This window comes from Halorientalis persicus (assembly GCF_900110215.1).
Taxonomy (GTDB): Archaea; Halobacteriota; Halobacteria; order Halobacteriales; family Haloarculaceae; genus Halorientalis; species Halorientalis persica.
In genome coordinates, this window is sequence record NZ_FOCX01000006.1 from 1 (window position 1) to 220,587 (window position 220,587).

The window sequence follows — 220,587 nt, forward strand, 5'->3', positions numbered from 1 at the left end:
CTGGTCCACATGGCCGACGGCGCGGAGAACGCCAGTACGAGCGTCGAGTGTGACGCGCTGATGTTCGACAACGAGTCCACGTCGGACACGATGCCGTACATGGAGATCCAGGAGAACAAGGTCGACGTGGCTCACGAAGCCACCGTCGGGAAGATCGGCGACGAGGACGTCTTCTACCTGGAGACGCGTGGGCTGGACGACGACGACGCAAAGCAGATGATCGTCGCCGGCTTCATCGAGCCGATCACCGAAGAACTGCCCATCGAGTACGCGGTCGAGCTCAACCGCCTCATCGAACTCGAGATGGAGGGCTCGCTCGGGTAACCCCCGGATTCACCATGAGCACGCAGGTACACGCAAACCTCACGGAGGAGCAGGTAACGGAGATCAGCGACCAGTTCGACGAGCCCGAGTGGCTGCTGGAGACGCGACTCGACGCCCTCGACGCGCTCTCCGAGCTGGAGATGCCCGCGGTCATCCAGACGCCGGGCCGGGAGTGGACGAACCTCGACGCACTCGACTACGAGAGCTTCGTCGACCCCCTGGAGATGGCCCAGGAGAAAGACCGCGTGGACGCCGAGGGCGTCGACGTGCTCTCCTGGTCCGAGGCACTTTCCGAACACGGTGACCTGATCGAAGAACGGTTCGGGAGCGTCGTCGATCCCCAGCGCAACTACCTCACGGCGCTGTCGACGGCGCTGTTCTCGGCCGGGACCGTGGTCTACGTCCCCGAGGGCGTCGACGCCGAGGACGTGAAGATCCGGACCCGGATGAACAGTCGGGCGCTGTTCAACTACACGCTGGTGATCGCCGAGGAGTCCGCCTCCGTCACCATCCTGGAACGCCAGGAGACGGGCGACGACGCGAGCGAGGAGGACGCACGCTACTACAGCGGCGTCGTCGAAGCCGTCGCGGGCGAGAACGCCCACGTCCAGTACGGTGCGCTCCAGAACCTGGACGAGGACACCTACAACTTCCAGGTCAAGCGCGGCCACACCGGCCAGTACGGCACGGTCAACTGGATCGAGGGCAACATCGGCTCGCGCCTGACCAAGACCAGCGTCGAGACGCGACTGCTCGGTGACAGCTCCGAGAGCAAGATCGTCGGCGCGTTCTTCGGCCACGAGGACCAGCACTTCGATCTCGGCTCGCGGGTCTGGCACGAGGCCGAACACACCACCGCCGACCTCGTGACCCGCGGTGTCCTCGACGACACCGCCCGCTCGGTCTACGAGGGCGTCCAGGACGTGGGTCGGGAGGCCTGGGACACCAACTCCTACCAGCGTGAGAACACGCTGATGCTCTCCGACGAGAGCGAGGCCGACGCCTCACCGAAGCTGATCATCAACAACCACGACACCGAGGCCAGCCACTCCGCGACGGTCGGGCAGGTCGACGCCGAGGAGATGTTCTACATGACCTCGCGGTCGATCCCCGAGCAGGTCGCCGAGAATATGCTGGTCGAGGGCTTCTTCGAGCCCGTCCTCTCGGAGGTCGCGGTCGACGAGTTCCGCGAGGACCTCGACGACCTGATCGCGCGCCGACTGCGCGAATAGGAGGTTTCAACCTCGAAAGCGAACGGGCCGCTGGCCCGTGCGTGATCTGCTGTGACGCTTTCTTCGCCGTTCCGTTACGCCAGCCAGGAGAGCCAGCTCCCGTAGGCCTCGAATTCGGCAATTTTCGCGGTTTCGGCCTCGCCGTCCTCGAAGCGGACGTGCCGATACGTCGGATCGCTGGGCGGGGTCGACGGATCACCCGACAGCCAGTGGACCGGGCGCTCGCGGCTGGCGTCGGCCAGCGTCTCGCGGACGGCTGCCACGGCGTCGTCGGGGAACTGATAGAGGGCGATGGTGCTGAACACGACGAGCGTGGCGTCTGCCGGGGCGTCGCCGAGGCGGTCGGGGAGGACCCCCGCGGCGTCGCCGGCAACGAGGTCGGGCGGTTCCTCGGCGGCCAACTGCAGTGCGGCGGCCAGCCGTTCGTGCCGACGGTGCTGGTTCGGGAGGACGAGCGCGCGGAGCCAACGAGCGTCGTCCTCGTCGGTCACGTCGAGCGGGTTCAGGTCGACGCCCCACCGCTCTGTGACCATCGGGGCCGCCTCGGGCAGTGGCGGCGTCCCGTCCCGGAGGTGGGTCTCGATGCGGACCGGCGAGTCGGGATCGCCGACGACGTGGTCGTCGAACGCGTAGCGGTATCGGTCCCACAGCAGATTCAGGCCCGCGCTGGCTCCGAGTTCGACGAGGGCGAGCGGATCGCCGTCGGCGGCGGCGACGCGAGCGAAGGCCGGGTAGAGGACGGCCGACCGACCCACGTCGTTGGTCTGGACCAGCCGACTGTCGAGTCGCTCGCGAATCGCCTCGCGGTGGTCGCGACAGAACGACTGAAACGCTGGGAACGGGTCGGTCTCGGTCGGATCGGCGGGGTCGTCGGTGACGGTGGGGTAGAAGTCGGCCAGAGGATGGTCGACGCCGGACAGGAGGCGGTCGTGGACGGCACCGAGCAGGAGGTTCGGGGCGGGTTGACTCGCCGGGGCCGTCGCGGCCAGATCGAGGAGGGCATCGTCGTCTGCGGTGGCACGGCTCAGTCGCTCGTACAGCCGGGACTGGTCGCTCGCCCAGTCGGCGAACTCGCGGAACTCGTCGGCGCGGGGCATGGTCGCTGGTGCCACAGCGGCCGCTTAGGGGTGTCGGTCCCGAGGGAACGGCTTAAGTTCCCGCCTACCTGAATCGGGAGTATGCAGGCGGGACAGAGTCGATGCCGTCGGTGGTGGTCGCCGTGAGCGTCCAGCAACCGGTCTCGAACGACCACCAGCTGGCGCGGCTGCTGCAGATCGGCGTCGTCCTCGAAGAGGTCGTGGAGGCACGGGCGGGCGAACACGCCCGGACGATGGACGTCGACGACCCGGAACTGGAGGCGTTGCTCGCCGAGGCTGCCGAGGAATCGGCCGACCACCGCGAGCAACTGGAAGATCTGATCGACGACCTCGAAGCCGACACGATTCCGTTCGAGGAGATCAAGGGGCTCGTGAAGGCCCAGTACGAGGCCGAATCGGACTTCGACGGCGTGCTCTACGACCAGCTGTGCAACGAGGAGACGGCCTACAAGTTCTACGACGACCTCATCGCGGCCATCGAGGAGTCAGACGCGACGCTCAGCGTGGATCGGCAGCAACTGATCGAGACGCTGTCGTCTATCCGGGAGGAGGAAGCCGAAGGGGTCGAAGAGGTCACGGAACTCATGGAGACACGAGAATGATCTGGAACTATCCGTACGGAGGGGGTCTCGCGTGAACACGTCCGACCAGTATCTCAAGGCGATCTATCTCGTCCAGCAGGCGGAAGACGGCCCGGCCTCGACCGGCCGCGTCGCCGATATGCTCGACGTGAGCCCCGCGAGCGCCAACGAGATGATCGGCAAACTCGAGGACAAGGAACTCCTCGAACACGAGAAGTACAAGGGCGTCACCCTCACCGACGAAGGGATCGTCCGCGCCCGGGACGCGCTCCAGACCTACTGTATCATCGAACGGTTCCTGCTGGAAGTCCTCGATGTCGAAGAGTTCCGCGCCGAGGCCAAACAACTCGAACCCGTCATCGACGAGACCGTCGCCGACCGCCTCGACACCATCATCGACCGCGATCCGAAGTGTCCCGACTGTTTCGCCCCCGAAGCCGACGCCTGTTCCCTGCTGGAAGTCGAACCCGACCCGGCGGACTAAACTACTTTTATTTTCACTCCGGCTGGCTTGCATATTTGCAACCGTCGACCGAACGGCTTTCCATGGAGTGTCCGACTTGTGGTAAGTCACTCACGACTGAACGTGGCGTCAAACAACACCACACGAAGGTCCACGACGATCCACTCCCGAACCGGGAGTGTGCCGGTTGTGGGACGGAGTTTTACGATCCGAAGGCCCGCCTGACGTATTGCGACGACTGCAATCCCAACGCCGGCGAACACAACGGTAACTGGAAAGATGCGAAAGAGAAGACGGAGTGTGAACGGTGTGGTGACGAGTTCGAATACTACCCGTCAGATAAGAAAGGCGTCTATTGCCCGACGTGCGTCGAGGAGGCGGACGAATTCCTCGGAACGCATTACGCAGAAGTCCACGACATCGAACCTGTCTCACGCGAATGTAAGCAGTGTGGGGAACAGTTCGAGGTTCTTCCCTGTTTTACGAGGGATGGTGACCGGAAGTTCTGTGACCACGATTGCCTCAGTTCGTGGCTCTCCGACGAGTGGGGGGCGGGACTGCGGTGTACAATGGCGACTGGCGCTCGATTCGGAGACGAGCGCTTGAGCGGGACGATTACCAATGTCGCTTCTGTGGTAAAGACCGTGACGAGATGGGCCGTAATCCTGACGTTCATCACGTCAGGCCAGTTCGGGATTTCGACGACCCACAGGATGCCCACGTTATGGACAACGTGATCTCGCTCTGCCGGAGCTGTCACGGACTGGCCGAACACGAGACTATCCCAGCATCCGTGCTTCGTGTCATGGCGAAATCCCGGAATTCATAAGACGCCGGAACCAAAACGAGGTATTGCAGTCCCGTGGTGTAGTGGCCAATCATCTAGGCCTTTGGAGGAGTACACCCTGTACACGCTTGGAAACCCCAGCTGTGTATTCCGAGGATAGCCTAGGACGGCGGTTCGAATCCGCCCGGGACTACTATAAGATATTTTATAAAAATTACGACCTCGCCGACCATCTTCCACCGGAACCAAAGCAGTTGAACCTCCGGGCGTCGTACTGACCCACAGAGCGACCATGTTCGAACCCGTCTTCGCCCACGCCGGTTCTTCGGCACTCCCACTTCCCCACGCCGTCGTCGATAGCCTTCTCGGAATCGGGGCCGGGCTGGTGGTCGTGGCGCTGTTTTACCTGGTCCTGCGGTTCTATGCGGGGTCGTCGGAGTCCGAGTTCTGAGCGTCGGTCATCCGGTCGGCGTAGTCCCAGGTGGCGACGCGGGTCGGGTCGATCCGAATCGTGACTTCCTCGCGGTCCTTGTCGAGCAGGCGCTGGGCCAGTTCGGAGTCGGTGCCGCCGAGATAGCGGTCCAGCAGCGACCGGAGGACGGTCTTCTCGGGGTCGGGGTCGACGGTGGCCTCGCCCTGGCCGCGGACGCCCCGGTAGGGTGGGTCGTTGACCGAGACCTCGAAGGCGACGCCGGGGTCCTGATCGAGGAACGTGACCACGTCGGCGCTGGCGGCGGTCGCACAGTGGAGGGCGCCGTCGCGGTACTCGTACCACAGCGAGAGCATCCAGAGGCCGCCGCCGGGGGTTCGACAACTCAGTCGGATCGGGACGCGGCTGTCGGTGAGGAAGGCGGCTGCTTCCTCGCGAGTCCAGGGGCCGGAGGGGTCCCACGACCCGTCGATCACGGCTCCGGAGCGTCGGTCGCTGTCGGTCACGGCGGTAGTGAGGGGTTCCAGACGCATAGTCGTCGGGGGCACGTTCTTTGTCGGGCCGGTGATACCCTCGGGTATGCGATTACGAGAAGTACTCCGGAACAGTTTCGTCGCCGGGTTGGCGCTGTTGGCACCGCTGGTCGTGACCGTCGTCGCGATGCAATTTCTGGTCGGCTGGGTGACGACGTTCATCGACCCGGTCGTGCAGGGGACGCGGCTGACTCGGTACACGGCCAACATCGAGGCGGTCGCACAGGCGCTGGCGCTGCTGTCGATCGTCGTGTTCGTCGTCGCGCTGGGCTATCTCGCCCAGGGTCGGATCGGCCAGCGCGTGTTCGCGTGGATCGACCGGGGGATCGGCGTCGTCCCGCTGGTCAGTATCGTCTACTCCAGCGTCAGACAGGTTGCCAACGCGCTGACCGAGGGGTCGAGCCGCTACAAGCGCGTCGTCATGGTGGAGTATCCCCGCGAGGGCGTCTATAGCATCGGGTTCGTCACGGGTGATGGGCCCGACGAAGCCGCGAACGTGGCCGGTGAACGGTTGTACAACGTCTTCCTGCCGAACAGTCCAAATCCCACCGGCGGCCGCTTTCTCATGGTGCCCGAAGACGAGATTCAGGAACTCGACATCAGCGTCCGTCGTGGCGTCCGGTTGCTCGTGACGACCGGGATGGCCGAGAGCGACGAGGAGGTGGCCCAACTGCGGGCCGAGGCCGACCTTCCGGATCGTTACATATAGGCCGCGTCCCAGCGCGTGGGTTTGCGGCTGTTGCCACACTCGCCGCACTCGATGCGGCCCATGGCGTCCATCGCGTTGGCCAGCGAGTCGCACTTTCCGCAGTGGTAGCCGTACTTTTCCTCGCGAGCCTCGTCGACGTAGACGACGTGGAACGGACCGGCCGAGCCCTCGTCGACGTCGTCGTGATCGATGTACACCGTCTGCCCGTCGTCGGTCGTCCGTGGCTCCAGTCCCTCCGGCTCGGCTTCGAGGTACAGCGCCTCGGTGTAGGGACTGCCGTCGATCTCGACTTCCCCTTCGCCGACCTTCTCGAAGCCACGCTGTTTGTAGAAGGTGTTCCCGACCTCGTTCATCGAGAGGACGCGCCCGCGGAGCTGGGTGATGTCCCGGTCGTGGAGGCGGTCGCGAACGGCGTCGAACAGGTCCGAGCCGATCCCCTCGCCCCGGTAGTCGGGGTGGACGTGGAGCCACAGCAGGTCCGCGCCGGTCTCGTCGTCGTGGATCACGGTCTCGGTGAACGCGACCGCCTCACCCTCGTGTTCGGCCAGCAAGAAGAGCATATCCTCCCGATCCACCTTCTCCGTGTACTCCGCCTCGTCGTACCACTGGTGGACCGTCCCCTCGATGGTCTGTGGACTGAGGGTGTAGGACGCTTCTAGCGACCGTTCGGCGATCTCCATGACCGCTTCCTGATCGTCAGGAGTTGCCGCTCTGACTTCCATATGTTACGGTACGGCGGTGGTCGGCATAAATCCATGTCACACGGTCTCGGTGTCGAAGGGTACCGCTGACGGCACAGCGGACCGTTCGGGCAGCCGTATCCACACGCCGGAACCGGCACGCGGGGGCCGAATTCGGGGGCGTGGTAGATTTCAGGGTGTCGTAACGCTAAAGACCCGCACTCGCTTTTATATCCGTAAGATGAACAGCGAACGTCACGTCCGGAGGTGGTCCCGTGGGTGTTGAAATACGGGAGTCGCCCGTCTCGGACGCGGAATTCGAGGCGATGCAGGTCTTCGTCCACGACTACCTCGAAGCGAGCGTGGTCAACGAGGACGAAGGCGGGCGGATGCGGTGGTATCCCTGGCACTCGGCGGCCTACCGGTTCAACCACATCATGAACGTGGTCGAGCTGGCGACCGACATCGCGCGCGAGGAGGGTGCGAACGTCGACGTGACGCGCGTCGCGGCCCTCTTTCACGACATCGCCAAGCTCGAAGCCGACCAGGACGTCCACGCCGAGGAGGGCGCTCGCATCGCCCGCGAGTACCTGACCACCCACTGCGACTACCCCCAGTCGTTCGTCGACGAGGTCTGTACCGCGGTCGAAGACCACTCCTACCAGGGACCGCTCTCGGACCTGTCGCTGGAGACCCAGTGTCTGATCGAGGCCGACCTGCTCGACAAGGTCGGTGCGAACGGCACGGCCCTGATGCTGTTGCGGATGGGCTACGAGTCCCGGACGCATATGGACGCCGCGGAGATGGTCGGGCGCGTGCTCGAACGCGGCCGCGACGCCGCCGAGCGCGTCGAGAGCGACACGGCCGAGAGCGTCGTCCACCAGCGGCTCAAACGCGTCAAGTGGTTCAAGGAGTGGCTCGAATCCGAGGTGGCCATGATGGGTGACTCCGACGCCGAGCTGAGTCCTGGCATGGAGAAGGAACTCGACGACGAAGTCGACGACTAGAGGAGCACGCCGAGACCGTCGGCCACGAACAGGAGGCCGAACCCGGCCAGCACGACCGCGCTCCCGCCGGCGACCAGCGGCGTGAGTCGGTCGACCCGCCGGCCAGCCGCGCGTAGCGCCGCCGGGAAGCCGACGATCCAGCAGACGATGCCGCCGAACAGCCCGGCGAGCAAGAGTGGGCTCCCGGTCCGAACGACGACCAGTCCCGCCAGCTCCGCCCCGACGTATGGCGTCTTTTCGAGGATGTCGACGGTCCCGGGTTCCAGCAGGCCGACCCCGACGGTCAGCCAGAACGCGATCTGGTAGGGGTTGGTCAGCGCCAGGACGAACGCCTTCCGGAACCCCCGCCCCATCCCGCCCTCGGTCGTCTCGGCCGCCGAGTCGACGCTCAGTGCCTCGCGTGCGCTCGTCGCTGCGCCGACCGCGAAGTACAGCATCAGTCCGCCGCCCGCGAGGATCATCGCCGCCCGCAGGGTCGGTGCGTTCTGGACGACGGTGACGATCCCGACCAGTGCGAGGACGAAAAAACAGGCGTCGGCGGCCATCGCGCCGAGACCAGCGGTGAAACCCGCCAGCCAGCCACGGAGGACGCTCTCCTCGGCGATGACGGCGTTCATCGGACCGGGCGGTGCCGCCAGTGCCAGGCCGAACAGGATGCCGGCACCGAGCGACGCGACTGGACTGGCCGCCATCCCTCAGATGCCCTTGCTCACCAGGTGGTTCCGGAGGATGTCCGCCTCCGCGTTGCCCGGAAGCGTGTTGACTAGCACGACGGTGTCGTCGGAGCCGAATTCACCCCGGTCGGCCAGTTCGGCCGCGCCGCTGGCCGCGACGCCCGCCGAGGCACCCAGCTCGACACCCTCGGACTGGGCGATGCTGACCGCGCCTTCGAGGGCGTCGCGGTCCTCGGTGGCGACGGCCCCGCCGTCGCTCTCCCGAATCGCCGCGAGTACGTCGGTCCCACCCGCGGGATCGGGAATCTCGATGCCGCCACAGATCGTGTCCGGCGTCTCCCAGACCTCGGTGTCGTCCGCGCCGCTTTCGAACGCCTCGACGATTGGCGCACAGCCGTCGGCCTGTGCGGCGTACATCGCAGGGATCCCGTCGACGATACCCAGGTCGGCCAGTTCCTTCGCGCCGGCGTGTGCGCCGACGAGACCGACGCCTTCGCCGGTGGGGTAGACGACGGCGTCCGGAGCCGCCCAGTCGAGTTGCTCGGCGAGTTCGTAGGCCAGCGTCTTCTGGCCCTCCCGGCGGTAGGGTGTCCCGAAGGGAGCCAGCGAGTGCCAGCCCTCCTCGGCGACGGTCTCGCGGAAACTATCGACCGCGTCACCGTAGCGCCCGCCGACGACCTCCATGTCGCCGCCGTGGACGTTGATCATCGCCTTGGCGTCGAAGGTCGCTCGCGAGGGGACGAACGAGTGTGAGTCCAGGCCCGCGCGAGCGGCGTAGGCGGCCGCGGCCTGCCCCTCTATCCCGGTCGTCGGCAGGGCCACGTCGTCGGCCCCGGCTTCGGCGGCCGCGGTCACCGCGACGGCCATCCCGCGGTCCGCGACGCTCCCCGTCGGATTGGCCCCCTCGTCTTTGACATAGACTTCGCCGACGCCCCACTCCTCGGCCAGATCGGGGCAGGCGACGAGCGGCGTCGCGCCCTCGTCCATCGTCACGAGCGTCTCGGCGGTGAAGGGGAGCAACTCGGCGTAGCGTGCGATCCCGTCGTACCGCCGGCCGTCGGCGATCTCGGGCGTGAACTCGACCGCATCGAGATCGTAGCTGACGGTCAGGTGGCCGTCACACGACGGACACGGGCCGGTCGTCTCCGCGGGGTCGAACGAGTCGCCACACGCTCGGCAGGTGAGGTCCCGAACGGCCGAATTGCGGGTCATGCCCGCGGGTCAGGGCGCGACGGACTAAGCCCTGTCCGTTCGGCGGTCAGCGGTCGCGGTCGTCACCCTCGAAGACCGGGCCGGCCTCGTCCTGCTCGGCCAGTGTTTCGAGGGAGTCGGCCATCGACTCCACCGCTGCCGTCCGACGCCGGTAGGCGAACGCGAACCACTTGACGAACCGCCAGACGACGTAGAGGCCGATGATCCACGACGCGACGAGTGCGCCGAGCAGTGGCTGTTGTACGATGAGGAGACTGTACAGCACGGCGAGCATAGCGACCGTCAGAGTCGCACCGAACCCGGCGTTCGACGCGAGCATCGGCCGCCTGTTCGCACCACCGCCCGAACCGGAGGCTGTCTCAGGGCACATCGACCCGAACTTGTCACTCCAAAAGAATAACCGTTGCCTTCACGACCGACCGCGCGGGCTTTTAGTGGTCGCCACTCCTTCCACCGGGTATGACAGACGCCGTGGTCGTCGGCGGGGGACTGGCCGGACTGGTCGCGGCCCGCCACCTCGCCGACGCGGGCAGGGACGTGACGGTGCTGGAACGGCGCGACGAGGTGGGCGGCCGCGTCCGCTCGACCCACGAGGACGGGTTCGTCTTCGACCGCGGCTTTCAGGTCCTCTTTACTGCCTACCCCGCGGCCAAGCGGGAACTGGACTACGACGCCCTCGACCTGCGATACTTCTCGGCCGGCGCGACCATCGCCAACCCAGGTCGCCGCTCGGTGCTTGCCGACCCACTCTCCAGTCCGGGCGACCTCTCCGATACGCTGTTCAACACCGACGTGACGCTGGGCGATAAGCTCCGACTCTTCAGACTCCAGCGCGAGCTGAAAGCCGCCGACGTGGGGACGCTGTTCAACCCCAACGAGCGCCAGGACGTGCGGGCCTTTCTGGACGCCAGAGGCTTCTCCGAGAAGTTCGTCGAGAACTTCGCCGCCCCCTTCTACGGCGGGATCACGCTCGACCGCTCGCTCTCGACCGACGCCGGCGTGTTTCGCTACACGTTCAAGATGCTGTCCGAGGGCAAGACGGCGGTTCCCGCCGACGGGATGGGGGCGATCACCGAGCAACTGGCCGACCGCGCACGTGCGGCCGGCGCGGCGATCGAACTCGGGACCGCAGTGACCGATCTCGACGCGACCGCGGGTGGCGTCACCGTCGAGACCGACGACGAGACGATCAGCGCCGACGGGGCAGTCGTCGCGACCGACCCGCCGACGGCGGCGGCGTTGACGGACGTGGCGGTTCCGACCGAGACCAGCGGCTGTGTCACCCAGTACTACGGCCTCCCCGGGCACGTCGAACTGGAGACCGGCCGGAAGATCGTCCTGAACGCCCGGGACGCGGAACCCAACCAGATCGCGCCGCTCTCGGCGGTCGCGCCCGAGTACGCGCCCGACGACCGGACGCTGGTGAGCGCGACCTGGTTGGGCGAACACCCCGAGAGCGACGCGGACCTCCACGCTCGCGGGCGCGAGGTGCTTGGCCAGTGGTACCCCGAACGGCAGTTCGACGACCTCGAACTGCTCCGGACCGACCGGATCGACGTGGCGCAGTTCGTCCAGCCGCCGGGCTTTCGTGGAGATCTCCCCGCGGTCGACGCGCCCGACGGACCCGTCGTCCTCGCGGGCGATTACACCCGCTGGTCCGCGATCCAGGGTGCACTGGAGAGCGGGCGGGTCGCCGCCCGGAAATTAGAGTAGGTCGCGAAACTCGCCGAGCGGCGGGAACTCCCGGATTTCCCCGGTCTCGTCGTCCCAGACGATGGGCCGATAGCGGTCGAGGTCGCCGATCAACGGCGAGTTCGTCGTGGCGGTCCCGCCGTAGCGCCGGTTGATCGAGACGCCCTCGATCAGGTGGGAAAAAGCGGGGAGGACGAGCAGGTCCGCCCCGTCGTAGACTGCGCGGCCGTAGAGATAACAGTGCCACTTCCGCCCCTCGATGGTGATGGTGGGGTGGTCGTGGCCGACAACGTACAGGTCGGCATCCGTCGTGGGTTCGAGGTGCCCGTGACAGACGACGGCTCGGCCCTCGTCGGTCTCGACCTCGAACTCGTTGGCGGTCGGCCCGGACCAGACCACGTCGAGCATCGCGTCGTGATTGCCTGGCGTGACGATCGGCCGCGCGCCTGCGTCCCGTACCGTCTGCTCCAGTGCGGCGACGGTCTCCTCGGCGGCGCTCGCAACGCGGTCGAACGAGTGGAGCAAATCGCCGGCGAACACGACCGTCGACGGATCGTATCGCGCACAGAGCGTGGCCACGCGGTCGACGAGGTGGTCGCGCTCGCCGAGGGGGAGCGAGACGTTCGCCGCGGCGGCCTTCCCGACGTGGAGGTCGGCACAGACCAGTACGTCGCCGAGCAGGGCGGCTCGGTCTCGGTAGGTCACGTCCACACTTCCCGTCGGGTTCTGTGGTGTAAATGCCTGCCGTTAGCTGGCGTGTTGTTTGGCCGTGGTGTAGGCTTCGCGGACGCGCTTGAACTCGTCCTCGTCGCCGCCGTGGTCTGGGTGGACCTCCTTTGCCTTCTCGCGGTACGCGCGCTTGATGTCGTCGAGACTGGCCCCGACCGGGAGGCCGAGGACGGCGTGGGCGGCCTCCTGCGGGTCGAGTTCGCCGCCCGTGTCCTCCTCGAAACTGATCTCGGGCGTCTCGAAAGGGAGCCGCGGGCCCAGCGCCACGCCCGGTAACTCGTGTTCGACCAGCACCGGAAACGTGTCCGAGCGGTCGATGCGGTAGTACGCTCGGGCGTCGAACGTGATCGCCACGTCTCGTTTGGGCAGGTAGAAGGCGACGTGTTGCCCTTCGACGAAGTGACGTTCGGCGTACTGTTCGCCGATGGCGTCGAGGTAGTTGCGGATCTCGTCACGGCGATGGGCCTCGCCGCTGGGTTCGCGGCCGTCGACCGCGCCGCGACCGGGGAACCGAGTGACGCCCACGTAGAAGATGGCGGCGATCACGGCGCTGAGCGCGACCCCCAACAGCGCACCGTCGATGAGCCATTGTGGCAAGCCGTCGATCACCTCGGAATACACGAACACGTTAGGGGACGGTCAGTAAAGAACCCCTCGGAGCCACTAGCCGATGTAGCGCAGGTCTTCGTCTGCGGGGCCGGCCGCTGCGTTCCCTTCCATCTCCTGGATCTTGCGGACGACCTCCTCCATCTCCTCGGCCCGGTCTTCCAGCGAACCGAAGTCGACCTCGAAGCCGACCAGTTCCTCCAGTACCGTCAGCACTGCCTGTGCACTCTTGGGGTCGACGAGGTAGCCGCTGGTCTCGCCCATCAGACAGGCCGCCTGGAAGTCGCGGCGCTCGCCCAGGCCCAGCAGCAGGCCCGAGACGCCGACGATCCCGCCGGCCGGTTCGTCCTCGCGGAACTCCACGTCCGCCGCTTCGAGGTCCTCGACGAACGCCTCGTCGGTCGCCGCGCCCAGCACGTCGTACTCCTCGATGAGTTCCCCCGTCGGGACACCACCCAGCGCGAACACGCGCTCGACGCCGAAGTCCTCGGCCACGTCGAGAATCCGGTCGGTCAGGCGATAGTGGCCCTGGTTGTCCTGTGCCTGGTGGTCACCGGTCAGCACGAGCAGGTCCTGACCTTGCTCGGTCTTGACCGCGTGGAACGAGGCGCTGGCGAGTTCCGACTCGCCATCGTCGATGCTGACCTGCGGCGGGAAGTGCTGTGAGTAGATCCGGCGCACTTCCTCGCCGTCGAGCTCTTCGAGCAGGTGCTCGGCGGCGAGTTTCCCCACGTGACCCACGCCCGGGAGCCCCTCCACCAGCACTGGGTCCGTGAGCTCCGGGTCCGCGAGCGTCTCGATTTCGAACTCGTCCATACCCGCTACTCGCGGTTCCGGCGCTTAATAGCGCGTCGATATTCACCGTACCTGTCAGTTGGATCGAACGGTGCCGGGGCGCTGTTCTCGGCGTCGGCCCCACACTCCGGACAGGTCTCGGCCAGCGTGTACACCGGCCGCTCGTGAGTCGACTCCCAGGCCGAACAGACGTGGATGTCGGATTTCATGAAAACGGGTCGGATCGGTCGCCCGGCCGGCTACTCTTCGTCGGTGTTGCGCTCGCGGTGGTACTCGCCGCTGCCGCCGTGGTCGGCGACGACCGCGCTGGCGCGGTCGGCGCTCTCTTCGAGGTGGGACTCGGCGGTCTTGTAGTCGGGCGCGCGGACGCGGATGCGGTACTCCGGCGAGCCGACGTAGGTGACTTCGAGTTCGACCTCCTCCGGAATTTCTCCGTTGCCCTCGGCGGCCTGCAGGGCTTCCTTGATCACGTCGACGCCGTCGGCCGTCGGGACCGAGAGGTCCACGTAGCCGGTGACGTTGACGTAGGGCACCGAGACGTTCTCGCGGGCGGTCTGGACGATCTGCTCGATCTCCTCCTCGGAGAGGTCGGTGTCCTCCAGCGCTTCCGTTCCGTGGATGGCCGCCTGCTCGAAGCCGTCGTACATCGAGCCGAACTCCGCGAGGAACTCGTTGGCGATGGCGGCGTAGGTCTCGTCGTCCAGGTCCTCGCCGAAGGCCAGTTCCATCCAGTTGTCGGCCTTCTGCTCGTTTTTCCACTCCTGGATCTTCTCTTTGCGCTGGTGATCGTTGACGTCCTTGATCGAGAGGTCGACCTGCTGGGAACTCTCGTCGACTTCCAGCACTTTTGCGACGACGGTCTGTCCCTCGTTGACGTGGTCGCGGACGTTCTTGATCCAGCCGGAGGCGACCTCGGAGATGTGACACAGCCCGCGCTTGTCCTCGTACTCCAGCATATCGACGAACACGCCGAAGTCTTCGATCTCGTCGATCCGGCCGACGACGAGTTCGCCGGGGTCGGGCCAGCCACTGTATTTCATCTATCGCGCCTCGACGGTCTCGGTGATCTCGCCCTCGATGACCGCCTCGCCGCCGGTCGGGCTGGCGAGCTGGTGGCCACACACCGCGCAGGCGACCTCCGTGGCGGCCTTGCCGAAGACGATCTGTTCGTTCTCACAGTCCGGGCACGCGACGCTGTAGAAGTTTCCTGCCATACTTACTCCTGGAATTCGAGTCGGCCGGCACGCCATCCCTCACGGAGGTGGGCCTTGCCACACTCCGAGCAGCGGTACTTCAGGTCCGTCTTCTTGGTGGGCTTGTCCCCACCGGGCACCTTCGAGAACTTACCCTTGTTCCCGATCCCGGTCCCGCGTCGCTTGCGCTGGCGGTCGTTGACCTTCTTCATGCCCGAGGAACGTCCCGAGCGGACCTTCTCGACCTCCACTTCGTGGTGTTCGTTGCAGTGCGGGCAGTACGTGTTAAATCGGCGTGGCATCTCCATAGATATCTACCTTGTCCCGTGGTTAGACAGTGCCCGTTAAAACCCGTTTGGTTTCGGTATCCGCGTGGGCCGTCGCTGGCGAGGGTGGGCCACCCGTCCACCGCCCGTTTTCTCGGCATCGAAGCGCTTAACAGCGATTCGGGCCAATCGGCGGGCATGAAACAGCTCATCATCAACGGGGACCCCGGTATCCGGAAAAACGCCGTCATCGAGTACGACGGCGAGGAGTACGTCTGTTTCGCCGTCGCACGGCAGGGCGACTGGCACGGCCCCGACCGGGTCCAGTTGTGGTGTACCGTCGGCTCCGAGGACGAACGCGAGGACTACCAGTACCGCCGATACATCCCCAACCACCTCGACACCATGTCCGCCGACGCAGACGCCGTCACCGTCGTCGAGTCGGCCACCTAGAGCCTGGACTGGTCGACTTCGTAGATCGTCACTCCGTCCCACTGTTTTGCCACCGTCACGCCGTCGACCTCGTCGACGGTGATCCCCTCCAGCGCGGACCCGTAGGTCGCTCGCTCGGCCGGTCCGACGTAGACGTACCGCACGTCGTAGTGGTCGAGTAGCGCCGCGCTCTCGTTCGGGTCGCCCGTATAGATCGTCCGGAGGTCTTCGGCCCGGCGGTCGTAGGCCGCCTGCCCGCGATAGCCGATCTCGTGGTGCCAGCCCAGGACCGTCGGCACGCCCGTCAGACTCGACGGTGCGCTGGACCCGCCGTTGCGCTCGCCGTCCCAGACGTAACTCCCCGGCGCGGTGGTGATCGTCGGGCGTCCGTCCAGCCCGTCGACCCAGCGGATCGCGGCGGCCTCTATCGGGTGGACCTGCTCGACGAACGCCGTCGCATCGAGCGTCGGGTCGTCGGTCTGGGCGTAGGCTGAGTCGCTGGCGAAGTGGGTGGTCAGTGCGAGCCCGCCGTACACCGACGTGCTCGCGATCAGGAGCGCGGCGAACACCTGCAGTGCGGGCCGCCAGCGGCCACCGCTGAGCGCCAGTCCAGGTCGGTGTTGCCAGACCAGATGTGCGAGGGCCGCGCCGCCCGCGACCGCCCACAGCGCCCAGACCTGCGCGTAGGTCTTGAACACCGTGTTCATGCGGCCGGGGCCGGCCTGCTCTTTGACGTAGACGAACTCGACGAGCAAGACCAGTCCCGCGCCCGCGACGAGCAAGACCGTCTCGAAGCCCGGCCACGGGAGCAGGTGCCCGTCCGGGTCGGACGATCCGTCGGTCCTCGTGCCGTCGGCGTCCGTCTCCCCGTCGCCACCATCCGCGCTCACGGCGGTTTCCGTCCCCGTTCGGTCGGGTCGGAGCCGGTCTCCGATCCCCGTGCCGACACCGCCGGGGAGGTCCCGCCACCGGAGGAGTGCCCAGCCGACGCCGATCAACGGGAGGAAAAGCAAGACTGCGGCCGCCCGACTCAACAGGGCGATCACGGTGACGACGGCGAGCATGGCGGCCGTACGCCAGCCGTCCTGAAGCCGTGGGAGCGCGTGCCGGAGCAGGTAGGGGACGAACACCAGCAGGAAGGTCCCGTGGACCAGCACGAGCGCGCCGAGGCCGCTCCGGGACGGGAACAGCGCGAGTTCGCGCCCGCTGGCCGCCACCAGCCAGAACGGGGCCGAGACGACCAGTCCCCCGAACACGACGACGGCTCCGGAACCAGTGCCGATCAGCAGCGTCAGGAGCTCGTCGAGTCGCCAGTCGTCGGTATCGAGCCACTCGGCCACCGGGGTGGGCAACAACGTTCGTGCCGCCGCGGGCGCGAACACGACCGTCAGCACGGCCAGTCCGGCGACACTGGGGAACGACCACGTGTTGACGACCGCCAGCAGGCCGGCCAGCGGTGGGAGTGCGCCGAACAGGAGCCCGCGCCGTCGCCACACCGCCTCGGCCGGTGTCAGGTAGTACGTGAGACACACCGTCGCCGCCAGCAGGAGGAACGGCGGCCCCATCATGTGGGCGTGGAGGTCGCCGTTGAGCCAGGCGAAAAACGGGAACTCGTTGATCGTCCCGTCGATGACGCGGCTGGCGTCCCAGTAGTCGAACTGGTCGAGTCCGTTCGCGAGTCCGTCCGTCTCGACGCCGAGGATCCCAATCAGCGCACCGATCAGGCCATCGAGCGCGGAAAAGACCAGTCCGACCGGCGTCAGGACCGTCCCGACGACGCCGTCCAGCCCGTTCAGTGCCGTCGCCCACCCGTCGACGAGGGCGACGACCAGCCGGAGCGGGGTCGTGAGGTTGCTCGCGATGCCGACGAAGAAGGCACCGAAGACGCCGCCGAGCCAGCGCGGACTGTCACGACTGGCGGCGACGGAGCCGGCGAGGCCGTAGGCCGCGGTGACGAACGCCGCGAAGTAGCCCGCCAAGGCGAGGTTGTAGGCGAAGCGGGCTTCCGTCGCGGTGAGTCGCGCCAGCAGCGAGGCCAGCAGGTGCCCACCGTAGTAGTAGCTGACCGGTTCGCCGGCGAACCACATATCTTCCGGCGGGAGCGTCTCGGTCCGGAGGAGTGATTGCAGGAGGCCGAAATCGAGGAACTTCTCGCCGCCCGGCGGGTGGACGGCGGGGTCGACCGCCCGGACCGCGACGAGAAAGAGGAAGGCGAGGGTGAACACGCCGGCGGTCTCGGCGAGGACGCGGCGATCCAGTTCGATACCGCGCCAGGCGACGAGGCCGCCCGCGAGCACGAGCAGGACGGCAACGGCGACGAACGGCGCGGCGTCGAGCGAGACGCGGCCGACCCAGAAGGCAACGAGCCAGACGACGGTGAACGAGCAGACCAGCGCCACGCCGACACCGCGGTCGGCGAGGCGATCGAACAGCGCGTCGGCCAGCGGGAGCCCGGCCAGAAGCAGGGCCAGAAAGACCCCCAACCACAGGGCGACGAGCAGGAACTCCATCACCTGTGGGAGACGCCCCCGTCCGTATACCTTTTCTTGTTCGCCACCGGATCGAGACGAACCGTTTTTACTCACCCCGCGGAATTCTGGGGACGATGAGTCGGTCTCTGGGTATCGTCGTCCCCGCTTACCGCCCGGATGTGGAGCGGCTGTCGGCCTACGTCGAGGCCATCGACCGGCGACTCGACCCGGCAGCCATCCGCATCGAACTCGACGCCGCCGACGACCGGATCGTCGAACAGTTGCGGTCCCTTCCGGTCTCGCTCGGCGTCGTCCCCTACCGGCGAGGGAAAGGTGCGGCTGTCACCGCCGGCTTCGAGGCGCTCTCGACCGACGTGCTGGCCTTCTTCGACGCCGACGGGAGCACGACGCCGGACTCGGCCGCCGCCGTCGTCGAGCCGGTCCGCACGGGCGAGGCGGACCTCTCTGTGGGGTCCCGTCGCCATCCCGAGGCCACAGTATCGGACCACCAGACGACCGCGCGCCGGTGGCTCGGCGAGGGCTTCGTCTGGCTCGCTCGCCGGTTACTCGACGCGAAGCTCCACGACTACCAGTGTGGCGCGAAGGCGATCACGCGCGAAGGGTGGGAGCGAATCCGCGAACACCTCTACGAGGCCGGGTTCGCCTGGGACATCGAACTCGTCGCCATGGCGGCGGCGTTCGACCTGCGGATCGAGGAGGTCCCGATCACCTGGGAGGACCAGCCCGGCTCGACCGTCGAGCCGATCCGGACCTCGATCAGGATGGCCACGGCGCTGTTCACCGCCCGGCACCGCGTCGAGCGGGTCCGGGACAGCCGCCTGCACACCGCGATCGCGGACCGCCGGGCGGACGAGGAGGCGTTGATCGACAAACGATGAGCGATCGGGAACTCCCCAGAAAACTAGACTCGCTTTTGTCCGGCGTCCGGTTCGGGCAGTTCGTCTCTGTCGGCGTCGTGGGCCTGATCGCGGACACGATCACGCTCGTTGCGCTGACGGAACTGGTCGGCGTCGAGCCGTGGCTGGCCGGTCTGTTGAGTATCGAGGCGGCCATTCTGGTGATGTTCGCGGTCAACGAACGCTGGACGTTCGCGGACGTGGGCGAGCCGGGGAAACTGCTCCGGCGGCTGGTGAAGTCCCACGCCGTGCGGTCGGTCGGATCGTCGGTGCAGTACGGTATCTTCTACGGGCTGGTGACCTTCGTCGGGGTCTCGGTGACGCTGTTCGGGAACGACGTGTGGTATCTGTTCTCGAAGTGGATCGCGGTCGGGATCGCGATGTTCGTCAACTACGCGTTCGAGAGTCTGTTCACGTGGCGTGTTCACGCGGAGTAACCACGGGAGAAATTGACGGACGGCTTCGGAATCACAACCCTTAATTGGCGGTCGGGTTTACGAAGATGTAGCGGGATGGGATAGCCAGGAGATTCCGGCGGGCTCATAACCCGCAGATCGGTAGTTCAAATCTACCTCCCGCTATGATTTTACTGCGAACAATACGTGAGCAGTAAATCATGCTGCGTCGATTTGAACCAGGGAGTGGAGCGAAGCGAAACGACCGTGGTTCAAATCTACCTCCCGCTATATTCTGTCGCTCACAATCCGTGAGCGACGAACATAGGCCGTAGTAGTTTGAACGAGAGAAACGCGAGCGTAGCGAGCGTTTCGCGTAGTTCAAATCTACCTCCCGCTACTTCTCGACGCGAACAAATCCGTGAGTCGCGACAATCAGCTGTGTCGATTTGAAGTAGACCACGAGAGAGTGAAGTGACCGACGTGGGCGTACAAACCCACTGCCCGCTCTATTCTGTCGCTCGGCTGAGGGTGGCACAATCGCTACCCGTCCAAGTGTGGTAGTGAGTCGACTATGGAACAGTACGAGGAGGCGTACCTCGAAGCGATACTGGAGAACCTCTCGACGAGCATGGCACAGTGTCTGCGCGAGGGCGACCCAGGGGTGGAACTGGTTCGGAACCGATCCCAGCTCACGGACAGTGGCCGGTTCTGGGTCTGTGACTACGTGACGAGTCGCCTGTCGATGGTACGGGTCGGAGAGGGAGGGAACCCGAACCTGACGGCCGATGACCTCGATCGCGTCCGCGAGGTCGTCGGCCGACACGAGTCGGCGATTGCGGAGCAACTGTACTCGTGACCGAACTCGACGATCGGCCGGTTTCGGTCCGGGCCATGACGTACAACGTCCGGCATCCGTCGCCGCCTGGCGGTCCACACGCCTGGGAGCGTCGCCGGGGGCCGGTGACGACGACGATCAGGTTCCACCGGCCGGACGTCGTCGGCCTGCAGGAGGCGTTCCACTCGCAGGTGGCGGACATCCGGTCGGCACTGCCGGCGTTCGAGTGGCTCGAAGCCGGGCGAGCGGGGGACGAGGAGTACGGCGACCATCCGGCGCTGGGGTTCCGGCGCGAGCGGTTCACGCTGGAAGACGAGGGGTCGTTCTGGCTCTCGGAGACGCCGGAGACGCCGAGTCGGGGCTGGGACGCGGCGCTGACCCGTCTCGTGCGGTACGCCCGTCTCGGCGACGCGGCGACCGACGGGACGCTCTATCACTTCAACACGCACTTCGATCATCGCGGGGCGACCGCGAGGGCGGAGAGCGCGACCCTCCTCCGGCGACGGATCGGGGACATCGCGGCCGACGAGCCGGTCGTCGTGACGGGGGATCTCAACTGCCGACCGGGATCGGGACCCTACAGGCGACTCACGGAGGTATCGGCGGCCGAGAGCCCGCGACTGTGTGATGCCGCGACGGCCGCGAGAATGTCGAACCACGGGCCGACGACGAGCATGACCACGTTCAGCAATCTCGTCCCGGAGAAGAAGATCGACTACGTGCTGGTCGATCCGGATACGACGGCTATCCAGCACGGGATCTGCTCGGACACGTACGACGACGGGCGCTACCCCTCGGATCACCTGCCGGTGCTCGCGGATCTGCTGTTGTCCGACGATTGACGGTGCGGGTCCTGCTCGTGGTGCCCGGTCAGTCGCGAGAACCGGGCTCGTCGCGCGTCAGGCACGTCGCCGGTCGCGCTGCCACGCCTGGAACAGGAGGCCGACCAGTCCGAGCGCGCCGACGACGGCCGAGAGGCCGCCCACGCCGACGGCGACGAGGTGGGCGATGGCGGCCCCTGCCTCGGGGTCGCCGACGACGACCCGGAGGCGGTAGACCGAGCCATCGTAGTGGACGTAACTCGGGTTCGGGCGCTGACCGGGCTCGATCCGGGTGGAGCCGTTCGCTTCGACGGCGCTACTGACGAGTCGGCGATCGCTGTCCGAGAGGTTCTCGAAGTCCCTGACTGTGGCGTTATCGGGCGCGTCGGTGCGCGTGAGTTCCAGCGTCTGAGTGCCGGCCGCCTGCTCGGGGGCAGTCACGATCACGTAGCCGGTGCCCGCGAGTCCGAGGACGAACAGGGCAGCAAAGGCCAGGACGAGTCGCATCCCGTCAGCCGTCGCCGTACTGGTCGACGACGATCACTTCGCCGTCGACCACGTCGACGTTGATGAGCGTCTTGACCTGGTACTCCGAGTCCTCGATCTTGTTCTCGCCGCCGACCTTCTTGATCACGGCGACTGCGTCGACCACGTCCGCGCCGATGTCTTCGAGCGCGCCGGTGAGCGCGCTGAGGGTGCCGCCGGTCGAGAGGACGTCGTCGAGTAGGAGCACGCGGTCGCCCTCGTACACGTCGTTGACGTACATCTCGCTCTCGGAGTAGCCGGTGACCTGCGAGAGCGCGACCTCGCCGTCGAGACCGTACTGGCGCTTGCGGACGACCACCAGCGGGATGTCGGTCATCAGAGAGACAGCGGTGGAGATGTGGATGCCCATCGCGGCGGGCGTGACGATCTTGTCGACGTCTTCGAGTTCGGCCTTGCGGATGATCTTGATGACGATCTCCCGGAGCAGTTCGGGTTTGAGCATCGGGACGCCGTCACTGATCGGGTGGACGAAGTAGTGATAGCCGTCCTTCTCGACGATCGGGGCCTCGCGAAGTGACTCCTGCAGTCGATCCATGTCGCGCGAGTTTGCCCCCGACGAGTAAAAGGCCCTCGTCACGCGAGCGGCAGCGCCGCCGAGAGCCACCTGACGACCGGGAGCGCGAACTCCCCCGCGTACGCGAAGTACTCGATCCCCGACAGCAGGACGAAGATCGTGCCGACCGCCGCCGTGACACCCAGCAGGACCGCGCCCGCGCGCTCGGGGACGGTCCCGGAGAGGGTTCGCGCGACGGCCCAGACCGCGAGGACGACCGCGGTCGCCAGCGCGAGGAGGGCGTGGAACTGCACGGCTTCACCGAGTCCAGGCTCGATCGCCGTCAGCGCGATGACGACGAGCTGGCCGCCGATGAACACAGTCCCACCGTAGGCCAGTCCGGTCGTCCGCCAGTGGTGCGTCACGGCGGATCGGACGGCTGGCAGTCTGGCGAGGCCGTACACGCCGAGCAGGAAGAGTGGGTGGAGATACCGGACGGTCACCTGTGCGTGGAGCGGGAGCCGAGGGAGGAAGAGGCAGACGAACAGCACCCCCGACGCGAGTGCGACGGTGTCGACGACGCCGGCCGGCGAGCGGAGGTGTGATCCGAGTTCGGCCTGACTCCGGCGGCGGACCCACAGGCCAGCCGCGACGGGGGCCGCGGCGATCCCGGCGAGGATCGGCGCGGATTCGAGGACTGTCAGTCGGATCGCCTGGAACCCGTCCTCCGAAGCGACTGCGGGGATGTAGCCACCCCGGAGGAACGTGCGGAACCACCGGCCCGGTTCGGTGAGTGCGACGACGGCACCCTCGGCGAGCAACGAGACGAATCGCGTCACGATCCGAACCAGTCCGCCGACGAGCGGGATCGCAGTCAGGAGTCCGCCGCCACCGCCACCGCCACCGCCGCTCAAATCGAGCCCCTCCGCCGCCCCGTAGGACGGGAGCATCCGCGGGGGCTGGATCGGACTCCCCGCGACCAGCAGGTTCGTGACGAAAAACGGGACGAGCGCGAGCGCGAAGGTGCCCGCGATCACCGCGATCGTCCGCCGGTCGTTCCGGGTGGCCGTCGCGAAGTCGACGACGACGAGGGGTACGAACAGGAGCAGTGCCTCGGCGGCGTGGATCCAGGCCAGCAGTGCCACCGGCACGTACGCCAACGCGCGGAACCGGCGCACGTCGTCGGCATCCGCCGCAGTGCGACTGCGGGCCAGCACGTACAGCGCCGCCGCGATGCACAGCACGGTGAACGAGTGGCGCTTCAACAGCGCCGCCCAGAAGGCGATCGGCGTGGCCACCAGCACGGCCGCCCCGGCGGCGACGCCGATCCGCTGGCCGTGGAGACACGCCACCAGCCGGTAACAGAACACGCCCGAGAGCGCAGCGGCGACCATCCCCACGATCTGGAGCGCGAGGACGGGATACAGCGACGGGGCGACCGGCGTCGCAAATGCGACGTTCGCGAGGAAGGCTCCCACCGCTAGCACGCTCCCGCCGACGACCACCCACTCACGGTCGACCAGCCGGCCGACGGTCGTCGCCGCCCCCACGAGCGCCAGTGACCAGACGCCGATCAACACGACGCTCAGGTCCAGCACCGCGCCGAGCCCCTGCAGGGCGTAGAGGACCGGCACCGCGAGGACGACGATCCCGTAGTTGCGGCCGACCGGCCCGTCGGTCCCGACGTAGGTGCCCGGAGCCTCCAGGCCGCTCCCGTAGGGCACCTCGGTCAGGACGACCCGTCCCTCGGCGACGTTGACGAGCGTGTTCGCGATCGCGCTCCCGTCGGTGATGTAGATCCCCATCCGCCAGTAGAGGCCGAAAAAGCAGAGGCCACACAGAAAGAGCGCGAGGCCGCGCCGGTCCCCGAACAGCACTCGCCAGACGCCCGTCCGGACGGCCGCGGTCCGCGCGGCGAGTCGCGTCCCGAGCCCCGAGTCGAGCGTACTCATCGCCGCACCTCCACCGTGATGTTGCGCTCGGCCACGACCCGTGACTCCTCGCCGGTCCGGTCGACCACGCGCAACGTGCCCGCGTACGAGTCGTTCTGTACGTCGCCCGGCGGGAGTTCGTCACGCTCCAGGGAGAGTTGCATCCGGTCGCCGGTGTCGGGCCCGAGGAAGAACGCCGACTCCCGGGTGTACCCCAGCGCCGAAATCTCCAGTTTGTAGGTCAAAATTGGCCGGCCTTCGATCCCGTCGAACAGCACCGTCGCCGCGGGTACCTGGACGTAGAAACTGTCCTCGCCGAACTGGCCCTGCCGGAGCGTCGCCGTCGCGGGCAGTCGAACCTCGCTGATCGTGACCGACCCGGTCCCGATCTCGTTGGCTTGCTCGGCCGGGCGGTCGGCCAGCGCCAGCGGACCGGACGCGAGCATCCCGACGAGAATCAGCGCCGCCGCGACGGAGGGCACGGACGAGGCGAAATCCATCTATGCTGTGACTGGTGTAACGGCCCCATAAACCTGCCGCGCGTGTGACTCGTCGATGGCTGTCGCTGGCCGGTGTGAAGAAAACGAAAAGTGTGCTCGGTTACGCGTCGGGGCCGGTCTTCTCGGAGAGGGTGGCCGACGTATCGCCTTCCTGGGGCTCCCAGACGAGCGTGAACTCGAAGTCGCTCGTCGCGCCGATCCCGACCACGTCACCGCCGACGACCGCGGAGGTGTCGCCGATCGATCCGCTGGCTGCCGTTGCGGGCCAGTTCTCACCGGCATTGCCGGAGCTAATGTTGGAATCGGTGTCTCCGGCGTTACGGAAGCCCGTGCCTCGGAACACCAGTTCGTTATGCTTGATCGAGTCACCGCCGTCGTGGCTCACTTCCACGAGACCTTCTGGTTGGTCACCAGTTGCAGTATCGTTATATTGGGTATAGTCCCAGCTGAAGGATGCCTGCGGTGTCTGTTGCTGGCTGCCACCGAGTCCCAGCACGAACGATGCGATGACCGCAGCCAGAATGACCGTGATCGCGACCATCAGGATGACCCCGATGACCGGACTGACTGCGTCGTCCTCTTCTAGCAGTTGGCGCACCTGCATGGGAGTCTGTTACTTACTCCCTAACTTATACGTTCGGGTCGGCTCAACGGCCGAGTGAGCGGTTCCATCGCCAAAATAATGAAAATAAGTCGTGTCGAGAAATGAGGGCTTAATCGGCCGTTGCACCGAAAGAAGGAATTAATGCGCCGTTACGCGTCGGGGCCGGTCTTCTCGGAGAGGGTGGCGGAGGTGTCGCCTTCCTGGGGTTCCCAGACCAGCGAGAACTCGAAGTCGCTCGCGGCACCAATGGTGATGGTGTCTCCGCCGACGACTGCGGACGTGTCTCCGACGCTGCCCGAAGCGTTCGCGCCGTTCCACTGTTTGCCGGAGCCGCTAATTTGCGGGTACTCAGTGCCGTTCGAGATCGCCGCTACCCCATTCGGCTGGTCGCCACCGCCATCCGCCGGGTTCACATACCCAGTGCCACGGAAGTACAGTTCGTTGTGCTTGATTGAGTCCCCGCCGTCGTGACTCACCTCGGCAATCCCTTCTCCAACGTCCGTTCCGGTGACGTTGCTGTATTCCCAGCTAAACGAGGCCTGCGGCGTCTGTTGCTGGCTCCCGCCTAGCCCCAGGACGAACGAGGCAATCACGGCGGCCAGGATGACTGTAATCGCGACCATCAGGATGACCCCGATGACCGGACTCACTGCATCGTCGTCTCGTAGCAGTTCTCGCACCTGCATACCACACCTGTTATTTGGTGCTTGTCTTATACATTCGGGTCAACTCAGCGACCAAATCGGTCTCTGGTGGAGGAAGAAACGAGTGGTTGAAGGTATGCGTTAACGCCGTCTTAAAGCGGGGAAAACAGGGTGAATTACGCGTCGGGGCCGGTTTTCTCGGAGAGGGTGGCGGAGGTGTCGCCTTCCTGGGGCTCCCAGACGAGGGTGAACTCAAAGTCGCTCTCGGCTCCGATGGTGATCGTATTGCCACCGACTACTGCCGAAGTGTCTCCGATATTGCCCGAGGCGTTCTTTGCGTCCCAGTTCTGACCCGAATCCACGAGCTGTGGATACTCTGTACTTGGCTGGTCAGATGCATCCACTCCGTCCGGCGTATCCGGATCCTGGTCGAACGGATCAGTAAAGCCGTTCCCGCGGAAGACCAGTTCGTTGTGTTTGATCGAGTCTCCGCCGTCGTGACTCACCTCGACGATCCCCTCTGTCACGTCGGAGTTCGAGTCGTTGTTGTATTCCCAGCTGAAGGATGCCTGCGGTGTCTGTTGCTGGCTGCCACCGAGTCCCAGCACGAACGATGCGATGACCGCAGCCAGGATGACCGTGATCGCGACCATCAGGATGACCCCGATGACCGGACTGACTGCGTCGTCCTCTTGCAGCAGTTGGCGTACCTGCATGGGAGACCTGTTACTCTGACCATTACTTATCTATTTTGACTCGACATAAGCGGCCATTAATGTCCGGCTGCGGTGAGAAAAAGGTCGGGACAATCGCCAGACAGCGGCCTGTAATTGTGGATTAAAAACGCGAAAATAACGGGTCAGTTACGCGTCGGGGCCTTCCCACGTAGCGATCGTCGCGGAGGAGTCGCCCTGCTGGGACTCGTAGATGAGCCGGATCTGGCCGTCCGTTCCGATCGGGAACGTTAGATAGTCACCGCCCGTGACTGCGCTCGTACTACCGATCGAACCACTTGCAGTCCCGTCGATTGCATTGGTACCACTACTGTCTGCATTGTTGTTGGTCGACCCAGTGAGGAACGTATTCCAGTTGGAATTGTAGCCGTGATCGGCTGCCCCGTTCGAGCCGTTCTGTCCACGAACGTACAACTGCGTGGACTTCACGGAGTCTCCGCCATCGTGGGTCATCGTCAGAATACCAGCGCTATTACTGTCTGTCTCATCGAACTGGAAGTTGAAACTCGCCTGCGGTGCAGTAGAGCTCACCTGTTCACCGAGACCGAGCACGAAGGTTGCGATTACTGCGGCCAGGATGACCGTAATCGCGACCATCAGGATGACCCCGATGACGGGGCTCACGGCGTCGTCGTCTGAGAGTAACTGTTTCAGTTGCATGGGTGGGGTGGGTATGGGGGCACGCGCGCCGTTCGGGTCGTCCCGACCGGACTCGAATCGCCCGGACGGACGGGCTCCCGTGGGGAGCGAGCGTGCTTACAGTTTGACAAGGCGGTGGCGTTACATAAAGGCTCGTACTGTTTTAACGTCCGTTTACACCCCCTCGCGGCGTTCTACTTGCTGAAACACAGCCTTCCCGTCCCCCGGTTTGCTCCGGTGCCCTCCTCGGCCGACGCGAGCCACGCTGTGGCTCGCCATAACGTATCACAGATCTGAAAACCCTGTCGCTCGCCGGTCGGTCGTCGGGCCGTCGGGGTCGATTCGGGCGCGGGTCGGCCGTGGGTCGGTCGGCTGAAAACACAATGGCTTTGATTCGGACCTTCCATGAGCATCACGACAACAGTGACTGCTGTCAACTATCCAGCGGCCGAGCCAGGCCGGTCGGCGGTCCGGCGGCCCGCGACTGCGGGGGGCCGACCGTGACGGGCGAGCGACTGCTCGTCCCCGTCAGTGAGTCCTCGACGCTCCGGAATACGGTGGCGTACGCCGTCCGAAACGCCGTCGAGGGCGAGAACCGCTACGACGCGGTCCACTTCGTCTCTCCCGCCTCGCGCCGCATCGCGGGCGAGGAGTACGTCGAGAGCGCCCGCGAACTCCTCGACCGGGTCGAAGTCTGGGCCGGCGAGGATCTGGGCGAGGACGACCCCGACCTCACCGTCGAGACCGCGCTGATCGGCGTCGACGCTTATCTGTTCAGCCCTGGTGATTACGTCGAGTTGCTGGCCGGGTACGCCGAGGACAACGGGATCGGGTCGGTCCTCCTCGACCCCGAGTTCAATCCTGGCCAGAACACGCCGCTGTTACCGCCACTCGAGGCCGAACTCGACGGTGCTGGGTTCAGCGTCGAGACGGCTCCCGTCGAGCGCGGCACACGCCGCGAACGCCTCGTCAGGCGTGCCAGCCTCGGCCAGTTCGTCTTGCTCGCCGGCCTCTCGTACGGTTTCTATCTGCTCATCGGCGGGTCGCTGGCCGCCTTCGATCTCGTGACCGGCGCGATCAGCGCCGGCATCGTCGCTACGGTCCTGTGGCGCATCTCGCTGACCGGGCCGGTCCGGCCCGGCCGGCTCCTGGCCCGCATCGCGCGTATGCTCGTCTACACACCCTATCTCCTCTACGAGATCGTCGTGGCGAACCTCGCCATCGCCTACGTCGTCCTCCACCCGTCACTGCCGATCGATCCCGAAGTGGTGGAGTTCGACGCCGCCGTCTGGTCGGAGTTGCCGGTGACGACGCTGGCAAACAGCATCACGCTCACGCCGGGGACGCTCACGGTCGACGTGACTCGCCAGCACTTCGTCGTCCACACGCTCACCGAGGGCGCGCGTGACGACCTGCTGGACGGCGGCCTCGAACGCGCGGTCCGGTTCGTCTTCTACGGGCGGGCGGCCGCCCGCGGACCGGGGCCCCGCGAGCGCGGCGACGACGGAGGTGAAGACTCGTGACGCTGATCGCCGACGCCCTGCTGGCGGCCGCGGCCGCGTTCATCGTCCTGTCGGTCGTCATCGTCTACCGAATCGTCCGCGGCCCGACGATGCAGGATCGGGTGATCGCGGTCAACGTCGTCGGGACGAACACGGTCGTCATCATCGCGCTGTTCGCCGCGGCGCTGGACTCCCCCGGCGTCCTCGACATCGCCTTGGTGTACGCCCTGCTGAACTTCCTGATGAGCATCGCCATCTCGAAGTTCACCGTCGAGCGCGGAGGTGTGATGTAGATGGTCAGCCTCTACGAGGCGGCCGTCCTCGCCCTGCTGGCCGGCGGTGTCTTCTTCGGCATCGTCGCCGCCGTCGGATTGCTCCGGATGCCGGATCTCTACACGCGGGCGCACGCGGCCTCGAAGGCCGACACGCTCGGCTCCGGCCTGTCGCTGGCCGCCGCCGCCGTCGTCTTCGGCTCCGGGCTGCCGACGGTCAAGACCGTCCTCCTGCTCGTGTTCCTGTTCATCACCAATCCGACGGCCGCACACGCGATCTCGCGGGCGGCGGCCGATCAGGGGATCGAGCCCTGGACGACCGAAGACGGGGGTGACGACGGATGATCGACGTGGTCTCGCTGGCCTTGCTCGGGCTGGTGATCGCCTGCGCGCTGGCGACCGCCGTCCTGCGTGACGTACTGGCCGCGATCATCGCCTTCGCGGCCTACAGCCTCGGCATCGCGATGATCTGGGTGCTCCTGCAGGCCCCCGACGTGGGGCTGACGGAGGCGGCCGTCGGCGCGGGCGTGACGACCGTCCTCTTCCTGCTCACTATCGCCAAGACCGTCAGGCCGCCGGGCGACGCCATCTTCGAGTCGGTCGATCCGAAGGGACTACTCGTCGCCGTCCTGATCGTCGGCGTCCTCGCGTCGACGCTCGGGGCGCTCCCGCCGGTCGGGTCGGCGGAGACGCCCGTCGCACAGTCGCAGGTGACCGATTACTACCTCGAGAATGCCTACGAGCAGACCCACGTCAAAAACGCCGTGACGGCGGTGCTGGCGGCCTACCGTGGGTTCGACACCATGGGCGAGGCCGTCGTGGTCTTCGCCGCTGGCGTCGGCCTGCTGGTCGTCCTCGGCCGGGAGGTGTTCGCATGAGCGTCGACGACTCCGAGGACGGCGACGGGGCCGTCGAAGCGGGAGAGAACCGCTCGCTGTACGTCGAGAGCCCGATCATCATGGCCACCGTCAGAGTGGTCGCGCCGTTCGTGTTCACGTTCGGACTGTTCATCATGTTCCACGGGGCCGACTCGGCGGGCGGCGGGTTCCAGGGTGGCGTCATCGTCAGCACGGTCATCCTGATGCTGGCCGTCGCCTTCGGCGTCGAGTCGACCCGGGACTGGGTCACGCCCGAGCGACTCGTGGCCATCGTCGGAATCGGTGTCTCCGTCGTGCTGTTGATGGGTATCGTGACCGTCGCGCTCGGCGGCGGCTTCCTCCAGTACGACGTCGTCCCGATCTACCACTTCACGAAGTACGGGATCGAACTGTTCGAACTCGGCATCGGCGTCATCGTCTCCGGCATCGTCACCGGCCTGTTCTTCGGGCTGGCGGCTGGTGCCAGCGGCGAGGGGAGCGCCGACCGTGAGGCCGACGAACGGGAGGGATTGCTATGATCGACGCCCTCGCCGCCGGCCCGGTCGACCTGCTCGCCACCCGGTCGTACTACGCCGGGACCTTCCTCCTGCTGGGGATCGGCGCGTACGTGATGATCGCCAGCCCGAACCTCGTCAAGAAAGTGATCGGCATGAACATCTTCCAGACCGGTATCTTCCTGTTTTTCATCGCCTCGGCCTACGTCGACGGCGCACAGAACCCCATCGTCGGCCCGAAAGCAACTGGCCCGTTCGTCAGCCCACTGCCACACGTCCTCATCCTGACCGCCATCGTCGTCGGGGTGAGCCTCACGGCCGTCGCGCTCGGGCTCATCGTCCGCATCTACAACGAGTACGGTACGCTCGAAGCCGACGTGCTCCAGGAGGTGCGTTCCGATGACTGACCTGCCGCCGTTCCTCGTTGCCCTGCCGCTGGTAGCGTCAGTCGTCGTCCTGTTCGCCGGCCTCGTTCGTTCGGAGACCGGGTGGCCGATCGCAGCGATGGCCGGCCTCGGCCAACTCGGCCTCGCTGGCTACGTGGCCTATCAGGTGTTCACGGCCGGGCCGACCAGCTACGTCGTCGGCGGGTACGAGGCCTTCTACGGCATCGAACTCGTGATCGACGGGTTGTCGGCCTCGGTCGTCGTCCTCATCGCGGCCGTCTCGCTTGGTGTCCTCGCATTCGCACGCACGGCGGGCCCGCGCGGAAACCCGTTCTACGCGACGTACCTGTTGCTCGTCGGCGGCCTGACCGGCGTCGTGATCACCGGCGACGTGTTCAACATGTACGTCTTCATCGAGATCTCCGGGCTCACGGCCTACGCGCTGGTCGCAAGCGGTGACACGGGTCGATCGGCGGTCGCCGCGCTGAAGTACCTCATCGTCGGGACCGTCGGCGCGTCGCTGTACCTGCTGGGCGTGGGCTACGCCTACATCGGGACCGGGACGCTGAACATGGCCGACCTGTCGGCCGCGCTCCCGACGGTGGCCGACGGTCTCGGCTATCAGTCCACGCTGGTCCAGACCGCCTTCGCGTTCATCGCCATCGGCCTGTTCATCAAGACGGCGGTGTTCCCGCTGCACACCTGGCAGCCCGAGGCCTACGCGGGCTCGCCCGACAGCGTCAGCGGGTTCATCTCCGCGCTGGTCTCGACGACGTTCGCCTACGCGCTGATCCGCATCTCGCTGACCGTGTTCACCCCCGACTTCTTCGCCGCGGTCGACGCCGCACAGACGCTGTTGATCGTCGGGGCCGTCGTCAGCATCGTCGCCGGTAGCGCGCTCGCGGTCTCACAGTCCGAGATCAAACGGATGCTCGCCTATTCGTCGGTCTCGCAGTTCGGCCTGGTGCTGGCTGGCCTCGCAGTACTGAACCAGACCGCGCTGATCGGCGCGACCGTCCACCTCGTGGGGCACGCGATCATGAAGGGCGGTCTGTTCCTCGCGGCAGGATTGATCGCGACCGCTACGGGGGCCCGCGAGGTCCACGAGTACGAGGGACTGAGCGAGCGGATGCCCTACGCGGCCGGCGCGTTCGCGGTGCTCGCGTTCGCGATGGTCGGCGTCCCGCCGGCGGTCGGGTTCGTCGGGAAGTGGTACATCGCCGTCGGGGCCGTGCAGGCCCAGCTGTGGCCGCTGGCCGCGGTCATCCTCCTCTCGACGCTGCTGACGCTGGCGTACTTCGCCCGACTCGTCGAGCGGATGTACTTCCGCGAGCCGGCCGCGACCGGCGACCTCGCCGAGGGTGAAGGTACCGCCGACACCCGGCCGGACGCGGTGGTCGCCGACGGCGGCCGGCCCTCCGTCGGGATGTACGTAGTGGTCGTCGTGGCCGCCGTTCTCGCGGTGGCGCTCGGTGCTGCCGTCGTTCCGTTCGCCGAATACCTGCAGCCGACCATCGATCTGCTCCTGCCATGACCGAGATTACGCCTTCACTCCGACCGCTCGCGGCGGTACTGGTGCCCGCAATCGCCATCGTTCCGATCCTGCTGTCGGGTCGACGGCCAAACCTCCGGGAGTCCTGGACGGTGCTGGCCGCACTGGGCGCGTTCGGCATCGTCGCCAGCATGGTCCCCGGCGTCCTCTCCGGGAGCGTCTACGCCACCCAGCTGGGTGCCTTCCTGCCCGGCGTGCAGTTCACGCTCCGGGCCGACGCGCTCGGCATCCTCTTTGGCCTGCTGGCCAGCCTGCTGTGGGTGATCACGAGCTTCTACTCGATGGGCTATATGCGCGGGCTGGACGAACACGACCAGACGCGCTACTTCGCGGCCTTCGCCGCCAGCGTCGCCTCGGCGATCGGCGTCGCGTTCGCCGGGAACCTGTTCGTCATCTTCGTGTTCTACGAACTGCTGACCGTGGCGACCTATCCGCTGGTCGCCCACGACGAGACCGAGGAGGCCCGCGCCGCCGGCCGGAAGTACCTGACCTACACATTCGGCGGCGGGGTCGCCGTCTTCGCCGGCGCGGTGCTTGTCTTCTGGCTCACAGCCGGGGGCACGGCCGCTGGCACGACTGCCTTCACCCCCGGCGGCATCGCGGCCCTCGCCACCGCCGACCCGATGATCGCCCGGGTCGCGTTCGCCCTGCTCGCGGGCGGGTTCGGCGTCAAGGCCGCGCTGATGCCCCTGCACTCGTGGCTCCCGGACGCCATGGTCGCGCCGACGCCGGTTTCGGGCCTGCTCCACGCAGTCGCGGTCGTCAAGTCCGGCGTCTTCGGCATCGCCCGCGTCGTGCTGGACATCTACGGCCCGGGCCTCGTGGGCGAACTGGGAATGGGCACGATCCTCGCCGCCGTCGCCGCGTTCACCCTCGTGGTGGCGAGCATCATCGCGCTCCGCCAGGACAACCTCAAGCGCCGGCTCGCGTTCTCGACGGTGAGCCAGCTGTCCTACATCGTCCTCGGACTGGCGGTCGGAGCGGCTGCCGCACCAGGGCGAGCCTCGGCCTACGCGCTGGTCGGTGGCCTCCTGCACATCCCCGCCCACGCGTTCATGAAGCTCACTCTCTTCTTCTGTGCGGGCGCGCTCCACGTCGAGACCCACACCGACGACATCTCCAACATGGCCGGGATCGGGCATCGGATGCCCGTCACAATGGGTGCGTTCGCCGTCGCCGCGGCCGGAATGGCCGGCATCCCGCTCGTGGCGGGCTTCGTCAGCAAGTACTTCCTGCTGATCGGGACGGTCTCGGCCGGCAACGTGATCTTCGCCGCCGCGTTGCTGATCTCGGGAGTACTCAACATCGCGTACTTCTGGCCGGTGGTCTACACCGCTTTCTTCGAGAAACCGACCGAGAGCGATCCCAAGCCGCTGGTCGAGGGGCCGCTCGGCGGCCGGTTCGCCGGGACCGACCCCGGGACCGCCGAGGGGCTGGTGACCGACGGTGGGCGGGACGACCGCCACACGGATGGCGGCGACCCGAGTGACGACGAGGCCGATACCGACCACGGCTTCGCCGAGAGCCACGAGGGACAGGGCATCGAGGACAAGATCGACGCGGCCGAACAGCTCCACCACGAACACGGCCCCGACGAGCGCCTCGACTGGGAACACCGGCGCTGGATCGGTGAGGAGTCCACGTGGCTCATGCTCGGACCGATCTGTTTCGCCGCACTCGGTTCGGTCGTGCTCGGGATCGTCCCCGACACCGCCGTGTTCCTCGAGATCGTCCGCCTGATCGTCGAGAACGTGACGGGGGTGGTCGTCTGATGGTCGACGCGACCGCGCTCCCGGCGATTCCGCCGTTCGTCCCCGTCCTGCTCGTGACCCTGCTGTTGGGTCTGGTCGGGAAGTATCTCGGCCGGCGCGCGGCCCACGCGCTCGGTATCCTCGCGACGGCCGCCGTCGTGCCCTACGTCTGGCTGCTGCCCGAGGGCGTCTACCTCGCGGGGATCGACCTGTTCGGGTTCGAGACCGTCATCCTCCACGTGGACGCCTTCTCGCGGCTGATGGGTCTGATCTTCGGGTTCATCGGTGCGGTCGCGGTCGCCTATTCGTGGGCCAGCGACGCCGACACCGTCCAGACGGCTTTCGCCCTCTCGTACGTCGGGACCAGCCTCGGCGCGGTGTTCGCCGGCGACTGGCTCACCCTGATCTTCTTCTGGGAGCTGATGGCCGTCACCTCGACCCTGCTCGTCTGGCACTACGGCGGGCAGGCCGTTCGTGCCGCGTTCCGCTACGCCCTGCTGCACGGCATCGGCGGGACGCTCCTCCTGGCCGCGATCGTCTGGCAGTACGCCGCCGTCGGGACCTTCCTGTTCGGGTCGCTCCCGGGCGTCGAGCACGCACCCGGGATGGCCGGTGCCGTCGCGCCCGTGCTCGCGGCGCTGGGCATCGGCGTCAACGTCGGCTTCGTCGGCCTGCACGCGTGGCTCCCGGACACCTACCCGCGGCCCCACGTCGCCGCGTCCGTCTTCCTCTGCGTGTTCACCACCAAGACCGGCGTCTACGGGATGTACCGGGCGTTCCCGGAGGGTGAACTCGCCATCGCGTACATGGGGGGCGCGATGGCCGTCTTCGGCGCCTGTATGGCACTGCTTCAGAACGATATGCGTCGCCTGCTCTCCTATCACATCCAGTCTCAGGTCGGGTACATGGTCGCGGGCGTCGGCATCGCCGGCCACCTGGCGACCGCCGGCGCGTTCGGCCACGTGTTCAACCACATCCTCTACAAGAGCCTGCTGTTCATGACCGTCGGCGTCGTCATCTACCGAACGGGTGAGGAGAGCCTGAAGAAACTCGGTGGCCTCGGCCGGCAGATGCCCATCACCGCGATCACGTTCTTCGTCGCCGCGTTCTCCATCGCCGGCTTCCCCGGCTTCAACGGCTTCGTCTCGAAGGGGATGGTGATCGTCGCGGCCCACGAGGAACACTACAACCTGCTGTGGTACCTGCTCCTGGCCGGCGGGGTCGGGACCTTCCTCTCGTTCATCAAACTCGGCTACTACGCCTTCCTCCACGGCGAGTACGAGGGGACGGTCCGGGACGCCAGCCTCGGGCAGGCCGTCCCGATGGTCGCCGTCGCCGCGCTGTGTGTCCTGTTCGGCGTCTACCCGCCCGCGCTCTACGAGATCCTGCCGGGCGCGGCCGAACTGGAGTACACCGTCTTCACGTTCAAGCACGTCCTCGAAGGCGTCGCGCTGGCGGCCGCCGGCGTGATCGGGTTCGTCCTGCTGAAGACCCCGCTCTCGCGGGTGGCGAAGATTCCCGATATCGACCGGCTCTACAACCCCGGGACGCTGTACGGCACCCGCGGCCTCGTCGTCAGCGTCACCGAACTGTACGCCGCGGTCGACCGCACCGTGGTCCGGGCCACTCGGACGACGATCCGTCTCGTCCGTGACCCCCGAACGATGATCGACGATGCGACCGTCGACCGACTCACTCGGCAGGACACCATCGGCTTCGGTGTCTTGCTGGTGGTGGTTGCGCTGGCCGTGGCTATCGTGGTGCTGTGAGGTTGTGCCCGAAGGGATCCACCGAACCTGTCTCAACCGATTTAAATCCGAGAACGCCCTGCATCGCCCCGTGCGACGAGCCCTCCAGACTGTTGCAGTCGTGACCCTCCTGCTGGTCGCCGGCTGTAGCGGACCGAGCGGACAGACAACGACCACTGCACCCGATGCAGCCCCCGCGTCACCGACGTCGACCGACGGGTCCGCACCCGACCCGACGGCGACCGACCGACCGACAGCGGACGCGACGGCGACCGACCGACCGACAGCGGACGCGACGGCGACCGACCGACCGTCGACCCCGGATAGCCCATCGAACGACACGGCACCCGGTGTGGGGGCGTACCCATCCGGTGTGTCGGCCGACGGTGTGGCGAACGTGACAGCACTCGTCAGTGCCCACCGAGCCAGCGTCGTCGCGGACGGTGCCACGATGCGAACCACGGTCCGGACCGACGGGAGCGTCGACGGGACCGCGATCCGCGTCCGTGGCAACGAGACCGCTCGTCTCGCGCCGGGGGCCACACGGCTCCAGTGGACGGTCGGTGCGAACACCACTCGCGGGAACCAGAGCAGCGTCCTCGACGAGCGCTACTGGGCCAACGAGTCGGTACTCGTCTCGCGGGTCGCCAGTGCCGACGGGAACGTGACGGTGAACGTACAGAATCGGAGCGCAACCCTCGAACGGGTCGTCGTCTCCGCCGCGGCCAAGAGCCGTATCGTGACCCCGACCCTGTCGAACGCGGACTACGAGGTCGCGAACGTGACCGAACGCGACGGCCGACGAGTGACCACGCTCGTCGCGAGAAACGGAACCTACCGCGGACCGCGCCCAGTCACGACGTACGACGCGACCGTCACTGTCGCCGCGTCCGGGCGTGTGCTCTCACTCGACCGAACCTGGGAGACGGCCGACACCAGCTACCACGACGAGTACGTGTGGACGGCGGCCACCCCCGTCGAGAAACCCGACTGGGCTTCGACGAACGCGACCGGGGCGGCCTGAACCCTCCGCGACGGTGCGCCCCCGTCTCAGAAACAGGTGCCGCCGGCGTCGATGGCGATCTCCTGCCCCGTAATCTTCCGGGCGTGAGGGCCTGCGAGGTAGGCCACCTGTTCGGCCACGTCTTCGGGATCGATGAAGTACTCGGGCAGCGTGAAGTCGTCACCGCCGACGCTGGCGGGTTCGGCGTTCTCTACGTCGGCCAGTTTGGCCTGTTCCTGGATCGCGTCGTCGATCCGGTCGCCCTGGACCGGGCCAGGCTGGATTACGTTGACTGTTACGTCGTCCCGCCCTAACTCGGCGGCGAGCGTCCGACTCAACCCGACCAGCCCCATCTTCGACGCGCTGTATGGCGTCCGGTTGGCGTAGGGGCGTTTCCCGCCGATGGAGCCGATGTTGACGACGCTCCCCTGGTCGCTCTCCCGGAGGTGTGCGCCGGCGTGTTTGATACAGCGCCACGCGCCGATCAGGTTCACGTCCAGCACCTGCTCGAAGTCGGCTTCCTCCACGCGGTCGTAGGGCTGGACGGGACCCGCGATGCCGGCGTTGTTGACCAGACAGTCGAGGCCGCCGAAGGTGTCGACGGTCTCCTCGATGGCGGCTTGGACGGACGCCTCGTCGGTCACGTCGGTCTCGACGGCGAGCGTGCGGTCGGGGTCGTCGATGGCGTCGGCGGTGTCGTGGATGCCCTCGCCCCGCGCGGCCAGCGCGACGGTCGCGCCGTGGTCGGCGAGGGTGATCGCGATCTCGCGGCCGATGCCCTGGCTCGCCCCGGTGACGAAGGCTGTGAGGTCGTCGAGCATGGGCGTGTCTCGAAGGAGTCCCGCAAAGGTCTTCCGACGATCTCACGGCTCGACAGCGGGGTCGCTCGCTGGCTCCAGTGCTTCCAGTTCCGCCGGATCAGTCCCGGCGTCGAGCGCCACGGCCTCGATCCGGACGACGCCCTTCGCGCTCCGGCCGCTGTCGATCCCCGGTCCGACCACGCGAATCTCGTCGGGGTCGAGCGGGTCGCCGTCCCGCCGGTAGGCAAGCACTGCCGACAGCGCGTCGGTCACGTCGAGACAGACCCGGTAGCCGTCCCGGCAGGTCACGAGGACGTGCGTGGCCGCTGGCGGACTCTCGGCGGCCGTCAGGAGGTCGCCGAGGTCCAGTCCGGTCCAGGGGCCGTCGATGGGGCCGCTGTCGTCACACGCCATGTCCGTGGCGATCTCGACCGGCTCGAACCCGTCGCAGGCGTCGAGCGCCGTCGGGAGCAGGAGCTGTCGCTCGCCCTCGATCTCGACGTACGCCGCCCCAGTCCGTTCGCGCTCGGCAGTCACGTCGCCTCGATGTCGTGTCGGCGGACACAAAAGCCCGGCTACACGTTCCCGATATCCGGGAGCTACAGTTCCGCCGCGAGCTCCGCCGCGACGTGCGCGCCGAGGCCGGCCTTGCTCCCGGCGTACTCGTCGGACCCGTCCCGTCGGATCACCAGCGCTCTGGTTTCGGCCTCGCCCATCACGTCCGCGTGGTTCCCGACGACGAAAGACAGACCCGCCCGCTCCATCGTCTCGCGGGCGCGTTCGATAAGCGTCGCCTCGTCGCCTTCCGTCTCGACTTTGAACCCGACGATGGACAGGTCGGGATAGGCCTCTCGGACGGTGTCGATCAGTTTCGGCGTCGGTGTCAGTTCGAGCGTCAACTGGTCTTTCCCGGACTTGATCTTCTCGCCGGCCGCCTCGACGGTGTAATCGGAGATGGCAGCCGCCGAGACCAGCGCGTCGGCGTCGTCGGCGTGGGCCTGGACGGCATCGAGCATCTCCGCGGCGCTCTCGACCTGCTCCACGTCGGCGTAGTGAACGTCCTCGCCATCGTGAACGAGCGTCACGTCGGCCCCGCGGACGTGGCAGGCCCGCGCCACCGCGCGCCCGGTCTTGCCCGACGCGCGGTTCGAGAGCGTCCGGACGGGATCGACGGCCTCGGTGGTCGCGCCACTGGTGACGATCACGTGGTCGCCCGCCAGCGGGTCGGGCGTCGTCGCGCGGGCGACACCGGTGACGATGGCGTCCTCGCTGGCGATCTTGGCCTTGCCCTCTTCGATGCGCGGGTCGACGAACTCGACGCCCCAGGACTCGACGCGGGCGATGGTTTCGAGGACGCCGGGGTGGTCGTACATCGGTTCGTGCATCGCGGGCGCGACGACGACGGGCACGCCAGCGCCCAGCGCCGTCGTCGCCGTCGTCGTCACCGGTGTGTCGTCGACGGCGGCCGCCAGTTTCCCGACGGTGTTGGCCGTCGCCGGCGCGATCAGCAACACGTCGGCCCAGCCCTCCCGCCCGCACAACTCGACGTGTTCGACCTGTCCGGTGATCTCGGTGACGACGGGTTCGTCGGTCGCGAAATCGACCGCCCACGGGTGGACGATCCCCGTGGCGCTGTCGGTCATGACGGCGCGGACCGACGCCCCCTGACGGCGTAACTCGTGGGCCAACTCCACGGTCTTGACCGCCGCGATGGACCCGGTGACCCCGAGCGCGACGTTCACTCCGGAAAGCATTAGCTATCCGTTTGCCCCGGTGGGGTAAATCCGTAGGGGATTGTATAGGGCGCCCCCGATTTGGGGGTGCTTAAAAAGAGGCCGTAGATTTCCCCGTGAAGTTTTACTAGGGTTGGGGTCTCACGTGGTGATGCTATGGCAGATGGACTCATATTCCCGAGTTCGGAATGGTTCGAAGACTATCAAGCAAAGGTAAACGGTAACGAAGAGTACTCGGAGAAGTCCGCCGGCTGGGGGGTCGACTTCAACGGCGACTTCATCTTCAAGATGACCGATATGCCCCTCGACGACATCGACGTCGAGGCCATGCCCGAGCACATTCAGGAAGAACTCGATCAGTACGTTTCCGAGACATCGGAAGGCTACACCGGTCAGACGTTCGTCGGGCTCGAAGACGGTGAGTGTACCGACGCCTACCTCATCGAGTCCGAAGACGATGTCGACAACGGCTTCAAGCTTACCGGCACCTACGAGAACTGGGTGGAGCTGACCCGTGGCAACATCGGTGCCGTCGACGGCATGATGTCCGGGAAGTTCGAGCTGGACGGCGATATGCAGAAGATCCTCCAGTACTCCGACGCCGCGACGCTGCTGACCGAGTGCGCGACGGAAGTCGACTCCGTGTTCGCACACGAGGAGTACTAGACGTTTCACGCCGATCGCGAATCGGCCGAACCGCGCCTGGCACCCGTGGGGGTGGGGCGCGCGAAATTCGTCTTTCTTAGGGCGCGTACGTACCCTCAAGCCGTGCGTTCGCCAGCACCTTCCCCATCATCTCGTCTTCCAGTTCGTCCTTGTCGGTCGACACCGGCAGGGAAAGCGTCGCGTCGAGGGCGTACAGCCGGAACCGGTAGGTGTGTTCCCGGTCCGGCGGGTTCGGGCCGCCGTACCCGTGTTCGCCGTAGTCGTTTTGCCCCTCGGTGGCGTCGTCGGCCGCCCAGTCTTCGGGAATCTCACCGATATCGGGGTCGATGTCCCAGACGATCCAGTGGTCCCAGATCTTCCCCGCCGGCTCCATCGCGTCCGGGTCGTCGACGATCAACACCAGCGACTCGGCCCCGCCGGGCACGTTCTCGACGCGCAAGGGCGGGTTCACGTCGTCCTCGGTGTAGCCGTACTGCTCGGGAATCGTCGCCCCGTCCTCGAAGGCCGGACTCACCAGTCGTAGGTCACTCACAGTATCCCTCCACCGGTGATACGAGCGGGTGACAGAAGAAACTACGGCGTGGACTCACTCACTATCGTCGGCCACGCTCGGATGCTGGGTCGGCTCGTCGGGATGGCGCTCGGCGAAGGCCTCGGTCATGGTGTCCATGGCCTCGCGCTCGCGTACTTCCCGCTCGGTTTCGTCGATCTCCTCACAGCCCGGCGGCACGTCCCGATCCCGGTCCGAGAAATACCCCTCGGGTGCGACCCAGTCGTGGTAGAACGGCCGGTCGTCCTCCTCCAGGAGCGTGACGGCGACCTCGGCCCCGTGGCCGGCACAGATCGCCGTCTGGTGGGGTTTCTCGGCCAGTCGCCCCGCGGCGTAGAGGCCGTCGACGCCGGTGCGGCCGCGCTCGTCCGTGTCGACGTACATCTTCCCGCGGTCGACGAAGCCCACGCCCTCGATCCCCCGGAGGTACTCGACCGTGTTCTTCGTCGCCGCGATCACGTAGTCGGCCCAGAACTGGTCGCCGGCGGCCGTCGCAACGTCGAAGCCCTCGTCGTCGACCGCCACCTGCGTCACCTCCCCCTCGTGAAAGGCACAGCCCGCTTGCTGGGCCTGCCGTTCGAGCAAGTCGAGGAACTGCCGGGCGTTCACGCCGGCGGGAAATCCGGGGACGTTCTCCAGGTGGCCGTTCCGCCGGAGGAGCGACTCGCCGTCGCTCACGACGGTCGTCTCCAGCCCGTTCCGGGCGGTGAACACGCCGGCGCTCAGCCCGGCGACGCCGCCGCCGACGATCAACACGTCCGTGGTCTCGGTCATGACAGCGGGTAGTTGACCGGCCCCCGAATAGAATGGTTCGGTTCCGGGTGGCGAGACCCTTTCAGAACTCGCTGATGAGCCATTGCCCGTCCTGTCTGCGGAGCGTATAGCGGTTGACCGTGCCCATCTCCTGCCCCGCCTCCCCGCCGTATGGTTTGGTCAACACGACGCTTACCTCGGCTCTCCGGTCCGTCTTGCTGTCGATGAGGAATCCCGTATCATCGAACTCCTGCAGTTGTTCCTGTACCCGTTCCATTCGACTCCGTGGAACGTCGATTCCGTCGACAGTGTACTCGCTCGCCGCCGCTCTGTCGCCCGCTTCGATGGCGGCGTAGTACGCTTTGACGGTGGCTTTCGGTGACTCGTACTGCGGGTTCGGCGTGTCTTTTGCGGGCTCCGTTCGCGGCTCCGTCGGCGTGTTCGTCGGCTGGTCGTCTGCGGGGCCATCGGTCCACTTGAGTTGTTCGTCGAGCGCCGCTCGCGCCGCGACGATGCTGCTCGCGTTCGCGGTGGCGAGGTTTCTGACGTACTTCGCGCCCTGCCTTTCCCACTGCGTTCGATTCGCGTACGCTGACGCGTCGATCTCCGTCCAGGCCGCCAGTGCCGGCAGCGGGGCGGTGTGCTCGAACTCAGCGCGCAACGCGGCGACGAGGCGCGCCCGGTTCTCGTCGGTTCGTGACGAGCGATACGCTCCGGCGGCGTCGGCCACTGCCTGCGCTTTCGTCCGGAGCGTTCGGTTTCGGTCTCTGACTTCCCTGACCCGTGCCTCCGGTGAATCCATACAGGCGGTATCCAGCGCGTCCGTGTACGCGCCACACTGGTATATCGCGTTCGCCGCGCTGTACCGTCGGCCGACGATCACGTCTTTGGCTTCCGACAGCGCGTCGATCGGGTCGGGCAGCGGTGCGATCGCGACGGCTGCGGCGACGGCGGGCGGATCCCCTCTCATCCGGTCCGTGATCTCCAGGGTTTCGAGCAACGTTCCCAGCGGCGTCAGCGCCTGTGAAACCAGCTCGTCGTAGGTGTATTCCCGCGAGAACGTCTCGCGGAAGTGGCCGTACATCGCCGCCCGGTTCGTCGCTTTCCGCTCGATCTCCCGTGCCCGATCGCCGCTGTCGCTGGCATCGTCGTCTCGTGGCGGTGTCGAGTCAGATTGCCCGGCACAGCCCGCGACCCCCGTGGCGGTGAGGAGTCCGAGCGACTGCAGAATCCGACGCCGATTCACTCGCATCGTCCCGCCAACCGGACCGTCCGCTGATAAAACGTGGGATCTCGGAACGCCGGACGAGCCAGTTCCCGTGGCCAGATGATGGGGCTAGTCGAGATCGAAGTGCTCGGCGGCAGTCTCCATGTCTTTGTCGCCCCGGCCCGAGAGGTTGACGACGATGGTCTCGTGGTCGGTCTCGGCGGCGACCTTCTTGGCCATCGCCAGCCCGTGAGCCGTCTCCAGCGCGGGGATGATCCCCTCGGTGCGGGAGAGTTCCCGGAACGCCTCCAGGGCCTCGTCGTCGGTGATCGCGCGGTACTGGGCGCGTCCCAGTTCGCGGAAGCGCGCGTGTTCGGGGCCGACGCCAGGGTAGTCCAGCCCCGCCGAGACCGAGTGGACCTCCACGTCGTCGTCGATCACTCTCGTACGCATCCCGTGGATAACGTCTTCTTTGCCCGAGTCCAGCGGTGCGGCGTGACGGTCCGAGTCACCGCCTTCCCCGCCGCCCTCGCCGCCGTAGAAGGCTACGTCGTCGTCGCGGAACGCGTGGAAGAGGCCGATGGCGTTCGAGCCGCCGCCGACGCAGGCGACGCAGGCGTCGGGTAGTTCGCCGATCTGCTCGATGGCCTGCTCGCGGGCCTCCTTGCCGATGACCGACTGGAACTCACGGACCATCCGCGGGAACGGGTCGGGACCGACGACCGAGCCCACCATGTAGTGGGTGTCGTCGACGTTCTCCATGAAGTCCTCCAGGGCCACGTCGACGGCGTCGGCCAGCCCCGCGCCACCCTGCGTGACGGGGTTGACCTGTGCGCCCATCAGCCGCATCCGGAAGACGTTCATCCGCTGGCGCTGGACGTCTTTCTCCCCCATGTAGACCTCCGTATCGAGGTCGAACAGCGCGCCGACCATCGCGGTCGCGGTGCCGTGTTGCCCCGCCCCGGTCTCGGCGATCAGCCGGTCCTTGCCGGCCTTCTCGGCGAGCAGGGCCTGCCCGATGGCGTTGTTGATCTTGTGTGCGCCGCCGTGGAGCAGGTCCTCGCGTTTGAGGTAGATCTCGGCACCGTACGCCTCGGAGAGGCGCTCGGCGTGGTACAGCGGCGTGGGGCGGCCGGCGTAGGATTCCAGGATCGCCCGGAACTCCTCGTGGAACGCCTCGGTCTTCGCGATGTCCTCGAACGCCGCCGCGAGCCGCGCGAGCGGTTCCTGCATCGGCTCGGGAACGTGGCGTCCGCCGAACTCACCGAACGCCGCGTCAGTGCCGTCGTGTTCGCTCATGTCGCTCTCAGTCTCGGGGACGCACATATGTCTACTGTTTGCCGACTGGTCGACGCCGTGAGCCTGCGGAATGTTTACGGACCGGTCGGCCCCAGAGTGGGTGTGGACAGAGTCGAGGTCAGCACCGTCGTCTACCTGCCACCCGAGGAGATCTACGAGTTTCTCGAGGACTTCCCCGGGTACGCCAAGTACTCGAAGTACCTCGAGGACGTCCGTAGCGACGGCGACGGCAGTCCAGGGACGCGCTACTTCCTCACTTTCGCGTGGTGGAAACTCACCTACACCGCTCACTCGAGAGTGACCGACACCGACCCGCCGAACCGGATCGACTGGGAGATAACGAAAGACATCGACGCAGCGGGGAGCTGGACCGTCGAACCGATCCCGGAGGAACGCGCCGACAGTCAGGAACACGCCTGTCGGGTGCGCCTGACCGTCACGTTCCACCCCGATTCGGCCGACTCGGGCGTGCTGGATCTCCCGCGATTCGTCTCGATGGACTGGGTGATCGAGAAGGCGAAACCGAAGATCCAGGCCGAGGCCGAGCGGGTGGTCGAGCGAATCGTCGCCGACCTCGAAGGCCGTCACCGCGAGGTCGACCTCGAAATCGAAACCGTCGATACGTCGGTGTAAGAAGCGCTCTACTCGTTAATCTCGTAATCGCCGCCGTACTTCATGAAGACGTAGGACAGGCCCAGTGACGCGCTCATCACGAGTGCCGTCGCGACGCCGATGGTCTTGGCGCTGCCGGGGAGGGCGGGGCCGCCACCGCCACCGCCGCTTTCGGGTTCGACCGTGGGGTAGTCCGTCCCGACGACGACCGCACCGAGCATCCCCTGTCCCTCGTGGGGGCTACAGTAGTACTTGTAGATGCCGTCCTCCTCGAAGGTGTGCTCGTACTTGACGCCCGAACCGCCGACCGCGGTGCCGGAGTCGAGCGGGCCGTCGCCGTCCGAGACGACGTTGTGCGCGCCACCTTCACCGGTCCACTCCCACTCGACGGTCGCGCCGTTGTCGACGCGGACGCCCGCGGGGCTGAACGCGAACCCGTCGCCAGCACCCACCTGCACCGTGACAGTACTCTGGCCGGTCTTGTCGGTGACGCTCCCGCCGTAGGTGTTCGCGTCGTCGAGATAGCCGCCGAGGTCCGGGATACCGCCGCCACCGCCGCCCTCGGTCCCTTCGGGGGCGCTCGTCCCGTTGGTGGCCGTCCCGTTGGTCGCCGTTCCGTTTGCCGTTGCGGTGCCGCCCGTCTGGGTGGTCTCCTGGGCAGCCGCCGTGCCCGTGACGCCGGCGGCCGCAGCGCCGCCCGCCGTCGCCATGAGGAAACCCCGTCGTGACACGTCCTCCGAACGGTCGCTCATGCTCGGGCGTTAGAAGGGGGTGGTAGTGAATATGTTGGTTCCGAGTCGACGGCTCGGGGTTTCGATGCGCATTTTACGCGTGAGCCCTATTCGTGGGGTATGGAAGAAGAGCCCGGCCTGAGCGACCAGTACCGGAAAGCCAGCCCGTGGCCCATGTTCGTCGCGCTCGGGTTCGTCCTCTCGGAGGTCGGCATCATCATCGGCATCTTCTCGATCGCCGTCGGCGGCCTGTTGCTGTTCGGCGGGAGCGTCGCCGGCATCCTCAAAGAATCGGCGTACGTCGACACGCTGTGGGGCTCCCTGCTCGCGTTCGGCGGTGTCCTCGCGGCGATCGGCCTCGCCGTCGTCGCCTGGCGCGTCGGCGTCGACCCCGGCGTGCTGATCGACGTGGTCGCCGCACCCGGTGACTTCGGACTCATCGTCCCGCGCGCGCTCGCCGTGGCGCTGGCCGGCATCATCCTGCTCGCCGCTGGGGGTACCGTTCAGGCGCTCGAACGGAACGTCGACGCTCGCTAGCCGCGACGATTCGGAACGACGACGCGATAACGCGACGATTCCGACAACCTATTTATCGTCGTCTCCAAACCGGTTGGTATGCTCCCGAGTACATTCGACCGCGAAACCATCCTCGACCTCACGGTCAATATGATCCCGCTTGGCATCCTGTTGTTCTTCATCGTGGCCTTTGGCCTGGTCAACCCCTTCGGCTGGGACAACGTCATCTCGTCGCTCCAGTTCGGCATCCTGATCGCCGCGTTCGTCCTGCTGGCTATCTTGACCTACTACTCCGGGAAAGCGATCTCGAAGGCCGAAACCGAGATGGAAGGCGACGAAGACCACACGGCCTGACTCGGTGCTGGATCTCTTTGTTCTCGCGGGCGCTACCCACTCGAGAGTGGTGACCTCGCGTTGGGCCTGAACCGCCGCGTTGTCCCCGGACGAACACGTTCGAGAGGACCCAAAGGGAATCTTTCTTTAGCCCCCAGTCCTGAGAGTCGAGTATCAATGGCTGCAGGACAGCTCGCACTAACGGTGCTGATGGGCGTGTTCCTCGTCGCCGTGGCAGCGTTGCTGACACGGATCGAGGACTGGCGCTCGTACACGCCACTCGCCGGCGGCGGTGCCATCGGCGAGGAAGCGGGGTACGGGCACGACGAAAAGCCCGGCGGAATCGTACGGTGGCTCACGACCGTCGACCACAAAGACATCGGGATGCTGTATGGCACCTACGGGGTGCTCGCGTTCGCGGTCGGTGGCATCATGGCCGTCCTCATCCGGCTGCAACTCATCACGCCGGCCGGGGCCGTCATCGAGAACGGCTTCTACAACGCCATCCTGACCAGTCACGGGATCACGATGCTGTTCCTGTTCGGGACGCCGATCCTCGCGGCGTTCTCGAACTACTTCATCCCGCTACTGATCGGCGCGGACGACATGGCGTTCCCCCGGATCAACGCCATCGCGTTCTGGCTGCTCCCACCCGGCGCACTGCTGGTCTGGGGCGGCTTCCTCATCCCCGGCATCGGCACCGCCCAGACTTCCTGGGTGATGTACCCGCCGCTGTCGGTCGAGCAGACCCAGGTGGGGGCCGACCTGATGATGCTCGGCCTGCACCTCACTGGGGTCTCGGCGACGATGGGTGCGATCAACTTCATCGCGACCATCTTCACCGAGCGTGGGGACGACGTCACCTGGGCGAACCTCGACATCTTCTCGTGGACCGTCCTCACCCAGTCGGCGCTGATCCTCTTTGCCTTCCCGCTGCTCGGAAGCGCGCTGATCATGCTCCTGCTGGACCGGAACTTCGACACCCTCTTTTTCGCCGTCGAGGGTGGTGGGACGATGCTGTGGCAACACCTGTTCTGGTTCTTCGGCCACCCAGAGGTGTACATCCTCGTGCTCCCGCCGATGGGACTCGTGAGTTACATCCTGCCTCGCTTCTCGGGCCGGAAGCTGTTCGGGTTCAAGTTCGTCGTCTACTCCACGCTGGCCATCGGGGTCCTGAGCTTCGGCGTGTGGGCTCACCATATGTTCACGACCGGGATGGACCCGCGGCTCCGAGCTAGCTTCATGGCCGTCTCACTCGCCATCGCGATACCGAGCGCGGTGAAGACGTTCAACTGGATCACGACGATGTGGAACGGGAAGATCCGGCTGGCGGCCCCGATGCTGTTCTGTATCGGGTTCGTCTCGAACTTCATCCTCGGCGGGGTCACCGGCGTGTTCCTCGCGTCGATCCCCGTCGACATGATCCTCCACGACACCTACTACGTCGTGGGTCACTTCCACTACATCGTCATGGGTGCCATCGGCTTTGCCGTCTTCGCGGGAATCTACTACTGGTTCCCGATCTTCACCGGCCGGATGTATCAGCGCACGCTGGCGAAGTGGCACTTCTGGCTGTCGATGATCGGCACCAACATCACCTTCTTCGCCATGCTGGCGCTTGGGTATCTGGGTATGCCCCGCCGGTACGCGACCTACGAGTTCGACTCGGCGATCGCGCCCCTGGCGACGACCACGACCTTCCACCAGCTGGCTTCGGTCGGTGCGTTGATCCTGCTTGTCGGCCAGATCATCTTCGTCTGGAACCTCGTCCAGTCGTGGCTGGAAGGTCCACGCGTCGGCCCGGACCCCTGGAACCTCAAGGAGGAAGCGCCGGAACTGTTCGGCCGCGAGTTCACCTGGCACGAGAACCGCCTCGAAACCCAGATCGCCACGGACGGCGGCGAGGGCGAGGACGAGGTCGCGACCGACGGTGGCAGGCCCACCGACGGTGACGACGCGGACGTCGAACGAGCCGACGACTGACGGGCGACGCGACCGCCGTTCGCGGCTCTTTTCTGCGCCGCACGCGCGACATGGAAAGCGATTTAGCCGGCCTGTGGCTACCCGTGTCCAATGAGTCTGTCCGATCAGGACCACGATCTCGTCACCGCGGAACTCGGCCGCGAGCCGACGGCAGCCGAGGCCGCGCTCTTCGAGAACCTCTGGAGCGAACACTGCGCGTACCGCTCCTCACGACCGCTGCTCTCGGCGTTCGAGAGCGAGAGCGAGCACGTCGTCGTCGGGCCCGGCGACGACGCGGCCGTCGTCGCCCTGCCAGACAGTGACACCTACATCACGCTGGGTATCGAGAGCCACAATCACCCCTCTTACGTCGACCCGTTCGACGGCGCGGCGACCGGCGTCGGCGGCATCGTCCGGGACACCCTCTCGATGGGTGCCTACCCCATCGCACTCGCGGACTCGCTGTACTTCGGCGACTTCGACCGCGAACACTCCCGCTATCTCTTCGAGGGCGTCGTCGAAGGGATCAGCCACTACGGCAACTGCATCGGCGTGCCCACCGTCACGGGCAGTGTCGCCTTCCACGACGATTACGAGGGCAACCCGCTGGTGAACGTCTCCTGTATCGGCCTGATCGAGGATCCCGACCGGCTGGTCACCGCCGAGGCCCAGGAGCCGGGCAACAAGCTCGTCCTCGTCGGCAACGCGACGGGTCGGGACGGGCTGGGCGGAGCCTCCTTCGCCAGCGAGGACCTCGCGGAGGACGCCGAGACCGAGGACCGGCCCGCGGTGCAGGTGGGCGACCCCTACACGGAGAAACTCCTGATCGAGGCCAACGAGGCGCTGATCGACGAGGACCTGGTCGAGTCCGCGCGCGACCTCGGCGCGGCGGGGCTGGGCGGCGCGACCAGCGAACTCGTCGCCAAGGGTGGCCTCGGTGCCCACATCGAACTGGAGCGGGTCCACCAGCGCGAGCCCAACATGAACGCCCTGGAGATCCTGCTGGCGGAATCCCAGGAACGGATGGCCTACGAGGTGAAACCCGAGAACGTCGACCGGGTGGCCGAGATCGCAGACCGCTACGATCTGGGCTGTTCGGTCATCGGCGACGTGACCGACGGCAACTACCTCTGTGAGTTCGAAGGCGAGGTCGTGGTCGACGCGCCCGCGGAGTTCCTCGGCGACGGCGCGCCGTTCAACGACCTCGATTCCGTGGAGCCGAGCCAGCCCGAGCGGGACCTCCCGGAGACCGACCTCGACGACGCCTTCGAGGCCGTCGTCGGCAGTCCCAACACGGCCTCCAAGCGCTGGGTCTACCGGCAGTACGACCACGAGGTGCAGGTCCGGACGGCGACGCCACCGGGCGACGACGCCGCGATCCTGGCGATTCGCGAAGCCGAGACGGGACTGGCGTATTCCGCCGGAGCCGACCCCAACTGGACCGACGCCGCACCCTACGACGGCGCGCGGGCGGTCGCACTGGAGAACGCCACCAACGTCGCCGCGAAGGGCGCGACGCCGCTGGCCGCGGTCGACTGTCTCAACGGCGGCAACCCCGAGAAACCCGACGTGTACGGCGGGTTCGAGGGAATCGTCGACGGGCTGGCCGATATGTGCGCCGAACTCGGCGTGCCAGTCGTGGGCGGGAACGTCTCGCTGTACAACGACTCGAACACCGGCCCGATCCCGCCGACGCCGACGCTCGCGCTGGTGGGCACCAAGGACGGCTACGACGCGCCCCCGGCGGCCCTCTCGGGCGAGGGTGAGTTACTGGTCGTCAACGACCGGGCGCTCTCGGACGGGTCCGAACCCCGACTCGGCGGATCGGCGTACCTCGCACAGCACGGCGGGAGCGGCCGATTCCCCGAACTTCCAGACGACCGCGCTGCGTTCGTCGAGACGCTGGCGGACGTAGCCGATCACGACGCCACGCTCGCGGTCCACGACGCCAGCCACGGCGGCCTCGCGGTGACGCTCGCCGAGATGGTCTCCGACGATGCGGGCGCGGACGTGCGTCTGGACGGCGACGGAAGCGCCGCCGAACTCTGCTTTCACGAACAGCCCGGTCGCGTCGTGATCGAGACCGACGACGCCGACGCCGTCGAAGCGGCCTTCGAGGGGATCGCCCCTGTCGAGCGAGTCGGTTCGGCCGACGACTCGGGGGCGCTGTCGCTGACGGCGAACGACGAGACACTCCACTACGGGGCCGACGTGATCGCGGACCTGCGCTCGGTCATCGAGCGGGAACTGGAGTAGTTACTCCTCTTTGCTGGGCCAGTACTCGACCTCGTCGTCCATGGGGTAGTACCCCTTGAAGGGGCGCTCGTCGCGGCCGCCGGGCGGCGAGCCGACGTAGACCCCGAACTTCTCCATCTCCGGGTAGATCGTCACGTCCGGTTCGTGCATCGTCGAGACCATCAGGTAGCGGAGCGTGTCGTCGCCGTCGTTGACCACGCGGTGGCCGCCGGACTCGTCGGCGGGAAGGGTGACGAAATCGCCCGCCTGGAGGTCGTGTTCGCCGTCCTCGGCCCGAAGCAGGCCCTCGCCGGCCAGCACGTAGATCGCCTCCTCGTTGGCGGTGTGGTAGTGGTAGGGCCAGGCCCGCGTCCCCGGCGGCATCTCGTAGAGGCTACAACCCAGGTCGTCGGCCCCGACGGCCGCGCCGAGTTCCTTCCGGTGGAACGTCGCCTCGTCCTGGTCGTAGGTCTTCCAGTCCAGTTCGGACTCGTTGATCTTGTCCATCGATTGGCCGTACTCGAACCAGTTACAAAACCCACACGAATTTTCACCAGAACTGCGACCGTCACTCGCGGTAGTAGTCTGGGTCGTCGCTGGAACCGATCCATTCGCTGATATCGCCGTCCTCGCGGACGCGAAACGTCACCGACACGAACCGGTCGTCACCGGCGAAGTCCACGGCGTCTACGTCGGTGACGGTGTCCTCGTGCCGCGCGGTGACCGTGTACTCTCCCCGCTCGTCGACCGGGGCCGGGATGACCACGCGCGTCCGGGTATCGTACCCCCCGAGTACTGTGACCGTCTCGGAGAACTCAGTTGCGCCGTCTTCGGCGATTTCGACGGTCAGGTCCATGGGAACGCCGGTCGTGTTCACCAGTTCGACGTGGTCGACGATCACTCCGTCCGGGCCGAGTACACCGTCCAGACAGCCACTCACCGAGAGACAGCCGACACTGACGAGGAGGCAGAGAGACTCCCGTCGCTCCATAGTTGCGATGCTAACAGGACGAACAAAACGTCACCGACTGCGCTACAGCAGGAACGGGATGCCGAAGGTGACCGCGAGGCCGATTACGAGGACGACGAAGCCGAAGCCGACCTGACTCATCGTGAAGTCACTCTGCGGGGCGGTGCTGCGCAGCGGCGGTTCCCCGTCGGGGATCTCGGGACTCTCCGGATCGTACTCGGGTCGGTCCTCGTCGTGATCGTCGCTCATAACTGGCTGTTTGGAATCGGCGTACTTCGATGTGTCGAAACCGCGGTCCAGGCGACACAGCGGCCGACCCGCGGCGAGCCCCGACTGCGGGAATCAGACGCCTTTTGTCGGGCGGTGCCGTAGCCGCAGGCAACTGATGACCCTCACCAAACGGATCATTCCCTGTATCGACGTGGACTTAGACGACGAGGGCAACGCGGCGGTGTACACCGGCGTCAACTTCGAGGATCTGGAGTACACCGGCGACCCGGTCGAGATGGCCAAGAAGTACAACGAGGCCGGGGCCGACGAGTTCGTCTTCCTCGATATCACCGCTTCGGCCGAGGGCCGCGAGACCATGCTCCACGTCGTCGAGTCCATCGCCGATGAGGTGTTCATCCCGCTGACCGTCGGCGGCGGCATCCGCACCCGCGGGGACGTGAAAGAGACCCTGCGCGCCGGCGCGGACAAGGTGTCGATCAACACCGGGGCACTCCAGCGTCCGGAACTCATCGAGGAGGGCGCGGCGGCCTTCGGCAGTCAGTGTATCGTCATCAGCGTCGACGCCCGCCGCCGGTTCGACGAGCAGGGCGACCACTACGTCGAGGTCGACGGCGAGTCCTGCTGGTTCGAGTGTACGGTCAAGGGCGGTCGTGAGGGGACCGACATCGACGTGCTCTCCTGGGCCGAGGAGGCCGAGGAACGCGGCGCGGGCGAACTGTTCGTCAATTCCATCGACGCCGACGGGACCAAGGACGGCTACGACATCCCGCTGACGAAAGCCGTCTGTGACACCGTCTCGACGCCGGTCATCGCCTCCTCGGGCTGTGGGGGCCCCGAAGATATATACGAGGTGTTCACCGATGCTGGCGCGGACGCCGGGCTCGCGGCCTCTATCTTCCACTTCGGGGAGTACTCGATCCAGGAGACCAAGGAGTATCTGGACGAGCGCGGGGTGCCGGTGCGGTTGTAGTTAATGCGTTGTACCGAGCGCGAGTGCAACGAGCGCTCGGCTTTTTCGCCCACGTTTTTCGAGGAGCGGTTCGCCGGAGGCGAACCCGACGAGCAAAAAGGTGGCGGCGCGGAACTCCGGTTGTAATAAGTTCCGGTGCCCGAATCAGGAGGTATGAAAGCGACGGCGAAGGCACATCCGATTCAGGGGTTGGTGAAGTACCACGGGATGCGCGACGAACAGTTGCGCCAGCCGTACCACGACTCGATCAGCGTCAGCACGGCACCGAGCCGGACGGTGACGACCGTCGAGTTCGAACCCGACAGCAACGAGGACGTGTTCCTGATCGACGGCGAGACTGTCGAAGGGCGGGGGCGCGAGCGCATCGAGAACGTCGTCGATCACGTCCGCGACCTCGCTGGTATCGACCACGCGGTGCGGTTCGAGTCCGAGAACGACTTCCCGACGAACATCGGCTTCGGGTCGTCGTCGTCGGGCTTTGCCGCCGCCGCGCGGGCCCTGGTGGGCGCGACGGACCTGGACATGACGCTCCCGGACATTTCGACGGTCGCGCGCCGTGGCTCGGCCTCGGCCGCACGGGCGGTGACCGGCGCGTTCTCCCATCTTCGGACGGGACTGAACGACGCCGACTGTCGCTCCGAGCGCATCGAGACCGACCTCGAAGACGACCTCCGGATTATCGGCGCGGAGGTCCCGGCCTACAAGGAGACCGAGGAGGCCCACCGCGAGGCCGCAGACAGTCATATGTTCGATGCGCGGATGGCCCACATCCACGGACAGATCGCGGAGATGCGCGACGCTCTGCGCGAGGGTGACTTCCACCGCACCTTCCAGCTGGCCGAACACGACTCGCTGTCGCTGGCGGCGACGACGATGACCGGCCCCGCGGGCTGGGTCTACTGGCAGCCCCGGACCATCGAGATGTTCAACACGGTCCGGGAGCTCCGCGAGGCGGACGTGCCGGTCTACTTCTCCGTCGACACGGGCGCGAGCGTCTACGTCAACACGACCGCCGAGCACGTCGACCGCGTCGAGGGTGCCGTCGCCGACTGTGGCGTGGACACCCGCGTCTGGGAGGTCGGCGGTCCGTCACAGCTGCTCGACGAGAGCGCGGCCCTGTTCTGAGTCCGCGTGTCCCGCCTCGCGAGAGCGGGGGAGCGCTTTACCCACCGGCGACCCAACAGAGAAACATGAAGATCGCAGTTTTCGGGGCCGGCTACGCTGGCCTGACGCTCGCTCGACGGCTGGAGCAACAGCTCCCGCCCGAGGTGAATCTGGTCGTCGTCGACGAGGACGAGGCCCACCTCGTCCAGCACGAACTCCACCGCGCGATCCGTCGGCCGTCCATCGCCGAGGACATTACGGTTCCGCTGACGGAGTGCTTCGAGCGTGCGGAGATTCGGCAGGCTCGGGTTACCGACCTGGATGCAGAGGCGGGGGTCGCCACGCTCGACGGCGACGAGGAACTCGCCTACGACGTCGGGGCGGTCTGTCTCGGTGCAGAGACGGCCTTCTATGACCTGCCGGGCGTCGAGGCCCACGCGACGCCGCTGAAACGCCTCGACGACGCCGAGCGGATCAGGGCCGACGTGCTCGAAGCGTTCGACGCCGGCGACGCCCGGATCGTCGTCGGCGGGGCCGGGCTGTCGGGGATCCAGGTCGCGGGCGAACTCGCCGCGCTGGCCCGCGAGGTGGGGGCTGGTGACGCCGCTGAGATCACGTTACTCGAACAGCAGGAAACCGTCGCGCCGAACTTCCCCGAGCGGTTCCAGCGTGCGGTCGACCAACAGCTCCGGGACCGCGGGATCACGGTTCGGACGGACGCGGCCGTCGATGGGGCCGACGGGAACACGATTACTCTCGACGGCGGGACCACCATCGACTACGACGTGTTCGTCTGGACCGGGGGCATCCGCGGGCCGGACGCACTGGCCGGCGACCGCCCGCTGGTTCGGAGTCGGCTCCAGCTAGCCGGTGACACGTTCGTCGTCGGCGACGCCGCCCGCGTCGTCGATGCCGATGGCCAGGCCGTCCCCGCGAGCGCGCAGGCGGCTATCCGCGAGGCCCGCGTGGCGGCGGCGAACATCGAGAAACTCGTCGACCACCGCATCGGGGACAGTAACGGCGAATTCGAGCCGCGCCTCGAGGACTTCCAGTTCGACTCGCCGGGCTGGCTGGTCAGCGTCGGCGACGGCGCGGTCGCACAGGTCGGCGGGACGGTCCTGACCGGCCCGGCCGCCGTCGCGCTGAAGGCGACCGTCGGCGTCGGCTACCTGACCTCGGTCGGTGCCGTCCGGAAAGCCGTCGGGCTCGTGGGTGAAGAACTGGATCTCGACGGCGTTCCGGACGAGGCCGTCGACGCATTCGAGGAAGAAGACGGCGAACCGGCGGCCGTGGACGTAGCGGTCGACGAGGAAGAAGACGGCAACGATTAGGACGAGGAGTTCAGCGCGAGGTCGGGCGTCGTCCAGACGATGAAGTCGTCCTCGTCCTCGCGGTTGATGATGCCGTTGATGTGTTCGTCCTCCTCGTCGGGCGACTCGTTGACCTCGTCGTCGCTGACGGGTGTGACCTGTCGGACCTCGTCGACGACCCAGCCGAGGTGGCCCTGCTCGTCCATCTCCTCGGAGTCGAAGACGACGATGAGGTCGCCACGGCCCTCGTCCTCGACCGCGAGGGCGTCCTTGGGGTTGATGATCGCCGTCACCTGCCCGCGCAGATCGACCACGCCCTCGACGTAGGACGGCGAGTTGGGAACCCGGGTCATGTTCTCCAGTTCGACGATCTCCTCGATGTACTCGATGTCGAGACAGAACCGTTCCTCGCCCAACTCGAACTCCAGGACCCGCGTTCGGTCGCTCGCGTGGGCCGTGCGTCGACCCGCCGCGGCCGCTCGTGCGGCGGCGACGGTCCCCTCGGCGTCCAGCATCGACTGCTCGTCGTCCTCCGAGACCGTCGTCGCCTGATCCGGGATGGCGAAGGTCCCGCTTCCCGACAGTGCGTCGACAGCTTCGGCCGCGTCGGCCGAGGACACCGTCGACGCGACGCCGGATTGGGGCGTCGTTCGTTCGGCCGTCTCGGTCGCCGCCTCCGTGGTCGCCGTCTCATCGTCGCTGTCGTCGCTCGCCGTGTCGTCGCCGTCCTCGTCCGCGGCCGACTCCGCGAACTCGAAGCCACTCGTCGCCACGGCGTCGGATTCGTCAGCGGCGTGTTCCCGCCCGTTCTCGCTGTCGCCCCGATCGTCGGTATCGGTGGCTGTGGCATCGGCCGCGTCCTCGGTCTCCGTGACACCGCCGGCGTCGGCCGCTGGGTCCGCCGATCCGGCGTCCTCGTCGGCCGAGGCCGCGCCGGCGGTATCGCTCGCGTCCGTCGGGGCGTCTGCCGGTGGGTCCGCGGCCGGATCGACCGTCTCGTCGATCGTCGGTGTCGATCCGGCGTCGTCGTCGGCTCCCGTGATATCGTCGGTCTCGGCAGCGGCCGGTTCAGTATCCGCCGTGGCCTCGTCCGTTGCGTCGGATTCGTCGGCCGGTGGTTCACTCTCGGTCTCGCCACCGTCGGCGGTCGCGTCGGACTCGTCCGCGTCGTCGCTCTCGTCGTCCGTGGGTGCGCGGCGTCGTCCTTCGCGCATCTCTCGAATGCGGTTCGCCCGTTCCATCCGGTCGTTGGTGTCCTCGTCGCTCATTGTGGTATCTCCTCTATGAATCCGAACTGCCTGTCCAGATCGGCGGCGATCTCCAGGAATCGGTCGGCCATGTCCACCGTCGGGTCGTACGCGAACAGCGACTGGCCGCTGGAGAAGGCCCGCTGGAGCGCGACCCGCTTGCGGACCGACCAGACCGGCACGTCCTCGAACACGGCTTCCAGCCAGTCGAGCATCTCTGCGTCCTCGTTGGTCGACTCGACCCGGTTGGCGACGACGCCGACCTCCCGCACCGTCTCCCCGGTGCGATCCTCCAGCGCCGCGATCTGGTCGAACAGGAGTTCGATGGCCCGCTCGGAGGTGGCCTCGGTCAGTGCCGGGATCAAGACGTTGCCCGTCGCGTAGATCGCGGTGTCGGTCAACTGGCCGTAGAACGGCGGCGAGTCGACGATCACGTAGTCGTAGTCGGTGAGCTCGTCGAGTACCTGCTCCAACCCGTCCAGTGCCGTGTCGCCGGTGATCGTGTCCGGTCCGACGTTGATCGTCAGCGGTTCCAGCACCGCGGGATCCACGTCCAGCGACGGGTCGGCGTCGAGCTTGGTCATCACGTTGGCCAGCGTCAACTCGTGTTCGGCCTGGAGCATATCGATGCTACTGGGCAACACGTCCATCTCGTCGTGGGAGCGGATCAGGTCGTGGACCGCCGACCGCTGGTCGGGGTCGGTCAGGACGTCGAACAGCGTCGGCGGTGCCGCGTCGTAGGCTTCGACCAGACCCAGCCCCTCCGTGGCGTTGCCCTGCGGGTCGAGATCGACGAACAGCACGTCCCGCCCGCGCTCGTTCAACGCGCCCGCGACGTTGATCGCCACCGTCGTCTTCCCCGTCCCGCCCTTGGCGTTTGTCACACAGAGCGCCGCGGGACGGTCGTTTCGATGCATCGCTACTACCGGTGGTCGGTCACCGCTCCTTATAAAAATCCGCTCCCGATTCTCAATTGTTGTAGAGGGGACGTGCCGCCGGTTCCGGCGGCACGTCGCTCCGTCACTCCGGGAGCCGTACCGCAGGTGTTGCAGGTTTCGAACCGGGAAACGATACCCGGTGATATATTCCGACTGACCGTACTGTACGGTATGCGGACACGACGACGATGGCTCCGAACGCTCGGGGCGAGCGGTCTCGCGATCGGTCTGGCCGGCTGTACGGGCGGTGGTTCAGACGACACACCGAACGGTGGGTCGCCGCCGGCCGGCGATTCTGGACCGGGTGACGGTCAGACTACCGACGGCGCGGCGGTCAGCGGTCGGGACCTCGGGGAGTTCGTCACGTACACCGAGGGCGACGGCGAACTCAGGCTGGCGGCGACCGACGCACGGCTGACCGACTACGTCGTCGGGACCTACGGCGGACGGCTCGAATCCATCGCACCGGACGGCGGTATTACCGATTCGGAGAACGAGAACCATCTCTTCTTGCTGGTGAACCTCCGCCTGGAGAACACCGGTGACGAGACGCTGGCGTACCCAAAGGGGTTCTCCTTCGAGGCCAAGAGCGGGTCCGAACACGAGCGGGTCCCGCTCGAACACACCGACGCCGTGTACACGTTCCCCATTCCCGACGAGTACCCACACCAACTGGAGGCCGGCGACGAGGAGTCCGTCTGGGTCGCGTTTGTCGTCCCGCCCTCGACGACGGCGGGGACGCTCGTCGCCGACCTCTCCGAGTGGGGATTCGACGACGAGCCCAGCGAGTGGGCCATCGACGTGAGCCGCCTCACTCCCCAGACGCACGATTTCGAGGGACTGGACCCCGGCGAGAGTGCGACGATCGGGAACGAGAACAGGGGCATGGCCGTCACTGTCCGAAACGTCCGCGAAGAGACGGGGAGTTTCGAGACGACCTTCTCCGGAAACGAGACAACCGTCGATCCGCCGCCCGAGGGCCGGAAGTACGTCCTCGTCGACCTGGCCCTCGAGAACGTCGGGACCGAGCTAATCAGCGCGATCAGGCCGAGTCGGATGTCGCTCGTGGGCGACGACTGGGACGCCGATCCCAGATCCTACACCGCCGACGACACCTACAACCGCGGTCCCCTCGGGGCTATCGACCCCGGGAAGACGAAATCGGGATACGTGGTGTTCACCGTCCCGTCCGACGCGACGGCGTACACGTTCACCGTCGACGTGACGCTCGACATCACCGCCTCGTGGTCGCTGCCCTGAACGGTCGGCCGGACTCCCCACGATCCGGGTTCGGGACAGTCAGAACCGCGCCACTGGCCCGTCGTCGGTATCCTCGACCGTTGCACCCAGCGCTTCGAGTTCGTCGCGCAACTCGTCGGCCCGTTCGTAGTTGCCCGCCTCGCGTTCCTGCTCCCGAACCGAGAGGAGCAGGTCGGCCAGTTCCTGGGCGACCCGGACGTCACCCTCGCTCTCGCCGCCGAAACTGAGTCCCAGCACGCCTTCGCCCAGGTCCTCGAAGGTCTCGATGGCCCGGCGCAGGCCCACGTAGTCGTACGCGTCGTGGTCGTCGACGTGACGGTTGACCGCGCCCGCCAGGTCCAGCAGGGCCGTCGTCGCCTCTCGCGTGTTGAAGTCGTCGTTCATCGCCGCCGTGAACGCCTCGCGGACCTCGTCGACGGTGCTCCGAAGGTCGTCGTCTTCGACCGTGGTGTGGGCGTCGACGCTGTCGGTGGCCTCGACGGCCCGGCGGTGCCCCGTCTGGAGCCGTTCCCAGCGCTCCTCGGCCTCCGCGACTGTCTCCGCGCTGTAGGTGGCCTTGCTGTGGTATGCCGTCGACAGCAGGAAGGTTCGTGCGACGTTCGGGCCGTGCTCACCGACGAACTCCGCGACCGTCGAGAAGTTCCCCAGCGAGGAGGACATTTTCTCGTCTTTCGTCTCCAGCAGCCCGACGTGGAGCCAGTAGCGGGCGAACTGCTGGCCGGTTGCGGCCTCGCTCTGTGCGATCTCGTTCTCGTGGTGGGGGAAGACTAGGTCCTGCCCGCCGACGTGGATGTCGATGGTGTCGTCGAGGTGGGTCGTGCTCATCGCCGAGCACTCGATGTGCCAGCCGGGCCGGCCCTCGCCCCACGGCGAGTCCCACGTCTGGGCGGTCTCGCAGGCCTCCTCGGGCGGGGCCGCGTCCTCGTGCTGGTGGTCGGCGATGTCGTCGGGGTCGACGCCACCGGCCTTCCAGAGCGCGAAGTCCGCGGGGTTGCGCTTCTCGCCGGTGTGTTCGCCCTGGGAGTCGAGTTCGTCGACCTGCTGGTTCGAGAGTTTGCCGTAGTCGTCGAAGGCGGTCACGTCGAAGTAGACCGACCCGTCGACTTCGTAGGCGTAGTCCCGGTCCAGGAGCGTCTCCACGAGGTCGATAATCTGGGGGACGTGCTCGGAGACGCGGGGGTAGACGTCCGCGCGCAGGAGGTTCAAAGAGCGCATATCGCGGATCACCTGCTGGACGTAGGTGCGGGCCACGTCGGCCTCGCTGTCGCCGTCCTCGCCGACGCGCGCGACGATCTTCTCGTTCACGTCGGTGAAGTTCTCGACGTGGCGCACGTCGTACCCGAGGTGGTCGAGCCAGCGGTGCATCACGTCGACGTGCACCCAGCCCCGGGCGTGGCCCAGGTGAGCCGGGTCGGAGGTCGTCAGGCCACAGTAGTAGAGCAGCACCGAGTCGGGGTCCCGTGGCTCGAACGCCTCGCGCTCGCCGGTGAGCGTGTTCGTCACGCGAAGGGTCATTACCGGAGTGGAGCGCGGGAGACGGTTTCAATGCGTCGGAAAGCCACCGCTCGCGCTCAGTCCCCGGTCGCCGGCGTCGTCTCTAGCGCCGCCTCGACCGCCCTGACGGCGTCGGCCCCGGCCCGGCGCTCGACGACGACCAGCAGGGCATCACCGCCGACTCCGGCGGCCGTCACCGCCACATCCTCGGCCCGGAGGTGGGTCAGGACGTGTGCCAGTGCCGTGGCGTCCACGTCCCCGGTGGCCAGGATGCCGGTGAGTTGCCCCCCGCCCGGGACGAGTGCGGTGTCACCGACGGTCAGGAGCGCGTCCGCGGGGTCGCCGTCGCCAAGTCCGCTCTCCATCGATACGCGTGCACTGGTTCCATCGGACTCGTACTCGGGTAGATCCTCGGCGTAGCGTCTGAGTGCCGCGACGACCGCCTCCTCGGGGGCGTCAGCGACCGAGGGCTCGTCGGACTCCTGTCCGACGGTGTCTTGATCGTCCGCTCCGAGGTCGAGAAATCGGGCGGCGGCGGTGTAGTTGACGACGCCCGCTCGCAGCCCGTCGTAGAGAAACGGATGGCTGCGGACGGCCTCACGTGTACGGGATGCCAGCGACATACCACCCGTGCGCTCGCCGCGACAAAAAACGCCCCGCCTCGACGGGCTATTAAAATACCCGTAACTTTGTGGCAGTTCAGCTATTCCCATGGGGACGAACCACATGGACGTGTCGGGGGGAGTGCCCGACTGAACTCACAATGCCGGAAACCACGATTCCAAACTGCGCGGAGAACTGTCCGTACAAGCAATCTGTCAGCGGTGCCTGCGACCACGACCTCGAACAGTCGCTGGTACAGGAGTTCCTGGACAATCCGGGGCAGGGGTGCCCGTTCGGGCCGGAGTGAGCCGGTTTCTTTCGCAGCCGAGTACCCACGCCGAAACGGTTCTGCGGGGGACATCCGAACCCCTAAGCCTCGCCTGCACCTAGGCGTGAGTATGCAAGCGCTGGTCATCGCGGCCCACGGCTCACACCTCAACGCGGAGTCGAGCACGCCGACGTTCGATCACGCCGACACGATCCGGCGGGCGGGCGCGTTCGACGAGGTCCGCGAGAGCTTCTGGAAGGAGGAACCCCACTTCCGGGAGGCGCTCCGGACGCTCGAATCCGACGAGGTGTATCTGGTGCCGCTGTTCGTCAGCGAGGGTTACTTTACCGAGCAGGTCATCCCGCGGGAGTTCCGCCTCGACGAGTGGGACGTCGACCAGTGGGACTCGGACGGCACCGGAGCCACCCACACGACCCTGACGGCGACCGACACGGGTCAGACCGTCCACTACTGTGGCCCGGTCGGGACCCACGACGCGATGAGCGACGTGATCGTCCAGCGCGCCGAGTCCGTGACGGGCGACCCCGAAGTCGGAGACGGGTTCGGGCTCGCCGTCGTCGGCCACGGCACCGAGCGCAACGAGAACTCGGCAAAGGCCATCGAGTACCACGCCGACAACATCCGCGAGCGCGGCCGGTTCGACGAGGTGAAGGCCCTCTACATGGACGAGGACCCCGAAGTCGACGACGTGACCGACTTCTTCTCCGCTACGGACGTGGTGGTCGTCCCGCTCTTCATCGCGGACGGCTACCACACCCAGGAGGACATCCCCGAGGACATGGGGCTGACCGACGACTATCGCACGGGCTGGGAGACGCCGGCCGAGGTCGACGGGCATCGGATCTGGTACTCCGGTGCGGTCGGCACCGAACCCCTGCTGGCCGACGTGGTCCTCGAACGCGCGGCCGACGCCGGTGCCGACGTGGCCGACGCCATCGAGCGGGTCCGCGAGGAGACCGGCGGCGGGCGAGTGACGGCGGACGACTGACGGGCGACGCAACCAACGGGGGCGTCGCCGAACGGTCGAGCGGCGCAGCCGCGAGACTGGGTAGTCACGGAATGACCGGCTCGTCGGTGACCGCGTTCCGCCCGTTTTCTGAGTCGGAAAGCGACTGTGGACTTTTAACCCCTCCTGGTCCCATGCTCGACTCGTGAGTGAGGATTGGGAGCTGGCCGAGGTCCTCGACCTGCTCAGCGACGAGTACGCCCGCTCAATCCTCGCGGCAACGAGTGTCGAACCCATGTCCGCCAAACAGCTCTCCGAACAGTGTGACGCGTCCCTCCCCACGGTCTACCGACGGATCGAGTGGCTCCAGGAGTACGAGCTAATCGAGGAACGCACCAAAGTCGAACTGAGCGGTAACCATCACAAGGTGTATTCGGCGACCTTAGACGAGTTCGCGATGGACCTCGAGGACGGCGGCTACGAGGCCACCATCGAACGGACCTCCCGGGCCGAATTCCCCGGGGAAGACGCCGACGACACCGCCGACCGGTTCACCAAAATGTGGGAGAACCTCTGATATGCTCGGGCCCAACCAACTCGCGTACTGGCTGATATTCGCCCTCTCGGCCGGGTCGGTCGTCGTCGGGAGCTACGTGGGCTATCAGGCTTACCGCGGGTTCCGCCGCCACGACAGCCGGCCGATGCAGTACCTCTCGATCGGCCTGTTCCTGCTGACGGCCGTCGCCTTCGGGCTCTCCTTCGTCGGCTCACTGCTGCTCCAGATGCAGATCCTCCCGCCACAGACCTTCCAGCAACCGCTGACGCTCCTGACGCGGTTGCTCCAGTTCCTCGGCGTCTTCTTCATCGCCTACTCGTTGCACAAGCGCTAATCCGGCCGGGCGGACACGGGACACTCACTCACAGCCGACCGACCTGGCGATCTCGATCAGCAGTTTCGGCGAGACGGCCTTGCCGGACACCTGATAATCGTAGCCACCACACGACCACGAGACGTAGGTGGTGTAGCCGACGCTCACGTTCGCCTGCTGGCCGGCGACCCGGGTCGACCGATCGGGTGTCGGTGGGTAGAAGTACCCCTCGACCTTCGAGACGGAGATCTCCGTGCTGGCGTTGACGTACTTCTGGCCGACGCTCGTGATTCGTGGACTCTCGGTTTTCGAGGCGAACTGGAGCTGGAACGACGGTGGGAGGTCCGGCGTCGGGACGGAGACGTTCGTCACCCGTCGCAGGGCCGCCGTCGAGGAGTAGAAATCCCGTCGCGGCGTGTCCTCCAGCTTGACCGTGACGTTCGCCGAGGGATCGAACCGGAACACCGAGTCGTCGAGCCCCGGATTGAACGTGACGTTCTCGTAGACGACCGTCTTCGCGTGCTGGACGCCGTTCGAGTGCCACTCCGAGTGGCGTTTGAGCGGGACGAACCACTCCGTGTCGACCCAGAGCGTCTGCCGGAAGTCACCCACCAGTGACCCGTTGCGAGGCGTGATCTTCAGGACGTAGACCGACCGACCGTCGATCGTTTCGGTCCCGTTGTAACTGACGGCGAAGGCCGCGTTCCCGACCCCGTTCGGTCGCTCGCCGGTCTGTCCCGCCGGGACATCTCCCGACTGCGGGACGGCCGGAAGCGGATTGATCCCCGGCGTCGGCGTCGCGGCGGTTCGGTCCGTACCATCGGTCACGTTGAGCCGATCGAACAACCGTTCGATCCGTTCTCCCTCCGTGCGCTGGACCGAGACGTCGGGGGTGCTCAGATCGAGGCGTTCGACCGCGCCCGACGTTCGGTTCTGCCACCACATCATCGATCCGTTGGAGACGGTCAGGTCGTGGCGGTGCTGTGGCCCGTACTGCAACCGCTCGCGGAACTGGTCCGTCCCCGGCCGCATCGAGACGCGATGGATCGACCGGTTCACCTCGTCACCGTCCCGGTTGATGGTGGTCCGCGTGGCGTTGATACCGTCGACCGCGGCGTACCGGTCCGAGGCGTTCGCGCCGATCTGCCGTGGCTCCGGTCGGTCAGGACTGTCCGACGACAGAAACCCGACCGCGAGAACGCCCCCGACGAGTGCCAGTAGACAGATCCCCCCGAGGATCTGTTTCGCTGTGACGGTTCCGCGAGACATCTGATCGTTCGACTAGAGGTCGAGACGTGTTGATAGTCGTTTCGAGACGTGCGGTTCAGGGACACGGCATCGATTCGGCCACCTCGATCAGGAGCGGTTTCGAGACGAACGACCCACCGACACTGTACTCGACCTCGCCACAGCTCCACGAGACCGATTTCGACAGCCCTGCCGAGTACCGGACGGTCCGGTTCCCGACCTGTATCCGCTCGCCGTCACGGGCGTCGTCTCCGGTCCCGTTGGGCTCCGTTCCGTTGGCCGCCGTCAGGTTCTCCGGGAGCGCGGACTCGTTGGTCACGGACGCCGTGACGAACAGCCGCGAGGTTTCGTTCCGGTAGGACAGGATCAGCAACTCGGTGACCTCCGTTTCCGTCGTCTGACCGGACGTGAACTCGAAGCCAGGCGGGACCGTCGGTTCCGCGGCCGGGAACGAGGCATTCTCGACGGTCTCCTCGGGGCTGTCGTAGCTCTCACCGAGGGGGTTCGTCTCTGTGACGTTCGCGTCCGCCGGCGGCTCGAACGTGAACGTCCCCGGCTCGAAGCCGTCGGTGAACGAGAGATTCCGGTAGGTCACGGTAACCGAGAATCGGTCCTCGTCGGTCCCGAACGCGGTGTACTGCTTGACCGGGAAGAACGTCGCCGCGTCGATCCACAGCGTCTGGGTGTAGTTCTGGAGCCGTGACTGGTTGCCCTCCGACTCGGGCTCGATCTGCAGGACGTACGTCGTCCGACCGTCGACCTGTGCCGCTCGCTCCAGGGAGATGCCGAACTGCCCGGCCGGGAGCTGTGGCGTCGTCAGCCCGCTCCCGCCGATCGGACCCGTCCCGGGCATCGGGGACAGCCCGGGACTCGGCCCCGTCGTGTCACCGTCGTCGGACGTCGGCCGATCCCGGTTCAACCGGGCGAACAACTGCTCGATCCGCTCGTACTGCTGACCGGCGTTGGTCACACGCAGTCGCGTCACGTTGTTCGTCGCACGGTTGTACTGCCACGAGACCGATCCGTTGGTGACACGCAGGTCGGTGCTCTCGCTCTCGTTGGTGTACGATTCGAGGACCTGAACGCGTTGTTTGCCAGTCCCCGGCACCGCTTGCACCCGCTGGACGGTCTCGACTGGCTCGTCCGCAGTGCCGTTGCTAGCCAGGCTACCGACGCCCGTGATTCGCCGGTGTAACGTGGCGGTGAGTCCGTCGATCGATCGAATCCGATCGGCCGCGTTCACGCCGAGGTCGGGCGTGACGACGGCGGCGGTCTCCGGTGGCTCGTACTCGAACCGCGCCTGGGAGAGTCCGGGCTCGAAGGTCACGTCCCGGTACTCGACGGTCGTGGTGACCGATTCCCCGTCGTCGACCCACTCGGTCCGGTACTTCAGCGGCGCGAACCACTCGGTGTCGATCCACAGCGTCTGTGTGACGTTCGTCTCCGCGCCCTCGCGCGGGCGGACGTGCAGGACGTGCACCTCGCGCCCGGCCACTGTCCCGGTCCCGTCGTAGGTTACGGCGAACTGGCCGTCACTGCGGTTGGTCGCGGGTGCCTCGGGCGTGTCGGGGGCGTGCGGAACAGCCGGGAGCGGCGAGACGCCCGGCGTCCGATCGCTCGGTGACGAATCGGTCCCGTCGGACCCGACCGCCCGGTTGAACAGTCGCTCGATCCGCTCGCCGCGAGTCTGCAGCCGGTCGCTGAACGCGCCGGCGTCGGTTCGGCTCACCAGTCGCGTGTCGGGGTCGTAGGACCACTTCGTCGAGCCGTTCGCGACGACGACGGTGTCGTTTGTCGCCGCGTCTCCGGTCGGTTTCAGCCGGACCTGTCCCGCCGAGGGGCGCATCGCGACGTCCCGCACGGTCCGGTTGCTCTCCCCGCCGCGTTCGATCGTCGTTTCGACGGTCGCCGTCACTCCGTCGAGTTCGGCGTACCGTTCCGACGCGTTGTGTCCGACGGGCGGTGACGCCTCGCTGCCGGTGGTCAGTAGTCCGACGGCGCCGACGCCCGCGGCGACGGCGAGGACGCCGACGATTACGGCTACCGTCGTGGTGGAGGGCTTATCGAACGGCATTGGTACGCTTGAACGACACGACACGAGGCCGAAATAGCTTTCGTACGCCGTCAGTACCACGCGGTGTTCGCGATATCATTCGTGGAAAGATTGGGGAAAGGGCGGTGGTCGCGGGCGAGAGGGGGCCGAAGCGTGGAGGGCCGAAGCATGGTCGCGGGAACCGCTGACAGGGGGCAACCATCACCGTCAGCGTGAGACCATGCACTGCTATCTATATCCCCCTGCACAAAAAAGGGGGAATCGACGTTTCCGACCCGGAAGTTCGGCCAAAAATTTAAATACGGGAAGCAAAACCCCGGCGGCTCGGGACGGAAAGACGGAGTTTATTCGACTGGCGGCCCTCGACTCGGGTATGACCGAGACGGCGGTTCGCCGGTTGACGGAAGCCGCGAGCGAGGGCGGCGTCGACTGTGATAGCCTCCGGGCTGAAGCGACGGAGGCAGGCTATCGCTTCCGGACGCCCGACATCGACCGCGAGGGACTCTCCGAGGCGGAGTTCCGCGAAGTCGCCGCTGCGAACCCGGCCTACGTCACGAACTGGGACTTCTGGACCCGGGCGGCCCCCGACGCGCCCGCCGACCGGGCGTACCTGCGCTGGCTCGAAGGTGCCGAGGAGACGGCGGTTCCCGGACGGTACGACAGGCTGGCAGACGGGATCGCCACGGAGTGGGGCCAGTTGCGTCTCACTGTCGAGTGTGACGAGGACGGCCTGCGTCGCTACGAGATCCGACACGTCGACGACGCCGACGCAGCGATCGAGGATTTGGAACGCCACGACGATCCCCTCGACGCGCGAACGATTGCGAAACACGACGAGCGCGACCGCTACCGGCCGCTGAAGACCGCGCCGACGCTCCGGTCGGGCTGGGTGTTCCCGGATCTGGAGCCAAAAGAACTCGTCAGCGCGGTCGATTTCTTCTACCCGGCGACGGTCGTCAACTGGCACCGCGAGCGTGAGGGCGACCTGGACGTGGATCACTGGACGGAGACCATGGGTCGCCAGTCGGGTATTTACGGCGTCATCGAGACCTGGGACCGCGGCGAGGGGCACGAACACGTCGACTGGGTGGCCGAGGCCTGCTGTGACGACTCCCAGTGTCTCAAGCGCCGCGAGTGGGAGTACGACGACGAGACCGACCTCGACGTGGACGGCGGCGACGGGGAGTTCCCCTGCCGTGAGCCGTGTTCGCTCGTCGTCTCGGCCGCACGCCAGTGGACGAAACTGGAGGGCGAGCAGTCACGGACCTACGAGTTCGAGCTGACGCCGAGCGAGAAAGCACAGATCGAGGCGATCATCGACGCGGTCGCCGATGGGCGTAGCGACGAAATCCGCGAAGCCGACGTGTACGACGACGCGAACCGTTACCGCACGCGATACCTCCGGGCGAAACTGTTCGACGACGACGGTAACCTCTGTGGCGTCGACACTGAGGACTAGCGGACGAGCAGATAGCCGGCCAGCAGGACGGCGACGAAGACCACGGCCGCGCCGGCGGCGACCACTCCGCTCTCGAAGACCGTCGCCGCGCCGATAGCGACGGCGACCGCCAGCGCGCCCAGCGCCAGTACCGGCAACGCCGGACGATCGGCCAGCATCGATCCGGACGCGGCCCCGTCGCTCTCTTCGTCCGTCGGCTCGCGCTCGCCGCCGCCGGGTTCCGCGAGGCTCTCGTCGACCTCGACGCTCCCGGTGTCGTCGGGTTCGGTCAGCTTCACGTCGACCCACCGCGTCGTCGCACCGTACCCTGCCGAGAGTTTGATCTTCCCGTGGACGACGCCGTGTTCGTGGACGCTCACCGGGATGTCGCGTCTGCTGTTCGCCTCGACGTAGTGGTTGGTCTCGTCGAGTGAGGCGACCGCCGACAGGTTCTCGTCGAGGTGGACGTGGACCCGGCTCGCGTTCCCGTGGTTCCGGACTCTGACGACGAACGAATCGTCGGTCTCGATGGACGCCGGGACGTTCAGGGAGTTTCGCTCCCGGCGGTTCACGTCGACGGGTAACTCGTCGGGCACACCGCCACCTGCGCGTGGCGGGGGCAAAAAGGTTCAGTCTACGCCGGTGATTCTTCCCGCATATCCGGCGGCAGGAGGTTCGGAATCCCGTCTTCGATGGGATACTCCTCGCCACACTCCGTACAGACCAGTCGCCCTTCCATGATCTCGTCGTCGTCCCGACGGATGACCTCCAGATCGAGTTCGTGTTTGTCGAGTGGACAGCAGATAATGTCCATCAGGTCCTCGCGCATACTGCTCTCTCCGGCCGGGCCGGGCAAAAACGTGCCGGACCGACGCACGCACCGATCGAACACCACGTATAAATCCACTCCCGAACGTATTCGCAACGTACGCGCCTTCTACGGGCCGTTTACGGCACTCTTTTCACCAGCCCACTGCCCTCCCCGGACATGGAGGCAACGACCCTCTACGATCGACTCGGTGGTGCCGACGGAATCGAGACCGTCGTCGACGAGTTCTACGACCGGATGCTCGACGACGAGCAGATGCAACCGTTCTTCGAGGACGTGGACATGGAGCGCCAGCGGCAACACCAGGCGCTGTTCATCAGCCAGGTCGCCGGCGGTCCCGCGGAGTACAGCGGCGAGAATATGCGCGCGGCCCACCGCGAGCTCGATCTCACGCAGGACGACTTCGAGACGGTCGTCTCACACCTCCGGGCGGCACTGGCGGCCTGTGGGGCCGACGAGGCCGACGCTGACGAGGTGATCGCGGCGGTACGGGGACTCGAAGACGACGTTCTCTGTCGCTAGAAGGGGGCTAGAACGGTCGTTCCCGGACGATAGTCTGGGAACGGCCCGGACCGACGCCGACCGCGTAGATCGGCGTGTCGAGTTCGTCGCCGACGTAGTCCAGATACGCCCGCGCGTTCTCGTGGAGCGCGTCGTACCCCTCGCTCGCGACTTCGGCCCAGTCCTGCTCGGGCCAGCCCTCGAAGGTCTTCAGGTTGACCTCGCAGTCGGCCCACTGCTCGGTGGTAGCCGGCATCGTCTCTAGTGTCTCGCCGTCCAGTTCGTAGGTGTGGCCGACCTGCAGTTCGTCGAGGCCGGCGAGGGTGTCGACGTGGTTGACCGCCAGGCCGGTGAACCCGCTGGCGCGGGTCGCGTGACGGAGCATCGGCATATCGAGCCAGCCGACCCGGCGCGGCCGGCCGGTGACGGTACCGTACTCGTCACCCTCCTCACGGATGTAGGTGGCCAGTTCCTCGTTTTCGCCTTCCCCCTGTTCGTCGTAGCCCGGCGTGTCACCCGCGACGCCGCCGAGTTCGGTCGGCATCGGGCCGCTCCCGACGCGGGTCAGGTAGGCCTTGACGATGCCGACGACCTCGCCGTCACCGACGACGCCCGGGGAGAGCCCGGTCCCGGTGCAGGCTCCGCCGGCGGTCGGGTTCGAGGAGGTGACGAAGGGGTAGTTGCCGTGGTCGATGTCGATGATCGTCCCCTGGGCACCTTCGAGGATGACGTTCTGTCCGTCGTCGATGGCGTCGGTGAGGAACTCGCCCGCGTTGACGGTCATGCCTTCACTCTCCAGTCGGCGACCGAACTCCCGGAACTCCTCGTACAGCGATTCGACGTCGAGTGCCTCGGGATCGTCGAGGTCGGCCACGTCGAGACCGTACACGTCCTCGACGATGGCCCGCTTCTGGGGCACGACGTACTCCAGTCGGTCACGGAGGACCTCGGCGTCGAGCAGATCGCCCACGCGGACGCCGCGGCGGCCGGCCTTGTCCTCGTAGGTGGGGCCGATGCCGCGACCGGTGGTGCCGACCTCGTCGTCGGTTTCGCTCTTTGCCTCCTCCTCGATACCGTCCAGAACCCTGTGGTAGGGGAGAATGACGTGTGCGCGGCGAGCGACCCGCACGTCGGGGTCGAGTCCGCGGTCCCGGAGCGCGTCGAGTTCCTCGAACAGCGTCCGCGGGTTGACGACACAGCCGTTGCCGAGGACGCCGACCTTGCCGCGGACGGCTCCGCTCGGGACGAGCGACAGCTTGTACTCCTCGTCCCCTTCGACGACGGTGTGACCGGCGTTGTCGCCACCCTGATAGCGGACGACCACGTCGGCGGCGTCGCCGTACAGGTCGACGATACCGCCTTTGCCCTCGTCGCCCAGCTGGGACCCAACGATAGTTACGGTCATGACCGAGGTTTCTGCCGGTCCCGATAAACAGGTTACGGTCCCCTCGCAATCGTCCACTGCACGCGCACAGCGCCGCCCGCTCGGGTGGCCCGTGCCGTGGGGTATCAGACAAAGGTTTAAAACTGTACCCGCCGAACACGTAATTTGAGGCTGCTCTTTAAGTATACCGGACAGCAACCTTTAAAACCTGCGAACACAAGTTAACAATTGCCATGATAGACAGGCTTGAGAAGGAAGTAGATATGCTCGAGCGCCATCTGCAGGTTCTCCGGATGGTGATCGAGAACGAGCCGATCGGCATCGTCAAGATGTCGAACGAGACCGGCTACCCACACCACAAGGTTCGGTACTCCCTGCGCGTCCTCGAGGAGGAGAACCTCATCGAGCCCTCCAGCCAGGGTGCCATCACGACCGAACAGACTTCCGAATTCGTCGACGATCTGGACGAGAAGATCGACAGCATCATCGAGAAACTTGACGACATGAAGATCGAAGACGTCGCCGAAATCGAAAACTGACTGCTCTCTCAGATTTCGGGCACGGAGAGGTTAAAATTCTCCTCGCGCGCTTCCACCAGACAGAGGTGGAACCCGTCTTTTCGCGACAGTTTCACGAAGCTCTCGCGTTTGTCGCGACTGAGCAGGCCACTCCCCGTCGCGTCCGAGGCCGCTTCCATCGCTTCCGGCTCGAAGAAACTCGACGTGACGAGGAATGACCCGGCCAGTGACTCCTTGGACTCGCCGACGCGCTGTGACGCCGAGATGAGTCCCTCCATCATGCTCTGGCTCGCGGGCTGACGGGACTCGTTCATGTTCGCCACGATCAGTGGGTTGCCCATCCGGTCGCGCAACACCACGTCGAAACTTTCCTGACTGCGGTGTTCCTCGCCGTCTTCCTGGTACTGGACGGTGATCGCTCCGTTCAGCTCCGCCCGGTCGATCTTCGGGAGCGCGTCGTACAGTGGCCCCAGCGCCTCCTGGTGGCCCGTATCGCGGATCTCGTAGGGGAGGACCCGCACGAGCCACTCGACGAAACTGTGCTGGATCGTGTCCTGCAGGTAGGCCGCAAACGGCTCGCCGTTGACGGCCACGTCCTCGGCCTCGAACTGGGTGTGGTACTGGATCTGCATATTGTCGTTGACCGCACCCGCCTCGGCGTTCCCGGCGTGGGCCGCCTCCAGTGTCGCGTCGCCTTTCGATCGGTACCGGACGAAGAGGTTCGTCCCCTCGATGGCCTCGGCTGGGCTGAGGCGCTCGCGGTCCGCGACGGACTCCCCGCCCTCCTCCGTCCGGAGCTCGTCGATCCGACGTTCGAGCTGTTCGACCCGCTCTCGGAGTTCGTCGCGTTCGGCCGCCAACTCGTCGCGTTCGGCCTCCAGTTCGTCGCGCTCGTCCTCGGCCGTCTCCAGTTTCGCTTCGAGATCATCGATCTCGGCCTCCTTGTCATCGAGTTTCGCTTCCAGTTCCTCGATCTCGGCGGGGGTGGGACCCCCTTCGGGGTCCGGGTCCGGTTCCGGCTCGGTATCGGCCGGTTCCCGGCGGGGTTCGCCCTGCTGTCCCTCGGCCGGCGCTCGTTCGGGCTGTGCCCGCTCGGGCGTCCCCTGGCGCGGCGCGGGATCGGCCCCCTGACTCGCCGGTCCCGATCCGCGCCGTGGCTCGCCGCCGGGATTCCCGGCCGGCCCTGGCTCCGGTTCGGAACGCGCGCCCGATCCAGCGGCCGCCGGTCCCTGTTGCCCGTTTCCGTCGTCCGGCTCGCTCGTCCGGTCGGGATCCAGCGACGGGATCGACCTGGTCTCCAGTTCGCCGACCTTGCCGGTGCTTTTCTGCCCGCCCTGCTGGCGGCTTCGGCTGGAGTCGGGGGACTCCGACCGTGGCCCGCTCGCGCCCGCAGTCCCGCCGGTGGGGTCAGCGTTCCGTGGTCCGGTATCGCGCTGTGTGTCTCTCGCCGTCGGTTCCGACGTGCTCGGCTGCTGTTGTCCGGGCCGAGTCTCCCCGCCTCGTGACGACGCGCTCCGGTCGGCCTGCTCTCGCTGTCGGTCCGTGCCCGCAGACTCGGACCGTCGGCTGTCGCGCCGCGAGCCACTCGACTCCCGCTCCTCCGGTTCGGCCCGGGTCCGGTCGTCGCGAGTGTCCGTCCCGGTCGTCCCATTGGACGCACCGTCGTCCCCCCGGTCGGGCGTCTCGGTCGGTTCCGTCGCGGATTCTGCGCCGGATCGGTCCGCCGTGTTCGCCTCCGCGTTGGCCTCTGGTTCCGCTCGTCCGGCACCAGGCTCGTTCCCAGTGGGCTCACCAGAGTCCGTCGCTCCGGTGTCCACAGCCGTCTCTGGGACCTCCTCGTCCGTGTCGTCGGCGGCCGACGGCTCGGCTGTCGACTCCGCTTCGGACGGCTCGTCCTCGGCTGGCTCTGTACTGGTCGGTTCAGCTTCGGTGTCGGCCTCGGCCGTCGTCGCGGCCGCCGCGCCCGCGTCGGGAGCGGGCGCCGTCTCCTCGGTCGCGGGCTCGGTCGGCTCCGGAATCTCGACGACTTCGATGTCGACCGGTCGCACTTCGTAGATACCGACCTCGCCGTTGGCCTGATCGAAGGCCTCGTCGTCGATCAGGAGGTTTTCGCTCGCGCCGACCCAGGCGACGCTCATCGACCGGCCCTGGTGATAGACCAGATAGTAGTCGCCGCTGAGGACGTTCTCGGACAGCTCGACGTACCCCGTGAAGTTCCCCTGTGTGAGCGTCCGGTCTACTTCCTCGACGCTCGTCTCCTCGGTGTAGTACTGGGCGCGGACCTCGTCACTGCGCTCTTGCATGACCGAGAGCAGGGGGAGCGCCGGCGAGGGGGCCTCGTAGGCGGTCCCCTCGGCGTCCTCGAAGTCCTCGATGGTGCCGTCGAGGATGCCGATCACCCGGCCGGAGGTCATGCAGAGTCGCGTCGGTCCCGCCGCGACGATACCGGAGAAGTCGTCGTCAGCCAGGTCGTGCAGGCCGCGGTACCCGCCCGAGAACGGCCGGGAGTCCCAGTCGTCGACCTGCTCGACCGCGCGTGTCGTCATTGATAAGAACAAGTCCCATGCGGTCCTAATACTTTGCGGGGAAAACGCGGTCGGTCACCGATGACCCGGTGCCGAGGGGAACGGACCGGACGAGCGGGCCCCGAATAGGGGGCGATGTCGCTCCCGTGTTCGTAAGCTTCAATGCCGCCAAGTGTGGACGGGAGAGCATGGAACTGCGGGTCATCGAGAAGACCGACACGGAACTCTCTATCGAGATCGCGGGCGAGGATCACACTTTCATGAACGTCCTGAAGGGCGCACTGCTGGAAGCCGAGGGCGTCGAGGCCGCGACCTACGACGTGAACCCCGAACAGTCCGGTGGCCAGACTGAACCCATCCTGACGGTCAAGACGAAAGAAGACGTGGACGCCTTGGACGCACTGGAAGCCGGTGCCGAACGCGTCATGGAGAAAGCCGACGACTTCCGGTCCGCCTACGAGGCGGCCTAACAGACGATTTGGGTCACGTAGAGCACGCCGTCGGGCGCGACGTGGACGTCGACGCCGGTCAATTTTCGCTCCGCTTCGACCAGTGGCTCTCGCGTGTTGGTTCCCGGTTCTGCCAGGAGCCGTGCGAGTTCCCGCTCGGTCTCGAACTCCATCCCCTCTTCTCCGAGTTGCAGATCCGGCGGGAAGGTGACCAGAACCGGTGTCGCATCACCACACACGTCCCCGATTTCGCTCCGTGCTCGATCCTCGCTGGCGCTATCGATCTCTCCGTAGTCGCGGCGCACGCGTTGCTGGTTGTAGGCCGTCGCTGCCGCGTCCAGATTCTCGTCGAGGGTCAGATTCCCGTACCCTTGCTCGGACCGGCGCGCGTTCAACTCGTCGACGTAGGCCGACTCGACGTCCGCGAACACCAGCCCGTCCGCGGCCGTCGCGTTCCCGGGGACCGGCGGTGTCGGGGAGATCCCCGGAATCTGGACGATACCCAGGAATCCAAGCGCCAGGTAGGCCACCAGCGCGGCGACGCCCAGAAAGAGCAAGACGAGTTTGGCGTCGAGCACGTCGAGATAGCTCACGTCGGCGCTGGGGGTCCGCCCGGAGCTGTCTTCGAGCATCTCCTCGACGATCTCGTCTTCGTCGTAGCTCAACTCCCGTCGTTCCAGTGTCGCGTTCCCACAGCGGTCACAGGGCGGCGTGTGCTTGGGGTGGTCGTTGCCACACTCCGTGCAGATCCAGGCGTATGTCGTGCTGGCGTCCTCGTCCTCGGCTTCGGGGGCCATCGGCACGACCGCTTTCTCGAACTCGCTGTGCCCGCAGTTGTCACACGGCGGATCGTTGCGCTCGTGTGGCTTCCCACAGTGCTCACACCGCCACTTCATCGGGCTGATAGAGGGACCCGTGTACGGAAAGGGTGTCGGTTAACAGAGACGACGGAGGGTGTCTCTCCGGACAGGCGAGCGAGCGGGCCTCGCCCCCGAGCAGCGGGAAGCGTGACCACAGGGAACGCTTCCGGATGTGTGAACGGCGACTGGAAGGAGCCGTGAGCAGGGCGACGCGAACGGGGTGAGCGTCGCCGAACGAGCGAGCAAAAGACAGGCCCGTGGCCTCAGAACAGCGCGGCCGCGGCGTCGAAGGCGGTCCCGGAGACGACGCCGAAGGCGGGCAACAGGAGGAAGGTCACGATGGCGGCACCGACGACGGCCGCGTAGAGGCCGGTCGGGTGTGACGAGACCTCGAAGTCACCCGCGGGCTCTTCGATCCACATCGCTTTGACGACCCGGGAGTAGTAGAACAGCGACAGCGCGCTGTTGACGATGAGGGCCGCGGCGAGCAGCCACGCGCTCAGCGTGGCGGCGCTGGCCGTCGCCGACAGGAGCGCCCACTTCGAGAGCGCCCCGCCGCCGATGGGCAGGCCCGCGAGGCTGAACAGGAAGATCGTCATCGCGAAACAGGCGACGGGGGCCTGCTTCGCGAGCCCGTTGTAGTCCTCGAAGGTCCGGCCGACGCCCCAGTACTCGACCAGGGCGACGAACAGGAAGGCCCCGGTGTTCATGAACCCGTAGACGAACAGGTGGAGCATACTCGCTCCCAGCGCGTAGCCCTGATTGGCCGTCCCAGTCACGATGGCGATGCCGATCAGCGCGTAGCCGGCGTGTCCGATCGAGGAGTACGCCAGCATCCGCTTGACCTTGTCCTGGGTGGCCGCGGCGAAGTTGCCGAGCGTCATCGTCACCAGCGCCAGCACGGTGAAGGCCAGTGTCCAGTCGATGGTGCCCGCCACGACTTCGAGCGGGAACGCGGTGACGAACACCCGGAAGGCCAGCACGAACCCGGCGGCCTTCGACGCCGAGGACAGGAAGCCGGAGATCGGTGCGGGCGCGCCTTCGTAGGCCTCCGGGGCCCAGAAGTGGAAGGGCACGGAGGCGGTCTTGAACGCGAAGCCGCCCGCGACCATCAGGATGCCCACGCCGAGGACGCCGGTGTTCTGGATACCCATACTCAGCGCCTCCGCGACGGCGTCCAACTGCAACGCACCGGAGGACGCGTAGACGAGGCTGATCCCGTACGCGAGCACCGCCGAGGACACTGCGCCGATCAGGAAGTACTTCAGCCCGGCCTCGACGCTCCCGCGGTCGTTCTTGAGATAGGCCACGAGCCCGTAGGACGGCAGGCTGGAGAGTTCCAGCGCGACGAAGGCCGTCGCGAGGCTGTTTGCCGAGGCCATCACCGACATCCCGGTGGCCGCGAGCAACACGAGCGCGTAGTACTCGGCCTGGTTGGGTCGGCCCGAGAGGTAATCGTAGCTGGCGACGGTGACGAGCGCGGTCACGCTCGTGAAGATGAACGTGAAAAACAGGCTCATCCCGTCGACGACCAGCTGCCCGCTGAACAACTCGATCGCGCCGCCGGTCCGGGGCATCCCGGTCCCGGCGACCAGATACCAGCCCGTGACGACCATCGCCAGGACCGATCCCAGCGTCGCGACGCCAGCGAGCAGGCTCGGCGATTCGTCGTTCGGGTCGATGCTGTCGATCAGGAACAGGGTCAGCGCAGTCAGCCCGAGCAGTATCGCCGGGGCCAGCGCCGCCCAGTCGGGCAACGTACTCTGTGTCTGGAGCGGAATCATCAGGCACCACCTCCCAGGCCCAGTGCCGTCACTTCGAACACTGCGTCCTGGATCATCCGATAGAACAGATCAGGCGCGACGCCCAGTGCGATGACCAGCGCCAGCAGGACGAACAGCGGCGCGACGTCCTGTAGCGGGGCACGCCCGATGTCGTAGTCGGTTTCGAGCCGGAAGGGCCCGAACAGCGTCTTCTGCATCGCACGCAGCAGGTAGCCCGCGACGATCACGATGCCGAACATCGCGATCCCCGTAAAGAGCGGGGCCGCCGGAATCGTCGTCGACTCGAAGGCACCCATGAACACGAGCACCTCGGCCGCGAACCCGCTCATCAGCGGCAGGCCCATGTAGCCGAACGCGGCCGCGACGAATACGCCCGCGGTCACGGGCATCCGGTCGGCCATCCCGGACATATCGCCGATCATCCGGGTGTGGGTCTCGTTGTAGATGACGCCGACTGCCATGAACATCAGCCCGGAGATCAGGCCGTGGCTGACCATCTGGAAGGTCGCGCCACCCACGCCGTGGGGCGTGAACGCGATCAGGCCGAGGATCACGTAGCCCATCGAGGAGATAGAGGAGTACGCGACGATCCGCTTGAGGTCCTGCTGGGCCAGCGCCAGCAGGGCCCCGTAGATCACCGAGACGACCGCGAAGATGGCGATGTAGGTGGCGTTAGCCCGCGCGATGTCCGCCAGCATCGTGAAGTTGAACCGGAGCAGTGCGTAGGTCCCCATCTTCAGCAGGACGCCCGCCAGAAGCACCGACACAGGGGTCGGTGCCTCGACGTGTGCGTCCGGCAGCCACGTGTGGAAGGGGACGACCGGCACCTTGACCGCGAAGCCGAAGAACAGCGCCACGAAGGCGGCCAGTTTGATCACGTCGGGACTGAAACCGGCGACGCTCCCGAGCTGGCCCGCGTTCAGCGCCTGGGCGATGGCCGGCAGGCCCAGCGTGCTGATGGAGTCGCCGAGTCCGAACACCAGCGTGAAGAAGCCGACGAACATCACGAGGCTCGCCACGTTGGTGTAGACGAAGAACTTGATCGCGGCGTACTTCCGGCGCGGCCCGCCCCAGACGCCGATGAGGAAGTACATCGGGACGAGGACGGCCTCCCAGAAGACGAACCACAGCAGGAAGTCGAGCGCCGAGAAGACACCGATCAGCGCGGCCTGCATGAACAGGACTAGCCCGTAGAACTGGGACTCCCGTTCGTCGATGGGCGTCCAGGCGCTGACGATCGCGAGCGTGGTCAGGATCGTCGTCAACACGATCAGCGGCATACTCACGCCGTCGAGACCGACGTGCCAGTTGATCGCGTACGGCCCGAGCGTGATCCAGCTCGCCATCGTCTCGAAGGCGGGCTGGCCACCAGAGAGCAGTGCGTTGCCCGTGCCGTCGAAGACGCTGTACATCCACAGGCTCACGCCGACGGGCACGAGACTGAGGACGGCCGCGAACTGACCCGCGTACTCGTCGGGGGCGAGCAAGACCAGTCCCGCCGCCATCAGCGCGAAGACGATGAGCAGTTCGACCAGCATTCAGAACCACCCCCCGACGATGCCGAAGGCGATCAACAGGAGCGCGAGCCCGATGGTCAGCAGGGCCGCGTAGTTGGAGACGACGCCGGTCTGGATCCGCCGAATGCGGTCGCCCGAGAACAGGCTCACGCTAGAGATTCCGTTGACGACGCCGTCGATGATTCCCTGATCGAATGTGTCGGCCACGCGGGCCAGCGGCAGGGTCACGCCCTCCGCCAGCCACACCTGGTACTCGTCCTGATAGTAGTTGTGCATGAGCAGCGTCCGCAGTCCGCCGAGTTTCTTCGTGTGTTCGACCGGTTCCGGCACCGCGTACAGCCGGTAGGCCAGCCCGACGCCGGCCAGTGCGAGACCGAGCGACAGCGCTGCCGAAATCAGCAGCGTCGGAACCTCACCGCCAGCGATGTAGGCCGACTCGTACGGCAGCAGGTCCTCGTAGACGTGCAGGCCCGTCAGGAACTCCGCGTTGACGATTTCGGAGCCGACCAGCCACTTGTGCAGGAAGTCGATGTGCGCGCCGGTCAGCTTCGCGACCGGGACCATGTTGATGAACCCGAGCGTCGCCGCGAGGACCCCGAGGACGCCGAGCGGCAGTTTGACGTTCCAGCGAACGCCGTGAGGGTCCTCCGCGTCGTCGGTCCGGGGCTCACCGTGGAAGGTCAGGAAGACCATCCGGAAGGTGTAGAAGCCGGTCAGGAAGACGGCGAGCAGGCCCATCGCCCATGCGACCAGGATGACGGGGTCGCCGAGGCCGTGAATCAGCGCCTCGTACAACACCTCGTCCTTGGACCAGAAGCCCGCGAACGGGAAGATCCCCGCTAGCGCGAGCGAGCCCGAGAGGAAGGTCCAGTAGGTCACGGGCATCTTCTCTTTGAGTCCGCCCATGTCCCACATATTCTCGTTGTGGTGCATGGCGATGATGACCGACCCCGCGCCGAGGAACAGGAGCGCCTTGAACACGGCGTGGGTGGTCAGATGGAAGACCGCGGCGACGTATCCGCCCGACCCCAGCGCGAGCATCATGTACCCGTACTGGGAGATGGTCGAGTACGCCAGCACCTGCTTGAGTTCCTGTTTGACGACGCCCATCGTCGCCGCGAACAGGGCCGTGAAGCCACCGATCAGGGCGATGATGCCCATCGTCGTCGGGGTCAGGAGGTAGAACCCGTACATACGTGCGACTAGATAGACACCGGCCGCGACCATCGTCGCCGCGTGGATCAGCGCGGAGACGGGCGTCGGGCCTTCCATCGCGTCGGGCAGCCACGTGTGCAGCGGGAACTGCGCCGACTTGCCGACCACGCCGCCGAGCACGAGCAGTCCCAGGATCGTGAACCACCCCTGGGCACCCATGCCGAGCGGTTCGAGGAAGTCGGCGACCGTGCCGGGCATCTCGCCGCTGATCGCCTGCTCGGCCATCGCGGGGAAGCCCGCCTCCGTGACGAACAGGCCCGTCCCGAATGTCGCGAAGATGCCGACGACGCCGATCAGGAAGAAGAAGTCACCGAAGCGGGTGACCAGGAACGCCTTCTTCGCGGCGCTGGGCGGCGCGTCCTCGCGGAACCAGAAGCCGATGAGCAGGAACGAACACAGGCCCACCAGCTCGAAGAACATGAACGCCATCAGGATGTTGTCCGCGAAGACGAAGGCGAGCATGCTGAAGCTAAACAGCGAGAGCGAGGCGTAGTACCGGGGAAGCCCGGTCTCGTTCTCGTCGTTCATGTAGCCCAGCGAGAAGACGAACACGAGGAGCGAAATCAGCGAGACGATCAACAGCATCAGCGAGGAGAGCGGGTCGACGAAGACGCCCAGGTGGAGATCGAACGTGCCGATCCCCGTCGCGAACTGCCAGATCTCCTCGTGGTAGGCCGTCTCCGAGCCCAGGATGCCCGCGACCGTCAGCACGGTCCAGATCGAGAGCAACAGGGAGCCGGCCGTCGCGAAGATACCGGCCAGCGCACCTTTCTTGGGCATCCACTTGCCGAAGGCCAGCGCGACCACGAACGATACGAGTGGCAACACCGCGATCGCCGGAACGAACTCGAATGCACTCACCATCTTACCACCTCATAGTCGTCGGTTTGGTCACGTCGATGTCCGCGAAGTTACGGTACAGCACCAGGATGATACCGATCCCGATGGCGACCTCGGCCGCGGCCAGCGCCATCAGGAACAGCGTGAATACCTGCCCGGTCAGGTTCCCCCACTGGAGGGAGAACGCCACGAAGTTGATGCTGGCTGCGTTGAGCATCAGTTCGACGGACATCAGGAACAGCAGGGCGTTGCGACGGGTGAGGATCCCGAACAGCCCGATACAGAACATCGCGGCCGACAGGAGCAGGTAGTACTCGGCCGGGACCATCAGTGGTCACCCCGTCCTGTCGAGCGCCCGCCGTCCGTGATCGCGCTCGCCGAGTCCTCGTCACGCGACGCGAGCATGAGCGCCACGTCGAGCGCCGCGTCCAGCGTGATCGCGATGACGATGAACGACACCAGGAACTCCTCGCTCTCGATCACCGTCTGGCCGATGAGATCGAACATCGCGTACCCGATGCCCGCGGTGATCGACACGTCCGGGAACCCGGCCGCCGATCCGAACGAGGACCCGAGGAACACGATCGCCAGCACGGCGAACAGGCCGAGCGCGGCGATGCCGGCGACCCAGTTGGCGTCGTCAGCCAGTCGCGGTCGAGTCGTCATGTCGTCACCTCCGCCGACTCTGCCGGCTCGTCCTTGCGGGTAAGCATCACGGCGAACGTAATCAGGATCAATACGCCGCCCACGTACACGAGTATCTGCATCGTCGCGACGAACTCCGCGCGCAACATCACGTAGTGGATCGCGACGCTGAGCAACGCGACACCCAACATCAGCGCTGAGTGCCACATGTCCCGTAAGAGGACGACGCCGAGGCTGCTCGCGATCGTGACGAACGCGAACAACCCGAATGCTATAGTTTCTGGCAGTGCCATCTTACTTCACTCTCCAATCGGCGGGCCTTTGAAGATTTCTTTATCCGATTCACGCGCACGTCTCGGAGATCGGCCTCTCGACCGAAACGCGTCGGTTCTCCCGCCGTTGTGATTGTCGTATGTCATGTGTGTCTGGTGTTACGTGTCGTTCAGACCGGTCGGGTAAAAAGCTGCACCCGGACGCGGCCGGCCGTGGCTACTGGTAGTCGAGTTCGCCTTCGCCTTCGCCGATCCACGCGCCCCGGTCCGGTTCGCGGGACTCCAGCGGATCGATGTCCTTGTACCAGGGAACGTTCTTGAGTTGTTCCTTGTTGTAGGCGAGTTCGTCTTTCGTGTCGGCGGTGAACTCGAAGTTCTGGGTCAGCAGGATGGCGTCGACGGGACAGACCTCCTCACAGAGCCGGCAGTAGATACACTGACCGATGTGGAGGTTGTACTCCTCGCCGTTGCGCTGGTCGTCGGTGACGATCTGAATCGTGTCGTTCGGGCAGACGTTCTCACACTGCCGACACCAGATACACCGCTCCTGGCTGAACTTGTGGACCCCGCGGAAGCGCGGGCTCACTTCGGGTGCTTCTTCGGGGTACTCGACGGTGAACGTCTCCCCGTCGAGCGCGTGTTTCATCGTCGTCGCCATGGATTTGAGCAGTCCGATCATGTTACACGACCACCCCGACGATGATAGCCGTCAGGATCAGGTTGGCGAAGGAGAGCACGAGCATCCCCTTCCAGCCGATTTCGATGAGCTGGTCGATACGAACCCGGGGCAGCGCCGACCGCGCCCACTGGGTGAACAGGAAGACGGCCCAGATCTTGATCAGGAACCAGACGATCCCGGGCAGGACCGGGCCGGCCGGCCCGCCGAGGAAGATCGTCGCGATGATCGCCCCGCCAAGGAAGATGTGGATGAACTCCCCGAGGTACATCAGGACGAAATAGACCGAGGAGTACTCGGTCTGGTAGCCGGCGACGATCTCGGTCGGGGCCTCCGGCGTGTCGAACGGGTTCCGGCCGACCTCCGCCAGGTTCGCGACCAGGAAGAGGACGAACGCGAACGGGTTCACGAACGCGTACCACGACGGGATCGGGATCCCGGCGATCGTCGCCAGCGTCCCGGTCTGTGCGGCGACGATCTCGCTCATCTGGAGCGTGCCGGCGAAGATGACGACCGACACGCCCGTCAGCACGAGCGGAATCTCGTAGGCCAGGTTCTGCGCGACCGCGCGCAGTCCGCCCAGCATCGAGTACTTGTTGTTCGAGGCGTAGCCCGCCATCACGAGGCCGAGCGACGCCAGCGACGCGACCGCGAACACGTACGCCAACCCTGCCTCGGGGTCGGCGACCTGGATGCCGTTCCCCATCGGGATGACGGCGAACCCGAAGAGCGCCGAGCCCGCGATGACAAGCGGCGCGAGGTCCCACGCCGGGCGGTCGACTTCTTCGGGAACGATCAGTTCCTTCGAGAGTAGGCGCACCGCGTCGGCGACGATGACCATCAGGCCGAACGGGCCGATCCGGTTGACCGCGATCCGGTCGGTGAACGCGGCCGTGATCTTCCGTTTCGCCCACGGGCCGGCGATCGCGACGTTGACGAGCATGAACGTGCCGACGATGGCCGACGCGATGATCGCCGCGAGGAAAAACTGCAACGGGTCGTTCGCGTTCAACCCGAGCAATCCGGCGATGGTGTCCGAGAGCGTCATTACCGATCCACCTCGCCCATGATGGTGTCCAGGCTACCGAGCGACGCGATCAGGTCCGCGATGTACTCGCCCTCGGCCATCTCCGGCAGCGTCTGCAGGTTGGAGAACGATCCGCCCCGGATCTTGAACCGCGCGGGCGAGTCCGTGCCGTCCGAGCGGATGTAGATCCCGAGTTCACCCTTCGCGGCCTCGACGGACTTGTAGACCTCCGTGTCGGGTTCGGGCTTGATCGTCCGGGGAACGTTGGCCTGAATCGTGCGGTCCTCCTCGGGCCAGTCCTCAAGCAGGTCGACACACTGGTTGATGATCTTGGCCGACTCCTCGACCTCTTGGAGCCGCACCAGCAGGCGCGCGTAGTTGTCGCCGCCGTCTTCGGTGACCACGTCCCAGTCGAGCTTGTCGTAGTAGCCGTAGGGATCGTCCCGGCGAACGTCGTAGTCGATGCCGGAGCCACGCGCGACCGGTCCCGTCGCGCCGTAGTTTTTGGCGACCTCGGGGTCGAGATACCCCGTGTCGACGGTCCGGACCTGCATGATCTCGTTGCTGGTCAGCAGGTTGTGGTACTCCTCCAGTTTCTCGGGCAGGTCGTCGATGAACGCCCGGATCTTCTCGAAGAACTCCTCGCGGGGCTCGGGTAGGTCCCACGCGACCCCGCCCAGCCGGAAGTAGTTGAACATCAGCCGCTGACCGGTGAGGTCCTCGAGGATGTTCTGAACCACTTCCCGGTCCTGCATCCCGTACATGAACGTCGCGGTGAAGTCGCCGATCGTGTCCAGCGCGTACGCGGCCACCGCGAGCATGTGTGAGAGGATCCGCGAGAGTTCGGCAGACATCGTCCGGACGACCTGTGCGTACTCGGGCACGTCGATGTCGGCCAGTTCCTCGGCGGTCCGGGCGTACGCCCACTCGTTCAGCAGGCCCGCGCCGCCCCAGTCCCAGCGGTCGGGGTAGGGCATGATCTGGTGGCGGTAGGTCCCCTGCTGACACATCTGCTCTTCACAGCGGTGGATGTACCCGATATCGGGCTCGACGTCGGCGACCTGCTCCCCGTCCAGCGTGGCTTCCACGTGGAGGACGCCGTGGGTCGCCGGGTGGTGGGGCCCGATGTTGAGCAACATCGTGTCGCTGTCGTCGTTGAGCCGCTGGTCCTCCTGAAGTGGGTTCTTGTTCTCCCGAAGGGTGACGATCTGGGGCTTGGTCTGGTCGTAGTCCATCGAGAGCGGATGGCCCTGCCAGGTCTCGGGCAGGAGGATCCGGCGGAGGTCCGGGTGATCCGCGTACTCGATACCCACCAGGTCGTAGGCCTCCCGCTCGTGCCAGTCGGCGGTCCGGAAGACCGGTTCGGCCGACTCCGAGACGGGATCGTCCTTGCTGGTGGGGACGACGACGCCGACCTCCTGGGTCCGGTCGTCGTACTTGGTCATGTGATAGATCGTCTCGTACCGATCCTGGTACTCCTGTGCGGTGACGCAGTTCAGGAAGTCGAAGCCGGCTTCCTCCTTCAGCGTCGAGAGGGTGTCCTGCACGGCGTCGGGCCGGATGACGAACGCCTCGGCGTTGAGGTGCGTCTCCCGACCCAGCACGGCGTCGCCCAGCAGGGCTTCGAGTTCGTCGTAGTTGACTTCGCCCGCTTTCGTGAGGCCCACGTCGCGTGTCCCCGGTTCTTCCAAACTCATGGCGAATCAACCCAGTTGTACCGCATGACGAGATCGTCGTGGTCGATCTGATCGGCGAGCTTTTCGACGAGTTCGTCCCGTTCGAGGTCGCCGAACTCCTCAAGCTCGTACGGTTTGACCGTCACGGGCGCGGACTCGCCGTTCGCGACCCGTTCCTGCAGTTTGGCGATCCCGTAGACCAGCGCCTCGGGGCGGGGCGGACACCCGGGGATGTGGATGTCGACCGGGATGACCTCCTCCGCGCCCTTGATGACGTTGTACCCCTCCTGGAACGGCCCGCCGGAGATGGTACACGAGCCCATGCCGACGACGAACTTGGGCTCGGGCATCTGGTCGTACACTCGCTTCATGCGCGGGGCGAACTTCGAGACGATGGTTCCCGGGACGATGATCACGTCAGCCTGTCGCGGCGAGGCCCGCGGGACGCCGGCCCCGAACCGGTCGAGGTCGTGTTTGACCGAGTACGTGTGCATCATCTCGATGCTGCAGCAGGCGATCCCGAACTGCAGCATGAACATCGACGAGCCCCGCACCCAGTTCATGAACTTGTCGAACTTCGTGAGGATGAACGGGGACGAGCCCAGCGCCTTCCGGAGCGGGGAGTTGAACCGGTTGTCTGCACCCTCGCCCATCCGGGCGTCCTGTGTCGACTGGGTGTCGGCACCGACCGTGTCCGTTAGCTTGTCTTGACTACTCATGTGTTATCTGGCATCTTTGCGTTTCTCGGCCCGCGGCGAGCGGACCCACTTGACCGCGCCGTTGCGCCACGCCCACCCGAGACCGACGACGAGGATTCCGATGAACACCAGCATGGGGCCGAGGATTCGCGTCAGCCCGACGCCGTTCTCCAGTGCGCTGCGGTAGATGACCGTCCACGGGAAGATCAGGACGGTCTCGATGTCGAAAATCAGGAACAGCAGCGCGACCATGTAATACTGGATGTTGAACCGAATCCGGGTGTCCCCGGTCGGAATCTCACCGCTCTCGTAGGTGGAACGTTTTCCCTGCTCGGGAACGCTCGGCCGGAGAAGCTTCGATATCGCCATCATCCCGACTGGGATGAGAAGACCGACCAGCGCCAGCGCCCCGATGGCTATCCATGGATTGCCCATCCGTGTACACCTATCGTTCTACGGGTAAGGAACGGTGCCATATAAGGGTTCATAGATTCCACGCGCCGGAAAACCACGGTTTCGACCGTTGACAGGTGTCCGATGGTTCCCCCACCGGCCCGTCAGGGTCGCTCGAACTCGGCCAGCTGGAAGTCCCTGTCCGGCGTGTCGACCGCCAGCGCGAACGGCCAGTCGTGCTTGATGCAACTGCGCGGCCCGGTCGCGTTCCCGTCGGTCCGGACCGCCAGCTCGTAACAGGTCTCCCCGGCGACGGTCGCCTGCCCGGTGATCTCCACCGTCGCTTCCGACCAGCCGACACTGAAATCGTCACCGACCGTCACGTTCTCGCCACGGACCGTCCACTCGTTGCCCACGCGCAGGTCGTGGCCCGCGGCGAGAACCACCGGCGTCCGCACGTAGTAGAACGGCCCGCCGACGGACCCGTCGCTGATCACCGCCTCGAAGATGCCCCCCTGCACCGTGGTCACGTTCGTCCCGAACCGGCCGAAGCCGACGTCGACCGTCACGTCCGTGTACGGCCGCGGATCCCCGTCGTCCGTCGACGTGACGACCCACGACATCTTGGTCGTCCCGTTTGGCAGGTCGGCGAGGTAGCCGTACCCCTCGCTGTCGTTGAACAGGTACTGCAGGTCCACCGGCCCCGTGCCGGCTCCGCCGTCGTCGGTCCCGTCCTCGGCCGCCGTCGCCGTCGCCATCGGCGTCCCTGTCGTGTTCCCCTCGGTCGTCGTGGCGGTCACCCCTGGCGTCTGCTCGGCACCGCCACCGCTACAGCCAGCGAGAACGAGCAACAGCGCCAGTAGTACTGTACCCCCGACCGTCCGCGTCCGCAACGTCCCCATAGAATACCCTACTGCAGTCCGGTGTTTAGTTTTACTGCATAGTCACAGCCGGTGAAAAAACACGGCAGGAAACGTTCCTACGGCCGGTTGTAATCGACCAGCACGTACGAACTCGTCTGTGTCTCGCCACCGGTCGTCGTCTGGGTCTGGAGCTCGAACGTGGCCGACAGCGCGAACGGCCACCCCTCTTTCACACACCCACTGATCGTCTGGTTCCCGCCAGTCGCTTCGACGTTGTAACACTGGGTCCCGGCGACCTGCGAGGTACCGGTCACGCTCACGTCGATATCCCGGGGTTGCGATTGCCCCTGGAGTCCGCTCGACTCGAACTCACTGCTCGACACCGTCCAGGTGTTCCCCGGCGAGAGTTCCTGGCCCTGCACGACCAGTTGGGGGATCTGCATCAGTACGAACGTAAACGCCTGGAGGTTATCGCTGGAGCCGCTGAAGACGTCTCCCTGTGGTCCCGTGAGCGTCGACGTCTGGGTCTGGCTACCGAAACCGCTCGACAGTTCGGCCGTCACCTGCCCGTCGCTCACGTCCGAGACCGTCCAGGAGTACTCGCTGGTGCTTCCCTGGGAGGCCTCGCTCTCGTAGGTGTAGGACTCCCCCTCCTGCCACTGGTAGTCAACCGCCGGGATATCCCCCTCGGCACTCGTCTCACCCTCGACGCTCGCGGTCATCTCGCCACCTGTCGTCGTGTTCGCGTCTGTCGATTCGTCGTCCGGCGCCTCCGTCGTCGCCGGACCGCCACCACCCGAACACCCTGCCAGGACCATCGTCGCGGCCAACAGTATCGCGACGATGACCTGTCGGTTGCCAATACTAGGCATACCCGGGCTTTGTCGGAATAGTTGAAAAGCCTATGGGATCAGTCAGTTCTCACCCGGGCCGGATCCGGATCGACCATCCGCCGGCGATTCACTCGTCCCGTTGCTTGAACGCCGGCGTCCCGAGTTCGTGGAGGTCCCGTGAAACCTCGCCCACGCCGTCCTGCAGTCCCTCGTGGTACTCGACCAGTCGATCGCGCAGTTCATCGTGCTGGCGGGCCAGATACTGGACCGCCGATAGCGCGGCGTTGAACGACTTCCCCGCGTCGACGGCGGTCAACGGTGCGCCCTGTGGCATCCCGATCACCGAGTCGACCGACTTCTCCTGGACCGGGACGCCGATCACCGGCAGCGGATAGGCGATCGAGGCGGTCATGTTCGGGAGGTCCGCCGACTTGCCGCCCGCGCCGGCGATGATCACGTCCAGCCCGCGCTGTTCGGCCGTCTCCGCGTACGCGTACATCAGTTCGGGCGTCCGGTGGGCCGAGACGACGAACGTCTCGAACGTGAACCGCGCCTCGGGCGGGTCCTCGTAGCTCGTCTGTTCCGCGAAGCCCAGTTTCTCGGTCAGGGCGTCGTAGGCCCCGGGGCGGCCCGACTCGGAGCCCGCCATCACGTCCAGGTCCGAGTCCGAGCCCATGACGATCCCGATCTCTGGCGTGTCTTCGGTCGGTCTGTCGCGTTCTGCTTCCTCGCGTAGCTCCTCGATCAGTGTGTCGACGTTGTCGCTCATGGTTCGAAGGTCAGTCCGTCGCGCAGGTCGCGTGCCGATGCCAGTAGCTCGTCGGTGTCCTCGCTGTCGCCCGTCAGCGTGACGTGGCCCGTCTTCCGGAGCGGGTACACCTCGCGTTTGCCGTACCAGTGGAGGTGCGCCCGGTCGTGCTCGAAGACCGCTTCCTCGCCGGTGAGCCGGGCTTCCCGCCGCTCGTCGCCGTCGCCCAGGATGTTGACCGAGACCGTCGGCGCTCGCCGTGTGGTCGAACCCAGCGGCCGGCCGGTGACGGCCCGGACGTGTTGCTCGAACTGGGAGACGTGACAGCCCTCGATGGTCCAGTGGCCGGAGTTGTGGGGCCGCGGCGCGATCTCGTTCAGCAGGATCTCCTCGCCCGTGTCGAACAGCTCGATGCCGTAGACGCCCCGCCCCTCCATCTCGGCTAGCACGTCGCGAGCGACCTCGCGGGCGGCGTCGATCCGCTCGTCGGCTGCCCGGGCGGGCGAGACCGACTCCCGCAGAATCTCTTCCTCGTGGATCGTCTCGGTGACGGGGAAGGTGTCGGTCCCGTCGGTCCCCTTACAGCCCATCACCGCCAGTTCGCGCTCGAAGGGGACGAACGCCTCGACCATCGCCGGCCCGGCGATCTCGGCCATCGCCGCTTCGGCGTCCGCGCGGGTCTCGACGAGGACGTTCCCGCGCCCGTCGTAGCCGCCCTGTCGCGCCTTGAGCATCGCAGGCGTCCCGAGGTCGTCCAGTGCCGACTGCAGGTCCGCGACCGAGTCGACCTGTCGAAACTCGGGCACCGGAATCCCCGCCTCTCGGAGGCGTTCTTTCTGGACGAGTTTGTCCTGAATCAGCCGCAGGGTTTCCGGCGCGGGGTGGACCGGGACGCCGGTCTCCTCGCTGACTGCTTCGAGCAGGTCGGGATCGGCCAACTCGATCTCGAATGTGAGGTAGTCGGACCGTTCGGCGAGCGCGCGCAACGTCTCGGGATCGTCGAAGTCGCCGACGATCTGATCGCGGACGACCGGCGCGGCGGGCGCGTCCGGCGTCGGGTCCGACACCACGAGTTCCACCCCGAGCGGTGCCGCGGCTTCGCCGAGCATCCGGCCGAGCTGGCCACCCCCGACGACGCCGAGGGTCGGCCCTGGCGACGTGAGTGTCATCGACCGGCGCTTTCCCGGGCACGCGCTTAAGCATTGTCAACCCGGGAGGCGACCGGCACGGTCGCCCCGCCGATCACTCGGGTGGCGTCGCCGACGCGTTCACTTCGCCGACGTAGTCAGGGTGGATCAGGAAGACGGTCTCCGTTCCGTAGGTCCGGAGTTCGTAGGTCGCGCTCCAGTACTCGGGGAACTGCTCGCGTGCCTGTGCCTCCTCGTTTTCCTGGTTGTCCTCGTCGTCCTCGTCGTGCGCGCCGACGATGACGATCGGCGGTTCCGACTCGGCCGCGTCCTCGAGTTCCATGGTGCCGTCGGCACAGCTCACGTCCGCCCCGCTCGTGTTGAAGTACCACGGAAGCGGCAGGGAATTGAACCAGTCCGCGCACGCGGGGGCGAGAGTGATTCCACGTTCTTCGTTCGGGACCAACTGGGAGTCCCGCGGGTAGCCGTCGTAGACGAAGTCGGTCGTGGCGTTGGTCCCGCGGTCGACGAAGAAGTCGCCGTACAGCAACACGTCGGTCCCCTCGTTGGCGGCGGCGGCCATCGCCATGCTGTCCAGCGCTGGCCGTACGTCGTCGCCCGGCTGTGCGTACTGAACCATGGCGTTCTCGCCCTCCTGAGCCTGCGGGGCGAGGTACACCCCGTACACGCCCATGCCGACGACGAAACTGACCGCGACGATCACGACGACCGCGGCCGCCCCCATCCCGACGGGATCGTCGTCGGCGAGCGCGTCCCGCCCCCACCGGAGAACGAGTCCCAGCCCGACCGCCGCAGGGATCGCCAGCGGCACCACCGCGTGAAGCGCCGCCCACGGGGCCTGAATGTCGGTGACGATGGGGTAGCCCAGGACGGAGACGAATCCACAGTAAAAGGAGAACGCCACGAGATCTCGCGGTCGCTCCCCGGCGTAGCGGTCGACGACGAATCCAATCACCGCGAAGACGACGAGCGCGAGCGCGCCGTACCCGAGCGTTTCGGCGAGGTCCCCGAGGTAGGGGATGTACGCGTGGTCGCTCATCCCGCCGTCGACCCACAGGCCGTAGAACTCCTTCCACGCGCCGACGGTCGCTCGGTCGACGACGGTGACGAACATCCCGAGGTCTGCCTGGCCGATGGCGTTGTACAGCCCCACGTCGCCAGGGTCGCCGTCCCGTGGCCCGTAGAAGAAGACCACGATCGCGAAGAACTCGACGACCGCCAGCAGGATCCAGTGGAGCCAGTGCCAGACGCCGTAGATGAACCCGACCAGGCGGTCCTTGAGGATAGCTGTCCACGCGCGCTCACCCTCGCGTGCGAGGAACAGTCGGTGATCCAGCAGGAGGACGACGGCCCCGATCCAGGTGACCGGGTAGATAATCGCGTTCTCCTTGGCGGTGAGCGCGAGCGCGACGCCCGCGACGCCCAGGAACAGGTACCGCGCCTGCCGGAAATCGAGCAGGCGGACGAAGGCGACGACTGCCCCGAACATGAAGAAGGCGACGATGGGGTCGCCTCGCATGAACCGCGAGTAGTACAGCAAGAGCGGGTTGGCGGTCAGAAAGAGCGCGAGCAGGGCGACCTCGATGTCGCGCAGGCGGTGCCGGAGGCCGAGCGCGGCAAGCGGTGTCAGCCCGCCGAGTAGCGCCACGACTGCCCGCATCCAGAAGTCACTGGCTCCGAACAGGCTAAACAGGAGGCCGTTGACGTGGTGGTAGAAGGGGCCGTGGATGATCGCCCGATACGCGTAGTCGCCGGTGTGGACGTACTGGAGGATCCACCAGCCAACGCGCCCCTCGTCCCAGTGGGCGATGCGCTCGCCGAGGAACAGGAAGCGAGCGAACAGCGCGAACGCGGTGATCCCGGCGACGACCAGCACGAGGCGGTCGACACCGAACCGCGTGGGGAGGGCGGACTCGGACCCCTGGGCGGCGGATTCCGTCGTGGAATCGTCGTCCTCGACCGTTGCCATTGTCGATGCAGTCTGTCCGGGGATTAAGAACCCTTCTGGTTGCAAACGAGCGGTCCTCGAACTGGAGAGCGGGCCGGCGACCGCCGAACGGTATTTCTTTAGGTCGGCGTTGCTATCGCCACCACATGGTACGGCTCGGACTGGTGGTCGCGGAGTTCAACCGCGACGTCACCGAGGAGATGGAGGCGGCGGCGAAGGCGCGCGCCGACGAGCTGGACGTGGAGATCGTCGAGACCGTTCACGTCCCCGGCGCGTACGACTCGCCGCTGGCCGCCGACCGGCTGGCACGCCGGGACGACGTGGACGCCGTGGCGGTCGTCGGCGCGATCAAGTCCGGCGACACCGACCACGATCAGGTGATCGGCAACGCCATGGCCCAGGGGCTGACCGACGTGAGCCTCGACCGGGACACGCCCGTGACGCTCGGCGTCACCGGCCCCGGCATGAGCATGGACGAAGCCCGCGCCCGTACCGACTACGGCGCTGCCGCACTGGACGGAGCCGTCGACCTCGTGGAGGAACTATGACTATGGACTTTGCATCCCGCGTACAACGAGTGGAACCGTCCGCGACCCTCGCGATCAGCAACCTCGCCGCCGAACTCGAAGCCGACGGCGTCGACGTCGTCGACCTCTCGGTCGGCGAACCCGACTTCGACACCCCACAGAACGTCAAAGACGCCGGCGAGGACGCACTGGAGGCCGGCCACACCGGCTACACGTCCTCGAACGGCATCCCCGAACTCAAAGAAGCCATCGCCGCGAAACTCGACGACGACGGCCTCGACCACGACCCCGAGAACGTCATCGTCACCCCCGGCGGCAAGCAGGCCCTGTTCGAGATCTTCATGTCCCTGATCGACGACGGGGACGAGGTCTGCCTGCTCGACCCCGCGTGGGTCTCCTACGAGGCGATGGTCAAGATGGCCGGCGGGACGCTCAGCCGCGTCGACCTCTCGCCCCACGACTTCCAGCTCGAACCTGCCCTCTCCGACCTGGAAGCGGCCGTCTCGGACGACACCGAACTGCTCGTCGTCAACTCCCCGTCGAACCCGACCGGTGCCGTCTACTCCGACGCCGCCCTCGAAGGGGTCCGCGATCTGGCCGTCGAACACAACATCACCGTGATCTCCGACGAGATCTACAAGGAGATCACCTACGGCGTCGAGCCCACGAGTCTCGGTACCCTCGACGGCATGGCCGACCGGACGATCACGGTCAACGGCTTCTCGAAGGCCTACGCGATGACTGGCTGGCGGCTGGGCTACTTCGCCGGTCCCGAGGAACTGATCGATCAGGCCGGCAAGCTCCACAGCCACTCCGTGTCCTGTGCCGTGAACTTCGTCCAGCACGCGGGCGTCGAGGCCCTGGAGAACACCGACGAAGCCGTCGTGGAGATGCGCGACGCCTTCGAGGAACGCCGCGATATGCTCGCGGACCTGTTCGCCGACCACGGCGTGGACGTGCCCGTCGGCGACGGTGCGTTCTACATGATGCTCCCGGTCGACGACGACGATCAGGCCTGGTGTGAGGGTGCCATCGAGGACGCCCACGTCGCGACGGTGCCCGGGAGCGCGTTCGGCACGCCCGGTTACGCGCGGCTGTCCTACGCCGCGAGCAAGGAGCGCCTGCGCGAAGGCGTCGAGCGACTGGCAGAGCACGGCTACATCTAAAGAGCAGACCGACCGCCGTTTTCCTGCCGCAATCGCCCGTCACTGGCGAGTGTCTCTCACCTCGTGACGGAGACACGGCAACACATCGGCTACGGTGCTACCCTACGTTGCCTCGAGAATCCGAGGCGAGATCTCGTAGACCCACAGAAACCCGAAGGCGATCCCGACCGGGAGGAGAGAACTCTGAGCCAGTCCGAGGGTTCCGGCATCCGGTGGTGCGACGAACTGCCCGAGTATCACCGCAGTCAGACTCCCGACGGCGATCGCACCTGCGACGTTTTCGGTAGTACTGGGACTCTCTGTTCGTGGCCCGATTCGGTCCCGATAGTACAGGTACACCAGAACCGCCGGGACGAACACCGTGACGATAGCTGCGATGGTCTCTGCATACACCGCATTCCGATTCGACGCGTCGTAGTGCGTCCAGACTCCGGTCGACACGCCCGCCAGGAGGAGGGGGAGTACAAATGCGACGGAGCTCAGGGAGATCATCAATCGACGTTCCTTCCGATGCCGTATCAGTCTTGGTGGACATTTCGCGAAGCGGAACACGTTTGTTATCGCGATACTCGCTGTGCGTCCCGGATCGGAACCAGATTCAGGTGGCTGCACGTCGAACCGGACGTATGGCCACCGTCTCCGACGAGGCCGAAGCCCTGCTCACCAGCGAACCGCTCGTCGCCCACCTCGCGACCTGCCGGGACAGCCGGCCCCACGCCGCGCCGATCTGGTACGTCTACCGCGACGGCCTGATCGAGATCGCGACGACCGGGACGAAACTCGAAAACATCCGCCACAACCCTGCCGTCGCGCTCTCGATTCAGAAGGACGAGGACGGTGACCCCAGGTGGGGCATGACCGTCCGCGGGACGGCGGATGTCGTCAAATCAGAGAGCGAGCGCATCAACCGCCGCCTCAACGAGAAGTACGGCGCTGACGAGGATGCCTGGGATGAGAACACCGGGGTCCGAATCGAAGTGGGGTCGGTCGACTACTGGATCTACGACTGAAAATGCGTTGTACGCGCAGCGCGGCTTCGCCGCGCGAGCGCACGCCGACGAGCGACCAGCGGGAGCGAGGAGCGTTTTGTACTAAATTTTGCCCGAGCGAGCGAAGCGAGCGAGGTGTAAAATTTAGCAGCGCTCCTCGCAGATCCGGTCGATGATCTTGCCCGTCGACAGCAGTTCGTCCTCGCGGACTTCCTCGCGACCCGACGCGCGTTCGACCCGGCAGTCGAGGCCAGCCTCCGCGAGCGCGGCCGCGAGTTCCTCCTCGTCGTGGTGCTGGTCGTAGCCCAGCGCGATTACGTCGGGGTCGATCTCGCGGATCGGGACGAAGAAATCCTCGGGGTGGCCCACGCGGGCCTCGTCCACGGCGTCCAGCGCGGCCACCATGTCCCGGCGCTGGCGGTTCGAGAGGATCGGTTGCTCCTTGTGAGTGACGTTCTCCCGGCGGGCGACGATGACGTGGAGTTCGTCCCCCATCCCGGCGGCCGCTTCGAGATAGTGGACGTGACCGGGATGGAGGATGTCGAAGGTGCCCTGGGCGACGACGGTCGTCATCTGAAGCCCCCGTCGAACTCCTCGTCGCGCAACTCGGCGTCGATGTCCGCCTGGGTGAAATCGAAGAACTCCTCCTCGGGGAGGTCGATGTCCAGCACGTCCAGTTTCCGTGGCTCGCCTTCCTGATCGAAGGCCTTCCAGTCGGTCTTGCCGTAGGGCGCGCCGACGATGATGTGGACCTTGCCCTTGTTGAACGTCTGGAGGTCGGCGTCGCTCGGGCGGAGGACGCCGTTGGGGTGGGAGTGGACCGAACCGGCCGCGCGCATATCGTTCGGAACCATGTTCGTCTTGACGGTGGCGCTGACGGGGTTGGACTCGGTGCCGGGGATGACGAGCACGTCGGTGATGACGGTGCCGTCGCGTTCGAGGCCGACGTTGCGGGCGCTTTCACCCCGGAGCAGTCCCATGTACTCGTTGGGGTGTGCGTCCTCGGAGGCTTCGAGTGCGAATTCCAGGGCTTGCTCGGCGATCCCGAGGATCTCGCCCGACCGGAACAGCCGCATGGCTCATTCTCGGGCCGGTTGCCTTCTAAGCGTTCCGGATGCGCGGGCCGACTCGTCAGCGTTTCCAAAGGTTAAAACGCGCGAGCGCCGAATCGCAGTCAAATGTCTCCACAAACTCCCGATGACGGGGCGGAGGTCTCCGCCGACGGGGTTCCTACGGTTTACGACCTCGCTGACGGCTGTTCGCTGGACGACGTCGAATCCGGCGAGTACTACCACGCGTCGGTCAACGGCGTCGTGGCCTACGGCGTGTTCGTGGACCTCACCGACGGCCTCTCCGGCCTCGTGCACGAGTCGAACCTGCTGGGCGACTACGACGTTGGCGACGAGTTGCTCGTCGAACTCTCGGAAGTCCGCGAGGACGGCGACGTGAGTTTCGAGGAAGTCGAACTGGCCGACTACGAGACCGACCGCGTCGACGCCGGCGAGTCGGTCGCCGTCGCCGACCTCGAAGACGCCGTCGGTTCGACGGTCACGCTGGATGGGGAAGTCGTCCAGATCAAACAGACCGGTGGTCCCACCATCTTCCACGTCCGCGACGAGTCCGGCGTGGTCCCCTGTGCGGCCTTCGAGGAAGCCGGCGTCAGGGCCTACCCCGAGATCGAACTCGACGACGTGGTCCGGCTCACTGGCCGGGTCGAGATGCGCGAAGCCGCCGTCCAGATCGAGGTCGACAGTCTGGAGCGCTACGAGGGTGAGGCCGCCGACGAGGCACGCGAACGACTCGACGACGCGCTCGACGAGTACGCCGAACCCAACGCCGTCGAGCCCATGGTCGAGTGGGACGCCTTCGAGAAACTCCGACCCGACCTCGAACGGGTCGCCCGTCGGCTCCGCGAGGCAGTGCTCGAAGGCCGGCCGATCCGGATGCGCCACCACGCCGACGGCGACGGCCTCTGTGCGTCGGTGCCCCTCCAGCTCGCGCTGGAACGGTTCATCAGCGAGCACCACCACGACCCCGACGCGCCCCGGCACCTGCTCAAGCGGCTCCCGAGCAAGGCTCCCTTCTACGAGATGGAGGACGTGACCCGTGACCTCAACTTCGCGCTGGAGAATCGCAAGCGTCACGGGCAGAAGCTCCCGCTCCTGTTGATGCTGGACAACGGGTCGACCGAGGAGGACACGCCGGCGTACCGGAACCTCGCCCACTACGACGTGCCGATCGTCGTCGTCGACCACCACCACCCGGACCCCGACGCTGTTTCCCCGCTGGTGGACGAACACGTCAACCCCTACCTCCACGACGAGGACTACCGGATCACGACGGGCATGATGTCGGTCGAACTCGCGCGGATGATCGACCCGTCGCTCACCGACGAACTCGGCCACGTGCCGGCCGTCGCCGGCCTCGCAGACCGCTCGCAGGCGGAGGTGATGGACGAGTTCGTCGAACTCGCCGCCGAGAAGGGCTACTCCGAGGCCGACCTCCGGGACGTGGGTGAAGCCCTGGACTACGCCACCCACTGGCTGAAGTACAACGACGGGCGCGAACTCATCAACGACGCACTGAACGTCGCCTGTGACGATCGGGAGCGTCACGAGGAACTCGTCGACTTCCTGGCCTCCCGGGCCGAACGCGACGTGGACAAACAGCTCGACGCCGCGATGAGTCACGTCGAACACGAGCGACTGGACAACGACGCCCACCTCTACCGGATCGACGTGGAGAACTACGCCCATCGCTTCACCTACCCCGCGCCGGGGAAGACGACGGGCGAGATTCACGACCGGAAAGTCGAGGAGACGGGCGATCCCGTCATCACTATCGGCTACGGTCCGGACTTCGCCGTCCTCCGATCCGACGGCGTCCGGCTGGACATCCCGGAGATGGTCGAGGAACTCGTCGACGAGATCGACGGCGGCGGCGTCTCCGGCGGCGGCCACCTCGTCGTCGGCTCGATCAAGTTCGTCGAGGGGATGCGCGAGGACGTCATCTCGGCGCTGGTCGAAAAGATGGCCGACGCGGAACTCGACGAGGACCTCGCCGCGACGCTGCCCGACGAGTAACCGCCGCTCGCGATCCCCGAACACGTGATTGGGGCCGGCGTACTCTGTTTCGCTGTCGACCGCTACCTGTCATCCAGTGGTTACTGGTGATTTGGACCGGCTTATCCTGGCTACGCGACCCATAACGAAGCGTGGCCGGACGGAACCGCTGACCATGACCGACAGCGAGGCCGTCACCGGGACGGACTTATCGAAAAAAGAGCGACTGATCAACGCCTGGATCGCCGTCGGACCGGAGGGGAAGACGACTGATGTGAGCGACCTCACGGGGTCGTCGCGGGGGTACGCCTCCGATATCAGACGCTCGATGGCGGGCGAGGACGATGACGACGACCTCTCGTTCGAGGAGATCGCTGCCGCACACGAACCGGAACTGGTCGAGCAGTATCGGTCGGACCTCGCCGCCGACGAGATCGATGGCCGGTGGGTCTTCGCCGACCGCCTCGAACCGGCCGAATCCGGTCGGCCTGCGGACGACCCGGAGCCCCCTGAGCCAGCGACTGGCAGTCCAGTCTCTCGGTCCCGGGCTGATCCGACACAGCCCTCAGCGCAGCCACAGTCGACCGGGAGCCAGCCACCGACGGCCGGCCGAACCGGAGCGTCCCAGCCACCGCAGCAGTCACCCCGACAGCCACCGGCGTCGGATGTACAACCGTCTCAGCCGAGCGACCAGTCCCAACCCGGCGGGCAGGGAGGGGGTCTACCGTCACAACCGACTGCAGCAGGTCACCCACGGCCACCGGCAGGTCGCGGGCGAACCGCGCCCCCGGAGACTCGACGGACGAGCCACCAGCCGGCCGCGGGTCGCCCGAAGCAGCCGGAACCGCCCGGATTGCACGACCAACTCGCAGAACTCGACCGCCAACTGTTGGCCCACCAACAGCAGGCGACCGCCGAGTTGAACTCCGTTCCGCAGGGCTCGCAGGCCCAGACCATCGCGATCTCCAAGTACAACCTCGTCGTCGACCTGCGCGAGTCACTCCGGCAACTGGCGGCTGTCGCACCCGGCCCCTGATTTCCTATCGCGGATATCGGTTTACGCACACCCTTCACGTCGCCCGGTGATCCTCGAACTCGAACCGGCGAGCGACCAGTACGGCGGTCAGTGCGGCCAGAACCACGGCGAGCACTACACCGGCCGGGAGCCGCCAGTCGCCACCCTGCCAGTCCGCCCGAAAGACGCCGACGAAGTAGCCGGTGACACCCTCCCCCTCGACCAGAATCGCGACCTCGCGGTTGTCGCGCGCGGAGTTGTTGTTCCAGTTGAGTGATCCGACCAGTACCTGATCGTCGTCGACGATCACGCCCTTGGCGTGAATCTTCTCGAACCGGCCGTTCGGATCGGCGAGCCTGGCCGACAGCGGCAGGTCCTCGCGGGTCGCCCGTTCGTTCAGCCACTCGACCAGCGCGCGGTTCTCCTCCTCGACGTACCAGGCCCTGCTGAGCAGGATCCGTACGTCGACGCCTCGCCGTGCGGCCGCGAGGGTCGCACGCAGGAACGGCTGGCGACGGCTCCCGATGGAGACCTGTTCGATGCGGATAGTCTCGTCCGCGTTCCGGAGCAGACGGCGGACGCGACGCTCGGCGTTGTCGGGCGCTCGCAGTAACTCGACTCGCTCGGGCTGGAACCGTCGTGGGTCGACCCGTCGCGGAAAGGTCCCGTTCGCTGGGGGACCGTCCGCCGGCTCGAAGCGCTTCCCCGTCCGATACCGACGCCAGGAGTCCGCTTCCAGCCCGTTCGCGTCCGCCCGGAACGTGACTGCCAGCGCGGAGACGATTCGATCCGCTTGTACGACGACGCCCCAACCGCGGCTGGCGTGGCCGCCGGTACCGGCCGGTTTCCAGTTCTCCGTGGTGACCAGGGCGCGCCCGTCGACCACGGCGTACTTGGCGTGGTGGAAGGCGTACCGTGCGGGCTCGCCGGGGAGGACGGTGACGTCGACTCCGCGTTCGGCGAGGGTATCGAGCGTCCGTGCCGACCGTCGGGACAGGCCACCGACCGGACTGCCGTCGACGAGAATCCGGACCGCGACGCCGCGACGACTCGCGGCGATCAGTTCCCGCTCTACCCGCGGCGAGGTGAGGGTATAGCCGGCCAGCAGGATTCGCTCGTCAGCGTCGGCGAGCGTCTCGGCCGGGACCGACGCGCCATCGGGGAGAACGAACGCCCGGGTCGACTCGCCCGGTGCGGTCACGACCGGAAAGTCCGTCGCCCCGACCGGCCGCCAGGTGACGCCGTCGACCCCGGGAGTAGCGACCTCTCCCTCCGGCGCGTCAGTGTACCGGAGTGTGTCGACTGGCTCGTCGTCGCGCGCGAGCGTGACGTGATCGCCGTCGTTCGCGAGCGCCAACCCCTGGTCGAGCGCCAGAATACTGGCGTCCGTCCGGGTTCGCGTCAGATTCGGGGCGGTCGTGAGCGCGACTCGATCTTCGATTGTGCGGTTCGGAAGTCTGATACGGTCCTCTCCGTCCGTCAGTGTGTAGTCCGCCAGCGGTGTCGGTGCGGTGACGTTCAGTATCACGAACTCGCCGGCGTCGCCGTCGGGGACGGGGTTCGGATAGACGCCGATCAGTTCGACGGGTCCCGTCTCGTTGATCGGCGCTGTCGGAGCGACGCCGGCTACCGGTTTCGGCCCGTCGGCCAATCCGGCGGCCGGCGCTACGGTGAGGGCGATCCCGGCCGCTAGAAGCGCGAACGCGGCAACCAGGGCTCTGCATCGGGGCACGCTCGTGGGTGGTCCCGGTCTGAGTGATAAACCCTCGGCCGCGATATCGATTCGGCCACGTGCCGCGAGACGCCTGCCCGGTCGTCAGCCGAGTGACCCTCGGGTTATCATACTGTAGAACGGGGAGAACGATTCATCTATCTGCGGTTGCTAACTTGCGTAACCGTGTCGACGCCAAGCGACGAATCTGATGCGCCTATACGTGTTCTCTACGTGAACGACGACGAGGCGTTCGCCGACCTCGTACGAACGAAACTCGAACTGGTCGCCCCCAGTGTGGAACTCACTGTCGAGAACGGCCTGGAGCCAGCGCTGGATCGGCTGGGGGAGGGGACCGTCGACTGTGTCGTCACCGCGTATTCGGTGGCCGACGGAAGTGGGATCGACCTCATCGAGCGAGTGCAGGAGCGTGACGACGACGTTCCGACCATTCTGTTTACCGGCCGTGGGAGCGAGCGGATCGCGAGTCAGGCGACTCAGGCGGGAGTTTCGGACTACATTCCGATCCAGTCCGAACAGGACGACTTCGAGATTCTCGCGGCGCGCATCGAGACGCTGGTCGACGCGGCCCGACAACGACAGCGGGCCGATGCCCTGTCCAACCGGTTCCGTCGGACGATCGAACGGACGACGGACGCGATCTACGCCGTCGACTCCGACTGGCGCATCGAGTACATGAACGAACGGATGGCGACGCGTGTCGACTGTGACCCCGAGGCCGCCGTCGGAACCGTCCTCTGGGAGCAGTTTCCGACCGTCGTCGGGACGGACCTCGAAGCGAACTACCGGGCGGCGATGGCCTCGGGCGACCCGGTCTCGTTCGAGCAGTATATCGACGAGCCCTACGACTACTGGGTCGAGGTGCGTGCGTTCCCGGACGAGGACGGACTGACGGTGTTTTCCCGCGAGATAACGGGTCGACGTGAACGCCAGCTGGAGTTGCAACGCCAGGAGCGGGTCCTGCAGAACGTCCACGACGTGGTCTTCGCCGTCGATGCGGACCTCGACGTCCACTTCGCCAACTCGGCGGCCGCTCGGCTGCTGGGGCAGGACAGTCCCGCCGACATCGAGGGGCGATCGCTGGCGACGCTCGTCGGCGGCATGGCGACCCCCGAGGCAGTCGAGGAGTTTCGGACGGCAGTGAGCCGGACCCTCTCGGGGACTGATGCCGAATCCGACGGCGGCCTCACGGGACTGTACGACTTCGACCTCCGAATCGGCCTGGAGACGCGGGCCGGAAACCGGACCTTCGACGTGCGGCTCACGCCGTTCGAGGCGGCCGACGTTCGGCAGGTGCTCGTGGTGGCGCGCGACGTCACCGACCAGAGCGAGGCTCGAACCCAACTCGAACGCGAGCGCGACGCGCTCGGCGAGATCCAGCGCGTGATGGCCGACCGCGATCTGACGACGGACGCCCGCCTGCAACAAGTGCTGTCGAGCGCCCGTGATGTCCTCGAGCTCGACATTGGAATCCTCGCCAGGATCGAGGATCGCGACTACGAGATCACCGCCGTCTCGGCACCGGAGAGTCCGCTCAGCGCCGGTGACCGGTTCGATCTCGGCGAGACGTTCTGCGATCTGGTCGTCGACCGGGGCGAACCGGTGAGTTTCCGGAGCGCCAGCCAGGGCGACGTGGAGACACACCCCGCCTACGAGAAACAGGGGCTGGAGTCGTACCTCGGTGCGCCGGTCACCGTCGACGGCGCTCACTACGGTACCCTGAACTTCTCGAGTCCGGACGGCCGTGATCGACCGTTCAGCGCCTTCGAGACGACACTCGTTCGCCTGCTCGCCCAGTGGGTCGGCACGGAGTTGAGCCGTCGCCGGAGCAAAGAACGGGCCGAAGCGAGCCGCGATCGGTTGCGCCAGATAATCGACACGCTTCCGCAACTCGTGTTCGTCAAGGACGCCGACGGCGAGTACCTGCTCGCCAACGAACCGCTGGCGGAGGCGTACGGGACCGCCGTCGACGAACTCGAAGGGGCCACGGACGCTGCCTTCGCCGCCTCCCCCGACGAGGTCGAGCGGTTCCAGACCGACGACCTGGAGGTCATCGAGTCCGGCGAGCCCAAACACATCCCCGAAGAACCACTCACGACCGCTGACGGCGAGCGCCGCGTCGTCGAGACGACGAAGATCCCGTACGAACCCATCGACGCCGATGCCGACGCCGTCCTCGGGGTCGCGACGGACATCACCGAACGCAAACGCCGTGAGCGGGAACTCGCGCGGTACGAGGCCCTCGTCGAGAGTATGGACACCGGTGCGGTGGTCGTCGACAGCGATCGGCGGATCGAATACGTCAACGAACAGATCGTCGCCATGTCCGAGTCTACGCGGGAGGAACTGGTTGGTCGCTCCGTCATGCCACTCGCACGCGAGGTCACCGACGACACTGCGGCCCGCGACCGTCTGGCGGACGCACTCGAGGCCGCACTCGCGGGTGACGAGATCCCCCACGACCGCGTGGAACTCGATATCGACTCCCCGGCTGGGGCCCGGACCGTCGAGTATATGTTCTCGTCGTTCCGGCACGAAGACGAGGTGAAAGCGGCTATCATCGCCCGCGATATCACGGCCCGGACGGAACGCGAACGTGAACTCAACGCCGTCAAAGAGCGGCTCGACCTGGCAGTCACCGGTGCGAACCTCGGCGTCTGGGACTGGAACCTCGAGACGGACGAGGTGGTCTTCAACGACCAGTGGGCCGAGATGCTCGGCTACGCACCCGACGAAATCGGGTCGCACATAGACGAGTGGGAGAAACGGGCCCACCCGGAGGACCTGCCGGAGACCGAAGCGAAACTGCAGGCCCACCTCGACGGCGAGACCGACTACTACGACGCCGAACACCGGATGCGGACGAAAGACGGCGACTGGCTGTGGATCCGGGACGTCGGAAAGGTGTTCGAGCGCGCCGACGACGGGACCCCGAAACGGGCCGTCGGTATCCACATCGACATCGACGAGCGGAAAGCGTCCGAGGCCTCGCTGGAGGAGGAGCGGGATATGTTCGCCGAGGGACCGGCGGTCGTGTTCAAGTGGGGTAACGATGACGGCTGGCCAGTGGAGTACGTCTCGGACAACGTCACCGAGACGTTCGGGTACACGCCCGAACAGCTCCAGTCCGGTGCCGTTCCGTACGGTGATCTGGTTCACGACGACGACCTCGGTCGTGTCGTCGAAGAGGTCGAGGCCAACAGCGACGACACGACCGAGCGGTTCAGTCACGACCCCTACCGCATGGTGACGGCCGACGGTGCGGTGAAGTGGGTCACGGACAACACGAAGATCGTCCGTGAGGACGGCGAGATTACCCACTACCTCGGGTACCTGATCGACATCACCGAGCGAAAGCGGCTCGAACGCAATCTCCGTGCCCTCCAGCGGGTCGCCAGCGACCTGGCGACCGCCCGCTCCACCGACGAGATCGGGGAGATGGCCGTGAACGCGGCCACCGACATCCTCGGTCTCGATCTCACGGGCATCTGGGCCTACGACGAACAGGCCGACGCACTCGAACCGGTCGCCGAGACCGAGAGCGCACGGGCGGTGATCGGTGACTCGCCCCGGTTCACGCCCGACGACAGCCTCGCCTGGGCGGCCTTCGAAGCGGGCGAACTCCGGACGTACGACGACGTATCCGACGTCGAGGGGCGACACAACGCCGAGACGCCGATCCAGAGCGAGATCCTCCTCCCGCTCGGCGACCAGGGACTCATGTCTACGGGTGCGACGGAACCACGCGAGTTCACCGAGATGGACGTCGATCTGTTCCGGGTACTCGGTGCGGCGGTCGAGGCGGCGATGGTTCGGGCCGAGCGTGAACACGAGTTGCGGCGGCAGAACGAGCGCCTCGACCGGTTCGCGAGCGTCGTGGCCCACGACCTCCGGAACCCGCTCTCCGTCGCGAAGGGGTTCCGGGAAGTCGCCGAGGAGACCGGTGAGCTGAGTCATCTGGAGCGCGTCGCGTCGGCCCACGACCGGATCGAACATCTGATCGACGACCTCCTGACGCTGGCCAAAGGCGAGTCGACGGTCGAGGATCCAGAACGGATCGCTCTCGACGCTGCGGCCACGGAGGCGTGGGGATACGTCGACACCGACCAGGCGTCCCTGACCGTCACGGACGCGGTGCCCACGATTCACGGCGATCCGGGCCGCGTGACCCAGCTCTTCGAGAACCTGTTCCGAAATAGCGTGGAACATGGCGGCAACGACGTAACCATAACTGTCGGTGCACTCCCCGACAGGGATGGCTTCTACGTCGAGGACGACGGTGTGGGGGTCCCGCCGGACCGTCGCGACGAAGTCCTCGAACACGGCGTCAGTTACGGGGAGGGCGGCACGGGCTTTGGACTCTCGATCGTCGCCGACATCGCGAGCGCCCATCGGTGGAGCGTGTCGCTCACTGAAGGGTCGGACGGCGGTGCCCGGTTCGAGTTCGAGACGACTGCGTGACCGGCGCTCTCACTCCGCCAGCGCGTCGGCGACCGTCTCGATGGGGTGGGGTGGCTCCCCGTCCGCGTCGGGGCGGTCACCCAGTTGCGTCCGGCAGGACGCGCCCGGGGCGACGACCCGTTCGCCGTCGCTGTCTGTGACTTGTTCGAACAGGATGTCGCCGATGGCACGGCTCATCGAGTAGTGTTCGGCCTCGTAGCCGAAGGAACCGGCCATCCCACAACAGCCCGAGTCGAGCGGATCGACCCGGTAGCCGGCCCGCCGGAGGACGCCGACGGCGTGGTGGTCCTTGGCCGTCGCTTTCTGATGACAGTGGCCGTGGTAGGTCAGGTGGTCGTCGCGAGCCGCGAAGTCTATGGCCTCGTCCAGTCGGTGCACGTCGAGGTACTCCAGCACACCGTATGCGTTCTCGGCGACGGTTTCGGCGGCCGCCGCGTCCTCTGTGTCGCCCAGCAGGTCCAGGTAATCCGACTGGTACATCACTGCGTCGGAGGGCTCGACGACGACCACGTCCCAGCCCTCGGCGACCCGCGGTGCCAGATCGGCGACGTTCGCCCGAGCCGTCTCGCGCGCTTTACCGAGAAATCCCTTCGAGAACGCCGCTCGCCCGCTGTCGGTCAGACCCGGGGGCACCTCGACGTGGACGCCCGCCGCTTCCAGCACCTCGACGGCCGCTTTCCCCGCCTCGGGGCGGCTGTAGTTGGTGTAGGTATCCGGCAGGAGGAGCACCCGGCGGTCGCCCTCGTCGGCCGGAACGTGACTCCCGCGCTTGCGGAACCACTTCGCGAACGTCCCTCGACGGAAGGTCGGAAGCGACCGCTCGCGGGCGATACCGACGGTCTTCTCGATGGCCGTCCGCGCCCCCGGGACCTTCGTCGCGAGGTTCGAGATCGGGGCCAGCGCGCTCCCGACCGCCGACAACGTGTCCACGTTGGCGAACAGTCGGTCGCGTAGACTCGTCCCCTCGCGCTGGTGGTGTTCGTGCGTGAGTTCGGCCTTCAGTTTCGCCATGTCCACCTCGCTCGGGCAGTCGTGAGCACAGCCCTTACAGCCGATACAGAGGTCCAGCACTTCCGTGACGAACTCCTCTGAGAACTGTTCGTCTTCGGGGAGCTCGCCCGACATCGCCCGCCGGAGGCTGTTCGCGCGCCCCCGCGTCGACAGCGACTCCTCCTCGGCGGCCCGGAAGGTCGGGCACATCACGCCGCCGGTCGTGTCCTGATGGCCCCGACAGCCGCCACAGCCGTGGCAGAGTTCGGCCATCCCCTGGAGCCCGTTCTCGTCGTCCCACTGGAGTTCGGGCTCGAACCCTGCATCGAACTCGTAGTCGGGGTCGAATCGGAGGTGTTCGGTCACGTCCGTCGGCTCGTCGGGCCGGGCGACGACCTGTCCCGGATTCAGGAGCCAGTCGGGGTCGAACGCGGATTTGAGGTCCCGGAAGGTCTCCCAGACCGCTTCGCCGTACAGCTTGCGGTTCCACTGGGTGCGCGCGCGGCCGTCACCGTGTTCGCCCGAGACCGACCCGCCGTACTCGACGACGAGGTCGGTCACGTCGTCGGCGATGGACTCCATCTGCGCGACGCCGGCCTCGGTCTTGGTGTTCACCAGCGGCCGGATGTGGAGGACGCCCGGGCCCGCGTGCGCGTAGAAACTCGCGTACGTGTCGTGGTCCTCCAGAACGGCCCGGAAGTCCGCGACGAATTCGGGGAGGTTCGCCGGCGGGACGGCAGTGTCCTCGACGAACGCGACGTGTTTCGCGTCGCTGGTCCGACCCAGCAAGATTGGGAGGCCCGACTTTCGGAGCTTCCAGAACTGCTCGCGCTTGCTCTCGTCGTGGGCTTCGTCGGCCGACGCGGCCCGGACCGTGGCGTCCGTCTCGACGCCCTCGCCCGTGGGATCGGCCAGCGTCTCGGTGCCCGGGACCCGATCCGCGAGCAGGTCCGCCACTCGTTCTCGGCCCTCGGCGTCGTCGTCCGCGTAGAACTCCACGAGCAGGACTGCGCCGGTCCCCGCGGGGACCATCTCGTCGACGAGCGCCCCGAACTCGGCAGTGTCGCGGGCCAAATCGAGCAGTACGTCGTCCAGCACTTCGACCGCGGCGGGGTCGTGGTCGAGGATCGGCTCCACGTCCTCCATCGCCTCGAGCAGATCGTCGTACCGCAGGAGTGCCAGTGCCTTCGTCTCGGGCACCGGTTCCAGCGAGACCTCGGCCTCGGTCACGACCGCCAGGGTCCCTTCGCTGCCCGCGAGCAGACCCGGCATATCGACGACGCCGTCCTCGCGGGCGCGCTCGATGACGTAATCGAGGTTGTAGCCCGAGACGTTGCGCTTGAGATCGGGATAGGCGTCGGCGATGTCTTCGTCGTCCAGCAGGTCCCCGACTGCGGCGTAGATCCGGCCTTCGAGGTCGCCGTCGGGATCGGCCCGCTCGTCCAGTTCCGCAACGGGAACCGGCTCGAACGTGGTCACGGAGCCGTCGGCCAGTACCACCTCGCAGGCCTCGACGTAGGCGTCGGTCTTGCCGTACTGCAGGGAGTGAGCGCCGGTGGAGTTGTTGCCGATGGCCCCGCCAAGCACCGACTTGTCGCCCCAGGCGGGGTCGGGCGCGAACTTCAGGTCCGCGTCGGCCAGCGCGGCGTTCAGGTGGCCGAGCGTGATTCCCGGTTGCGCGCGGGCCCGTCGTGCGTCCGCGTCGATGTCGCGGAGGGCGTCCATGTGCTTCGAGAAATCGAGGACGACCGCGCGGTTGACGGTCTGGCCGGCGAGGCTCGTCCCCGCGCCCCGCGGGAGGACGGGAATCCCGCGGTCGGCGCAGTACTCGACGACGGCGGCCACGTCGGCCGTCGAGGTCGGAAAGACGACGCCGACGGGCGTTATCGCGTAGATGGAGGCGTCGGTCGCGTACTGCTCCCGGGAGTACTCGTCGAAGCGGACCTCACCGTCGATCAAAGACTGGAGGTCGGCGACCAGCCCCGGCCGCGCCACGTCGCCGCCCTGGTAGTCGTAGGCCGCACGGTCGTCGGTGCTGGGGTCGCCCGACGACGTACCGCTGGCTCCCGACTCGGAACTCATAGACGGTGATAGCGACCGGAGCAGGGAAACAGTTGGCGTTGCGGAACGGAATGGCGGTTCGCAGAGCGAGTCCGACGCCGGATCAGGCCGAGGTCGATTCGGCGGCCTTCTCGGCCTCGACCTGCACGAGGTAGGCCCGGTCGTCGGCGTAGTCGGCGGCGGCCTCGCGGGCGCGCTCGGTGCCGATCCGGTTCAGCGCCCACGCGGCACTGGCCCGCACCTCGTCGGCGTCGTCCTCGGCCAGCACGTCGGCCAGCGGGTCGATGGCGCGAGTATCACCGAGCAGGCCCAGTGCGCGGGCCGCCGTCGACCGGACTTCCGCGTCGTCGTCGACCAACTGGTCGGCCACGACCTGCGTCGAGCGCTCGGCGCCGATGGCACCGATGGCGCGCAGGGTCACCTTTCGGAGCGCCACGTCGCCGCCCTCGACGTACTCCTCGATGGTGTCCAGGGCGTCCTCGGCCCCGATCCGGCCGAGGATACGGATGGCCTGCTTGTTGCGTTTCTCGGCCATCGCCAGCAGGTCCTCGGTGGCCTCGGGCGGGGCGATCCGCTCTAGCGAGTCGAGGACGTTCTCCTCCATGAAGTCCGACTCGAACGTCTCCAGTCCGAGCAGGATCATCTCCACGGCCTCCTCGTCGCCGTCCTTGTAGGCCTTCTCGTGGAGTTTGACGGCGTTCCACTCGGCCGGGAAGTCCTTGCGATTCTCGGGGTCGAGCGGGTCGTAAAAGCCCTGTGCGTCGAGCTGTTCCCGGACGAGCAGGTCGTCCCACTCTTCGGCGTCGTCGAGATCGGCTTCGAGGCCCTCGGCGGCCTCGAGCAGGGTCTCGATGGTCTCGGCGTCGTCGTCCGCGTCGAGGTTCGTGTCGTCGACGATCTCGCTCACCGTGCGGAGTTCCGCCGCGAGGTCGGCCATCTCGTCGCTGTCGGGCTCGAACGTCTCGACGAGTTGACTGCCGGCGCTGTCGAGGAACTCCTCGACGGCCGGGATGACCTCGAGTTCGCCGTCCTCGGTCCACTCGGTGGTCTCGACGGTGTCGGCCGCGGCGTCGATCGTCTCGGTCACGTCCTCGGCGTAGGGGCCGCGCTGACTCTCCACGTCCTCACGGAGCGAGTCGAGGCGGTCGCGCAGCTCCGCGGCCTCCTCGTTCTCTTCGTCCTCGTCGTCGGGTTCCAGTGCCTCGACGGCCTCCTCGATGGCGTCGAGGTCAGCGTCGATTGCGTCGAGGTCGGCCTCGGTCTCGGCGTCCTCGAGTGCGTCCTCGACCGAGTCGAGCCGGTTCCCGACGGCCGCCGCGTCGGCCGCGGGTACGTCGGCCCCGCCCTCGGGTGCAGTCTCGGCGTCGGTGTCGGCCTCGTTCGCGCCGTCCCCGTCGTCGCCGTTGCTCATACCCGAACACTCGACTGTCCGCACAAAAGGCGTTTCTATTCGGTATCCGCGCCTGGGGTCGGATCGCGACTCTCCTCGGCCCCCTCCTCGGGCGCGTCGACGAGGTACCGCCGGTAGAACCACGGGCCGATGAGGTAGAGGACCGCGCCCACCAGCAGGGCCCGGGGAAATAGCCGACCGAAGGCGGTCGGTGCGACGATGGCCCCCGCCTGGACCGTGCCCATCCCCAGCGCGTGGGACGCGCGCAGTTCCGGGTAGGTTATCGTCGTGATCATCAGGTACGTGAACACGGCCGTCATCGCGAGCAACGCCGTCGCGCCGCGAGCGCCGGGGACCCCCGCCAGATAGACGACGGCCAGGATCGTGGCCGCCAGCGTCGTCTGGACCCCTTCGGTCTCGTCGCTGCCGATGTCGTAAGCGGTGTACATCCCGAGTCGGACGACGCCCGACCCGACGAACAGCGCGGGGACGACGAGGGCGGTGGCCAGCAGTGCCGGCGGATCGGACCCTGAGAGGGTCAGGCCCCACTCCGCGCTGGCGACGCTGAAGACGAAGATTGCGGGCGCGACACAGAAGGAAGCCACGTCGGCCAGCGAGTCGATGAACTCCCCGACCGGCGTACTTCCGACTTTCCGGGCGAGGACGCCGTCGAGTCCGTCGGCGACGGCCGCCAGCAGGATCAGGCGCGCGCCCAGGGCCGGACTGGCAGTGGCGGCGACCGCGGCCGCGAAGCCCAGCCCTGCGTTTGCCACCGTCACCAGGTCGGCGAGTCCCAGCCGGCCGACGAACCGCGGCTGCATACCTCCCGGTCGGAGGACCGCCGCCTTAGTCCGTTCGATACGACCCCGTCACTCGATGGCGTGCATCAGCCCCGTCACGAGCAACCCGAAGGCCGCGACCGTCCCGAACACGACGAGGACGCCCGCGATCCGGTTGTCTCCGTCGGGGTCGAACCCGTAGCCGAGGACGCTCGCCAGGCCGACAAGCGCCACGACCGCGCCCGCGCCCACGCCGACGCCGGTCAGTCGCGGAATCTTCGTGCCGAACTCCACTGCGGCGGCCGCGACCGTCGCGAGCCCGACGAGGAGCAGGCCCGCCCCGAACTGCGTCCGTTCCATACCGCTTCGTCCGAGCGCCGGGTAGAAAAGTCCGCGCACTCGGCTTCCTGCCGCTGGCGACCGTCCGGAACCGCGCGACATATCACGCTCCGGTCCTGACCCCAGAGTATGCGCAGACGGGCCTTCCTCGCGAGCGTCGGTGGTACGGCCGTCACAGTTTCGGTCGCCGGCTGTCTCGGCTCGGGCGGCGCCGGAACGGCAGACGACGAGTACGACATCGGTATGTCGACCTCCGCGTTCCGCCCGGCGGAGTTCGCGGTTGCCCCCGGTACCACCGTAGTCTGGAAGAACACCAGCAAGAGTACCCACACCGTCACCGCCTACGAGAGCGGTATTCCGGACGAGGCGGACTTCTTCGCCTCCGGCGGGTTCGAGAGCACGCAGGCCGCCCGCGACGGCTGGCTGAAAAACAGCGGCGGCGGGTTCTCCAGCAACGAGACCTACGAACACACCTTCACCGTCCCCGGCACCTACGAGTACTTCTGCATCCCCCACGAGAAGACCGGGATGGTCGGCACCATCGAGGTCACCGAGAACGCGACCCGCACACCGAAGACGCCGGTGACCACCACGCACGGGACGGCAGCCGGGACCGACGCCGAGTGACGCGCGCGGACGGACAGGCCTCGACCGGCGTCGTCACTCTCGGCGCGTGAAAAAATCGAAAATCGGGTCGGATTACGCCTCGTCGTCCACGTCTTCGTCGGCCGCCACGTCGGTGTCGTCCTCGTCCACGTCGACGCTGGCCTCCTCTTCGGCGGCGACTTCCTCGGGGCGGGCCTCGAGGGTCGTCTTCTGGATCTCGACGCGGCGCACCGGGTAGATGAGCTTCGCGTCGTTGTAGATGGCCGAGGAGAGGCGACCTTCGACGACGCTGTCGACGAGGTCTTTGAAGGTGCGGTCGCTCGCGGCCTCCTCGACGAGGTCGATCATCGTCCGGCGGATGGCCTTCTCCTGGCTGTGGTCCGCCGATTTGGTCGTGTACGCGACGGGCTGGATCTGCAGCCGGTAGTCGTCGGTCGTCAGCACGGTGACGAAGGCCTCGATCTTCGAGGAGCCCCGGCGGACGAGGCTGCGCTTGTAGTCGCGTGTCAGCTCGAAGGTGTCGAACTGGGTGTAGGCCGAGTCACCGGCCACCTCGTCGACCTGGAAGGTGAGCTTCTTGTTGTTCTCGCTGGCGTCCGATTTCAGATCGCCCAGCGTGGTTTCGATGGTCCGTCCGAGGACCTGTTCCGATTCTTCTGCGGGCGTGTCACCGAGTTCCTCGCGCTCGAACTGCTCGGGCGCGAACACGGTGTACCACTGCTTGCCCTGCTTCTGTCGTGAAACTGATCGTTCGCTCATGATTGTGTCTGGGTTAGTTCGTCCGCAACTGTGCAGTTGACCACGTAATCGTCGACCGTCGCGTGCAACCCGCCGGTCGACTCCCGTTCGATGACCGTCCTGACCGTCTCGCCGTCGACCGTCGTCTCCATCTCGTCGGTGTTGTCCGGCCCGAGCGCGGCCGCGACCATCGCGGCCCGCTCGGCATCGTCGTGGGTCGTCTCGATGACGGCTCTCATAGTGCCTCCCTGAACGCCTCGATGAACGAGGCGGTGTCGGTCTCGAAGCCGGCCTGTGCGTGCCGGCTCGTCCCGGTCGCACGGCCGCCGACGCGCTCGACTGCCGCGTCCATCGTCGCGCCGAGCTGGCGGTCCTCGACCGCCGCTGCGGCGGCCTGCCCGTCGGTGACGAACAGCGCCACCGGCTCCGGCGACCGGAAGTCCCGGCACAGGCGCGCGGCTGTCCCGACCGGAATCGACGCCGAATCGGGGAGGTCGAGGTCGTCCGCGCCAGCGCGAGCGACGAACAGGCCGTCGTACCGACCCGTCGTCGCGTTCGCGAGCGCCTGGTGGGCGCGCTCGCCGTGGGTCTGCCAGGCGTCGAGGGCCGCATCGCGCGCGTCGTGACCGAGCGCCAGCGCGACGCCGGTGCCGGGCGCTTCCCGGGCGACGGCGTCCAGCACGTCACCGTACCCCTCGACGGTCCCGAAGGGACCGCCTGCGTGGGGAAAGAGTGCGTCCTCGACGCACTCGGCGGCGCGCTGGGTCGCGTCGTCGGCTCCGACGGTGCGGAGTGCGATCATCGACGCGAGCCGTCTGCGCTCGTCCTCGTCCATGCTGTCGGCGTCCTCGGCCGCGAGCATGAGGTTGCAGTCGGCCAGCGCGGTCCGAACGTCGTCCGGGTCGCCCGAGAACGGTGCGTGCAGGCGGGTGCCGTAGGCCAGTCCCTCGATGAGGTCCGTCCTCGGCGTCGCGACGCCCGGACGGCGTTCGACGCCCGCGGCCTCGCGCAGGTGGCCACTCGGTGTGGCGGCGGCCACGGTCGCACCGGCCAGCGCGAGGACGGCGTCGGCGCTACCGAGTTCCTCGGCGGCCCGAAACGCGACCTCGCTGATCGGCTGCGAGCCGGACGGAATCGCGGCGTCCACGGTGGCGTCGTCGCGGCCGAGCGTAATCGTCGCGTCGGCCTCGGTGGCCCGCTCGGCGGTCGCGGTCGGGGCGACGACGCTGGCCTGGAAGGGCCGGTCGGTCGCCGCGAGCGCCCGCGCGAGAACGCCGGTCGCCGCCAGGGCGTCGCCGTCGGCGGTCGCGACGAGCCGAACGAACTCGGCGTCGCGGCAGACGGCGGCCACGTCGCTCGCGGCCGAGGCTGACTCGGCTGGACGGTCGGCGGTGGACATCTACAGGAGTTCCTTGGCTTTGTCGTAGGAGTACGTGAAGTCGGCGTCGAGCTCGTCGCCGCGGTAGTAATCGACCAGGCGGCGGATCTTCGACTGGGTGTTCTGGAGCGCGCGCTTGTTCTGATGGTCGTTGGGGTTCTCGTCCATGTGATCGCGCAGACGGACGGCCCGCTTCATCAGGTTGCGCAGGTCCTCGGGGAACTCGGGCTCGGCGTCGTGCTCCTCGAGGATCTCGGTAATCTTCTTGTCCGTGGCGAGGGCCACGTCTGGGACCGGCGTCCCCTGGACGCCCTCGTCACGGAGCTTCAGCCCGATCTCGCTGGGACTGTGCCCCTGCTCTGCCAGTTCGACGACGCGTTCTTCGACGGCGTCGGCGTCGACGTCGCTCCACTCCGGCGGTTCGTCTGCCACGGGCTTGTCCGAGTCGGACGAGCCGCGGCGGCGTGTGTGCATTCGTGCCATTGTTGAGTGATTGGAACCGCATCGACCGCTGTCCGGCGTGCCGGCAGGCGGTGCTGGCCTCGGTGGCCGACACCGCGGGCCGGCGGACTGCCGAAACACTACCGCAATCCCAAGCCGCGAAAGTGAACGTAGCGGCGCGTCGGATTTGCGGTCGTGCTGTTCCCACCCCAACCTTCCCGCTCTCACACTTTACGGTTTCTACTCGCGGTTCCGGACGCCCCCTACGTATCGGCGTCACTCTCGAACTCGAATCCGGCGTGTCTGGGTTTCTTTCGCCCAGTTCTGAGAATACGGCCAGAGCGCTTTTGCTCCTCGGTACGCAACCTGTGGCAATATGGTAGCAGGGACGCGGCGGCCGGGAACGCGCGCACAATCCGGGCCGATCGGCTACGTCCTCGTGTTCGCCATCGTCATGGCCGGGATGGCGATCATCGTGCTCATCGGCGTCGGTGGACTCTCGGAGACCCAATCCCAGTCCGAAATCCAGCGCGCCGAACACTCGATGACGCTTTTCGACTCCCGGGCAGCGATGGTCGCGCTGGGCGATTCCAACGGACAGACGATCTCGTTCGGGCAGGGCGGCGGTACGTTCTCGGTCCAGGACGAGTCCGGGTGGATGCGTATCGTCCACAACAACTACTCCGAAGACGACGACGACGAGCGCGAGGTGATCTACAACAAGTCGCTGGGTGCGTTGCTCTACGAGAACGGCGACCAGTCGCTGGCATACCAGGGGGGCGGCGTCTGGCGGCACGCCCCCGACGGCGAGGCCCGCATGATCTCCCCACCGGAGTTTCACTACCGGGGCGCGACGCTGACGCTTCCGATCATCCGTACGCTCGGCGGCGGCAACGCCAAGGGGAGCGTCGACGTCTCGATCCAGCCACAGACGCAGGCCGATCTGGTCTTCCCCGCCAGGTCGCCGCCGACCGTCGGCGACGAGATCGGCGTCCCCTACAACGGCACCGAGCGCAACTACACGAACCCGATCCGCAACGGGACGGTCAACGTCTCCGTTCGGAGCGACTACTACGAGGCCTGGGCGACGTACTTCCGGGAGCGAACGACCGGCGAAGTCACCGTGTGGGACAGCAACCGAACCGTCCGCCTCCAGTTGAAGTCCATCGGCGGCCCGCCCGGGTCCTTCACCATCCCCGAAGAGGGTGAGAGCGTCCCGGCGGACGGGATCGCCGAGGGGCACCCGCTCAAAACGTTCGAGTTCGACATCGTCTACACCAACGGAAACAACGACCACTTCTCGCTGTACGACGAGCAGAACAATCAGGAGTACGAGTTACACGTCCTCCCGACGGGGAACAACTACCACAGTAGCTGTCCGGGCTCACCGCCGGACTCGGACGTGTACGTCGGGATGTACTACTACTCCGGTGACGGCTCCGGCGAGTACGAGTACTGGGAGGCCGAGATCGACCCCTCGAACAGCGCGATCAGCTGGAGCTGTACCAGCGACGGCCCGCAACTGTCGATCGATATGCTCTCCGATTCTGTCGACATGGACTACGACCAGGACGCGCCCGGGATCAGTTGCGGGAACGGCGGCAACAAGTGGCGCTTCGGTGAGAACATCAAGTGTGACTACTCCCACGGCGACGCGACGCTCGACCAGCACGCTGGGGCCGGCGTCGGCTGGGAGCCGACCGTTCAGTACTCCGCGGGAGACACCGCGACCGGGCGCACGCTCGACGAAATCGTCAACCACTACACCTCGGTGATGGGCCCCGACATCGACATGACCTCACAGATGGGGCCGGGGAACAGTCGTGCCATCGTGCAGGACGCCTCCTCGGGGACGCTCACCTACGAGACCGCGAGCGGCGCGGAGTACATCACGTACCTCCACGTGACGGAAAACGAGATCGCGGTCGACTTCGACTAGGTCTCGAACTCGAAGTTGATCAGGGTCCGCGTGACCGACAGCCGCTTCGGATCGTCGATCCGACACTGGACCGTCTCCGGGCGGGTTATCTTGCAGGTGGCGTCGGCGTCGTCTTCGAGGTAGCGCCGCCAGAGCCGGTACCGCGGCGAGGTAACGTTGACGATCAGGGCGTCGTAGTCGGCCTGCCGCTGGACGAATTCGGGCAACGGTTCCCGGACCGCCCGTTCGGCCCGGACTCGGACCGTACCGCCGCTGACGCTCGTGGCGTTGCCCATCTGCTTGGTCTGGATGATCGGGATGATCACTTCGCCGTCCGTGAACCGGAACGGTGGCTCCTGGCTGACGACGCCGCCCTGTGGCGAGTCACGGAAGACGGCACCGCCCTCGTAGACGATGGCCGTATCGCTGCGCCCCTCGTACATGATCGGCGTCGCCGAGTAGGAGACGTTCGGATTCTCTCCGCCCGGATCGACGCCGGTGACGTTGATTCTGATAGGTGACCGAACCTCCAGCCGTGCGTTGTCGAGTTTGATCTCGGTCGAACGGCTCGGCGCACCCTCCTGGTGGATGTCGGTCATGTTGTCCGCGAGCACGTCGAAGGCTCGCTCGGCGTTGTTCACCTGCTCGGCGTCGCGCGCGTCCTGTAAGATGCTGATGCCGCTGACCGAGACGATACCCACGGTCGCCGCGACCAGCGAGAACACGATCACGAATCCGATCACGTCGCTCACTGCACGGTTTCGGCTCATGTCGATTCGTCCTCCAGTGCGAGTTCGTCGCTCGCGGTGTAGTTGACCGCGATGGTTCCGCCGGACACCGACGACGACTCGATCGGCGTCGACGTTTTCACGGGGACCCTGACGGCGATCTCGGGATCGGTCGTCCGAACCACGACCTGCGGGTCGGTCCCGCCGTCGAACCTGACCTCGTAGGTGCTTCCGGCCACGCGTGCCGGAAGGTCGCGACCGACCTGCACCGACTCGTTGTCGCTCGTCGTCTCCACCAGCCGGTCGGCCATCTCCACGTCGGAACTCACCTGTTCGGCCAGCACTTCCAGTTCCGTCTCGATGCTCTGATCGCGCTGGTTCTCGACGAACGTCCCGCCCGCCAACAGCAGACCCGTGACTAGGATGAGCGCGATGGCCAGCCCGAGCACGTAGTTCAGCGTCGTCGAGACGCCGCGGTCGTCACGCGTCGCCGTCCGCTTCGCTCCCTCAGTCATCGCTCTCACCCGGGTGTATCCGCGTATCGGTCGCGTACGACAGCGACGTGGACTGGTACTCGACGTGGACCGTCGCCGCGTAGACCGCCGGCAGTGCGAACGGCACGTCGGGCGCTGTCCCGTAGTTGTCGTGCTCGATGTCCGTACTGTCGATCACTTCGTCCACCACCAGCGAGTAGGTGCCCTGGAACTGTCGACCGTTCTCGACGGCGATGGTGTAGGGCGTCGAGATACCCTCACCGTACTCCAGCGCCGGACAGTCCGTTCCATTGATTGTCCCCGCCGTCAGTCCGATGGTGGGGTCGGACCCAGCCGAACAGACGCGCGACGGCCCCGAAGGCGGGTCGGCCCTGATCGCGGTCGTCGTGCCGGCGCTGTTGTTCTTGAACAGCGTGAGCGTCCAGGGCGTGCCGTCGGTAACCTGCACCTCCAGGGGGTCGTTGGACGACAGGGCCAGTTCCGAGGAGTCGGTCACGTTGATCCGTGCCGAGCGCGTTCCCTCGACGCCCGTGGCGATCGTCCAGTCGCTGGCCACGTCGGCGCTGGCCGGCACGGTCGAGTTCGTGAAGTTCCCCGTCGTCCGATTCTGGCCGATACGGGTCCCCCACTCGACCGAGACCAGCGTCGCGTTGGCACTGATCCCGCGCAACACCTGAAACTGTGCGGCCCGACGACTCGTCGAGACGACCGCCCGCGAGAGTTTGTCCCGAAGCACCGGCTGTGTCGAGCCGTTCCGATTGACCGACTCGACCATCGACTCCAGCCCGTCGGCCACGTCGTTGCGGTAGCTGATCGCGTCCCCGCCGCCGGCGTCGTCCCCGCGGGTGGCGAGGTTTTCAGTGTAGATGACGGAGTTCAAGACCAGCGTCAGCGCGACGAACGACGCCGCGAGGACGAACCCCGCGACCAGCAGGACCTGCGCACGGTCGTCGCTTCTCAGATCCGCCACACGACCACCTCCACGCGGACCACGTCGAAGACTGGTCCCTCGCCGTTCTTGTCGGCGTAGAAGTTCGAGTTGTTCACTCGCGGCCCGCGAGTCATGTTCTCGTGCAACAGCCGAGTCTCGTTCGCGATGACCACGGTCTTGCCCGCCGACACCGCGTTGTCGGTCGGTTCCCCTCGGTAGAGGATCGGCTTGCGCTGGGGCCGCCCGGATTTGTAGTAGGTCACGTAGACGTTGTACGCGATGCCGCGGTCCCCGAACGTCTGCTGGAGCCTCCGGCCAAGCTCCGTCGGCAGCTTTCTGGTGTAGAACCCGTTGACGGTCGCACCGTGGAACCGACTCTCCGTGCTGTTCCAGTACAGCACCGTCTCGCGCAACGAATCGTTCCGGGCCGCCGTCGCCAGCACGCCCGCGGCGCTGGCTTCTTGCTGGTTCTCGATGTGCTGGCTCGACGTACTCGCCGACAGCGGCGTCACCGCCGTCATCTGGAGCGCGAAGACGATGCTCGACATCAGCAACAGCCCCGCGACGATGGCCTCCAGCGTGTGGACCTGCCCGCGCTCGCTCACCATAGTTTCACCACCAGCGAGACGCTGGTCCCGTTGATCGACACCGAGCGCCGTGCGGTCACCGACGACTGGGCCCCCGATGCGGCATCGTCGCCGACCGCGAGCGTCTCCACGTCGGTCCCGGTGCAGTCCGTCGTACCCTGTTCGACCAGCTTCCCGGCTGTCTCGTCCCAGCAGAGCAACTCGTTGGGCGAGCTCGATCCGCTCACGTTCCCGCGAAGCGTGACGTTGAGGAACGCACTGTCGGTCACGCCGACCTGTTCTCTGAGGGGCGGGCTCCCGAACCGACAGTCCGGGGGTGGGCTCCCGCCCTCGAAAAACGCGACCGTACAGTCCGCGTCCAGGATGTAGGGCGTGTCCGGATCGCCGAGCGTGTCTTTTGCCAGCCCGTCGGCGACTCTGTTGACCGCCACGATGTCCTCCTGATCACCGGCGGTGAACGGCTGAATCGTTCCCGCCACGAACGCGAAAATCGCGACCAGGACGAACACGAACAGCACGACACCAGTCGTGAAATCGAGCGTGGTCTGTGCGCGGTTCCGGTTCCCGCTCGTCATTTCGACCGACGGTCGGTCCGAGCCCGACTCGCGGCTATCGGCTGTGCCGTCCCGATCGGACATACTCCAGCGTTTCATATGAATCTCGTCCGAATTCGGCCACACGATCGTCCGTTCGTGCTCACTTCTCGTCCCGCCGCCGACTGGGACTTTCGACTATCGTCACTCACGGAACTGGCGTAATAGGGGTTTTGGCCGTCGTTATTGGCATATAACCGTTTTGGCCGACCCAACGTGTTGTGAGTTGTCTCCCCGTGGAGCAACTCCTTCGATGGGTTTAAGAAAACTCGACGGGTAGCGATGAGTGCGCGGGCTCGTAGATCAGCGGTAGATCATCCCCCTGGCACGGGGAAGGCCCGGGGTTCAAATCCCCGCGAGTCCACTTCCGTTCCTTCCGTCGCTTCACTCGGTCAGTCACTCGTTCCCTCGCGTGGTCCCACTCGCCCCGCTCGCGGGACCCCCGCGAGTCCATTATTCTGCGCCGCTCATCGTTCTGAGCGGCGCAGATTGTCGTCGATGCGGGGATTTGAACCCTGGAAGTCGCAGCACCGAGCAGCGCGAGGTGACCGTCTTCCTCTGGTTCAAAATCCCCGCGAGTCCACTCACTCCTTCCGTCGCTTCGCTCCGTCAGTCGTTCGTTCCCTCGCGTGGTCCCACTCGCTCGGCTCGCGGGACCCCCGCGAGTCCACTTCCGTTCCTTCGGCGTGTCCGACGCCAGTCGGGCGGCGCTTTCCACGCGTGGTCGAGGGACACCGATACCAGTGGTCGACCGGAATACACAACACGCCGTCGTCCGTTGGCACGTGGCATGGGTGTGCTGAAAGACGTGGGACCGGCGGGACTGGTACCAGCGGCCTGGATCTTCGCCGCCGCGGCGGTTCTCGGGGTGGTCACGGCCCGGACCGTCCTGATCGCTATGACAGTGATGAGCGTGTTACTCGTGATTTTCTTCGTGACGACGCTGTCGGAGATGACCGGTCCGGTCCTGAGCGCGTGGCAGCGTGTCCTGGCGGTCGGGGGCGTCGTCACCATCCTCGGGACGGTCGATCTGGTCGTCACGCCGGGGAGTGATCCGCTGGCCGCGCTGGCGCTGTACGCCTGGATCGTCCTCCCGGCGGCTGCTTACATCAGGACGTGGACAGCGATGTCGGGGCCCGCCTACCGACACGTCTATCTGGTGGGTGCGGCGCTGTCGCTCCTCGGACTCGGGCTGTTCGCGGCTGGTGGGGCCGCACTGCTGGGCGACGCGACGGTTGCGGTCGCGGGGCTGGCGGTCGTCGGACTCGGACAGACGGCTGGCATCGTGACGGCGGCACTCCAGAACGGCGGACGGTTGGGGGCCTGATGTGGCGGCCACGACACTGCCGAGTCGCGTTTTGCCGTGTGTCCGGTACCGGCCCATGGAACCGACCAGATGAGCCGAATCGTCGGACTTCCGGTCTCGGTCTGGCTGTACGATCGGCTTGCCGGCCGTGGTCTCGTTCCGCCGGCTTGAGAGGCCGGTGTCGAGGTGGGGTTCCCGTTCCGGGCCCGACACCCTGACTCCGGGTACTGCAACTCTCCACTTCGAAATCTGAGACTCCAACGGTCGGTTCCTTATCAGAAACCGAAATCGAGTAACTGGCTGTTTTTTAGATCCATACTGGGCACAGCGATCATAACTGTCGATGGGTTTTTATTCAACTACCGGGAATTAAAGGTGATATGACAGCCCCAGGGGAAGGGATGCCAACGGGTGACAGAGCCGTCTCGCCAGTCGTTGGACTGGCGTTGCTCGTCGGCATCGTCGCGCTTGGTGCCCTCGTCGTCGTGGTTCTCGGTGGTAGTATCGTTCAGGATGTGAACAACCAGAACCAGGTCGAGGTCGCCGAACAGTCGATGCGCGAGATTTCGTCTCGCATCGACGATCTCGAGAACAACAACCGGATGGCCTTCGAGTTCCCGTCGAATCTCGGCGGGGACGTTCGGACGATCGAACGGACGACGATCAATCTCTCCGTCGGTGAGAACGCAGATGTCGCGAGTGGGGGGAACGTCTGTTACACCGGGCCAATCTCTATCGGCACACTACTCGCGGAGACGGAAGAAGGCGATATAATCGGCTACGAGGCCGGTGGGGTCTGGCGCAAATCTTCACGTGGCAGCAGTTCTGTCGTGTCGCCGCCGGCGCTCAACTACCGTGAGGGCCAGATCGGCATCAAACTCGCGGACTTCGACGGCCACATGAGTGATTCCGATCGACTCGTCGCGACCGTCAACGAGTCGGGCTCACAGCTGAAAAACGAGTACCTGCAGAAGGCACTGCTGACCGACAAGAACTTCGAGGAAATCGAGGCCAACCCGGGTGTGACGCCGTCCGACATCACCTGTGATCCGCGGGTGTTGTCCAACATGACGGTCTCGATCCAGAACAGTCCGTTCGCGACGGCCTGGCACACGTACGCCAAGCGGAACTTCTCACCGGATCGGACGACCATCGAGACACCCGATTCGACCGTCGACGCTGGCGAGAACGTCTCGATCACCTTCACAATCGGCGAACGGGTTGAACCTACCTACGTCGTCGAAGACCCGCCGGCACTCGTGGCCTACCAGACGAACACGGACTCGGAGGATTTCTGGGTCAACGCGACGGTGAACAACACCGGTCGACTGACCGGCGCACAGAACGTGACGCTCGACTGGTACAGCAAGGGCGGCGGCTCGTGGACCCTCGAAGCGTCGAACGTGACCGGATACAGGAACCTCTCGCTGCTGAACAACCAGAACGTCACCCTCCCGTTCCGGGTCGAGCACGACAACCTCACCAGCGGGAACACCTACAGATACAGTCTCGACACCGGTGATCAGGTCCGGAACGGGACGGTGCAGATCGTCCCGTCGACCGGCGATCTCACGATGTTCGAGACCACGATCACGGACGCACCCGCGAGTATGCAGGCGTCCGACAGCGAGACTATCACGGCCGAGATCACGAACACGGGGACAGTCGAGGCGACCAAGACCGTCGAGTTCACCTTCCCCGACGCCGATGGTTCGGATCGGACGGTTCTCGAATCGCGGGAACTCACTCTCTCGGCAGGTGGGACCCGCACTCTCACCTACGACATTCCGACCTACCTGCAGGGGAACCTGAACGCGACGTTCGCGGTCGACAACCGTCGCAGTCCGGCCGAAATCGACTCGACCGATATTCTGATCGGAGACAACGAGTACTTCGGCATTCAGGGGACGACACCGCCGAGCGGCAAGGCGGTGGTCGTCGGCGACGACTTCGACATCAGTACGACCGTGAAAAACGAAGGGAGCTCCGGTGGGAAACAGGATATCGAGCTCTACGTCCGCAACGAGAGCGGGGTCGTGGTCACGACCGAGACCAAGACGAAAACGATCCCCAGCGGTAGCACACAGACGATCTCCTTCGACGACCTCGAAGTCGACGAGGGCGGTGTGCACACGTACGAGGTCGTCACCAAAAACGAGTCTGCCACCGGGAGTTTCACTGCCGGTGACAGCGAGGCGGCGTACTTCCTCGTTCAGGAGGCCGGTGCGGTACCGGACCCGGTCGAACCGGAGGAGTCGCTGAACGTCTCTGCGCTGATCGTCAACACGGGCGTGGCCAACGGGTCGATGTCGTACTCGATCGCGTTCGACGGGACGACGATCAGTTCGGGGACGGAGTGGCTCGACGTCGACAACGAAACCGTCGTCGAGGGGTCCTACGAGATTCCGTCGGGGACCAGTAACGGGACGTATCCGGTCACAGTCTCGACAGACAACATGACGCTGACTCAGGATGTCTACGTGACTGAGAATGTCCCCGACAGTCCGGGAATCGGTGACGACAACGGCACGTCGATCGGCATCACGCGGAACATGACGATCAGCCTGACGGTCGAAGGGACTGCGCTGACGGGTCTCTCCGATAACACGCAGGCCGGGTACGACGGGAGCTACGACATCTTCCGTAGCCCTATCGAGATGTACGTCGCGCTCCAGAACGACTCGAACCCGGACGGGATCGACAGACCGTGGGGGACCCAGGACATGAATACGCCGACGAAGCGCGTCCTCCAGATGCAAGACGATCCGTCGCTCAACTACACTACGACGGTCGGTGCCGGAACGAACGTCTCCGTGTTCGCGAAATCCTATACGTGTGGTGGCGGAGAGTTCATCCGACCCGGCAACTACGAGGACGTCGACATTCCCGAGAACGGAGATGGATACAGGTGGATCCCGAATCCGGATCGAGGGGAGTGGGGAGAGCCGAACTGGGTCACCGCCGACCGCCTCGTCTGTACCGACTGGGTGAACCCGTGGATCGGGATCAGCCAGAGCCAGAACCCCTCGAATCTGGTGATCAAGAAAGACGGTGAGCGGGTCCCCGGCTTCGAGGCCGCCAGCGAGGACCAGCGGAGCGTCGCCGAGATCATCGAGAACCACACGACGCCCAACGGGCGGTTCGACCTGCGGGAGAACGAGCGCGTGCTGATGTACGAACTCTCCGAGGCGGACGCCGATCCGGACAACGCGTACTACGCTGGCGACCCGGACTTCAACGACGCCGTCGTGCTCTTCCGGGCGCTGAACACGTCGACTGACCCGTCGGCACCCGGCGATCCGGTGCTCCAGATCAACGACACCGACGCGCCCGCGAAAGTCGCGCCGACCGACACGCCCGAGGTGAACGTCACCGTCGGCAACATCGGAACGGCCCCCGACACGACAAACGTGACGCTTGCCGTCGACGGGACCGTCGAGGCGACCGAGAGTAGCGTCAACGTCTCTGAGGGCGAGACCAAGACCGTCTCGCTCGAAGCGCCGACGATGGCACCCGGGGCCCACACGCTGACGATCAATCTGAGCGCGAACAACGAGAGCGTCACCCGGAGCATCTACGTCGGGACCTCTTCGTACGACGCCTTCGTCGTCAACGTCGACTCCTCGGCGACCGACACGGTCGTCGAGCAGACCGACACCTTCACCATCGCCGCCGAGGTGACCAACGTCGGGTCGATCTCCGGGACACAGGACATCGACTTCACTGCGACGCCGGAATCCGGGACCGTCGCAGTCGGTGACTCCACCCAGACCAGAAGCGGTCTCACGCTCTCGCCCGGGCAGACGAAGACGGTCCAGATGACGTTCGATCCCGACGACAACACACGCGGGCGGTTCGAAGTCGCGGTGTCATCGGCCAACACCACTTCGACAGTGGATGTCAACGTCGAGGAGCCGCGACTGCGGATCGACGGGGCCTACGTCGGCGTGACCAAACTCGAACCCGGGGCCCGGACGGATCTGGACGTGGCACCGCAACGCCTCGACATCGTGGTGAACAATCCGGAACTGATCGCCGAGTCTGGTTCGCTCTCGGTGAAACTCTGGGAGGGGACTAGCCCGAGCGGAGCACCCGATATCGACAAGAGCAACTCCGTTCAGGTTCGGGCCGGTGCGGACATCTCCACCGTCGACCTCGACACGACGCTTGATCCGGGCGTGTACGCTTACGAGATCTCGACGAGCGACGATACCGAGTCGGGGACGCTCTTCGTCCCCGACAACGCCCGGTCCCAGGCGTCGTTCGACACCGACCTGATCTCCATCGACGCGAACGTCATCGCGCTCGGCGGGTAACGTTCGCTGGCTATCCTCCGGTCGGAGATGTCCGCCATCCTCGCTGGCCGCGTCGGCGCTGGAATCCATCCCTCTTCTCGCTGTGATTCGTCCCGTCACTGGAACGGCTATACTTCCCGGCAGTGTGGACTGTCGTCGAGCGGGTTCGGTATCGTGGATCGGCGGTGGATCCCGGACGGCCCATGGCTCCGAAGTGCAACGATTTCGGATGTCACGCTGGCCGTGACACAGTGTCCGATATGCCGGCCAACTGGTGCCTGATCCGAGCCTATCAGGTCTGGGGCACCTCGGCGTGCACCGAGAGAGCGCTGAGACGTGACACGGCAAAACCAGCGGAAACAACGGACCGTCAGGCGTCAGTAGATCGTCGACAGTTCGATGACCGTCCGCCGGAGGAAGACGGTCCCACCGTGGTCCCCGCCTTCGTCCACCTTGCAGTAGAACTCCCCATCACGGGCGCTCTCTTCCCACCCACTACGACTGAAGTACTGGTCCCAGGCGTCGGACGCGGCCATCTCCGACACGTTGATCGAGACGTTCCCCGCGTCTGTGGGCTGGAAGTACTGGTTGCCGTTCGGGTCCGGCCCCGGGAACAGCTTCGCCGAGCCCTCGTCGACGTGTTGCCCGACCAGCACGACTGAGGTCTGACCACCGAGGCTGATGTTCCCGCGGAGTGAGATCAGCGACAGCGTCGCCCGTTTCTCCGGTCGACACTCGAAGGTCGGTCGATGACGGACGAGTTGCCCCTGCCGGCCGAGCCGGAACAACCCGCCAATCTCGTAGACGAACCGCGTCGGGACGTCTTTCGAATCCAGCACGAGTGCCCTGGGGTCGAGCGTCCGCTCGATGATCGGCGTTTCCGGGTCGGTCGTCGTGTTGTTGATCCGTACGAACAGTCTCGACTCGGTCGTCCGGAGCGAACTCCCGCCGAGTTCGACTTCGAGCGCCCGCCCGGGAATGTCCTCCTCGTGAATCTCCTCGTAGGTCTGGGCGACCCCCTGCATCGTCCGGTCGGCGCTGTTGGCCCTCTCGCCGGCCTGGAGGTCGTTGAGCGCGTCGAACCCGCTGATGTAGACGAACCCGATCCCGCTGACGATGATCGCGAACGTGAGCGTGAACGCGACCAGATCCGACACCGCCCGTTGCCGCCGTGTGTCCCCGTCGAACATACTATCGCACCCCCGATTCGATCGTGATGCAGTCCTCGCCCGAATCGTACTTGACGCTCGTCGGGCCGCCCGAGAGTGCCCGCTCACAGACCGCCGTCTCGTTGCTGATCTTGACCGGAACGGTGTACGTCGTCGTGTTCGTCCAGAGGACGACGTCGTTCTTGCCGTTGACGGCCAACTCGATGTTGTACCCACCGCCGCCGACCCGGGACGGGAGCGAGACGCTCGATCGGACATTGTACGGGTCCCCGGTGGTCGCGAGGTGGTCGACTTGGTGGATCTCGCTGATCAGTACCTCGTTCACGTCGGTGAGGCCCCGCTCGCTGACGCGTTCTTCCTGCCGGGTCACGAGCTGGCCGGCTCCGATGATCAGCCCCGAGATCAAGATCGCCGTGATCCCCAGCGTGAGTGCGTGGTTGAGGGCGATCGAGGCCGCGCGGGTGTCGCCCCGGAAGCTCATGCGCCTCCCTCCTCGATCAGCGTCGTGTTGTACGTGATCCCCGGTCGCTCGTAGACGAAGGTGAACGCTGGGCGGTACACCGAAATCCGCTCCTTATCTGGGTTGTTCACCGCCGAGTATTCGCTGTCACTCCCGAACATATACGATCCCTCCAGTGCCTGTCCGCGTGGGCCGTCGTATTTTGCGGAAATGTCGTAGGGACCGTCGACAGCCGACTCGAATTTCAGCTCATCCCACTGATTCCCGTTGACCGTTCCACTCCGGATGTCGATATCGACATTGTTCGTCGTGGTGAAGTCACTTCCCCCCTCCAGTCGAAGTATCGGTGGACCGGACGGGCTTTCCCTTACCTGAATCAGTTCGGTGTCGGAAGTCGTCTGACACGTAATCTGCATCGACCAGTAATCTGTCCCCGTCTTGTGATCCACCACGGTTACTCGGACGCCGGCACTGGTCCCACTACAGGAAAAGTCCTTGATCGTCAGATTAGCCGGACTGACCACGGACGCGTTCTCCGCAACGGGGTATGGGTCGTTGAAATCCGACGCTCCGAACGGGTGAGTAAAGCGGGTCGCAGGATTGGTTTCTTTGACAAGAACTCCCGATCCATCCATCTCAGACCTCTTTTTGTTCAAACTGACGTTCACGTACGTCGCACTGTCGGCGAACGTCATGTTCGACAATCGGTTGCTGTAGATCGAGATGTTTTGCCGGATGGCCGTCTCGAAATTGACCAGCCCGGTGTCATTGCGTACACGGTCGGCCATCTTCGACAGATCGCCCCGGACCATCTCCGCGGTGCGCTGGGCCTCGTCCGTGGCGTCGAAGTTCCCTTCGGTCCCGACCGTATCGGTGAACTTCAGTCCGTTGAGCAGGATGACGGAGCCGACGATGACCAGGGCGATTGTTGCCGCGCCGACGAGCAACAACTGCCCGCGTTCGTCGTCGGGGAGGCTCAAACTCACCATGCGACGATTCGCACCTCCACGATGTTGTACAGGTCGGAGTTCGGCGCCACGTCGGGCATGAAGTACGGTCGCTGCTCCGACCACTGCTCGACGGTTCTGGGCGCGTTACTGAACGTGTCACCGCAGGCCGTCCCGCTCGCGCCACTGATCCTGACCGGTTCGTCGTCGTAGATCGCCACCGTCCGACTCGCGACGACGGCCGTGTCGGAGGGTGCGATGAGGCTCTGTGGATCGCCCGTCTCCTGTGACACTGCTTCGGACTCGATCTCGCCGTCTTCGGTCTGGTATCGGAAGTACACGTTGAAGCTGACGCTCTGATTGCTCAGCGACTGGTTTAACAGTCGCTCGAACTGGGTCGCGTCGTCGTCGAGTGTCGCGCCCTGGAAGCTCTGGGCACCGACCTGATAGCAGCGGACGATCTTGCTCAGGTTCCCGTCGTTGGCCGTCAGGGCCAGCACGTCCTCGGCTCTGGTCTCCAGGGCGCTGGTCTGCTCGCTCGTGTCGCTGGCCCACGGCCCGATATCGACGATCTGGAGGCCAAATACCAGCGACGTGAGGACGATGATCGCGGCGAAGACACCCTCCAGGGTGTACGCCTGTGCTCTGTGTGAGGTATCCTTCGACATTGTGTCACCAGATCCGTACGATCAGCCAGCACGACGGCGTGCAGTATTTGTCGGTGCCGTTGATTTCGCCCCTCGCCTCGGCCGCTTTGTCCGTCCTGTTGAGATCGACGACTCGCCTGCTGGTCGCGGCCGACTGGTTTGCGTAGTCGTCACCGAACTCCAGCGGATCGCCATTGGCGTTTAATATCGGCTCCGACAACTGTTGGGCGTTGAGTTGACTGCTGTTGACGATCATGACGTTGACGTTGGGCTTGGCTCGTCTGTTCGTCGTGGTGTTGATACTCGACTCATTGCGGAACGTCTCGAACTCCGACCCCGGGGGATCTTTGAGTTCCATGATTCCGACCGAGGGATCGGTCGCGTCGTACTCTAGCACGTTCTCTTTTCCGTCGACGCTGTAGTTTTCGACGAGCCACTCGGCGGCCCGATCTGCCTGTGTGAACTCGGTTCCGTCCACCGGGTCGGCGTACGACGCGTAGAGTCCGGGGACGTATCCAAAGACGAACAGCACCGAGACCAGCAGGAACGTGATCCCGATGATGTAGTCCTGATTCGTCTGTCCACGCCCGTCTCCGAGCAATCGCCTGTCGTCCGACGACTCCCGTTTTGTCTCGATATCCATGACTTCTGTCTCCCCCACTGTCGACACTCCGTTACCCCACCGCCATCCAGGTGATCAGCGCGATCGTCGGCAGGATCACGGCGAACTTGACGCCCGAGATCAGATCGACCTCGCGGATGTACCCCGCGATGAACGACGACAGGACCGCCTGTAGCGTCACCGCGTGGAAGAACAACACCGACAGCAGGCCGGTGTCGACGTTCGAGCCGAACTGGCCGCCGCCGGCCGCCGCGGAACTGGTCCCGCCGCCACCGCCGACCTGATTGGCCAGGCCGGACATGACGTCGAGGAACTGCGTCTTCAGCAGTGCCATCACGCCGAGCAACGTCAGGTAAGTCATGATGATGATGACCACCTGCATCCGCGTCCGGGACTTCCGGTCGCGGTCGATGTCGTCCTGGTTCTCCGAGGCCTGTGCCGCCGTCGTCAACACGTCCTCGATCTGACTCGACGCTTCTTGTGCTTTGCTGATGAGTTTGACGGTCCGGGCGAGTCGCGGGATGTGATACTTGTTGTTGAACTCCCGCAGGGCGTCTTTCAGGTTCGTCCCGTAGTTGACCTTCGCGTACATCGTCTCGAACTCGTCGGACAGTTTCCCCGAGGAGGTCTCGGAGACGACGTTCAACGACTCCAGTAGCGTCATCCCGGTGTCGTTCGCACTGGAGAGTTTCCGGAGGTTCTCGGAAAGCTGGCTCACGACACCCCGCCGCGAGCGGACGTTCCACTCGTAGAAGATCATCAGCGGGACGAAGTTGACGTACAGCGGGACGTAGAACCAGAAGAACGTCGAGCCGACCGGGTTCTCGACGAACCCTTCGGGGGACAGCGGCGCGAAGCCGTACAGCACGCTCAGCACGACCGCGACGATGGAGAGGGGCACCGTCACCCCCAGCACGACCGTCGGGTTGTCCCGGAAGAAGATGTGTGGCTTCCCGAGGATCTCGCCGAGTTCGTAGGAGCGCTCACGGCCCTTGATCTTCTCGAAGACCCCGTAGTCTCCGGTGTACTTCTCGACCAGACCGAGGTTCAGCACGTCAAGCCCCTCGCGGACGACCACGTCGTCGCGCCCGCCCTCCGGCCGGAGGTAGCCGTCGCCGATCTCGTCCTGTGTGACCGTCGAGACGAGTACCAGAAAGCCGACCCCAGTGAGCGGGATCAGGCCGTACACGGTACCGAGAAGCAGGAACTGCTGTGAGTTGCCCATCATCGACATGATGACGAGGATGATGATGAGAAGCAGGGGGAAGAGTGAAAGGGTCATGTACATCTCCCCGAACAGTTCCATGGTCTCGAGCACCTGTTCCTGTTCCTGCTTTGCCGTCCGCATATGTTTCTCCTTCTGGTCCTCGAGGAAGCCTGTCATGTCACCTCCCGAGTCGACGATGGAGAGCATATCCGTCAGGAACTGCGCCAGTTCGTCGCTGGGCGTCTGCAACGCCTGGTTCCGGATGGCGGTCCGGTAGTCCGTGTCGAAATACTCCGTCTCCAGCACGATCGACTGGAACTCCTTGGAGACCTCGCCGTACGTGTCGTCGGCGCGGGCCATCGCCTGCAGGATCTCCAGCTGATTGAGCCCCCCGACCGATAGCGCGTACATAAAGGAGATCGAATCCGACAGGAGGACGTTGACCTCGCGTTTGCGTGCGCCAGCACGGAAGTAGGGAATCGAGACCATCGAGCCGAACCCGATGCCGAAGCCGATCAGTCCGAAGACGATGCCGGTGACGAACACCAGGAACGGGATCTTCAGTTGCAACAGGACTGGCGGGATCTGACTCTCGGCGAGACCGAGCAACACCGGCGCGTCGGGCAGGAACAGCGCGAAGATGAGATAGCCCAAAAGCGAGCCGACGATCCACAGCGTCAGGCCGGCCAGCGCGCCGACGCCGAGCGCTCGCGAGAGGAACATCTCGACGTTCTGTGGCATCCGGGCCTGGGCCAGTTTGTTCTCGACGCTACTGACGAAGTCGCCCTCGCTGTCGAACAGCGACTCGTAGAGGGGATAGAACGTATCCCCGAGGGTACTCGTGCTGCCGACCGTCTGCCCGCTTCGCGTGTCGAGGCTCATGTTAGTCCCCTTCCTCTGCTTCCGCGCCGGCCTTGGTCACGAACTGCCCAAAGTCGATCTCGGCGTCGTCGTCTTCCTCCTCGTCGGGAACCACGTCCTCCTCGGTTTCGATGCCCGATAGCGCCTTCACGATCTCGGGCGTCTCCATGCTCTTGTACCGGTCGAACAGCGGCGTGGCGTTGTCGAGGATGTCGCTGGTCTCCTCGCTGATCTCCTCGCCGGCGTCCGGCCGCGGGACCATCTCCTCTTTCTTGGGATCGATGTTGATCTTGACCGACTCCATCTCCCGGAGGTCTTCGAGGCTCTGTTCGAGCTGATCGTGAGCGATCAGCGTCAGGATCGTGTCGGGGTCGTTGATGAACGCCTGGATCGTCGCGGCCACCTGCTGATAGGTGTTGATCCCGTTGTTGATGAGGTAGGCCAGGACGACCTTTCGTTTGAACAGTTCCTCGTCGAGTTTCTCCTGGTCCCACCCGCGGTCGAACTTGATCTCTTCGAGCGTGTTGGACTGGCCCATCTGGATGAACGTGTCCGTCTCGGCCTGCCACTGATACACGTCCCTGACGTTGATCTCGTCGTTCTCCGCGGAGTATTCGTTGATCTCGGTCAGTGTCTTGCTCCGGCGGACCTTGCGGCCGGCGGTCCGGGTCTGGGTCTGGATCGAGACCAGATCGAGCGCGGTAAACAGCGTCTTCGAGACGTTGATCGGTTCCGTCGTGAACCGCTTGATGACCTCGCCCACCGAGTCGGCGTGGAACGTAGTGTAGGTGGTGTGACCGGTCGACATGACCTGGAACAGCGTCCGACCCTCCTCACCACGGATCTCACCCATGACGATGTAGTCGGGACGCTGACGGAGTGCGGCTTCCAGCAGGTCGAACTCGTCCACGTCGCCCGTGTCGTCCTCGCCGAACGAGGGCCGGGTGACGCTCGCGACCCAGTTCCGCTGGGGCAGTTCGACCTCCCGGGTGTCCTCGATCGAGACGATCTTGGCGCTGGAGGGGATAAAGAGCGAGACCGCGTTCAGGCTGGTCGTCTTCCCCGACGCCGTACCGCCGGCGAAGATGAGGCTCTTGTTGTTCTCGATGCAGAGCCAGAGAAACGCCATCTGGTCGAGGCTGAAGGTGTTCCAGTTGATGAGGTCGATCGGCGTGAAGGGGACGTCCTTGAACTGGCGGATGGTGTAGTTGGTCCCGTGATCGGACACCTCCCGGCCCAGCGTGAGCTGGGACCGCGAGCCGTCCGGGAGCGTCGCGTCGACCTGTGGCTGGCGTTTGGAGATGCCTTTCCCCGACCGCTGGGCGAGCTTGACGACGAAGTCGTCCAGTTCCTCCTCGCCGTGTTCGACGTTCGAGATGATCTGCTCGTAGTCGGTGTGGTAGACGAACACCCGGGAATTGTACCCGTTACACGAGATGTCCTCGACGTTGATGTCGTGTTTGATGGGGTCGATGCGCGCGTAGCCGATGAAGTTGCGCTTGAGGAAGTACAGCAACTTCTCGACCTGGTACTCGCTGATGGTGTCGGGATCCTCCTCGAGGATGGCCGGCTCCGGTCGGGCCGCGATCCCGGAGAGGTCACCCGACGCCGTGGTGGGCAACTCGACGTCCATCCCCATCATCTGCTTGAACTTGTCCATCGTGCCCAGATCCGGATCGACTGCGCCGTCGTCACGCAACAGGTCGTACCGGTCGAGCAACCGCTGTGCCTCGCGCTGGATGACCTCCGCGCGGTCCTCCTCGCTGCCCTCGACGACCACGTCGTCCTCGGAGTATTTGATCGCCGTCCGGAGCTTGCCCGCCAGGAACTCCCGGAGTTCTACCTCGATCGGATTGAGGTGTGGCTCGATGACGTAGTATTTCTTCTCGTTTTCCTTCTTGGAGTGAAAGAGGATCACGTAGGCGTAGGGCTTGTTCACCCAGTACCGTTCGATCTCCTCGAAGTGGGACTTCTTGGCCTGCGGGACGGACTTCTCCAGATCGTATCGGTTGACGACCGTCGTCTTGCCGTCGACGGTCGAAAAGAACATATCCTCGTCGAGTTCCTCGTTGACGTCGACGGTCCGTTCTTCGACCATCTCGTCGAGTTCCGAGGCCAGTCCCTCACCGAAACTCAGAACGCCCTCGATCTCGTCCGGATCGAATCCGAGCGCGCCGGCCGGATCGAACTCTTTGGTCTCCCCCTCGGCGTTCGTCGGCGGTTGCCCGTCGGTGTAGTAGTATTCCTGCTTGTAATGTTCCCACTTGTAGGTATCCTTGACGACGGGTGCCTTGGTCGGATCGAGAAACCGCTCGAAGGGCGTGCTCAGCCCCTTGGCGGCGCTCGCTCCCTGGATCAACTTGTCCTCCGTCTTCCGGGGATCGAACCCGAGAAACTCCGTCCGGTCGAACGGACCACCGGTATGAAACTCGCGTCGGAAGTCCTCCCACGTGTACTCTCCGACTGTGGCACGTTCGACCCGAGCGAGTACCTCCTCCGCGTCGGCGCTCGTCTCCTCGGCGTCGACGGGATCGGCATCGCCCCCCTCTTTGTCATCGGTTGCCATTGAACATCACTCTGCTGTTACGAGGGAAAAAAGTTTATGTCCACATTACCAGCCGTAAGCCGACGTTACGACCGGCGGAGATGCCAACTAACCGGTCGCTCGGCCGATCTGTGGCTTTATTCCGATTTTCTAACAGGGGATTCCTCATTCCCCAGGGAACGGTGTAATGTGCCCAATACGTGTCAGCTGATATACTCTTCGATGCGGTTCAGTGCCGTTTTGAGGTCGTCCAGCCCCGTCGCGTACGAGACGCGGAGGTGGCCTGACCCGCCCGCGCCGAATACGTCGCCGGGGACGACGGCGACTTTCTTCTCCTGGATCAACTCCTCTGCGAAGGCCTGACTGTCGTCGGCGGGACACTCGGGGAACGCGTAGAAGGCCCCGGATGCCTCGAAACACTCGATGCCCATCTCGGCAAAGCGCGAGAGGACGAAGTTCCGGCGGCGGTCATACTGGTCGCGCATATCGGCGACGTCGTCGTCGCAGTTCTCCAGCGCGTCCAGCGCCGCGTGCTGGGCGGTCGTCGGGGCCGACAGCATCGTGTACTGGTGGACGCGGTTCATCGCCCCGATGGCTTCGGCCGGGCCCATCGCGTACCCCAGTCGCAGCCCCGTCATGGCGTAAGCTTTCGAGAACCCGTTGAACACGACGGTCCGCTCGCGCATCCCCGGGAGCGTCGCGATGGACGTGTGGTCGTGTTCGTACGTCAGCGCCGCGTAGATCTCGTCGGCCAGCACGATCAGGTCGTGCTCGCGACAGAAGGCGGCGACTTCCCGGAGTTCCTCGCCGGTCATCGTCGCGCCGGTCGGGTTGTTCGGGTAACAGTAGACCAGCGCGTCGGCCTCCTGCGCGCCCGCGTCTTCCAACACCGCACGGGTCAGCTTGAACTCGTCTTCGGCCCGAGTCGGGACCGGGAGTGGCTCGCCACCCGCGAACTTGACACCGGGCACGTAAGAGACGTAACTCGGCTGGGCCACTGCCACGGTGTCGCCGGGGTCGACGAGCGCACGCATGGCCAGATCGAGCCCCTCGCTGGCCCCGGTCGTGACGATGATCTCGTCGTCCGGGTCGTACTCCAGCCCGTACTTCCGGGACTGATGGGCCGCGATGGCCTCGCGGAGTTCCCGCTTCCCGCGGTTGGCGGTGTAGGACGTTTCGCCCCGTTCCAGCGAGGCGATCGCGGCGTCGCGGGCGCTCCAGGGGGCCGAAAAGTCCGGTTCGCCCACGCCCAGCGAGATGAGGTCGTCCATCTCCTCGGCGAGCTCGAAAAAACGCCGGATACCCGACGGCGGGACGCTCTCGACGCGGTCTGACACCTGCATGGTTACGGAGACACCGAGAGGCGGTCGTCGTCGTCGCCGTCACCGAATTCGATACCTCGTTCCTTGTAGGACTCCATGACGTAGTGGGTCACCGTCTGGGTGATCTCGGGGACGGGCGCGACCTTCTCGCTGATGAACCGCGAGACCTCGCTCATGGAGTCGCCCTCGACCTCCATGTCGAAGTCGTAGTCCCCGCTCACCAGCCGCAGCCCCTCGACTTCGGGGAACTTCGCCAGTCGCTCGGCGATGTCGGCGTAACTGGTCTCCCGGTCCAGCGTGACGTTGAGTTCCACAAGCGCGCGCACGCGTTCGTCGTCGAGTTTGCTGTAGTTCAGCACCGCCTGATAACCTGCGATGACGCCGTCGGCCTCTAACTCTGCGATCACGTCCTCGACGTCGGCTGGGTCGAGGTCGGTCTGGCGCGCCATGTCCTCGGCGGAGTAGCGCGCGTTCTCCCGGAGCAAGGCCAGTATCTCGGCGCGACTGCTCATACCTAACCCCACCAGAGCGCGGACTAAAGACTTGCTATCCCGCCGGTCGAACCCGGCCGCTGTCTCCCCTTCCGTCGGGAACTCGACAGCGAACACCGTTCCTAGCTTTAAGCCGGCGTCGTCCCTACCGATGTCCCAGCTATATGCAGCGTGATACACGGGCCGACAGCGGCTGGGGATTCGTCGCCGACCACGACTCCATGGCGACGATCATCGACACGCTCCTCGACCTCGATCCCGAGGAGACCTACACCCGCTCGGAACTGGCCGACGAGACCGGGATCGCCCTGAAGACACTCCACCTGATGGACGACGTGGACGGCGTCGTCGACCTCGGGCTGCTGGACAGGCACCATCCCGAGGACCAAGAAGTCTACTACACGGTCAACGCCGACAGTCCGGTCCTCGAAGCCGCCCGCGAATTCGAGCAAGCGGTCGAGGCGAACCGCTAGTCCTGCTCGCGCAGTTCCGTCCGCCGAATCTTCCCGGTCGTCGTCTGCGGGAGCTCGTCGACGAACTCGATCTCGCGGGGGTACTCGTACTCGGCCAGTCGATCCCTGACCAGTTCGCGAATCTCGTCACGGAGCGTGTCCGAGCCCTCGACGCCGGCCGCCGGTTCGACGTAGGCCTTGATGATCTCCCCGCGGGTCTCGTCGGGGACGCCGACGACGCCGGCCTGTGCCACGTCGTCGTGTTCGAGGATCGCCTCCTCGACCTCCATCGGCCCCACCCGATAGCCCGCGGTGATGATCACGTCGTCCTTGCGCGATTTGAACCAGATGTACCCCTCCTCGTCCCGTTCGGCCAGATCGCCGGTCAGGAACCACTCGCCGACCTGTTTCTTCGCCGTCTTCTCGGGGAGTCCGAGATACTCGTCGAAGAAGACCGACCGGTCGTGGGGGCGGACGGCGATCTCGCCGGGCTCGCCCCGCGGCAGGCGCTCGACCTCGCCCGCGTCGGCGGCCTCGGGATCGAGGATCGCCACGTCGTAGCCCGGCAGCGGTTTGCCCATGCTCCCCGGTCTGGTCTCGAACCAGCCCGAGGAGTTGGCGACCACGAGGTTGAGTTCGGTCTGGCCGTAGTACTCGTTGACCGCCACGCCGTCGAGTTCCTCCGCGGCCCAGTCGAGGATCTCGGGCGTCAGCGGCTCCCCGGCGGCGGCGACCGTCTCCAGCGAGAGGTCGTACTGCTCGGTCGGATTCTGCACGTCCATCAGCAACCGGAGTGCAGTCGGCGGCATGAACGACTGGGTCACGTCGAACCGCTCCAGCAACTCGAAGGCGGCCGCGGGGTCGAACTTCTCGCTCGGGTAGGCCACCATCGTCCCGCCGTGGTGCCAGGTGGCAAAGAGCGTGCCGCCCAGCGCCGACCCCCACGCCCAGTCCGAGGGGGTCCAGACCGTCGCGTCCGGCCCCAGCCCGCGATCCATGTAGTTGTAGGAGGCCGCGGCCCGACCCAGCCAGAGGGCGTGGGAGTGGAGGACGCCCTTCGGCGGGCCCGTCGATCCGCTCGTGTAGAGGATGGCGCTCTCGGTGTCCGGTGTCGCGTCGTAGGGCTCGACCGACGCACCGTGATCGGCCAGTACGTCCGCGAAGGCCACGGCGTCGCCCGCCGCCGTATCGGTCTCGATCTCGATCACGTGGTCCAGCGCCGGACAGCCCGCGCGGGCCTCGTCGATCTCCGCCCGTACTGTCGGATCGACGACGACGGCTTTCGCCTCCGCGTCGGCCAGTCGGTACTGGAGCGCGTCGGGGCCGTAGAGAACCGAGAGGGGCACCGACAGCGCGCCGAGTTTCCAGTTGGCGAGGTGGGTGATCGGGTTCTGTGGCTTCTGCGGGACGACGACGCCGACCCGATCACCGGGGCCGACGCCCAGTTCCCGGAGCCCGGCCGCGAGCCGGTCCGATCGCTCGTCCAGGTCCTGGAAGGAGGACGATGCCCGCTCGCCGCCGGGTGTCAGATACTCCAGGGCCGTGCTGTCGGGGTCGTCGTGTTTCCGCAGGAAGTCCACCGCTGGGTTGAACTCGTCGGGCAGGTCCCACTCGAACGTTTCACGCGCGGTCGAGTGCGACTCGAAGTCCGGCATCACGGTCCAGGGCATACCTGATGGGTCACCGTCCTCCCCGTTTCACCTTTCGGTTGGCGCAAACCGATTACAGCGGGAGCAGGCTCGACCCGTCGACGGGGCGGAGCGCGCTCGCTTCCACGTCGACGCCGGGGCTGTAGTGGACCAGCGGCGTTCCTGCCGGTTTCTCGAAGCCGTTGGCGGCGAACAGGTCGTTCTCCCGGATCTCCAGGTCCGCACCCTGCAACGGCCACGGCGGGTGGGCGACCGGGCCGACGTACACACGGCCACCGTCGTCGGCCACGTAGAAGCGGTAGCGTTCGGTGAGGAAGTGTTCCAGCGTGCCGGGTTCGGGTTCGGTGGGGTCGCCCGTCGGCCGGTAGGTAGCGTCGAAGCCCGCAAGCGGCGCGCCGGCGTGGGTGCGCCCGCTCCGGAACTGGAATCCGTCGTCGGTCTCGGTGACCTGCATCTCGGCCCGGTAGTACGGCAGGCGAAAGAGTCGGCGGGCGACGGTCACGCCCAGCCAGTCGTCGGCGTCGAGGTTGAAGAAGTAGATCCCCGGCCCGTCCGGACCGTCGACGTAGGTTCGGAGGTTCAACTCGGGGAAGGAGAGCCCGACGGGCGCACCCCGCGGCCTGATCGACTCCATCCGGAAGCCGACCACGCCGAGGTACGCCGCGCCGTCGAACGTGTCTGCCGAGAGGCCGTCGGGGAGCTTCGCGTCGACGACCGTCGGTTCGACGCTCCAGTGTGCGAACAGCACGTCGGCCCAGCGCATCTCCAGTAGCGACGGTGCGTTCATGGTCGAAGGTAGGTGCGCTACGCGTTTCGACCTGTCGCCTCGGAGGGATCGAAGGCGATATGTCGCTCTGTCCGCGCTCTCGGAACGTGAGCTATCTCCTCTGGGCACTGCTGGCACTTTTGGCGTACAGTCTGGTCGCGCCGCTGGCCAAGATCGCGACGGCGGAGATTCCGAGTACCGTGGTGCTTTTGATCTCGAACGGGATGCTCGTGCTCGTCGCGACGGGTGTCGTCGTGGCCACCGACACCCCCGTCGTCCAGTACCTCTCCTACGACCGGGCCGTCTATGCGTACGGCGCGGGGCTCGCGCTCGCGGTCGGCATCCTCGCGTACTACCGGGCGCTGGCGGCCGGCCCGGTCAGCGTCGTCGTCCCGATCTTCGGGCTGTTCATCGTCACGAGTTCCGTCCTCGGGATCGCGATCCTCGACGAATCCCTGACCGCCCGGAAGGTCCTCGGGATCGCGCTGGCGGTCGCGGCGGTGTACCTGACCGCCGTCGAGTGACTGACTCGACCCTTTTTGTCGGCCACACGCGTATATTCGTCCGTCATGGTCGCACTCGACTCCGAAGACGACGCCATCCAGCGCGGCGAACCGGCCCCCGACTTCGAGTTGCCCGGCGCTGACGGCGAGACCTACTCGCTGTCGGACTTCACCGATCGCGAGGCCCTGCTGGTCGTGTTCACCTGCAACCACTGCCCGTACGCACAGGCCAAGGTCGACGAGCTGAACCACCTCGCCGACGCGTACGACGACCTCGCCGTCGTCGGGATCAATCCCAACGACGCCGACGAGTACCCCGACGACTCCTTCGAGAAGATGCAGGACCTCGTTGCCGACGGGACGATCCAGTACGACGCCTACCTCCGTGACGAGAAACAGGATACGGCCCGCGAGTACGGCGCGGTCTGTACGCCCGATCCGTTCCTCTTCGAGAATCGTGGGGACGACTTCGAGTTAGTCTACCACGGCCGCATCGACGACGCACTGAACCCCGACGACGAGCCGACAGAACTGGAGATGCGCGACATCGTGGAGCGCCTGCTGGCCGGCGAGACGATCGACGACGAGTTCAGGCCGTCCCGGGGCTGTTCGATCAAGTGGAACGACGACTGAGCGACCCGGTGCTGCGGCTACGCGGTCGAGTCTGGCGCGAGCGGGGACGAACTAGTTTTTGTTCGCGGGTGTGACGCCGATGTCACACCGGAGCGGTGCGCCGATCATTTCGTCGCCGTGGTCGTCCCGGCGGTCGTGGTCTCGCCGCCCATCGGGGTGGCGAGCCTGTAGAAGCCGTAGAGCCCCCAGATCAGGAGGCCGAGGCCGATCAGCCCCGCCCGAACGTTCGGCGGGACGGTCGGTGCGGCGATCACCTCGCCGGCTTCGGTGGTCACGGCAACCGGACTCGGGTTGCCGACGAACGTCTCGATGAGGCCGAGGACGACGGTGCCGAGGCCGATCAGCGCACCGCCGACGAGCATCGCCGCTCTGTCGATTGCGGACATCGTGGGTGTGTCTGTCATATTCTGTCACCTCGTTAGCCGAGCAGGTACTTCAGGCGCGGGTGGTTCTGGACCAGCTCCCAGTTCTCGATGTACCGGTCGAGGCCCATGATCCGGCCAGCGCCGAGGACGATCACCGTCACGAACAGCAGCAGGCCCATCAGGTCGCCGTTGACGAACCCGTGGGCGAACTCGGCGTTCCCGAGGTAGAAAAATCCCATCAGGAACGCGCCCCAGAAGGCCGCGAACCTGACGAGAACCCCGAGGAGCAGGGCCAGCCCGATCAGCGTCTCGCCGAGCGGGATCATGAAGTTCACGAACCACGCGGCGTTGTTGCCGAACCAGACGGTGATCGGTGCCACGACGGTGCCCTGTGTCGCGCCGGTCAGCCAGCCCGTCGCCGTGAACGGGTCCGCGCTCGTCCACAGGTTGGCGTACTTGGTGATCCCTGCGTGGAAGAACCACCAGCCGGTCAGGAATCGCAACATGGCGACCCAGTAGCCGGCCCACGTGCCCGACAGCTCCAGCGAGACGCCCTCGCCGAGGACGTTCCGTGTGTCGACGTTTGTTGCCATTGGTATCGCACCTCTACACGTAGACCTATTCGACTGGTATATAACAAACGATCATGCTGTTTTCACCTCGTAAGAATACTCCGTTCGACGGTGCAAATCGGGCGAATTCCCTAAATTCCGTTCCGAATACCTTCGGATATCCCCTCGCCGCCCACCGAACCGGCGGAGCCACTATGGGGGTCGTCACTGAACGGTGACATATGGTGCTCGATCTCGCCGCGACGTTCGGGACGGCCAGTCCGGTCGTCGGCATGGTCCACCTCCCGCCCCTGCCCGGGTCGCCCAGGTACGATCCGAACGACGGCCGCGAAGCCGTGCTGGACCGCGCCCGGGCGGACGCCCAAACACTCGCCGACGGCGGCGTCGACGGCCTCGTCGTCGAGAACTACGGGGACGCGCCGTTCTACGCCGAGGACGTGCCCAAACACGTCGTCGCAGAGATGACGCGGGTGGCCACCGCAGTCGCCGAGACCGTCGACTGTCCCGTCGGGATCAACGTCCTCCGAAACGACGCGGCCGCGGCGCTGTCGGTCGCGGCGGCCGTCGGCGCAGCGTTCGTCCGCGTGAACGTCCACACCGGCGCACGCGTGACGGATCAGGGTGTCATCGAGGGGCGGGCGGCGGAGACGCTCCGCTTGCGCGAGCGACTCGACGCCGACGTGACCGTGCTGGCCGACGTGGCGGTCAAACACTCCGCACCGCTGGGCGAACAGGACCTCGGGACGGCGGTCGCAGATGCGATCGACCGCGGCCGCGCGGACGGCCTCGTCGTCTCCGGCCCGGCGACGGGTGAAGTGACCGACGCCGACGACCTCCGGACCGTGGTGGCCGCCCGCGACGACACCGATCCGGACGTGCCGGTGTTCGTCGGGAGCGGCGTCACGGCCGATTCGGTGGCGGACCTGCTGTCGGTGGCCGACGGTGCCATCGTCGGGACGGCGCTCAAAGCGAACGGCGTGACGACGAATCCCGTCGACGGGGATCGGGTCCGGGCGCTAGTCGCGGCCGCGCCGGATGAGTGAGCGACGGAGGGCCGATCCCGATGTCCGAGAATCGCCGGTACGCTTACTGTCGGGACGGATTCAGCTCTCGATATGGACGCGAGCTATCCCTACCTCGCCGCGCTCGGGTACCCCGCGATCATCCTCGGCGTCCTCTATCTGGTCGCCCGGGCCCGCGGCGGCCGCGAGCGCCAGGCGACGGACGACGACGCCGAGGGGGAATAGGGGCAGGGTTTTCCTCGCGAGGGTCCAACGCGGGCACATGGCCGAGAGTCTCCCCGACGCCACTGCCGAGTTCGCTCGCGCCGTCGGACCCGAACCGGACGACGTGATTCGAGAGATGGACGCACAGGCCGATACTGACGGGTTCCCGACGGTCGGCCCCGAAGTCGGCGGGTGGCTCCAGATGCTCGCGCGCATGGTCTCGGCCCGCCGGGTCTTCGAGTTCGGCTCCGGGTTCGGCTACTCGGCGTACTGGTTCGCCCGGGCGCTCCCCGAGGACGGCGAGATCGTCCTCACGGAGGTCGACGAGGACGAACTCGACCAGGCCCGCGAGTACATGGCCCGGGGCGGGTTCGACGACCTCGCCAGCTACGAACTCGGCGACGCTATCGAGACGGTCGACGCGTACGACGGCCCCTTCGACGCCGTGCTGATCGACAACGAGAAACACCGTTACCGCGAGGCCTTCGAGGCCGTCCGCCCGAAGATCGCCGAGGGCGGTGTCGTCATCGCGGACAACGCCGTGACGGCCGGCCCCATCGACTTCGAGGCGCTCTCGGCGCTGGTCCGGGGCGAAGACCCCGACGAGGTGAACGATCACACTGCCGGCGTGGCCGAGTACCTCGACCGGGTCGGCGCGGACCCGGCCTTCGAGACGGCGCTGATTCCCCTCGGCGAGGGAATCGCGGTCAGCCACCGCGTGGACTGACCGGACCCGCGGTTCGGCCGTGTGAATTACAGCATTTGATACTCGCTGGGCATCAGTTATATACGGCGGCCCGGAAGGTCCGGCAACCCCGAGTCTCACATGAGCGAGTTGATGATCGATATACGGAAGTTGAGTATTTTCAACAAGATGGCCAAGGAGGGTGGGAACACGGTCGCCAACCACATGAGCCAGATGACCGGGATGAACACGGAGATGGAGATCACGAAGATCAACTTCATCGACATCCCGGACATCAAGACACACGTCGGCGACGACGAGCAGATCGGGATCTACATCGAGATGCAGGAGCCACCGCACGGCCACGTCCTCTTTCTGTTCAACGCCGACAGCGCCAAGCGCCTGGCCGCCGGGATGCTCGGTGACATGGGCGGCACCGACCCCGACGCCGAGGGGTTCACCGAGATGGAGAAGAGCGCGATCCAGGAGATCGGCAACATCATGACCAGCGGGTTCATCGACGGCTGGGCCAACGTGCTGGAGACGACCATCGATATGTCGACGCCGAACTTCACGTTCGGGCCCGGGAGCGGCACCGTCGACGAGATCATCGGCGACCGCGACAGCGACATGGCGCTCATGTTCGACTCTCGCGTCCACGCTCAGGACGAGGACATCAACGTCAAGGTCTACACGTTTCCCCAGCTCGAAGAACTCGTCGGCCTGATGCAACGGCTGGAAGTCTGAGCCGTTTTGCCGTTTTCCCGTCACATACGAGGGGAACTATGATATGATATGCGCCGCTTGAATAGCCCATGCCAGGAGGCACTGACCAGACACTGCGGCCGTTCCTGTGGCGTGCGGAGAACCTCTACCCCGACACGGAGATCGTCTCCCGGACACACGAGGGCATCGAGCGCTACACCTACGAGGAGTACAGCGACCGCACGGCCCAGCTGGCCCACGCCCTGACCGACGCGGGCATGGGCGAGGGCGACCGTATCGCGACCTTCTGCTGGAACCACCACCGCCACTTCGAGACCTACTTCGGCATCCCGACGCTGGGCGCGCAGCTGCACACGATCAATCCCCTGCTCCCCGACGAACACATCCAGTTCATCGTCGAGAACGCCGCCGACAAGGCGATCTTCGTCGACCCCTCGCTGGCCGAGAAACTGGCCGGCGCGTACGACGCCGACTCCTTCGACAGCGTCGAGCAGTTCGTGATCATGGGCGACTCGGTCCCCGACCTGCCCTTCGACGCCGTCGCCTACGAGTCCTTCATCGAGGGCCACGACACCGAGTACGACTGGCCGGTCGTCGACGAGGATCAGCCCGCCGGGATGTGTTACACCTCCGGTACCACGGGCAAACCCAAGGGTGTCGAGTACACCCAGCAGATGCTCTGGGGGCACACGATGGCGACCATGACGCCGATGGGGCTTGGCATCGAGGACGACGACGTGGTGATGCCTGTCGTCCCGATGTTCCACGTCAACGCCTGGGGGATGCCGTTCTCGACCACCGCTGCCGGCGCGAAACACGTCTACCCCGGTCCGTCGCCCGAGCCCGAAGATCTCGCCCAGTTGATCGAAGAGGAGGGCGTCACCATCACCGCCGGCGTCCCGACCGTCTGGCTGGGCCTGCAGGAGTATATGCAGGCCGGGAACGACGTGGACCTCTCCGAACTCGAAACCGTCATCATCGGTGGTTCGGCGGCACCGAAGGCCATGATCGAGTGGTTCGACGGACACGGCGTCTCGGTCACGCACGCCTGGGGGATGACCGAGATGGCACCCATCGGCTCGGTCGCCCACCTCAAGTCCGGGTTGGCAGAAGAACTCACGTACGAGGAACAGATCGACCGCCGGGCCAAGCAGGGGCTGATCGTCCCCGGTCTGGAGTTCAAGGTCATCGACGACGACGGGAACGAGGTCCCCTGGAACGGCGAGGACTTCGGCGAACTGTACGTCCGTGGCCCGTGGGTCACCCAGGAGTACTTCGAGCGACCCGAGGCCAACGAGAACGACTTCGAGGGCAACTGGCTCAAGACCGGCGACGTGGTGACCGTCGACGAGGACGGCTACATCAAGATCGTCGACCGGGCCAAAGACGTGATCAAGTCCGGCGGGGAGTGGATCTCCTCGCTCGAACTGGAAAACGCCATCATGGCCAACGACCACGTGGCCGAGGCCGCCGTCGTCGGCGTCCCCCACGAGCGCTGGCAGGAGCGACCCGTCGCCTTCATCGTCCCCACCGAGGGCGCGGACCCCGACGCACTGGCCGAGGAACTCCGCGAGCAGATTTCCGAGGACTACCCCAAGTGGTGGCTCCCCGACGACTTCATCCAGATCGACGAGGTGCCAAAGACCGCGACGGGCAAGTTCTCGAAGAAGGACCTCCGCGAGGAGTACGCCGACGAGGACCTCGTCGAAGGGCAGGTCCCCGAAGAGGCTGCCCCCGACGAAGAGTAACGAGACTGTCGCTCCCGGACAGCCCGCTCGTGTGAAGACGACCGCCGAACGGTCGGGATCCATTCCGGACGACCCGTCGGTTCGCCTCTCCCGTTGGCCGTCGCGTCTCCGGGCGGCGTCGACGACCTGTGCTTTGCCCGCTCGGTTCCCGTCTCCGGGAGAAACGTCACCACATTTCTATATCAAATCGTGGCATGATAGGCCATGCCATCCAGTCTTGACTCCAGGACTTGTATGGGCTCTATGAGAGAAGACGCGTCCCGGATGGCGGAGGACACGTGGGAGAGCCTGCTCACCGCGATCTCGGACCCGTACCGGCGACAGCTCCTCGTCGCGCTTCTGGATCACAACCCGCAGGACGACGCGGATCTGGACCCGCTGGACGTGGTCGCCGAGACCGAGCGGGAGAGCACGGTGCTGGAGTCGGAACTGGTCCACAACCACCTGCCGAAACTCGACGCCATGGAGATCATCCGGTGGGATCGGGACAGCGGCGAGATCAGCACCGGCCCGGAGTGGGACGAGGTCGCACCGATCCTCGAGTTGATCCACGACCACCGGGAAGATCTGCCCGACGGCTGGCTATAGGAGTTCGTCGAACCGCTCTTCGAGTTTCTCGACCGTCCAGCCCTCGGAATCGACCATCGAGTTCTCGTCTGTCGGATCGGCGACGAGCGACACCATGTCGCCCTGTGCGCGGACCGTCTTGCCGTTGACGCCCTCGGCGGCCTCGCTGACGAGGTAGCCGACGACGGGCGCGACCTTCTCGGGAGGCATATCGTCCTCGCCGAACGGGCGTTTCTCCTCGGGGATGTCTTCGATCATGCGGGTGTAGGCCACGGGCATGAGCGCGTTGGCCCGGGCGTCGTAACGGGGCAGTTCGGCGGAGGCGGTGCGGATCAGCCCCAGCACGCCGGCCTTGGCGGCCGAGTAGTTGGCCTGGCCGGCGTTCCCCAGCGCGGAGGGACTGGTGACGCCGACGAAGGCCCGCTCGCGGTCGGCCTCGTCGGCCGTCTCGTCCCAGTGGCGCGCGAGGTTCCGGAGCAGGGCGAAGTGCCCCCGCAGGTGCACGTCGATCACGGTGTCCCAGTCGTCGCCGGTCATCTCCGTGAGATAGGCATCCCGCAGGACGCCCGCGAAGTTGACGGCGGCGTCGACGCGACCGTACTCGGCGACCGTGTCGTCGATCAGTTCCTCGGTGTACTCCAGGTCGGTCACGTCCCCGAAGTGGGCCATCGCAGTGCCACCCGCGTCGCGGATGGCCGCGACGGTCTCGGCCGCCGGCTCCTCGCTCGCGCCCTCGCCCTGCAACGAGGTTCCGAGGTCGTTCACGACGACCGTCGCGCCCTCGCTGGCCAGATGCTCGGCCGTCGCCTCGCCGAGGCCGCGGCCGCCACCAGTTACGATACAGACCGTCCCGTCGAGCGGACCTGTGTCCGTCATTACCCGAGTCGGTGTTCGGCTCCGTGATATGAATACCGACAGCGACGCGTCTCGTGCACTCCGATCTCCAGCCAGACGCCGAAAGAAACTCGAACTCCGTTCACAATTTACAATGTTCCAATCCGTTTTTGTTTGTGCAGGCCTTGTTAACTCTCGGTCATGGAACTGCTAACGGAAGACGTGGTGCCGGAGCGTGCCCGCGACGTGAAACAGGAGGCCCGGGAGTTCGCGGCGGAGCACATCGAGCCGGTGGCGGCGGACTACTACGAATCCGGTGAGTACCCCTGGGAGGTGCTTGAGGCCGGGATGGACGCCGGACTGGTCGCCCAGGACATCGGCGAGGAGTACGGTGGCCGCGGACTCGACCTGGAGGAGATCCTCGCGATGGCCGAGGAGTTCTACCGGGCCGACGCCGGGATCGCACTGACCCTCCAGCTCGCGAGTTTCGGCGCGGAGATGCTCGAAGAGTACGGCGCGGACTGGCAGAAAGAGGAGTATCTGCGCCCCGTCGCCGAGAACGAGCAGTTGACTGGGCTGGCGGTGTCCGAACCCGAGACGGGGAGCGACCTCGCGGGCATGGAGACCACCGCGGAAAAAGACGGCGACGAGTGGGTCATCAACGGCGAAAAGTACTGGATCGGTAACGGCGTCGAGGCCGACTGGGTGACGCTGTACGCCCGGACGGACGACGACGAAAACGACCGTTACGGCAACTTCTCGCTCTTTATCGTCCCCACCGACACCGACGGCTACGACGCCGAACACATCCCCGAGAAGATGGGATTTCGCGCCTCCAAGCAGGCTCACATCCACCTGAACGACGTTCGGATCCCCGAGGACCACGTCATCGGAACCGAGGGGACGGGCTTCTATATGCTCGCGGACTTCTTCAACCACGGGCGCGTGGTGGTCGGCGGCCACGGTCTCGGCCTCGCCGCCGCGGCCATCGAGGAAGCCTACGACTTCACGCACGGGCGACAGGCGTTCGGCCGCGACGTGAGCGAGTTCCAGAAGGTCCAGCACATCCTCGCGGATATGCGCACGGAGTTCGAGGCCGCCCGCTCGCTCAACTGGCGGGCCGCCGAGAAGGTCGCCAACAACGACAACTCCGGATTCTGGGCGGCACAGGCGAAGGTGAAATCGACCGAGACGGCGACGATGTGTGCCGAACGCGGGATGCAACTCCACGGCGGCCGCTCGGTGCTGACCGAGAATCGCATCTCCCGGGTCTATCGGGACGTGCGTATCCCCGTCATCTACGAAGGGGCCAACGAGATTCAGCGCAACCTGATCTACGGCCAGTGGTGACTGCCCGCGACAGGTAGTCGAGGGGCGGCGCTACGGTTTCGACCGGAGATACCCGCCGCTTCCCAGCATGACGACGCCCGCGAGGACCGAGACGAACCGGAGCAGGTTCCCGGAGTCCGTCAACGGCGGCTGAGTGAGTCTGGGCTGGACGATGTTGTACCGCTCGCGCTCCTGTTCCCGTTGTGCCGACTGCTCGCTCGACCCGGCGCTGTCGCCCGTCGCGCCGGTCTCGCGCTGTGCGCCCTCGGGCGGACGGCGTTGAGGTCTCCGGTCGTCGACAGCCGGGAAGTCCGGGTCGTCTGGCCGCTCGATAGCGACGGTTCGCGGGCCGTACGGGCGTGTGGAGTCGTCGTCGCGCTGGGCATCGGGTTCCAGACGGTACTGGAAGTCCGACGCGCCCTCGCCGACCGGGACCCGATAGCTCCCGCCGTTCCGGAGCGCCTGTTCGTACAGTTCCTTCCCGCGATCCGAGAGGTTCTCGTAGGTGATTACGTCGATGTCTTCCTCTCGGAGGTCGCTCCGCTCGGCCGTGATCGTGCCGCCCACCTCGTGGGAGAGGACGGGCTGGACCGGGGCGAGGGCCGGGGCGATCAGCAGGACGGCTCCGACGACCAGCAACGCCGCCGAGATCCGCGAGCGGGCGATCACTGCAGATCACTCCGTTGGAACAGCAGGTAGCCGAGCGCGAGCGGGATCACCAGCCACGCCGCGAACACGACGAGCGAGACTTCGTCGGAGAGATACGCCGGCATCGACTCCCGGGCCTCCTCGCGGAACCGGAAGACGTTCCGTTCCATCGCCGTCGGGTAGACGAGGTTGGCCGCCTTCTGGTAGGCGATGTACGGGCTGGCGTAGTCGAAGGCGGCGTAGAGGTGCGGGTCCGGCTCGAGTCCGAGGATCACGTCGTGGACCAGCTGTACGACCTGCGAGAACCGGAAGGTCAGGTTGAGGATCACCAGCACGAAGTACGACCCGACGGTCGCGGCGATAGCCTGGCTGCGGGTCGCGGCTGCCGAGGAGCAAGCGACCGAGAGCGCGACGAACGTCCAGGCGTACAACAGCGTAACGGCCAGCACACCGACGGCGACGCCGGCGGGGAAGACCCCGTATCTCGCGACCGTCATGGCCGTTGCCGCGACGAACATGAACAGGACGATGGCGCTGACCACGCCCAGCCGGCTGAGGAGTTTCCCGACGAACACGTCCCGTCGCGTGTTCGGGAACGCGAGCAGGAACTTGATGCCGCCGCTGGCGCGTTCCCCGGTGATCGACATATAGCTGGCGATGATGGCGACGATTGGCACCAGCACGCCGATCAGGCCGACGAGCAGTCCGTACGCGTTCTGAGCTTCCCTGAGCGGTGGGGCCGCGCGGCCGACGTTCACGTACGCCATCATCGCCGCGACGAGCGCGAGACAGACCGTGACTCCCCACAGCGCCCCGGACCGGCGGACGCTCGTGAGATCCTTCGAGAAGATGCTCTCGACGCTCACTGTACCACCTCCTGAGTCGCCTCGCCCTCACGGCCGCCCTCGGTCAACTCGTTGAACAGCGTCTCCAGCGACACCGTCGTCGAGAGCACGTCGACCACGTCGGTACGCTCGGCGACGTAGGTGATCGCGTCGACCTTCACCGTCGGATCTGCACACGTGATCGACAGGGTGTGCCCGTCGACAGTCGCCTCCACGACGCCCTCGACCGATCCGACGCCGAGGTCGGTCGGCCGTGTCGCACACTCCAGTTCGAGGGTCGCGTGCCCGCCGACGCTGTCGCGCAGGCCGTCGATGCTGTCGACCGCGACCAGTTCGCCCTCGTTCATCACGCCGACCCGGTCGCTGACCGCTTCGACTTCGTTGAGGTGGTGGCTCGAGAAGAACACCGTCGTTCCCTCGGCGGCCACGTCGGCGACGGTTTCCCGCATCGTCCGGATACCGTTGGGGTCCAGTCCGGTCGAGGGCTCGTCGAGGATCAACAGGTCCGGGTCGTCGATCAGCGACATCGCGAACGCGAGTCGCTGTTGCATCCCCTTCGAGTAGTCGGCGGCCATCCGCTCGGCGTCGTCGGTCAGGCTCACCAGATCGAGCAGTGTCTCGGGATCGTCGTCGGCGTCTTTCGTCCGGATCGCCCACTCCAGATACTCGCGGCCGGTGAGCGGGTCGTCGAACCCGTAGCCTTCCGGGAGGACGCCGACGCGCTCGCGGATCTTCGCCGGGTGTTTCTGGGCGTCCATCCCGAACACCTCGACGCTCCCGCTGGTGGGCCGGATGTAATCGAGCAGGAGGTTGATCGTCGTCGATTTGCCCGCGCCGTTGGGGCCGAGAAAGCCGAACACTTCGCCCTCGTTCACCGTGAGATCGAGGTCGCGGACGGCGTCCACGTCCCCGAAGGATTTCGTCAACCCGTGTGTCTCGATGGTGGCCACGGTCAGGGCACCCCCGGTCGCGGCCGGTCGGGATCGTTCACCGTCGCTGTGCGTGGAGGGGCAGCACTGGACAGGGGACCGTCCATACCGGGCGTCGTGCACCCGAATTGATGGGTTTTCCGGTCGACACTCAGGCCGCCCGGCGGCGGGCGAGCAGTGGGGCTGGGTCTGCGCGTGTACGGTCTCGTGGCAGCAAACGGGTGAAAACGGACCCGCTATGCGTGGCTCGGGCTGACGGTCGAACTCCCAGACGGATTCCGCTCGACACAGCGGCCGAAACCGATCACTGTTCGAGGACGCCGTAGGTGGATTCGAGGTGGTCGATTATCCAGTCGACGGTGTCGGGGTCGTAGGTCCAGAAGCCGTAGAACTTCCGAGGTTCGCGCTCTTCGGCGAGCAGGGCGCACTTGTTCTCGTCGACGCCGTCGCCGTCGAACACCACGAACCACGACTTCTCGATCTCTTCGGCCCGCTCGATGTGGAGGGTGAACCCCTCGTGTTCGGGCGGGTCCTCGTCGGGGGCGGCGTAGGCGTGGACGTCCAGATTCTTCGAGCCGAGTCGTTCGTAGACGGGGAGTTCGCCGCGCAGTGTCGAGAGGTACTGGAAGCCGGCGTGGAGCGATCCCTCGCCGACGCGCCAGGCCCGGTCCTCGATCTCCCGGGAGGCCGCGACCATCTGGTCGATGCTCCACGAGGTGAACATGGTCTCGTCCATGTAATCGAGGATCGGCTGGTACGGACTCTCCCCCAGGCCCAGCGCTACGTCTGCGTCCTCGATCATCCGCTGGAGATCCGTGATACTCGTGGCCGTCAACACCTCACCGTCCTCGCTGAGGGTGACGAACTCGCCCGGCCTCCCGCTCGGCGTCGACTCCGGTCTGACCGTCACGTTTCGGTCCGCGAACCGCTCGCGAAACGCCGTGACAACGTCCTCGTCCGCGTTGAAAACCGTCAGCGTCTTCTCGTGTTCCTCGACACCCGCGATCAGTTCCGAAAGGGACATTCGCTTCGTCCGACCCACGTCCTCGGCGCGTAAATCGTTTGCGAGACACTGACGCACCACCGGACGGCTCGGAACTCGAACCAGTGGGCCGATCTCCGGATCGATCCCCTCCGGACTGTCGTTCGACCGCACGAGCCCAGTGCAACTGTCATGATTAATGTGTGGTAACGCGTCGCAAACCCTTTTGTCCCGGCGCGCCGTTTCCCCGCTATGGCGGCCGATTCGGCCACTGATTTATCATGACAGACCTAATGTGGCGCATCGCTGGTGGCTCCGGCGACGGGATCGATTCCACGAGCCAGAACTTCGCCAAGGCCCTGATGCGCGCGGGACTCGACGTATTCACGCACCGACACTACCCCTCACGGATCCGGGGCGGCCACACCTACGTGGAGGTACGGGCCGACGAAGACCCCGTCCGGTCCCGGGGCAACGGCTTCAACTTCCTGCTGGCGCTGGGCGACAGCTTCGCCCGCAACCCACAGGAAGGGACCGACACCGTCTACGGGAACGAGCAGATCAAGCCCCTCGCGGAGAACTTAGACGACCTCAACGAGGGCGGCGTGATCGTCTACGACGAGGGGTTACTCGACGAGGAGACCTTAGAACGTGCCGACCTCGACCTCGAAGCGAGGGCCGAGGAGAACGACTGGCACGTCTACCCCCTCGACCTGCGCGGCCTAGCCCGCGAACACGGGCGCGAGGTGATGCGAAACACCGCCGGCGTGGGCGCGACCGCCGCCTTGCTCGACATGGACCTCGACCACATCGAGGACCTGATGGAAGACGCCATGACCGGCGACGTGCTGGAGGCGAACCTCGACATCCTCGAACGCGCCTACGACTCGGTACGCGAGGAGTACGAGATCTCCCACGACCTCCGGGTCCCCACCGGCGACCACGACGAGCAGCAGGTGCTCATGTCCGGGAGCAACGCCGTCGCCTACGGCGCGATCGACGAGGGCTGCCGGTTCATCTCGGGCTACCCGATGACTCCCTGGACCGACGTGTTCACGATTCTCTCCCAGCATCTCCCCAAGTTCGGCGGCATCGCCGAACAGGTCGAAGACGAGATCGCCGCGGCGTCGCTGGCCGTGGGAGCCTCCCACGCCGGCGTCAAGGCCATGTCCGGGTCCTCCGGTGGCGGGTTCGCGCTGATGTCCGAACCGCTCGGGCTGGCGGAGATGACCGAGACGCCCATCGTGTTGATCGAGGCGATGCGGGCCGGCCCCTCGACGGGGATGCCGACCAAACCCGAACAGGCCGACCTCGAACACATCCTCTACACGAGTCAGGGCGACTCCTGTCGAGTCGTGTTCGCGCCCGCCAACGTCCGGGAGTGTTACGAGCAGACCCGCGCGGCCTTCCGGCTGGCCTACGAGTATCAGCTTCCGGCCATCGTGATCATCGATCAGAAACTCTCCGGGGAGATGCGCAACGTCGACGAGTCCTTCTTCGACCGGGAGCCAAACGCCGACCCGGGGAGCGTCCTCACCGAGGACGAGATCCGCGAGGCGGCCCACCACGAGTCGGGGAAGTTCAAACGCTACCAGCACGACGCCGAGAACGGGGCCAGTCCGCGCTCGATCCCCGGACAGAAGGACGGCCGCTTCCTCGCGTCGGGCAACGAGCACACGCCGGAGGGCCACATCAGCGAGAGTCCGACCAACCGGGTCGCCCAGATGGACCGCCGGATGTCGAAACTCGACTCCATCCGCGAGGAACTCGACGGCGGCGACGAGTCCCACCAGACCCACTACGGCCCTGACGACGCCGACTACGGCCTGCTGGTGTGGGGCAGTCAGCAGGACACCGTCTTCGAGGCCGTCGACCAGCTCAACGAGGCCGGCGGGTCCGTGAAGGCACTCGGCGTCAGCGACCTCATGCCCTACCCCGAAGACGAGGTCTCGGCCTTCCTCGAATCGGTCGAGTCCTGTCTCGTCGTCGAGATGAACGCCTCGGCGCAGTTCCGGGGGCTGACCCAGAAGGAACTCGGTCGGTTCGGACCGAAACTCAACAGCCTCCTGAAGTACAACGGCGAGCCCTTCGAGCCCTACGAGGTCGTCGAGGGGTTCGAGCGCATCGTCTCCCGGGACGCCGCGATCCCGGAGGGAACGAAGTTCGTCCCCGCGGCAGGTGACTAATCATGAGTGTATTCAGTGCGATCGGCGAGGAACGGGAGATCGACCGCGACGAGTTCACACCCGGCATCGAACCGCAGGCCACGTGGTGTCCGGGCTGTGGCGACTTCGGCGTCCTGAAGGCGCTGAAACAGGCCATGCCCGAGGTGGGCCGGACGCCCGACGAGACCCTTCTCGTGACGGGCATCGGCTGTTCGGGCAAGCTCTCCTCCTATTTCGAGAGCTACGGCTTCCACAGCATCCACGGGCGCTCCCTGCCGGTGGCCCGGGCCGCCAAGCTGGCCAACCCCGGTCTCGAAGTCATCGCGGCCGGTGGCGACGGCGACGGCTACGGCATCGGCGGCAACCACTTCATGCACACTGCCCGGGAGAACCACGACATCACCTACATCGTGTTCAACAACGAGATCTTCGGGCTGACGAAGGGCCAGACTTCCCCGACCAGTCCGAAAGGGCACAAGTCAAAGACCCAGCCACACGGCAGCGCCAAGGACCCCGTGCGACCCATGTCGCTGTCGCTGGCGTCGGGGTCGTCCTACATCGCCCGCACGGCGGCGGTCAACCCGAACCAGGCAAAGGAGATCCTGATCGAGGCCATCGAACACGACGGGTTCGCCCACGTCGACTTCCTCACGCAGTGTCCCACCTGGAACAAGGACGCAAAGCAGTACGTCCCCTACACCGACGTGCAGGACTCCGATGAGTTCGACTTCGACGTGACCGACCGGCGCGAGGCCGCCGACGCGATGTACGACGCCGAGTCCCGCCTCTACGAGGGTGAGGTCCTCACTGGCCGGTTCTACGTCGACGAGGAACGGCCGTCCTACACCGAGGAGAAACAGGCCACCGACGAGATGCCTGAAGCCCCCCTCGCGGAGCGGTATCTCGACGAGGACAGCGAGTGGGAGCGCTCGGCCGACCTGCTCCACCACCACCGCTGAAATTCCGACGGCTTTCGGTTCGTGAGGCGAAATTTTCGGCCCCTTCGACCCGTTTTCGGGTTCGGAAGATATTTTTTCTCGGACGCAAAACCTACCAGTATGGCTGCCGAGTCCACGGAGGAGCGCATCCTGTCCGTCCTCGAAGAGGACGCACAGGCCTCCTACGCAGAGATTGCCGAGCGGGCCGACGTGTCCAAGCCTACGGTGCGCAAATACATCCAGCAACTCGAAGACGAGGGTGTGATCGTGGGCTATTCAGCGGACGTGGACCCGAAGAAACTCGCCTCCAAGTCCATCGCCCTGGTGGGGATCGACGTGGAGAGCGAACGCTACGTCGAGGTGACCCGGGAACTCAAAGAGATCGACGCCATCGACTCCCTCTACACGTCCAGTGGCGACCACACGCTGATGGCGGAGGTCCACGCTCCAGACGGTGACGCGCTGGGGGACGTGATCAACGAGGAAATCGTCGCCCGCGACGGCGTCGCCGCCGCTCACCCCTCCTTCCTCCAGGAACGGCTGAAGTAACCCGGCTCCGTGGACGCGGTGCGTACTGTTTATACCCGCTCGCCCGCCATTGCGAGACATGGATACCCGGCTGGTCGTGGGGTGTGGATCGGTCGGTTACGACCTCGTCTCGGCGCTCGCAGACAGGCCGGGCGAGGTGTCGGTTCTCGAAGCGAGCGAGCGGCGCGTCGAGCGCCTGCGCGAGGACGGCGTCGCCGCGACCCACGTGGAGTCCCTCGACGCCGCGACGCTTGCCGAACACGCCGACGGCGTCGACACGGTCGTCGTCGCGGGTGACGATCCCCGGGAGAACTACCGTCGGGCGACTGTCGCCAGCGAGGCCGTCCCCGACGCGATGCTCTTTGCCTTCGCGGGCCTCGAACCCGACGAAGCGATCCTCTCGGAGTTGCGCTCGCTGACGGACACGCTAGTCGAACCGGGAGCTGTGACTGCCGACTTCCTGAGTCGCCGGATCGGTGACGAGGGGCTCCAGACCCGGAAGCTCCGCCAGGCGTTCTGGGAGGTCGAGGAACCGCTGGCCATCGTCGCTCACGACAATCCCGACCCGGACGCCATCGCGAGCGCGGTTGCACTCCAGCGGCTGGCAGCGGTGCTGGGCGTCGAGGCCGAAGTGTGTTACTACGGGCAGATCTCCCATCAGGAAAACCGTGCCTTCGTCAACCTCCTCGAGTTCGACCTCACCCGACTGGAGGACGACGCTGATCTCTCGCAATTCGGCGGGTTCGCGCTGGTCGATCACTCTCGCCCGGGTGTCAACGACCAGTTGCCCGAGGACACACCCGTCGACATCGTCATCGACCACCACCCGCCCCGGGCTCCGGTGGACGCCCGCTTCGTCGACCTCCGGAGCAACGTCGGCGCGACCAGCACCCTGCTGGTGCAGTACCTCGACCAGTTCGGTATCACCCTCGAGGAGGACGTGGCGACCGGCCTCCTGTTCGGTATCCGGATCGACACGAACGACTTCACGCGCGAGGTCTCGACGGCGGATTTCGAGGCGGCCGCGACGGTCGTCCGGACCGCGGACATGGGCGCGCTCGACCGGATCGAATCACCGTCGATCAGCGGCGGCACCTTCGAGACCATCGCGCGAGCCATCGGCAACCGCGACCGCCGCGGGCCGGTCCTGACCAGTTGCGTCGGCGAGTTGAACGACCGGGACGCGCTGGCCCAGGCCGCCGACCGCCTGCTGAATCTCGAGGGCGTGCAGGCGACCGTCGTCTACGGCATCATCGACGGCGTGATCTACGTCTCCGGCCGCGCCCGCGGGACCGATCTCGACCTGGGCGAGACGTTACGCTCTGCGTTCGACCAGATCGGGAGCGCCGGGGGCCACGCCGACATGGCCGGCGCACAGATCCCCGTCACCGACACCGCGCTGGACCCGGCCAGCGACGGCGACGCGCTCGATCGAAACGACGACGGCGAGGACGCCGCGGCGGCAGTCGAGACCACAGACGCCGACGGGAGCCCTGACGAGACCGCTGTCGCGAACGGGGAAGACGAGAGCGTCGACGGAGCCGAACTCGTCGATGATCTGGAGAAGTTCGTGGCCGAGCGGTTCTTCGAGGCGCTCCGGGAGCGGCCGCCGGGCGAGCGGACGGGGCTGATGCTCGGGGAGCCGTTCGCCGACGAGGGCTCGCACTGGTGATCGTGGGGCCACACGCCGAAGGGGTTTTCCCGGCGCGGGGAGATGTCACGGACGATGGATTCCGAGGACGAGAAGCCACGCGTCAAAGATTACATGACCCGAGACGTGGCGACCGTCTCGCCGGACGACACGGTCGAGACCGTCGCCCGTCGGATCGCCGACAGCGACGACACCCACAGCGGGTTCCCGGTCTGTGACGGCCGTCACGTCGAGGGGTTCGTCAGCGCCCGCGACCTCCTGCTCGCCGAGGACCACGAACCCATCTTCAAGGTCATGACACAGGATCTGCTGGTCGCGCATCCGGACATGAAGCTCAACGACGCCGGCCGCGTCATCCTCCGGTCGGGCATCCAGCGGCTCCCCGTCGTCGACGACGCCGGCAACCTCGTCGGGATCATCTCCAACGCCGACGTGATCCGCAGTCAGATCGAACGCGCCACGCCCGGCAAGGTGGACAAACTCCAGCGCACCCTCGAAACCATCCACGGCATCGAGGCCCGCGAGGACCGCCGCGAGGTCTCCCTGGAGAAACTCACGCCCACCCAGAGCCGGGTCTACGCCGACGAACTGGAGGGCCGGCGCTACGAACTGGAGCGGGGGCTGGCCGAGCCTCTCGTCGTCATCGACAACGACGGGGAGTTCCTGCTGGCCGACGGTCACCACCGCGTCAAGGCCGCCGATAGCCTCGGAATCGACGAGATGGATGCCTACGTCATCGTCATCGACCAGCGGGTCGAACTCGGGATGGCCGAGACTGCACGGAAGGAGAATCTCGACTCCATCGACGACATCGAGGAAGTCGAGTACGCCCACCATCCGCTCGTGGAGACGACCAAGCGCCTGCAAGAAGACGAGGCCTGACGGGGCGTGTCGCCCCGTGGTTCTTTCATCGTTCGCCCGCTCTGTGGGCGCGTACCATGGTAACCTACGAGCGTGACGGCCCGGTCGCGGTCGTCTCCATCGACCGCCCGGACGCGAAACACGCCATCGACGGCGAGACGGCGCGGGAACTCCGGGCCGCCTGGGAACGGTTCGACGACGACGAGGACGCCGCCGTCGGCGTCCTGACCGGCGACGAGGAGACCTTCTCGGCCGGTGCGGATCTGGAGCAGATGGACCTCGAAGACGGCCCCGAGGGATGGCTCGGCTTCACCCGGACCACGGTCGACAAGCCGACCATCGCGGCCGTCGAGGGCCACTGTGTCGCTGGCGGGCTGGAGATGGCGCTGTGGTGCGACCTGCGCGTCGCGGGCGAGGGCGCGACCTTCGGCTGTTTCGAGCGTCGGTTCGGCGTGCCGCTGGTCGACGGCGGCACCCAGCGGCTCCCCCGGGTCGTCGGACAGGGCCGAGCGCTGGAGATGATCCTCACGGGACGGCCGGTCGACGCCCCGGAGGCCCGCGAGTGGGGGCTGGTCAACCGCGTCGTCGAGGACGGGACGGCGCTGGACGCGGCCCGAGAGATGGCCGAGACGATCGCCGAGTTCCCCCAGCAGACCGTCCGGACGGATCGAGCAGCGGTGTACGACGGCGCGGGTCTCCCGCTGGAGGAGGGCCTGAAAGTCGAGGCCTGGCACGGGAGTCGATCGCTGTCGACAGCCCACGAGGGCGCGGAGCGCTTCGCCAGCGGCGAAGGCCGACACGGCGAGGGGATCGACGAGTCGGACGACGGCGCTGGCGGGACCTGAGACGGGAGCTGCCGTCCCGTCGACATCTCCGTTTGCGAACTATTATGCGTCGGCCGGAACTACACGCCGGGCGTGTTCAGCCCTCCATCCACACGCACAGCGGTCGGATCGACAGTCGTATTGCTCGCGCTCTGTCTCGTCGCCGTCGGCCCGGCGGCAGGCACAGCGTCGGCGGACGCACAGACGGCGACGCCCGAGATCAATCGCACGCTGGACGGGACGGCGGTCTTCAGTGCGGCGCGGACGGCCGACGGCGGGCTCGTCCTGGGCGGCACGACTGACTACCGTCACGGGAACGCGACCCTGACGAAACTCGCGGCGGACGGGTCGACCGCGTGGACGCGCCGGTACGAGACGGACAACCGGAGCAGCGTCGTCGCGGTCGAGCCGGGGCCGGACGGCTCGCTCTACCTGTTGCAGCTCTCGGTCGGCGACTCGGCGACGCCGACGCCTGGAAGTTACGCGCTCTCGCTGATCCGGGCGTCGCCCGACGGGAACCTGTCCTGGCGGCAGTCCCTCGACGGAGCGCGGACCGTCGGCGCGACCAGTGGGCTGGCGGTGACCGAGACCGGCCCCGCACTCGTCGGGGCGGCACCCGACGAGGACGGACTGGAACTGACACAGTACGGGACCGACGGGAGCCTGGTCTGGAACCGGACCTACGACGTGCGGGCCGCGCCGCGGACCCTGACTGCCACCGACGACGGGTTCCTGATGGCCGGAACGGTCGGTTTCTCGGATCCCTGGGTCATGCGGACCGACGCGTCCGGGGCGGTCACGACGAACCGGACCTTCGAGGGCCTCGATCCCGAGACCGTCGCCGGCGTGGTGCCGACCGACGACGGATTCGTCGTGGCCGGGACCTACCGCGCGGACTTCGGCGAGGCGAACCCGTGGGCGGCGTCGGTCGGTGCGGACGGCGTGCCGCGCTGGAGTCGCGTCTACGCGACGAGCGAGTCGGACTCGGTACAGGACGTGTTTCCGACCGAGGACGGGGTCGCGCTCGTCGCCAGTGACGCCTTCGACGAGTCGTCGGCGACCACGTTCGTCGGCGTCGGTGCCGACGGGAGCCAGCAGTTCACCGAGACGGTCCGGGGCGTCGAGCGGCCCACCGTCGTCCCCGGTGACGACCGGCGCGTCACCCTCGTCGGCTGGAACGGCTCCCCCGTGCCCGACGGGACGGTCGCCAGCGTCGTCCGCGACGTGACGTGGCCGGCCGCGACCGACGGGACCGGTCTCGACCCCGACGCGCAGGCCGCCTCCGATGAATCGTACTACCGCGGGCAGGACCTCCGCTTCGCGGTGCCACAGCGTCTCGGTGACAGCTTCGAACTCGTCGCGGTCCCCGGCGAGTACGACGAGTTCGAGCCCCACGTCGTCCGACGCGTCGAGCGCCGTCCGAACCAGCCCATGGCCGTCGAGTCGGCGACGCTCGACGCCGGCCGGTACTACCTGCGGACGGCCGACGGCGACCCGGTCGCCCTCTACGACGACGCGGCCTACCGGACCGACGACCCAACGGACGCGACCTTCGAGGTCGAGGAACAGTCCCTCGACGTTCGGGCGTGGTCGCCGCCGTGGGACGTGCGGGAGACACGGGACGGCGAACCCGGCCCGTATCCCGTGGCCCGGGGCAGCGACGAGGCGACCTACGTCGACCGGGCGGCGGGTGAGTCAGACATCACGTTCGTCGTCGACTCGGATCGCTCCGACTACGGACTGTCGGTGAGCGCCGATCGGTTCCGGGGCGAGCAGGCCGACGCCGCGACGCTCCGCGCGATGTTCGCGGACAACGACGCGTTCCAGGGGATCGAGACGGTCCACGGAACGCCCACCGCCCGGTTCTCGGTCGACGCCGAGGCGAACGTCACCGTCGCGGTCGACGGCGTCGACGCCGGGCTGTACGACCTCCGGTTCCGGGCCACCGACACGGCCGATGGTGGTGCCACGGCGGAGACGCGAATCGTGGTCGGAAACGCGTCACCGCGGCCGATCACCGTGTCGCTGAACCGGAGTTCGCTCGAACTGCCCGTCGACGGTCGCGCGGCCGCGAACGTTACGGTCGACGGGCTCTCGGCAGGCGTTGGTGCGATGTCGATGAGCGCGTACCGGACGGACCAGCCGGCGGTCACCCTCTCGATGGAGACGATGGTCAACGCCACGTCCGCCAGCGCGGGCGCGGGTCGCTCGACGGACCACGCCGACGCGTCCGCCCAGGCGTTCGACGCGAACACGTCGACCGGCACCGTCACCGTCGGGACGCTCGGCGTCACCGCCGACGCGCGCACCGTCGACCCCGAGGGCCCCTCGACGAACACCGTCCGGTACCGGATCGACTGGATCGTCGACGAGAACGGTCGGCCCTACACCGTCCCGGGTGGACGGAACGTGACGGTCGCGATCACGAACGTGTCCGCGGCGACCGACGAGGACCGGGACGTGGATGCACCGCGGCGGCACCCGTAGGGCCAGTCCGACCCCGCCACTCCGACAGAACCGTTAAGCGCGCCCCGTGTGTAATTGACTGCCATGTACGACGAGGACGACCTCGCGGCCATCCGAGCAGACCGCGAGGCGTGGGAGCGTGAGACGCTCGACTCCGTACTCGACCGACACGGCGAGCGACGAGATCGATTCGCGACCGTCTCCAACCACGAGGTCGACCGGCTGTACACCCCCGAAGATGTGGCCGATCTGGACTACGGCGATGATCTCGGCTTCCCCGGCGAAGCACCGTACACGCGCGGGGTATACCCGACGATGTACCGGGGCCGGACCTGGACCATGCGGCAGTTCGCCGGCTTCGGCACGGCCGAAGAGACCAACGAGCGCTTCCACTACCTGATCGACGAGGGTCAGACCGGCCTCTCGGTGGCCTTCGATATGCCGAGCCTGATGGGCCTGGACAGCGACGACCGGATGAGCCAGGGCGAGGTCGGCCGTGAGGGCGTCGCCGTCGACACGCTCCGGGACATGGAGATCCTCTTCGAAGGGATCGACCTCGGCGAGGTCTCGACTTCCTTCACGATCAATCCGAGCGCGCCGGTGATCTACGCGATGTACCTGGCGCTGGCCGACCGGCAGGGCGTCCCCCGCGAGGAGATCCGGGGCACTCTCCAGAACGATATGCTCAAGGAGTTCATCGCCCAGAAGGAGTGGGTGGTGCCCCCGGCGGCCTCGCTGGACGTGGTGACGGACGTGATCGAGTTCGCCGTCGACCAGACCCCGAAGTTCAAGCCCGTCTCCGTGTCGGGCTATCACATCCGCGAGGCCGGCTCGACCGCTGTGCAGGAACTGGCCTTCACCCTCGCGGACGGCTTCGCCTACGTCGAGGACTGCCTGGACCGCGGGCTCGACATCGACGCCTTCGGGCCCCAGCTGTCCTTTTTCTTCAACTCCCACAACTCCATCTTCGAGGAGGTGGCGAAGTTCCGGGCGGGCCGGCGCATCTACGCCCGGCTGATGGACGAGTGGTACGACGCCGAGAGCGACGCCGCCAAACAGATGAAGTTCCACACCCAGACGGCGGGGCAGTCCCTGACCGCACAGCAACCGCTCAACAACATCGTCCGCGTGACGATCCAGGCGCTCGCGGGTGTGCTGGGCGGGACCCAGAGCCTCCACACCAACAGCTTCGACGAGGCGCTGGCCCTGCCCAGCGAGGAGGCGGTCCGGGTCGCACTGCGGACCCAGCAGATCATCGCCGAGGAGTCCGGCGCGGCCGACATCGTGGACCCGATGGGCGGGAGCTATGCCGTCGAGGCCCTGACCGACGAGGTCGAGGCCGAGACGATGGCGTATCTCGAAGAGATCCGTGAGATGGGCGACGGGTCGGTCCGGGACGGCGTACTGAAAGGGATCGAGGACGGCTACTTCCACCGCGAGATCCAGGACGCGGCCTACGAGTACCAGGAGCGGGTCGACGAGGGCGAGGAGGTCGTCGTGGGGGTCAACGAGTACACCATCGACGAGGACACGTCGCCGGACCTGTTGCGGGTCGACGAGACGACGGGCGAGCGCCAGCGTGAGCGCCTGGGCGCGGTGAAAGCCGAGCGCGACGACGGCGCGGTCGACGACGCCCTGACCGACGTGCGCGCGGCCATCGAGAACGACGAGAACGTCATGCCCGCCATCGTCGACGCCGTGAAGGCCTACGCGACGATGGGCGAGATCATGGGCGTCTTCGAGGACCACTACGGCTCCTATCAGGAGACCGTCGGACTGGCCTGAGTGTGTCTCGGGCCGAACTGTCCCGTACTTTGATGCTGGTTCCGTTCCTCGGGGAGAGCATGACTGACCGAACGACGCGCTCTATCCTGTCTGCAGGTGGCCCTCGTCACGCCAGCACTCGGGTTGCAGCCCAGGGATGACGGCGCGACTCACGACGCGGATCGTCGCCGACGCCGATCCCGTCCGCAGTGACGTTCTTCGGGTCCTCGAAACCGTCTACGACCATGTGGCTGTCCCCGACGACGGGACGACGCCGGACTGTGTGGTCGCCGTCGCGCCGCTCCCGGACTCCGAGTGGGACGCGCTCGGTGACAGGGATGGCGTGCCGCTCGTCGTGCTCACGACGCCGTCCGACGCGCCGAGCGTTCGCCCTCGGGCGTCCGAAGTCGACGCCACCGACCTGGTGGTCGCCGACGAAGACCGCTACACGGCGCTGGCCAATCGTGTGCGTGGCGTCGTTCAGGGACGGCGAACCTGCGACGACTCGCCGGCTCCCGACGTGCCCGCCGACGGTCGGTACCTCCGTGACCTCTACGACGTGGCGACCGACGAGACGCTCCCCTTCGAGGAGAAGGCCGACCGCATCCTCGGCATCGGCCTCGACAGGCTGGGCGTCGAGAACGCGCACCTCTCGACCATCGACCGCGACCCGGAACGGTACGAGGTGGTCGCGAGCGTCGGCCAGTTACCGATCGAACCCAGCGAATTGATGGACCTCCCGACGACGTTCTGCCGGCGAACCATCGAGTCCGAGGACGTGCTGGCGTTCAACCACGCCGCCGAGCAGGGCTGGGCTGACGACCCGGCCTACGAGGAACACGACATCGAGTGTTATCTCGGGGCCCGCATCACGGTCGGCGGATCGCTGTACGGCACGGTCTGTTTCATGGATCGGTCGCCACACGGCCCCTTCAGCGAGGCCGAGCAGGCGTTCGTCAGCCTCGTCGCCCGCTGGCTCAGCCACGAACTCGAACGGACGCGCCGGGGGGCGGCCCTGGACGCGCTCCACGACGGCACCGCCGATCTGATGCGGGCGACGACGGTCGAGTCGGTCTGTGACACGGCCGCCGGGGTCGCCGTGGCCACCCTCGACGCGCCACGGACGCGTGTCTGGCTCGTGGACGACGGTCCCGGGACGACACTCCGGGCGGCCGCGAGCCACGGCTGTCCGACCGACCCCGACCCGCTCGACCGGGCCGACGGCGAGGGGGAGCGCCTCTGGGAAGCCCTGGACGGCGGCGAACTGTGCCAGTACCACGACGCCGACGGGCTGGACGGGACCGGATTCACCGGAACCTCCCGGAGCCTGCTGGTCGTACCGCTCGGTACCGAGGGCGTGCTGGTCGCCGGGTCGGGGACGACCGCGGCCTTCGACGAGATCCACCGGTCGATGGCCGGGATGCTCGGATCCAACGTCGTGGCTGCCCTCGAACGGACCGAGTGGATCGACCGGCTCCGGACCGCGCGCGAGCGGTTCAGGCGGATGTTCGAGTCGGCCAGCGACGGCCTGCTCCTGGTCGAGCCCGACGCCGACGCCATCGTCGACTGCAACGACCGAGTGTGTGAACTGCTGGGCTACGACCGGTCGAACCTGCGGACGATCGCGCTCTCGACGATCTGTCGGGACGACCTCGAGGAGTTCCGGCGACTCGTGGCGACCGCACTCGACGCCGGCCGTGCGCGAGCCGACGACCTCCTCCTCCGGCACCGCGACGGCGGCCGCATCCCGGTCGAGGTGTCGGCCGCCCAACTCGAACTCGACGGGCAAGATCACGTCCTCGCGAGCATCCGCGACGTGCGCGACCGGAACCACCGCGAACAGGCCCTGAGCGTCTTCAACCGCGTCCTCCGGCACAACATCCGCAACGACATGAACGTCATCATCGGCCGGGCCTCCATGCTCGAAGACGCGCTGGCGTCGGGCGACCAGCAGGCCCACCTCGCGCGCATCCTCGAGACGGCCCGGAACCTGACCGAACTGGGTGAGAAAGCCCGGACGTTCGGGCAACTCGACGACCGCGACCCCGACGCCGACAGCGTCGAGATCGGCCCGCTGATCGACCGGGTCCGCGACTCGTTGACCACCGAGTACCCCGACGCGAGGCTCGTCGTGCGGGGTGACGCCGACGCCGTAGCCGCCGTCGAACCGACGCTCGACGTGGCCGTCCGGGAGTTGCTGGAGAACGCGATCAAGCACGCGACCACCGACGCGCCGACCGTCGAGGTCGACATCGACAGCGACGGGGACGCGGTGACGATCCGGATCGCCGACGAAGGGCCCGGCCTCCCCGAACAGGACCGAGCCGTGCTGGCGGGCGGCTCCGAGACGCCGCTGGATCACGGCAGCGGGCTCGGGCTGTGGCTGGCCAACTGGGTCGTCACCGCCGCCGGGGGCTCGATCTCGGTCCCCGAGGCCGGCCCGGACGGGTCGGTCGTGGTGATGTCGCTCCCCGTCGGTCCAGGCGCGACTGCCGACCGCTGAGAGTCGAACGGTCGTTCCCAGGAGGCGGGACCGTCGAAAACTACTATTAGGTTTTCCCCCGTTTTGCGAGCCGCGATGGAAAAACCACTGCTGGTCACGGACTTTCTGGACCGGGCACGACGCCACTACGGTGACGAGGAAGCCGTCGTCGCGACGACCGGGGAGCGGTACAGTTACGACGAACTGGGCGCACGCGCCGACGGGTTCTCGGCGTTTCTGCAGGATCGCGGTATCGAGAAGGGCGACCGCGTGGCGGTACTGGACCCGAACACTCACTACCACCTCGAAGCCGCCTACGGGAGTATGCAGGTGGGTGCGGTCCACACCCCGCTGAACTACCGGCTGGTTCCCGAGGACTTCGAGTACATCCTGCGCGACGCGGAGGTCGACGTGATCTACGCCGACCACGAGTACGCCGACCGGATCGAGGCCGTCCGGGACGACGTGCCGACCGAGACGTTCGTCACGAACGACCCCGAGGCCGTCGACGGCGACTGGGAGTCGTTCGACGACGTGATCGACGCCGCCGGCACCGACTACGACCGGCCCGAGATGGACGAGGACGACGACATCACGATCAACTACACGTCGGGGACGACCGGCGACCCCAAGGGCGTCGTCCGGACCCACCGGACCGAGACGCTCCACGCCTACCTCATCTCGGTCCATCAGGAGATCCGGGACGACGACGTGTACCTCTGGACGCTGCCGATGTTCCACGTCAACGGCTGGGGCCACATCTACGCCGTCACCGGCATGGGTGCGACCCACGTCTGTACCCGCGGGGTCGACGCCGGGTGGATCTTCGAGACCGTCGCCGAGGAAGACGTGTCCTACCTCTGTGGTGCGCCGACGGTGCTGAATATGCTCTCCGATCACTACGAGAGCGAGGACGGCGACGTGGCCACTACGGGCGCGAACGACGTGCGAATCGCCACCGCCGGGAGCGCGCCGCCGGAGGCGACCATCCGCACAGTGGAAGACGAGTTCGGCTGGCACCTGAAACACGTCTACGGCGCGACCGAGACCGGCCCGCTCATCACCACGTCCGACGCTCGTCGGCTGTACGACGACAGCGACGCCCGCTTCAAGGTCAAGAAGCGACAGGGTCTTGGCTATCTCGGGACCGACGTGCGCGTCGTCGACGAGAACGGCGAGGAAGTCGCCTGGGACGACGAGACAATCGGCGAGGTGGTCGTCCGGGGCAACCAGGTGATGGATCGGTACTGGAACAAGCCCGACGCCACCGAGGAGGCCTTCACCGACCGCATCGAGGGCTACTATCACACCGGCGACCTCGGCGTGGTCGACGACAACGGGATGATCTCGATCCAGGACCGCAAGAAAGACATCATCATCTCGGGCGGGGAGAACATCTCCAGCATCGAACTCGAGGACACGCTCTACGAACACGACGCGGTGAGTCAGGTCGCGGTCATCCCCGCGCCCAGCGAGGAGTGGGGCGAGACGCCCAAGGCCTTCGTCGTCCCGGCCAACGACGACCCCGAGAACCCGCCGGTCTCGACGGACGAACTCAAGGAGTTCTGTGAGTCACGGCTGGCCGGCTACAAGGTCGTCCGCCGGTTCGAGTTCGTCGAGGAACTCCCGACGACGGCGACGGGGAAGATACAGAAATACGAGTTGCGCGAGCAGGAGTGGGACGACGAGGACAGCATGGTCGGGCAGGGCTAGAGCGTCAGTCGCTGCTCGCGTACCGATCCGAGACGTAGATCACCAGCCCGAGCATGATGCCCAGGCCGATAGCGACCGTCAGCATCCCGTACAGGGCGGTTCCAAACGCGTTCGGTGGCAACTGGATGAACCCGAGCAGTTCCGGATCCAGGTCCTCGGGCCGGGCGTTCCCGAGTATGAATCCCATCACGCCGGCGATGGCGACGATGACGACGTAGATGAACAGCACGACGCGATTGCCCGGACGATCGGTCGGGGAACGGGTAACCGTGTCTGTCATTGACCGAACTTGGAGACGAAGGTAATTAGCCGTTTCACTTCCTACGTAGTAGTAATGTCCGAAAAAGACCTGCTCTTTCTCGTCCTGGCCGGGATCGCGCTGCTGATGTTCGTGACGGGGTTCGTGCTGGTCGTCAGCTGAGCCGGTGGGTCGCTGCGAGCAACCCGAAAATGTAGAAGATCGACGCTGTTACTCGACGACGACAGCGCCGTGCATACCGTTCGCGCTGTGGGGGTTACAGTAGTAAGTGTAGTTCCCCGTCTCCTCGAAGGTGTGTGAGAAGGTCGAACCGGCGCTGGACTGGAGTTCGCTCTCGAAGGCGTCGTCGTTCGAGATGACGTTGTGTGAACCGCCGTTGCCCGTCCAGACCCAGACCACTTCGGTTCCGGGGGAGACGACGACTGCGGCGGGATCGAATCCGTAGCCGAGGTCGCCGACACCGACGCTGACCTCGATGGAATCCTGGCCGGTCATGTCGACTGCACTGCCATCGTAGCCGTTCGCATCGTTCTCGTTCAGGTAGGTGTCGACCTCGCTGGGGGCGCTGACGGTCTCGTCACCGCCGCCACTGCCGGTCGGGGTGTCGTCCCCGCCACCGTCACCGTTGTTCCCACCGCCGCCGCTACAGCCCGCGAGCGCGCCTGCCACTGTCATCGCTCCGATACCACGCACGAACGTACGTCTCTCCATGTCTCTGGTCACCTCGGTAGAGACTCAGGGATGAACACGGGTAAAGAGAAGGATCCGTTCCCAGGGTGTGAAAACGTACAGTGGCTGTTTGTGAACGTGTTCCCTTCGATCACGTATGTCGCCGAGACTGCAGACAGACGCCCGCAGTATCGTGGGTCGTGACCGGTCGCCGACGGCGGAGGTGACCCGATGATCTCGGTCAGCAAACTCCTCTGTGATCTGGACGCGGAGGGGGACGGCCTGCGCTACGACGCCGCCGACGAGTCCGACCGCGAGCAGATCCGCGAGGAGAAACAGCGCCGCCCGGTCGTCGTCTGGAACACCACGAAACAGTGCAACCTCTACTGTGACCACTGCTACGCCGCCGCCGACACCGAGTGTGCCCCTGGCGAACTCTCGACGGCCGAGGGGAAACGCCTGCTCGACGACCTGGCCGACTACGGCGTGCCCGTCGTGCTCTTCTCGGGCGGCGAACCGCTCGTCCGCGAGGACCTCGAAGAACTCGTCGCCTACGCCGCCGACAACGGCATCCGTCCGGTCCTCTCGACCAACGGGACGCTCATCACCGAGGAGCGTGCCCGCGATCTGAAGGCGGCCGGTCTCAAGTACGCCGGCGTCTCCGTCGACGGGCTCCCCGAGCGAAACGACGCGTTCCGCGGGCAGGACGGGGCCTTCGACGCCGCGCTCCGGGGCATCGAGGCCTGCCAGTCGGCCGGCCTCAAGACCGGCCTCCGGTACACCATCACGAAACACAACGCCGACGACCTCGAAGACGTGGTCGAGTTGCTCCACGACGCCGGCCTCGACCGGTTCTGTTTCTACCATCTGGACTACGGGGGCCGCGGCGACGAGATTCAGGACGTGGACCTCACGCCCGCCGAGCGGCGCGAGGCCGTCCGGACCGTCTGTGACATGACCCGCGAGTACCACGCCCGCGGCGAGGAGATCGAGACGCTGCTCGTGGGCAACTACGCCGACGCCGGCTACCTCGTCGAGTACGCCCGCGAGCACCTGAGCGAGGCCGCGGCCGAGCGGATCTACCGGTACCTGCAGGTCAACGGCGGCGACCCGACCGGCGAGCGCGTCGCCGACGTGGACTACCAGGGCAACGTCCACCTCACCCAGTTCTGGCAGAACTACTCGCTGGGCAACGTCCGCGATCGGCCGTTCGGCGCGATCTGGGACGACGAGTCGAACCAGTTCCTGCAGAAACTGCGCAACCGCGAGGACCACCTCAAGGGCAAGTGTGCCGACTGTGCCTACCAGTCGGTCTGTCGGGGCGGCTCCCGCCTACGCGCGCTGTCGGTCCACGACGACCCCTTCGCCCCCGACCCGCAGTGTTACCTCCACGACGACGAGATCGAGGGGCAGAATCCGGTCTTCGACACTGGCCCCGAACCGGCGGACTGAGTCTCAGTCGACGTTGCTGTCTCGGTTCCCGTCCAGTTCCCGGAGGAGGTGCAGTGCCAGTTCCTTGTCCAGCGGGTCGTTGGCGTTCCCGCAGTGGGGTGACTGGACGCAGGCCGGACAGCCCGCGGTGCAGTCACACGAGGCGACCATCCGTCGGGTCGTCGTCACCAGCGACCCGATGTCGGCGTAGGCGCGTTCGGTCAGACCCACGCCGCCGGGATAGCCGTCGTAGACGAAAATCGTCGACTGGTCGGTGTGGGGGTGCAGGGGCGTGGACAGGCCGCCCACGTCCCGACGGTCACAGAGCAACTCCGCGGGCATCATCGCGATCGTGGCGTGTTCGGCGGCGTGGATGCCGCCGCCGAACGCCTCGTCGGTGTCTGCGGTCTCGCTCCGTTCGTCCGCCCGCTCGCGCATCGCCCGCTCGACCGGGGCGGGGACGGTGAAATAGAAGGCTCGCGTCTCCAGGGTCGTCTCCGGCAGGTCGAGCCCGAACCGCCCGAGCGGTTCGCCGCTGGAGCCGTCCCGACGTTCGTAGCCCGTGATCTGTTTGCGCATCGTCACGTCGGCCAGCCGCAGGGTGCTGTCGGACCGCCCCGGCATCGTCGTCTCCGCGTGGTCTTCCTCGACGGTGATCGTCTTGTCGTGGAGCACCTGCGTGTAGTAGTCGGCGTGGGTCTGGGAGAGGTTCGCGACGCCCAGATCGAGGTCGAGATCGACCACCTCGTAGGTCCGGCCCTGGTGGTGGTAGATCGCGCCGGGGTGGGCGTCCCGCAGGGCGTCGCCGAAGGGGAGTTCCGCGATCGTGTCGCCGCTGGCGCGGTCCCGGAGCTGGACCTGCCGGTCGTCGACGGTTCGGAGGTTCATCTCGTGCTGGGGGCTCCCCTCGCCGTCGTAGAGCCATCGGATGCCGGCGTCGGTCTCCCGCCGGTCGAGGTCGCCCGCCTCGGTCAACTCGGCCACCACGTCCGGGAAGCCCTCGCCGAAGTGGCGGTCGTCGGTCGGCGTCAGCCACGTCTCTCGGGCGGCCGAGCAGACGTGTCCGGGCATGAGCTTGCGGTTCCCGGGGTTCGAGATGGCTCGCTCCGGATCAGCATCGAAGAACTCGGTCGGATTCCGCATGAAGTACTGGTCCAGCTGGTCCTCGCCGCCGACCAGCACCACGAGGCTCGGATCGGTCCCGCGGCCGGCCCGGCCGGCCTGCTGGAAGGCCTGCATCCGGGTGCCGGGGTAGCCGTCGAGCACGACGGCGTCCAGCCCGCCGATGTCCACCCCGAGCTCCAGCGCGTTCGTACTCCAGACGCCACGGATCTCGCCGGACTGGAGTCCGTCCTCGACCGACCGGCGGCGCTCGCCCGTCAGCGCCGCCTGATACGCCGTCACGCTCTCGGCGGCGTCGCGGTCGCCCCGCCGGCGCAACTCGTCGGCGCTCTCGGTCGCGTAGCGCTCGGCGGTCTGCCGGGAGCGGGTGAAGACGACGGTCTGAAACCCGCGGCTCACGAGGTCGACGAACAGCCGCTTGGCCTCGGTGTGACTCGACTTCCGGCGGCCGCTCCCCCAGCCGCTCTCCTCGTACTCCGGCGGGTTCCAGAACAGCCAGTGGGTCGGTCCCGTCGCGCTCTCGTCGTCGGTGAGTGCGGAAAAGGAGGACTCGGGTCGGCCCGTCACGGTCGCGGCGTGTTCGATCGGGTTGCCGATGGTCGCCGAACAGCAGACGTACTGTGGATCGGCGTCGAACCGCTCGCAAACCCGATTGAGGCGACGCATGACGAGCCCGACCTGACTGCCGAACACGCCGCGGTACTCGTGGACCTCGTCGATCACGACGGTCTCCAGCCGCCGGAAGAACCACTCCCAGAGCCGGTGGCTGTGGGGCAGGATACCGTAGTGAAGCATATCCGGCGTCGTCAGCAAGACGGTGGGCTGGCGGTCTCTGATGGCCTCTTTCTCGGATCTGGACTGGCGGCCGGTGTACTGGGCGACGGTGACGCGACTGCCGAAGCCGAGGCCGTGCGCGAGGTCCTGGAGGGCGTCGGTCTGGTCCTCGATGAGCGCGACCTGTGGGGCGATATAGAGGGTACAGCCGGTGTGATCGAGCGCGCGCTCGAAGGCAGGGACGGTGTAGGCCAGACTCTTGCCGCTGGCGGTGTCGGTCGCCAGCACTACGTCGTCGCCGGTACGGACGCGCTCGACGGCGGTGGCCTGGTGACCGTACAGCCGCTCGATTCCCTGTTTGTCCAGGGCAGTGGCCAGCCGATCCGGGAGGTCGAGCTCCGCGAAGGTGGCCTCGTGGCCGGAGACCGTCTCCTGGTGGGTGATCTGCCCGTCGTAGTATGGGCGGTCGCGGAGCCACCTGATCGTCTCGTCCACGCCCCGGGTTACGGGGCGACGGTGCTAACCCTTTCGTCGCCGGCGAGACCCGTCCGGGACCGCGGGTCGGCCCTCAGGAGTCGATCCGCTTGAGCTCGCCGTCGCCGGAGTTACCGCCGCCGCCGAGTTTGTCGCTGTTCCTCGAGAGGTGGAGCGCGAACAGGATCGGCGAGATGACACCCAGCACGAGGGCGACGCCCATCGCCAGCAGGCCGTCGGTCAAGACGAGTTTGCCCCCTCCGTGGTCGCCGCCCTCACCGCCCGCGCCGCCAGCGCCGAGCTCCACGTCGCCGACGACCACGACGCCCTGCATGACGCCGACGTGGGGCTCACAGAGGTACTTGACGACGCCTTCCTCCTCGAAGGTCTGCTCGTAGGTCGCTCCCATCTCGTCGGTCGGGTCGCCACTACTGAATTCGCGATTCTCGCCGACGACGTTGTGTCGGCCGCCCTGCCACTCCCAGGTGATCGTCGTCCCGGGGTCGACCCGGACCGCCGGCGGATCGAACACGAGTTCGTTGTCACCGCCGACCCCGATGGTGATCGAGTCTTGACCGGTCTCGTCGACGACTTCGCCGTCGTAGTTGGACGTGTCCGACAGCCAGCCGTCGAACGTCGGTCCGCCGGACTCCGTCCCTTCCTGTGCCGTCGCCGTCCCGGCCGCACCGGCCGCGACGCCTGCGGTCGCCGCGCCCGCCGCCGTCCGGAGAAAGCCGCGACGACTGGCCGTCGACCCGTCGGATTCGCTCGAACGTTCGGTATGCATACCCGTCGGTTTTTCACCATCCTGTATAAGCCCGACTAAACGTGACAGGGGTTGGGAACTCGTTTCATACTCCGTCGCCGGACGGTCCGGGCGGTGTCAGCGGACGATCGTGACGGGGCAGTGCGCCCGTCTGAGGACCGTCTCGGCGACGCTGCCCAGCAATATCCGGGACACGCCCGAGCGGCCGTGGCTCCCCATCACGATGTGATCGACCGGTTCGGTGTCGGCGAACTCGACGATGCTGCGGGCCGGTTGCCCCATCGTCGTCTCCGTCTCCAGGGTGACGCCGTACTCGTCGGCGGTCGCCTGGGCGTCCTCGAACAGTTGTTCGGCGTTTTCCTCCTCGCTCTCGTACCAGTCCTCCCAGTAGCCCGGGAGCGACGCCTCCATCGGCGCGCCGTAGCCGGCTTCGACGAAATCGAGAACGTGCAAGACGGTGATCGTCGCCTCGTCGGCGTACTCTTCGAGGGCGAACTCCACGGCCCGCTCGGACAGCGGCGACGCATCGAGCGGGACCAACACATGATCGGTCATACCCCACTCTTGGTACTCGCCCGGATTAGTATCCGTCGAGATTCCAGCACTCCGAGAATCGCCGCCTGTGCTCTCGGCCCGCACGATCGCAGGAGAACGCGACCCTTTACTCCGTTCAGTCACAACGTCTTCCTAATGGACAGACGCCAGTACCTTCAGACCGCGCTCGGGGCGACCGCCGGAACAGCGGCTTTCGCAGGCTGTCTCGGTGGCGGCGGGGACGGCTCGGCCGACCAGTACCCCAACACGAAACTGCCCAAACAGGAGATGGCGTTCGACGCCGAAGACGTCCGGTTCCCGGCGTGGGGCCAGCGGATCCCGTCGGCGACGCTCCCGAGGGCGCTGGGTGACGGTGAGCTGTCGACGCGGGGGTTCGACAAACCGCTCGCGCTGACGTTCATCTTCAGCAACTGCATGACGGCCTGTCCGCTGTTGACGCAGGCGCTCGTCTCGGCCCAGGGCAAGGCCCTCGACGAGGGGTGGGGCGACGCCGTCGCGTTCGCCGAGATCACGTTCGATCCGGCGCGGGACACGGCCGACAGGCTCCGGACCTACGCTGAGGAACGAAACATCGCGCTCGACGCCGGCAACTGGACGTTCCTCCGTCCCGAGACGGAAGCCCGGGCGAAGGAAGTCGTTCAGGAGGGGTTCGGCGTCTACTTCGAGAAGACCGACCCCGGATCGTCCGGGACGGCAACCGGATCGACGGCGACCGACACGGCTACCGGTGGGTCGACGCCGTCGACGGCGACTGAAACCGCGACGGGAACGCCGGCCGCCGAGGGTGACGGGTATATGTTCACCCACCGGTCGCTGATCCTGCTGGTCAACGCCGACGGCTACGTCGAACGGTTCTGGCGGGGCGACGAGGCGACCTCGACGGCGGCCTCGGAGCTCCCGGACGCGATGAACCGCCTCAGAAAGGCCTGAGATCCGTCTTTGTCGCCGACGGCCGAAACTACCGGGCGTACAGCGAGTAGACGATGACGCCGAAGCCAAGTGCCGTGAGGCCACTCTCGGCGATGATGGCGTACTCCCGGGGGAGCGACAGGCCGAGGTCGAACACGCCGGCCAGGATGCTCCCGAGGGTCACGACCGCGAATCCGAACGCGAGCAACCCGAGTGGTTTCGCGCCGGTCCGCCGGAAGGCCTTGTACGAGAAGAACGTGATCATCGCACCCAGCACGAGCGTGACTGTCTTGAGCGCGGTGATGACCGTCGGCAGGTGGACGAGGGGATGGAGTTCGATCACGTTTCTTTACGCACCTCCGACCAGAGATCCCGCAGTCGTTCGTCCGCGGTCCGTGGGACCCGGCTGATTCCGACCTCGAACGTCCGGTCGCCGTCGTCGAGGCCCACGACGACCTCTTCGAAGTCCACCTCGTACTTGCTGGCGTGTTGTCCGTCGGGGCGAATCTCCATGCTCTCCCGGAGCAGGGACGCCTCGGTCAGCAGATCGAGCTTTCGGTAGGTGGTCGAGAGGGGGACATCACAGACCTCCGAGATCTCTTCAGCTGTCATGGGTTCGTCGAGGTTCCGGACGATGGCTCGACACTTCGGGTCGTCCAGCGCGTCGAGCACGTCCTGTAGATCCGGTTGGTCCTCGTCCGCGAACGGGTCTCGGACCATGTGTCCACAACTGGCGGGCCGACGCTTATAATCGCTCCGACACACGACCGCCGATAGCGGCCGTGCCTCCGGGTTTGGTCCTCGTTTCAGTGAATATGTTCGACCCAGTTATAGTTCTCCCCGTCGTGTCAATGGTCGATGCTGCTCGTCGTCCGTTCCGGGAGTGATGACGGACGCGTGACTGACGGACCGGTTCGCTTTTGACAGGCCCGGGTCAATGATGGGACGTGCTCGCCGCCGAGTTGCACTCTCACTCGTCGCTGTCTCACGACGGCCGTGATCCGGTCGATCTGCTTCTGGGGCAGGCCCAGGCCGTCGGACTGGACGCGCTGGCCGTCACCGATCACGACGAGATCAAGGCCAGTCTGGCGGCCGTCGAGAAAGCCGAGGAGTACGGGCTCGTCGGCATCCCCGGGATGGAAGTCTCGACGGCCGCTGGCCACGTCCTCGCGCTGGGAGTGCGCGAGGCGGTCCCGCCCGGACTCTCCTTCGGCGAGACGCTGGACCGCATCCGCAGGCTCGGCGGCATCGCCGTCGTTCCACACCCGTTTCAGGAGTCCCGCAGCGGCGTCCTCGCGAACATTTCTCGGGAGACGCTGACGGCCGCCGACGCCATCGAGGTGTACAACTCCCGCCTGCTGACGGGGCGGTCGAACCGCCAGGCCGAACGGTTCGCCCGTCGCAACGGGATGCCGATGACCGCCGGGAGCGACGCCCACATCAGCGAGATGGTCGGTCAGGCCGTCACCCGCATCGACGCGGCCGAACGCTCCGTCGACGCGATTCTGGAGGCCATCCGCGAAGGTCACACCACCGTCGAGGGCAAGCGCACGCCCTGGCGGATCAGCTTCCGGCAGGCCGCCGGGGGCGTCAAGCGCCGCGTCGCGCGCCGACTCTCCGACCTGCGATGATCGACGGTGCCGACCCGGCGACCGTTCGCGCCGCGCTCGACTCCGGTGACCCCCTCCCCGGGACTCGGGGGTTCGCCGGGCGACTCGACACCGAAGACGGATCGGCCCTGCTGGTTCGGGACGTTCTCGGCCGGTATCCCTGCTTTTCCGAGGCCGACGATCCGACGGCGTGGAGCGTCGACCCGACCGACCTCTCCGATCCCGACCCCGTTCCGGCGGGCCACGTCCGAACCCCCGACGGCGACGAGCAGGTCTGGCCGCTCCCGGACCCGCCCGCGACCGACGACGACGCGGTGGCGATCACGGCAGTGCGGGCGGCGGTCGAGGCGAGTACCGCCGCCGTCGAAACCGACGGTCTCGCGGTCGCGTTCTCCGGGGGCGTCGACTCGGCGGTCCTGGCCGCGAGACTCGACGCGCCGCTGTACGTCGCGGGCTTTCCCGACAGCCACGACGTGGAAGCCGCCCGCTCGGCCGCCGCGGCGATGGATCGGGATTGCACCGTAGTCGAACTCACCCACGACGACCTCGAACGCGCGGTGCCGGAACTGGCTCACGCCATCGGTCGGACCAACGCGATGGACGTACAGATCGCGCTCCCCCTCTATCTCGTGGCCGAACGGGTCGCCGCCGACGGCTTCGACCGGCTCGCGGTCGGACAGGGAGCCGACGAACTGTTCGGCGGCTACGCCAAGGTTGCGAAAGCCCCCGACGACCCGCGCGTCGACGCCGACACGGTCCGGGGGGCGCGCCGCGAGGTCGTGACCACCCTGCCCGACCAGCTAGAGCGGGACGTGCTCGCACTGCGGGCCGCGGGGGTCGAACCCGTCGCGCCACTCCTCTCCGACCGGGTGATCGAAGCGGCGCTCCCGCTTCCCGGGCACTTGTTAGTGGCCGACCCCGCCCCGGGCGAGGACCGTGGTGACGCCGAGCGGAAGGTCGCGCTCCGCCGGGCGGCCGCGTCGTGGCTCCCCGACGAGGTTTCCGCGCGGGACAAGAAGGCCGTCCAGTACGGCAGTCTGGTCGCCAGAGAACTCGATCGGCTGGCCCGGCAGGCCGGCTTCAAGCGCCGGATGGACGATCACGTCACGAAGTACGTCCGGTCGCTGGTGGACTAGTCGCCGCCGCGCCACTGCCGGAGGCCAGCCACGCCGAGCATCGCCAGCGCGGTCCCGACGGCGGTAAAGCCCGCGCCGGTGCCGGTGCTGGTGGCGGCGTCAGCCGGTGTCGCCGTTCGTTCCTCGTCCCCTCGGGCGCTCGCGCCGGTGACGACCTGCAGCCGGTGGGGATCCCGCGTCCGGTTTTCCGGGACGTACAGCGTCCCGTCCGTGAGCAACGGAGCGATGTGCACGTCGGCGGGGGTCTGTCCGGTATCCTGCCAGCGGCCGAGTTCGGTCGTCCAGCGGGGTTCCCCGGTGGCTGGATCGAAGCCGTGGACAGCTCTGGTCCGCTCGGGGTCGCCGTCCTCGTCGAATCCGCCGACGGCACCCAGGTTGGCGGCGTAGACGAGGCCGGCCGCCGAGGAGCCGTCGTCGCCACTCCCGACCGTCGGTGGGCCCACGGTCCCCCGGGTCCGGGTCCGCCACTGCCGGTCACCGGACTCCGCCGCGAACGCGTAGAGGTGGTAGTCGTGACAGCCGGCGTAGACACGTCCGTTCGCGACGGCGAGCCCCGTCACCGCACTCCCGAGGCGGGCGGTCCACACGGCGTCGCCACTCGCCGCGTCGCGGGCGTGGACGGCGTGGGACTCACTGCCGACGAAGACCCGGCCGTCCGCGACGACCGGTGCAGTCGGCGGGTACGACGCCCGCTCGAACCGCCACTGACGCGCACCGCTCTCGATGTCGTAGGCCCGCAGACGCAATCGTGGGTCCCGGCCGTTCGTCCCGAAGTTCGCGCTGGCGCTGACGTAGAGCCGGCCGTCGCGGACGGCGACGCCCGACACAGTGTCTTCGGTCCGTTTCCACCACCGCTGGTCGCCGGTCGCCGGGTCGAGGACGCCGTTGCCGCCGGTCGCACCGACCACCAGTCGGCCGTCGGCCAGCGAGAGGGCGCTGATCGGCCCGTTAGGTATCTGTCGCTGCCATCGCAGACCACCCCTCTCCGCGTCGAAACACACGACCTGCGCCCGGAGCGTGTTCGTCTCGCTGCGCTCGCGGGTCCAGCGGGGATTCCGTGCAGCATAGAGCCGGCCGTCCCTGTACGCCAGGGGCCACTCGGCCGTGTGCTCCCACCGGCGTTGCCCCGTCGTCGCATCGACGGCCATCACCTTCTCGGGGCGGCTGACGAACAGCATCCCGTCGCCAGACACTATCCCCAGGATCGGCTCGGTGACTTCGAGCCGTCCGCTCGCCTGAACGCTCTCGCTCGGGCCGCCGGCGGGGAGGTAACGGGTGTTCGCCGCGTCGAAGCCCGCTTCCGGCCAGGCGATTCCTGACGCGGCCGGCCACTCGCCCTCAGCCGTCGGGCGGGGTGTCGGCGTTGGCGTCGCCGTGACCGCTCGCCGCGGATAGTCGGTACCGACCACGATTGCCCCTTTCATTCCCAGTCCCTTGTGTGGCAGACACTGGTACGGGTAGATGCCGTCCTCTTCGAAGGTGTGTTCGTAGTGGACGCCCGGTTCCTGGAACGGTTCCGAGTTGAGCGGCCGTCTGTTCGTCGAGGTGACCGTGTGCGAGCCGTGGTCGCCGGTCCACTCCCAGCGGACGGTCGCGCCGGTGTCGACGTGGACCGCGGCGGGATCGAACCCGAAGTCGTCCTCGCCGGCGGCGACCCGGACCGTCACGTCCGCCTGCCCGCGGCGGTCGACGACTGTCCCGTCGTAGTTGTTCGCGCCGTCGAGCCAGCCGCCGAAATCGGGCGGCGCGCCCTGTCCGCCGCCGCCCCCGCCGCCTTCCTGTCCGCTACTACCGACCGACAGCGCCGTCCACCCGAGGACGGACGCCGCGGCCCCGAGTGTGGCACGTCTGGTGAACGAGTCCGACACGGCCGACTCCTGCTAGCGATAGAACAAAAGAATCCGGGTTCTGTCCGGCGGTGAGGTGCCGGTTACTGCGAGACCGTATCTTCGGCTTCCAGCAGTTCGTGGTAGCGGTTACGGATGGTGACCTCGGAGATGGATGCGACTTCGGAGACTTCCGACTGGGTGACCTTCTCGTTGGCCAGCAGCGAGGCGGCGTAGACGGCGGCCGCGGCGAGGCCGACCGGAGACTTCCCGGAGTGGACGCCTTTCTCCTTGGCGGAACTCAACAGCTCCCGCGCCCGGCGCTCGACCTCCTCCGAGAGGTCCAGATCGGAGGCAAAGCGGGGGACGTAGCTCTCGGGGTCTGCGGGCTGGATTTCGAGACTCAGCTCCCGGACGACGTAGCGATAGGTCCGGGCGATCTCGTCCTTGTCGACTCGCGAGACCGAGTCGATCTCGTCGAGACTGCGCGGCGTGCCGGCCTGGCGGGCGGCAGCGTACAGCGAGGCCGTTGCGACGCCTTCGATGGAGCGTCCCGGCAGGAGGTCCTCATCGAGCGCGCGGCGGTAGATGACGCTGGCGGTCTCCCGGACGTTCTCGGGGAGACCCAGTGCCGAAGCCATGCGGTCGATCTCGCCCAGCGCCTGCTTGAGGTTGCGCTCCTTGGAGTCCCGTGTCCGGAATCGCTCGTTCCAGGTGCGCAGTCGCTGCATCTTCTCGCGCTGGCGCGAGGATAGGGAGTTGCCGTAGGCGTCCTTGTCCTGCCAGCCGATGTTGGTCGAGAGCCCCTTGTCGTGCATCATGTTCGTGGTCGGGGCACCGACCCTGCTCTTCTCGTCTTTCTCCTTGGCGTCGAAGGCGCGCCACTCCGGTCCGGGGTCGACTTCGTCTTCGGAGACGACCAGTCCGCAGTCCTCACAGACCGTCTCGCCGCGCTCGGAGTCGGTCGCCAGCGAGCCGCCACACTCCGGACAGGCGACCTGCTCTTCGTTCTCCCGTTCGTCCGATTCCGTCGTCTCTTCGCGCGTGCGCTCGCGCTCGCCCGTATACTCTCTGATGGTGGTGTCGGTCATTGGTTGAATCGGCGGGCGCTGGTGCCCGGAAAACTCTCTGATGCGTTATTATGTTGTGGGTCCGGCGACTTAAAACTTCCGGCATTTTGAGCGGTCGTGCGTGCCGATTTCGGCCGTTGAACGGCCGGTTCGCGCGAGCGCGCCCGCGAAGGCCGGGAACATGGCGCGAAAGCCCGAGTATCGAAACCCTTACCGCCGGTCCGGGCCTCGCCGCGAACATGAGCGATTCGGCCGTCGAACCCGAGGACGTGCGCCACGTCGCCTCGCTGGCCCGCGTCGACCTCGACGACGAGGAGGTCGACCGGTTCGTCGAGCAGTTCGCGGACATCCTCGACTACTTCGAGACGCTGGACGAGGTCCCGGCAGTCGACTCCGAGACGGACCTCGCGAACGTGATGCGGGCCGACGAGGTCCGTGACTCCCTCGATCAGGACGAGGCGCTGGGCAACGCACCCGAGAGTGAAGCGGGCTTTTTCAAGGGGCCGAAGGTCTCGTAATGTCGCACAACGCCTACATCACCGACGAACGGATCGAGGGCGACGATGAGGGCCCGCTGGCCGGACGGACCGTCGCCGTCAAGGACAACATCTCCACGGACGGGGTTCGCACCACCTGCGGGTCGGCGATGCTCGACGACTACGTCCCGCCCTACGACGCGACGGTCGTCCAGCGCCTCAAATCGGCTGGCGCGACGATTACCGGCAAGACCAACATGGACGAGTTCGGGATGGGGACGACGACCGAAACCTCCGCGTTCGGCCCGACCGAGAACCCAGCCGCCCCGGGTCACGTTCCCGGCGGCTCCTCCGGTGGCTCCGCGGCGGCCGTCGCAGCGGGTGAGGCCGACTTCGCGCTCGGCACCGACACCGGCGGCTCCGTGCGCTGTCCCGCCGCGTTCTGTGGCGTCGTCGGTATCAAGCCCACGTACGGCCTGGTCTCCCGGTACGGCCTGATCGCCTACGCCAACTCGCTGGAACAGATCGGCCCTATCGCACCGAGCGTCGAAGAGGCCGCCGAACTGCTGGAAGTCATCGCCGGGCCCGACGAGCACGACGCGACGACCCGAGATCCCGCGGCAGAGGGTGCGGACACCGACTACGCCGCCGCCGCGGACGGCGACGTGGCGGGGATGGAGATCGGGATTCCGACGGAACTGGTCGAGGGTGCCGACGAGCAGGTCGTCGAGACCTTCTGGGACGCCATCGACGACCTCGAAGCCCAGGGGGCCAGCTACCACGAGGTCGACCTCCCGTCGGTCGAACACGCCGTCGAGGCCTACTACGTCATCGCCATGTCGGAAGCGTCCTCGAACCTCGCGCGGTTCGACGGCGTCCGGTACGGGCCGAGTCCGGACTACGAGGGCAACTGGAACGAGGAGTTCGCAGGGGTTCGCGAGGAGGGATTCGGCGAGGAGGTCAAGCGCCGCATTCTGCTGGGTACCTACGCCCTCTCGGCGGGCTACCACGACAAGTACTACAAGAAGGCCCAGGACGCTCGCGCCTGGGTGAAACAGGACTTCGACGAGGCCCTCTCGGAGGCGGACGTGCTGGCCTCGCCGACGATGCCCGTCCCGCCCATGGAGATGGGTGAGAGTCTCGACGATCCGCTCACGATGTACCTCGCCGACGCGAACACGACGCCGGTCAACCTGGCGAACCTGCCCGCTATCTCGGTCCCGGCGGGCGAGACCGACGACGGGCTCCCCGTCGGAATGCAACTGGTTGGACCGGCCTTCGGCGAGACCGAGATGATTCGGGCTGGGAGCGCACTGGCGTAGGCGACACTCCGACAGATCGTTTTCGCGTGGTTCGGGGCCCGATCAGACGATCAATTCGGCGTCGTCGAGGTGTTCCGAACGGATACGTTCGACTTCCGGGCCTTCCGGGACCAACCCGGGGGTCGTCGCGGGCTCTTCGAAGCGGTCCGGATTCGGCGTGACGGAGTCGAGGACCTCCGAGAACACGGGGCCGTCCCGGCCGGTGATGTGAACGAAGCCACCGGACCGTCGGTCTCGGGGCCGCGACGCCGCCGGGTCAGGGAACGCCGCCCGGATCAGGTTCGTCCGTTCGTGGATGTACTCCGCCGCCTTTCGCTGTGAGTACTGGCACTCCGCGTGGTAGCGGTCGCGGTATCGGGAATCGAGATCCGTGTCGTCGTGTTTCGGTGACTCGTAGCGGATCGCGTCGTCGGCCACGTCGCCGTCGAAGAAACTGAAGTTCACCGTGAAGCTGTCGGGGTAGCGGAGGACGGTCAGCACGCAGATGTCGTCGTCGACGGTGAATCGTTCCTGCAATCGACAGTAACACTCCTGGTAGTAGACGGCGAGTGCGCCGACCCAGTCGTCACGCTCCCCGCGAAGATACTCGTCCGCGACGGCGTGGTACTCCTCGCCCGCGATCTGCTGGAGTCGGTGCTTGAATCCCTGACTCATCTCGTCGAGTTCGTACTCGTAGGCGTCGGTGAGCGGCACGTCCGGGTCGGCGAGTAACTCGGCTTTCCGGTCACCCGCATCCGCGATGCGGTGCATATTCTCGTGGAGTGTTCGCTCGGCGGCTTCGTCGGGCAACGGCACCCGAACGGCTTGCCGTGTGAGAATGTCTGTCCCGCGCCCCAGCCGCTGTCGCCAGTCGTCCATGTCCTGTCCCGCACTTTCGCGGTCTGGCTCAAAACTGTCGCGACTGACTCACGGTTCGAGCCGAACGGGACGCCAGATCCTGTCCCGACCGGTCACTCCGCTGCCGGCCGCTCCTGCTCGTCCGTCGTCGTCGCTTGCTGGTCGAGGTAGGTCACTACACCGGAGAAGTTCATCCGGAGTTCGCCGTACTCCAGGTCGTCGCTCCAGCTCTCGGGCACGCCGTTCGCGTCGAGCAGGTCTTTGAACGCCGCGCGGTCGTCGTCCTGCTGGCGACGAGTCTGTGCGACGCGGGCGACCCAGGCCTTCAGCACGTCGGCGTAGGTGTCGAGCGCGCCGTCGGCCGGCCGCGGGCCGAAGTGGCTGTACAGGAGCGTCTCGGCGTCGATGTCGCGGAGCAGTTCGATGTCGTCGAGACACTGGTCCAGATCGAACGTCGGCGGCGGCGTCGCGACCCGGGCGGTGTCGAACTGCTCGTAGAAACAGCCCAGCACGTCGGCGGTGAACACCGCGTCGTCGGCCGGATCGTGGTAGACCACCTGGTGGGTCGCGTGGCCCGGCGCGTGATGCACGACGAGTTCGTGGTCGCCCAGATCGACCACGTCGCCGTCGGTCACCTCGCGAATCCGACCCTCGGGCACGGGCTCCGGTTCCGCGTAGAACTGCCAGCCCGACTCCCCGACGACCTGTTTCGTCCCCGCCACGAGTGTCGAGGGATCGACGAGGTGGGGCGCGCCCCGTTCGTGGACGATCAGGTCGGCGTTCGGGCACGCCGCGACGAGTTCCCCCGCCCCACCCGCGTGATCGAGGTGGACGTGTGTGAGCGCGAGGACTTCGATCTCCTCGCGCCCGATGCCCAGTTCGTCCAGCGCGGCCAACACGCGGTCGGTGTGTTTGCCGATCCCCGACTCGACGATCGTCGGCACCTCGCCGTCCAGCAGATACACCGAGGTGTGCCCCGGCACTTCGTACACGCCAGGGTCGACGTAGTATAGATCGGCGCAACTCTCCGTCTCGACACGACGCACGTCACCGATTCCCATGGCGTATGGTAATTTCACCCACTGTATTGAATGTAATGAAGCAAGCAATCCACAGGGCGTCGCTGCCCGGCGGTTTCGATCATCTCAGTGTCACGAATGTGTGTCAGTTACTGGTCCCGCCTTCGATGCGAAGCCGGTGGCCGCGGGCCAGTAGCACGAGTCCCACGAGCGCGCCGAGCGTCGACAGGCCCCAGCCGCCGGGGACGCCGTCGGTTTGTCCGACCCGGGTGACGTAGTAGTAGCGGTCGCCGTCCCCGACGAGTCGGCCGGTTTCGAGTTCGACGGTCGAACGTGCCGTTCCCGACCGGACGGCTCGGGCAACCGGGTCGCGTGTCGACCCGACATCCTCACTGACGCTTTCCAGGACCGTCTCGGCGGTGACGGGTTCGTACGCCAGCGTCGTCGTGTCGTTTCCCTGCTCGACGACGCGTCGATAGTAGCCGCCATCGAGTCGGACGAACGGGTCTCCCGGCCTCGAATCGTACCGGGTGGTGTCGACGCTGACGTTCCCGGTCCGGACGACGTGCTCTTCGAGGGTGCACCGCCAGTCGGGCGAGACCGTGAAAAGGGAACAGTCGATGCCCTCGACGCCGCCGACCAGCAGGAAGATGGTCCGGTCGGTGTCCGCGAACTCGATCCTGTCGGACTCGACGGTGACCTCGTAGGCACGATACTGGTGTCGCGGACCGCCGAGGTCGAGCGCCCCGACGGCGATGGGGTTCAACACCAGCAACAGGCCGACGACGAGATAGAACCCGATTCGCGTTCGTTCGCCGGGGGACCAGCCGCGGGCGACCATACTCGGCCGTGCTCACACCAGGTTGATGACAGTTACTCTTCGTAGCCGAGGTTCATGACCTACTGGGAGAAGGGATCCGGGTGGGGGACACCTCGTAGTCAGCGGGTGCACCGCGTCAGCGACTCGGCATACTCCGACAGTTCATGTCGGGTTCGGAGACGGGGTCTCCCTCGCCCCAGGAGTGTATGTCCCACGTCGTCGGCCCAGTCTCCATACGGCGCAGGTAGCCGGAATCAGCCAGGACGTAGTAGGTGACGGTGTCGGCGTTGGATCCGCCCGTCTGGGAAACCTCGTACACCAGTACCTCCTGGCCGTCGATGGTCTCGGTACCGGTGGGTGTGAGGTCCGGGTTGTTCGTCGCGGTGCGCTCGTGGGTGCCCGGGTTCACCTGTTCTTCGTTCACGCCCTCGCCCTCGCTCATCCCGGTGAAACAATTCCCATCAGAGACCATGTACGTCTGTCCCCCCACGAGGTACCAGTCCATCGTCCGGCCCTGCTGCTGGAATTCCAGATACATATCCCCTTCGTGGAAGCGACCGCTCATCTCCATCGTCTGGCCGTTCGACCTCGTCGTAATGTCCAGCGCATACGACGACGGAAAGGTGATCGTCTCCCCGAGTGCTCGGCTGTCACCGCCGCCGACATTCGAATCGGACTCCGCTGTCTCGGTCCCGTCGGCGTCGTCGTTGTCCGCCGTCTCCGTGCCGCCGTTGTCGCCGTCGTCCTCGTCCGTCGGCGTCCCGTCTGACCCGTCCTCGTCACCGCCGATACATCCCGCGAGTAGTGCGATCGCTCCGCTCGACCCGGTGAGCAGGAACTGCCGACGGCCCATTGTGTTCATATTACTAACAACTGCGCCGTCGTATTAATATGTAGCGCCGCGAACTAATCTACCGCGGGCGCGTCGCTCAGCTACTCCTCGTAGGCGAGGTTCATGACCCACTGGGAGAAGGCGTCGGAGTGGGGATCGACCTCCTCGTCACCGATAAACGGCGAGAGCATATCGCCGGCCATCAACAGGGAAAAGTCCAGGTCGCGGGGCGCGGGGGTGAGATGGTAGGTGTTGTGGCCCTCGTAGATGGTCTCCTCGCGCTGGATGAGACCCTTGTCGGCCAGTGACTCGACGATGCGGCTCCCCTTGCGGGAGGAGACGTCGAGTTCCTTCCAGAATTCGCTCTGGTGGATGCCACCGGTCTCCCGGACGAGTTCGAGGCCGCCGCGCTCGTCCTCGGTGAGTTCGGATTCGGGCGTAACCATATCCCTCTCTGGGACCGTCTGTGGTTTAAATTTGGCTTTCGACCGGCCGGTACTCGGTTTCACAGGGTGGGCCGTCGGCGAATCGATAGCGGCTCCCCTCGGGACCGATGGTCAAAAGCGACGAGGAGCGCGTCCCGAACCGATCACGGTGGATACAGACGCCGTACTCGTGGTCGCTGATCACGTCGGCCGCGCGCTCGATCCACGCGCCGGCCTGCTCGCCGGGTTCGGGCTGGAGTTCGGTCCGGACTGCCGCGGCGTTCTCGCCCTGCTTTCGGCCGTCCTCGGGTCGCTCCTCGGGGATGTGCCAGTCGCCGTCCGCGCCGACGTTGACGACGACGTGGACGCCGGGCTGGAAGTTTCGAACGGCGAGCTGGCCGTCCCACTCCAGCAGGAGGGCGGCGTTCTCGTCGGCGACGACGAGGTTGAAGCCGTCGAACTCGTGGTCGCGGACCGCACTCTCGACGAAGCGGGCGGCGTCCTCCGCGCTCTCTTTCCGCAGGGCGTCCCGCGTGAGCAGACCGCGGGAGCGGTCGCCCGCGAGCTCGGCGTCAGTCCAGCGGTTCGTGATGCCGACGAACAGGCCGTGTTCGTTGTGCCCGATCCAGGTGCCACCGGCCTCACTGTCACGCGGCGCGATCACCGCGGGCTCGTCGTCGATCCGCTGTGGTGGCTCCGAGGGGCGGTCGACCATCTCGTCACGATTCGCCGCGACGGCGACGGGCGTGTCGGCGAACACCTGCCAGGCGAGAGCGAGTGTACACACGGCCTCGGGTAGTGGCTCCGGCCGCTTAAGCAGTCGGTGAGCGGGCGCTACCCCTCTCACACCTGCCGGTCGCGCAGGCGCTTCCGCACGGCTCCGCGGTCGACCGTTCCCGACGCCGTCCGCGGGAGTTCGTCGGCGAACGCGACCGTCCGGGGGAGTTTGAACCCAGCAAGTCGCCCCCGGCAGTGGCCCTCGATCTCCTCGGCGGTGGGATCTCCGCCATCTGCCGGGACCACGAGCGCCGCGACCCGTTCACCCCACTCCGGGTCGTCCAGTCCCACGACTGCGGCCTCGTGGACCGCCGGATGCTCGCGCAGGACTGCCACGACCTCGCCGGGGTCGACGTTCTCCCCGCCGGTGACGATCCGGTCGTCCACGCGGTTGTGGACCCACAACCGCCCGTCCTCGTCCCGGGACCCGATGTCGCCGGTGTGCAGGCCCTCCGGGCCGAACGCGTCCTCGGTGACCGCGGGATCGAGATAGCCCGGCGTCACGGTCGGGCCAGAGACGACGATCTCGCCCGTCTCGCCCGTCCCGACGGGATCGCCGTCCTCGTCGACGACCGTGACGGTCGTATTGACGAGCGGTTGCCCGACCGTTCCCTCGTGTCCGGCCGCCTGCTCGGGCGTTGCCGTAGCGATCTGTGACGCCGTCTCGGTCATGCCGTAGGTCGGACAGGCCGGCACGTCCCGCTCGCGCGCCCGAGCGAGCAAGTCGTCGCTGGCGGGCGCACCGCCGAGCAGGACGAACCGCAACTGCTCGGACGGTTCCCAGCCCACATCCAGCAGGCGGGCGAGCATGGTCGGGACGAGCGAGACTCCGGTGATTCCGGACTCGTCGAGGATCCGTGCCGTCTCCGCGGCGTCGAACTCGCGCTGGATCACGACCGTCGCGCCGTACAGCGCCGACCGGACGACCGGCGCGAGCCCGCCCATGTGGTAGGTCGGGAGGCAACAGAGCCACCGATCCGACCGAGTGACACCCAGCCGGAAGGCCGAGGCCGTCGCGCTCGCCACCAGGTTCCCGACGGTCAGCCGGACGCCCTTTGGCTGGCCCGTGGTTCCGGAAGTGAACAGCACCAGCTGTTCGGTCTCGGGGGTCAGCGTCGCCGGTTCGAACGGGGCACCGTCGATATCGTCGAGCGTCTGGACACCGGCCGCCGCCGCGTCGTCGACGGATGCAATCGGGCCGTCGAACACCTCGGTGGCCGTCGCTTCCGTCTCGCGCTCACAGAGCAGTGCGTCCGGTTCGGTCCGCTCGACCTGCTCGCGCACCTCGGCGGGCGTCAGTCGGACGTTCAGCGGGACGACCGAGACACCCAGTCGCATGGCCGCGAAGAACAGCTCGGCGAACGCTGGCCGGGTGTCGAGCAGGACGGCGATCCGGTCGGGGTCGTCGTCGGTCAGCTGGTTCAGCGCCGCCGCCCGCCGCCCGACCGCCGCGTCGTACTCCCGATAGGTGATCGACTCGTCGCGGTCGGCGTCGATCAGGGCAGTGCGGTCGGGCGTCGCGGCGGCGCGGGCGGCGACGAGGTCCTGGGTCGGCCAGTCCATCACTCGTCACCGAGGTCGACGCCCAGGCCCTTGTCCTGTGGGACTTCGATCCGGCCGTCGGCGACCGGCGCGGGGTCGGGGCCGAGGTCGTCGGCCAGCCAGTCTGCCGTCGCCAGGCCACAGGCCGGAATCTCCGGGATCGCCGCGGCGACGTGGACGGCCGCGGTCCGCGCGACGACGCCGTCGACCGTCGTGGAGAGGACTGGCGTCACGCCGGCCTGTCTGGCCTGTCGCGCGACGTTTCTGGCCCTGTCGGGGCCGCCAAGGGCCATCGGCTTGAGGACGAGGTAGTCCGCGGCCTCGGCGGCCAGCAGATCGGTGACGGGGCGCTCGGCCAGCGACTCGTCGAGGGCGATAGGGACCTCGTTGCCGCCGTTCCGGAGGCCGGCGTGGGCCGCCACCTCCTCGGCGGGCATGGGTTGCTCGACGTACTCCAGATCCAGTGGTTCGACCGCTTCCAGGGCCTGCTCGGCCTGCTCGCGGTCCCACGCGCCGTTGGCGTCGGCCCGGAGCGCCACCTCGTCGCCGACCACCTCCCTGACTCGCCGGAGGCGGTCGGTGTCTTCCGCGACGCTCCGTGCGCCGACCTTGATCTTTACGCACTCGAAGCCGTTCTCGACGGCCTCGGTCACTCTTCGGGCGGTCGTTTCGGCGTCGGCATCGCCGACGGTCGCGTTCACCGGGACCCGGCGGACGAGTCGCTCGTTGCCGAGATAGCGATAGAGGGGCGTGTTGTTCAGCTTCGCCCGCGCGTCGGCCAGCGCCAGCGCGAGCGCGTGTCGGGCCGCCGGCGCGGAGGTCTCGCCGAGCGCGACCCCCCAGTCCTCGTCGCGAGCGAGTTCTGGCGCGTACTTCAGGGCCTCTCGGCAGGCGTCCAGGGATTCCGTCCAGCCCGGGAGCGGCGCGGCCTCACCCAGCCCAACCTGATCGGCGTACTCGATCCGTACGAGGAAGCCCTCGCGCTCCTCGATCTCGCCGCGGGCGGTCGAGAGCGGGCGTGCCAGGTCCAGGTGGTAGGGTTCGATGTCGATCATGTGAGTGCCAGCCCGGCCGCGAACAGCGCCGAGTGGGCCGCCAGCAGTTTCCCGGTGCGTTCGAGCGCCGGGTTGAGTGCCGCGCCGTCGGTCCGGTCCATGACCGTCGCGCCGACCCTGGCGGCGAGTGGCAGCGTCACCAGCGGTGCGAGTGCAGGGAGGCCGAACGCCGGGTCCAGTGCGAACAGGACGGGAACCACGTAGGCCATGCCGACCATCGCCAGCCACTCGATCCGGCTGAAGGTGTAGCCGAACATCACCGCGAGCGTCCGCTTGCCCGCGTCGGCGTCTTCCTCCCTGTCGCGGACGTTGTTCGCGATGAGAATCGCGGTCGAGAGGCCGGCCACCGGGAGGCTGGCGGCCAGTGCGGCCGCGGTCACGGTCCCCTCGGGGATCCCCGTCGCGAGCGGCTGGACCGTCGGGAGCGAGACGGCCGCCTGCACGTAGTAGGTCCCGACCACGGCGATCACGCCGAAATAGAGGAACACGAACAGGTCGCCCAGGCCCCGGTAGCCGTAGGGGTAGGGGCCGCCGGTGTAGGCGATCCCGGCGGCGATGCTGGAGAGCCCGACCACGAGGATCGGGAGGCCGCCGACGTAGACGAGATAGAGGCCGACGACGACCGCCAGCGCGTAGGTGGCGGCCATCGCCTGCTTGACGCGGGCGGGTTCGATCAACCCCCCAGCGGTCACGCGGGTGAACCCCTCGCGGTCGGCCGAGTCCGTCCCCTTGACGGCGTCGTAGTAGTCGTTGGCGAAGTTGGTCCCCACCTGCAGGAGGAGCGCCCCAAGCAGTGCGGCTATCGCCGCGGCCGGCGCGAACACCCCGTCGTGGAGCGCCAGCCCCGTCCCGACGACGACAGGGGCGGCCCCCGCGGGCAGGGTCTGGGGCCGTGCAGCCATCAACCACGCCTTCGTGCGCGATACCTCCGCGTCTGCCGTTGCCATTGCCGTACAGTTGGTGGTCCAGCCGTGTGAAGGTTGCCACTGCGGACGTGATCCGTGGCCCGGCGACGGATGGCTAGTAGTGCCAGGGGAAGTCCGAGAAGTCGGGGTCGCGACCCTCCACGAAGGCGTCCCGGCCCTCCTGGGCTTCCTCGGTCATGTAGCCCAGGCGGGTCGCTTCGCCGGCGAAGATCTGCTGGCCGACCAGTCCGTCGTCTGCGAGGTTGAAGGCGTACTTGAGCATCCGGATCGCGGTCGGCGATTTCGTGTTGATCGCCTCGGCCCAGGCCAGCGCGACCTCCTCCAGTTCCTCGTGGGGGACGACCTCGTTGACCATGCCCATGTCTTCGGCCTCGTCGGCGTCGTAGGTCTTCCCGAGGAAAAAGACCTCGCGGGCCTTCTTCTGGCCGATCTGCTGGGCGAGCAGCGCCGACCCGAACCCGGCGTCGAAGGAGGCCACGTCCGGGTCGGTCTGGAGGAACTTCGCGTGTTCCTCACTGGCCAGGGTCATGTCACAGACGACGTGCAGGGAGTGGCCGCCACCGACGGCCCACCCCGGCACCACGCAGATGACTGGTTTGGGCATGAACCGGATCAGTCGCTGGACTTCGAGGATGTGGAGTCGGCCCGTTTTCCCCTCCTCGTCGTACTGGTATCCATCGGGCCCCCGGACGGTCTGGTCGCCGCCGGAGCAGAACGCCCAGCCGTCGTCTTTCGGGGATGGGCCGTTGCCGGTCAGCAGGACACACCCCACGTCGGTCTGGCGCTTGGCGTGGTCGAGCGCGACGTAGAGTTCGTCCACGGTCGGCGGGCGGAAGGCGTTGCGGACCGCGGGGCGGTCGAAGGCGATGCGGACCGCGCCGGTGTCCCGGGCGCGGTGGTACGTGATATCCTCGAAATCGAACTCGTCGACCGCCTCCCAGCGGTCGTCGTCGAAGAGTGCCGAGACCATACGCGCACTCCGGTCGGTGCCGTCAAATAGCTTCCCGGTCGGTCGCTATCACCCGAGAGAACGTGGCCCGGGATTTATCACTGCGCTCCCGTAACTCAATCTGAACGAACCTCACAGGCGCGTTCGCTCGGTGTCGCCCCGCAACTACCCCACCCACCCACCCACCCCGAACATCCCCGATGCACGCCCAGCCCACGTTCTACGACGTGCTCGACGTGTCCCCCGACGCGTCTCGCGAGGAGATCCAGGCGGCCTACCGCGAGAAGGCCAAGGAGACCCATCCAGACGTGAGCGACCACCCCGATGCGGAGACACAGTTCAAACGCGTCACGCGGGCCAAAGAGGTCCTGACGGACCCGGACGAACGGGCGCGCTACGACCGACTGGGGCACCGACAGTACGTCCGCGGCGCTGGCTGGGCCGCCGACGACGGCGGCGCGACCCGAACCCGCGACGGGACCACCTCCGACGGGGCGACGGATCAGCGCGAGACGACCCGAACCAGTGACGGGGCGAACCGCGACGCGACCGGCGACGCGACCGACGGCACCCGCTCGTCGGGGCGTGCTGACGCCGACACGGGCGAGGCGGAAACGTCGGCCGGATCGGCAGGGGCGACCGCTGCGGGCGGATCGAATGGCACGGCCGACGCCGCATCACGGGGGCCCGACGGCGCGGCCGACTGGCAGCAGACGGGGAGTCAGCGCGGTGGGGCGAGCGCGACGACGGCCGGCTACGCGACGCGGACGGACTACAAGGAACAGTCCTTCGACCGCGTCCGGGTGCCGCTGACGCCCCAGTCGCTCATCCAGGTCGGGACGATGTTCGCGTTCTACCCACTGTTCCTGTTCGCCTCCGTCTTTCCCGCCTTCCCCTCGGTCGTCAACCTCGTCGTCGGGCTCTGCACGCTGTTCGTGATCGGCTATCTCCTCTCGATCCCGGAGGTCGGAATGGTCGTGTTCGGCGGCTGGGGCGTGCTGGCTCCCGCGGTCCTGCTCGCGTTGCCCGAGGTCGGCATCGTCTCGCTGGTCGGTGTCGTCGCACTGACGGCGTGCTGGGTCCCGTTCGGACTCTCGGTGTTGACCCGGTCCGCGTTGCGAACCTGACGAGTCGGGTTGCGTGGAGGCCCACGTCGATCACGAGAAGCGGTCGAAGGCGTCCCAGGCGGGGTCGCTGTCGGGTGGTTCGAGTTCTTTTCCGTCGACGGCGACGCCTGCGCCGTCGGTCACGGATCCGACGACGGCCGCGCGGGTTCCACCCTGTCGCACCGCCTCGGCGACCGCTTGCCCGTCGCCCGACTCGACCGCGATCAGGAGCGTGCCGGCACTGGACACCGTCCACGGGTCCACGTCGACCGCGTCACAGACCGCCTCGACACCCGGCGCGACCGGTACCCGGTCGGATTCGATCTCGAACCGGACGCCTGCGCCGTGAGCCATCTCGGTCAGCCCGCCGGCGACGCCGCCCTCGGTCGCGTCGTGCATCGCGGTGACGGTGCCAGCCTCGAAGGCCGCTCGGGCGTCCGCGACGGCCGCGATGTCGTCGACGCGTTCCTGTGCTGTGGCCGCGGTCGCGGCGTCCAGCTCCAACTGCTCGGGAAACAGCGTCGCGAACAGGCCGGCCAGTTCCGCCGCGGGCCCGGTTGTCATGACGAGTTCGTCGCCGGGTCTCGCGCCGTCGGGTCGGACGAGGTCCTCGGGGTCGCCGACGCCAAGCACCGTCGCACCGCCGACCCAGGAACTGTCCACGCCGGGGTATCGGGCGGTGTGGCCCGTGACGATGCTCACGCCAAGCCGTTCGGCGTGATCCGCGAGTCCCGTCCACACGGCCGCCAGGTCCTCGTCGCTCCAGTCCGGCGGGAGCGTCAGGCTGATCGCGAGGTGGGTCGGTGCGATTCCGGAGACGGCAACGTCGGTCAGGACGATCTCCAGCGCGAACCGCCCCGCCCGTTCGAGCCCGAGTTCGGGCAGTAGCGAGATCGGATCGGCCGCGATCACGACCGCGCGGTCGCCAATCTCGATCACGCCGAAGTCGATCCCGTGCTGTGGGCCCAGCGCCACGTCGTCCCGGTCCGCGCCCAGCGCCGGGTAGATCACGTCCCGGAACACGTCGCGATCGATCTTCCCGAGGTCGGTCATCGGTCACCTCCAGTCGCCGTGGCGCGGGCACCGTTCGAGAGGACGTGAACCGCGTCGGGGTGGAACCCCAGCGAGACGGTCCCCTCCGGCGGACTCGTACTGTCGGTCTTGACCGTGACGGGCTGGTCGTTCCACCGGCAGTGGACGCGGTAGGCGTCCCCGAGGTACTCCACGGTCTCGACGGCCGCGGATCGGGTGACCGTGCCCGCTTCACGCCCGCCGACCGTCGACCCGTTGCCATCGGGGTGTTGCCCGTCCCCATCGTGAACCGAGATCGCCTCCGGTCGAACGGAGACCGTCGCACTCGCTCCAGCCGTCGCGTCCGCCTCGCCGGGGAGCGGGAGCGTCGCCGTGCCGTCCACGGCGATCCGGTCGCCCGCCTCGGTGACGACGCCGTCGAAGACGTTGTTGTCGCCGACGAACTCGGCGACGAAGCGGGTGCCCGGCTCCCGATACACCTGCTCCGGCGTCCCGACCTGTTCGATCCGGCCGTCACGCACGACGGCCAGGCGGTCGCTGATCGCCAGCGCCTCGGCCTGGTCGTGGGTGACGTAGATCGTGGTGATGTCGAGGTCGCGCTGGATCGAGCGGATCTGCACCCGGAGCCGTTTCCGGAGGCTGGCGTCCAGCGCCGACAGCGGTTCGTCGAGCAAGAGGACGTCGGGTTTCGGGGCGAGCGCGCGGGCCAGCGCGATCCGCTGTTGCTGGCCGCCCGAGAGCTGGTCGGGTTCGCGGTCCGCGACGCCCGCCAGATCGACCAGATCGAGCAGTTCCGCCACCCGCTCGCCGTCGGGTTCCGGGAGGTCGTGGAACTGCAACCCGTAAGCGACGTTCTCTCGGGCGGTCATGTGTGGAAAGAGCGCGTAGTTCTGGAAGACGACGCCCACGCCACGCTGTTCGGGTGGCTCGTCGGTCGCGTCGCGGCCGTCGATCCGGACCCTGCCCGCGGTCGGCGTTTCGAGGCCGGCCACCGTGCGCAACAGCGTCGTCTTCCCACAGCCCGAGGGGCCGACGAGCGTGAAGAACTCGCCGTCGTCGGTGGACAGCGACACGTCCGCGAGCGCCGCCACGTCGCCGAACCTGACCGTCAATCCGTCTACGTCGACGCCGCCGTCTGAGTCGGTCATCACTCCCACCTCCCGCCGACGCGGTCGATCAGTACGAAACTGACGGTCGTGACCGCAAGCAGGACCGTGCCCATCGCAGTCGCGGGGCCGAGGTTCGGACCCAGCGAGCGGTCGCCGACGTACCGTTCGAGCGCGACCGGCATCGTCGCGGTATCGACGCCGGCCGAGAGCAGGACGGTCGAGTCGAACTCGCCGACGCTGATCGCAAAGGCGAAAGCCGCACCGGCCACCAGCGCCGGCGCGACCAGCGGGAGTTCCACGTCTTTCAACACGGTCGTCCGGTCGGCCCCGAGCGAGCGCGCGGCCTCCCCCAGCCGGTCGTCGACCGACCGAAGCGCCGGGGTCACAGTACGGGAGACGAACGGATAGGCCGCGACGGCGTGGGCGGCCACGATGGCGACCGGCCCGGTGACGGTGAGCCGGTAGCCGAACAGGGTCGTGCCGAACACGAGCGCCTGTAACATTCCGAGCCCGAGGACGATCCCGCTGACCGCCAGCGGGGCGGTCAGCAACGCCTCGGCCGCGCGAGAGCCACGGCCCCCGCGTGTCGCGACGACGGCGACGACGACACCCATCGGAATCGCCACGAGGAGTGTCCCCACGCCGAACAGCAGGGAGTTGACCACCGCGGGGAACGGCCGGACCGTCCCCGCGGCCGTCGAGGCCTGCCGCGCGAGCAGGAACGCGTAGTAGTCGAGCGTGGGCTGGCCTGCGGGCGTCGTGACGCTCTCGATCACGAGGCTGAGGAGTGGGCCCGCGAACAGCACGAGCGCGACCGCTCCGTACGCGAAGATGGCGAGTCGGAGCGGGTCGACCAACGACCGGACGCCATCGACGAGGGGCCGGCGGGACAGTCCCCGACTCGTTCCTCCTGGTTCGGTCCGGCGCGCCTCGTAGCGCAGGTAGACGTACAGCAGGCCCAGCGAGAGTGCGGTCTCGATGGCACCCAGCGTCGCAGCCTCCGTCAGGTCGAGGCTCTGGACGCGGGCGAACAGCCACACCTCGACCGTCGCCAGCTCCAACCCGCCCAGCGCGAGGACGATAGGGAACGACATGAACGTGAACACAAAGGTGAGAACCGCGGCCGTCGCCAGCGCGGGGAGCAGTTGCGGGAGCGTCACGTCCTGGAACGCCCGCAGGGGCGAGGCCCCGAGCGTCCGGGCAGTCTCGACGCGGTCGGCGTCGACCGATTCCCAGGCCGCCGTCACGAGTCGCGTCACCAGCGGCGCGTTGTAGAAGGCGTGGGCGAGGACGACGATCTCCAGCGTGAACGTCAACTCGACGGGCCCCAGTCCGACGACCGCGAGCAGGTCGTTGAACAGCCCGGTCCGGCCGAACATCGCGAGGAAGCCGACCGCGACGAGTATCGACGGCAGGACGAACGGGAGGATCGTCACCGACCGGAGGAATCGCCGGCCGGGGAACTCGAACCGGGCCAGCACGTACGCGCCGGGGAGGCCGACCAGGACGCTGACGAGCGTCGAGAGCAGTGCCTGGTAGGTGGTGAAGCCGAACAGGCCGAACTCGACGGCTGGCGCGCCGGCCGCGAGCCACTGGGCGATCCCCGACGGCACCGCCGCGGGATCGGTCACGAGCGTGTGCGCCGCGCCGGTGTAGAACGGGTCGCCCAGCACCGACAAGAATGGAGCGAGTGAGAGTCGGCCGCCGGCGGTGATCGAGTCGGCGAAGACGCTCGCCACGGGGTAGTAGAAGACGACGACGAGCGTCGCGAGTGTCGCGACGACACCGGCCCACAGAGCCCAGCCGTCCCGGCGTGCCATCGCTAGGCGCTGGCGATCTGACGTGCCCACTCCTCGATCCAGCCGTCGACCTTGCCGACGAGTTCGTCGTAGTTGTACGTTACCGCCTCGGGCGGCCTGAGTGCGTACTTACTGAAGTCACCGCCCGGTTCGACGCCCTCGACCGCCGGGAACTGGACGTTCCGCACCGCGATCTCCTTCTGTGCCTCCTCGCTCAGGACGAAGGACATGAACTCCTTGGCCAGTTCCGGGTCGTCGGCGTCGGCAAACTGCGCCATTCCCTCGGGGTTGGCGTAGCCCTGATCGTTCAGGAACCCGACCTGGTGGCGCGACATGTCGACGCCCTCGCCGTGGTAGTACACCTGATCCGTGGAGTAGGAGACGACCATCGGCGCTTCCTCGTTCGTGTAGGCCTGGTAGGCCGGTTGCCAATCGGAGAGGATTTGCACGCCGTTGTCGACCAGGTCCTGCCAGTAGTCGAGGTACCCTTCGGGTCCCTTGTTCTTGATCGTCCACAGCAGGAACGCGCGGCCGGGATCGGACTGCTGGGCGTTCTGGGCGATCAGTCCGTCCTCGTAGGCCGGTTCCAGCAATGTGTCGAAGGTGCCGGGCGCGTCGACCGCGTCCTCGTCGTACACCAGGCTGATGAATCCCGTGTCGTAGGGGATCGCCCGGCCCTCGGGATCGAATGACAGCGACGGATCGACCGTGTCCGCACCCTCGACGCTGTCTTCGACTGTCGCGAACAACTGCTCGTCGAGTTGCTCGTCGACGCGGACGAGTTCGCCCGTGTTCAGCCCGACGAACAGGTCGGCGTCGATGGACGCGCCCGACGCCTTCCGCTGGACGAACCGATTGATCCCGTTCTCCGGCGTCTGAAACTCGACGGTCGCGTCGGAGTGTTCCTCCTCGAAGGCCGACTTGAGCCAGTTGCCCGCCGTGTCCTCGCCCGTGAACGAACTGTACGTCGCGACCGTCAGTGTCCCGTCGCCAGAACCTGTGTTCGGGGCGTCGCCAATACACCCAGCCGTCGCCGCGAGTCCTGCCGTCGCGAGTCCCGCTCGCGAAAGAAACGTGCGTCGTTGCATTACTCAGTGGTCACACCCGGTCATACTTGACGCTGGCGTTTGTGATCGACGGTTTCGGCGGCCTCGCTCGCTCAGCGGTCCGATTCCACCTGATCGACCGCCCGCGTGTGGATCGCCTCGCGCGTCCGGTGGCTCGCCTCGGCGTCGAAGACGACCTCGATCACCTGCGTTCCGTCCATTCCCTGTGACGGCTCGAACGCGTCGGCGAAGTCGTCGGGCCGCACACGCTGGAACGCCAGCCCGTAGAGGTCCGCCGTCGGCTCGAAGTCCAGTCCGTGGGGCGTCCGGAACTGCTCGGTAAAGGGCGGGTCGAAGTCCTCGATGGGAAGGAGGTGGAAGATACCACCGCCGTCGTTGTTCACGAGGACGATGGTCGCGTCCACGCCACACCGGGCGATCGAGAGCAGGCCGTTCGTGTCGTGGTAGTACGCCAGATCGCCGGTGACCAGCACCAGCTGATCGTCGGTCGCGCTCCCCGCGCCCAGTGCCGTGCTGGTGATCCCGTCGATGCCGCTGGCACCGCGGTTGCCCAGCACTGTGAGATCGGCGGCCCGTGGCCGACCGAACCGGTCCAGATCGCGGACGGGCATACTGTTCGAGACGAAGATGGTAGCGGGGTCGGGGACGCGTTCGGCGACCGTCGCCAGCACCTGTCCCTCGAAGGTTTCGTCGGCGCGGGCGTCGTCGATCAGGTCCCAGTACGCCCGCTCGGCGGCGGCGAAGCGCTCGCGGTAGCGGTCGGTGGTAGAACCGGCCGCGTCGTCGCCGATCTCTGCCGCCAGCCCGGCCGCCAGCCGGGAGGGATCGGCCACCAGGTGGTCGGTCGCGGTGAACTCCGCCTCACGCCACCCGCCGGCCGGGTCGACGACGAACTGCCGGTCGGCGTGGTCCCGGAGGTACTGCCGGAGGACCTTCGAGGTCGGCGAGGCGCCGGCCCGCAGTACGACCTCGGGCTCGGGCCACTCGCTCGCGCCGTCGAGGTAGGAGTCGTAACCGCCACAGACGGTCACGTCTTCGCGGTCGAGGTGGTCGCCGAACCTGAGTCCCGAGAGCGGGTCGGCCAGGATCGGGAAGCCGGTCGCCGCGGCGAGGGCCGCCACTGCGTCGGTGTCGAGGGTGGGTGCGTCGGACGGTCCGGCCACGAGCAGGCCGCGGTCGGCCGCGTCGAGTGTCGCGGCGACCGATTCGATCTCTCCCTCGGTCAGCGTCGGGCGGCCCGCGGTTCGCTCGACGAAGGGACCGTCCCGCCCCTCGACCGCGAGGGGGGCGCGCTCGGCCAGGTCCGCGGGCACGTCGCCTTCGACCTCGACTGGTTCGAGCGGCTTCCGGAACGGACAGTTGAGGTGGACAGGCCCGGCCGGGACGCCGGTGGTCTCGCCGATGGCCCGGTCGATCGTCGTCCGGAGCGAGCGGAGTTTGCGGTCCCGTGGCTCGGGTTCGGGGAGCGTGCGGTACCACCGGACCGCGTCGCCGTACAGTTTCTCCTGATCGACGGTCTGGTTGGCGCCGCTGTCGGCGAGCTCCGGCGGACGGTCGGCCGTCAGAAGCAGGAGCGGCACACGGGACTGACTGGCCTCGATCACCGCGGGATGGTAGTTCGCGGCGGCGGTCCCGGAGGTACAGACGACGGCGGTCGGCTCGCCGGTTCGACGGGCCCGACCGAGCGCGAAGAACGCCGCCGAGCGCTCGTCGAGTACAGAAAAGGTCTCGATCCCGTCGTGGTCGGCGATCGCGACGGTCAGCGGTGTGGAGCGACTGCCGGGAGAGAGCACCGCGCCCGACACGCCGGCCGCGGCGAGTTCGTCGGCGATCACCCGGCCCCACAGCGTGTTGCGGTTGGGCGCGGTCATTCTCGTTCGAGTTCGTCGAGGATCGGGCGGTACTTGTGTTTGACCTCTGCCCACTCCTCGTCGGGGTCGGAATCGGCGACGATGCCGTTGCCGGCGAACAGCGTCGCCCGTCGCCCGCCGACGACGCCCGAGCGGATGCCCACGGCGAACTCGCCGTCGCCGTCACTGTCGAACCAGCCGACGGGCGCGGCGTACCAGCCGCGTTCGAAGGTCTCCGTGTCGCGGATGACCTCCCACGCCCGTCCCGGCGGGAGACCGCCCACGGCGGGCGTCGGGTGGAGCGCCTCGACGATGGTGAGGACGTGTTCGTCGCCAGACAGCGTCGCTTCGATGGGCGTCTGGAGGTGCTGGATGTTCGTGAGTTTTCGGACGCCCTGCTCGCCCTCGGCGGGTTCGCCGAGCGGCTCGAGCTGGTCCATGATGGCGTCGACGACGAGCCGTTGTTCGTGCTGGAGCTTCTCGCTCTCCAGCAGGGACTGGGCGTGATCGGCGTCTTCCTCGGGAGTCTCGCCCCGCGGGACCGACCCGGCCAGCGCCTCGGTCTCGACGCGATCGCCGGTCCGTTTCACCAGCCGTTCCGGTGGCGGGCCAAAAAAGGCCGCCTCGTCGGTCGGCTGGACGAGGAACCGATAACAGTTCGGGTAGGTCCGTCGGAGCCGTTCGAGGACGCCCGGTACGTCGATCTCGTCGGCGAGGTCGACCGACAGGGCCGTCGCGAGGACGACCTTCCGGAGGTCCCCGTCGGCGATTCGGTCGATGGCCCGCTCGACCTGTGTGGTCCATTCGGCCTTGGTGGGCGTGACTTCGGTGCGTTCGACGCCCGGCGACCCGCCGCTGGGACACATCGACGGGAGCGTCTCCAGGTCCTCTCGGGTTCGGTCCAGTCGCTCGGTTACGTCGTCGGGGGACACGTCCCGTCCGTACGCCCGGACAGTCAGCCAGGTTGTCCCGTCGGCACGGGTCACCTGGATTTCGGGGAGCGAGAACGCCGCCGCGGGGAATCCCGTCCAGGGCGGCGCCGGGTCGTGGGTCCCGTCGAACGCCAGCCCGCCGAGGAATCGCGGGCGCGTCTCGGCCGGGCCAGTCCGGTCCACGTCGCGAAAGACCGTCGCGGCGTCCTCGCGGAGTCTGTCGAACCGGTCCGTTCCGTGCGCTGTGAGCGTCACCGCCGCCCCGCTGCCGACCACTTCGAGCCCGTCCGGCGCGGCCCAGTGCAGTCGCGGGGCCGGATGGCTGGCCAGGAACGCCCGGTAGGACACGTCGGGTACCTCACAGGAGCGGCTGACCAGCACCGCACCCGCGCGTGGACCCACTCTCTCCTCGCGTTGGGCCGGTTCCATTCCCCTAATTCTCAGGGTTGGTCCCTCTTGAGACTGTCCTTCCAGCGCGCGAGAACGAGTCGCCAGCCCTGCACACGCCGCGCTCGCCCATCAACTGTACCGGTCTTCGGCCCACGGATCGGCCGTAACCGAGTAGCCCCGTTTCTCCCAGAATCCGCGTTCGGGCTCGGTCAGGAACTCGACACCACATACCCACTTCGCGCCCTTGTACGCGTACTTGTGTGGCGTCACGACCCGGAGCGGACCGCCGTGGTCGGCGGGCAGGTCGTCGTCGTCGAACCCGTAAGCGAACAGCACCTCCTCGCGCATACAGTCCTCGAGGGGCAGGTCCGTCGTGTAGTCGTCCAGTGCGGTGAACATGACGTGGCAGGCGTCGTCGTGGACGCCCGCGCGCTCGGCCAGCTCGGGGAACGGGACGCCGGTGAACTCGCAGTCGAACCGGCTCCAGCCGGTCACACAGTGAAAGTCCTGGCGCTGGGTGACGCTGGGGAGACCGGTAAATTCCTCCCAGGACAGTTCCAGTTCCTCCTCGACCGCGCCGCTGACCCGGAACGTCCACGTGTCGGGATCGAACGACGGCGTGTTCCCCTTCGAGAGGACCGGGAAGTCGCTGGTCTCGTGCTGGCCGGGCGGGAGTCGCTCGTCGCCGAACTCCTCGTAGAGGTCCGTAACGTCGGTGACAGGCACAGCCGACCTGACGGCCCACAGCTACGTATGCGTGCCGGCTCCGGCCCGTCGAACGTATCGACTCGGCTGCCGCTTGCCGTTTGCTGAATCCGAGTGCCGGTCTCTGGAAACGAAACGCCCGTATCCGAAAAGAGAAGTTTGTGAATGATAATGATATCTTTTACACGAACCGAAGAACCCCCGTCAGAGTTAAATACCCCTCAGTCGAAACCACGGACGTTCAAATGCCGAAGGCAGAGATAACCGTCCCCGAGCACCTCGAGATGCAGATCGCCCAGCTGGTCGAGAAAGGGGAGTTCCTGAACCGCGAGGAAGCCATCGAAGATCTCCTCTCGACCGGCATCAAGGCGTACAAGACGAGCGGTCCGGTCGACGACGACGAGGAGGCCGGGCTCGAAGACGACGGGATGATGGGACACGACGACGAGTACGTCTTCTGAGATCGACGGCGTCGCCGGGACCTGCCCGCCACTGGCTCGGCCCCGTCGTCTTCGGCCGGAAGTGGACGCTGTGTTCGCTCGGCCCGCCCGCCGCGACGTATGCGGACCTGTGACACGGGTTGTCAAAAACCCTTAAACAGTGCTTTTGCGTATGTCATAGTATAGATGCACAAAGACGAACTGCTCGAACTGCACGATCACATGGTGCAGATCAAAGATTACTTTGCGGATCTGGAGGACGTGGACTCGGAGCTTTTCGACCCGTACGAGGAACTCGACGTGACGCCCAACGACGTACACAAATCGAAAAGCGAACACAAACACGCCGTCTTCGTCCTCGGGAACGCGCTGGCCACCGCGATGAGCGAAGACGAGTTTTCCGACGCCGGACGGATCGGCAAGCGGATGAAGGAGCTCGCCGAGGACGCCGAGAGCAAACTCTGAGCCGGACACGTCGGGCGGGACGCATCCCCGGCGAGTCGCATCGCGCCCTGAAACGACGGGAACGTTCCCGTTCGTTGAATTTGTTCGGGAACCAATGGGTTGATGACCTCCGAGTGTGGTTGTCTCGAACGAGATGGCGTCCCTCCACCACGCGACACTCACCGCCCTGTTGACGCTCGTCGTCCTCGTCAGCAGTGTCGGCATCGTCCCCGGAACGGGGGCCACGTCGGTCGGCGAGCAGGCGGTTTCGGCCCAGTCAGACACGCTCGACGCGATGGCGGCCGTCGAGAGTTACCGAGCGGTCACGAACATGGACGTATCGATCGGCGCGAACCGTACGTTCACGAACGTGACGACGCTGGTCAACCGATCCACGGCGACCGCGAGCGTCTACAGCACGGACAGCAACTACACCACCCACGCCGTCGGCGACCGGGTCTACCGCAACACCAGTGACGGCTGGGAGCCGGTGTCCGACGAATCCGCCGCGGTGAGCGACCCCGCACGCGCCCAGGCCTCTCGCCTGAGCGACACGCAGGTGACCGATCTCCAGCGGGCACGGACGAACGGCCGGCTGACCTACCAGCTGGAACTGGCTCCGCGAAACAGCACGCTCGCCGGAATCCTGGCCGACCAGCCCGGAAACGGGATCGAGCGGGCCGCGTCGGTGACGGTACTGGACCGCTCCTACGAGATGCACGTGAACCGGACCACACACCGCATCCAGCGGGTCGAGATGACGCTCAAGTTCCGGCACCGATCCGAGATCGGCCGCGCGACGATGGTGACCTGGTTCACCGACTACAACGAGACCGTGCCGACGGTGCCCGAACCCGAGCCGCTCGAAACCTGAGACGCCGCGTCTCAGGGCCGTTCCAGAACGTTCACACAGGAGACCGCGCCGGTCGCGTTGCGGCCGATGCCGATGTTGTGCTGGAGGCCGACCTCCGGTTCGTCGACCTGCACGGCACCGGCTTCACCGCGCAACTGCTCGAAGATCTCGGCGATCTGAGCGACGCCGGTCGCGCCGATGGGGTGGCCCTTCGAGAGCAGGCCGCCCGAGGGGTTGACCGGTTTGTCGCCGTCGAGGTGGGGTCGGCCCTCCTCGACGAACTGGCCGCCCTTCCCTTCTTCACAGAACCCGAGGTCTTCGTAGGTGATCAGCTCAGTGATGGAGAAACAGTCGTGGACCTCGGCCACGTCGACATCCTCGGGACCGAGGCCGGCCCGCTCGTACGCCTGGCTGGAGGCCTGTCGCGTGGCCGGGAAGTTCGTCAGCGCCTCGGGCGCGCCCCGCTGGAAGGTGTCGCTGGCGAGGCCGTAGCCCGCGACCCGGATCGGGTCGTCGGTGAACTCGCGGGCGCGGTCCTCGCTGGTCACCAGCACCGCCGAGGCCCCGTCGGTGACCGGACAGCAGTCGTAGAGATTGAGGGGGTAGGAGACCGTCGGGGACTCCTTCACGTCCTCGACCGAACACTCGAACTGCTGGTGGGCGTGGGGGTACTTCGTCCCGTTCTCGTGGTTCTTGACGCTGATCTCGGCGATCTGCTCGCGGGTGGTCTCGTACTCCTCGAGGTGGCGGGTCGCGCGCATCCCGAAGTAGGCGGGCATGGTGACGCCCCGGCCGCGCCAGAGCCGTTCGAGGGCGGCGCTGGCGATCAGCCCCTCGGTGGAGTCGGTCATCTTCTCCGCGCCGATGACCAGTGCGACCTCGGCGTCGCCGGCCTTGACGGCCTGCGCGGCGTTGCGGAAGGCGTCGCTGCCGGTCGCACAGGCGTTCTCGACGCGGGTGATCGGCGTCTCGAACAGGCCGGTGGCGTGGGCGACCGCCGAGCCCGAGGAGCCCTCGTTGGCGATGTCGATGGTGCCGTACCAGGCGGCGTCGATGTCGCTGGGGTCGACGCCCTTGTCGACGTTCTCGATGAGCGAGAGGTACGCCGATTCGAGCAGGTCGTCGAAGCTCTGCTCGTACAGTTCGCCGAAGTCGATCATCCCCGCGCCGACGACGTGTGGGTCCGTCATGCTTTCTCCTCCCGCGGAACGCTGAACTTGAACGAGTTGATCGGGCGCTCGCCGTCGCTGAACAGCTCGCGGAAGCGCGCGACCACCTCGGTACCTACGTCGATCTCCTCGAGGTCGGTCTCGGTCAGCAGGCCGTACGCACGTGCCGGTTCGCCCTCGCCCGCCTGTGGCAGGTCGACGATGGCCACGGGCTGGGGCGTCTCGATGTCGTCCGGGAGGTACTGCTGGACGACGAAGGTCTGGATCTCGCCCCGTTCCTGCAGTTGTACCTCCGTCATCTCGGCCGGGGCGTCCCCACAGCGCTTGCAGGTTCGTTTCTCCTCGGGGAAGGAGACCCAGCCACAGGCCTGGCACTCGAAGCCGATGAGGTGCTGGTCCTGGCGTCTGGTCCGCTCGTAGCGGGGGCCGCTCATGGCGTCTTCACCCCCTCGTACTCGACGGGTTCGCGGTACTCCAGGTGTTTCGCGTAGGTCGTCTCCTCGCTGGCGTCGAGGTAGGTGGCGACCGACTTCGCGTCGGCGGTCCCGACGCCCTCGGCGGTCTCCAGTGCGACCGCACCGGCACCGCCCGCGCCGTACGCGACGACGAGCGCGGTCTCACCGGCCTCTGTAGTCTCCAGCAGATGCGCCAGATCCAGCACCGCGGCGGCCGCGCCAGCGTCACCGACCCGGTCGCGAGTCGATACCTGTTCGACGTCGACGCCACCGAGGGCGGCCCCGGCGAGTCGGTCACTCGGAGCCGCGGCGACGGCTTTCGCGGGCGTCGCCCCGTCGAGCGCCCGCTCCGTGGCCGCAGGTGCGGCCTCGCCGACGCCGTGCCGGCTCTCGAACTTGGCGTCGCCGGTCTCGCCGGCCTCGCCGTGCCGGCGGTGGTGTTCGACGAATCCGGTCGTCTCCTGACCGACTCCGGCGAACTCGGCGGCGGGACTGTCGGCCTCCGGACGGAGAACGACCGCACCCGCGCCAGCGCCGGCTTCGGCCACCTCGTCGCTCTCGGGGTCTGCGGGGAGTACGTCCACGCCGACGACCAGAACCGGCGCGTCGTTCGCGGCCACGAACTCCTGGGCCGTCGCAAGCGCGTCTGTGGCCGCGCATCGACTCCCGCGCAGGTCGGTCGTGCGCACGCCACCGGTGGCACCGAGTCGAGCGGCGACGTGGGCCGCGATCCCGTGTTCGGCGAAGGGATCGCTCACGCTCGCAGTGACGACGGCACCGAGGTTGCCGCCCTCGACGCCGCTGCGCGCGAGCGCGTTGTCGGCGGCCTCACAGGCCATCGTGACGTGGTTCTCGTCGCGGGCCGGCACGGCGCTCTCGCCACGGCCCCGGCCGCCGTGCTGGGCGGCCACTTCGCTCCTGTCGACGCGATACAGCGGCACGTAGCCGCCGTGTCCGTCGATCACGACCATTTCGACCACCTCACGGCGACCGGACCGGATCTGTGTTGCCAGTACATACCATTAACGCTCCACGAAGGCCTGGTAGTAATTCCTTCCGATGGAAGACGAAAAGCATATATACCAAACGTTGGAAGGCATTGTTGGGTTGCAACCCGTACCCGGTGTACCAGGCAGGTCTTAACACGATCACCTGCTCACCCCTCTCTACTTTACGACAGACGAGTGGCTTCTGAATTAATCTAACACTGTTCCACTGCTCCGGTGGAGTTATACCGGTGGGGGTACAGCTACCCCGCATGTCAGTTGACGACATCGAGCGAGTCGCAGTGCTCGGCGCCGGAAACATGGGGCACGGCATCACAGAGGTCGTCGCCATCGCCGGCTACGACGTGGTGATGCGGGACATCGAACAGGAGATCGTCGACGAGGGCTACGAGGACATCCAGTGGAGCCTCGAGAAGCTGTCCGAGAAGGGCATCGTCGACGAGGACCCCGACGACGTGATGGCCCGGATCGACACCGAGGTCGATCTGGAGACCGCCGTCGAGGACGTGGACCTCGTGATCGAGGCCGCGCCCGAGCAGATGGAGCTGAAAAAGGAGATCTACGGCGACCTCACCGAGTTCACACCCGAGGACGCCATCCTCGCCTCGAACACCTCCTCGCTGTCGATCACGGAGATCGCGACGGCCACCGACAAACCCGAGAAGGTCGTCGGGATGCACTTCTTCAATCCGCCGGTGAAGATGGACCTCGTCGAAGTCATCTACGGCGAGGAGACCACCGACGAGACCGCCGAGACGACCTACGACTTCGTCGAGTCCATCGACAAGACGCCGATCTACGTCCGGAAGGACGTGAACGGCTTCGTCGTCAACTCGGTGCTGGGTCCGTTCGGCGACGAGGCCGGCTGGATGGTCAGCGCCGACGAAGCCACGATCCGCGAGGCCGACGCTACGATGGTCCACGAGCGGGGTTACCCGATGGGCCCCTTCGAGCTCGGCGATCTGACTGGCATCGACATCGGCTACCACGTCCGGAAGGAAGCCGGCAAGCCGGTCCCGCCCATCGTCGAGGAGAAGGTCGAGGCCGACGAACTCGGCCAGAAGACGGGCAAGGGCTACTACGACTACGAGGACGGTGACGGCGCGGACTACGGCCACGAGGACGTGTCCGAGGACTTCGACTGGCTCCGCATCGAGGGCCGGATGGTCAACGAGGCCGCCAAGCTCATCGGCAACGACGTGGCCACGCCCGACGCCATCGACACCGGGATGCGCCTGGGCGCGGGCTTCCCCGAAGGGCCGTGCCGGCGGGCGGACAAGATCGGACTGGAGCAGGTCCTCGACAAGCTGGAGACCCTGCACGAACAGACCGAAGCCGACCGGTACGAGCCCGCCGACTACCTCGTCGAACTCGTCAACAACGGTCACACCGGCGAAGACGCCGGCCAGGGCTTCTACGAGTACGGCGGCGACGACGGCGACCGCGAGTACCGCACGCTGAACGTCCTCGAAGACGACGAAGTCCTCGCGATCGAACTCGACCGGCCCGAGCGGATGAACGCCCTGAACGAGGACCTGATGGACGAGATCGAACACGTCCTGAACAACGCGGACCCCGAGGCGGTCCGCGTGGTCACCTTCGAGGGTGCTGGCGACCGTGCGTTCTGTGCCGGCGCGGACATCGGCGGCTTCGCCGGCGCGAAACCCTGGGAGCGTGGCACCATCACCTCGATGTTCGAGACGGTCAACGACTTCCCCAAGCCCACCATCGCCAAGATCGACGGCTTCTGTCTGGGCGGTGGCCACGAACTCGCCCTCGCGTGTGACCTCCGGATCGCCACCACGGATTCGGAGTTCGGCTTCCCCGAGATCAACCTCGGACTCCTGCCGGGCGGTGGTGGCACCCAGCGCACGATGCGGATGATCGGCGAGGCCCGCGCGAAAGAACTGGTCTTCCGGGGCGAGCGCATCTCCGCCGAGCGCGCCGAGGACTGGGGGCTCATCAACCGGGCCGTCGGGGCCGACGAGTTCGAGGACGTGTGTGCCGAGTTCGTCGACGACATCGTCGAGGGGCCGCCGGTCGCGCTGGACTACGCCAAGAAGGTCATGAACCGCGGCGAGGACGCGAGTCTGGAGGCCGCGCTCACCATGGAGAGCCAGAGCTTCGGCCTCCTCCTGAGCACCGAGGACGTGCTCGAAGGCACCTCCGCGTTCGCCGAGGACCGCGACCCAGAGTTCGAGGGCAAGTAGATGGCCGAAGACGGTGACGACGGGCCCGAGGGGCCGATGGATATCGACCCGGACGCGCCCAGCGCGGAGGTGGCCGCGTACGTGCTGGAGAACCACGGCTACCTCTCGTGGCTGAATATCACGGTCGAGGACCTGGAGGAGGGCCGGGCGGTCATGCACCTCCCCTACCAGGAGAAACTCGCCAACTGGGTGACGGGGACGATCCACGGTGGCGTGACGGCCACGCTGATCGACACCTGTAGCGCCTTCGCGCTCCGAACCACGATGGACGACCCGATGGAGACGACGCTCGCGACGACGGATCTGGACGTGAAGTACGTCCGACCGGCGACCTCGGACGTCGAGGTCGAGGCCGAAGTCATCCGCTCGGGTACGTCGACCGGCGTCACCCGCGTCACCGTCACCGGCGAGACCGACGAGGGCGACCGCAAAGTGGTTGCCATCGGCGCGACGACGTATCGACTCTTCACGGACAGTTCACTATGACAGAGAGCTACTTCGAGACGGTCGAGATCGGGGAACAGCGCGAGACGCAGGCACGGACGATCACCGAAGCGGACGTGATGAACTTCGCCGGCGTCAGCGGCGACTTCAACCACCTCCACACCGACGCCGAGACGATGGCCGAGTCGAGTTTCGGCGAGCGGATCGCTCACGGGATGCTGGTGTTCTCGGTCGCGACGGGCCTGCTCTGGCAGTCCCGGTCGGAGACAGAGCGCGACGCCGTCGTCGCGTTCTACGGCATCGACGAGGTGCGGTTCGTCGGGCCGACGTTCATCGGCGACACGATCCACGTCGAGATCGAGGTGCTGGACAAAGAGGAACGCGACCATCCGGTCGCGACCGGCGTCGTCCGGTACGACATCGAGGTCGTCACGCAGAACGGCGACACCGTGTTGTCCTGTGAGATGCTGTCGCTGGTGACCTGACGCGAAAGAGCGGCACCTGCGGATCGTCAGTCCTCTTCGTGGAGCGTCTCCAGAATCTCCGGATCGGTCCGGAACTTGAGGACGTTGTGGACCACGGAGTTGCGGATGTTGTGGACGACGTGGCCGTGTTCCTTGTAGAAGTCGTGGATCCACTTGGACTCGGTCTGGCGGTCGGGGAACATCATGACCGACTTCCACTGGTACTCGCCGTCCGAGAGGAAGTACATCAGGGTGTTGGGCGAGTCACGGATGTACTCCATGGCGTCGCGCCACCCCTCCTCGAACTGCTCGGGGTTGATTTTGAACTCGAACATCCCGAAGATGAAGTACTCCTCGTTGGGGATGATCGCCTCGCGGAAGACGCCTTCCTCGCGCATCCCGCGAATCGACTCGCTGACGGTGACGTGAGACACCTCGATGTCGTGTTCGGTCTCGAGGATGCGCGCCAGGTCACGCGAGGACAGCTGTGGGTCCCGCGATAGCTCCCGCAGTATCAGTACGTCCCGTTCTTTGAACTCCCAGTCCGGTGGATTCTGTTCGGCGCTCATCCGTCTCCCTCCATCGTTTGAGTGGTGGTTTGTACGTTCATTTTACCCTTTTCACTTGGCGATAAACTGCGATACTTCCTCGGCGAACCGCTCGGGGCGGTCCTCGACGACCCAGTGGTAGGCGTCGAGTTCGATCACGTCGCCGCCGACCTCTTCGGCCAACCGTTCACCGTACGCCAGGGGTTGCATCACGTCCTGCCCACCCCAGAGACAGAGCAGGTCGGCCGCGATCTCGCCGTAGTCGATCTCGGTCGTGTGGTTGGTGTTGGTCGCGACCGCGTTCCGACTGAGCGAGACCTGCCCGGGCTCGGTCGTCCACGGCGCGGCGATTCCCTCGACGAACGTCTCGTCGACATCGTCGTCGTAGAGCCCCTGCCGGAAAGCCCCGTCGAGCATCGCCTGGAACTCCTCGGGGTCCTGTTCGGCCGTGTCCGGCAGGCCGAGATTCGAGATGAACTCGACGGGCCAGGAGTCGTAACACACCGCGTTGGCCATCACCAGATCGGTCACCTCGCCGGGCCGGTGGGCGGCGTACCGGACCGCCACGCCGCCGCCGATGTCGTGGGCGACCAGCGCGAACTCGTCGATCTCGAGTTCGTCGAGCAGGTCCCGGAGCATCACCTCCTGTACCCTGACCGACCGGTCGAACCCGTCGTGCATCGCCGAGTTCCCGTACCCGAGCATATCGGGGACGACCACCCGGCGATCCGTGGCTTCGGCGACCGCCGGGGCCACGTCCCGCCAGAGGTACGACCACGTCGGGATGCCGTGCAGGAAGACCACTGGTGGATCGTCGTTCGCCGTGTCGGCCTCGCCCTCGTCGGCCGAATCGAAGAAGGCGACCGACAGGTCGTGGCCGTCGACCGTGACGGACGCCTCGCTTTGCTCACTGGACCACTCCTCGTGTGTGTAGCGCGTCTCGCTCATCGTTACAGGTGCTCCGCGATGATGTTCTTCTGAATCTCGCTGGTGCCGTCGTAGATCTTGGTGATGCGGGCGTCTCGGTAGAACCGCTCGACCGGGTGGTCGGTGACGTAGCCCGCCCCGCCGTGGACCTGGATGGCCTCGTCGGTCACGTCGACGGCCCGCTCGGAAGCGAACAGTTTCGCCATGCTGGCGAGTTTCGTCGCCAGGGCGTCGTCGCCCGAGTCGATGGCCGCGCCCGCACGGTAGGCCATGGACCGGGCAGCCTCCACGTTCGTGGCCATCTCGGCGAGTTTGTGCTGGATGGCCTGGAACTCCGAGATCTTCCGGTCGAACTGCTCGCGCTCGTCGGCGTACTCCAGGGCGGCGTCCAGTGCCGCCTGTGCGACGCCGGTGGCCTGTGCGGCCACGTCCGCCCGCGCCGGGGCGAAAAACTCCATCAGCTGGTAGAAGCCCCGGTCGACCTCGCCGACGACGTTCTCTTCGGGGATCCGGAGGTCGTCAAGCACGATCTCGGCGGTGTCCTGGGCGCGGATGCCCAGTTTGTTGTCGATGCGGGTCGCCCCGTAGCCGTCCACGTCGGTCGGCGTCAGCAGTGCGGAGATGCCGCCGTGGCCCTTCTCGCCTGTGCGGGCCATGATGATCGCCACGTCGGCGACCGTGCCGTTGGTGATCCACATCTTCTGGCCGTTGACGACGAACTCGTCGCCGTCTTTCTCGGCAGTGGTCTCCATCCCGGCGACGTTGCTCCCGTGGGCCGGCTCTGAGATGCCCGTGCAGATGGGTGTCTCGCCGGCCGTGATCTTCGGGAGCCACTGCTCTTTCATCCAGTCGTCGCCGTACTCCAGGAGCATCTCGGTCCCGAAGCGGGCGGCCGAGATGGACCCGCCGATGCCGGGGTCGGCCCGCCACAACTCCTCGGTGACGAGGAGTTCGCTGACGGGGTCCATCCCCGCTCCCCCGTACTCCTCGGGGACGTTCGGGGCGACGAAGTCCAGGTCGGCGGCCGCTTCCAGCAGACCGTGTGGATACCGCTCGTCGGCCTCGTACTCGCGCGCGACCGGACGGATCTCGGCCTCGCCGAACTCCCTGACCGCCTCCCGGACGGCCCGTTGCTCCGCTGTCAGCCGGAACGACATACCGGCCGTTCGTTACCATTGGAAAAATAAGTTCCGGGCAGACGAAACGCCGTTAAGATACTCGCCGGGTTTAAGTTCGTTCCCGTCGAGAGTATCGGTTATCGTATGCATCGAATCACCTTGGGAAACACGTACTTCGAGGGCGAGAACGACGCCTATCTGTTCACTGGCGCGGAGACGACGCTGGTCGACACCGGAATCGCGACCGCTGATACCCGCGAGCAACTGGCCGACGGCCTGGCCGACCACGGCGTCGCCTTCGCCGACATCGACGCGATCTTTCTCACCCACTACCACGCCGACCACGCTGGCCTCGCCGCCGAGATTCAGGCGGAAAGCGGGGCGACCGTCTACGCTCACCCCGAGGACGCGGCGCTGATCGCCGGCGACGACGATGCCTGGGACGACCTCGAATCCCGCCAGCGGGCGGCGTTCGAGGAGTGGGGGATGCCCGAGGATGACCAGGAGGTACTGGAGACGTATATGCAGGCTGGTGTCGACCACCACACCGCCGGCGCCGACGTGGAGACCTTCGCGGACGGCGACCGGTTCGACCTCGGCGAGACGACGCTCGAAGTCGTCCACACGCCAGGCCACACCGCCGGGCTCACCTCCTTCGCCATGCCCGAGCGGAACGAAGTCTTCACCGGCGACGCGCTTCTGCCGGTGTACACGCCCAACGTTGGCGGTGCCGACGTGCGCGTCGACCGCCCGCTGGAGCGGTACCTCGACACCCTCGGCCGGATCGCCGACGCCGAGTTCGACCGGGCCTGGCCCGGCCACCGCGATCCCATCGACGACCCCACGGCCCGCGCCGAAGAGATCATCCACCACCATCAGGAACGCGCGTACCGCGTCCTCCGGGCACTCGACGACCTCGGCCCGGCCGACGCCTGGACAGTCAGCGCCGACCTGTTCGGCGAACTGGACGGCATCCACATCCTCCACGGGCCCGGTGAAGCGTCTGCTCACCTCGACCACCTGACTCGTGCGGGCGACATCGAGAAAGACGACGACGGGACCTACTCGCTCCCCGCCGACACGCGCGAGCGACTTCTCCAACGAGACGACGAAGGCTGGCCGCTCTGAGCGGCCGGTCGTGCGCGATCAGGCCCCCTGTTCGGGATCGGCCGCCAGGTCGCCGAAGCCGGCGATCCGGAACTGTCGCGAGTCGGTGCAGTTCTCGACGGCGGCCGCGAGGTTGCCCACCGCGTAGTCGAACCGGTGTTCGAAGGCGTCGTAGCTCTCGTCGGCCAGTCGGTCGGTCAACTCCGCGACCGTGAGATCCTCGTGGAACTCCTCGCGGAAGGCCGCGGCCTTCTCCGCCGCGGCCGCCGCCGTCTCCTCGTCGGCCTCGAACTCCTCGACGAACGTCGTTTCGAGTTCCGCCGCGAACTCGCTGTCGTCGGTGTCGCTCATACCCCGGTCTCCGTCGGCGTGCCACCTATTCGTTGTGGATTTCGGTCCGTGCCGAGCCCCGGCGCTCAGATCCGTGGTATATGCCCACGTCCCCCAGCCGGAATAACTTGTTGCGGAAGGAGGGGATTTATACGCTAGAGCCGTAGCGAACACGTGGACTCCCCATTCGACGTTCTCGGGCTCGACCCTGACGCGGACGACGCGGCGATCCGCGACGCCTACCGTCGGCGGGTGAAGGAAGCCCACCCCGACCGCGGCGGGTCCACGCGCGAGTTCCAGCGCGTCAAGGAAGCCTACGAGAAAATTCAGAACGGATGGGAGCCCGACGATCGGATTCCGGAACCACGATCCACGGAAACCCCACAGGAGCCGAATCCAGAACCCGAACAGGAAGGTCACCACGTCGAGTACCTCAACTACGAAGTCCTCGACGACCACGGCTGGGAACTCTCCGACGAGGACCTCTTCGAGAAAGCCGCCGATGCGTACCTCGACGACGAGGATTACGGCGAACTGCGAGTCGAGGACAACCAGTCGTTGCTGGAGGCCGCCGAGGACGACGGCCACGCCTGGCCCTTCGCCTGTCGGGGCGGTGCTTGCACGAACTGCGCCGTCGCCGTCGTCGAAGGTGAGATGCCGACGCCGACCAACCACATCCTCCCCCAGGAGATGCTCGACCGTGGCATCCGCCTCTCCTGTATCAGCGCGCCCGTCTCCGACGAGGCGAAGATCGTCTTCAACGTCAAGTACCTCCCCGGAGTCAACGAACTCCTCTTGCCCGCCAGCCGGTTCGAGGGCGCGTCGACGACAGATTGAGCCACAGTACCGACTCGCCTCCCAGTCGGTCCACCCGGTCGCGCCACTGCAAACCGCTGATGAGTCACGTCGCGTCCGACACCCCGGTGTCCGCGTGCGATTCCGTCCCCGCGAGGATTACGATCGCTGCGTTTGCCATTGCGGATTACCATACCGTAGTGAGTTACTAAACCGCACCCGAACGTTCGGGTAACCCGCTGACATCCGTGTAACCGCTGGGCGGCCTCAGTGGTGCTGGTGGCTGTCCCCACGGCTGAACTGCCCGGAGAACGCACGCTGGACGACCTCGGGGAGTGCCGGGTGGACGTGGATCGATTCACGAATGTCACGGACGGTTCCGGTCCCCGCTTTCATCGCGACGACGACCTCCTGGATCAGCGTCGACGCGTCGGGGCCGACGATGTGACAGCCCAGGATCTCGCCTTCCGGATCGATGATCGCTTTCACGAAGCCGGTGGCGTTCATCGCGTCGCCGCGGGCGGTGTCCGCGAACTGGTAGGTGTTGATGGCGTACTCGCGACCCGCTTCGCGGAGTTCTCGTTCCCGCGCGCCGACGCCGGCGACCTCGGGCGAGGCGAACACGGCGAACGGCATCGCGCTGTAGTCGACCGGTTCGGGCTCGCTCCCGAACAGGTTCCGTGCCACCGCGCGAGCCTCGTGGTTGGCACTGTGTTTCAGCAGGTACTCACCGACGATGTCGCCGAGCGCCCAGACGCCGTCGACGGTCGTCCGCAGGTACTCGTCCGTCTCGACGAATCCCTGCGCGTCGGTCTCGATAGCCGTCCGGTCCAGTCGCAGTGTGTCCGTGTTCGGCGTCCGTCCCGCCGCCACCAGCAACTCGTCGCCGGTGACCGTCACGCCGTCGGCGTTTCCGACGAGGCCGCCGTCGTCACCGTACTCGTAGGGGCGCGCCTCGACCGCTATCCTCCCGTCGTCGGCCGAGACGGCCGTCGCCGCGTGGCCGGTGTGGAGGGTGAACCGATCCGCGTACATATCGGTGAACGCCGCCGCGACTTCGGAGTCGGCCTGGGGGAGCAGGTTCGGCCGCCGACCGACGATCGTCACGTCGCTGCCGAAGGTCCCGAAGAAGTGCGCGAGTTCGGCCGCGATGTAGCCGCCACCGACGATCACGAGGTGCTCCGGTGGATCTTCGAGCTGGAGCGCGTCGGTACTCGTCAGGTACGGTACCTCCTCGATGCCGTCGATGTCGGGAATCGCGGGCCGCGTTCCCGCCGCGATCAGGACCGTCTCGGCCTGGAGTCGCGCCCCGTCGTCGTCCCCGCCGACGATTTCGACGGTCCGGTCGTCGACGAACCGCCCTTCACCCTGGTAGAGGTCGTGCTGGGACGAGGACTGCAATCCGCGACGGATCGATTCGGCGTCCTCGCCGACCTCCTCGTTGACTTTCCTGACGATATCGGCGAAGGCAACGTCCTCGACGGTCGCCTCGATGTCGAACTCGGCGGCGCGCTCGATCGTTTCGAGTACGTCCGCGTGGTACAGCAGGTGCTTCGAGGGGATACAGCCGCGATTCAAGCAGGTGCCGCCGAGCGGCCCCTTCTCGACGACGGCGACCGATTGGCCCTGTCTGGCCGCGATGTTGGCGACTTCGAGTCCGGAGCCCGATCCGACGACGAGAAAGTCGTATTCCTCCATGCAAAGGACCAGTCGCTCCGCGGCCTTGAATGGCGAGTTCCCCAGGGGTGGCCGGGGTCGGCGAACGCCGATCCGAGACCACAGGGGATATCAGTCCTCTGGCACCGCCCCTGCTCCGGGTTCCGTCGCGGGTGCCGGCGGTTCGTGTGTCCCGAACTCCGGATGGGTCTCCTCCATCCAGACGATGACGATCGCGCCCGAGAGGAACATCAGGATGCCCGTCATGTAGAACGCGGCTTCGATGTCGACGAACTGCATCGCGAGCCCGATCAGGATCGCGCCGACGGCGTACCCAGAGTCGCGCCACATCCGGTAGACGCCCATGCCGGCCGACCGCCACGTCGGGTGGGCGGCGTCGCTCGGCACGGTCATCAGGTTCGGATACAGCAAGGCCATCCCGAGCCCGGAGGCAGCGGCCAGCACGGCCCAGGGGAGGTAGCCGTCGACGAGTGCCATCCCGAGCACGCCGCCGCCGGCCAGGAACATCCCCACGATCACGGGTGGCCGCCGACCGATCCGGTCGGCGAGGCCCCCAGTGCCGATCTGGAGGAAGTACATCGCGCTGTGGACGCCGACCACGACGCCGACCGCCTCGATGCCGAGTCCTTGACTCGTGAGATACAGCGGGACGGCGATCCAGAACAGCGTGTCCACGAAGTTCTCGATGTGCCCGGCCTGGGCCGCGGCGAACAGCGTCCGATCGCCGTAGGTCGCACGCTTGAGGACAGCCACGAACGGCAGGTTCGCGTCGTGGTGATCGTCGTCACCTTCCGCCTGTGCGAACTGGAGCGTCTCCTCGATCAGGAAGATCGAGATGAGGAAGGCCAGCACCACGACGACGGCCAGGAAGTAGAACGGCTCCGGACGGAGGTTCCACTGACCCGCGATGAGACCCGTGACCCAGGCGCCGACGGCGACGCCGGAGTAGCCGAACGCCTCGTCGATGCCGACGGCGAGCCCGCGCTGGTCGGGGCCTGCGAGGTCGATCTTGGCGTTGATCGCCATGCTCCAGGTGAGCGCCTGGTTGACGCCGAGCAGCACGTTCCCGACCGTGATCCACGCCCAGTTGGGCGCGAAGATGAGGATGAGCGGCAGCGGCAGTGCCGTCGCCCACCCGAGGACGAGCACCGGTTTGCGGCCGAATTCTTCGCCCCACTTGCCAGCGTAGAGGTTGAGGATCGACTTCACGATCCCGAACGAGACGACGAAGGAGCCGATGACGAACAGCGACTCGACGCCCAGCACGTCCCGTCCGAGGACGGGGACGACAGCACGCTCTGACCCGATGGTTAGCCCGGTCGCGAAGACAAGCAGGACGTGGAGCGAGAACTGACCGAGGTGTTCGCGAATGCCCTGTTTCAGTTCGGTCTCACTCATCGGTCACTCCGCCGCACAGTTGTTCGGCCCCAGTTCCAGATCGGCCAGTTCCTCGTCGGCCACGGACTCCTGCCCGACGTTGACCCCCTTGACGCGCTCGAAGTTCGGCGGATGGTCCGGGATGTCCGAGGCGAGCGTCTCGACGAACTCCTCGCGATCCCGCTGCAGGTCCGCGTTTCGCGCTTTCACGTCGCCGAGCGTCGCCGTCACTGGCGGGTCGGGTGATCCCGGATCGTGTGCCGGGAGGACGAGCACCTCGTCCGGGTACGACAGCAGGCGCTGGAGGCTCTCGTACAGCGTGACGGCGTTTTCCTCGACGTCTGAGTCCTCGATGCCGGCTTCGACGCCGAGCTCGACCCGGCCGACGCTCTCGTGAAAGAGGGTGTCCCCGGTGAGCAACGCCTCGCCGCCCACGTCGAAGGAGACGCTCCCCTCGCTGTGGCCGGGCGTGTGGATCACGGCGATGTCGGCTCCGCCGACCGTAATCGTCTGACCGTCTTCCAGCGGGACGGCGTCGATCTCGAGCGCGTCCGCAGGGTGGAGGTGGTACGGCACGTCCTTGCGGGCTGCGAGTCTCGCACCGCCGGAGACGTGATCGGCGTGGGCGTGCGTGTCGAGCGCGGCAACGAGTTCGGCGTCGTACTCGTCCACGATCGCCTCGTACGCGTCGAGGTAGTGGGAGGCGTCGAAGACGACGGCCTGCCCGTTCGAGACGAGGACGTGAGACAGACACCCTTTCCCGGGACGGGCGACCTGGATCAGTTCCCCGCCGATATCGACCGGAACCGTGGCGTGTCGATGGACCCGACTCCACCCGCGCAGCCCGTCCGTGAGGGTCGCGGCGTCGTAGCCCATCCCCAGTAACACGTCCGTCGCCGTCTGTGAGACGACCCCCTCGGTACAGACCGTCACGATCTCGTCGTGGTCGGGAAGGTCGGCGAGCGGGCCCGTCGCACTCTCGGGGTCGTCCACGAGTCGGTCGTACACGTCGACGTTCACACTCCCTGGAATGTGCCAGTCCTCGAACTCCTCGCTGTGACGGATATCCAGGACCAGCACGTCCTCGTCGTCACGCTGTAACCGCCTGCTCAACTCCGCCGGCGCGATCTCTGTCATCTGTATCACTCCGTAGACGTAGCGACCGGTAATACGCACTGCCGGACATGACCGGCACCGTTAATCAGGTCGAGCCACGTTATCCGATATGGTGCTCTACGAGGCGTCGCTCCGGGTGAAACACGAGTGTCCCTACAGGGAGATCTCGGAGCGCCACCCGGACCTCACGATCCGCGAGTGGCCGTTGAGTGACTGCCAGGTTCTGGAAATCTCCACCGAAGATACGCCGACGGGCCAGCTCATGGAAGACATCGACCGCCTCGGAACGGTACTTCACGAGTCGGCGGACGATTCGGGCTACCACGTCGTGACTCAGTCCTGTCTGTGCTCGCTCGAGGAGTCGATCGTCGACCGCTTCGAAGACCACAATTGCCTGTACCAGTCGCCGACGATCTATCGACAGGGCTGGGAACACTACACGGTCATCGCGTTCGACGAGGACGATGTCCGGGCGTTGCTCGGCGATCTCCGTGCCGACAGGGACATCGAACTGCTCTCGAAGACCGCGATCGCGGAGAAACGGATCCCACACAGTATGCTGACGCCCGTGGACCGGTTGTTCGACGACCTCACGGACCGCCAGCTAGCGGCGCTCCAGCTGGCACTCGAACACGGATACTACGAACAACCGCGGCAGACATCTCTCCGTGACATCGCCGGCCGGACATCCGTCTCGAAGTCGACGTACGAAGAACACCTTCGGAAGGCGGAGAACAAACTCCTCACGAACGCGGGACGGTTCTTGCGGCTGGTGACTGCGACCGCTTCGGCGGACCCGCTTCGGGCGGACCGACCGAGACCGTCTGAGCAGGGTGCCGACTGAATACACCGCGTGGGTCGGGATCGACGGTCTATTTCCCGTCGAGAAACGCGGCCGCCCGCTCGTGACCGAGTTCCATCAACTCGTTCAGAAAGTCCCTGTCGCGGTCGACTTTCGTCGAGCAGTGGAACCGCTCGCCCATCCCGATCCGGTGGATCTCGGTGTGGGAGAACTCCGATTCGGGGAGGAAGCCGTCGTCGACCCAGTCGGTGACGCGCTCGATGAAGTGGAGTTCCTGATTCAGTGGGATTTCCCGAGAGTTCGTTGCGCCGGTCGATGATCGCTCTCCGGTGTCGGGTTCACCCTCGAACTCCTGGGGGTTGATCTGGACGATCCAGAGTTCGTCGGGTTTGCGCTCCGGCGGATTCGACACCTACTGGGGTCGCGTCGACGACGTCGGGCTCATGTTCAACGGAATCGTCGAGAACGCTATCGGCAGCTGGCGCGATACGACGTGCAGTACGTCTTCTACGGGCCAATAGAACGGAACCGCTATGGGAGTGACCTGTTTCGCAACGAGTCCGCAGCCGCCCCCGGCTTCCAAAACGATGTCGTGACCGTATTCCGGGTCAATCAGTCTGCAATCGAGCGAGACGAGTTCTCGACCCGCTCACCGTAATCCGTGCCCGGACCGATCAGGCTCCCGCACCACGCTTTTCGGTCTAGCGCCCGGAACCCACAGTGTGACCGATTCGACTGCACAGCAGTGTCCGGTCTGTGGGTGGACGGGTCCCGAGTCAGCGCTCGAGACGGTGAACGACGAGTCGAACTGCCCGGCGTGTGGGGAGTCACTGCCAGAATAAAGGAGAGACTGCTGGAGCCTGGTGGTTGCTGATCGGTTCTGCTCCCATCGTCGGTCCCGTTGCGTACCAAGTCGCCTGTCCTCTCAGTGTGTGTTTCCGGTTCGAGGATCGACTAGAGTCGTCGAATACCACACACGTCTCTCGTCGATATCCGAAAGGTGCGAGTTATCCGTGGGGGGTGTCGACGTGGAGGTGACGGCCACATATGTCTGGCAACTACGACCTGGTTATCGTCGGCGGCGGAATCAGCGGGGCATCGCTTCTGTACACGACGGCGAAGTTCACCGACATCGACTCGATCGCGCTGATCGAGAAGGAGTCGGAGATTGCCGCGATCAACACCCATCGGTCGAACAACTCCCAGACGTTACACTTCGGCGACATCGAGACGAATTACACCCTCGAAAAGGCCGAGGAGGTCAAGGAAGGCGCGGAACTGCTCGCGGGCTACCTGGAGAACTACGATTCCGACCGCGAGATGCACGCAAAGCGAAGCAAGATGGTCCTCGGCGTCGGCGACGAAGAGGTCGCCTCCCTCGAAGAACGGTACCACGAGGAGGGGTTCGGCGACCTCTATCCCAAGCTCCGACCCATCGGTCGCGACGAGATCGCGGAGATCGAACCCAACGTCGTCGCGGGTCGGGATTCCGACACGGAAATGCTCGCGCTCCAGACCCCGGACGGGTACGTCGTCGACTACGGGATGACGGCCCGGTCCTTCGTCGAACAGGCCACCGAGGAACCGGGCGTCGACGTTCACACCGGGACCGAGGTCACGGACATCACCCCGACGGTGGACGGCTACACGATCGAGACGGACGACGGTCGCTTCGACAGTGATGCGACCGTCGTCGCGGCTGGCTCCCACAGCCTCCAGATGGCCAAGGAACTCGGCTACGGGCAAGACAAGGTCTTGCTCCCCGTCGCTGGATCGTTCTTCCTCGCGGACGACTTCCTGAACGGGAAGGTGTACACCCTCCAGATGAAGAAGCTCCCGTTCGCCGCGGTCCACGGCGACGCGGACGTCCACGACCCGAGCGTGACGCGGTTCGGCCCGACCGCGAAACTCGTCCCGACGCTGGAGCGGGGACGGCTCTCGACAGTCGGCGACTTCCTCGACGTCTTCGGCCTGAACGCCGCCGCATTCCTCAGTTACGCCAACATCCTCTCGGATCGGATCCTCCTGCCGTACGTCCTCCGGAACCTCGTGTACGACCTGCCGGAGATCGGTCGGCGACAGTTCCTGCCCCAGGTTCAGAAGGTCGTCCCCAACGCGGAACTCGACGACATCGAACGTGCGGAGGGGTACGGCGGCGTCCGGCCACAGATCGTCGACACGAGCGAGAAGTCCCTGGACATGGGCGAGGCCAAGATCGTCGGTGACGACGTAATCTTCAATATCACTCCCTCGCCGGGTGCTTCGACGTGTCTCAAGAACGCGATGCGGGACACGCACACGCTACTCGATTTCCTCGAGGGCGAGTACGAGTTCGACGAGTCGGCGTTCCGCGCGGACACGATCGACAACTTCCCCCGAGACGACCGCGACACCGAGAGCGCCACGAGCGACGCGATTCCGGTGATGACCGACTGACGGGCCACCGCTGCTGAGCGATCACTCGCTCCAGGAAATCTCGTATTCGGGCCCGTACCGCTGTTCACCGGTTTCGGAGTCCGTCAACCGTTCCAGTTCCACCTCCAGAGTCGGCTCCTCCGGCACAGTGACGTCCCGTTCTTGCTCCGGACCCGACAGTTGCACCGTCCCCCATTCGATCACGAGCAAACCATTTCGGACGCACTGCTGGAGTGAGCGCTCCCACCGCTCCTGAGAAGTGTACTGTAGTAACGGCAAACGGCACCATATGGAGTTCACGGTGATCGAAGGCGACATCGCCGATCAGAGTGCCGATGCACTGGTGAACGCGGCCGGAACGCCCCTCCGGATGAGGAGCGGTGTCGCGGGTGCGCTCCGTCGCGGCGCACGCGGGCCGATCAACGAAGACGCCCTCTCGAAGGGGCCCGCCCATCTCGGAGGGGGCGCCGTCACCGACGCGTACGAACTCGGCGCCGAACACGTCGTCCACGCCGCCGCGATGCCACACTACGGCGTCGGACGGGCGACTACAGAGAGTATCCGCGAGGCGACAGCGAACACGTTAGCGAAAGCCGACGAACTGGGCTGTGAGTCATCGTCGTTCCGATTCTCGGCACCGGAGCGACCGGACTCGAATTCGAGACCGGCGCGCAGGTCGTCTGTGAAGTGATCCGGCAGTACGAACCCGAGACGGTGCGCGACGTTCGCGTCATCGCGTACTCGACGCCGGAGTACGAGACTGTACAGGAGATCGTGACACGACCGCATTCGAACAGCGAATGACTCGACTGACGGACCGCTCGTTCACCTGAGTCGGAAGGTTTCGAGGTTCTTGGGCGCGTAGGTTCGGCAGTTGAGCTTCTGGTACAGAGCCGAGGAGAACTGGTCCGTCGCCGTCTCGTCCCCGTGGACACAGAGCACTTCCTCGGGCTGGGGGTGCATCGTCCGGACGAAGTTCTCCAGCCCGTTCCGGTCGGCGTGGCCCGAGAACCCACTGACGGACTCGATGTCGAACTCGAGTTGCAGGCGGTCGCTTCCACGCCCGCCGTCGCCGAGCGATATCTCGCGCCGGCCACCCTGAATCTGGCGACCGAGGGTCCCCTCCGCCTGATAGCCGACGAAGATCAGCGCGTTGTCCGGGTCCGTCCCGAGCAGTTCCAGCCACGAGAGAATTGGTCCGCCGTTGACCATCCCTGCCGTCGAGAGGATGATACAGGGTTCGCCGTCGGCGATGTCCTGGCGCATCTCCTCGCCACCGTCGACCTGCTGGAACTGCTCGGCCATGAAGGGGTTGTCGTCCTGGTGGAGGATCCGGTCTGTCAGGCCGTCCCGCAGGAACTCCGGGTAGGCGGTGTGGATCGCCGTCGCCTCCCGGATCATCCCGTCCAGATACACGGGCATCGTCGGGAGCCGTCCCTCGCGCATGGCCTCCTCGAAGACGAGCATCATCTCCTGGGAGCGACCGACCGCGAAGGCCGGGATCACGACCTTCCCGCCCTCGTCGTAGGTGTCGGATATCAGCTCGATCAGGTTTCGCTCGGAGTCTTCCTGATCGGTCTGGTAGTCGCCCTTGCGCCCGTAGGTCGACTCCATGACGAGCGTCTCGGCCCGTGGGAAGTCGTTCTCGGCCCCGTTGAACAGCCGTGTGTCGGTATGATGGATGTCACCCGAGAACACGACGTTGTGGAAGCCGCTGCCGACGTGGAAGTGGCAGACTGCGCTACCGAGGATGTGGCCCGCGTTGTGGAGTGTGAGTTTGATGTCCGGTGCGATGTCGGTCACGTCACCGTAGTCGACCGTGATCGTGTGCTTGAGCGTCTCCCGGACCATCTCGCTCTCGTAAGGGGGCGTCCGGCCCTGCTTTGCGGCCACGTTCAGGTAGTCCAACTGGAGCAACCCCATCAGGTCCCGCGTCGGAGCGGTCGTGTAGATCGGCCCGTCGTAGCCGTACTTGAAGAGCAGCGGGAGGAGGGCACTGTGGTCGAGGTGGGCGTGTGTCAGGACGACGGCGTCCAGGTCGGCGATCGGATTCGCCTCTGGCATCTGGAGGTACGGGACCTCGCCTTCGGCACCGGGTTTGTCACCGCAGTCGATGAGAACCCGCGTGTTCGGTGTACTCAGAATGAAACTCGCTCGGCCGACCTCGCGACAACATCCCAGTGTCGTGATCCGGACCCACTCCGGATCGGCAGGTGATGGGCCGTAGATGTTCGATCCGATGCGTTCGAGTAGCTCCCGCCGGTCGGCTCGCTCCTGCACGAGAAAGTTCCTGACGTTGGCGACCGTCGAGGATTCCATCGGTGGCGTCCGGAGGACCTCTGGCGTCCAGCCGATCTGCTGGGTAATCTCGTCGAGTTTGCTCGCCCGCCGACCGATGACCAGTCCCGGCTTTTCGGCCTCGATGAGGACTTCACCGGTCTCGGGATAGAACTCGAGATCGCTCACGCCGGCCTCGTCGGGGAGAAGGTCGTGGAGATGGCTCTCGGCGTCGGCCGGCGGTGTGCGACTCCCCGGCGACGGCCGAACGGTGATTCGCTTTCTGAGCGAACTCGCCAGTTCGGGGATGACACCGTCGGCTTCGGCGAACTTTCGGGGCGTATCGGTGTAGATTACCAGTTGTGGCCCCTCGTAGGCGACGCGAGTGATCGACAGGTCGGCCGGTATCTCCGACGCGATCTGCTCCCGGAGGGTGTCGAAATCGGGTTCGTTCGAACTCATGAACTCTCGTGGTGTTGCGGTGGTCGAATTGACATAGACTGTCCGTTGGTGTGTTCAGACGGCAGTGACTGCGGAAGAACGAAAACCGTTCGCCGCGATCTGATTAAGGGTTCTGGTCGGCGCTTATATGAGTTTTGTTACCGAGGAAAGATGGCCAGCGCTCACTCTCCAGCCGTTTCAGCTGGATCCCCTGTCGTCCCGGGGCCGGACGTACCGAGACTACCGATTGCTCCCAGCCGGTTCCCCCCGTGTCGTCGCATAGGCATCGTGATCTCAGAACACGGGCTCGAATATCGCCGGACGAGTTTAATGCTTGGACGGTGTGTAAGGTAGTGTTCAGATTAGCTGATTCCATGCGAAGGCGAACGATTGGAGCCAGTCGTCGGCTGTTTCTCGCTCGGCGTTGCTGAAACAGTTTGAGAACGAAGAGGTGCGGCGTTTTACCTCACGAAAGACACGTTCGACACTGTTCCGATTTCCATGGGGCTCGTATCTGAAATCGAGGCCGTGTCGTTGGCAGGCGTCTTTCAGTGGTGCTGCACCATCGACGAGAAACACAGCGTCGTCCACGTCGTGTTTCTCGCGGAGTTCGGCAAAGAATGCGTGAGCGAGAGCGTTCGTTCTCACCGGTTCAAGCTTTGTGTGGAGTAATTC

At 66.4% G+C, this 220,587-nt stretch carries 221 protein-coding genes, 3 tRNA genes and 3 pseudogenes; 93 read left to right on the plus strand and 134 right to left on the minus strand.

What is annotated here, in order from left to right; translation table 11 throughout:
• Together BMX17_RS08180 and sufD are read left to right on the plus strand one after the other, a co-directional pair.
• Positions 1–324 (plus strand): SufD family Fe-S cluster assembly protein (locus BMX17_RS08180; RefSeq protein ID WP_170845365.1); only part of this gene is annotated, 324 nt, incomplete at its 5' end.
• 14 nt (positions 325–338) lie between these two features.
• Complete coding sequence (sufD, locus tag BMX17_RS08185) at positions 339–1,556, plus strand: Fe-S cluster assembly protein SufD (RefSeq protein ID WP_092659001.1); 1,218 nt, start codon at positions 339–341, stop codon at positions 1,554–1,556.
• A 74-nt stretch (positions 1,557–1,630) separates the two neighbouring features.
• On the opposite strand, the gene BMX17_RS08190 is transcribed toward sufD, so the two are convergent.
• Complete coding sequence (locus BMX17_RS08190; RefSeq protein ID WP_092659002.1) at positions 1,631–2,653, minus strand: DUF2332 domain-containing protein; 1,023 nt, start codon at positions 2,651–2,653, stop codon at positions 1,631–1,633.
• 122 nt (positions 2,654–2,775) lie between these two features.
• Between BMX17_RS08190 and BMX17_RS08195 the strand changes: the two genes are divergently transcribed.
• The 5 genes and pseudogenes from BMX17_RS08195 to BMX17_RS26025 all read left to right on the plus strand — a co-directional run bounded on the left by BMX17_RS08195 (position 2,776) and on the right by BMX17_RS26025 (position 4,935).
• A complete protein-coding gene (locus tag BMX17_RS08195) occupies positions 2,776–3,255 on the plus strand; it encodes a rubrerythrin (RefSeq protein ID WP_092659272.1) in 480 nt (159 codons plus the stop codon).
• Positions 3,256–3,286: 31 nt separating this feature from the next.
• Positions 3,287–3,718 carry a metal-dependent transcriptional regulator gene (locus BMX17_RS08200; protein WP_092659003.1) on the plus strand — a complete coding sequence of 144 codons (432 nt, stop codon included), beginning with the start codon at positions 3,287–3,289 and terminating at the stop codon, positions 3,716–3,718.
• A 62-nt stretch (positions 3,719–3,780) separates the two neighbouring features.
• Positions 3,781–4,526, plus strand: a pseudogene (locus BMX17_RS08205) (HNH endonuclease).
• A gap of 27 nt (positions 4,527–4,553) precedes the next feature.
• Positions 4,554–4,677, plus strand: a tRNA-Gln gene (locus BMX17_RS08210).
• Between the two features lie 99 nt (positions 4,678–4,776).
• The gene (locus BMX17_RS26025; protein WP_170845366.1) at positions 4,777–4,935 is read left to right on the plus strand and encodes a hypothetical protein; all 159 of its coding nucleotides are present in this window, start codon (positions 4,777–4,779) and stop codon (positions 4,933–4,935) included.
• Here the strand turns inward: BMX17_RS26025 and BMX17_RS08215 are convergent.
• Positions 4,905–5,447 carry a pyridoxamine 5'-phosphate oxidase family protein gene (locus BMX17_RS08215; RefSeq protein ID WP_244514960.1) on the minus strand — a complete coding sequence of 181 codons (543 nt, stop codon included), beginning with the start codon at positions 5,445–5,447 and terminating at the stop codon, positions 4,905–4,907. The genes BMX17_RS26025 and BMX17_RS08215 overlap by 31 nt on opposite strands.
• Before the next feature lie 46 nt (positions 5,448–5,493).
• Here BMX17_RS08215 and BMX17_RS08220 point away from each other — a divergent pair, with 46 nt between their 5' ends.
• Complete coding sequence (locus BMX17_RS08220) at positions 5,494–6,156, plus strand: DUF502 domain-containing protein (RefSeq protein ID WP_092659004.1); 663 nt, start codon at positions 5,494–5,496, stop codon at positions 6,154–6,156.
• Here BMX17_RS08220 and BMX17_RS08225 read toward each other — a convergent pair.
• The gene (locus BMX17_RS08225; protein ID WP_092659005.1) at positions 6,147–6,878 is read right to left on the minus strand and encodes a GNAT family N-acetyltransferase; all 732 of its coding nucleotides are present in this window, start codon (positions 6,876–6,878) and stop codon (positions 6,147–6,149) included. The two genes, BMX17_RS08220 and BMX17_RS08225, sit on opposite strands and share 10 nt — an antisense overlap.
• A gap of 233 nt (positions 6,879–7,111) precedes the next feature.
• Here BMX17_RS08225 and BMX17_RS08230 point away from each other — a divergent pair, with 233 nt between their 5' ends.
• Positions 7,112–7,843, plus strand: coding sequence for an HD domain-containing protein (locus tag BMX17_RS08230; protein ID WP_092659006.1), 732 nt, complete (start codon positions 7,112–7,114; stop codon positions 7,841–7,843).
• Here the strand turns inward: BMX17_RS08230 and BMX17_RS08235 are convergent.
• The 3 genes from BMX17_RS08235 to BMX17_RS08245 are packed head-to-tail and all read right to left on the minus strand — an operon-like array spanning position 7,840 to position 10,099.
• On the minus strand, positions 7,840–8,535 hold the full coding sequence (locus BMX17_RS08235; protein ID WP_092659007.1) for a LysE family translocator: 696 nt from the start codon (positions 8,533–8,535) through the stop codon (positions 7,840–7,842). The genes BMX17_RS08230 and BMX17_RS08235 overlap by 4 nt on opposite strands.
• 3 nt (positions 8,536–8,538) lie before the next feature.
• Positions 8,539–9,729, minus strand: a complete 1,191-nt coding sequence (locus BMX17_RS08240) for a threonine synthase (protein WP_092659008.1) — start codon at positions 9,727–9,729, stop codon at positions 8,539–8,541.
• Positions 9,730–9,775: 46 nt separating this feature from the next.
• A complete protein-coding gene (locus BMX17_RS08245; protein WP_139203447.1) occupies positions 9,776–10,099 on the minus strand; it encodes a DUF8066 domain-containing protein in 324 nt (107 codons plus the stop codon).
• Between the two features lie 89 nt (positions 10,100–10,188).
• On the opposite strand from BMX17_RS08245, the gene BMX17_RS08250 reads away from it, so the two are divergent.
• Positions 10,189–11,442 (plus strand): NAD(P)/FAD-dependent oxidoreductase, encoded by a 1,254-nt coding sequence (locus BMX17_RS08250; protein WP_092659010.1) that lies wholly within the window; start codon positions 10,189–10,191, stop codon positions 11,440–11,442.
• Here BMX17_RS08250 and BMX17_RS08255 read toward each other — a convergent pair.
• From BMX17_RS08255 to BMX17_RS08285, 7 genes are read right to left on the minus strand one after another with little or no spacing between them, the layout of a single operon-like run.
• Positions 11,434–12,126, minus strand: a complete 693-nt coding sequence (locus tag BMX17_RS08255; protein ID WP_342027691.1) for a metallophosphoesterase — start codon at positions 12,124–12,126, stop codon at positions 11,434–11,436. The two genes, BMX17_RS08250 and BMX17_RS08255, sit on opposite strands and share 9 nt — an antisense overlap.
• 42 nt (positions 12,127–12,168) lie before the next feature.
• Positions 12,169–12,771: a J domain-containing protein gene (locus BMX17_RS08260; protein WP_170845367.1), complete on the minus strand. Its 603-nt coding sequence runs from the start codon at positions 12,769–12,771 to the stop codon at positions 12,169–12,171.
• A 42-nt stretch (positions 12,772–12,813) separates the two neighbouring features.
• The gene (locus BMX17_RS08265; RefSeq protein ID WP_092659012.1) at positions 12,814–13,572 is read right to left on the minus strand and encodes a proteasome assembly chaperone family protein; all 759 of its coding nucleotides are present in this window, start codon (positions 13,570–13,572) and stop codon (positions 12,814–12,816) included.
• Between the two features lie 5 nt (positions 13,573–13,577).
• The gene (locus tag BMX17_RS08270) at positions 13,578–13,760 is read right to left on the minus strand and encodes an RNA-protein complex protein Nop10 (protein ID WP_092659013.1); all 183 of its coding nucleotides are present in this window, start codon (positions 13,758–13,760) and stop codon (positions 13,578–13,580) included.
• A 30-nt stretch (positions 13,761–13,790) separates the two neighbouring features.
• Complete coding sequence (locus tag BMX17_RS08275) at positions 13,791–14,591, minus strand: translation initiation factor IF-2 subunit alpha (RefSeq protein WP_092659014.1); 801 nt, start codon at positions 14,589–14,591, stop codon at positions 13,791–13,793.
• Positions 14,592–14,765, minus strand: a complete 174-nt coding sequence (locus BMX17_RS08280; protein WP_092659015.1) for a 30S ribosomal protein S27e — start codon at positions 14,763–14,765, stop codon at positions 14,592–14,594. It abuts the gene before it with no gap.
• 2 nt (positions 14,766–14,767) lie between these two features.
• Entirely contained in the window at positions 14,768–15,052 is a 285-nt protein-coding gene (locus tag BMX17_RS08285) for a 50S ribosomal protein L44e (RefSeq protein WP_077205237.1), read from the minus strand.
• A 156-nt stretch (positions 15,053–15,208) separates the two neighbouring features.
• Between BMX17_RS08285 and BMX17_RS08290 the strand changes: the two genes are divergently transcribed.
• On the plus strand, positions 15,209–15,463 hold the full coding sequence (locus BMX17_RS08290; protein ID WP_092659016.1) for an HAH_0734 family protein: 255 nt from the start codon (positions 15,209–15,211) through the stop codon (positions 15,461–15,463).
• On the opposite strand, the gene BMX17_RS08295 is transcribed toward BMX17_RS08290, so the two are convergent.
• Positions 15,460–17,952 carry a DUF2298 domain-containing protein gene (locus BMX17_RS08295; RefSeq protein WP_092659017.1) on the minus strand — a complete coding sequence of 831 codons (2,493 nt, stop codon included), beginning with the start codon at positions 17,950–17,952 and terminating at the stop codon, positions 15,460–15,462. The two genes, BMX17_RS08290 and BMX17_RS08295, sit on opposite strands and share 4 nt — an antisense overlap.
• 95 nt (positions 17,953–18,047) lie before the next feature.
• Here BMX17_RS08295 and BMX17_RS08300 point away from each other — a divergent pair, with 95 nt between their 5' ends.
• The 5 genes from BMX17_RS08300 (at position 18,048) to BMX17_RS08320 (ending at position 20,905) form a co-directional block, all read left to right on the plus strand.
• Positions 18,048–18,812, plus strand: a complete 765-nt coding sequence (locus BMX17_RS08300) for a glycosyltransferase (protein WP_092659018.1) — start codon at positions 18,048–18,050, stop codon at positions 18,810–18,812.
• Positions 18,809–19,267, plus strand: coding sequence for a GtrA family protein (locus BMX17_RS08305; protein ID WP_092659019.1), 459 nt, complete (start codon positions 18,809–18,811; stop codon positions 19,265–19,267). The genes BMX17_RS08300 and BMX17_RS08305 overlap by 4 nt, the downstream gene beginning before the upstream one ends.
• A gap of 69 nt (positions 19,268–19,336) precedes the next feature.
• Positions 19,337–19,411 (plus strand) — tRNA-Met (locus BMX17_RS08310).
• A 388-nt stretch (positions 19,412–19,799) separates the two neighbouring features.
• Positions 19,800–20,084 carry a hypothetical protein gene (locus BMX17_RS08315; protein ID WP_092659020.1) on the plus strand — a complete coding sequence of 95 codons (285 nt, stop codon included), beginning with the start codon at positions 19,800–19,802 and terminating at the stop codon, positions 20,082–20,084.
• Positions 20,081–20,905, plus strand: a complete 825-nt coding sequence (locus tag BMX17_RS08320; protein WP_244514961.1) for an endonuclease/exonuclease/phosphatase family protein — start codon at positions 20,081–20,083, stop codon at positions 20,903–20,905. The genes BMX17_RS08315 and BMX17_RS08320 overlap by 4 nt, the downstream gene beginning before the upstream one ends.
• Positions 20,906–20,962: 57 nt before the next feature.
• On the opposite strand, the gene BMX17_RS08325 is transcribed toward BMX17_RS08320, so the two are convergent.
• From BMX17_RS08325 to BMX17_RS08360, 8 genes are all read right to left on the minus strand, one after another.
• A complete protein-coding gene (locus BMX17_RS08325; protein ID WP_092659021.1) occupies positions 20,963–21,391 on the minus strand; it encodes a DUF7979 domain-containing protein in 429 nt (142 codons plus the stop codon).
• Between the two features lie 4 nt (positions 21,392–21,395).
• Positions 21,396–21,965 (minus strand): hypoxanthine/guanine phosphoribosyltransferase, encoded by a 570-nt coding sequence (gene hpt / locus BMX17_RS08330; RefSeq protein WP_092659022.1) that lies wholly within the window; start codon positions 21,963–21,965, stop codon positions 21,396–21,398.
• 38 nt (positions 21,966–22,003) lie between these two features.
• A complete protein-coding gene (locus BMX17_RS08335) occupies positions 22,004–23,875 on the minus strand; it encodes a hypothetical protein (RefSeq protein WP_092659023.1) in 1,872 nt (623 codons plus the stop codon).
• Complete coding sequence (locus tag BMX17_RS08340) at positions 23,872–24,354, minus strand: hypothetical protein (RefSeq protein ID WP_092659024.1); 483 nt, start codon at positions 24,352–24,354, stop codon at positions 23,872–23,874. Before BMX17_RS08340 ends, BMX17_RS08335 begins: the two co-directional genes overlap by 4 nt.
• A gap of 100 nt (positions 24,355–24,454) precedes the next feature.
• Positions 24,455–24,958 carry a type IV pilin domain-containing protein gene (locus BMX17_RS08345; RefSeq protein ID WP_092659025.1) on the minus strand — a complete coding sequence of 168 codons (504 nt, stop codon included), beginning with the start codon at positions 24,956–24,958 and terminating at the stop codon, positions 24,455–24,457.
• Between the two features lie 149 nt (positions 24,959–25,107).
• Entirely contained in the window at positions 25,108–25,644 is a 537-nt protein-coding gene (locus BMX17_RS08350) for a type IV pilin domain-containing protein (RefSeq protein WP_092659026.1), read from the minus strand.
• Positions 25,645–25,778: 134 nt separating this feature from the next.
• Positions 25,779–26,318, minus strand: a complete 540-nt coding sequence (locus tag BMX17_RS08355) for a type IV pilin domain-containing protein (protein WP_092659027.1) — start codon at positions 26,316–26,318, stop codon at positions 25,779–25,781.
• Positions 26,319–26,465: 147 nt separating this feature from the next.
• Positions 26,466–26,996, minus strand: coding sequence for a type IV pilin domain-containing protein (locus tag BMX17_RS08360; RefSeq protein ID WP_092659028.1), 531 nt, complete (start codon positions 26,994–26,996; stop codon positions 26,466–26,468).
• A gap of 479 nt (positions 26,997–27,475) precedes the next feature.
• Here BMX17_RS08360 and BMX17_RS08365 point away from each other — a divergent pair, with 479 nt between their 5' ends.
• From BMX17_RS08365 to BMX17_RS08410, 10 genes are all read left to right on the plus strand, one after another.
• Positions 27,476–28,498, plus strand: coding sequence for a monovalent cation/H+ antiporter subunit E (locus BMX17_RS08365; protein ID WP_244514962.1), 1,023 nt, complete (start codon positions 27,476–27,478; stop codon positions 28,496–28,498).
• A complete protein-coding gene (locus BMX17_RS08370; protein WP_092659030.1) occupies positions 28,495–28,770 on the plus strand; it encodes a monovalent cation/H+ antiporter complex subunit F in 276 nt (91 codons plus the stop codon). Before BMX17_RS08365 ends, BMX17_RS08370 begins: the two co-directional genes overlap by 4 nt.
• The gene (gene mnhG / locus BMX17_RS08375) at positions 28,771–29,094 is read left to right on the plus strand and encodes a monovalent cation/H(+) antiporter subunit G (RefSeq protein ID WP_092659031.1); all 324 of its coding nucleotides are present in this window, start codon (positions 28,771–28,773) and stop codon (positions 29,092–29,094) included.
• Positions 29,091–29,627, plus strand: coding sequence for a DUF4040 domain-containing protein (locus tag BMX17_RS08380; protein WP_092659032.1), 537 nt, complete (start codon positions 29,091–29,093; stop codon positions 29,625–29,627). Before mnhG ends, BMX17_RS08380 begins: the two co-directional genes overlap by 4 nt.
• Positions 29,624–30,145, plus strand: a complete 522-nt coding sequence (locus BMX17_RS08385) for an MnhB domain-containing protein (protein ID WP_092659033.1) — start codon at positions 29,624–29,626, stop codon at positions 30,143–30,145. Before BMX17_RS08380 ends, BMX17_RS08385 begins: the two co-directional genes overlap by 4 nt.
• Positions 30,142–30,528 (plus strand): cation:proton antiporter subunit C, encoded by a 387-nt coding sequence (locus BMX17_RS08390; protein ID WP_092659034.1) that lies wholly within the window; start codon positions 30,142–30,144, stop codon positions 30,526–30,528. Before BMX17_RS08385 ends, BMX17_RS08390 begins: the two co-directional genes overlap by 4 nt.
• The gene (locus BMX17_RS08395; protein WP_092659035.1) at positions 30,521–32,041 is read left to right on the plus strand and encodes a monovalent cation/H+ antiporter subunit D family protein; all 1,521 of its coding nucleotides are present in this window, start codon (positions 30,521–30,523) and stop codon (positions 32,039–32,041) included. The genes BMX17_RS08390 and BMX17_RS08395 overlap by 8 nt, the downstream gene beginning before the upstream one ends.
• Positions 32,038–33,831: a cation:proton antiporter gene (locus BMX17_RS08400; RefSeq protein WP_092659036.1), complete on the plus strand. Its 1,794-nt coding sequence runs from the start codon at positions 32,038–32,040 to the stop codon at positions 33,829–33,831. The genes BMX17_RS08395 and BMX17_RS08400 overlap by 4 nt, the downstream gene beginning before the upstream one ends.
• The gene (locus tag BMX17_RS08405) at positions 33,831–35,579 is read left to right on the plus strand and encodes a Na(+)/H(+) antiporter subunit D (protein WP_092659037.1); all 1,749 of its coding nucleotides are present in this window, start codon (positions 33,831–33,833) and stop codon (positions 35,577–35,579) included. Before BMX17_RS08400 ends, BMX17_RS08405 begins: the two co-directional genes overlap by 1 nt.
• A 70-nt stretch (positions 35,580–35,649) precedes the next feature.
• Entirely contained in the window at positions 35,650–36,582 is a 933-nt protein-coding gene (locus BMX17_RS08410) for a hypothetical protein (protein WP_139203448.1), read from the plus strand.
• Positions 36,583–36,608: 26 nt separating this feature from the next.
• Here the strand turns inward: BMX17_RS08410 and BMX17_RS08415 are convergent, their stop codons facing one another.
• The 3 genes from BMX17_RS08415 to coaBC form a co-directional block, all read right to left on the minus strand.
• Positions 36,609–37,382, minus strand: a complete 774-nt coding sequence (locus BMX17_RS08415) for an SDR family NAD(P)-dependent oxidoreductase (RefSeq protein ID WP_092659039.1) — start codon at positions 37,380–37,382, stop codon at positions 36,609–36,611.
• A 42-nt stretch (positions 37,383–37,424) separates the two neighbouring features.
• Complete coding sequence (locus BMX17_RS08420; RefSeq protein ID WP_092659040.1) at positions 37,425–37,898, minus strand: molybdopterin-dependent oxidoreductase; 474 nt, start codon at positions 37,896–37,898, stop codon at positions 37,425–37,427.
• Positions 37,899–37,960: 62 nt separating this feature from the next.
• On the minus strand, positions 37,961–39,115 hold the full coding sequence (coaBC, locus tag BMX17_RS08425; RefSeq protein WP_092659041.1) for a bifunctional phosphopantothenoylcysteine decarboxylase/phosphopantothenate--cysteine ligase CoaBC: 1,155 nt from the start codon (positions 39,113–39,115) through the stop codon (positions 37,961–37,963).
• A 135-nt stretch (positions 39,116–39,250) separates the two neighbouring features.
• Here coaBC and BMX17_RS08430 point away from each other — a divergent pair, with 135 nt between their 5' ends.
• The gene (locus BMX17_RS08430) at positions 39,251–39,760 is read left to right on the plus strand and encodes an SCP2 sterol-binding domain-containing protein (RefSeq protein ID WP_092659042.1); all 510 of its coding nucleotides are present in this window, start codon (positions 39,251–39,253) and stop codon (positions 39,758–39,760) included.
• Between the two features lie 76 nt (positions 39,761–39,836).
• Here the strand turns inward: BMX17_RS08430 and BMX17_RS08435 are convergent, their stop codons facing one another.
• The 4 genes from BMX17_RS08435 to trpB form a co-directional block, all read right to left on the minus strand.
• Complete coding sequence (locus BMX17_RS08435; RefSeq protein ID WP_092659043.1) at positions 39,837–40,292, minus strand: YbhB/YbcL family Raf kinase inhibitor-like protein; 456 nt, start codon at positions 40,290–40,292, stop codon at positions 39,837–39,839.
• A gap of 54 nt (positions 40,293–40,346) precedes the next feature.
• A complete protein-coding gene (locus BMX17_RS08440) occupies positions 40,347–41,084 on the minus strand; it encodes an NAD(P)/FAD-dependent oxidoreductase (RefSeq protein ID WP_092659044.1) in 738 nt (245 codons plus the stop codon).
• Positions 41,085–41,145: 61 nt separating this feature from the next.
• Positions 41,146–42,315, minus strand: a complete 1,170-nt coding sequence (locus BMX17_RS08445) for a hypothetical protein (protein ID WP_092659045.1) — start codon at positions 42,313–42,315, stop codon at positions 41,146–41,148.
• Between the two features lie 84 nt (positions 42,316–42,399).
• Positions 42,400–43,569 (minus strand): tryptophan synthase subunit beta, encoded by a 1,170-nt coding sequence (gene trpB, locus BMX17_RS08450; RefSeq protein WP_092659046.1) that lies wholly within the window; start codon positions 43,567–43,569, stop codon positions 42,400–42,402.
• Positions 43,570–43,671: 102 nt separating this feature from the next.
• On the opposite strand from trpB, the gene BMX17_RS08455 reads away from it, so the two are divergent.
• Positions 43,672–44,202 carry a type II toxin-antitoxin system RatA family toxin gene (locus BMX17_RS08455; protein ID WP_092659047.1) on the plus strand — a complete coding sequence of 177 codons (531 nt, stop codon included), beginning with the start codon at positions 43,672–43,674 and terminating at the stop codon, positions 44,200–44,202.
• Between the two features lie 8 nt (positions 44,203–44,210).
• Here the strand turns inward: BMX17_RS08455 and BMX17_RS08460 are convergent, their stop codons facing one another.
• Positions 44,211–44,933: a halocyanin domain-containing protein gene (locus BMX17_RS08460; RefSeq protein WP_092659048.1), complete on the minus strand. Its 723-nt coding sequence runs from the start codon at positions 44,931–44,933 to the stop codon at positions 44,211–44,213.
• Positions 44,934–45,032: 99 nt separating this feature from the next.
• On the opposite strand from BMX17_RS08460, the gene BMX17_RS08465 reads away from it, so the two are divergent.
• From BMX17_RS08465 to purL, 4 genes are all read left to right on the plus strand, one after another.
• Positions 45,033–45,449 (plus strand): DUF7541 family protein, encoded by a 417-nt coding sequence (locus BMX17_RS08465; protein ID WP_092659049.1) that lies wholly within the window; start codon positions 45,033–45,035, stop codon positions 45,447–45,449.
• Between the two features lie 78 nt (positions 45,450–45,527).
• A complete protein-coding gene (locus BMX17_RS08470) occupies positions 45,528–45,782 on the plus strand; it encodes a DUF6684 family protein (protein WP_092659050.1) in 255 nt (84 codons plus the stop codon).
• Positions 45,783–45,938: 156 nt separating this feature from the next.
• Entirely contained in the window at positions 45,939–47,744 is a 1,806-nt protein-coding gene (locus BMX17_RS08475; RefSeq protein ID WP_092659051.1) for a cytochrome c oxidase subunit I, read from the plus strand.
• A gap of 90 nt (positions 47,745–47,834) precedes the next feature.
• Positions 47,835–49,979, plus strand: a complete 2,145-nt coding sequence (gene purL, locus BMX17_RS08480; protein ID WP_092659052.1) for a phosphoribosylformylglycinamidine synthase subunit PurL — start codon at positions 47,835–47,837, stop codon at positions 49,977–49,979.
• Here the strand turns inward: purL and BMX17_RS08485 are convergent, their stop codons facing one another.
• The 3 genes from BMX17_RS08485 to BMX17_RS08495 form a co-directional block, all read right to left on the minus strand.
• On the minus strand, positions 49,980–50,465 hold the full coding sequence (locus BMX17_RS08485; RefSeq protein WP_092659053.1) for a cupin domain-containing protein: 486 nt from the start codon (positions 50,463–50,465) through the stop codon (positions 49,980–49,982).
• A 61-nt stretch (positions 50,466–50,526) separates the two neighbouring features.
• Positions 50,527–50,949 carry a hypothetical protein gene (locus tag BMX17_RS08490; protein WP_092659054.1) on the minus strand — a complete coding sequence of 141 codons (423 nt, stop codon included), beginning with the start codon at positions 50,947–50,949 and terminating at the stop codon, positions 50,527–50,529.
• A gap of 42 nt (positions 50,950–50,991) precedes the next feature.
• Positions 50,992–51,177 (minus strand): DUF7550 family protein, encoded by a 186-nt coding sequence (locus BMX17_RS08495; RefSeq protein ID WP_092659055.1) that lies wholly within the window; start codon positions 51,175–51,177, stop codon positions 50,992–50,994.
• A gap of 136 nt (positions 51,178–51,313) precedes the next feature.
• Between BMX17_RS08495 and hisF the strand changes: the two genes are divergently transcribed.
• The 3 genes from hisF to BMX17_RS08510 all read left to right on the plus strand — a co-directional run bounded on the left by hisF (position 51,314) and on the right by BMX17_RS08510 (position 54,564).
• Entirely contained in the window at positions 51,314–52,129 is an 816-nt protein-coding gene (hisF, locus tag BMX17_RS08500) for an imidazole glycerol phosphate synthase subunit HisF (RefSeq protein ID WP_092659056.1), read from the plus strand.
• Between the two features lie 153 nt (positions 52,130–52,282).
• Positions 52,283–53,254 (plus strand): phosphomevalonate decarboxylase MvaD, encoded by a 972-nt coding sequence (gene mvaD, locus BMX17_RS08505; RefSeq protein WP_092659057.1) that lies wholly within the window; start codon positions 52,283–52,285, stop codon positions 53,252–53,254.
• Between the two features lie 65 nt (positions 53,255–53,319).
• Positions 53,320–54,564, plus strand: coding sequence for an NAD(P)/FAD-dependent oxidoreductase (locus BMX17_RS08510; protein WP_092659058.1), 1,245 nt, complete (start codon positions 53,320–53,322; stop codon positions 54,562–54,564).
• On the opposite strand, the gene BMX17_RS26910 is transcribed toward BMX17_RS08510, so the two are convergent.
• Positions 54,561–55,811: a chemotaxis protein CheW gene (locus BMX17_RS26910; protein WP_244514963.1), complete on the minus strand. Its 1,251-nt coding sequence runs from the start codon at positions 55,809–55,811 to the stop codon at positions 54,561–54,563. The two genes, BMX17_RS08510 and BMX17_RS26910, sit on opposite strands and share 4 nt — an antisense overlap.
• On the minus strand, positions 55,808–56,707 hold the full coding sequence (locus BMX17_RS08520; protein WP_092659059.1) for a ParA family protein: 900 nt from the start codon (positions 56,705–56,707) through the stop codon (positions 55,808–55,810). The genes BMX17_RS26910 and BMX17_RS08520 overlap by 4 nt, the downstream gene beginning before the upstream one ends.
• Before the next feature lie 192 nt (positions 56,708–56,899).
• On the opposite strand from BMX17_RS08520, the gene BMX17_RS08525 reads away from it, so the two are divergent.
• Positions 56,900–57,988, plus strand: a complete 1,089-nt coding sequence (locus tag BMX17_RS08525; RefSeq protein ID WP_139203449.1) for a DUF4352 domain-containing protein — start codon at positions 56,900–56,902, stop codon at positions 57,986–57,988.
• Between the two features lie 39 nt (positions 57,989–58,027).
• Here BMX17_RS08525 and cysS read toward each other — a convergent pair whose 3' ends face one another.
• Both cysS and BMX17_RS08535 read right to left on the minus strand, forming a co-directional pair.
• Positions 58,028–59,503 carry a cysteine--tRNA ligase gene (cysS, locus tag BMX17_RS08530; protein ID WP_092659061.1) on the minus strand — a complete coding sequence of 492 codons (1,476 nt, stop codon included), beginning with the start codon at positions 59,501–59,503 and terminating at the stop codon, positions 58,028–58,030.
• A gap of 56 nt (positions 59,504–59,559) precedes the next feature.
• The gene (locus BMX17_RS08535; RefSeq protein WP_092659062.1) at positions 59,560–60,105 is read right to left on the minus strand and encodes a DUF7523 family protein; all 546 of its coding nucleotides are present in this window, start codon (positions 60,103–60,105) and stop codon (positions 59,560–59,562) included.
• Between the two features lie 140 nt (positions 60,106–60,245).
• On the opposite strand from BMX17_RS08535, the gene BMX17_RS26030 reads away from it, so the two are divergent.
• The 4 genes from BMX17_RS26030 (at position 60,246) to BMX17_RS08550 (ending at position 62,210) form a co-directional block, all read left to right on the plus strand.
• Entirely contained in the window at positions 60,246–60,392 is a 147-nt protein-coding gene (locus tag BMX17_RS26030; RefSeq protein WP_170845368.1) for a hypothetical protein, read from the plus strand.
• Positions 60,393–60,483: 91 nt separating this feature from the next.
• Positions 60,484–61,362, plus strand: a complete 879-nt coding sequence (locus BMX17_RS08540) for a CbiX/SirB N-terminal domain-containing protein (protein ID WP_092659063.1) — start codon at positions 60,484–60,486, stop codon at positions 61,360–61,362.
• A 163-nt stretch (positions 61,363–61,525) separates the two neighbouring features.
• Positions 61,526–61,897 carry an ArsR/SmtB family transcription factor gene (locus BMX17_RS08545; RefSeq protein ID WP_092659064.1) on the plus strand — a complete coding sequence of 124 codons (372 nt, stop codon included), beginning with the start codon at positions 61,526–61,528 and terminating at the stop codon, positions 61,895–61,897.
• Between the two features lies 1 nt (position 61,898).
• On the plus strand, positions 61,899–62,210 hold the full coding sequence (locus tag BMX17_RS08550) for a DUF7521 family protein (RefSeq protein ID WP_092659065.1): 312 nt from the start codon (positions 61,899–61,901) through the stop codon (positions 62,208–62,210).
• Between the two features lie 24 nt (positions 62,211–62,234).
• Here BMX17_RS08550 and BMX17_RS08555 read toward each other — a convergent pair whose 3' ends face one another.
• Both BMX17_RS08555 and BMX17_RS08560 read right to left on the minus strand, forming a co-directional pair.
• The gene (locus BMX17_RS08555) at positions 62,235–63,458 is read right to left on the minus strand and encodes a LolA family protein (protein ID WP_092659066.1); all 1,224 of its coding nucleotides are present in this window, start codon (positions 63,456–63,458) and stop codon (positions 62,235–62,237) included.
• Between the two features lie 55 nt (positions 63,459–63,513).
• Entirely contained in the window at positions 63,514–65,511 is a 1,998-nt protein-coding gene (locus BMX17_RS08560) for a LolA family protein (protein WP_092659067.1), read from the minus strand.
• A 352-nt stretch (positions 65,512–65,863) separates the two neighbouring features.
• On the opposite strand from BMX17_RS08560, the gene BMX17_RS08565 reads away from it, so the two are divergent.
• A complete protein-coding gene (locus tag BMX17_RS08565; RefSeq protein ID WP_092659068.1) occupies positions 65,864–66,949 on the plus strand; it encodes a DR2241 family protein in 1,086 nt (361 codons plus the stop codon).
• Here the strand turns inward: BMX17_RS08565 and BMX17_RS08570 are convergent.
• The gene (locus tag BMX17_RS08570) at positions 66,946–67,524 is read right to left on the minus strand and encodes a DUF7524 family protein (protein ID WP_092659069.1); all 579 of its coding nucleotides are present in this window, start codon (positions 67,522–67,524) and stop codon (positions 66,946–66,948) included. The two genes, BMX17_RS08565 and BMX17_RS08570, sit on opposite strands and share 4 nt — an antisense overlap.
• Positions 67,525–67,562: 38 nt before the next feature.
• On the minus strand, positions 67,563–67,757 hold the full coding sequence (locus BMX17_RS08575; RefSeq protein ID WP_077205182.1) for a methytransferase partner Trm112: 195 nt from the start codon (positions 67,755–67,757) through the stop codon (positions 67,563–67,565).
• Between the two features lie 159 nt (positions 67,758–67,916).
• Between BMX17_RS08575 and BMX17_RS08580 the strand changes: the two genes are divergently transcribed.
• Entirely contained in the window at positions 67,917–68,279 is a 363-nt protein-coding gene (locus BMX17_RS08580; protein WP_092659070.1) for a group I truncated hemoglobin, read from the plus strand.
• Between the two features lie 7 nt (positions 68,280–68,286).
• Here the strand turns inward: BMX17_RS08580 and BMX17_RS08585 are convergent, their stop codons facing one another.
• On the minus strand, positions 68,287–69,663 hold the full coding sequence (locus tag BMX17_RS08585) for an adenylosuccinate synthase (RefSeq protein ID WP_092659071.1): 1,377 nt from the start codon (positions 69,661–69,663) through the stop codon (positions 68,287–68,289).
• A 212-nt stretch (positions 69,664–69,875) separates the two neighbouring features.
• Here BMX17_RS08585 and BMX17_RS08590 point away from each other — a divergent pair, with 212 nt between their 5' ends.
• The gene (locus BMX17_RS08590) at positions 69,876–70,181 is read left to right on the plus strand and encodes a hypothetical protein (protein WP_092659072.1); all 306 of its coding nucleotides are present in this window, start codon (positions 69,876–69,878) and stop codon (positions 70,179–70,181) included.
• A gap of 8 nt (positions 70,182–70,189) precedes the next feature.
• On the opposite strand, the gene BMX17_RS08595 is transcribed toward BMX17_RS08590, so the two are convergent.
• The gene (locus tag BMX17_RS08595; RefSeq protein ID WP_092659073.1) at positions 70,190–72,706 is read right to left on the minus strand and encodes a DUF7527 domain-containing protein; all 2,517 of its coding nucleotides are present in this window, start codon (positions 72,704–72,706) and stop codon (positions 70,190–70,192) included.
• A gap of 167 nt (positions 72,707–72,873) precedes the next feature.
• Between BMX17_RS08595 and BMX17_RS08600 the strand changes: the two genes are divergently transcribed.
• Positions 72,874–73,155, plus strand: coding sequence for a DNA-directed RNA polymerase subunit L (locus BMX17_RS08600; protein WP_092659074.1), 282 nt, complete (start codon positions 72,874–72,876; stop codon positions 73,153–73,155).
• Here the strand turns inward: BMX17_RS08600 and BMX17_RS08605 are convergent.
• The 17 genes from BMX17_RS08605 to BMX17_RS08685 form a co-directional block, all read right to left on the minus strand.
• Positions 73,152–74,030 (minus strand): hypothetical protein, encoded by an 879-nt coding sequence (locus tag BMX17_RS08605; protein ID WP_092659075.1) that lies wholly within the window; start codon positions 74,028–74,030, stop codon positions 73,152–73,154. The genes BMX17_RS08600 and BMX17_RS08605 overlap by 4 nt on opposite strands.
• A 227-nt stretch (positions 74,031–74,257) precedes the next feature.
• Positions 74,258–75,778, minus strand: coding sequence for an NADH-quinone oxidoreductase subunit N (locus BMX17_RS08610; protein ID WP_092659076.1), 1,521 nt, complete (start codon positions 75,776–75,778; stop codon positions 74,258–74,260).
• Complete coding sequence (locus BMX17_RS08615; RefSeq protein WP_092659077.1) at positions 75,778–77,316, minus strand: complex I subunit 4 family protein; 1,539 nt, start codon at positions 77,314–77,316, stop codon at positions 75,778–75,780. The genes BMX17_RS08610 and BMX17_RS08615 overlap by 1 nt, the downstream gene beginning before the upstream one ends.
• Positions 77,317–79,374: an NADH-quinone oxidoreductase subunit L gene (gene nuoL / locus BMX17_RS08620; RefSeq protein WP_394327895.1), complete on the minus strand. Its 2,058-nt coding sequence runs from the start codon at positions 79,372–79,374 to the stop codon at positions 77,317–77,319.
• 1 nt (position 79,375) lies between these two features.
• Positions 79,376–79,678 carry an NADH-quinone oxidoreductase subunit NuoK gene (gene nuoK, locus BMX17_RS08625; protein WP_092659078.1) on the minus strand — a complete coding sequence of 101 codons (303 nt, stop codon included), beginning with the start codon at positions 79,676–79,678 and terminating at the stop codon, positions 79,376–79,378.
• On the minus strand, positions 79,678–80,016 hold the full coding sequence (locus BMX17_RS08630; RefSeq protein WP_092659079.1) for a hypothetical protein: 339 nt from the start codon (positions 80,014–80,016) through the stop codon (positions 79,678–79,680). The genes nuoK and BMX17_RS08630 overlap by 1 nt, the downstream gene beginning before the upstream one ends.
• A complete protein-coding gene (locus BMX17_RS08635) occupies positions 80,013–80,288 on the minus strand; it encodes an NADH-quinone oxidoreductase subunit J (protein ID WP_092659080.1) in 276 nt (91 codons plus the stop codon). The genes BMX17_RS08630 and BMX17_RS08635 overlap by 4 nt, the downstream gene beginning before the upstream one ends.
• A gap of 196 nt (positions 80,289–80,484) precedes the next feature.
• Positions 80,485–80,946, minus strand: coding sequence for a NuoI/complex I 23 kDa subunit family protein (locus tag BMX17_RS08640; protein ID WP_092659081.1), 462 nt, complete (start codon positions 80,944–80,946; stop codon positions 80,485–80,487).
• Between the two features lies 1 nt (position 80,947).
• The gene (locus BMX17_RS08645; protein WP_092659082.1) at positions 80,948–81,991 is read right to left on the minus strand and encodes a complex I subunit 1/NuoH family protein; all 1,044 of its coding nucleotides are present in this window, start codon (positions 81,989–81,991) and stop codon (positions 80,948–80,950) included.
• The gene (locus BMX17_RS08650) at positions 81,991–83,667 is read right to left on the minus strand and encodes an NADH-quinone oxidoreductase subunit D (protein ID WP_092659083.1); all 1,677 of its coding nucleotides are present in this window, start codon (positions 83,665–83,667) and stop codon (positions 81,991–81,993) included. The genes BMX17_RS08645 and BMX17_RS08650 overlap by 1 nt, the downstream gene beginning before the upstream one ends.
• A complete protein-coding gene (locus BMX17_RS08655) occupies positions 83,664–84,365 on the minus strand; it encodes an NADH-quinone oxidoreductase subunit B (protein WP_092659084.1) in 702 nt (233 codons plus the stop codon). The genes BMX17_RS08650 and BMX17_RS08655 overlap by 4 nt, the downstream gene beginning before the upstream one ends.
• A 3-nt stretch (positions 84,366–84,368) precedes the next feature.
• Positions 84,369–84,779 carry an NADH-quinone oxidoreductase subunit A gene (locus BMX17_RS08660; protein WP_092659085.1) on the minus strand — a complete coding sequence of 137 codons (411 nt, stop codon included), beginning with the start codon at positions 84,777–84,779 and terminating at the stop codon, positions 84,369–84,371.
• A 122-nt stretch (positions 84,780–84,901) separates the two neighbouring features.
• The gene (locus BMX17_RS08665) at positions 84,902–85,639 is read right to left on the minus strand and encodes a hypothetical protein (protein WP_092659086.1); all 738 of its coding nucleotides are present in this window, start codon (positions 85,637–85,639) and stop codon (positions 84,902–84,904) included.
• Between the two features lie 77 nt (positions 85,640–85,716).
• Entirely contained in the window at positions 85,717–86,472 is a 756-nt protein-coding gene (locus BMX17_RS08670; protein ID WP_092659087.1) for a hypothetical protein, read from the minus strand.
• Between the two features lie 88 nt (positions 86,473–86,560).
• A complete protein-coding gene (locus BMX17_RS08675) occupies positions 86,561–87,202 on the minus strand; it encodes an AIR carboxylase family protein (RefSeq protein WP_092659088.1) in 642 nt (213 codons plus the stop codon).
• On the minus strand, positions 87,199–88,350 hold the full coding sequence (locus tag BMX17_RS08680) for a 5-(carboxyamino)imidazole ribonucleotide synthase (protein ID WP_092659089.1): 1,152 nt from the start codon (positions 88,348–88,350) through the stop codon (positions 87,199–87,201). Before BMX17_RS08680 ends, BMX17_RS08675 begins: the two co-directional genes overlap by 4 nt.
• 73 nt (positions 88,351–88,423) lie before the next feature.
• A complete protein-coding gene (locus tag BMX17_RS08685) occupies positions 88,424–90,298 on the minus strand; it encodes a flippase activity-associated protein Agl23 (RefSeq protein ID WP_092659090.1) in 1,875 nt (624 codons plus the stop codon).
• A 125-nt stretch (positions 90,299–90,423) separates the two neighbouring features.
• On the opposite strand from BMX17_RS08685, the gene ribH reads away from it, so the two are divergent.
• Positions 90,424–90,825, plus strand: a complete 402-nt coding sequence (gene ribH, locus BMX17_RS08690) for a 6,7-dimethyl-8-ribityllumazine synthase (protein WP_092659091.1) — start codon at positions 90,424–90,426, stop codon at positions 90,823–90,825.
• Entirely contained in the window at positions 90,822–91,970 is a 1,149-nt protein-coding gene (locus tag BMX17_RS08695; RefSeq protein WP_092659092.1) for a pyridoxal phosphate-dependent aminotransferase, read from the plus strand. Before ribH ends, BMX17_RS08695 begins: the two co-directional genes overlap by 4 nt.
• A 102-nt stretch (positions 91,971–92,072) precedes the next feature.
• Here BMX17_RS08695 and BMX17_RS08700 read toward each other — a convergent pair whose 3' ends face one another.
• A complete protein-coding gene (locus BMX17_RS08700) occupies positions 92,073–92,462 on the minus strand; it encodes a hypothetical protein (protein ID WP_092659093.1) in 390 nt (129 codons plus the stop codon).
• Positions 92,463–92,596: 134 nt separating this feature from the next.
• Here BMX17_RS08700 and BMX17_RS08705 point away from each other — a divergent pair, with 134 nt between their 5' ends.
• Positions 92,597–92,980, plus strand: a complete 384-nt coding sequence (locus tag BMX17_RS08705) for a pyridoxamine 5'-phosphate oxidase family protein (protein ID WP_092659094.1) — start codon at positions 92,597–92,599, stop codon at positions 92,978–92,980.
• A gap of 123 nt (positions 92,981–93,103) precedes the next feature.
• Here BMX17_RS08705 and BMX17_RS08710 read toward each other — a convergent pair whose 3' ends face one another.
• Entirely contained in the window at positions 93,104–93,532 is a 429-nt protein-coding gene (locus BMX17_RS08710; protein ID WP_092659095.1) for an FAD synthase family protein, read from the minus strand.
• On the minus strand, positions 93,529–94,035 hold the full coding sequence (locus BMX17_RS08715; RefSeq protein ID WP_092659096.1) for a Mov34/MPN/PAD-1 family protein: 507 nt from the start codon (positions 94,033–94,035) through the stop codon (positions 93,529–93,531). Before BMX17_RS08715 ends, BMX17_RS08710 begins: the two co-directional genes overlap by 4 nt.
• 102 nt (positions 94,036–94,137) lie before the next feature.
• On the opposite strand from BMX17_RS08715, the gene BMX17_RS08720 reads away from it, so the two are divergent.
• Positions 94,138–96,042: a Hef-associated nuclease gene (locus BMX17_RS08720; protein ID WP_092659097.1), complete on the plus strand. Its 1,905-nt coding sequence runs from the start codon at positions 94,138–94,140 to the stop codon at positions 96,040–96,042.
• A 154-nt stretch (positions 96,043–96,196) separates the two neighbouring features.
• Positions 96,197–97,057 (plus strand): hypothetical protein, encoded by an 861-nt coding sequence (locus BMX17_RS08725; protein WP_092659098.1) that lies wholly within the window; start codon positions 96,197–96,199, stop codon positions 97,055–97,057.
• Between the two features lie 34 nt (positions 97,058–97,091).
• Here BMX17_RS08725 and BMX17_RS08730 read toward each other — a convergent pair whose 3' ends face one another.
• Positions 97,092–98,768 carry a phospholipase D-like domain-containing protein gene (locus BMX17_RS08730; protein ID WP_170845369.1) on the minus strand — a complete coding sequence of 559 codons (1,677 nt, stop codon included), beginning with the start codon at positions 98,766–98,768 and terminating at the stop codon, positions 97,092–97,094.
• Between the two features lie 213 nt (positions 98,769–98,981).
• On the opposite strand from BMX17_RS08730, the gene BMX17_RS08735 reads away from it, so the two are divergent.
• Complete coding sequence (locus tag BMX17_RS08735) at positions 98,982–103,229, plus strand: PAS domain S-box protein (protein ID WP_092659099.1); 4,248 nt, start codon at positions 98,982–98,984, stop codon at positions 103,227–103,229.
• 9 nt (positions 103,230–103,238) lie between these two features.
• Here the strand turns inward: BMX17_RS08735 and BMX17_RS08740 are convergent, their stop codons facing one another.
• From BMX17_RS08740 to BMX17_RS08755, 4 genes are all read right to left on the minus strand, one after another.
• Positions 103,239–106,301: an FAD-binding and (Fe-S)-binding domain-containing protein gene (locus BMX17_RS08740; protein WP_092659100.1), complete on the minus strand. Its 3,063-nt coding sequence runs from the start codon at positions 106,299–106,301 to the stop codon at positions 103,239–103,241.
• A gap of 82 nt (positions 106,302–106,383) precedes the next feature.
• Positions 106,384–107,691 (minus strand): HEAT repeat domain-containing protein, encoded by a 1,308-nt coding sequence (locus BMX17_RS08745; RefSeq protein WP_092659101.1) that lies wholly within the window; start codon positions 107,689–107,691, stop codon positions 106,384–106,386.
• 35 nt (positions 107,692–107,726) lie between these two features.
• Positions 107,727–108,491, minus strand: coding sequence for a protein sorting system archaetidylserine synthase (locus tag BMX17_RS08750; protein WP_092659102.1), 765 nt, complete (start codon positions 108,489–108,491; stop codon positions 107,727–107,729).
• 48 nt (positions 108,492–108,539) lie between these two features.
• The gene (locus BMX17_RS08755) at positions 108,540–108,809 is read right to left on the minus strand and encodes a hypothetical protein (RefSeq protein ID WP_092659103.1); all 270 of its coding nucleotides are present in this window, start codon (positions 108,807–108,809) and stop codon (positions 108,540–108,542) included.
• A gap of 108 nt (positions 108,810–108,917) precedes the next feature.
• Between BMX17_RS08755 and BMX17_RS08760 the strand changes: the two genes are divergently transcribed.
• A complete protein-coding gene (locus BMX17_RS08760) occupies positions 108,918–109,415 on the plus strand; it encodes a plastocyanin/azurin family copper-binding protein (RefSeq protein WP_092659104.1) in 498 nt (165 codons plus the stop codon).
• Between the two features lie 72 nt (positions 109,416–109,487).
• On the opposite strand, the gene BMX17_RS08765 is transcribed toward BMX17_RS08760, so the two are convergent.
• From BMX17_RS08765 to BMX17_RS08780, 4 genes are read right to left on the minus strand one after another with little or no spacing between them, the layout of a single operon-like run.
• Complete coding sequence (locus tag BMX17_RS08765) at positions 109,488–110,153, minus strand: 30S ribosomal protein S3ae (RefSeq protein WP_092659105.1); 666 nt, start codon at positions 110,151–110,153, stop codon at positions 109,488–109,490.
• On the minus strand, positions 110,150–110,371 hold the full coding sequence (locus BMX17_RS08770) for a KEOPS complex subunit Pcc1 (RefSeq protein WP_092659106.1): 222 nt from the start codon (positions 110,369–110,371) through the stop codon (positions 110,150–110,152). Before BMX17_RS08770 ends, BMX17_RS08765 begins: the two co-directional genes overlap by 4 nt.
• Entirely contained in the window at positions 110,368–111,531 is a 1,164-nt protein-coding gene (locus BMX17_RS08775) for a hypothetical protein (protein ID WP_092659107.1), read from the minus strand. Before BMX17_RS08775 ends, BMX17_RS08770 begins: the two co-directional genes overlap by 4 nt.
• The gene (locus BMX17_RS08780; protein WP_092659108.1) at positions 111,532–111,993 is read right to left on the minus strand and encodes a 30S ribosomal protein S15; all 462 of its coding nucleotides are present in this window, start codon (positions 111,991–111,993) and stop codon (positions 111,532–111,534) included. It lies immediately after the preceding gene.
• Between the two features lie 334 nt (positions 111,994–112,327).
• Here BMX17_RS08780 and BMX17_RS08785 point away from each other — a divergent pair, with 334 nt between their 5' ends.
• Positions 112,328–113,890 carry a DUF7289 family protein gene (locus tag BMX17_RS08785; protein WP_092659109.1) on the plus strand — a complete coding sequence of 521 codons (1,563 nt, stop codon included), beginning with the start codon at positions 112,328–112,330 and terminating at the stop codon, positions 113,888–113,890.
• Here the strand turns inward: BMX17_RS08785 and BMX17_RS08790 are convergent.
• The 5 genes from BMX17_RS08790 to BMX17_RS08810 are packed head-to-tail and all read right to left on the minus strand — an operon-like array spanning position 113,887 to position 117,262.
• The gene (locus BMX17_RS08790; RefSeq protein WP_092659110.1) at positions 113,887–114,639 is read right to left on the minus strand and encodes a DUF7289 family protein; all 753 of its coding nucleotides are present in this window, start codon (positions 114,637–114,639) and stop codon (positions 113,887–113,889) included. The two genes, BMX17_RS08785 and BMX17_RS08790, sit on opposite strands and share 4 nt — an antisense overlap.
• Positions 114,636–115,112 (minus strand): DUF7266 family protein, encoded by a 477-nt coding sequence (locus tag BMX17_RS08795; RefSeq protein WP_092659111.1) that lies wholly within the window; start codon positions 115,110–115,112, stop codon positions 114,636–114,638. The genes BMX17_RS08790 and BMX17_RS08795 overlap by 4 nt, the downstream gene beginning before the upstream one ends.
• Complete coding sequence (locus tag BMX17_RS08800; protein WP_092659112.1) at positions 115,105–116,061, minus strand: DUF7261 family protein; 957 nt, start codon at positions 116,059–116,061, stop codon at positions 115,105–115,107. The genes BMX17_RS08795 and BMX17_RS08800 overlap by 8 nt, the downstream gene beginning before the upstream one ends.
• Complete coding sequence (locus tag BMX17_RS08805; protein WP_092659113.1) at positions 116,049–116,630, minus strand: DUF7288 family protein; 582 nt, start codon at positions 116,628–116,630, stop codon at positions 116,049–116,051. The genes BMX17_RS08800 and BMX17_RS08805 overlap by 13 nt, the downstream gene beginning before the upstream one ends.
• Positions 116,624–117,262, minus strand: coding sequence for a DUF7287 family protein (locus BMX17_RS08810; RefSeq protein WP_139203450.1), 639 nt, complete (start codon positions 117,260–117,262; stop codon positions 116,624–116,626). The genes BMX17_RS08805 and BMX17_RS08810 overlap by 7 nt, the downstream gene beginning before the upstream one ends.
• Positions 117,263–117,494: 232 nt before the next feature.
• On the opposite strand from BMX17_RS08810, the gene BMX17_RS08815 reads away from it, so the two are divergent.
• The 3 genes from BMX17_RS08815 to BMX17_RS08825 all read left to right on the plus strand — a co-directional run bounded on the left by BMX17_RS08815 (position 117,495) and on the right by BMX17_RS08825 (position 122,824).
• Positions 117,495–117,566 (plus strand) — tRNA-Ala (locus BMX17_RS08815).
• A 426-nt stretch (positions 117,567–117,992) separates the two neighbouring features.
• Positions 117,993–118,529, plus strand: coding sequence for a hypothetical protein (locus BMX17_RS08820; RefSeq protein ID WP_092659115.1), 537 nt, complete (start codon positions 117,993–117,995; stop codon positions 118,527–118,529).
• A gap of 359 nt (positions 118,530–118,888) precedes the next feature.
• Complete coding sequence (locus BMX17_RS08825; RefSeq protein WP_139203451.1) at positions 118,889–122,824, plus strand: DUF7289 family protein; 3,936 nt, start codon at positions 118,889–118,891, stop codon at positions 122,822–122,824.
• Positions 122,825–123,180: 356 nt separating this feature from the next.
• Here the strand turns inward: BMX17_RS08825 and BMX17_RS08830 are convergent, their stop codons facing one another.
• The 9 genes from BMX17_RS08830 to BMX17_RS08870 all read right to left on the minus strand — a co-directional run bounded on the left by BMX17_RS08830 (position 123,181) and on the right by BMX17_RS08870 (position 133,095).
• Positions 123,181–123,993: a DUF7289 family protein gene (locus BMX17_RS08830; RefSeq protein WP_092659117.1), complete on the minus strand. Its 813-nt coding sequence runs from the start codon at positions 123,991–123,993 to the stop codon at positions 123,181–123,183.
• 1 nt (position 123,994) lies between these two features.
• The gene (locus BMX17_RS08835) at positions 123,995–124,453 is read right to left on the minus strand and encodes a DUF7266 family protein (RefSeq protein ID WP_092659118.1); all 459 of its coding nucleotides are present in this window, start codon (positions 124,451–124,453) and stop codon (positions 123,995–123,997) included.
• The gene (locus BMX17_RS08840; protein WP_092659119.1) at positions 124,450–125,421 is read right to left on the minus strand and encodes a DUF7261 family protein; all 972 of its coding nucleotides are present in this window, start codon (positions 125,419–125,421) and stop codon (positions 124,450–124,452) included. The genes BMX17_RS08835 and BMX17_RS08840 overlap by 4 nt, the downstream gene beginning before the upstream one ends.
• On the minus strand, positions 125,415–126,047 hold the full coding sequence (locus BMX17_RS08845) for a DUF7288 family protein (protein ID WP_092659120.1): 633 nt from the start codon (positions 126,045–126,047) through the stop codon (positions 125,415–125,417). Before BMX17_RS08845 ends, BMX17_RS08840 begins: the two co-directional genes overlap by 7 nt.
• Before the next feature lie 4 nt (positions 126,048–126,051).
• Complete coding sequence (locus tag BMX17_RS08850; RefSeq protein ID WP_139203452.1) at positions 126,052–126,669, minus strand: DUF7287 family protein; 618 nt, start codon at positions 126,667–126,669, stop codon at positions 126,052–126,054.
• Positions 126,670–126,700: 31 nt separating this feature from the next.
• The gene (locus BMX17_RS08855) at positions 126,701–128,737 is read right to left on the minus strand and encodes a type II secretion system F family protein (RefSeq protein WP_092659122.1); all 2,037 of its coding nucleotides are present in this window, start codon (positions 128,735–128,737) and stop codon (positions 126,701–126,703) included.
• 1 nt (position 128,738) lies between these two features.
• On the minus strand, positions 128,739–131,282 hold the full coding sequence (locus BMX17_RS08860; protein WP_092659123.1) for a type II/IV secretion system ATPase subunit: 2,544 nt from the start codon (positions 131,280–131,282) through the stop codon (positions 128,739–128,741).
• A 182-nt stretch (positions 131,283–131,464) separates the two neighbouring features.
• Positions 131,465–132,604 (minus strand): pyridoxal phosphate-dependent aminotransferase, encoded by a 1,140-nt coding sequence (locus tag BMX17_RS08865; protein ID WP_092659124.1) that lies wholly within the window; start codon positions 132,602–132,604, stop codon positions 131,465–131,467.
• 2 nt (positions 132,605–132,606) lie between these two features.
• Entirely contained in the window at positions 132,607–133,095 is a 489-nt protein-coding gene (locus tag BMX17_RS08870; RefSeq protein ID WP_092659125.1) for an Lrp/AsnC family transcriptional regulator, read from the minus strand.
• Positions 133,096–133,238: 143 nt separating this feature from the next.
• On the opposite strand from BMX17_RS08870, the gene BMX17_RS08875 reads away from it, so the two are divergent.
• Positions 133,239–133,547 (plus strand): hypothetical protein, encoded by a 309-nt coding sequence (locus BMX17_RS08875; protein ID WP_092659126.1) that lies wholly within the window; start codon positions 133,239–133,241, stop codon positions 133,545–133,547.
• Here the strand turns inward: BMX17_RS08875 and BMX17_RS08880 are convergent.
• Both BMX17_RS08880 and BMX17_RS08885 read right to left on the minus strand, forming a co-directional pair.
• Positions 133,544–135,196: an acetate--CoA ligase gene (locus BMX17_RS08880; protein ID WP_092659127.1), complete on the minus strand. Its 1,653-nt coding sequence runs from the start codon at positions 135,194–135,196 to the stop codon at positions 133,544–133,546. The two genes, BMX17_RS08875 and BMX17_RS08880, sit on opposite strands and share 4 nt — an antisense overlap.
• A gap of 52 nt (positions 135,197–135,248) precedes the next feature.
• A complete protein-coding gene (locus BMX17_RS08885) occupies positions 135,249–135,962 on the minus strand; it encodes a YqjF family protein (RefSeq protein WP_092659128.1) in 714 nt (237 codons plus the stop codon).
• 86 nt (positions 135,963–136,048) lie between these two features.
• Here BMX17_RS08885 and BMX17_RS08890 point away from each other — a divergent pair, with 86 nt between their 5' ends.
• Together BMX17_RS08890 and BMX17_RS08895 are read left to right on the plus strand one after the other, a co-directional pair.
• Positions 136,049–136,465, plus strand: a complete 417-nt coding sequence (locus tag BMX17_RS08890; protein ID WP_092659286.1) for an EamA family transporter — start codon at positions 136,049–136,051, stop codon at positions 136,463–136,465.
• A 45-nt stretch (positions 136,466–136,510) separates the two neighbouring features.
• Complete coding sequence (locus BMX17_RS08895; protein WP_092659129.1) at positions 136,511–137,077, plus strand: thioredoxin family protein; 567 nt, start codon at positions 136,511–136,513, stop codon at positions 137,075–137,077.
• Positions 137,078–137,181: 104 nt separating this feature from the next.
• Here the strand turns inward: BMX17_RS08895 and BMX17_RS08900 are convergent, their stop codons facing one another.
• Both BMX17_RS08900 and BMX17_RS08905 read right to left on the minus strand, forming a co-directional pair.
• Entirely contained in the window at positions 137,182–137,481 is a 300-nt protein-coding gene (locus tag BMX17_RS08900) for a hypothetical protein (protein WP_092659131.1), read from the minus strand.
• A 14-nt stretch (positions 137,482–137,495) separates the two neighbouring features.
• A complete protein-coding gene (locus tag BMX17_RS08905) occupies positions 137,496–138,035 on the minus strand; it encodes a DoxX family membrane protein (RefSeq protein ID WP_092659133.1) in 540 nt (179 codons plus the stop codon).
• A 200-nt stretch (positions 138,036–138,235) separates the two neighbouring features.
• Here BMX17_RS08905 and BMX17_RS08910 point away from each other — a divergent pair, with 200 nt between their 5' ends.
• The 6 genes from BMX17_RS08910 to BMX17_RS08930 all read left to right on the plus strand — a co-directional run bounded on the left by BMX17_RS08910 (position 138,236) and on the right by BMX17_RS08930 (position 142,987).
• Complete coding sequence (locus BMX17_RS08910) at positions 138,236–139,057, plus strand: BtpA family protein (protein WP_092659135.1); 822 nt, start codon at positions 138,236–138,238, stop codon at positions 139,055–139,057.
• A gap of 72 nt (positions 139,058–139,129) precedes the next feature.
• The gene (locus BMX17_RS27275) at positions 139,130–139,261 is read left to right on the plus strand and encodes a hypothetical protein (protein WP_280141375.1); all 132 of its coding nucleotides are present in this window, start codon (positions 139,130–139,132) and stop codon (positions 139,259–139,261) included.
• A 37-nt stretch (positions 139,262–139,298) separates the two neighbouring features.
• Positions 139,299–139,967, plus strand: coding sequence for an O-methyltransferase (locus BMX17_RS08915; protein ID WP_092659137.1), 669 nt, complete (start codon positions 139,299–139,301; stop codon positions 139,965–139,967).
• 111 nt (positions 139,968–140,078) lie between these two features.
• Positions 140,079–140,672, plus strand: coding sequence for a chemotaxis protein CheC (locus tag BMX17_RS08920; RefSeq protein WP_092659288.1), 594 nt, complete (start codon positions 140,079–140,081; stop codon positions 140,670–140,672).
• A 68-nt stretch (positions 140,673–140,740) separates the two neighbouring features.
• The gene (locus BMX17_RS08925) at positions 140,741–142,399 is read left to right on the plus strand and encodes a long-chain fatty acid--CoA ligase (protein WP_092659139.1); all 1,659 of its coding nucleotides are present in this window, start codon (positions 140,741–140,743) and stop codon (positions 142,397–142,399) included.
• A gap of 243 nt (positions 142,400–142,642) precedes the next feature.
• Positions 142,643–142,987 (plus strand): DUF7344 domain-containing protein, encoded by a 345-nt coding sequence (locus tag BMX17_RS08930; RefSeq protein ID WP_139203453.1) that lies wholly within the window; start codon positions 142,643–142,645, stop codon positions 142,985–142,987.
• Here BMX17_RS08930 and BMX17_RS08935 read toward each other — a convergent pair.
• Positions 142,982–143,842 (minus strand): SDR family NAD(P)-dependent oxidoreductase, encoded by an 861-nt coding sequence (locus BMX17_RS08935; RefSeq protein WP_092659143.1) that lies wholly within the window; start codon positions 143,840–143,842, stop codon positions 142,982–142,984. The two genes, BMX17_RS08930 and BMX17_RS08935, sit on opposite strands and share 6 nt — an antisense overlap.
• Before the next feature lie 159 nt (positions 143,843–144,001).
• Here BMX17_RS08935 and BMX17_RS08940 point away from each other — a divergent pair, with 159 nt between their 5' ends.
• Positions 144,002–145,150, plus strand: coding sequence for an acyl-CoA dehydrogenase family protein (locus BMX17_RS08940; RefSeq protein WP_092659145.1), 1,149 nt, complete (start codon positions 144,002–144,004; stop codon positions 145,148–145,150).
• 30 nt (positions 145,151–145,180) lie between these two features.
• Here BMX17_RS08940 and BMX17_RS08945 read toward each other — a convergent pair whose 3' ends face one another.
• The 4 genes from BMX17_RS08945 to BMX17_RS08960 all read right to left on the minus strand — a co-directional run bounded on the left by BMX17_RS08945 (position 145,181) and on the right by BMX17_RS08960 (position 148,575).
• Positions 145,181–145,798 carry a hypothetical protein gene (locus tag BMX17_RS08945; protein WP_092659147.1) on the minus strand — a complete coding sequence of 206 codons (618 nt, stop codon included), beginning with the start codon at positions 145,796–145,798 and terminating at the stop codon, positions 145,181–145,183.
• A complete protein-coding gene (locus BMX17_RS08950; protein ID WP_092659149.1) occupies positions 145,795–146,643 on the minus strand; it encodes an ABC transporter permease in 849 nt (282 codons plus the stop codon). The genes BMX17_RS08945 and BMX17_RS08950 overlap by 4 nt, the downstream gene beginning before the upstream one ends.
• Positions 146,640–147,572: an ABC transporter ATP-binding protein gene (locus BMX17_RS08955; RefSeq protein WP_092659151.1), complete on the minus strand. Its 933-nt coding sequence runs from the start codon at positions 147,570–147,572 to the stop codon at positions 146,640–146,642. Before BMX17_RS08955 ends, BMX17_RS08950 begins: the two co-directional genes overlap by 4 nt.
• A 283-nt stretch (positions 147,573–147,855) precedes the next feature.
• Positions 147,856–148,575 carry a DICT sensory domain-containing protein gene (locus BMX17_RS08960; RefSeq protein ID WP_092659290.1) on the minus strand — a complete coding sequence of 240 codons (720 nt, stop codon included), beginning with the start codon at positions 148,573–148,575 and terminating at the stop codon, positions 147,856–147,858.
• A gap of 239 nt (positions 148,576–148,814) precedes the next feature.
• Here BMX17_RS08960 and BMX17_RS08965 point away from each other — a divergent pair, with 239 nt between their 5' ends.
• The 10 genes from BMX17_RS08965 (at position 148,815) to BMX17_RS09010 (ending at position 163,925) form a co-directional block, all read left to right on the plus strand.
• Positions 148,815–150,719: a 2-oxoacid:acceptor oxidoreductase subunit alpha gene (locus BMX17_RS08965; protein ID WP_092659153.1), complete on the plus strand. Its 1,905-nt coding sequence runs from the start codon at positions 148,815–148,817 to the stop codon at positions 150,717–150,719.
• A 2-nt stretch (positions 150,720–150,721) separates the two neighbouring features.
• Positions 150,722–151,657, plus strand: coding sequence for a thiamine pyrophosphate-dependent enzyme (locus tag BMX17_RS08970; RefSeq protein ID WP_092659155.1), 936 nt, complete (start codon positions 150,722–150,724; stop codon positions 151,655–151,657).
• A gap of 99 nt (positions 151,658–151,756) precedes the next feature.
• Positions 151,757–152,185: an HTH-type transcriptional regulator LrpA1 gene (gene lrpA1 / locus BMX17_RS08975; RefSeq protein ID WP_092659157.1), complete on the plus strand. Its 429-nt coding sequence runs from the start codon at positions 151,757–151,759 to the stop codon at positions 152,183–152,185.
• 58 nt (positions 152,186–152,243) lie between these two features.
• Positions 152,244–153,836 (plus strand): DHH family phosphoesterase, encoded by a 1,593-nt coding sequence (locus BMX17_RS08980; RefSeq protein WP_092659159.1) that lies wholly within the window; start codon positions 152,244–152,246, stop codon positions 153,834–153,836.
• Between the two features lie 54 nt (positions 153,837–153,890).
• The gene (locus BMX17_RS08985) at positions 153,891–154,697 is read left to right on the plus strand and encodes a CBS pair associated ParBc domain-containing protein (protein WP_092659161.1); all 807 of its coding nucleotides are present in this window, start codon (positions 153,891–153,893) and stop codon (positions 154,695–154,697) included.
• A 56-nt stretch (positions 154,698–154,753) separates the two neighbouring features.
• Positions 154,754–155,521, plus strand: a complete 768-nt coding sequence (locus BMX17_RS08990; RefSeq protein ID WP_092659163.1) for a crotonase/enoyl-CoA hydratase family protein — start codon at positions 154,754–154,756, stop codon at positions 155,519–155,521.
• A gap of 72 nt (positions 155,522–155,593) precedes the next feature.
• Entirely contained in the window at positions 155,594–157,987 is a 2,394-nt protein-coding gene (locus BMX17_RS08995; RefSeq protein ID WP_139203454.1) for a hypothetical protein, read from the plus strand.
• Between the two features lie 63 nt (positions 157,988–158,050).
• Positions 158,051–159,751 carry an acyl-CoA mutase large subunit family protein gene (locus BMX17_RS09000; protein WP_092659167.1) on the plus strand — a complete coding sequence of 567 codons (1,701 nt, stop codon included), beginning with the start codon at positions 158,051–158,053 and terminating at the stop codon, positions 159,749–159,751.
• Between the two features lie 136 nt (positions 159,752–159,887).
• Complete coding sequence (locus BMX17_RS09005; RefSeq protein WP_092659169.1) at positions 159,888–162,233, plus strand: ATP-binding protein; 2,346 nt, start codon at positions 159,888–159,890, stop codon at positions 162,231–162,233.
• Positions 162,234–162,308: 75 nt separating this feature from the next.
• Positions 162,309–163,925, plus strand: a complete 1,617-nt coding sequence (locus BMX17_RS09010) for a long-chain-fatty-acid--CoA ligase (protein WP_092659171.1) — start codon at positions 162,309–162,311, stop codon at positions 163,923–163,925.
• A gap of 4 nt (positions 163,926–163,929) precedes the next feature.
• On the opposite strand, the gene BMX17_RS09015 is transcribed toward BMX17_RS09010, so the two are convergent.
• Both BMX17_RS09015 and BMX17_RS09020 read right to left on the minus strand, forming a co-directional pair.
• Positions 163,930–164,205: a DUF7520 family protein gene (locus tag BMX17_RS09015; RefSeq protein ID WP_092659173.1), complete on the minus strand. Its 276-nt coding sequence runs from the start codon at positions 164,203–164,205 to the stop codon at positions 163,930–163,932.
• 189 nt (positions 164,206–164,394) lie between these two features.
• Entirely contained in the window at positions 164,395–164,859 is a 465-nt protein-coding gene (locus tag BMX17_RS09020) for a halocyanin domain-containing protein (protein WP_244514964.1), read from the minus strand.
• Positions 164,860–165,084: 225 nt separating this feature from the next.
• Between BMX17_RS09020 and BMX17_RS09025 the strand changes: the two genes are divergently transcribed.
• A complete protein-coding gene (locus BMX17_RS09025) occupies positions 165,085–166,305 on the plus strand; it encodes a TIGR04347 family pseudo-SAM/SPASM protein (RefSeq protein ID WP_092659177.1) in 1,221 nt (406 codons plus the stop codon).
• Positions 166,306–166,308: 3 nt separating this feature from the next.
• On the opposite strand, the gene BMX17_RS09030 is transcribed toward BMX17_RS09025, so the two are convergent.
• The 3 genes from BMX17_RS09030 to BMX17_RS09040 all read right to left on the minus strand — a co-directional run bounded on the left by BMX17_RS09030 (position 166,309) and on the right by BMX17_RS09040 (position 169,975).
• Positions 166,309–168,675, minus strand: coding sequence for a DEAD/DEAH box helicase (locus tag BMX17_RS09030; protein WP_092659179.1), 2,367 nt, complete (start codon positions 168,673–168,675; stop codon positions 166,309–166,311).
• Positions 168,676–168,748: 73 nt separating this feature from the next.
• Positions 168,749–169,441 carry a halocyanin domain-containing protein gene (locus tag BMX17_RS09035; RefSeq protein WP_092659181.1) on the minus strand — a complete coding sequence of 231 codons (693 nt, stop codon included), beginning with the start codon at positions 169,439–169,441 and terminating at the stop codon, positions 168,749–168,751.
• 96 nt (positions 169,442–169,537) lie between these two features.
• On the minus strand, positions 169,538–169,975 hold the full coding sequence (locus BMX17_RS09040; protein ID WP_092659183.1) for a universal stress protein: 438 nt from the start codon (positions 169,973–169,975) through the stop codon (positions 169,538–169,540).
• 135 nt (positions 169,976–170,110) lie between these two features.
• Here BMX17_RS09040 and BMX17_RS09045 point away from each other — a divergent pair, with 135 nt between their 5' ends.
• A complete protein-coding gene (locus BMX17_RS09045; protein ID WP_092659185.1) occupies positions 170,111–170,905 on the plus strand; it encodes an SCO family protein in 795 nt (264 codons plus the stop codon).
• Between the two features lie 28 nt (positions 170,906–170,933).
• On the opposite strand, the gene BMX17_RS09050 is transcribed toward BMX17_RS09045, so the two are convergent.
• Positions 170,934–171,227 (minus strand): DUF7521 family protein, encoded by a 294-nt coding sequence (locus BMX17_RS09050; protein ID WP_244514965.1) that lies wholly within the window; start codon positions 171,225–171,227, stop codon positions 170,934–170,936.
• Positions 171,224–171,604, minus strand: coding sequence for a winged helix-turn-helix domain-containing protein (locus BMX17_RS09055; protein WP_092659187.1), 381 nt, complete (start codon positions 171,602–171,604; stop codon positions 171,224–171,226). The genes BMX17_RS09050 and BMX17_RS09055 overlap by 4 nt, the downstream gene beginning before the upstream one ends.
• 227 nt (positions 171,605–171,831) lie before the next feature.
• On the opposite strand from BMX17_RS09055, the gene BMX17_RS09060 reads away from it, so the two are divergent.
• The gene (locus BMX17_RS09060; protein WP_092659189.1) at positions 171,832–172,515 is read left to right on the plus strand and encodes a PHP domain-containing protein; all 684 of its coding nucleotides are present in this window, start codon (positions 171,832–171,834) and stop codon (positions 172,513–172,515) included.
• A complete protein-coding gene (locus tag BMX17_RS09065; RefSeq protein ID WP_394327898.1) occupies positions 172,515–173,630 on the plus strand; it encodes an asparagine synthase C-terminal domain-containing protein in 1,116 nt (371 codons plus the stop codon). Before BMX17_RS09060 ends, BMX17_RS09065 begins: the two co-directional genes overlap by 1 nt.
• Here the strand turns inward: BMX17_RS09065 and BMX17_RS09070 are convergent.
• Together BMX17_RS09070 and BMX17_RS09075 are read right to left on the minus strand one after the other, a co-directional pair.
• A complete protein-coding gene (locus BMX17_RS09070; protein WP_092659193.1) occupies positions 173,627–175,498 on the minus strand; it encodes a halocyanin domain-containing protein in 1,872 nt (623 codons plus the stop codon). The two genes, BMX17_RS09065 and BMX17_RS09070, sit on opposite strands and share 4 nt — an antisense overlap.
• A 62-nt stretch (positions 175,499–175,560) precedes the next feature.
• Complete coding sequence (locus BMX17_RS09075; RefSeq protein WP_092659195.1) at positions 175,561–176,547, minus strand: transcription initiation factor IIB; 987 nt, start codon at positions 176,545–176,547, stop codon at positions 175,561–175,563.
• Positions 176,548–176,765: 218 nt separating this feature from the next.
• Here BMX17_RS09075 and gatC point away from each other — a divergent pair, with 218 nt between their 5' ends.
• Together gatC and gatA are read left to right on the plus strand one after the other, a co-directional pair.
• Positions 176,766–177,044: an Asp-tRNA(Asn)/Glu-tRNA(Gln) amidotransferase subunit GatC gene (gatC, locus tag BMX17_RS09080; protein ID WP_092659197.1), complete on the plus strand. Its 279-nt coding sequence runs from the start codon at positions 176,766–176,768 to the stop codon at positions 177,042–177,044.
• Entirely contained in the window at positions 177,044–178,324 is a 1,281-nt protein-coding gene (gene gatA, locus BMX17_RS09085; RefSeq protein WP_092659199.1) for an Asp-tRNA(Asn)/Glu-tRNA(Gln) amidotransferase subunit GatA, read from the plus strand. The genes gatC and gatA overlap by 1 nt, the downstream gene beginning before the upstream one ends.
• Positions 178,325–178,366: 42 nt before the next feature.
• Here gatA and BMX17_RS26915 read toward each other — a convergent pair whose 3' ends face one another.
• The 10 genes from BMX17_RS26915 to BMX17_RS09135 form a co-directional block, all read right to left on the minus strand.
• Positions 178,367–179,182: a hypothetical protein gene (locus BMX17_RS26915; protein WP_092659201.1), complete on the minus strand. Its 816-nt coding sequence runs from the start codon at positions 179,180–179,182 to the stop codon at positions 178,367–178,369.
• A 92-nt stretch (positions 179,183–179,274) separates the two neighbouring features.
• Complete coding sequence (locus BMX17_RS09095) at positions 179,275–180,222, minus strand: MBL fold metallo-hydrolase (protein ID WP_092659203.1); 948 nt, start codon at positions 180,220–180,222, stop codon at positions 179,275–179,277.
• A 103-nt stretch (positions 180,223–180,325) separates the two neighbouring features.
• Positions 180,326–181,021, minus strand: a complete 696-nt coding sequence (locus BMX17_RS09100; protein WP_092659205.1) for a DUF8127 domain-containing protein — start codon at positions 181,019–181,021, stop codon at positions 180,326–180,328.
• A gap of 115 nt (positions 181,022–181,136) precedes the next feature.
• Positions 181,137–181,862 carry a DUF7537 family lipoprotein gene (locus BMX17_RS26920; protein ID WP_244514966.1) on the minus strand — a complete coding sequence of 242 codons (726 nt, stop codon included), beginning with the start codon at positions 181,860–181,862 and terminating at the stop codon, positions 181,137–181,139.
• Positions 181,863–181,933: 71 nt separating this feature from the next.
• Complete coding sequence (locus BMX17_RS09110; RefSeq protein ID WP_077205035.1) at positions 181,934–182,278, minus strand: helix-turn-helix transcriptional regulator; 345 nt, start codon at positions 182,276–182,278, stop codon at positions 181,934–181,936.
• Positions 182,279–182,303: 25 nt separating this feature from the next.
• Positions 182,304–183,044 carry an NRDE family protein gene (locus BMX17_RS09115; protein ID WP_092659207.1) on the minus strand — a complete coding sequence of 247 codons (741 nt, stop codon included), beginning with the start codon at positions 183,042–183,044 and terminating at the stop codon, positions 182,304–182,306.
• Positions 183,045–183,100: 56 nt separating this feature from the next.
• Positions 183,101–184,597, minus strand: a complete 1,497-nt coding sequence (gene menE, locus BMX17_RS09120) for an o-succinylbenzoate--CoA ligase (protein ID WP_092659209.1) — start codon at positions 184,595–184,597, stop codon at positions 183,101–183,103.
• A complete protein-coding gene (gene menC / locus BMX17_RS09125) occupies positions 184,597–185,631 on the minus strand; it encodes an o-succinylbenzoate synthase (protein WP_394327897.1) in 1,035 nt (344 codons plus the stop codon). The genes menE and menC overlap by 1 nt, the downstream gene beginning before the upstream one ends.
• Positions 185,628–186,578: a 1,4-dihydroxy-2-naphthoate polyprenyltransferase gene (locus BMX17_RS09130; protein WP_092659211.1), complete on the minus strand. Its 951-nt coding sequence runs from the start codon at positions 186,576–186,578 to the stop codon at positions 185,628–185,630. Before BMX17_RS09130 ends, menC begins: the two co-directional genes overlap by 4 nt.
• 73 nt (positions 186,579–186,651) lie before the next feature.
• Positions 186,652–187,527 carry a 1,4-dihydroxy-2-naphthoyl-CoA synthase gene (locus tag BMX17_RS09135; protein WP_092659213.1) on the minus strand — a complete coding sequence of 292 codons (876 nt, stop codon included), beginning with the start codon at positions 187,525–187,527 and terminating at the stop codon, positions 186,652–186,654.
• Positions 187,528–187,706: 179 nt separating this feature from the next.
• Here BMX17_RS09135 and BMX17_RS27495 point away from each other — a divergent pair, with 179 nt between their 5' ends.
• Positions 187,707–188,633, plus strand: coding sequence for a DnaJ domain-containing protein (locus BMX17_RS27495; protein WP_092659215.1), 927 nt, complete (start codon positions 187,707–187,709; stop codon positions 188,631–188,633).
• Between the two features lie 30 nt (positions 188,634–188,663).
• Here the strand turns inward: BMX17_RS27495 and BMX17_RS09145 are convergent, their stop codons facing one another.
• The 7 genes from BMX17_RS09145 to BMX17_RS09175 form a co-directional block, all read right to left on the minus strand.
• A complete protein-coding gene (locus BMX17_RS09145; RefSeq protein ID WP_092659217.1) occupies positions 188,664–189,665 on the minus strand; it encodes an AIR synthase family protein in 1,002 nt (333 codons plus the stop codon).
• Positions 189,662–190,792 (minus strand): ABC transporter ATP-binding protein, encoded by a 1,131-nt coding sequence (locus BMX17_RS09150; RefSeq protein WP_092659219.1) that lies wholly within the window; start codon positions 190,790–190,792, stop codon positions 189,662–189,664. The genes BMX17_RS09145 and BMX17_RS09150 overlap by 4 nt, the downstream gene beginning before the upstream one ends.
• Complete coding sequence (locus BMX17_RS09155; RefSeq protein ID WP_092659221.1) at positions 190,792–192,573, minus strand: ABC transporter permease; 1,782 nt, start codon at positions 192,571–192,573, stop codon at positions 190,792–190,794. Before BMX17_RS09155 ends, BMX17_RS09150 begins: the two co-directional genes overlap by 1 nt.
• A 2-nt stretch (positions 192,574–192,575) precedes the next feature.
• Positions 192,576–193,640 (minus strand): thiamine ABC transporter substrate-binding protein, encoded by a 1,065-nt coding sequence (locus BMX17_RS09160; RefSeq protein WP_092659223.1) that lies wholly within the window; start codon positions 193,638–193,640, stop codon positions 192,576–192,578.
• Between the two features lie 71 nt (positions 193,641–193,711).
• The gene (gene menD / locus BMX17_RS09165; RefSeq protein WP_092659225.1) at positions 193,712–195,490 is read right to left on the minus strand and encodes a 2-succinyl-5-enolpyruvyl-6-hydroxy-3-cyclohexene-1-carboxylic-acid synthase; all 1,779 of its coding nucleotides are present in this window, start codon (positions 195,488–195,490) and stop codon (positions 193,712–193,714) included.
• On the minus strand, positions 195,487–196,830 hold the full coding sequence (locus tag BMX17_RS09170; RefSeq protein WP_092659228.1) for an isochorismate synthase: 1,344 nt from the start codon (positions 196,828–196,830) through the stop codon (positions 195,487–195,489). Before BMX17_RS09170 ends, menD begins: the two co-directional genes overlap by 4 nt.
• A 90-nt stretch (positions 196,831–196,920) precedes the next feature.
• Complete coding sequence (locus BMX17_RS09175; RefSeq protein WP_092659230.1) at positions 196,921–197,517, minus strand: molybdopterin-dependent oxidoreductase; 597 nt, start codon at positions 197,515–197,517, stop codon at positions 196,921–196,923.
• 224 nt (positions 197,518–197,741) lie between these two features.
• Between BMX17_RS09175 and BMX17_RS09180 the strand changes: the two genes are divergently transcribed.
• The 3 genes from BMX17_RS09180 (at position 197,742) to BMX17_RS09190 (ending at position 199,254) form a co-directional block, all read left to right on the plus strand.
• Entirely contained in the window at positions 197,742–197,957 is a 216-nt protein-coding gene (locus BMX17_RS09180) for a ribbon-helix-helix domain-containing protein (RefSeq protein ID WP_092659232.1), read from the plus strand.
• 165 nt (positions 197,958–198,122) lie between these two features.
• Positions 198,123–198,401: a UPF0058 family protein gene (locus tag BMX17_RS09185; protein WP_092659234.1), complete on the plus strand. Its 279-nt coding sequence runs from the start codon at positions 198,123–198,125 to the stop codon at positions 198,399–198,401.
• Between the two features lie 133 nt (positions 198,402–198,534).
• Entirely contained in the window at positions 198,535–199,254 is a 720-nt protein-coding gene (locus tag BMX17_RS09190; RefSeq protein WP_092659236.1) for a hypothetical protein, read from the plus strand.
• An 11-nt stretch (positions 199,255–199,265) separates the two neighbouring features.
• Here the strand turns inward: BMX17_RS09190 and BMX17_RS09195 are convergent, their stop codons facing one another.
• The 3 genes from BMX17_RS09195 to BMX17_RS09205 are packed head-to-tail and all read right to left on the minus strand — an operon-like array spanning position 199,266 to position 201,828.
• On the minus strand, positions 199,266–200,423 hold the full coding sequence (locus tag BMX17_RS09195) for a thiolase family protein (protein ID WP_092659238.1): 1,158 nt from the start codon (positions 200,421–200,423) through the stop codon (positions 199,266–199,268).
• Entirely contained in the window at positions 200,420–200,836 is a 417-nt protein-coding gene (locus tag BMX17_RS09200) for a Zn-ribbon domain-containing OB-fold protein (RefSeq protein ID WP_092659240.1), read from the minus strand. The genes BMX17_RS09195 and BMX17_RS09200 overlap by 4 nt, the downstream gene beginning before the upstream one ends.
• On the minus strand, positions 200,833–201,828 hold the full coding sequence (locus BMX17_RS09205) for a hypothetical protein (protein WP_092659242.1): 996 nt from the start codon (positions 201,826–201,828) through the stop codon (positions 200,833–200,835). The genes BMX17_RS09200 and BMX17_RS09205 overlap by 4 nt, the downstream gene beginning before the upstream one ends.
• A gap of 287 nt (positions 201,829–202,115) precedes the next feature.
• Here BMX17_RS09205 and BMX17_RS09210 point away from each other — a divergent pair, with 287 nt between their 5' ends.
• Genes BMX17_RS09210 through BMX17_RS09220 form a run of 3 tightly spaced genes read left to right on the plus strand, consistent with a single transcriptional unit; the run spans position 202,116 to position 205,003 of the window.
• Positions 202,116–204,074 carry a 3-hydroxyacyl-CoA dehydrogenase/enoyl-CoA hydratase family protein gene (locus tag BMX17_RS09210; RefSeq protein WP_092659244.1) on the plus strand — a complete coding sequence of 653 codons (1,959 nt, stop codon included), beginning with the start codon at positions 202,116–202,118 and terminating at the stop codon, positions 204,072–204,074.
• On the plus strand, positions 204,075–204,560 hold the full coding sequence (locus BMX17_RS09215; RefSeq protein ID WP_244514967.1) for a PaaI family thioesterase: 486 nt from the start codon (positions 204,075–204,077) through the stop codon (positions 204,558–204,560).
• Entirely contained in the window at positions 204,557–205,003 is a 447-nt protein-coding gene (locus BMX17_RS09220) for a MaoC/PaaZ C-terminal domain-containing protein (RefSeq protein ID WP_092659246.1), read from the plus strand. Before BMX17_RS09215 ends, BMX17_RS09220 begins: the two co-directional genes overlap by 4 nt.
• A 26-nt stretch (positions 205,004–205,029) precedes the next feature.
• Here BMX17_RS09220 and BMX17_RS09225 read toward each other — a convergent pair whose 3' ends face one another.
• From BMX17_RS09225 to BMX17_RS09235, 3 genes are read right to left on the minus strand one after another with little or no spacing between them, the layout of a single operon-like run.
• Positions 205,030–205,551, minus strand: a complete 522-nt coding sequence (locus BMX17_RS09225; protein WP_092659248.1) for an Lrp/AsnC family transcriptional regulator — start codon at positions 205,549–205,551, stop codon at positions 205,030–205,032.
• A gap of 51 nt (positions 205,552–205,602) precedes the next feature.
• Positions 205,603–206,478 carry an alpha/beta fold hydrolase gene (locus BMX17_RS09230; RefSeq protein ID WP_092659250.1) on the minus strand — a complete coding sequence of 292 codons (876 nt, stop codon included), beginning with the start codon at positions 206,476–206,478 and terminating at the stop codon, positions 205,603–205,605.
• A gap of 2 nt (positions 206,479–206,480) precedes the next feature.
• A complete protein-coding gene (locus BMX17_RS09235; protein ID WP_092659252.1) occupies positions 206,481–207,614 on the minus strand; it encodes an acyl-CoA dehydrogenase family protein in 1,134 nt (377 codons plus the stop codon).
• A 105-nt stretch (positions 207,615–207,719) separates the two neighbouring features.
• On the opposite strand from BMX17_RS09235, the gene BMX17_RS09240 reads away from it, so the two are divergent.
• Complete coding sequence (locus BMX17_RS09240) at positions 207,720–208,703, plus strand: MBL fold metallo-hydrolase (RefSeq protein WP_092659254.1); 984 nt, start codon at positions 207,720–207,722, stop codon at positions 208,701–208,703.
• Between the two features lie 18 nt (positions 208,704–208,721).
• Here the strand turns inward: BMX17_RS09240 and BMX17_RS09245 are convergent, their stop codons facing one another.
• Positions 208,722–209,033: a hypothetical protein gene (locus tag BMX17_RS09245; RefSeq protein WP_092659256.1), complete on the minus strand. Its 312-nt coding sequence runs from the start codon at positions 209,031–209,033 to the stop codon at positions 208,722–208,724.
• 153 nt (positions 209,034–209,186) lie between these two features.
• Here BMX17_RS09245 and fer point away from each other — a divergent pair, with 153 nt between their 5' ends.
• Positions 209,187–209,849, plus strand: coding sequence for a ferredoxin Fer (gene fer / locus BMX17_RS09250; RefSeq protein WP_092659258.1), 663 nt, complete (start codon positions 209,187–209,189; stop codon positions 209,847–209,849).
• A gap of 225 nt (positions 209,850–210,074) precedes the next feature.
• Here the strand turns inward: fer and BMX17_RS09255 are convergent, their stop codons facing one another.
• The 3 genes from BMX17_RS09255 to BMX17_RS09265 form a co-directional block, all read right to left on the minus strand.
• A complete protein-coding gene (locus tag BMX17_RS09255) occupies positions 210,075–211,505 on the minus strand; it encodes a dihydrolipoyl dehydrogenase (RefSeq protein ID WP_092659260.1) in 1,431 nt (476 codons plus the stop codon).
• A 90-nt stretch (positions 211,506–211,595) separates the two neighbouring features.
• Positions 211,596–212,882: an MFS transporter gene (locus BMX17_RS09260; RefSeq protein WP_092659262.1), complete on the minus strand. Its 1,287-nt coding sequence runs from the start codon at positions 212,880–212,882 to the stop codon at positions 211,596–211,598.
• Between the two features lie 3 nt (positions 212,883–212,885).
• Positions 212,886–213,998, minus strand: coding sequence for an MBL fold metallo-hydrolase (locus BMX17_RS09265; RefSeq protein WP_092659264.1), 1,113 nt, complete (start codon positions 213,996–213,998; stop codon positions 212,886–212,888).
• Between the two features lie 88 nt (positions 213,999–214,086).
• Here BMX17_RS09265 and BMX17_RS09270 point away from each other — a divergent pair, with 88 nt between their 5' ends.
• Positions 214,087–214,821: a helix-turn-helix domain-containing protein gene (locus BMX17_RS09270; protein WP_092659266.1), complete on the plus strand. Its 735-nt coding sequence runs from the start codon at positions 214,087–214,089 to the stop codon at positions 214,819–214,821.
• Between the two features lie 28 nt (positions 214,822–214,849).
• Here the strand turns inward: BMX17_RS09270 and BMX17_RS09275 are convergent, their stop codons facing one another.
• Positions 214,850–215,191 carry a hypothetical protein gene (locus BMX17_RS09275; protein ID WP_211611310.1) on the minus strand — a complete coding sequence of 114 codons (342 nt, stop codon included), beginning with the start codon at positions 215,189–215,191 and terminating at the stop codon, positions 214,850–214,852.
• Between the two features lie 635 nt (positions 215,192–215,826).
• Here BMX17_RS09275 and BMX17_RS09280 point away from each other — a divergent pair.
• Positions 215,827–217,215: an FAD-dependent oxidoreductase gene (locus BMX17_RS09280; protein WP_092659268.1), complete on the plus strand. Its 1,389-nt coding sequence runs from the start codon at positions 215,827–215,829 to the stop codon at positions 217,213–217,215.
• 268 nt (positions 217,216–217,483) lie between these two features.
• Positions 217,484–217,998 (plus strand): annotated as a pseudogene (locus tag BMX17_RS09290) (macro domain-containing protein).
• A 21-nt stretch (positions 217,999–218,019) separates the two neighbouring features.
• On the opposite strand, the gene BMX17_RS09295 reads toward BMX17_RS09290, so the two are convergent.
• Both BMX17_RS09295 and BMX17_RS09300 read right to left on the minus strand, forming a co-directional pair.
• Positions 218,020–219,933, minus strand: coding sequence for a beta-CASP ribonuclease aCPSF1 (locus BMX17_RS09295; protein ID WP_092659270.1), 1,914 nt, complete (start codon positions 219,931–219,933; stop codon positions 218,020–218,022).
• Positions 219,934–220,269: 336 nt separating this feature from the next.
• A pseudogene (locus tag BMX17_RS09300) lies at positions 220,270–220,587 on the minus strand (IS6 family transposase); the annotation flags it as partial.

What these genes read in the sequence shown, in the direction of transcription:
- sufD (WP_092659001.1), top strand. Translation starts at nt 339, where the DNA reads ATGAGCACGCAGGTACACGCAAACCTCACGGAGGAGCAGGTAACGGAG.
- BMX17_RS08190 (WP_092659002.1), bottom strand. Translation starts at nt 2,653, where the DNA reads ATGCCCCGCGCCGACGAGTTCCGCGAGTTCGCCGACTGGGCGAGCGAC.
- BMX17_RS26025 (WP_170845366.1), top strand. Translation starts at nt 4,777, where the DNA reads ATGTTCGAACCCGTCTTCGCCCACGCCGGTTCTTCGGCACTCCCACTT.
- BMX17_RS08215 (WP_244514960.1), bottom strand. Translation starts at nt 5,447, where the DNA reads ATGCGTCTGGAACCCCTCACTACCGCCGTGACCGACAGCGACCGACGC.
- BMX17_RS08220 (WP_092659004.1), top strand. Translation starts at nt 5,494, where the DNA reads ATGCGATTACGAGAAGTACTCCGGAACAGTTTCGTCGCCGGGTTGGCG.
- BMX17_RS08225 (WP_092659005.1), bottom strand. Translation starts at nt 6,878, where the DNA reads ATGGAAGTCAGAGCGGCAACTCCTGACGATCAGGAAGCGGTCATGGAG.
- BMX17_RS08235 (WP_092659007.1), bottom strand. Translation starts at nt 8,535, where the DNA reads ATGGCGGCCAGTCCAGTCGCGTCGCTCGGTGCCGGCATCCTGTTCGGC.
- BMX17_RS08240 (WP_092659008.1), bottom strand. Translation starts at nt 9,729, where the DNA reads ATGACCCGCAATTCGGCCGTTCGGGACCTCACCTGCCGAGCGTGTGGC.
- BMX17_RS08245 (WP_139203447.1), bottom strand. Translation starts at nt 10,099, where the DNA reads ATGTGCCCTGAGACAGCCTCCGGTTCGGGCGGTGGTGCGAACAGGCGG.
- BMX17_RS08250 (WP_092659010.1), top strand. Translation starts at nt 10,189, where the DNA reads ATGACAGACGCCGTGGTCGTCGGCGGGGGACTGGCCGGACTGGTCGCG.
- BMX17_RS08265 (WP_092659012.1), bottom strand. Translation starts at nt 13,572, where the DNA reads ATGGACGAGTTCGAAATCGAGACGCTCGCGGACCCGGAGCTCACGGAC.
- BMX17_RS08270 (WP_092659013.1), bottom strand. Translation starts at nt 13,760, where the DNA reads ATGAAATCCGACATCCACGTCTGTTCGGCCTGGGAGTCGACTCACGAG.
- BMX17_RS08275 (WP_092659014.1), bottom strand. Translation starts at nt 14,591, where the DNA reads ATGAAATACAGTGGCTGGCCCGACCCCGGCGAACTCGTCGTCGGCCGG.
- BMX17_RS08280 (WP_092659015.1), bottom strand. Translation starts at nt 14,765, where the DNA reads ATGGCAGGAAACTTCTACAGCGTCGCGTGCCCGGACTGTGAGAACGAA.
- BMX17_RS08285 (WP_077205237.1), bottom strand. Translation starts at nt 15,052, where the DNA reads ATGGAGATGCCACGCCGATTTAACACGTACTGCCCGCACTGCAACGAA.
- BMX17_RS08290 (WP_092659016.1), top strand. Translation starts at nt 15,209, where the DNA reads ATGAAACAGCTCATCATCAACGGGGACCCCGGTATCCGGAAAAACGCC.
- BMX17_RS08295 (WP_092659017.1), bottom strand. Translation starts at nt 17,952, where the DNA reads ATGGAGTTCCTGCTCGTCGCCCTGTGGTTGGGGGTCTTTCTGGCCCTG.
- BMX17_RS08300 (WP_092659018.1), top strand. Translation starts at nt 18,048, where the DNA reads ATGAGTCGGTCTCTGGGTATCGTCGTCCCCGCTTACCGCCCGGATGTG.
- BMX17_RS08305 (WP_092659019.1), top strand. Translation starts at nt 18,809, where the DNA reads ATGAGCGATCGGGAACTCCCCAGAAAACTAGACTCGCTTTTGTCCGGC.
- BMX17_RS08315 (WP_092659020.1), top strand. Translation starts at nt 19,800, where the DNA reads ATGGAACAGTACGAGGAGGCGTACCTCGAAGCGATACTGGAGAACCTC.
- BMX17_RS08325 (WP_092659021.1), bottom strand. Translation starts at nt 21,391, where the DNA reads ATGCGACTCGTCCTGGCCTTTGCTGCCCTGTTCGTCCTCGGACTCGCG.
- hpt (WP_092659022.1), bottom strand. Translation starts at nt 21,965, where the DNA reads ATGGATCGACTGCAGGAGTCACTTCGCGAGGCCCCGATCGTCGAGAAG.
- BMX17_RS08335 (WP_092659023.1), bottom strand. Translation starts at nt 23,875, where the DNA reads ATGAGTACGCTCGACTCGGGGCTCGGGACGCGACTCGCCGCGCGGACC.
- BMX17_RS08340 (WP_092659024.1), bottom strand. Translation starts at nt 24,354, where the DNA reads ATGGATTTCGCCTCGTCCGTGCCCTCCGTCGCGGCGGCGCTGATTCTC.
- BMX17_RS08345 (WP_092659025.1), bottom strand. Translation starts at nt 24,958, where the DNA reads ATGCAGGTGCGCCAACTGCTAGAAGAGGACGACGCAGTCAGTCCGGTC.
- BMX17_RS08350 (WP_092659026.1), bottom strand. Translation starts at nt 25,644, where the DNA reads ATGCAGGTGCGAGAACTGCTACGAGACGACGATGCAGTGAGTCCGGTC.
- BMX17_RS08355 (WP_092659027.1), bottom strand. Translation starts at nt 26,318, where the DNA reads ATGCAGGTACGCCAACTGCTGCAAGAGGACGACGCAGTCAGTCCGGTC.
- BMX17_RS08360 (WP_092659028.1), bottom strand. Translation starts at nt 26,996, where the DNA reads ATGCAACTGAAACAGTTACTCTCAGACGACGACGCCGTGAGCCCCGTC.
- mnhG (WP_092659031.1), top strand. Translation starts at nt 28,771, where the DNA reads ATGGTCAGCCTCTACGAGGCGGCCGTCCTCGCCCTGCTGGCCGGCGGT.
- BMX17_RS08380 (WP_092659032.1), top strand. Translation starts at nt 29,091, where the DNA reads ATGATCGACGTGGTCTCGCTGGCCTTGCTCGGGCTGGTGATCGCCTGC.
- BMX17_RS08385 (WP_092659033.1), top strand. Translation starts at nt 29,624, where the DNA reads ATGAGCGTCGACGACTCCGAGGACGGCGACGGGGCCGTCGAAGCGGGA.
- BMX17_RS08390 (WP_092659034.1), top strand. Translation starts at nt 30,142, where the DNA reads ATGATCGACGCCCTCGCCGCCGGCCCGGTCGACCTGCTCGCCACCCGG.
- BMX17_RS08395 (WP_092659035.1), top strand. Translation starts at nt 30,521, where the DNA reads ATGACTGACCTGCCGCCGTTCCTCGTTGCCCTGCCGCTGGTAGCGTCA.
- BMX17_RS08400 (WP_092659036.1), top strand. Translation starts at nt 32,038, where the DNA reads ATGACCGAGATTACGCCTTCACTCCGACCGCTCGCGGCGGTACTGGTG.
- BMX17_RS08405 (WP_092659037.1), top strand. Translation starts at nt 33,831, where the DNA reads ATGGTCGACGCGACCGCGCTCCCGGCGATTCCGCCGTTCGTCCCCGTC.
- BMX17_RS08415 (WP_092659039.1), bottom strand. Translation starts at nt 37,382, where the DNA reads ATGCTCGACGACCTCACAGCCTTCGTCACCGGGGCGAGCCAGGGCATC.
- coaBC (WP_092659041.1), bottom strand. Translation starts at nt 39,115, where the DNA reads ATGCTTTCCGGAGTGAACGTCGCGCTCGGGGTCACCGGGTCCATCGCG.
- BMX17_RS08430 (WP_092659042.1), top strand. Translation starts at nt 39,251, where the DNA reads ATGGCAGATGGACTCATATTCCCGAGTTCGGAATGGTTCGAAGACTAT.
- BMX17_RS08440 (WP_092659044.1), bottom strand. Translation starts at nt 41,084, where the DNA reads ATGACCGAGACCACGGACGTGTTGATCGTCGGCGGCGGCGTCGCCGGG.
- BMX17_RS08445 (WP_092659045.1), bottom strand. Translation starts at nt 42,315, where the DNA reads ATGCGAGTGAATCGGCGTCGGATTCTGCAGTCGCTCGGACTCCTCACC.
- trpB (WP_092659046.1), bottom strand. Translation starts at nt 43,569, where the DNA reads ATGAGCGAACACGACGGCACTGACGCGGCGTTCGGTGAGTTCGGCGGA.
- BMX17_RS08460 (WP_092659048.1), bottom strand. Translation starts at nt 44,933, where the DNA reads ATGAGCGACCGTTCGGAGGACGTGTCACGACGGGGTTTCCTCATGGCG.
- BMX17_RS08465 (WP_092659049.1), top strand. Translation starts at nt 45,033, where the DNA reads ATGGAAGAAGAGCCCGGCCTGAGCGACCAGTACCGGAAAGCCAGCCCG.
- BMX17_RS08470 (WP_092659050.1), top strand. Translation starts at nt 45,528, where the DNA reads ATGCTCCCGAGTACATTCGACCGCGAAACCATCCTCGACCTCACGGTC.
- BMX17_RS08475 (WP_092659051.1), top strand. Translation starts at nt 45,939, where the DNA reads ATGGCTGCAGGACAGCTCGCACTAACGGTGCTGATGGGCGTGTTCCTC.
- purL (WP_092659052.1), top strand. Translation starts at nt 47,835, where the DNA reads ATGAGTCTGTCCGATCAGGACCACGATCTCGTCACCGCGGAACTCGGC.
- BMX17_RS08485 (WP_092659053.1), bottom strand. Translation starts at nt 50,465, where the DNA reads ATGGACAAGATCAACGAGTCCGAACTGGACTGGAAGACCTACGACCAG.
- BMX17_RS08490 (WP_092659054.1), bottom strand. Translation starts at nt 50,949, where the DNA reads ATGGAGCGACGGGAGTCTCTCTGCCTCCTCGTCAGTGTCGGCTGTCTC.
- BMX17_RS08495 (WP_092659055.1), bottom strand. Translation starts at nt 51,177, where the DNA reads ATGAGCGACGATCACGACGAGGACCGACCCGAGTACGATCCGGAGAGT.
- hisF (WP_092659056.1), top strand. Translation starts at nt 51,314, where the DNA reads ATGACCCTCACCAAACGGATCATTCCCTGTATCGACGTGGACTTAGAC.
- mvaD (WP_092659057.1), top strand. Translation starts at nt 52,283, where the DNA reads ATGAAAGCGACGGCGAAGGCACATCCGATTCAGGGGTTGGTGAAGTAC.
- BMX17_RS08510 (WP_092659058.1), top strand. Translation starts at nt 53,320, where the DNA reads ATGAAGATCGCAGTTTTCGGGGCCGGCTACGCTGGCCTGACGCTCGCT.
- BMX17_RS26910 (WP_244514963.1), bottom strand. Translation starts at nt 55,811, where the DNA reads ATGAGCGACGAGGACACCAACGACCGGATGGAACGGGCGAACCGCATT.
- BMX17_RS08520 (WP_092659059.1), bottom strand. Translation starts at nt 56,707, where the DNA reads ATGCATCGAAACGACCGTCCCGCGGCGCTCTGTGTGACAAACGCCAAG.
- BMX17_RS08525 (WP_139203449.1), top strand. Translation starts at nt 56,900, where the DNA reads ATGCGGACACGACGACGATGGCTCCGAACGCTCGGGGCGAGCGGTCTC.
- cysS (WP_092659061.1), bottom strand. Translation starts at nt 59,503, where the DNA reads ATGACCCTTCGCGTGACGAACACGCTCACCGGCGAGCGCGAGGCGTTC.
- BMX17_RS08535 (WP_092659062.1), bottom strand. Translation starts at nt 60,105, where the DNA reads ATGTCGCTGGCATCCCGTACACGTGAGGCCGTCCGCAGCCATCCGTTT.
- BMX17_RS26030 (WP_170845368.1), top strand. Translation starts at nt 60,246, where the DNA reads ATGCCGGAAACCACGATTCCAAACTGCGCGGAGAACTGTCCGTACAAG.
- BMX17_RS08540 (WP_092659063.1), top strand. Translation starts at nt 60,484, where the DNA reads ATGCAAGCGCTGGTCATCGCGGCCCACGGCTCACACCTCAACGCGGAG.
- BMX17_RS08550 (WP_092659065.1), top strand. Translation starts at nt 61,899, where the DNA reads ATGCTCGGGCCCAACCAACTCGCGTACTGGCTGATATTCGCCCTCTCG.
- BMX17_RS08555 (WP_092659066.1), bottom strand. Translation starts at nt 63,458, where the DNA reads ATGTCTCGCGGAACCGTCACAGCGAAACAGATCCTCGGGGGGATCTGT.
- BMX17_RS08560 (WP_092659067.1), bottom strand. Translation starts at nt 65,511, where the DNA reads ATGCCGTTCGATAAGCCCTCCACCACGACGGTAGCCGTAATCGTCGGC.
- BMX17_RS08565 (WP_092659068.1), top strand. Translation starts at nt 65,864, where the DNA reads ATGACCGAGACGGCGGTTCGCCGGTTGACGGAAGCCGCGAGCGAGGGC.
- BMX17_RS08575 (WP_077205182.1), bottom strand. Translation starts at nt 67,757, where the DNA reads ATGCGCGAGGACCTGATGGACATTATCTGCTGTCCACTCGACAAACAC.
- BMX17_RS08580 (WP_092659070.1), top strand. Translation starts at nt 67,917, where the DNA reads ATGGAGGCAACGACCCTCTACGATCGACTCGGTGGTGCCGACGGAATC.
- BMX17_RS08585 (WP_092659071.1), bottom strand. Translation starts at nt 69,663, where the DNA reads ATGACCGTAACTATCGTTGGGTCCCAGCTGGGCGACGAGGGCAAAGGC.
- BMX17_RS08590 (WP_092659072.1), top strand. Translation starts at nt 69,876, where the DNA reads ATGATAGACAGGCTTGAGAAGGAAGTAGATATGCTCGAGCGCCATCTG.
- BMX17_RS08595 (WP_092659073.1), bottom strand. Translation starts at nt 72,706, where the DNA reads ATGACGACACGCGCGGTCGAGCAGGTCGACGACTGGGACTCCCGGCCG.
- BMX17_RS08600 (WP_092659074.1), top strand. Translation starts at nt 72,874, where the DNA reads ATGGAACTGCGGGTCATCGAGAAGACCGACACGGAACTCTCTATCGAG.
- BMX17_RS08605 (WP_092659075.1), bottom strand. Translation starts at nt 74,030, where the DNA reads ATGAAGTGGCGGTGTGAGCACTGTGGGAAGCCACACGAGCGCAACGAT.
- BMX17_RS08610 (WP_092659076.1), bottom strand. Translation starts at nt 75,778, where the DNA reads ATGATTCCGCTCCAGACACAGAGTACGTTGCCCGACTGGGCGGCGCTG.
- BMX17_RS08615 (WP_092659077.1), bottom strand. Translation starts at nt 77,316, where the DNA reads ATGCTGGTCGAACTGCTCATCGTCTTCGCGCTGATGGCGGCGGGACTG.
- nuoL (WP_394327895.1), bottom strand. Translation starts at nt 79,374, where the DNA reads ATGGTGAGTGCATTCGAGTTCGTTCCGGCGATCGCGGTGTTGCCACTC.
- nuoK (WP_092659078.1), bottom strand. Translation starts at nt 79,678, where the DNA reads ATGGTCCCGGCCGAGTACTACCTGCTCCTGTCGGCCGCGATGTTCTGT.
- BMX17_RS08630 (WP_092659079.1), bottom strand. Translation starts at nt 80,016, where the DNA reads ATGACGACTCGACCGCGACTGGCTGACGACGCCAACTGGGTCGCCGGC.
- BMX17_RS08635 (WP_092659080.1), bottom strand. Translation starts at nt 80,288, where the DNA reads ATGGCACTGCCAGAAACTATAGCATTCGGGTTGTTCGCGTTCGTCACG.
- BMX17_RS08640 (WP_092659081.1), bottom strand. Translation starts at nt 80,946, where the DNA reads ATGATCGGACTGCTCAAATCCATGGCGACGACGATGAAACACGCGCTC.
- BMX17_RS08645 (WP_092659082.1), bottom strand. Translation starts at nt 81,991, where the DNA reads ATGACGCTCTCGGACACCATCGCCGGATTGCTCGGGTTGAACGCGAAC.
- BMX17_RS08650 (WP_092659083.1), bottom strand. Translation starts at nt 83,667, where the DNA reads ATGAGTTTGGAAGAACCGGGGACACGCGACGTGGGCCTCACGAAAGCG.
- BMX17_RS08655 (WP_092659084.1), bottom strand. Translation starts at nt 84,365, where the DNA reads ATGAGTAGTCAAGACAAGCTAACGGACACGGTCGGTGCCGACACCCAG.
- BMX17_RS08660 (WP_092659085.1), bottom strand. Translation starts at nt 84,779, where the DNA reads ATGGGCAATCCATGGATAGCCATCGGGGCGCTGGCGCTGGTCGGTCTT.
- BMX17_RS08665 (WP_092659086.1), bottom strand. Translation starts at nt 85,639, where the DNA reads ATGGGGACGTTGCGGACGCGGACGGTCGGGGGTACAGTACTACTGGCG.
- BMX17_RS08670 (WP_092659087.1), bottom strand. Translation starts at nt 86,472, where the DNA reads ATGCCTAGTATTGGCAACCGACAGGTCATCGTCGCGATACTGTTGGCC.
- BMX17_RS08675 (WP_092659088.1), bottom strand. Translation starts at nt 87,202, where the DNA reads ATGAGCGACAACGTCGACACACTGATCGAGGAGCTACGCGAGGAAGCA.
- BMX17_RS08680 (WP_092659089.1), bottom strand. Translation starts at nt 88,350, where the DNA reads ATGACACTCACGTCGCCAGGGCCGACCCTCGGCGTCGTCGGGGGTGGC.
- BMX17_RS08685 (WP_092659090.1), bottom strand. Translation starts at nt 90,298, where the DNA reads ATGGCAACGGTCGAGGACGACGATTCCACGACGGAATCCGCCGCCCAG.
- ribH (WP_092659091.1), top strand. Translation starts at nt 90,424, where the DNA reads ATGGTACGGCTCGGACTGGTGGTCGCGGAGTTCAACCGCGACGTCACC.
- BMX17_RS08695 (WP_092659092.1), top strand. Translation starts at nt 90,822, where the DNA reads ATGACTATGGACTTTGCATCCCGCGTACAACGAGTGGAACCGTCCGCG.
- BMX17_RS08700 (WP_092659093.1), bottom strand. Translation starts at nt 92,462, where the DNA reads ATGATCTCCCTGAGCTCCGTCGCATTTGTACTCCCCCTCCTCCTGGCG.
- BMX17_RS08705 (WP_092659094.1), top strand. Translation starts at nt 92,597, where the DNA reads ATGGCCACCGTCTCCGACGAGGCCGAAGCCCTGCTCACCAGCGAACCG.
- BMX17_RS08710 (WP_092659095.1), bottom strand. Translation starts at nt 93,532, where the DNA reads ATGACGACCGTCGTCGCCCAGGGCACCTTCGACATCCTCCATCCCGGT.
- BMX17_RS08715 (WP_092659096.1), bottom strand. Translation starts at nt 94,035, where the DNA reads ATGCGGCTGTTCCGGTCGGGCGAGATCCTCGGGATCGCCGAGCAAGCC.
- BMX17_RS08720 (WP_092659097.1), top strand. Translation starts at nt 94,138, where the DNA reads ATGTCTCCACAAACTCCCGATGACGGGGCGGAGGTCTCCGCCGACGGG.
- BMX17_RS08725 (WP_092659098.1), top strand. Translation starts at nt 96,197, where the DNA reads ATGACCGACAGCGAGGCCGTCACCGGGACGGACTTATCGAAAAAAGAG.
- BMX17_RS08740 (WP_092659100.1), bottom strand. Translation starts at nt 106,301, where the DNA reads ATGAGTTCCGAGTCGGGAGCCAGCGGTACGTCGTCGGGCGACCCCAGC.
- BMX17_RS08745 (WP_092659101.1), bottom strand. Translation starts at nt 107,691, where the DNA reads ATGAGCAACGGCGACGACGGGGACGGCGCGAACGAGGCCGACACCGAC.
- BMX17_RS08750 (WP_092659102.1), bottom strand. Translation starts at nt 108,491, where the DNA reads ATGCAGCCGCGGTTCGTCGGCCGGCTGGGACTCGCCGACCTGGTGACG.
- BMX17_RS08755 (WP_092659103.1), bottom strand. Translation starts at nt 108,809, where the DNA reads ATGGAACGGACGCAGTTCGGGGCGGGCCTGCTCCTCGTCGGGCTCGCG.
- BMX17_RS08760 (WP_092659104.1), top strand. Translation starts at nt 108,918, where the DNA reads ATGCGCAGACGGGCCTTCCTCGCGAGCGTCGGTGGTACGGCCGTCACA.
- BMX17_RS08765 (WP_092659105.1), bottom strand. Translation starts at nt 110,153, where the DNA reads ATGAGCGAACGATCAGTTTCACGACAGAAGCAGGGCAAGCAGTGGTAC.
- BMX17_RS08770 (WP_092659106.1), bottom strand. Translation starts at nt 110,371, where the DNA reads ATGAGAGCCGTCATCGAGACGACCCACGACGATGCCGAGCGGGCCGCG.
- BMX17_RS08775 (WP_092659107.1), bottom strand. Translation starts at nt 111,531, where the DNA reads ATGTCCACCGCCGACCGTCCAGCCGAGTCAGCCTCGGCCGCGAGCGAC.
- BMX17_RS08780 (WP_092659108.1), bottom strand. Translation starts at nt 111,993, where the DNA reads ATGGCACGAATGCACACACGCCGCCGCGGCTCGTCCGACTCGGACAAG.
- BMX17_RS08785 (WP_092659109.1), top strand. Translation starts at nt 112,328, where the DNA reads ATGGTAGCAGGGACGCGGCGGCCGGGAACGCGCGCACAATCCGGGCCG.
- BMX17_RS08790 (WP_092659110.1), bottom strand. Translation starts at nt 114,639, where the DNA reads ATGAGCCGAAACCGTGCAGTGAGCGACGTGATCGGATTCGTGATCGTG.
- BMX17_RS08795 (WP_092659111.1), bottom strand. Translation starts at nt 115,112, where the DNA reads ATGACTGAGGGAGCGAAGCGGACGGCGACGCGTGACGACCGCGGCGTC.
- BMX17_RS08805 (WP_092659113.1), bottom strand. Translation starts at nt 116,630, where the DNA reads ATGGTGAGCGAGCGCGGGCAGGTCCACACGCTGGAGGCCATCGTCGCG.
- BMX17_RS08810 (WP_139203450.1), bottom strand. Translation starts at nt 117,262, where the DNA reads ATGAAACGCTGGAGTATGTCCGATCGGGACGGCACAGCCGATAGCCGC.
- BMX17_RS08820 (WP_092659115.1), top strand. Translation starts at nt 117,993, where the DNA reads ATGGGTGTGCTGAAAGACGTGGGACCGGCGGGACTGGTACCAGCGGCC.
- BMX17_RS08825 (WP_139203451.1), top strand. Translation starts at nt 118,889, where the DNA reads ATGACAGCCCCAGGGGAAGGGATGCCAACGGGTGACAGAGCCGTCTCG.
- BMX17_RS08830 (WP_092659117.1), bottom strand. Translation starts at nt 123,993, where the DNA reads ATGTTCGACGGGGACACACGGCGGCAACGGGCGGTGTCGGATCTGGTC.
- BMX17_RS08835 (WP_092659118.1), bottom strand. Translation starts at nt 124,453, where the DNA reads ATGAGCTTCCGGGGCGACACCCGCGCGGCCTCGATCGCCCTCAACCAC.
- BMX17_RS08840 (WP_092659119.1), bottom strand. Translation starts at nt 125,421, where the DNA reads ATGGTGAGTTTGAGCCTCCCCGACGACGAACGCGGGCAGTTGTTGCTC.
- BMX17_RS08845 (WP_092659120.1), bottom strand. Translation starts at nt 126,047, where the DNA reads ATGTCGAAGGATACCTCACACAGAGCACAGGCGTACACCCTGGAGGGT.
- BMX17_RS08850 (WP_139203452.1), bottom strand. Translation starts at nt 126,669, where the DNA reads ATGGATATCGAGACAAAACGGGAGTCGTCGGACGACAGGCGATTGCTC.
- BMX17_RS08855 (WP_092659122.1), bottom strand. Translation starts at nt 128,737, where the DNA reads ATGAGCCTCGACACGCGAAGCGGGCAGACGGTCGGCAGCACGAGTACC.
- BMX17_RS08860 (WP_092659123.1), bottom strand. Translation starts at nt 131,282, where the DNA reads ATGGCAACCGATGACAAAGAGGGGGGCGATGCCGATCCCGTCGACGCC.
- BMX17_RS08865 (WP_092659124.1), bottom strand. Translation starts at nt 132,604, where the DNA reads ATGCAGGTGTCAGACCGCGTCGAGAGCGTCCCGCCGTCGGGTATCCGG.
- BMX17_RS08870 (WP_092659125.1), bottom strand. Translation starts at nt 133,095, where the DNA reads ATGAGCAGTCGCGCCGAGATACTGGCCTTGCTCCGGGAGAACGCGCGC.
- BMX17_RS08875 (WP_092659126.1), top strand. Translation starts at nt 133,239, where the DNA reads ATGCAGCGTGATACACGGGCCGACAGCGGCTGGGGATTCGTCGCCGAC.
- BMX17_RS08880 (WP_092659127.1), bottom strand. Translation starts at nt 135,196, where the DNA reads ATGCCCTGGACCGTGATGCCGGACTTCGAGTCGCACTCGACCGCGCGT.
- BMX17_RS08885 (WP_092659128.1), bottom strand. Translation starts at nt 135,962, where the DNA reads ATGAACGCACCGTCGCTACTGGAGATGCGCTGGGCCGACGTGCTGTTC.
- BMX17_RS08895 (WP_092659129.1), top strand. Translation starts at nt 136,511, where the DNA reads ATGGTCGCACTCGACTCCGAAGACGACGCCATCCAGCGCGGCGAACCG.
- BMX17_RS08900 (WP_092659131.1), bottom strand. Translation starts at nt 137,481, where the DNA reads ATGACAGACACACCCACGATGTCCGCAATCGACAGAGCGGCGATGCTC.
- BMX17_RS08905 (WP_092659133.1), bottom strand. Translation starts at nt 138,035, where the DNA reads ATGGCAACAAACGTCGACACACGGAACGTCCTCGGCGAGGGCGTCTCG.
- BMX17_RS08910 (WP_092659135.1), top strand. Translation starts at nt 138,236, where the DNA reads ATGGTGCTCGATCTCGCCGCGACGTTCGGGACGGCCAGTCCGGTCGTC.
- BMX17_RS27275 (WP_280141375.1), top strand. Translation starts at nt 139,130, where the DNA reads ATGGACGCGAGCTATCCCTACCTCGCCGCGCTCGGGTACCCCGCGATC.
- BMX17_RS08915 (WP_092659137.1), top strand. Translation starts at nt 139,299, where the DNA reads ATGGCCGAGAGTCTCCCCGACGCCACTGCCGAGTTCGCTCGCGCCGTC.
- BMX17_RS08920 (WP_092659288.1), top strand. Translation starts at nt 140,079, where the DNA reads ATGATCGATATACGGAAGTTGAGTATTTTCAACAAGATGGCCAAGGAG.
- BMX17_RS08925 (WP_092659139.1), top strand. Translation starts at nt 140,741, where the DNA reads ATGCCAGGAGGCACTGACCAGACACTGCGGCCGTTCCTGTGGCGTGCG.
- BMX17_RS08930 (WP_139203453.1), top strand. Translation starts at nt 142,643, where the DNA reads ATGAGAGAAGACGCGTCCCGGATGGCGGAGGACACGTGGGAGAGCCTG.
- BMX17_RS08935 (WP_092659143.1), bottom strand. Translation starts at nt 143,842, where the DNA reads ATGACGGACACAGGTCCGCTCGACGGGACGGTCTGTATCGTAACTGGT.
- BMX17_RS08940 (WP_092659145.1), top strand. Translation starts at nt 144,002, where the DNA reads ATGGAACTGCTAACGGAAGACGTGGTGCCGGAGCGTGCCCGCGACGTG.
- BMX17_RS08960 (WP_092659290.1), bottom strand. Translation starts at nt 148,575, where the DNA reads ATGTCCCTTTCGGAACTGATCGCGGGTGTCGAGGAACACGAGAAGACG.
- BMX17_RS08965 (WP_092659153.1), top strand. Translation starts at nt 148,815, where the DNA reads ATGACAGACCTAATGTGGCGCATCGCTGGTGGCTCCGGCGACGGGATC.
- BMX17_RS08970 (WP_092659155.1), top strand. Translation starts at nt 150,722, where the DNA reads ATGAGTGTATTCAGTGCGATCGGCGAGGAACGGGAGATCGACCGCGAC.
- lrpA1 (WP_092659157.1), top strand. Translation starts at nt 151,757, where the DNA reads ATGGCTGCCGAGTCCACGGAGGAGCGCATCCTGTCCGTCCTCGAAGAG.
- BMX17_RS08980 (WP_092659159.1), top strand. Translation starts at nt 152,244, where the DNA reads ATGGATACCCGGCTGGTCGTGGGGTGTGGATCGGTCGGTTACGACCTC.
- BMX17_RS08985 (WP_092659161.1), top strand. Translation starts at nt 153,891, where the DNA reads ATGGATTCCGAGGACGAGAAGCCACGCGTCAAAGATTACATGACCCGA.
- BMX17_RS08990 (WP_092659163.1), top strand. Translation starts at nt 154,754, where the DNA reads ATGGTAACCTACGAGCGTGACGGCCCGGTCGCGGTCGTCTCCATCGAC.
- BMX17_RS09000 (WP_092659167.1), top strand. Translation starts at nt 158,051, where the DNA reads ATGTACGACGAGGACGACCTCGCGGCCATCCGAGCAGACCGCGAGGCG.
- BMX17_RS09005 (WP_092659169.1), top strand. Translation starts at nt 159,888, where the DNA reads ATGACGGCGCGACTCACGACGCGGATCGTCGCCGACGCCGATCCCGTC.
- BMX17_RS09010 (WP_092659171.1), top strand. Translation starts at nt 162,309, where the DNA reads ATGGAAAAACCACTGCTGGTCACGGACTTTCTGGACCGGGCACGACGC.
- BMX17_RS09015 (WP_092659173.1), bottom strand. Translation starts at nt 164,205, where the DNA reads ATGACAGACACGGTTACCCGTTCCCCGACCGATCGTCCGGGCAATCGC.
- BMX17_RS09020 (WP_244514964.1), bottom strand. Translation starts at nt 164,859, where the DNA reads ATGACAGTGGCAGGCGCGCTCGCGGGCTGTAGCGGCGGCGGTGGGAAC.
- BMX17_RS09025 (WP_092659177.1), top strand. Translation starts at nt 165,085, where the DNA reads ATGATCTCGGTCAGCAAACTCCTCTGTGATCTGGACGCGGAGGGGGAC.
- BMX17_RS09035 (WP_092659181.1), bottom strand. Translation starts at nt 169,441, where the DNA reads ATGCATACCGAACGTTCGAGCGAATCCGACGGGTCGACGGCCAGTCGT.
- BMX17_RS09040 (WP_092659183.1), bottom strand. Translation starts at nt 169,975, where the DNA reads ATGACCGATCATGTGTTGGTCCCGCTCGATGCGTCGCCGCTGTCCGAG.
- BMX17_RS09045 (WP_092659185.1), top strand. Translation starts at nt 170,111, where the DNA reads ATGGACAGACGCCAGTACCTTCAGACCGCGCTCGGGGCGACCGCCGGA.
- BMX17_RS09055 (WP_092659187.1), bottom strand. Translation starts at nt 171,604, where the DNA reads ATGGTCCGAGACCCGTTCGCGGACGAGGACCAACCGGATCTACAGGAC.
- BMX17_RS09075 (WP_092659195.1), bottom strand. Translation starts at nt 176,547, where the DNA reads ATGACCGACACCACCATCAGAGAGTATACGGGCGAGCGCGAGCGCACG.
- gatC (WP_092659197.1), top strand. Translation starts at nt 176,766, where the DNA reads ATGAGCGATTCGGCCGTCGAACCCGAGGACGTGCGCCACGTCGCCTCG.
- gatA (WP_092659199.1), top strand. Translation starts at nt 177,044, where the DNA reads ATGTCGCACAACGCCTACATCACCGACGAACGGATCGAGGGCGACGAT.
- BMX17_RS26915 (WP_092659201.1), bottom strand. Translation starts at nt 179,182, where the DNA reads ATGGACGACTGGCGACAGCGGCTGGGGCGCGGGACAGACATTCTCACA.
- BMX17_RS09095 (WP_092659203.1), bottom strand. Translation starts at nt 180,222, where the DNA reads ATGGGAATCGGTGACGTGCGTCGTGTCGAGACGGAGAGTTGCGCCGAT.
- BMX17_RS09100 (WP_092659205.1), bottom strand. Translation starts at nt 181,021, where the DNA reads ATGGTCGCCCGCGGCTGGTCCCCCGGCGAACGAACGCGAATCGGGTTC.
- BMX17_RS26920 (WP_244514966.1), bottom strand. Translation starts at nt 181,862, where the DNA reads ATGAACACAATGGGCCGTCGGCAGTTCCTGCTCACCGGGTCGAGCGGA.
- BMX17_RS09110 (WP_077205035.1), bottom strand. Translation starts at nt 182,278, where the DNA reads ATGGTTACGCCCGAATCCGAACTCACCGAGGACGAGCGCGGCGGCCTC.
- menE (WP_092659209.1), bottom strand. Translation starts at nt 184,597, where the DNA reads ATGGACTGGCCGACCCAGGACCTCGTCGCCGCCCGCGCCGCCGCGACG.
- menC (WP_394327897.1), bottom strand. Translation starts at nt 185,631, where the DNA reads ATGATCGACATCGAACCCTACCACCTGGACCTGGCACGCCCGCTCTCG.
- BMX17_RS09130 (WP_092659211.1), bottom strand. Translation starts at nt 186,578, where the DNA reads ATGGCAACGGCAGACGCGGAGGTATCGCGCACGAAGGCGTGGTTGATG.
- BMX17_RS09135 (WP_092659213.1), bottom strand. Translation starts at nt 187,527, where the DNA reads ATGGTCTCGGCACTCTTCGACGACGACCGCTGGGAGGCGGTCGACGAG.
- BMX17_RS27495 (WP_092659215.1), top strand. Translation starts at nt 187,707, where the DNA reads ATGCACGCCCAGCCCACGTTCTACGACGTGCTCGACGTGTCCCCCGAC.
- BMX17_RS09145 (WP_092659217.1), bottom strand. Translation starts at nt 189,665, where the DNA reads ATGACCGACCTCGGGAAGATCGATCGCGACGTGTTCCGGGACGTGATC.
- BMX17_RS09150 (WP_092659219.1), bottom strand. Translation starts at nt 190,792, where the DNA reads ATGACCGACTCAGACGGCGGCGTCGACGTAGACGGATTGACGGTCAGG.
- BMX17_RS09155 (WP_092659221.1), bottom strand. Translation starts at nt 192,573, where the DNA reads ATGGCACGCCGGGACGGCTGGGCTCTGTGGGCCGGTGTCGTCGCGACA.
- BMX17_RS09160 (WP_092659223.1), bottom strand. Translation starts at nt 193,640, where the DNA reads ATGCAACGACGCACGTTTCTTTCGCGAGCGGGACTCGCGACGGCAGGA.
- menD (WP_092659225.1), bottom strand. Translation starts at nt 195,490, where the DNA reads ATGACCGCGCCCAACCGCAACACGCTGTGGGGCCGGGTGATCGCCGAC.
- BMX17_RS09170 (WP_092659228.1), bottom strand. Translation starts at nt 196,830, where the DNA reads ATGGAACCGGCCCAACGCGAGGAGAGAGTGGGTCCACGCGCGGGTGCG.
- BMX17_RS09180 (WP_092659232.1), top strand. Translation starts at nt 197,742, where the DNA reads ATGCCGAAGGCAGAGATAACCGTCCCCGAGCACCTCGAGATGCAGATC.
- BMX17_RS09185 (WP_092659234.1), top strand. Translation starts at nt 198,123, where the DNA reads ATGCACAAAGACGAACTGCTCGAACTGCACGATCACATGGTGCAGATC.
- BMX17_RS09190 (WP_092659236.1), top strand. Translation starts at nt 198,535, where the DNA reads ATGGCGTCCCTCCACCACGCGACACTCACCGCCCTGTTGACGCTCGTC.
- BMX17_RS09195 (WP_092659238.1), bottom strand. Translation starts at nt 200,423, where the DNA reads ATGACGGACCCACACGTCGTCGGCGCGGGGATGATCGACTTCGGCGAA.
- BMX17_RS09200 (WP_092659240.1), bottom strand. Translation starts at nt 200,836, where the DNA reads ATGAGCGGCCCCCGCTACGAGCGGACCAGACGCCAGGACCAGCACCTC.
- BMX17_RS09205 (WP_092659242.1), bottom strand. Translation starts at nt 201,828, where the DNA reads ATGGTCGTGATCGACGGACACGGCGGCTACGTGCCGCTGTATCGCGTC.
- BMX17_RS09210 (WP_092659244.1), top strand. Translation starts at nt 202,116, where the DNA reads ATGTCAGTTGACGACATCGAGCGAGTCGCAGTGCTCGGCGCCGGAAAC.
- BMX17_RS09215 (WP_244514967.1), top strand. Translation starts at nt 204,075, where the DNA reads ATGGCCGAAGACGGTGACGACGGGCCCGAGGGGCCGATGGATATCGAC.
- BMX17_RS09220 (WP_092659246.1), top strand. Translation starts at nt 204,557, where the DNA reads ATGACAGAGAGCTACTTCGAGACGGTCGAGATCGGGGAACAGCGCGAG.
- BMX17_RS09225 (WP_092659248.1), bottom strand. Translation starts at nt 205,551, where the DNA reads ATGAGCGCCGAACAGAATCCACCGGACTGGGAGTTCAAAGAACGGGAC.
- BMX17_RS09230 (WP_092659250.1), bottom strand. Translation starts at nt 206,478, where the DNA reads ATGAGCGAGACGCGCTACACACACGAGGAGTGGTCCAGTGAGCAAAGC.
- BMX17_RS09235 (WP_092659252.1), bottom strand. Translation starts at nt 207,614, where the DNA reads ATGTCGTTCCGGCTGACAGCGGAGCAACGGGCCGTCCGGGAGGCGGTC.
- BMX17_RS09240 (WP_092659254.1), top strand. Translation starts at nt 207,720, where the DNA reads ATGCATCGAATCACCTTGGGAAACACGTACTTCGAGGGCGAGAACGAC.
- BMX17_RS09245 (WP_092659256.1), bottom strand. Translation starts at nt 209,033, where the DNA reads ATGAGCGACACCGACGACAGCGAGTTCGCGGCGGAACTCGAAACGACG.
- BMX17_RS09255 (WP_092659260.1), bottom strand. Translation starts at nt 211,505, where the DNA reads ATGGAGGAATACGACTTTCTCGTCGTCGGATCGGGCTCCGGACTCGAA.
- BMX17_RS09260 (WP_092659262.1), bottom strand. Translation starts at nt 212,882, where the DNA reads ATGAGTGAGACCGAACTGAAACAGGGCATTCGCGAACACCTCGGTCAG.
- BMX17_RS09265 (WP_092659264.1), bottom strand. Translation starts at nt 213,998, where the DNA reads ATGACAGAGATCGCGCCGGCGGAGTTGAGCAGGCGGTTACAGCGTGAC.
- BMX17_RS09270 (WP_092659266.1), top strand. Translation starts at nt 214,087, where the DNA reads ATGGTGCTCTACGAGGCGTCGCTCCGGGTGAAACACGAGTGTCCCTAC.
- BMX17_RS09280 (WP_092659268.1), top strand. Translation starts at nt 215,827, where the DNA reads ATGTCTGGCAACTACGACCTGGTTATCGTCGGCGGCGGAATCAGCGGG.
- BMX17_RS09295 (WP_092659270.1), bottom strand. Translation starts at nt 219,933, where the DNA reads ATGAGTTCGAACGAACCCGATTTCGACACCCTCCGGGAGCAGATCGCG.